This window comes from Neorhizobium sp. PAMB6716 (assembly GCF_058242805.1).
Window position 1 is genome coordinate 1,467,558 of record NZ_CM177835.1, and the last position, 223,732, is coordinate 1,691,289.

At 61.0% G+C, this 223,732-nt stretch carries 234 protein-coding genes, 2 tRNA genes and 1 riboswitch (2 of these 237 only partly in view); of the genes, 111 read left to right on the plus strand and 125 right to left on the minus strand.

The genetic code is table 11. The annotated features are described in order from the left end of the window. Both AC4CWH_RS07035 and lpxB read left to right on the plus strand, forming a co-directional pair. Positions 1-545 carry the 3' portion of an LpxI family protein gene (locus AC4CWH_RS07035; RefSeq protein ID WP_491321376.1) on the plus strand. Its footprint begins 340 nt before the window's first position, so only the last 545 of its 885 coding nucleotides appear in the window; the start codon falls outside the window, past its left edge; its stop codon occupies positions 543-545. Beyond that, entirely contained in the window at positions 542-1,738 is a 1,197-nt protein-coding gene (gene lpxB, locus AC4CWH_RS07040) for a lipid-A-disaccharide synthase (protein ID WP_491320971.1), read from the plus strand. The genes AC4CWH_RS07035 and lpxB overlap by 4 nt, the downstream gene beginning before the upstream one ends. On the opposite strand, the gene AC4CWH_RS07045 is transcribed toward lpxB, so the two are convergent. The 3 genes from AC4CWH_RS07045 to gltA all read right to left on the minus strand — a co-directional run bounded on the left by AC4CWH_RS07045 (position 1,711) and on the right by gltA (position 4,298). Beyond that, entirely contained in the window at positions 1,711-2,094 is a 384-nt protein-coding gene (locus AC4CWH_RS07045; protein WP_491320972.1) for a nuclear transport factor 2 family protein, read from the minus strand. The two genes, lpxB and AC4CWH_RS07045, sit on opposite strands and share 28 nt — an antisense overlap. 97 nt (positions 2,095-2,191) lie before the next feature. Then, positions 2,192-2,869 carry a permease gene (locus AC4CWH_RS07050; RefSeq protein ID WP_491320973.1) on the minus strand — a complete coding sequence of 226 codons (678 nt, stop codon included), beginning with the start codon at positions 2,867-2,869 and terminating at the stop codon, positions 2,192-2,194. Between the two features lie 139 nt (positions 2,870-3,008). Then, the gene (gene gltA, locus AC4CWH_RS07055) at positions 3,009-4,298 is read right to left on the minus strand and encodes a citrate synthase (RefSeq protein ID WP_491281432.1); all 1,290 of its coding nucleotides are present in this window, start codon (positions 4,296-4,298) and stop codon (positions 3,009-3,011) included. Between the two features lie 304 nt (positions 4,299-4,602). Here gltA and AC4CWH_RS07060 point away from each other — a divergent pair, with 304 nt between their 5' ends. Continuing rightward, a complete protein-coding gene (locus AC4CWH_RS07060; protein WP_491320974.1) occupies positions 4,603-7,284 on the plus strand; it encodes a ComEC/Rec2 family competence protein in 2,682 nt (893 codons plus the stop codon). Here AC4CWH_RS07060 and lexA read toward each other — a convergent pair. Beyond that, positions 7,265-7,984 (minus strand): transcriptional repressor LexA, encoded by a 720-nt coding sequence (gene lexA / locus AC4CWH_RS07065; RefSeq protein WP_491281434.1) that lies wholly within the window; start codon positions 7,982-7,984, stop codon positions 7,265-7,267. The genes AC4CWH_RS07060 and lexA overlap by 20 nt on opposite strands. Positions 7,985-8,153: 169 nt before the next feature. Between lexA and AC4CWH_RS07070 the strand changes: the two genes are divergently transcribed. Next, positions 8,154-9,020, plus strand: a complete 867-nt coding sequence (locus AC4CWH_RS07070; RefSeq protein WP_491320975.1) for a VOC family protein — start codon at positions 8,154-8,156, stop codon at positions 9,018-9,020. Positions 9,021-9,022: 2 nt separating this feature from the next. Further along, positions 9,023-9,868, plus strand: coding sequence for a 3-deoxy-8-phosphooctulonate synthase (kdsA, locus tag AC4CWH_RS07075; RefSeq protein WP_491320976.1), 846 nt, complete (start codon positions 9,023-9,025; stop codon positions 9,866-9,868). Positions 9,869-9,949: 81 nt separating this feature from the next. Here kdsA and AC4CWH_RS07080 read toward each other — a convergent pair whose 3' ends face one another. After that, positions 9,950-11,764 carry a methyl-accepting chemotaxis protein gene (locus tag AC4CWH_RS07080; RefSeq protein ID WP_491320977.1) on the minus strand — a complete coding sequence of 605 codons (1,815 nt, stop codon included), beginning with the start codon at positions 11,762-11,764 and terminating at the stop codon, positions 9,950-9,952. A 299-nt stretch (positions 11,765-12,063) separates the two neighbouring features. On the opposite strand from AC4CWH_RS07080, the gene eno reads away from it, so the two are divergent. The 11 genes from eno (at position 12,064) to lipA (ending at position 22,121) form a co-directional block, all read left to right on the plus strand. Further along, complete coding sequence (gene eno / locus AC4CWH_RS07085) at positions 12,064-13,338, plus strand: phosphopyruvate hydratase (RefSeq protein ID WP_491320978.1); 1,275 nt, start codon at positions 12,064-12,066, stop codon at positions 13,336-13,338. A 210-nt stretch (positions 13,339-13,548) separates the two neighbouring features. Further along, positions 13,549-13,866, plus strand: a complete 318-nt coding sequence (locus AC4CWH_RS07090) for an FtsB family cell division protein (protein ID WP_491320979.1) — start codon at positions 13,549-13,551, stop codon at positions 13,864-13,866. Between the two features lie 145 nt (positions 13,867-14,011). Beyond that, positions 14,012-15,052 (plus strand): pyruvate dehydrogenase (acetyl-transferring) E1 component subunit alpha, encoded by a 1,041-nt coding sequence (gene pdhA, locus AC4CWH_RS07095; RefSeq protein WP_491281440.1) that lies wholly within the window; start codon positions 14,012-14,014, stop codon positions 15,050-15,052. Between the two features lie 20 nt (positions 15,053-15,072). Next, a complete protein-coding gene (locus AC4CWH_RS07100; RefSeq protein ID WP_491320980.1) occupies positions 15,073-16,488 on the plus strand; it encodes a pyruvate dehydrogenase complex E1 component subunit beta in 1,416 nt (471 codons plus the stop codon). A 12-nt stretch (positions 16,489-16,500) separates the two neighbouring features. Next, positions 16,501-16,794, plus strand: a complete 294-nt coding sequence (locus AC4CWH_RS07105) for a hypothetical protein (protein ID WP_491320981.1) — start codon at positions 16,501-16,503, stop codon at positions 16,792-16,794. 1 nt (position 16,795) lies between these two features. Further along, the gene (locus AC4CWH_RS07110) at positions 16,796-18,139 is read left to right on the plus strand and encodes a pyruvate dehydrogenase complex dihydrolipoamide acetyltransferase (RefSeq protein WP_491320982.1); all 1,344 of its coding nucleotides are present in this window, start codon (positions 16,796-16,798) and stop codon (positions 18,137-18,139) included. 14 nt (positions 18,140-18,153) lie between these two features. After that, a complete protein-coding gene (locus AC4CWH_RS07115) occupies positions 18,154-18,792 on the plus strand; it encodes an SGNH/GDSL hydrolase family protein (RefSeq protein ID WP_491320983.1) in 639 nt (212 codons plus the stop codon). A 104-nt stretch (positions 18,793-18,896) separates the two neighbouring features. Next, positions 18,897-19,163, plus strand: coding sequence for an HP1242/YdcH family protein (locus AC4CWH_RS07120; RefSeq protein ID WP_491320984.1), 267 nt, complete (start codon positions 18,897-18,899; stop codon positions 19,161-19,163). An 85-nt stretch (positions 19,164-19,248) separates the two neighbouring features. Further along, entirely contained in the window at positions 19,249-20,694 is a 1,446-nt protein-coding gene (gene lpdA / locus AC4CWH_RS07125) for a dihydrolipoyl dehydrogenase (protein ID WP_491320985.1), read from the plus strand. A gap of 166 nt (positions 20,695-20,860) precedes the next feature. Further along, the gene (locus tag AC4CWH_RS07130; RefSeq protein WP_491281447.1) at positions 20,861-21,109 is read left to right on the plus strand and encodes a GlsB/YeaQ/YmgE family stress response membrane protein; all 249 of its coding nucleotides are present in this window, start codon (positions 20,861-20,863) and stop codon (positions 21,107-21,109) included. Positions 21,110-21,143: 34 nt separating this feature from the next. Further along, complete coding sequence (gene lipA, locus AC4CWH_RS07135) at positions 21,144-22,121, plus strand: lipoyl synthase (RefSeq protein WP_491320986.1); 978 nt, start codon at positions 21,144-21,146, stop codon at positions 22,119-22,121. Between the two features lie 2 nt (positions 22,122-22,123). Here the strand turns inward: lipA and AC4CWH_RS07140 are convergent, their stop codons facing one another. Further along, the gene (locus AC4CWH_RS07140; protein ID WP_491281449.1) at positions 22,124-22,327 is read right to left on the minus strand and encodes a hypothetical protein; all 204 of its coding nucleotides are present in this window, start codon (positions 22,325-22,327) and stop codon (positions 22,124-22,126) included. A 296-nt stretch (positions 22,328-22,623) separates the two neighbouring features. On the opposite strand from AC4CWH_RS07140, the gene AC4CWH_RS07145 reads away from it, so the two are divergent. Then, positions 22,624-23,067 (plus strand): type II toxin-antitoxin system RatA family toxin, encoded by a 444-nt coding sequence (locus AC4CWH_RS07145; protein ID WP_491320987.1) that lies wholly within the window; start codon positions 22,624-22,626, stop codon positions 23,065-23,067. Here the strand turns inward: AC4CWH_RS07145 and AC4CWH_RS07150 are convergent. Together AC4CWH_RS07150 and AC4CWH_RS07155 are read right to left on the minus strand one after the other, a co-directional pair. Then, entirely contained in the window at positions 23,058-23,558 is a 501-nt protein-coding gene (locus tag AC4CWH_RS07150) for a CinA family protein (RefSeq protein WP_491320988.1), read from the minus strand. The genes AC4CWH_RS07145 and AC4CWH_RS07150 overlap by 10 nt on opposite strands. Further along, complete coding sequence (locus AC4CWH_RS07155) at positions 23,555-24,751, minus strand: bifunctional 2-C-methyl-D-erythritol 4-phosphate cytidylyltransferase/2-C-methyl-D-erythritol 2,4-cyclodiphosphate synthase (protein WP_491320989.1); 1,197 nt, start codon at positions 24,749-24,751, stop codon at positions 23,555-23,557. Before AC4CWH_RS07155 ends, AC4CWH_RS07150 begins: the two co-directional genes overlap by 4 nt. Positions 24,752-24,932: 181 nt before the next feature. Between AC4CWH_RS07155 and dusB the strand changes: the two genes are divergently transcribed. From dusB to AC4CWH_RS07205, 10 genes are all read left to right on the plus strand, one after another. After that, positions 24,933-25,952, plus strand: a complete 1,020-nt coding sequence (gene dusB / locus AC4CWH_RS07160) for a tRNA dihydrouridine synthase DusB (protein WP_491320990.1) — start codon at positions 24,933-24,935, stop codon at positions 25,950-25,952. Continuing rightward, entirely contained in the window at positions 25,949-27,100 is a 1,152-nt protein-coding gene (locus AC4CWH_RS07165) for a two-component system sensor histidine kinase NtrB (RefSeq protein WP_491320991.1), read from the plus strand. Before dusB ends, AC4CWH_RS07165 begins: the two co-directional genes overlap by 4 nt. Beyond that, positions 27,097-28,548: a nitrogen regulation protein NR(I) gene (ntrC, locus tag AC4CWH_RS07170; RefSeq protein ID WP_491320992.1), complete on the plus strand. Its 1,452-nt coding sequence runs from the start codon at positions 27,097-27,099 to the stop codon at positions 28,546-28,548. Before AC4CWH_RS07165 ends, ntrC begins: the two co-directional genes overlap by 4 nt. Before the next feature lie 182 nt (positions 28,549-28,730). Then, complete coding sequence (locus AC4CWH_RS07175) at positions 28,731-31,001, plus strand: sensor histidine kinase NtrY-like (RefSeq protein WP_491281456.1); 2,271 nt, start codon at positions 28,731-28,733, stop codon at positions 30,999-31,001. Beyond that, positions 30,991-32,355 (plus strand): nitrogen assimilation response regulator NtrX, encoded by a 1,365-nt coding sequence (ntrX, locus tag AC4CWH_RS07180; protein WP_491320993.1) that lies wholly within the window; start codon positions 30,991-30,993, stop codon positions 32,353-32,355. Before AC4CWH_RS07175 ends, ntrX begins: the two co-directional genes overlap by 11 nt. A 51-nt stretch (positions 32,356-32,406) precedes the next feature. Then, entirely contained in the window at positions 32,407-33,783 is a 1,377-nt protein-coding gene (trkA, locus tag AC4CWH_RS07185) for a Trk system potassium transporter TrkA (RefSeq protein WP_491281458.1), read from the plus strand. A 336-nt stretch (positions 33,784-34,119) separates the two neighbouring features. Further along, positions 34,120-34,362, plus strand: coding sequence for an RNA chaperone Hfq (gene hfq, locus AC4CWH_RS07190; RefSeq protein WP_056335505.1), 243 nt, complete (start codon positions 34,120-34,122; stop codon positions 34,360-34,362). A 351-nt stretch (positions 34,363-34,713) separates the two neighbouring features. Further along, complete coding sequence (gene hflX / locus AC4CWH_RS07195; RefSeq protein ID WP_491321377.1) at positions 34,714-36,054, plus strand: GTPase HflX; 1,341 nt, start codon at positions 34,714-34,716, stop codon at positions 36,052-36,054. Positions 36,055-36,186: 132 nt separating this feature from the next. Continuing rightward, the gene (locus AC4CWH_RS07200) at positions 36,187-36,477 is read left to right on the plus strand and encodes a ribbon-helix-helix domain-containing protein (RefSeq protein ID WP_491320994.1); all 291 of its coding nucleotides are present in this window, start codon (positions 36,187-36,189) and stop codon (positions 36,475-36,477) included. 20 nt (positions 36,478-36,497) lie between these two features. After that, entirely contained in the window at positions 36,498-36,782 is a 285-nt protein-coding gene (locus AC4CWH_RS07205; RefSeq protein WP_491320995.1) for a type II toxin-antitoxin system RelE/ParE family toxin, read from the plus strand. Positions 36,783-36,830: 48 nt separating this feature from the next. Here the strand turns inward: AC4CWH_RS07205 and mazG are convergent, their stop codons facing one another. Next, on the minus strand, positions 36,831-37,652 hold the full coding sequence (gene mazG / locus AC4CWH_RS07210) for a nucleoside triphosphate pyrophosphohydrolase (RefSeq protein WP_491320996.1): 822 nt from the start codon (positions 37,650-37,652) through the stop codon (positions 36,831-36,833). A 39-nt stretch (positions 37,653-37,691) separates the two neighbouring features. Continuing rightward, a complete protein-coding gene (locus AC4CWH_RS07215; protein ID WP_491320997.1) occupies positions 37,692-38,279 on the minus strand; it encodes a deaminase in 588 nt (195 codons plus the stop codon). Between the two features lie 297 nt (positions 38,280-38,576). On the opposite strand from AC4CWH_RS07215, the gene AC4CWH_RS07220 reads away from it, so the two are divergent. From AC4CWH_RS07220 to AC4CWH_RS07235, 4 genes are all read left to right on the plus strand, one after another. After that, a complete protein-coding gene (locus AC4CWH_RS07220) occupies positions 38,577-38,891 on the plus strand; it encodes a DUF2849 domain-containing protein (RefSeq protein WP_491281463.1) in 315 nt (104 codons plus the stop codon). A gap of 7 nt (positions 38,892-38,898) precedes the next feature. After that, a complete protein-coding gene (locus AC4CWH_RS07225) occupies positions 38,899-40,569 on the plus strand; it encodes a nitrite/sulfite reductase (protein WP_491320998.1) in 1,671 nt (556 codons plus the stop codon). A gap of 20 nt (positions 40,570-40,589) precedes the next feature. Next, positions 40,590-41,093: a DUF934 domain-containing protein gene (locus tag AC4CWH_RS07230; RefSeq protein ID WP_491320999.1), complete on the plus strand. Its 504-nt coding sequence runs from the start codon at positions 40,590-40,592 to the stop codon at positions 41,091-41,093. Between the two features lie 168 nt (positions 41,094-41,261). Then, positions 41,262-42,086: a ferredoxin--NADP reductase gene (locus AC4CWH_RS07235; RefSeq protein ID WP_491321378.1), complete on the plus strand. Its 825-nt coding sequence runs from the start codon at positions 41,262-41,264 to the stop codon at positions 42,084-42,086. A gap of 106 nt (positions 42,087-42,192) precedes the next feature. On the opposite strand, the gene AC4CWH_RS07240 is transcribed toward AC4CWH_RS07235, so the two are convergent. Together AC4CWH_RS07240 and AC4CWH_RS07245 are read right to left on the minus strand one after the other, a co-directional pair. Next, complete coding sequence (locus AC4CWH_RS07240; RefSeq protein ID WP_491321000.1) at positions 42,193-42,711, minus strand: M15 family metallopeptidase domain-containing protein; 519 nt, start codon at positions 42,709-42,711, stop codon at positions 42,193-42,195. Positions 42,712-42,934: 223 nt separating this feature from the next. Beyond that, entirely contained in the window at positions 42,935-43,363 is a 429-nt protein-coding gene (locus tag AC4CWH_RS07245; protein ID WP_491321001.1) for a plastocyanin/azurin family copper-binding protein, read from the minus strand. A gap of 222 nt (positions 43,364-43,585) precedes the next feature. On the opposite strand from AC4CWH_RS07245, the gene AC4CWH_RS07250 reads away from it, so the two are divergent. Then, positions 43,586-44,062 carry a BA14K family protein gene (locus AC4CWH_RS07250; protein WP_491321002.1) on the plus strand — a complete coding sequence of 159 codons (477 nt, stop codon included), beginning with the start codon at positions 43,586-43,588 and terminating at the stop codon, positions 44,060-44,062. Between the two features lie 85 nt (positions 44,063-44,147). On the opposite strand, the gene gcvP is transcribed toward AC4CWH_RS07250, so the two are convergent. The 4 genes from gcvP to AC4CWH_RS07270 all read right to left on the minus strand — a co-directional run bounded on the left by gcvP (position 44,148) and on the right by AC4CWH_RS07270 (position 49,434). Beyond that, positions 44,148-47,012, minus strand: a complete 2,865-nt coding sequence (gene gcvP, locus AC4CWH_RS07255; RefSeq protein ID WP_491321003.1) for an aminomethyl-transferring glycine dehydrogenase — start codon at positions 47,010-47,012, stop codon at positions 44,148-44,150. Then, positions 47,012-47,374 (minus strand): glycine cleavage system protein GcvH, encoded by a 363-nt coding sequence (gcvH, locus tag AC4CWH_RS07260; RefSeq protein WP_491321004.1) that lies wholly within the window; start codon positions 47,372-47,374, stop codon positions 47,012-47,014. The genes gcvP and gcvH overlap by 1 nt, the downstream gene beginning before the upstream one ends. 235 nt (positions 47,375-47,609) lie before the next feature. Further along, positions 47,610-48,746, minus strand: coding sequence for a glycine cleavage system aminomethyltransferase GcvT (gcvT, locus tag AC4CWH_RS07265; protein WP_491321005.1), 1,137 nt, complete (start codon positions 48,744-48,746; stop codon positions 47,610-47,612). A 155-nt stretch (positions 48,747-48,901) separates the two neighbouring features. Continuing rightward, positions 48,902-48,989, minus strand: a riboswitch (glycine riboswitch). A gap of 169 nt (positions 48,990-49,158) precedes the next feature. After that, positions 49,159-49,434 (minus strand): hypothetical protein, encoded by a 276-nt coding sequence (locus AC4CWH_RS07270; RefSeq protein WP_491321006.1) that lies wholly within the window; start codon positions 49,432-49,434, stop codon positions 49,159-49,161. A 103-nt stretch (positions 49,435-49,537) separates the two neighbouring features. On the opposite strand from AC4CWH_RS07270, the gene crcB reads away from it, so the two are divergent. The 6 genes from crcB (at position 49,538) to AC4CWH_RS07300 (ending at position 53,583) form a co-directional block, all read left to right on the plus strand. After that, a complete protein-coding gene (gene crcB / locus AC4CWH_RS07275; RefSeq protein ID WP_491285332.1) occupies positions 49,538-49,915 on the plus strand; it encodes a fluoride efflux transporter CrcB in 378 nt (125 codons plus the stop codon). A gap of 119 nt (positions 49,916-50,034) precedes the next feature. Continuing rightward, entirely contained in the window at positions 50,035-51,024 is a 990-nt protein-coding gene (locus AC4CWH_RS07280; protein WP_491321007.1) for an RluA family pseudouridine synthase, read from the plus strand. Positions 51,025-51,026: 2 nt separating this feature from the next. Beyond that, positions 51,027-51,680 (plus strand): HAD-IA family hydrolase, encoded by a 654-nt coding sequence (locus tag AC4CWH_RS07285; RefSeq protein ID WP_491321008.1) that lies wholly within the window; start codon positions 51,027-51,029, stop codon positions 51,678-51,680. A gap of 18 nt (positions 51,681-51,698) precedes the next feature. After that, a complete protein-coding gene (locus AC4CWH_RS07290) occupies positions 51,699-52,496 on the plus strand; it encodes an ATP12 family chaperone protein (protein WP_491321009.1) in 798 nt (265 codons plus the stop codon). Positions 52,497-52,615: 119 nt separating this feature from the next. After that, positions 52,616-53,041: a hypothetical protein gene (locus AC4CWH_RS07295; RefSeq protein WP_491321010.1), complete on the plus strand. Its 426-nt coding sequence runs from the start codon at positions 52,616-52,618 to the stop codon at positions 53,039-53,041. 155 nt (positions 53,042-53,196) lie between these two features. Continuing rightward, the gene (locus AC4CWH_RS07300; RefSeq protein ID WP_491321011.1) at positions 53,197-53,583 is read left to right on the plus strand and encodes a DoxX family protein; all 387 of its coding nucleotides are present in this window, start codon (positions 53,197-53,199) and stop codon (positions 53,581-53,583) included. 62 nt (positions 53,584-53,645) lie between these two features. Here the strand turns inward: AC4CWH_RS07300 and sugE are convergent, their stop codons facing one another. The 8 genes from sugE to lipB all read right to left on the minus strand — a co-directional run bounded on the left by sugE (position 53,646) and on the right by lipB (position 60,509). Further along, positions 53,646-53,960, minus strand: coding sequence for a quaternary ammonium compound efflux SMR transporter SugE (gene sugE / locus AC4CWH_RS07305; protein ID WP_491321012.1), 315 nt, complete (start codon positions 53,958-53,960; stop codon positions 53,646-53,648). A gap of 139 nt (positions 53,961-54,099) precedes the next feature. Further along, positions 54,100-54,933 carry an S-formylglutathione hydrolase gene (gene fghA, locus AC4CWH_RS07310; protein WP_491321013.1) on the minus strand — a complete coding sequence of 278 codons (834 nt, stop codon included), beginning with the start codon at positions 54,931-54,933 and terminating at the stop codon, positions 54,100-54,102. A 23-nt stretch (positions 54,934-54,956) separates the two neighbouring features. After that, complete coding sequence (locus tag AC4CWH_RS07315; RefSeq protein ID WP_491281480.1) at positions 54,957-55,619, minus strand: DUF1345 domain-containing protein; 663 nt, start codon at positions 55,617-55,619, stop codon at positions 54,957-54,959. Then, the gene (locus tag AC4CWH_RS07320) at positions 55,616-56,086 is read right to left on the minus strand and encodes a YaiI/YqxD family protein (protein ID WP_491321014.1); all 471 of its coding nucleotides are present in this window, start codon (positions 56,084-56,086) and stop codon (positions 55,616-55,618) included. The genes AC4CWH_RS07315 and AC4CWH_RS07320 overlap by 4 nt, the downstream gene beginning before the upstream one ends. A gap of 46 nt (positions 56,087-56,132) precedes the next feature. After that, on the minus strand, positions 56,133-57,401 hold the full coding sequence (locus AC4CWH_RS07325; protein ID WP_491321015.1) for a class I SAM-dependent methyltransferase: 1,269 nt from the start codon (positions 57,399-57,401) through the stop codon (positions 56,133-56,135). A 127-nt stretch (positions 57,402-57,528) separates the two neighbouring features. Further along, entirely contained in the window at positions 57,529-58,656 is a 1,128-nt protein-coding gene (locus AC4CWH_RS07330; protein WP_491321016.1) for an S-(hydroxymethyl)glutathione dehydrogenase/class III alcohol dehydrogenase, read from the minus strand. A gap of 88 nt (positions 58,657-58,744) precedes the next feature. After that, the gene (locus tag AC4CWH_RS07335) at positions 58,745-59,686 is read right to left on the minus strand and encodes a DMT family transporter (RefSeq protein ID WP_491321017.1); all 942 of its coding nucleotides are present in this window, start codon (positions 59,684-59,686) and stop codon (positions 58,745-58,747) included. Between the two features lie 85 nt (positions 59,687-59,771). Further along, the gene (gene lipB / locus AC4CWH_RS07340) at positions 59,772-60,509 is read right to left on the minus strand and encodes a lipoyl(octanoyl) transferase LipB (protein ID WP_491321018.1); all 738 of its coding nucleotides are present in this window, start codon (positions 60,507-60,509) and stop codon (positions 59,772-59,774) included. Between the two features lie 189 nt (positions 60,510-60,698). Here lipB and AC4CWH_RS07345 point away from each other — a divergent pair. After that, positions 60,699-60,783, plus strand: a tRNA-Leu gene (locus AC4CWH_RS07345). A gap of 216 nt (positions 60,784-60,999) precedes the next feature. Here AC4CWH_RS07345 and AC4CWH_RS07350 read toward each other — a convergent pair. The 8 genes from AC4CWH_RS07350 to AC4CWH_RS07385 form a co-directional block, all read right to left on the minus strand. After that, positions 61,000-62,013: an acyltransferase family protein gene (locus AC4CWH_RS07350; RefSeq protein ID WP_491321019.1), complete on the minus strand. Its 1,014-nt coding sequence runs from the start codon at positions 62,011-62,013 to the stop codon at positions 61,000-61,002. Between the two features lie 390 nt (positions 62,014-62,403). Continuing rightward, positions 62,404-62,664 carry a hypothetical protein gene (locus tag AC4CWH_RS07355; protein WP_491321020.1) on the minus strand — a complete coding sequence of 87 codons (261 nt, stop codon included), beginning with the start codon at positions 62,662-62,664 and terminating at the stop codon, positions 62,404-62,406. Between the two features lie 101 nt (positions 62,665-62,765). Then, positions 62,766-64,730: a 3-hydroxyacyl-CoA dehydrogenase NAD-binding domain-containing protein gene (locus AC4CWH_RS07360; RefSeq protein ID WP_491321021.1), complete on the minus strand. Its 1,965-nt coding sequence runs from the start codon at positions 64,728-64,730 to the stop codon at positions 62,766-62,768. A gap of 10 nt (positions 64,731-64,740) precedes the next feature. Continuing rightward, complete coding sequence (locus tag AC4CWH_RS07365) at positions 64,741-65,136, minus strand: RidA family protein (RefSeq protein ID WP_491281490.1); 396 nt, start codon at positions 65,134-65,136, stop codon at positions 64,741-64,743. A 16-nt stretch (positions 65,137-65,152) separates the two neighbouring features. After that, positions 65,153-66,340 carry an acyl-CoA dehydrogenase family protein gene (locus AC4CWH_RS07370; RefSeq protein WP_491321022.1) on the minus strand — a complete coding sequence of 396 codons (1,188 nt, stop codon included), beginning with the start codon at positions 66,338-66,340 and terminating at the stop codon, positions 65,153-65,155. A gap of 4 nt (positions 66,341-66,344) precedes the next feature. Beyond that, on the minus strand, positions 66,345-67,190 hold the full coding sequence (locus AC4CWH_RS07375) for an enoyl-CoA hydratase family protein (protein WP_491321379.1): 846 nt from the start codon (positions 67,188-67,190) through the stop codon (positions 66,345-66,347). Positions 67,191-67,198: 8 nt separating this feature from the next. Then, positions 67,199-67,990, minus strand: coding sequence for an SDR family NAD(P)-dependent oxidoreductase (locus tag AC4CWH_RS07380; RefSeq protein ID WP_491321023.1), 792 nt, complete (start codon positions 67,988-67,990; stop codon positions 67,199-67,201). 9 nt (positions 67,991-67,999) lie between these two features. Further along, positions 68,000-70,324, minus strand: a complete 2,325-nt coding sequence (locus tag AC4CWH_RS07385; RefSeq protein ID WP_491321024.1) for a bifunctional salicylyl-CoA 5-hydroxylase/oxidoreductase — start codon at positions 70,322-70,324, stop codon at positions 68,000-68,002. 255 nt (positions 70,325-70,579) lie between these two features. On the opposite strand from AC4CWH_RS07385, the gene AC4CWH_RS07390 reads away from it, so the two are divergent. Continuing rightward, positions 70,580-71,008, plus strand: coding sequence for an OsmC family protein (locus tag AC4CWH_RS07390; RefSeq protein WP_491281494.1), 429 nt, complete (start codon positions 70,580-70,582; stop codon positions 71,006-71,008). 19 nt (positions 71,009-71,027) lie between these two features. On the opposite strand, the gene AC4CWH_RS07395 is transcribed toward AC4CWH_RS07390, so the two are convergent. Next, entirely contained in the window at positions 71,028-71,525 is a 498-nt protein-coding gene (locus AC4CWH_RS07395) for a BON domain-containing protein (RefSeq protein ID WP_491321025.1), read from the minus strand. Between the two features lie 63 nt (positions 71,526-71,588). Further along, positions 71,589-72,086, minus strand: coding sequence for a peptide deformylase (locus AC4CWH_RS07400; protein ID WP_491321026.1), 498 nt, complete (start codon positions 72,084-72,086; stop codon positions 71,589-71,591). A 259-nt stretch (positions 72,087-72,345) separates the two neighbouring features. On the opposite strand from AC4CWH_RS07400, the gene mgtE reads away from it, so the two are divergent. Beyond that, entirely contained in the window at positions 72,346-73,761 is a 1,416-nt protein-coding gene (gene mgtE, locus AC4CWH_RS07405; protein WP_491321027.1) for a magnesium transporter, read from the plus strand. 110 nt (positions 73,762-73,871) lie between these two features. Further along, positions 73,872-74,258 (plus strand): MerR family transcriptional regulator, encoded by a 387-nt coding sequence (locus AC4CWH_RS07410; RefSeq protein ID WP_210105039.1) that lies wholly within the window; start codon positions 73,872-73,874, stop codon positions 74,256-74,258. On the opposite strand, the gene AC4CWH_RS07415 is transcribed toward AC4CWH_RS07410, so the two are convergent. Next, positions 74,259-75,275 carry an acetyltransferase domain-containing protein gene (locus AC4CWH_RS07415; protein ID WP_491321028.1) on the minus strand — a complete coding sequence of 339 codons (1,017 nt, stop codon included), beginning with the start codon at positions 75,273-75,275 and terminating at the stop codon, positions 74,259-74,261. A gap of 105 nt (positions 75,276-75,380) precedes the next feature. Continuing rightward, positions 75,381-76,064 (minus strand): DUF599 domain-containing protein, encoded by a 684-nt coding sequence (locus tag AC4CWH_RS07420; RefSeq protein ID WP_491281500.1) that lies wholly within the window; start codon positions 76,062-76,064, stop codon positions 75,381-75,383. A 577-nt stretch (positions 76,065-76,641) separates the two neighbouring features. Here AC4CWH_RS07420 and AC4CWH_RS07425 point away from each other — a divergent pair. Both AC4CWH_RS07425 and AC4CWH_RS07430 read left to right on the plus strand, forming a co-directional pair. Beyond that, a complete protein-coding gene (locus AC4CWH_RS07425) occupies positions 76,642-78,039 on the plus strand; it encodes an L-serine ammonia-lyase (protein WP_491321029.1) in 1,398 nt (465 codons plus the stop codon). 75 nt (positions 78,040-78,114) lie between these two features. Then, entirely contained in the window at positions 78,115-78,552 is a 438-nt protein-coding gene (locus AC4CWH_RS07430) for a DUF1489 family protein (protein WP_491281502.1), read from the plus strand. Positions 78,553-78,662: 110 nt separating this feature from the next. Here the strand turns inward: AC4CWH_RS07430 and AC4CWH_RS07435 are convergent, their stop codons facing one another. From AC4CWH_RS07435 to AC4CWH_RS07475, 9 genes are all read right to left on the minus strand, one after another. Continuing rightward, positions 78,663-78,932 carry a hypothetical protein gene (locus tag AC4CWH_RS07435; protein WP_491321030.1) on the minus strand — a complete coding sequence of 90 codons (270 nt, stop codon included), beginning with the start codon at positions 78,930-78,932 and terminating at the stop codon, positions 78,663-78,665. Positions 78,933-79,020: 88 nt separating this feature from the next. Then, on the minus strand, positions 79,021-80,463 hold the full coding sequence (locus AC4CWH_RS07440; RefSeq protein ID WP_491321380.1) for a serine hydrolase: 1,443 nt from the start codon (positions 80,461-80,463) through the stop codon (positions 79,021-79,023). 417 nt (positions 80,464-80,880) lie between these two features. Continuing rightward, entirely contained in the window at positions 80,881-82,488 is a 1,608-nt protein-coding gene (locus tag AC4CWH_RS07445; RefSeq protein ID WP_491321031.1) for an MFS transporter, read from the minus strand. 114 nt (positions 82,489-82,602) lie between these two features. Continuing rightward, complete coding sequence (locus tag AC4CWH_RS07450; RefSeq protein WP_491321032.1) at positions 82,603-83,043, minus strand: DoxX family protein; 441 nt, start codon at positions 83,041-83,043, stop codon at positions 82,603-82,605. A 7-nt stretch (positions 83,044-83,050) separates the two neighbouring features. After that, positions 83,051-85,033 (minus strand): amidohydrolase, encoded by a 1,983-nt coding sequence (locus AC4CWH_RS07455; RefSeq protein WP_491321033.1) that lies wholly within the window; start codon positions 85,031-85,033, stop codon positions 83,051-83,053. After that, complete coding sequence (locus tag AC4CWH_RS07460; RefSeq protein ID WP_491321034.1) at positions 85,033-85,344, minus strand: XapX domain-containing protein; 312 nt, start codon at positions 85,342-85,344, stop codon at positions 85,033-85,035. Before AC4CWH_RS07460 ends, AC4CWH_RS07455 begins: the two co-directional genes overlap by 1 nt. Further along, a complete protein-coding gene (locus AC4CWH_RS07465; protein ID WP_491321035.1) occupies positions 85,341-86,087 on the minus strand; it encodes an alpha/beta fold hydrolase in 747 nt (248 codons plus the stop codon). Before AC4CWH_RS07465 ends, AC4CWH_RS07460 begins: the two co-directional genes overlap by 4 nt. An 81-nt stretch (positions 86,088-86,168) precedes the next feature. Then, complete coding sequence (locus AC4CWH_RS07470) at positions 86,169-86,825, minus strand: hydrolase (protein WP_491321036.1); 657 nt, start codon at positions 86,823-86,825, stop codon at positions 86,169-86,171. Between the two features lie 172 nt (positions 86,826-86,997). Then, positions 86,998-88,122, minus strand: a complete 1,125-nt coding sequence (locus AC4CWH_RS07475) for an MFS transporter (RefSeq protein ID WP_491321381.1) — start codon at positions 88,120-88,122, stop codon at positions 86,998-87,000. 185 nt (positions 88,123-88,307) lie between these two features. Here AC4CWH_RS07475 and AC4CWH_RS07480 point away from each other — a divergent pair, with 185 nt between their 5' ends. The 5 genes from AC4CWH_RS07480 to AC4CWH_RS07500 all read left to right on the plus strand — a co-directional run bounded on the left by AC4CWH_RS07480 (position 88,308) and on the right by AC4CWH_RS07500 (position 93,694). After that, on the plus strand, positions 88,308-89,207 hold the full coding sequence (locus AC4CWH_RS07480; RefSeq protein ID WP_491321037.1) for a LysR family transcriptional regulator: 900 nt from the start codon (positions 88,308-88,310) through the stop codon (positions 89,205-89,207). 172 nt (positions 89,208-89,379) lie between these two features. After that, on the plus strand, positions 89,380-89,928 hold the full coding sequence (locus AC4CWH_RS07485) for a hypothetical protein (RefSeq protein WP_491321038.1): 549 nt from the start codon (positions 89,380-89,382) through the stop codon (positions 89,926-89,928). Between the two features lie 178 nt (positions 89,929-90,106). Beyond that, positions 90,107-91,903 carry an ATP-binding protein gene (locus AC4CWH_RS07490; protein ID WP_491321039.1) on the plus strand — a complete coding sequence of 599 codons (1,797 nt, stop codon included), beginning with the start codon at positions 90,107-90,109 and terminating at the stop codon, positions 91,901-91,903. A 187-nt stretch (positions 91,904-92,090) separates the two neighbouring features. After that, the gene (locus AC4CWH_RS07495; protein WP_491321040.1) at positions 92,091-92,990 is read left to right on the plus strand and encodes a helix-turn-helix domain-containing protein; all 900 of its coding nucleotides are present in this window, start codon (positions 92,091-92,093) and stop codon (positions 92,988-92,990) included. Positions 92,991-93,127: 137 nt separating this feature from the next. Continuing rightward, on the plus strand, positions 93,128-93,694 hold the full coding sequence (locus tag AC4CWH_RS07500; RefSeq protein ID WP_491321041.1) for a helix-turn-helix domain-containing protein: 567 nt from the start codon (positions 93,128-93,130) through the stop codon (positions 93,692-93,694). Between the two features lie 97 nt (positions 93,695-93,791). Here the strand turns inward: AC4CWH_RS07500 and AC4CWH_RS07505 are convergent, their stop codons facing one another. From AC4CWH_RS07505 to AC4CWH_RS07520, 4 genes are all read right to left on the minus strand, one after another. Further along, a complete protein-coding gene (locus AC4CWH_RS07505) occupies positions 93,792-94,400 on the minus strand; it encodes a transglutaminase-like cysteine peptidase (protein WP_491321042.1) in 609 nt (202 codons plus the stop codon). 501 nt (positions 94,401-94,901) lie between these two features. Further along, complete coding sequence (locus tag AC4CWH_RS07510; protein ID WP_491321043.1) at positions 94,902-95,507, minus strand: PilZ domain-containing protein; 606 nt, start codon at positions 95,505-95,507, stop codon at positions 94,902-94,904. Between the two features lie 94 nt (positions 95,508-95,601). After that, complete coding sequence (locus tag AC4CWH_RS07515; RefSeq protein WP_491321044.1) at positions 95,602-96,201, minus strand: PAS domain-containing protein; 600 nt, start codon at positions 96,199-96,201, stop codon at positions 95,602-95,604. A gap of 187 nt (positions 96,202-96,388) precedes the next feature. Beyond that, positions 96,389-98,320 (minus strand): acid phosphatase, encoded by a 1,932-nt coding sequence (locus AC4CWH_RS07520; protein WP_491321045.1) that lies wholly within the window; start codon positions 98,318-98,320, stop codon positions 96,389-96,391. A gap of 423 nt (positions 98,321-98,743) precedes the next feature. Between AC4CWH_RS07520 and AC4CWH_RS07525 the strand changes: the two genes are divergently transcribed. Both AC4CWH_RS07525 and AC4CWH_RS07530 read left to right on the plus strand, forming a co-directional pair. Then, entirely contained in the window at positions 98,744-99,457 is a 714-nt protein-coding gene (locus AC4CWH_RS07525; RefSeq protein ID WP_491321046.1) for a rhomboid family intramembrane serine protease, read from the plus strand. A 131-nt stretch (positions 99,458-99,588) separates the two neighbouring features. Next, positions 99,589-100,023: a CBS domain-containing protein gene (locus tag AC4CWH_RS07530; RefSeq protein WP_491281522.1), complete on the plus strand. Its 435-nt coding sequence runs from the start codon at positions 99,589-99,591 to the stop codon at positions 100,021-100,023. A 31-nt stretch (positions 100,024-100,054) separates the two neighbouring features. Here the strand turns inward: AC4CWH_RS07530 and AC4CWH_RS07535 are convergent, their stop codons facing one another. From AC4CWH_RS07535 to folE, 3 genes are all read right to left on the minus strand, one after another. Further along, complete coding sequence (locus AC4CWH_RS07535; protein WP_491281523.1) at positions 100,055-101,011, minus strand: patatin-like phospholipase family protein; 957 nt, start codon at positions 101,009-101,011, stop codon at positions 100,055-100,057. Between the two features lie 111 nt (positions 101,012-101,122). Next, positions 101,123-101,581 carry a phosphoribosyl-AMP cyclohydrolase gene (gene hisI / locus AC4CWH_RS07540; RefSeq protein ID WP_491321047.1) on the minus strand — a complete coding sequence of 153 codons (459 nt, stop codon included), beginning with the start codon at positions 101,579-101,581 and terminating at the stop codon, positions 101,123-101,125. A 28-nt stretch (positions 101,582-101,609) separates the two neighbouring features. After that, positions 101,610-102,218, minus strand: coding sequence for a GTP cyclohydrolase I FolE (gene folE, locus AC4CWH_RS07545; protein WP_491281525.1), 609 nt, complete (start codon positions 102,216-102,218; stop codon positions 101,610-101,612). A 327-nt stretch (positions 102,219-102,545) separates the two neighbouring features. Between folE and AC4CWH_RS07550 the strand changes: the two genes are divergently transcribed. The 5 genes from AC4CWH_RS07550 to AC4CWH_RS07570 all read left to right on the plus strand — a co-directional run bounded on the left by AC4CWH_RS07550 (position 102,546) and on the right by AC4CWH_RS07570 (position 106,907). Continuing rightward, positions 102,546-102,989: an iron-sulfur cluster assembly scaffold protein gene (locus tag AC4CWH_RS07550; RefSeq protein WP_491321048.1), complete on the plus strand. Its 444-nt coding sequence runs from the start codon at positions 102,546-102,548 to the stop codon at positions 102,987-102,989. Between the two features lie 4 nt (positions 102,990-102,993). Next, positions 102,994-103,377: a membrane protein insertion efficiency factor YidD gene (yidD, locus tag AC4CWH_RS07555; RefSeq protein ID WP_491321049.1), complete on the plus strand. Its 384-nt coding sequence runs from the start codon at positions 102,994-102,996 to the stop codon at positions 103,375-103,377. Positions 103,378-103,379: 2 nt separating this feature from the next. After that, on the plus strand, positions 103,380-103,805 hold the full coding sequence (locus AC4CWH_RS07560; protein ID WP_491321050.1) for a DUF2267 domain-containing protein: 426 nt from the start codon (positions 103,380-103,382) through the stop codon (positions 103,803-103,805). 119 nt (positions 103,806-103,924) lie between these two features. Beyond that, positions 103,925-105,949: a threonine--tRNA ligase gene (thrS, locus tag AC4CWH_RS07565; protein WP_491321051.1), complete on the plus strand. Its 2,025-nt coding sequence runs from the start codon at positions 103,925-103,927 to the stop codon at positions 105,947-105,949. Positions 105,950-106,067: 118 nt separating this feature from the next. Further along, positions 106,068-106,907, plus strand: coding sequence for a lysophospholipid acyltransferase family protein (locus tag AC4CWH_RS07570; RefSeq protein WP_491321382.1), 840 nt, complete (start codon positions 106,068-106,070; stop codon positions 106,905-106,907). 10 nt (positions 106,908-106,917) lie between these two features. Here AC4CWH_RS07570 and AC4CWH_RS07575 read toward each other — a convergent pair whose 3' ends face one another. Further along, positions 106,918-107,898: an RgsD C-terminal domain-containing protein gene (locus tag AC4CWH_RS07575; RefSeq protein ID WP_491321052.1), complete on the minus strand. Its 981-nt coding sequence runs from the start codon at positions 107,896-107,898 to the stop codon at positions 106,918-106,920. 226 nt (positions 107,899-108,124) lie between these two features. On the opposite strand from AC4CWH_RS07575, the gene AC4CWH_RS07580 reads away from it, so the two are divergent. After that, a complete protein-coding gene (locus tag AC4CWH_RS07580) occupies positions 108,125-108,712 on the plus strand; it encodes a nitroreductase family protein (protein ID WP_491321053.1) in 588 nt (195 codons plus the stop codon). Then, entirely contained in the window at positions 108,712-109,317 is a 606-nt protein-coding gene (locus AC4CWH_RS07585) for a flavin reductase family protein (RefSeq protein WP_491321054.1), read from the plus strand. The genes AC4CWH_RS07580 and AC4CWH_RS07585 overlap by 1 nt, the downstream gene beginning before the upstream one ends. A 98-nt stretch (positions 109,318-109,415) precedes the next feature. On the opposite strand, the gene AC4CWH_RS07590 is transcribed toward AC4CWH_RS07585, so the two are convergent. Continuing rightward, on the minus strand, positions 109,416-110,024 hold the full coding sequence (locus AC4CWH_RS07590) for an aldolase/citrate lyase family protein (RefSeq protein WP_491321055.1): 609 nt from the start codon (positions 110,022-110,024) through the stop codon (positions 109,416-109,418). A 231-nt stretch (positions 110,025-110,255) separates the two neighbouring features. On the opposite strand from AC4CWH_RS07590, the gene AC4CWH_RS07595 reads away from it, so the two are divergent. Continuing rightward, entirely contained in the window at positions 110,256-111,386 is a 1,131-nt protein-coding gene (locus tag AC4CWH_RS07595) for a DUF2336 domain-containing protein (RefSeq protein ID WP_491321056.1), read from the plus strand. 12 nt (positions 111,387-111,398) lie between these two features. Here the strand turns inward: AC4CWH_RS07595 and AC4CWH_RS07600 are convergent, their stop codons facing one another. After that, on the minus strand, positions 111,399-111,815 hold the full coding sequence (locus tag AC4CWH_RS07600; RefSeq protein WP_491281535.1) for a hypothetical protein: 417 nt from the start codon (positions 111,813-111,815) through the stop codon (positions 111,399-111,401). Between the two features lie 79 nt (positions 111,816-111,894). Between AC4CWH_RS07600 and AC4CWH_RS07605 the strand changes: the two genes are divergently transcribed. Beyond that, positions 111,895-112,365 (plus strand): GNAT family N-acetyltransferase, encoded by a 471-nt coding sequence (locus AC4CWH_RS07605; RefSeq protein WP_491281536.1) that lies wholly within the window; start codon positions 111,895-111,897, stop codon positions 112,363-112,365. 26 nt (positions 112,366-112,391) lie between these two features. Here AC4CWH_RS07605 and AC4CWH_RS07610 read toward each other — a convergent pair whose 3' ends face one another. Further along, a complete protein-coding gene (locus AC4CWH_RS07610) occupies positions 112,392-113,567 on the minus strand; it encodes an AI-2E family transporter (RefSeq protein WP_491281537.1) in 1,176 nt (391 codons plus the stop codon). Between the two features lie 727 nt (positions 113,568-114,294). On the opposite strand from AC4CWH_RS07610, the gene AC4CWH_RS07615 reads away from it, so the two are divergent. Further along, positions 114,295-116,853, plus strand: coding sequence for an HWE histidine kinase domain-containing protein (locus tag AC4CWH_RS07615; protein WP_491321057.1), 2,559 nt, complete (start codon positions 114,295-114,297; stop codon positions 116,851-116,853). 114 nt (positions 116,854-116,967) lie between these two features. Here AC4CWH_RS07615 and parE read toward each other — a convergent pair whose 3' ends face one another. After that, a complete protein-coding gene (gene parE, locus AC4CWH_RS07620) occupies positions 116,968-119,058 on the minus strand; it encodes a DNA topoisomerase IV subunit B (RefSeq protein ID WP_491321058.1) in 2,091 nt (696 codons plus the stop codon). 211 nt (positions 119,059-119,269) lie between these two features. Between parE and AC4CWH_RS07625 the strand changes: the two genes are divergently transcribed. The 4 genes from AC4CWH_RS07625 (at position 119,270) to pyrG (ending at position 123,394) form a co-directional block, all read left to right on the plus strand. Then, the gene (locus tag AC4CWH_RS07625; RefSeq protein WP_491321059.1) at positions 119,270-120,178 is read left to right on the plus strand and encodes an alpha/beta hydrolase; all 909 of its coding nucleotides are present in this window, start codon (positions 119,270-119,272) and stop codon (positions 120,176-120,178) included. A 161-nt stretch (positions 120,179-120,339) separates the two neighbouring features. Next, complete coding sequence (tpiA, locus tag AC4CWH_RS07630) at positions 120,340-121,110, plus strand: triose-phosphate isomerase (protein WP_491281542.1); 771 nt, start codon at positions 120,340-120,342, stop codon at positions 121,108-121,110. A gap of 132 nt (positions 121,111-121,242) precedes the next feature. Then, a complete protein-coding gene (gene secG, locus AC4CWH_RS07635) occupies positions 121,243-121,629 on the plus strand; it encodes a preprotein translocase subunit SecG (protein WP_491281543.1) in 387 nt (128 codons plus the stop codon). Positions 121,630-121,756: 127 nt separating this feature from the next. Beyond that, the gene (pyrG, locus tag AC4CWH_RS07640) at positions 121,757-123,394 is read left to right on the plus strand and encodes a CTP synthase (protein WP_491285338.1); all 1,638 of its coding nucleotides are present in this window, start codon (positions 121,757-121,759) and stop codon (positions 123,392-123,394) included. Between the two features lie 100 nt (positions 123,395-123,494). On the opposite strand, the gene AC4CWH_RS07645 is transcribed toward pyrG, so the two are convergent. The 11 genes from AC4CWH_RS07645 to AC4CWH_RS07695 all read right to left on the minus strand — a co-directional run bounded on the left by AC4CWH_RS07645 (position 123,495) and on the right by AC4CWH_RS07695 (position 136,266). Continuing rightward, positions 123,495-125,012, minus strand: coding sequence for a cryptochrome/photolyase family protein (locus AC4CWH_RS07645; RefSeq protein WP_491281544.1), 1,518 nt, complete (start codon positions 125,010-125,012; stop codon positions 123,495-123,497). 21 nt (positions 125,013-125,033) lie between these two features. Then, positions 125,034-126,257 (minus strand): molybdopterin molybdotransferase MoeA, encoded by a 1,224-nt coding sequence (locus AC4CWH_RS07650; RefSeq protein WP_491321060.1) that lies wholly within the window; start codon positions 126,255-126,257, stop codon positions 125,034-125,036. Then, positions 126,257-126,760: a cyclic pyranopterin monophosphate synthase MoaC gene (gene moaC / locus AC4CWH_RS07655; protein WP_491321061.1), complete on the minus strand. Its 504-nt coding sequence runs from the start codon at positions 126,758-126,760 to the stop codon at positions 126,257-126,259. Before moaC ends, AC4CWH_RS07650 begins: the two co-directional genes overlap by 1 nt. Further along, the gene (trpC, locus tag AC4CWH_RS07660; RefSeq protein ID WP_491321062.1) at positions 126,757-127,572 is read right to left on the minus strand and encodes an indole-3-glycerol phosphate synthase TrpC; all 816 of its coding nucleotides are present in this window, start codon (positions 127,570-127,572) and stop codon (positions 126,757-126,759) included. Before trpC ends, moaC begins: the two co-directional genes overlap by 4 nt. Before the next feature lie 6 nt (positions 127,573-127,578). Continuing rightward, positions 127,579-128,595, minus strand: a complete 1,017-nt coding sequence (gene trpD / locus AC4CWH_RS07665) for an anthranilate phosphoribosyltransferase (protein WP_491321063.1) — start codon at positions 128,593-128,595, stop codon at positions 127,579-127,581. 87 nt (positions 128,596-128,682) lie between these two features. Next, entirely contained in the window at positions 128,683-130,566 is a 1,884-nt protein-coding gene (locus tag AC4CWH_RS07670) for a peptidylprolyl isomerase (protein WP_491321064.1), read from the minus strand. Positions 130,567-130,822: 256 nt separating this feature from the next. Continuing rightward, entirely contained in the window at positions 130,823-131,806 is a 984-nt protein-coding gene (locus AC4CWH_RS07675) for a lysylphosphatidylglycerol synthase transmembrane domain-containing protein (protein WP_491321065.1), read from the minus strand. A 209-nt stretch (positions 131,807-132,015) separates the two neighbouring features. After that, a complete protein-coding gene (locus tag AC4CWH_RS07680) occupies positions 132,016-133,533 on the minus strand; it encodes a tripartite tricarboxylate transporter permease (RefSeq protein WP_491321066.1) in 1,518 nt (505 codons plus the stop codon). Between the two features lie 10 nt (positions 133,534-133,543). Next, positions 133,544-134,035: a tripartite tricarboxylate transporter TctB family protein gene (locus tag AC4CWH_RS07685; protein ID WP_491281552.1), complete on the minus strand. Its 492-nt coding sequence runs from the start codon at positions 134,033-134,035 to the stop codon at positions 133,544-133,546. After that, positions 134,032-134,976 carry a Bug family tripartite tricarboxylate transporter substrate binding protein gene (locus AC4CWH_RS07690; RefSeq protein WP_491321067.1) on the minus strand — a complete coding sequence of 315 codons (945 nt, stop codon included), beginning with the start codon at positions 134,974-134,976 and terminating at the stop codon, positions 134,032-134,034. Before AC4CWH_RS07690 ends, AC4CWH_RS07685 begins: the two co-directional genes overlap by 4 nt. Before the next feature lie 219 nt (positions 134,977-135,195). Further along, positions 135,196-136,266, minus strand: a complete 1,071-nt coding sequence (locus AC4CWH_RS07695; RefSeq protein WP_491321383.1) for an ABC transporter substrate-binding protein — start codon at positions 136,264-136,266, stop codon at positions 135,196-135,198. A 178-nt stretch (positions 136,267-136,444) separates the two neighbouring features. Here AC4CWH_RS07695 and AC4CWH_RS07700 point away from each other — a divergent pair, with 178 nt between their 5' ends. Together AC4CWH_RS07700 and AC4CWH_RS07705 are read left to right on the plus strand one after the other, a co-directional pair. Beyond that, entirely contained in the window at positions 136,445-137,119 is a 675-nt protein-coding gene (locus tag AC4CWH_RS07700; protein WP_491281555.1) for a response regulator transcription factor, read from the plus strand. Further along, positions 137,119-138,507: a sensor histidine kinase gene (locus tag AC4CWH_RS07705; protein WP_491321384.1), complete on the plus strand. Its 1,389-nt coding sequence runs from the start codon at positions 137,119-137,121 to the stop codon at positions 138,505-138,507. The genes AC4CWH_RS07700 and AC4CWH_RS07705 overlap by 1 nt, the downstream gene beginning before the upstream one ends. A 48-nt stretch (positions 138,508-138,555) precedes the next feature. Here the strand turns inward: AC4CWH_RS07705 and AC4CWH_RS07710 are convergent, their stop codons facing one another. The 5 genes from AC4CWH_RS07710 to proV all read right to left on the minus strand — a co-directional run bounded on the left by AC4CWH_RS07710 (position 138,556) and on the right by proV (position 142,648). Then, positions 138,556-138,714: a hypothetical protein gene (locus AC4CWH_RS07710; protein WP_491281556.1), complete on the minus strand. Its 159-nt coding sequence runs from the start codon at positions 138,712-138,714 to the stop codon at positions 138,556-138,558. 365 nt (positions 138,715-139,079) lie between these two features. Next, positions 139,080-139,421 carry a helix-turn-helix domain-containing protein gene (locus AC4CWH_RS07715; protein ID WP_491321068.1) on the minus strand — a complete coding sequence of 114 codons (342 nt, stop codon included), beginning with the start codon at positions 139,419-139,421 and terminating at the stop codon, positions 139,080-139,082. A gap of 82 nt (positions 139,422-139,503) precedes the next feature. Next, on the minus strand, positions 139,504-140,385 hold the full coding sequence (locus AC4CWH_RS07720; RefSeq protein ID WP_491321069.1) for a glycine betaine ABC transporter substrate-binding protein: 882 nt from the start codon (positions 140,383-140,385) through the stop codon (positions 139,504-139,506). 54 nt (positions 140,386-140,439) lie between these two features. Next, complete coding sequence (locus tag AC4CWH_RS07725; protein WP_491321070.1) at positions 140,440-141,345, minus strand: ABC transporter permease; 906 nt, start codon at positions 141,343-141,345, stop codon at positions 140,440-140,442. Between the two features lie 70 nt (positions 141,346-141,415). After that, positions 141,416-142,648 (minus strand): glycine betaine/L-proline ABC transporter ATP-binding protein ProV, encoded by a 1,233-nt coding sequence (proV, locus tag AC4CWH_RS07730; protein WP_491321071.1) that lies wholly within the window; start codon positions 142,646-142,648, stop codon positions 141,416-141,418. Positions 142,649-143,170: 522 nt separating this feature from the next. Between proV and AC4CWH_RS07735 the strand changes: the two genes are divergently transcribed. Next, positions 143,171-143,332: a hypothetical protein gene (locus AC4CWH_RS07735; RefSeq protein ID WP_491281561.1), complete on the plus strand. Its 162-nt coding sequence runs from the start codon at positions 143,171-143,173 to the stop codon at positions 143,330-143,332. Positions 143,333-143,372: 40 nt separating this feature from the next. Here AC4CWH_RS07735 and AC4CWH_RS07740 read toward each other — a convergent pair whose 3' ends face one another. From AC4CWH_RS07740 to AC4CWH_RS07790, 11 genes are all read right to left on the minus strand, one after another. Continuing rightward, positions 143,373-144,173, minus strand: coding sequence for an ABC transporter permease (locus AC4CWH_RS07740; protein ID WP_491321072.1), 801 nt, complete (start codon positions 144,171-144,173; stop codon positions 143,373-143,375). After that, on the minus strand, positions 144,170-145,090 hold the full coding sequence (locus AC4CWH_RS07745) for an ABC transporter ATP-binding protein (RefSeq protein ID WP_491321073.1): 921 nt from the start codon (positions 145,088-145,090) through the stop codon (positions 144,170-144,172). The genes AC4CWH_RS07740 and AC4CWH_RS07745 overlap by 4 nt, the downstream gene beginning before the upstream one ends. A gap of 248 nt (positions 145,091-145,338) precedes the next feature. Further along, on the minus strand, positions 145,339-145,905 hold the full coding sequence (locus AC4CWH_RS07750) for a GNAT family N-acetyltransferase (RefSeq protein ID WP_491321074.1): 567 nt from the start codon (positions 145,903-145,905) through the stop codon (positions 145,339-145,341). 78 nt (positions 145,906-145,983) lie between these two features. Beyond that, positions 145,984-146,466, minus strand: coding sequence for a DUF2938 domain-containing protein (locus AC4CWH_RS07755; protein ID WP_491321075.1), 483 nt, complete (start codon positions 146,464-146,466; stop codon positions 145,984-145,986). A 104-nt stretch (positions 146,467-146,570) separates the two neighbouring features. After that, the gene (locus AC4CWH_RS07760) at positions 146,571-147,401 is read right to left on the minus strand and encodes an MBL fold metallo-hydrolase (RefSeq protein WP_491321076.1); all 831 of its coding nucleotides are present in this window, start codon (positions 147,399-147,401) and stop codon (positions 146,571-146,573) included. 4 nt (positions 147,402-147,405) lie between these two features. Further along, positions 147,406-148,188 carry a TatD family hydrolase gene (locus AC4CWH_RS07765; RefSeq protein ID WP_491321385.1) on the minus strand — a complete coding sequence of 261 codons (783 nt, stop codon included), beginning with the start codon at positions 148,186-148,188 and terminating at the stop codon, positions 147,406-147,408. Between the two features lie 5 nt (positions 148,189-148,193). Beyond that, complete coding sequence (gene metG, locus AC4CWH_RS07770; RefSeq protein ID WP_491321386.1) at positions 148,194-149,753, minus strand: methionine--tRNA ligase; 1,560 nt, start codon at positions 149,751-149,753, stop codon at positions 148,194-148,196. A gap of 100 nt (positions 149,754-149,853) precedes the next feature. Further along, positions 149,854-150,882, minus strand: a complete 1,029-nt coding sequence (locus AC4CWH_RS07775) for a DNA polymerase III subunit delta' (protein WP_491321077.1) — start codon at positions 150,880-150,882, stop codon at positions 149,854-149,856. Continuing rightward, positions 150,879-151,586, minus strand: a complete 708-nt coding sequence (gene tmk, locus AC4CWH_RS07780) for a dTMP kinase (protein WP_491321078.1) — start codon at positions 151,584-151,586, stop codon at positions 150,879-150,881. The genes AC4CWH_RS07775 and tmk overlap by 4 nt, the downstream gene beginning before the upstream one ends. A 74-nt stretch (positions 151,587-151,660) precedes the next feature. Then, positions 151,661-152,839, minus strand: a complete 1,179-nt coding sequence (locus AC4CWH_RS07785; protein ID WP_491321079.1) for a D-alanyl-D-alanine carboxypeptidase family protein — start codon at positions 152,837-152,839, stop codon at positions 151,661-151,663. Between the two features lie 64 nt (positions 152,840-152,903). Further along, complete coding sequence (locus tag AC4CWH_RS07790; protein ID WP_491321080.1) at positions 152,904-154,187, minus strand: septal ring lytic transglycosylase RlpA family protein; 1,284 nt, start codon at positions 154,185-154,187, stop codon at positions 152,904-152,906. A gap of 340 nt (positions 154,188-154,527) precedes the next feature. Here AC4CWH_RS07790 and AC4CWH_RS07795 point away from each other — a divergent pair, with 340 nt between their 5' ends. Further along, complete coding sequence (locus AC4CWH_RS07795) at positions 154,528-154,908, plus strand: VanZ family protein (protein ID WP_491321081.1); 381 nt, start codon at positions 154,528-154,530, stop codon at positions 154,906-154,908. Between the two features lie 28 nt (positions 154,909-154,936). Here the strand turns inward: AC4CWH_RS07795 and AC4CWH_RS07800 are convergent, their stop codons facing one another. Continuing rightward, positions 154,937-156,370 (minus strand): lipopolysaccharide biosynthesis protein, encoded by a 1,434-nt coding sequence (locus AC4CWH_RS07800; protein ID WP_491321082.1) that lies wholly within the window; start codon positions 156,368-156,370, stop codon positions 154,937-154,939. Between the two features lie 242 nt (positions 156,371-156,612). On the opposite strand from AC4CWH_RS07800, the gene AC4CWH_RS07805 reads away from it, so the two are divergent. Both AC4CWH_RS07805 and AC4CWH_RS07810 read left to right on the plus strand, forming a co-directional pair. Further along, positions 156,613-156,702: transfer RNA gene (locus AC4CWH_RS07805), tRNA-Ser, on the plus strand. 166 nt (positions 156,703-156,868) lie between these two features. Further along, on the plus strand, positions 156,869-158,143 hold the full coding sequence (locus AC4CWH_RS07810) for a tyrosine-type recombinase/integrase (protein WP_491321083.1): 1,275 nt from the start codon (positions 156,869-156,871) through the stop codon (positions 158,141-158,143). Positions 158,144-158,420: 277 nt separating this feature from the next. On the opposite strand, the gene AC4CWH_RS07815 is transcribed toward AC4CWH_RS07810, so the two are convergent. The 12 genes from AC4CWH_RS07815 to AC4CWH_RS07870 all read right to left on the minus strand — a co-directional run bounded on the left by AC4CWH_RS07815 (position 158,421) and on the right by AC4CWH_RS07870 (position 164,342). Continuing rightward, entirely contained in the window at positions 158,421-158,831 is a 411-nt protein-coding gene (locus tag AC4CWH_RS07815) for a hypothetical protein (protein WP_491321084.1), read from the minus strand. Continuing rightward, on the minus strand, positions 158,828-159,088 hold the full coding sequence (locus tag AC4CWH_RS07820) for a hypothetical protein (protein WP_491321085.1): 261 nt from the start codon (positions 159,086-159,088) through the stop codon (positions 158,828-158,830). The genes AC4CWH_RS07815 and AC4CWH_RS07820 overlap by 4 nt, the downstream gene beginning before the upstream one ends. Further along, on the minus strand, positions 159,088-159,540 hold the full coding sequence (locus tag AC4CWH_RS07825; protein ID WP_491321086.1) for a hypothetical protein: 453 nt from the start codon (positions 159,538-159,540) through the stop codon (positions 159,088-159,090). The genes AC4CWH_RS07820 and AC4CWH_RS07825 overlap by 1 nt, the downstream gene beginning before the upstream one ends. A 184-nt stretch (positions 159,541-159,724) precedes the next feature. Further along, positions 159,725-159,904 (minus strand): hypothetical protein, encoded by a 180-nt coding sequence (locus AC4CWH_RS07830; protein ID WP_491321087.1) that lies wholly within the window; start codon positions 159,902-159,904, stop codon positions 159,725-159,727. 14 nt (positions 159,905-159,918) lie between these two features. Beyond that, complete coding sequence (locus AC4CWH_RS07835; RefSeq protein ID WP_491321088.1) at positions 159,919-160,785, minus strand: DNA adenine methylase; 867 nt, start codon at positions 160,783-160,785, stop codon at positions 159,919-159,921. Next, on the minus strand, positions 160,782-161,420 hold the full coding sequence (locus tag AC4CWH_RS07840; protein ID WP_491321089.1) for a hypothetical protein: 639 nt from the start codon (positions 161,418-161,420) through the stop codon (positions 160,782-160,784). The genes AC4CWH_RS07835 and AC4CWH_RS07840 overlap by 4 nt, the downstream gene beginning before the upstream one ends. Beyond that, complete coding sequence (locus tag AC4CWH_RS07845) at positions 161,417-161,914, minus strand: hypothetical protein (RefSeq protein ID WP_491321090.1); 498 nt, start codon at positions 161,912-161,914, stop codon at positions 161,417-161,419. Before AC4CWH_RS07845 ends, AC4CWH_RS07840 begins: the two co-directional genes overlap by 4 nt. After that, positions 161,911-162,129 carry a helix-turn-helix transcriptional regulator gene (locus AC4CWH_RS07850; RefSeq protein WP_491321091.1) on the minus strand — a complete coding sequence of 73 codons (219 nt, stop codon included), beginning with the start codon at positions 162,127-162,129 and terminating at the stop codon, positions 161,911-161,913. The genes AC4CWH_RS07845 and AC4CWH_RS07850 overlap by 4 nt, the downstream gene beginning before the upstream one ends. A 196-nt stretch (positions 162,130-162,325) precedes the next feature. Further along, positions 162,326-162,667 (minus strand): hypothetical protein, encoded by a 342-nt coding sequence (locus AC4CWH_RS07855; RefSeq protein ID WP_491321092.1) that lies wholly within the window; start codon positions 162,665-162,667, stop codon positions 162,326-162,328. A 12-nt stretch (positions 162,668-162,679) separates the two neighbouring features. After that, positions 162,680-163,198, minus strand: coding sequence for a 3TM-type holin (locus tag AC4CWH_RS07860; protein ID WP_491321093.1), 519 nt, complete (start codon positions 163,196-163,198; stop codon positions 162,680-162,682). After that, entirely contained in the window at positions 163,195-163,539 is a 345-nt protein-coding gene (locus AC4CWH_RS07865) for a ubiquitination-like system serine protease family protein (RefSeq protein ID WP_491321094.1), read from the minus strand. The genes AC4CWH_RS07860 and AC4CWH_RS07865 overlap by 4 nt, the downstream gene beginning before the upstream one ends. Beyond that, positions 163,536-164,342 (minus strand): glycosyl hydrolase 108 family protein, encoded by an 807-nt coding sequence (locus tag AC4CWH_RS07870; protein WP_491321095.1) that lies wholly within the window; start codon positions 164,340-164,342, stop codon positions 163,536-163,538. The genes AC4CWH_RS07865 and AC4CWH_RS07870 overlap by 4 nt, the downstream gene beginning before the upstream one ends. Positions 164,343-164,488: 146 nt before the next feature. Between AC4CWH_RS07870 and AC4CWH_RS07875 the strand changes: the two genes are divergently transcribed. From AC4CWH_RS07875 to AC4CWH_RS07930, 12 genes are all read left to right on the plus strand, one after another. After that, positions 164,489-165,586 (plus strand): N4-gp56 family major capsid protein, encoded by a 1,098-nt coding sequence (locus tag AC4CWH_RS07875; RefSeq protein ID WP_491321096.1) that lies wholly within the window; start codon positions 164,489-164,491, stop codon positions 165,584-165,586. A 39-nt stretch (positions 165,587-165,625) separates the two neighbouring features. Further along, the gene (locus AC4CWH_RS07880) at positions 165,626-166,087 is read left to right on the plus strand and encodes a hypothetical protein (protein ID WP_491321097.1); all 462 of its coding nucleotides are present in this window, start codon (positions 165,626-165,628) and stop codon (positions 166,085-166,087) included. A gap of 74 nt (positions 166,088-166,161) precedes the next feature. Continuing rightward, positions 166,162-166,554 (plus strand): hypothetical protein, encoded by a 393-nt coding sequence (locus AC4CWH_RS07885; RefSeq protein ID WP_491321098.1) that lies wholly within the window; start codon positions 166,162-166,164, stop codon positions 166,552-166,554. Continuing rightward, complete coding sequence (locus AC4CWH_RS07890) at positions 166,554-167,255, plus strand: phage adaptor protein (RefSeq protein ID WP_491321099.1); 702 nt, start codon at positions 166,554-166,556, stop codon at positions 167,253-167,255. The genes AC4CWH_RS07885 and AC4CWH_RS07890 overlap by 1 nt, the downstream gene beginning before the upstream one ends. Before the next feature lie 3 nt (positions 167,256-167,258). Beyond that, positions 167,259-167,885, plus strand: a complete 627-nt coding sequence (locus AC4CWH_RS07895; protein WP_491321100.1) for a hypothetical protein — start codon at positions 167,259-167,261, stop codon at positions 167,883-167,885. After that, positions 167,885-169,042 (plus strand): hypothetical protein, encoded by a 1,158-nt coding sequence (locus AC4CWH_RS07900; RefSeq protein WP_491321101.1) that lies wholly within the window; start codon positions 167,885-167,887, stop codon positions 169,040-169,042. Before AC4CWH_RS07895 ends, AC4CWH_RS07900 begins: the two co-directional genes overlap by 1 nt. A 2-nt stretch (positions 169,043-169,044) precedes the next feature. Further along, complete coding sequence (locus AC4CWH_RS07905; RefSeq protein ID WP_491321102.1) at positions 169,045-169,290, plus strand: hypothetical protein; 246 nt, start codon at positions 169,045-169,047, stop codon at positions 169,288-169,290. A gap of 36 nt (positions 169,291-169,326) precedes the next feature. Then, the gene (locus AC4CWH_RS07910; RefSeq protein WP_491321103.1) at positions 169,327-171,069 is read left to right on the plus strand and encodes a hypothetical protein; all 1,743 of its coding nucleotides are present in this window, start codon (positions 169,327-169,329) and stop codon (positions 171,067-171,069) included. Beyond that, a complete protein-coding gene (locus AC4CWH_RS07915) occupies positions 171,066-171,323 on the plus strand; it encodes a hypothetical protein (protein WP_491321104.1) in 258 nt (85 codons plus the stop codon). The genes AC4CWH_RS07910 and AC4CWH_RS07915 overlap by 4 nt, the downstream gene beginning before the upstream one ends. Before the next feature lie 95 nt (positions 171,324-171,418). Continuing rightward, positions 171,419-171,772, plus strand: a complete 354-nt coding sequence (locus tag AC4CWH_RS07920) for a GNAT family N-acetyltransferase (RefSeq protein WP_491321105.1) — start codon at positions 171,419-171,421, stop codon at positions 171,770-171,772. Between the two features lie 50 nt (positions 171,773-171,822). Then, positions 171,823-173,070: a tail fiber domain-containing protein gene (locus AC4CWH_RS07925; protein WP_491321106.1), complete on the plus strand. Its 1,248-nt coding sequence runs from the start codon at positions 171,823-171,825 to the stop codon at positions 173,068-173,070. Continuing rightward, positions 173,070-174,314, plus strand: a complete 1,245-nt coding sequence (locus tag AC4CWH_RS07930; RefSeq protein WP_491321107.1) for a hypothetical protein — start codon at positions 173,070-173,072, stop codon at positions 174,312-174,314. Before AC4CWH_RS07925 ends, AC4CWH_RS07930 begins: the two co-directional genes overlap by 1 nt. Here AC4CWH_RS07930 and AC4CWH_RS07935 read toward each other — a convergent pair. The 21 genes from AC4CWH_RS07935 to AC4CWH_RS08035 all read right to left on the minus strand — a co-directional run bounded on the left by AC4CWH_RS07935 (position 174,308) and on the right by AC4CWH_RS08035 (position 203,723). Beyond that, entirely contained in the window at positions 174,308-174,598 is a 291-nt protein-coding gene (locus AC4CWH_RS07935; protein ID WP_491321108.1) for a hypothetical protein, read from the minus strand. The two genes, AC4CWH_RS07930 and AC4CWH_RS07935, sit on opposite strands and share 7 nt — an antisense overlap. Positions 174,599-174,648: 50 nt before the next feature. Next, positions 174,649-188,622: a PLxRFG domain-containing protein gene (locus AC4CWH_RS07940; protein WP_491321109.1), complete on the minus strand. Its 13,974-nt coding sequence runs from the start codon at positions 188,620-188,622 to the stop codon at positions 174,649-174,651. A gap of 127 nt (positions 188,623-188,749) precedes the next feature. After that, positions 188,750-189,070 carry a hypothetical protein gene (locus AC4CWH_RS07945; protein WP_491321110.1) on the minus strand — a complete coding sequence of 107 codons (321 nt, stop codon included), beginning with the start codon at positions 189,068-189,070 and terminating at the stop codon, positions 188,750-188,752. 145 nt (positions 189,071-189,215) lie between these two features. Further along, positions 189,216-190,736, minus strand: a complete 1,521-nt coding sequence (locus AC4CWH_RS07950) for a right-handed parallel beta-helix repeat-containing protein (protein WP_491321111.1) — start codon at positions 190,734-190,736, stop codon at positions 189,216-189,218. A gap of 205 nt (positions 190,737-190,941) precedes the next feature. Beyond that, positions 190,942-191,214, minus strand: coding sequence for a hypothetical protein (locus AC4CWH_RS07955; protein ID WP_491321112.1), 273 nt, complete (start codon positions 191,212-191,214; stop codon positions 190,942-190,944). A 453-nt stretch (positions 191,215-191,667) separates the two neighbouring features. Further along, entirely contained in the window at positions 191,668-191,871 is a 204-nt protein-coding gene (locus tag AC4CWH_RS07960; protein WP_491321113.1) for a hypothetical protein, read from the minus strand. 6 nt (positions 191,872-191,877) lie between these two features. Then, positions 191,878-192,804, minus strand: coding sequence for a hypothetical protein (locus AC4CWH_RS07965; protein WP_491321114.1), 927 nt, complete (start codon positions 192,802-192,804; stop codon positions 191,878-191,880). Positions 192,805-192,814: 10 nt separating this feature from the next. Beyond that, positions 192,815-195,058: a portal protein gene (locus AC4CWH_RS07970; RefSeq protein WP_491321115.1), complete on the minus strand. Its 2,244-nt coding sequence runs from the start codon at positions 195,056-195,058 to the stop codon at positions 192,815-192,817. 24 nt (positions 195,059-195,082) lie between these two features. Further along, the gene (locus AC4CWH_RS07975; protein ID WP_491321116.1) at positions 195,083-195,514 is read right to left on the minus strand and encodes a hypothetical protein; all 432 of its coding nucleotides are present in this window, start codon (positions 195,512-195,514) and stop codon (positions 195,083-195,085) included. A 21-nt stretch (positions 195,515-195,535) separates the two neighbouring features. After that, positions 195,536-197,041, minus strand: a complete 1,506-nt coding sequence (locus AC4CWH_RS07980; protein WP_491321117.1) for a hypothetical protein — start codon at positions 197,039-197,041, stop codon at positions 195,536-195,538. 31 nt (positions 197,042-197,072) lie between these two features. Continuing rightward, the gene (locus tag AC4CWH_RS07985) at positions 197,073-197,786 is read right to left on the minus strand and encodes a hypothetical protein (RefSeq protein ID WP_491321118.1); all 714 of its coding nucleotides are present in this window, start codon (positions 197,784-197,786) and stop codon (positions 197,073-197,075) included. After that, the gene (locus AC4CWH_RS07990; protein WP_491321119.1) at positions 197,786-198,277 is read right to left on the minus strand and encodes a hypothetical protein; all 492 of its coding nucleotides are present in this window, start codon (positions 198,275-198,277) and stop codon (positions 197,786-197,788) included. Before AC4CWH_RS07990 ends, AC4CWH_RS07985 begins: the two co-directional genes overlap by 1 nt. After that, complete coding sequence (locus AC4CWH_RS07995; protein ID WP_491321120.1) at positions 198,219-199,055, minus strand: YdaU family protein; 837 nt, start codon at positions 199,053-199,055, stop codon at positions 198,219-198,221. The genes AC4CWH_RS07990 and AC4CWH_RS07995 overlap by 59 nt, the downstream gene beginning before the upstream one ends. Next, on the minus strand, positions 199,052-199,384 hold the full coding sequence (locus AC4CWH_RS08000) for a VRR-NUC domain-containing protein (protein WP_491321121.1): 333 nt from the start codon (positions 199,382-199,384) through the stop codon (positions 199,052-199,054). Before AC4CWH_RS08000 ends, AC4CWH_RS07995 begins: the two co-directional genes overlap by 4 nt. Next, positions 199,381-199,908: a GcrA family cell cycle regulator gene (locus AC4CWH_RS08005; protein WP_491321122.1), complete on the minus strand. Its 528-nt coding sequence runs from the start codon at positions 199,906-199,908 to the stop codon at positions 199,381-199,383. The genes AC4CWH_RS08000 and AC4CWH_RS08005 overlap by 4 nt, the downstream gene beginning before the upstream one ends. Further along, positions 199,905-201,902 carry a DNA cytosine methyltransferase gene (locus tag AC4CWH_RS08010; protein WP_491321123.1) on the minus strand — a complete coding sequence of 666 codons (1,998 nt, stop codon included), beginning with the start codon at positions 201,900-201,902 and terminating at the stop codon, positions 199,905-199,907. Before AC4CWH_RS08010 ends, AC4CWH_RS08005 begins: the two co-directional genes overlap by 4 nt. A gap of 6 nt (positions 201,903-201,908) precedes the next feature. Next, a complete protein-coding gene (locus tag AC4CWH_RS08015; protein WP_491321124.1) occupies positions 201,909-202,178 on the minus strand; it encodes a DUF2312 domain-containing protein in 270 nt (89 codons plus the stop codon). Beyond that, entirely contained in the window at positions 202,171-202,584 is a 414-nt protein-coding gene (locus AC4CWH_RS08020; protein ID WP_491321125.1) for a hypothetical protein, read from the minus strand. The genes AC4CWH_RS08015 and AC4CWH_RS08020 overlap by 8 nt, the downstream gene beginning before the upstream one ends. Next, entirely contained in the window at positions 202,565-202,861 is a 297-nt protein-coding gene (locus AC4CWH_RS08025) for a hypothetical protein (protein WP_491321126.1), read from the minus strand. The genes AC4CWH_RS08020 and AC4CWH_RS08025 overlap by 20 nt, the downstream gene beginning before the upstream one ends. Then, positions 202,858-203,517 (minus strand): hypothetical protein, encoded by a 660-nt coding sequence (locus AC4CWH_RS08030; RefSeq protein WP_491321127.1) that lies wholly within the window; start codon positions 203,515-203,517, stop codon positions 202,858-202,860. Before AC4CWH_RS08030 ends, AC4CWH_RS08025 begins: the two co-directional genes overlap by 4 nt. After that, positions 203,514-203,723, minus strand: coding sequence for a hypothetical protein (locus AC4CWH_RS08035; RefSeq protein ID WP_491321128.1), 210 nt, complete (start codon positions 203,721-203,723; stop codon positions 203,514-203,516). The genes AC4CWH_RS08030 and AC4CWH_RS08035 overlap by 4 nt, the downstream gene beginning before the upstream one ends. 89 nt (positions 203,724-203,812) lie before the next feature. Here AC4CWH_RS08035 and AC4CWH_RS08040 point away from each other — a divergent pair, with 89 nt between their 5' ends. From AC4CWH_RS08040 to AC4CWH_RS08165, 26 genes are all read left to right on the plus strand, one after another. Continuing rightward, positions 203,813-204,133, plus strand: a complete 321-nt coding sequence (locus AC4CWH_RS08040; RefSeq protein WP_491321129.1) for a helix-turn-helix domain-containing protein — start codon at positions 203,813-203,815, stop codon at positions 204,131-204,133. 162 nt (positions 204,134-204,295) lie between these two features. Further along, entirely contained in the window at positions 204,296-205,006 is a 711-nt protein-coding gene (locus tag AC4CWH_RS08045) for a COG3904 family protein (protein WP_491321130.1), read from the plus strand. 111 nt (positions 205,007-205,117) lie between these two features. After that, positions 205,118-205,243, plus strand: a complete 126-nt coding sequence (locus AC4CWH_RS08050; RefSeq protein ID WP_491321131.1) for a hypothetical protein — start codon at positions 205,118-205,120, stop codon at positions 205,241-205,243. Between the two features lie 8 nt (positions 205,244-205,251). Then, positions 205,252-205,857, plus strand: a complete 606-nt coding sequence (locus AC4CWH_RS08055; protein ID WP_491321132.1) for a hypothetical protein — start codon at positions 205,252-205,254, stop codon at positions 205,855-205,857. Positions 205,858-205,859: 2 nt separating this feature from the next. Then, positions 205,860-206,318: a hypothetical protein gene (locus AC4CWH_RS08060; protein ID WP_491321133.1), complete on the plus strand. Its 459-nt coding sequence runs from the start codon at positions 205,860-205,862 to the stop codon at positions 206,316-206,318. Beyond that, positions 206,318-206,911: a hypothetical protein gene (locus AC4CWH_RS08065; protein WP_491321134.1), complete on the plus strand. Its 594-nt coding sequence runs from the start codon at positions 206,318-206,320 to the stop codon at positions 206,909-206,911. Before AC4CWH_RS08060 ends, AC4CWH_RS08065 begins: the two co-directional genes overlap by 1 nt. Further along, complete coding sequence (locus AC4CWH_RS08070; RefSeq protein ID WP_491321135.1) at positions 206,901-207,353, plus strand: helix-turn-helix domain-containing protein; 453 nt, start codon at positions 206,901-206,903, stop codon at positions 207,351-207,353. Before AC4CWH_RS08065 ends, AC4CWH_RS08070 begins: the two co-directional genes overlap by 11 nt. Before the next feature lie 79 nt (positions 207,354-207,432). After that, complete coding sequence (locus AC4CWH_RS08075) at positions 207,433-207,861, plus strand: tellurite resistance TerB family protein (RefSeq protein WP_491321136.1); 429 nt, start codon at positions 207,433-207,435, stop codon at positions 207,859-207,861. A 1-nt stretch (position 207,862) separates the two neighbouring features. Then, the gene (locus AC4CWH_RS08080; protein ID WP_491321137.1) at positions 207,863-208,006 is read left to right on the plus strand and encodes a hypothetical protein; all 144 of its coding nucleotides are present in this window, start codon (positions 207,863-207,865) and stop codon (positions 208,004-208,006) included. Positions 208,007-208,070: 64 nt separating this feature from the next. Beyond that, positions 208,071-208,391, plus strand: a complete 321-nt coding sequence (locus tag AC4CWH_RS08085; protein WP_491321138.1) for a hypothetical protein — start codon at positions 208,071-208,073, stop codon at positions 208,389-208,391. Beyond that, a complete protein-coding gene (locus AC4CWH_RS08090) occupies positions 208,388-208,930 on the plus strand; it encodes a hypothetical protein (protein WP_491321139.1) in 543 nt (180 codons plus the stop codon). The genes AC4CWH_RS08085 and AC4CWH_RS08090 overlap by 4 nt, the downstream gene beginning before the upstream one ends. Beyond that, complete coding sequence (locus tag AC4CWH_RS08095; RefSeq protein WP_491321140.1) at positions 208,930-209,295, plus strand: hypothetical protein; 366 nt, start codon at positions 208,930-208,932, stop codon at positions 209,293-209,295. The genes AC4CWH_RS08090 and AC4CWH_RS08095 overlap by 1 nt, the downstream gene beginning before the upstream one ends. Then, on the plus strand, positions 209,292-209,717 hold the full coding sequence (locus tag AC4CWH_RS08100; RefSeq protein WP_491321141.1) for an ASCH domain-containing protein: 426 nt from the start codon (positions 209,292-209,294) through the stop codon (positions 209,715-209,717). The genes AC4CWH_RS08095 and AC4CWH_RS08100 overlap by 4 nt, the downstream gene beginning before the upstream one ends. Beyond that, complete coding sequence (locus tag AC4CWH_RS08105) at positions 209,714-209,896, plus strand: hypothetical protein (protein ID WP_491321142.1); 183 nt, start codon at positions 209,714-209,716, stop codon at positions 209,894-209,896. The genes AC4CWH_RS08100 and AC4CWH_RS08105 overlap by 4 nt, the downstream gene beginning before the upstream one ends. After that, entirely contained in the window at positions 209,889-210,170 is a 282-nt protein-coding gene (locus AC4CWH_RS08110) for a hypothetical protein (RefSeq protein WP_491321143.1), read from the plus strand. Before AC4CWH_RS08105 ends, AC4CWH_RS08110 begins: the two co-directional genes overlap by 8 nt. After that, entirely contained in the window at positions 210,163-211,065 is a 903-nt protein-coding gene (locus AC4CWH_RS08115) for a DUF5131 family protein (protein WP_491321144.1), read from the plus strand. Before AC4CWH_RS08110 ends, AC4CWH_RS08115 begins: the two co-directional genes overlap by 8 nt. Further along, positions 211,062-211,544 (plus strand): hypothetical protein, encoded by a 483-nt coding sequence (locus tag AC4CWH_RS08120; protein ID WP_491321145.1) that lies wholly within the window; start codon positions 211,062-211,064, stop codon positions 211,542-211,544. Before AC4CWH_RS08115 ends, AC4CWH_RS08120 begins: the two co-directional genes overlap by 4 nt. A gap of 26 nt (positions 211,545-211,570) precedes the next feature. Beyond that, the gene (locus AC4CWH_RS08125) at positions 211,571-212,488 is read left to right on the plus strand and encodes a hypothetical protein (protein ID WP_491321146.1); all 918 of its coding nucleotides are present in this window, start codon (positions 211,571-211,573) and stop codon (positions 212,486-212,488) included. Next, on the plus strand, positions 212,485-212,838 hold the full coding sequence (locus AC4CWH_RS08130; RefSeq protein WP_491321147.1) for a hypothetical protein: 354 nt from the start codon (positions 212,485-212,487) through the stop codon (positions 212,836-212,838). The genes AC4CWH_RS08125 and AC4CWH_RS08130 overlap by 4 nt, the downstream gene beginning before the upstream one ends. Next, positions 212,835-213,275, plus strand: a complete 441-nt coding sequence (locus AC4CWH_RS08135) for a hypothetical protein (RefSeq protein WP_491321148.1) — start codon at positions 212,835-212,837, stop codon at positions 213,273-213,275. The genes AC4CWH_RS08130 and AC4CWH_RS08135 overlap by 4 nt, the downstream gene beginning before the upstream one ends. Next, complete coding sequence (locus AC4CWH_RS08140; RefSeq protein ID WP_491321149.1) at positions 213,272-213,481, plus strand: hypothetical protein; 210 nt, start codon at positions 213,272-213,274, stop codon at positions 213,479-213,481. The genes AC4CWH_RS08135 and AC4CWH_RS08140 overlap by 4 nt, the downstream gene beginning before the upstream one ends. Continuing rightward, positions 213,478-213,711: a hypothetical protein gene (locus AC4CWH_RS08145; RefSeq protein WP_491321150.1), complete on the plus strand. Its 234-nt coding sequence runs from the start codon at positions 213,478-213,480 to the stop codon at positions 213,709-213,711. The genes AC4CWH_RS08140 and AC4CWH_RS08145 overlap by 4 nt, the downstream gene beginning before the upstream one ends. Next, on the plus strand, positions 213,708-214,523 hold the full coding sequence (locus AC4CWH_RS08150; RefSeq protein ID WP_491321151.1) for a hypothetical protein: 816 nt from the start codon (positions 213,708-213,710) through the stop codon (positions 214,521-214,523). Before AC4CWH_RS08145 ends, AC4CWH_RS08150 begins: the two co-directional genes overlap by 4 nt. Then, positions 214,520-215,308: a hypothetical protein gene (locus tag AC4CWH_RS08155; protein ID WP_491321152.1), complete on the plus strand. Its 789-nt coding sequence runs from the start codon at positions 214,520-214,522 to the stop codon at positions 215,306-215,308. Before AC4CWH_RS08150 ends, AC4CWH_RS08155 begins: the two co-directional genes overlap by 4 nt. Then, complete coding sequence (locus AC4CWH_RS08160) at positions 215,305-215,751, plus strand: hypothetical protein (protein ID WP_491321153.1); 447 nt, start codon at positions 215,305-215,307, stop codon at positions 215,749-215,751. The genes AC4CWH_RS08155 and AC4CWH_RS08160 overlap by 4 nt, the downstream gene beginning before the upstream one ends. 282 nt (positions 215,752-216,033) lie before the next feature. Continuing rightward, positions 216,034-216,252, plus strand: coding sequence for a hypothetical protein (locus AC4CWH_RS08165; protein WP_491321154.1), 219 nt, complete (start codon positions 216,034-216,036; stop codon positions 216,250-216,252). A gap of 888 nt (positions 216,253-217,140) precedes the next feature. Here the strand turns inward: AC4CWH_RS08165 and AC4CWH_RS08170 are convergent. The 3 genes from AC4CWH_RS08170 to AC4CWH_RS08180 form a co-directional block, all read right to left on the minus strand. Continuing rightward, positions 217,141-217,425, minus strand: a complete 285-nt coding sequence (locus tag AC4CWH_RS08170; RefSeq protein ID WP_491321155.1) for a hypothetical protein — start codon at positions 217,423-217,425, stop codon at positions 217,141-217,143. 406 nt (positions 217,426-217,831) lie between these two features. Next, the gene (locus AC4CWH_RS08175) at positions 217,832-218,413 is read right to left on the minus strand and encodes a J domain-containing protein (protein ID WP_491281574.1); all 582 of its coding nucleotides are present in this window, start codon (positions 218,411-218,413) and stop codon (positions 217,832-217,834) included. Positions 218,414-218,473: 60 nt separating this feature from the next. Beyond that, a complete protein-coding gene (locus tag AC4CWH_RS08180; RefSeq protein ID WP_491321156.1) occupies positions 218,474-219,634 on the minus strand; it encodes an MFS transporter in 1,161 nt (386 codons plus the stop codon). Between AC4CWH_RS08180 and AC4CWH_RS08185 the strand changes: the two genes are divergently transcribed. Both AC4CWH_RS08185 and AC4CWH_RS08190 read left to right on the plus strand, forming a co-directional pair. Next, on the plus strand, positions 219,627-219,914 hold the full coding sequence (locus tag AC4CWH_RS08185; protein WP_491321157.1) for a hypothetical protein: 288 nt from the start codon (positions 219,627-219,629) through the stop codon (positions 219,912-219,914). The two genes, AC4CWH_RS08180 and AC4CWH_RS08185, sit on opposite strands and share 8 nt — an antisense overlap. Positions 219,915-219,969: 55 nt before the next feature. Continuing rightward, positions 219,970-220,392: a DUF4864 domain-containing protein gene (locus AC4CWH_RS08190; protein WP_491321158.1), complete on the plus strand. Its 423-nt coding sequence runs from the start codon at positions 219,970-219,972 to the stop codon at positions 220,390-220,392. A gap of 95 nt (positions 220,393-220,487) precedes the next feature. Here AC4CWH_RS08190 and tgt read toward each other — a convergent pair whose 3' ends face one another. The 4 genes in view from tgt to AC4CWH_RS08210 are tightly spaced (each overlapping or abutting the next) and all read right to left on the minus strand, a layout consistent with a single transcriptional unit that may run on beyond the window. Continuing rightward, positions 220,488-221,612 carry a tRNA guanosine(34) transglycosylase Tgt gene (tgt, locus tag AC4CWH_RS08195; RefSeq protein WP_491321159.1) on the minus strand — a complete coding sequence of 375 codons (1,125 nt, stop codon included), beginning with the start codon at positions 221,610-221,612 and terminating at the stop codon, positions 220,488-220,490. Beyond that, positions 221,612-222,697, minus strand: a complete 1,086-nt coding sequence (gene queA, locus AC4CWH_RS08200) for a tRNA preQ1(34) S-adenosylmethionine ribosyltransferase-isomerase QueA (protein WP_491321160.1) — start codon at positions 222,695-222,697, stop codon at positions 221,612-221,614. The genes tgt and queA overlap by 1 nt, the downstream gene beginning before the upstream one ends. Next, positions 222,694-223,356 (minus strand): hypothetical protein, encoded by a 663-nt coding sequence (locus tag AC4CWH_RS08205; RefSeq protein ID WP_491321161.1) that lies wholly within the window; start codon positions 223,354-223,356, stop codon positions 222,694-222,696. Before AC4CWH_RS08205 ends, queA begins: the two co-directional genes overlap by 4 nt. Next, positions 223,353-223,732, minus strand: partial view of a peptidylprolyl isomerase gene (locus AC4CWH_RS08210; protein WP_491321162.1) — the 3' portion only. The gene runs 130 nt beyond the window's last position; 380 of the gene's 510 nt are visible here — the last part of the coding sequence; its start codon lies off the right edge, out of view; its stop codon occupies positions 223,353-223,355. Before AC4CWH_RS08210 ends, AC4CWH_RS08205 begins: the two co-directional genes overlap by 4 nt.

Below are 223,732 nucleotides of genomic sequence, written 5' to 3' on the forward strand. Positions count from 1 at the left end.
GCGACGATACTGTGCTGCAGATGGTGATCCGTCTGTTTGAAGGCATGGGCTGCCAGGTGGTCGGCGTGCATGACATCGTGCCGGCACTTCTTGCCGAGACCGGCGTGATGGGTCGCCATCGCCCGACCGCCGATGACGAGCGGGATATCCTGACCGCATCCACCGCTGCACGACTGCTGGGGCAGCTCGATGTCGGGCAGGGCGCCGTCAGCGTCGGCGGGCGTATTGTGGCGCTGGAAGGTGTCGAAGGCACCGACCGCATGTTGCAGCGGGTGGCCGAACTGCGCGCGGAGGGCCGCATCTCGGCGCGGCGTCGCGGCGTGCTGGTCAAGCTCTGCAAACCGCAGCAGGATGTGCGTGCCGATCTGCCGACCATCGGCCCCTCGACGATCCGTTCGATCATTGCCGCCGGTCTTGCCGGCATTGCGGTGGAGGCGGGACGGGCGCTGGTGCTCGACAAGACCGAGATGCTGTCACTTGCCGATGACGCCGGTGTCTTCGTCTGCGGCATTGATGCAGGCCTTCCGGGGCAGGGAGTGAAATGAACATGCGTCCATTGAAAGTGGCCGTGGTGGCCGGCGAAGTCTCCGGGGATCTCTTAGGCGGTGACCTGATCGCCCATCTGAAGCGCGCCTATCAAGGCCCGGTCGAACTGGTGGGCGTCGGTGGCGATGCATTGGAAGCCGAAGGGCTGACCTCGATCTTCGATTTTTCCGATCTGTCGATCATGGGCCTGACGCAGGTGCTGAAACGCCTGCCGCTAATGATCAAGCGCCTGGGCGAGGCCGCCGATGCCATCATCGCGGCCAAACCCGATGTGCTCCTGATCATCGACAGCCCGGATTTCACCCACCGGGTGGCTAAACGCGTTCGAAAGGCGCTGCCGGATCTGCCCGTGGTGGATTACGTCTGCCCGAGCGTTTGGGCATGGAAGGAATACCGTGCGACGCAGATGCTTGCCTATGTCGATCAGGTGCTCGCCGTGCTGCCTTTCGAGCCGGAAGCCATGCGGCGGCTGGGCGGCCCGAAGACGGATTTCATCGGCCATCGGCTGACGGCGGACGCAAACGTCATATCGGTGCGCGCGCGCCGCCGTCTGCGTGGCCTTGAGAGCTCCGAAAGCGGACAAAAAACCGTGCTTCTGCTGCCCGGTTCGCGCTCGACGGAAATCCGCGCGTTGATGCCGGCGCTGAAGGAAACGGTGGACCTTCTGGCCGCCCGCAACGCGGCCATGCGCTTCGTGTTACCCACCGTGCCGCGCCAGAAGGCGCTGGTGGAAAGCCTTGTGCAGGACTGGACGGTGAAACCGGACATCACCGTCGGCGCCAGTGAAAAATGGGCCGCATTTGCCAGTGCCGATGCAGCCATTGCCGCCTCCGGCACGGTGACGCTGGAACTGGCGCTTTGCGGCGTGCCGACCGTCTCCATCTACAAAGGCGATTTCCTGATCCGGATGATGGCCAAGCGCATCAAGATCTGGTCGGCAGCCCTGCCGAACCTGATTGCCGACCAGCCGGTCATTCCCGAACATATCAACGACATGGTGCGCCCCGGCTACCTCTGCCGCTGGGCCGAATGCCTGTCATCCGACACGCATCAACGCCGCGCCATGCTGGCAGGCTTTCAAATCGTGTGGGATCGGCTTTCCACCAGCGTCCCCCCGGGAGAAGCCGGAGCCGGCCTGGTGCTGGAGGTTCTGGCGCGGCGCGGTCATGCGTCGGGAACAATTGTTCCCTGATGAAACACCATCTGCCAGCGGTTATCGATCCGCTTCCAGATTGAACTTCTGAGGGTTTGGCGCGCCGCCTGCGCCTGCGTCGCCAGTCGGTTGATCCGATAAGTGACCAGCAGGACATCGACGCTGAGTTCCTGCACGGCAAAGTCCTGTGCCTGTAACGACGATCCGCCATCCGTCGGGTCTTCCGCAGCAAGAGCCGCCACGGTCATCTGTTTGTCGAAGATCCGTCCCGAACTGCCGAATTCGATGAAGTTTTCGGCGAGAAGGCCTGCGACCTCGCGCGGGTCGGTTCGGACGTCCGCTCGATGCAGACTGCGCTCGAGGGCAACGATATTCTCCGCTGTCGTCTTCGCCATCAGGCTGCCTCTTTTGCCGGCCGCGTCACGGCAACTGTCGAACTTTTAGCGCGCAGTCTCGTGTCAGGCGCCTGTTGAACGCTTCCAGGCAGCACCATCATTTCCAACTTTTCAAGCTCCATCCGATCGCTAATGCGACCGCAAGGATCACGAGAACGCCGATCAGGAAACGGCCGACAAACAAGCCGACACCCGCAGCCGTGGTGATGTCCAGGTCTTGCTTGAACCATCGCACCTGAGCCTGTCCATACCAGAAAATCGCCAGGGCAAAGAGAACGGCGCCGGTGACGAGCCCCGCCTGGTGCGGGATGAGCATGAGATTAAGACCGATACCGGCCACCAAAACGAACAGCGCCGCCACATAACATTGGCTGTAGAACGGTGGCCGCAGTGTTGCCCGCGTCAACCGGACTTTCTTGCGTCTCACCAGCGTAACGGCCATGACGAGCGGCAAGACGCTGAAGATCACCCCGCGGGCGATCAGCAGATTGGCAGTGGATGACAAAATCGGTGGAAGCGTCGAATCATCGTAGAGAGACGGAATGGCGTGGGAAATTGTCTCGGCTAACAGGAGCGTCAGCAGCAGGAAAAGCGGCGGGCTTAGCGTATCGTCGTACTGGTCCTGCGGCCGGTCTGCCAGTTCCTCATCGGCGTAGCGCATCATGTCAAGCGGCGTGACGAGCGAACGCCACATGGTCAGCGGATAGAAGACGAGCCAGGAGACCACCTCGTAAAGCAGCTCTTCAAGAGACTTCAGCAGCTTCATGAAATCCATGGGTTTCCTCCGGTATCCTGCAGCGTCCACTGCGATTGCCGACACGATAGTTCGACCGGGCGGAAGAATCATCCCGATACGAAAAAGCCCGCGAAAATTTCGCGGGCTTTGATGGTATGATCTCTGTCCGAAACGGGTCTTAGCGCTTGGAGACCGGCACGTAATCGCGCTGGGCAGCGCCCGTGTAAAGCTGGCGCGGGCGGCCGATGCGCTGCTGCGGATCTTCGATCATTTCGGCCCACTGGGCAATCCAGCCGACGGTGCGGGCAAGCGCGAAGAGAACCGTGAACATGGTGGTGGGGAAACCCATCGCCTTCAGCGTGATGCCCGAATAGAAGTCGATGTTCGGATAGAGCTTCTTTTCGACAAAATAGCTGTCAGTGAGCGCGATCTTTTCCAACTCCATGGCAACCTGCAGAAGCGGGTCATCCTTGTGGCCAAGCTCGTTCAGCACTTCATGCGTGGTCTTCTGCATGATCTTGGCGCGCGGATCGTAGTTCTTGTAGACGCGGTGGCCAAAGCCCATCAGGCGGAACGGATCGTTCTTGTCCTTGGCGCGGGCAATGTATTCCGGAATACGGTCCGGCGTGCCGATTTCCATCAGCATGTTGAGGGCGGCTTCATTGGCGCCACCGTGAGCCGGGCCCCAGAGGCAGGCAATGCCGGCTGCGATGCAGGCAAACGGGTTTGCACCCGATGAACCGGCCAGACGCACCGTCGAGGTGGAGGCGTTCTGCTCGTGATCCGCATGCAGGATGAAGATGCGGTCCATGGCGCGGGCCAGAACCGGGTTCACCTTGTACTCTTCACACGGCACGGCAAAACACATGCGCAGGAAGTTCGAGGCGTAATCGAGATTGTTCTGCGGATAAACGAACGGCTGGCCAATATGGTACTTATAGGCCATCGCAGCGATCGTCGGCATCTTGGCGATCATGCGCAGCGAAGCGACCATGCGCTGGTGCGGATCGGTGATGTCGGTGGAATCGTGATAGAAAGCCGAAAGTGCGCCAACCGTGCCGACCATGACGGCCATCGGGTGGGCGTCGCGGCGGAAACCGGTGAAGAAGCGGCTCATCTGCTCATGCACCATGGTGTGGTGCGTGACGCGGTGATCGAAATCCTTCTTCTGGGCAGCCGTCGGCAGTTCGCCGTACAGCAGCAGATAGCAGGTTTCCAGGAAGTCGCCGTGTTCAGCCAGCTGCTCGATCGGGTAACCGCGATGCAGCAGAATGCCTTCGTCGCCATCGATGAAGGTGATCTTGGATTCGCAGGATGCGGTCGAGGTGAAACCCGGGTCGTAGGTGAAGGCGCCGGTGTTCTTGTAGAGTGCGCCGATGTCGATCACATCAGGCCCGATCGTGCCCTTCTTGACCTGCAGGTCGACCGTTTTATCTCCCAATCCCAGATGTGCGCTTGTGTCCGTCATACTGATCCTCCGATGGGCGGAATGGCGCGAAACGCGCCAGATGAGTGAAGCCTCTGAAAGTAGCTATATGATCTAAAGCGTGCTGCCAAGCACTTGGCGCGGGTAATTGTGCAGCGCGAAAGCCGAGGCGATAAAGCGGCGTCGCGGCCTGGCAAGACCACATTCTGGCAGTTTGGCGCGATTAAATCGATCCAATCAAGGCGGGCGGTCAACCGTGGCGGATGCTGCAATTGACCGGACAAGTTAAACAGGTGCAGGTTGTCTTTCGGTTAAAGGGGAATGATGCTTTTTCCCGGGAGGATGTGTGGCTGAGGTGGACGTCTCGCCAGGCGAATCATCGCGTGAGGCGATGGCGTTTTCGCGCGGCCTGAGGTTACCCGCAGCCATTTCGCCGCAGCTACCCGCACGCCTTGCCGAGGATAACCGCGACCTCGATGATGGGTTTCTCGACGCACGGGAAAGTGAACATCCTGGCTGGCGCCAAAAGCTCGCAAACCTTGTCGCCGAAGAGGAGGCGCACGGCCGCCATTTCCTCCTCGTGCCCGTATTTATAGGGCTTGGCGCAATCGTCTGGCTCTCACTTGCGGAGCCGCCACCCGCTGGCTTTGGCCTCTTGGCACTGCCGCTGATTATGACCGCGATCTTGCTTGGTCGGGCCGGGCGCCGCGGCTTTTCCCTAGCGCTCATGATGCCCGGATTGATCTGCGCCGGTGCGGGCCTTGCGCAGATCGAAAGCCTGCGCAACCGAACGACGATCCTCGACACGCCGGTGACCACGCAGATTGAAGGTCTCGTGGAAAAACGCGAGGCGGCGGCCGGCGGGCGCTGGCGTTATACGGTGCGCATTTTGACAACCGCTGCCCCCGTCATTGCCCGTCCGCCGGAACGCGCCGTCTTGCTTTCCCGCACCGCACACGAAGCCTATGAGACGGGGACGCGGATTGCCGGCAGGGCACGGCTTTCCCCACCCTCGGGACCGGCTCTGCCCGGGCTCGCCGACTTTGCCTTTTCTGCCTATTTTCAAGGCATCGGCGCCGTTGGCTTTTTCTATGGGTCGCCGCAGGTCGGCATCGGCACGCATGAAAACTGGTCGACGCGCATCCTTGGCAAGCTGTTTGAACTGCGAAGCGACATCGGAACCCGCATCCGCGCCGTGGTTCCCGGTGATGCCGGGGCTTTTGCCGCCGCCATCGTCACCGATGAGCGTCGTGCAATCTCGGAAAAGACCATCGAGGCGCTGCGGGTCGCGGGGCTTGCCCATATCGTGGCAATCTCCGGGCTTAACATGGCGCTGGCGGCCGGCATCTTTTTTGTCGGCGCGCGAATGGTGTTCAGCCTGTTTGCCGGCTTTGCGCAGCGGTTTCCCGTCAAAAAGATCGCAGCTATCGGCGCGCTGGCCATGGTGACGGCCTATTATCTCATTTCCGGTTTCGGTGTTTCGGCCGAGCGCGCCTATGTGATGATGGTGATCATGCTGGCCTCGGTGCTGTTCGACCGTCCCTCGATCAGCCTGCACAATGTGGCGCTCTCGGCACTCGTCATCCTGGTCCTGACACCCTCGGCAGTGCTGGGTCCCAGCTTCCAGATGTCGTTTTCCGCAACGGCCGCACTTGTCGCAGGTTACGCCGCCTGGTCGAGTATTCATGGCGATCCGCATGATCCGCTTGCCGCGCGCCGTCCGGCACTGCTTGCCGCCACCGCCGCTCTCTCCAGCATGGTCGCCGGCGTGGTGCTGACCTCGCTCATCGGCGCACTCTCCACCTCGATCTTCTCCGTTTCCCACTTCCACCGCGTCGCCACTTATGGCCTTGCCGGCAATCTCGCGGCCATGCCGATCATATCGCTGATCGTCATGCCCTTCGGCATGCTTGCCATGCTGCTGATGCCGTTCGGGCTGGAGGCGCCGTTCCTGAAACTGATGGGTTTTGGCGTTGAGCTGGTTATCTCCGTTGCCGAGACGGTGGCGGGTTGGGGAGGAGACGCCCCGGTTGGGCGGCAGCATGGCTGGTTCCTGCCCATAGCCTCGCTCGGCTTTCTGATTCTGGTCCTCCTGCGCACACGGCTAAAACTGTTCGGCCTGCCGGTCATGGCGGCAGCACTCATTTTGTCGTTCTGGCCTGACGATGCCCCGCGTCCAAGCCTCTTGATTTCTGAAGACGCAAGCCTCGTCGCTCTCATCGACGGACAGACGGCCGCCACCAACCGCCGGACACCACCCGATTTCATCTATCGCCAGTGGCAGAATGCCCTCATCATCGACAATACGCTTGCGCCGATCATGCCCCGGCGCAACACCGCGGCAAAACCGCAAGACTTACCACCCGGCACCGCGAAGAGCGCTCATGCACAACCCGGCGCCGATGCAGCACACAGCCGCCAGACGGGAGCCGATGCAGACACGCCCGAATCAGAGATCGCCACAGACATCCGCGCGGTCGTTCCCGAGGAAGGACACGGAGCAGGCCCATCAGACGCTGACGCGATTCACTTGAACTCTGGCCGAACCGAGACAGGCGTTTCCCCCCGAAAGCCACCAGATCCGCCCTTGACCAAAGAGGAGCAGCGAGCGGCTGCCACTGCCATGGACAAAGCCCTGACCAGCGCTCCTCCCGGTCAATTCACCTGCATTGCCGCTCTCGGCTGTTTTGCCCGTTCGCTGGAAAAAGTGCGAATCGCCACCATCGATGACCCGCGTTATGCGGGAACCGCCTGCGATACGGCCGACGTCGTGATTGCCGCCCGTGCCCGATTCGAAACCTGCCGCTCCGGCGCGCTGATGCTGACGGAATCGACGCTACGCAAGACAGGAGCCCTTGAAATCCGATTTGCCGGAAGCAGTCACCGCCGGGATTGGCAGGCAACCGGCGCAAGCATCGGCAACAAACGCCCCTGGAGCGTTCACCGAACCTATGATTGGCGGCAGCGCATCTTTGACGAAACGTTGCCGCAACCGGTTTTCGAACTGCTTAGTGGTAACGGCGGATGAGGCCGACAAGCTTGCCCTGGATTTTCACCCGGTCCGGCCCGAAAATGCGGGTCTCGTAAGCGGGGTTGGCCGCTTCAAGCGCAATCGAGGCGCCCTTGCGGCGAAAGCGCTTCAACGTCGCTTCCTCGTCATCGACAAGCGCCACGACGATATCACCGGGCGTCGCCGTGCTGCCATTGCGGATGATCACCGTGTCGCCATCCATGATGCCGGCTTCGATCATCGAGTCGCCCTTTACCTCCAGCGCGTAATGCTCGCCGGTGCCCAGCATCTCGATCGGCACGCTGATGGCATGGGTATTGTTCTGGATGGCCGAGATCGGCACGCCGGCAGCAATACGCCCCATGACGGGAACGGTGGCAGAGCCCGTATATTCTTCGACAGCCGGAGCTGGCGGGGCAGGGCGTGTGGCCGGCGGCTTGCCGAGGCTGCCTTCGATGACGCTGGGCGAAAACCCGCGACGCGGCTGGGCCGGCGGCGAATAGGATTCCGGCAGCTTGATCACCTCAAGCGCCCGCGCCCGGTTCGGCAGCCGTCGAATGAAGCCACGCTCCTCAAGCGCGGTAATCAGGCGGTGGATGCCCGATTTCGACGCCAGATCGAGGGCATCCTTCATCTCGTCGAACGAGGGCGGTACACCGGATTCCTTCATCCGTTCGTGAATAAACAGGAGCAGTTCCTGCTGTTTGCGTGTGAGCATGAAGACAACCTCGAAGTGGAAACAAATCCAGAACAGACACTATATGTTCCATATGTGTTCCGCAAGCCCTCAAAAGCCGGGGATAAAACGCTGATTGCTGAAAGCGTGCGGGATATTCAAGCGCTTATCCGGCGCTACACTGCCGCCCGCATCGTTGAAGGAGAGAATCATGGTCCGCCCGCTCGATCATCTTGTCATGCCCGTCTGCACGCTGGCGGTGGCGCGCCAGCGGCTGGGGACGCTCGGTTTTACCGTGGCGCCGGATGCGCAGCATCCGTTTGGGACGCAGAATGCCTGCGTGTTTCTCTCCGATGGCCTGTATCTGGAGCCATTGGCGATCCGCGACCGCGCTGTTGCCGAACGCACGGCAGGAGAGGGCAACGTCTTTACCGGGCGAGATCTCGCCTTCCGTGCCGCCTGTGGGGACGATGGATTTTCTGGCCTCGTGGTCGCTTCGCCGGATGCCGATGGAGACCACACGCGGTTTGTCGGAGCAGGTCGGTCCGCCGGCGAGATCCTTGAATTTTCCCGCGCGGCGCTGACGGCGGACGGGCATGAGGTGATCGCACGCTTCAGGCTGGCCTTCGCCGAAACCGGATCTCCCGAATTTTTCCTGTTCGCCTGCGAGCGGCTTAATCCCTTGCCGGCCGACAGGGCGCATCTGGAGCGGCATCAAAACGGCGTGGTCGGGTTGCGGGGCGTGTGGCTTGCCGCAGATGATCCGATCGCTGCGCTGCCTGTTCTCGAGACTGTATTGGAAACCAAAGCAGTTGCGGATGCCTCGGGTCATGTCTTTCAGGCGCGGAATGGACATGTTGCGCTGTCGTCGCGGCAGAGTGTTGCGGACGAACTCGGCATTGATCTCTCCCCATCCGCCGGCGGGCTTTGCGGCGCTGCCCTGGTGTTTGCCACCTCTGATCTTGCCGTGACAGCAGATTGCCTTGCTGCTAATGACGTGGCCTTTAAGAAAAGAGGCACGCGCATCGTCGTTGCCGCAGCCCCCGGTCAGGGCGCTGCTTTCGTGTTTGAGGAGTGATCATGGCCGTCACAGCCAATGCAGAGGTATCCGTCGGCGAGGGTTCGGCCCGCGTCGTTTTTTCAAACACCGGCCGCCTGTCGCTGATCGCCGGCCCCTGCCAGATGGAAAGCCGCGACCACGCCTTCATGATGGCCGGCGCCGTCAAGGAAATCTGCGATGATCTCGGCATCGGCCTTGTCTACAAATCCTCCTTCGACAAGGCCAATCGCACCTCGATTGCGGGCAAACGCGGCATCGGGCTTGAGACGGCCATGGAGATCTTTGCCGATCTCAAGGCCGAGTTCGGCTTTCCGGTGCTGACCGATATCCACACGGAAGAACAATGCGCCGTGGTGGCCGAGACTGTGGACATCCTGCAGATCCCGGCATTCCTCTGCCGTCAGACGGATCTTCTGGTTACGGCGGCAAAAACGGGCCGCGTCATCAACGTCAAGAAGGGCCAGTTCCTGGCGCCTTGGGACATGAAGAACGTGCTCGCCAAGTTCACCGAAAGCGACAATCCCAATGTGCTTCTGTGCGAGCGCGGCGCATCGTTCGGGTATAACACGCTTGTCTCCGATATGCGTTCGCTGCCGATCATGGCGTCCCTCGGCGCGCCGGTCATTTTCGATGCAACCCATTCGGTGCAGCAGCCGGGCGGGCAGGGCGGCTCGACCGGCGGACAGCGGGAATTCGTCGAGACACTGGCACGGGCAGCCGTCGCCGTCGGCGTGGCCGGTGTCTTCATCGAAACGCATGACGATCCCGACAACGCCCCGTCCGATGGCCCGAACATGGTGCATCTCAAAAACCTGAAGGGCCTGTTGGAAAAGCTGCTGGCGTTTGACGCCGTCGCCAAGTCCTGAAGCGGTATTTTGCTGAACGAACAAGGGGCGGCCTAAGAGCCGCCCCTTGTTGAGTATGCCGATGTCTGGCTCGGTTGTGCCTTAAGACGCCATCCGGTAACGGCTTGCCTTTTGCTGGCCGACCGTAAACCGGGACAGATGCTGCCCAAGCGTTGCGGTATGGCCGTTGAGATCGCCGCAGGCCGCACTTGTCTCTTCAGCCATCGAAGCATTGCGCTGGGTTACCTGGTCCATCCGGTTCACCGCCTCGCTGACCTCTGCCAGCGCATGGGACTGTTCACCGGCTGCCGAGACGATGGCCGCGATAAGATCGTTCACCGCCTGCACCTGGCGTTCGATATCTTCGAGCGAAAGGCCGGTGCGATTGACAAGGGCGACGCCCGCGCCCACCTGCTTTGACGAGGTGTCGATCAGCTCGCGGATTTCTCGCGAGGCGCTGGCGGAACGGCCGGCAAGCTCGCGCACTTCCTGGGCCACCACGGCAAAACCCTTGCCCGCTTCGCCGGCACGGGCCGCCTCGACGCCGGCATTGAGGGCCAGAAGGTTGGTCTGGAAGGCAATTTCATCGATCACGCTGATGATCTGGCGGATCTGGGTGGATGACCCTTCAATCTTTGCCATGGCATCCACCGCCTCGCGCACCACGGCATTGGAGGTTTCGGCACTCGTTCTCGTCTGCACCATGCGGTTATTGGCCTCGCGCGCACGGTCTGTGGTTGTGCGCACGGTGGTGGTGATCTCGGCAAGTGCTGAGGCTGCCTCTTCCAGCGACGAGGCCTGCTCTTCGGTGCGCCGCGACAGGGCGTCAGTGCCGCCGGCAATACTGGTGGCGCCCGTCTGCACGGCGTGCATCGCCTCGCCGATTTCACCCAGCGTTTCCTCAAGCGTCTGCAGGCTTGCATTAAATTCACGCCGCAGTTTTTCATAGTCGGCGGAAAACGGCACCGAGAGCCGGGTGGTGAGATCACCCTTGGCCAGCCGTTCAAGGCCGGCGCTCAAGGCCTCGATCACACGCGCGCGGGTGGCGTCTTCCTCGGCGCGGCGGGCGTGCTCGGCCCGTTCGGCGGTCATGCCCCGTTCGCGCTCCTCTTCCTGCCGGCGCCGTGCGGCGATCCGCTCCTGCGCGTTTTCGCGAAACACTGTCACGGCCGCCGCCATTTCTCCGATTTCGTCACCGCGTCCGTCATAGGGTACGGGCCGTGAATAATCGCCGCCGGCCAGGATGCTCATATAGTCGCGCATGCCGCGAAGCGGCTTTATGGCACGCCGGTTCATGGCAATGAGACCTGCGATCAGCAGGCCCATGGCAGCAGCCGCCGCGACATAAGAGGCAAGGCTCTGCGTGAAGGTTTCCTCGGCCGCCTGTTTTTCAGCGCCGGAAAGCCGGTCATTGGCGGCTGTCACCAATGCATCCACATCGGCGCGGTGCGCCTGGAAGGCTGTCTTCAGCGCATTGACGGCCGCGCGAATGCGCTGGGCATCGCCTGAGGAAATGGCGCTTTTGTAATCTCCGTCGAGGAGGGACCAAAAGGTTTCGGCGCTCGGCTGAACCTTGCTGGCCAATTGCTGTTTCAACTGTGGCGCAAGCGTCGAGCCGGACCAATAGGCCTTGCGTGTCTCGTAATCCTTGCGCAGGACGGCAATGCGCTTGAGGTTCTGGTCCGCAAGCTCCGGATGGTAGGCCCCTTCGGTTGCCAGCAGATAGGCTTCCACCAGAAACATCGGCGGCGGCAGGATGTCGGCGACCAAGTCCTTGCCGTAGACGATCTGCTCATAGACCGGTCCATTGACCCGCAGCCGGTCGAAAGCAAGTTTCTGGATGCCGATGGCGGCGGCAACGCCAGCGCCGACCAAAAGGCCAAACAGGAGAAGACTGCGCGATATCGTAAGTGTCATGGACGGTCCCGGACGGGTGAGGGGTTATCGGCCGCCAGCGCTCCCCTTGCGCCAGATTAGGCCATGCTCAATTATGCCCGTCAGCTCTTACCAAAACGCAAACAGCCTCTTAAAATGTCTATCCAACTTATTGGAATCACACTGTGAAAACACAACCTTTCGGCTCTGGCCGGTTGCCGCAAGCCATGGAGGAGGTGCCAGCAAACCGACATCGCTGTCATATGCCTGCCATTGTAATTTCTGTACCTTGGATTAAGACAGACGGTGATTTCCACCGCACTTACCAGCAGGAATAGCCAATGACAGCCATTACCGACATCATCGCGCGCGAAGTTCTCGACAGCCGCGGCAATCCGACCGTCGAAGTCGACGTTCATCTCGAGGACGGCAGCATGGGCCGCGCGGCCGTTCCCTCCGGTGCCTCGACGGGCGCCCACGAAGCGGTGGAACTGCGCGATGGCGGCAAGCGCTATCATGGCAAGGGTGTCGAAAAGGCAGTCGAAGCCGTCAACAGCGAGATCTTCGATGCCATCGGCGGCCATGATGCGGAAAACCAGATCCTCATCGACACGCTGATGTGCGAGCTGGACGGCACACCGAACAAGTCGCGCCTCGGCGCCAACGCCATTCTCGGCGTATCGCTGGCTGTCGCAAAGGCTGCCGCCGAATCGTCCGGCCTGCCGCTTTTCCGTTATGTCGGTGGCCCGAACGCCCGCCTTCTGCCGGTGCCGATGATGAACATCATCAACGGCGGCGCCCATGCCGACAACCCGATCGATTTTCAGGAATTCATGATCATGCCGGTCGGTGCCGAAAGCATCCGCGACGCCGTGCGCATGGGTTCGGAAGTCTTCCATGTCCTGAAGAAGGAATTGGCAGCTGGCGGTCACAACACCAATGTCGGTGATGAGGGCGGATTTGCGCCGGGCCTGAAGAGCGCGCCGGAAGCACTCGATTTCATCATGAAGTCGATCGAAAAGGCCGGTTACCGTCCGGGCGACGACATGCAGCTGGCGCTCGACTGCGCCTCGACCGAATTCTTCAAGGACGGCAAATACGTCATGGAAGGCGAAGGCCGCACGCTCGAGCCGGAAGCCATGGCTGATTATCTGGCCGAACTTGCCGCCAAATATCCGATCATCTCCATCGAAGACGGCATGGCCGAGGACGATTGGGACGGCTGGAAGTACCTGACCGACAAGATCGGCGCCAAGGTGCAGCTGGTCGGCGACGATCTCTTCGTCACCAATTCGTCGCGCCTGCGTGACGGCATCAAGATGGGCGTTGCCAACTCCATCCTGGTCAAGGTCAACCAGATCGGCTCGCTCACCGAAACGCTCGATGCCGTGGAAACCGCCCACAAGGCTGGCTACACCGCCGTCATGTCGCACCGCTCGGGCGAAACGGAAGATTCGACGATTGCCGATCTCGCGGTTGCCACCAATTGCGGGCAGATCAAGACCGGCTCGTTGTCGCGCTCCGACCGGATTGCCAAATACAACCAGCTGATCCGCATCGAGGAACTGCTCGGTCCGCAGGCAAAATATGCCGGCCGCTCGGTTCTGAAGGCCTGATTGAAGGGACCGTCGAGGTCCATGATCTGACAAAGCGCGGGCGGCGACCGGAAACGGTTGTCGCCCGTTTTGCATTGAGGCCTTGGAGGCGGGTAAAAATGAGTGCCCGATCAAACCGACAGAGTGTCGCAAGCTCCCCAAGATCAACGATTGATTAAGCAAGATGTGCGATTTTGAAATCCTGGTAATGCGTTTCAGGAACTAGCTCGCATGTGGACGAGACATCACAAGGAACGGAAATTCGGTCGTCTGGTGCTTCCCGTCATCACGGTCGCCTTCCTTTCCTATTTCGGTTATCATTCGGTCCACGGCGACCTCGGTCTGATCGCCACGGAGAAGTTCGAGCACATGCGTGCCGAGCGCGCCGATGAACTTGCCAAGCTGAGCAGCAAGCGCAAGGCGCTGGAGCGGCAGGTGGAATTGCTGAGCGATGGCTCACTGGAAAAAGATATGCTCGATGAAACCGCACGTTATCAGCTGAACGTGTCGCGCGCCGACGAAATCGTCGTGTTCAACAGCTACTTCTGAATTAACCGAAATCCAGTTAATTCTCTTTTTTCCCTGAATTTTCATGGTTTTATATATCATGTGAGCCATGCATTTATGGCATTGCTGGGGCGTGCTTTCTTGCCTATGTTGACGACAACCAACAAACACGCAGGGAGGTTAGTGCATGGCGCCCAAGCAAGTCGCGTCCGCGGCCGGTCGAAAGACAGCAGCGAAGCCTGCAAAGAGCAATGGCGGTGCTATCGCCGAGTTCGATAAGGCCGAGGAACTCAAGGCCTACAGGGAAATGCTCCTTATTCGCCGATTCGAGGAAAAGGCCGGCCAGCTTTACGGCATGGGCTTCATCGGCGGTTTCTGTCACCTTTATATCGGCCAGGAAGCTGTCGTTGTCGGCATGCAGATGGCCCAGAAAGAGGGTGACCAGGTCATCACCGCCTATCGCGATCACGGCCACATGCTGGCCTGCGGCATGAGCCCGCGCGGCGTGATGGCAGAGCTTACCGGACGTCGCGGCGGCTATTCGCACGGCAAGGGCGGCTCGATGCACATGTTCTCCAAGGAAAAGCACTTCTACGGCGGACACGGAATCGTCGGCGCCCAGGTGTCGCTCGGAACCGGTCTGGCCTTTGCCAACAAATATCGCGGCAATGACAGTGTATCCGTTGCCTATTTCGGCGATGGCGCGGCAAACCAGGGCCAGGTTTACGAGAGCTTCAACATGGCGGCGCTCTGGAAGCTGCCGATCATCTATATCGTCGAGAACAACCGTTATGCCATGGGCACCTCGACAGCGCGCGCGACCGCGCAGTCGAACTATTCTCTGCGCGGTTCCGGTTTCGGCATTCCTGGCATCCAGGTGGATGGCATGGACGTGCGCGCCGTAAAGGCTGCCGGTGACGAGGCGCTCGAGCATTGCCGTTCCGGCAAGGGTCCCATCATTCTCGAAATGCTGACCTATCGTTACCGCGGTCACTCGATGTCCGACCCGGCCAAGTATCGCTCCAAGGACGAAGTGCAGAAGATGCGCTCCGAACACGATCCGATCGAACAGGTCCGGATGCGCCTTCTTGAGCGCGACTGGGCGAGTGAAGACGAGCTGAAGGCGGTCGACAAGGAAATCCGTGACATCGTTTCGGACAGTGCCGATTTCGCCCAGGCCGATCCGGAGCCGGATGTATCCGAGCTTTACACCGACATTCTTCTGTGATTGCGGGGAGGGACCTGTAAATGCCTATCGATATCCTGATGCCCGCCCTCTCTCCGACGATGGAAGAAGGCACGCTGTCCAAGTGGCTTAAAAACGAAGGTGACAAGGTCACCTCCGGCGACGTGATCGCCGAAATCGAAACTGACAAGGCGACCATGGAAGTGGAAGCCGTCGACGAAGGTGTGATCGGCAAGCTGCTGATTGCCGCAGGCACCGAAAACGTCAAGGTCAACACGCCGATCGCTGTCCTGTTGCAGGACGGCGAAAGCGCCGATTCGATTGGATCGTCTGCGCCGAAGGCTGATGCCGATACCCCTGCTGCAACCTCCGACGCGGCTGGCGGCAAGGCCCGTGAAGCGACGCAAGAGCCGACGGCGACCAAGGAAGCCGCAAAGGTTCCGGCAGCCCCGAAGGTCGACGTGGCCGCCGACCCGGATATCCCGGCCGGCACGGAAATGGTGATGACGACGGTGCGTGAAGCGCTGCGCGACGCCATGGCCGAAGAAATGCGCCGTGATGGCGACGTTTTCGTGATGGGTGAGGAAGTTGCCGAATACCAGGGCGCCTACAAGATCACGCAGGGGTTGCTGCAGGAATTCGGTGCCAAGCGTGTCGTCGATACGCCGATCACTGAGCACGGGTTCGCCGGTGTCGGCGTCGGTGCGGCCATGTCCGGCCTGAAGCCGATCGTCGAGTTCATGACCTTCAACTTCGCCATGCAAGCGATCGACCAGATCATCAACTCGGCTGCAAAGACGCTCTACATGTCCGGTGGCCAGATGGGCGCGCCGATCGTCTTTCGCGGTCCGAACGGCGCTGCCGCCCGCGTTGGCGCCCAGCACAGCCAGGATTTCTCCTCCTGGTACAGTCAGATTCCGGGCCTCAAGGTCGTCATGCCCTACACGGCAGCCGACGCCAAGGGCCTGTTGAAGGCGGCCATCCGCGATCCGAACCCGGTCGTTTTCCTGGAAAACGAGATTCTGTACGGCCAGTCTTTCGAAGTGCCTAAACTGGATGATTTCGTCCTGCCGATCGGCAAGGCGCGCATCCACAAGACCGGCAAGGACGTCACCATCGTGTCCTGGGGCATCGGCATGACCTATGCCATCAAGGCGATTGCCGAGTTGGAGAAGGACGGTATCGACGTCGAACTGATCGATCTGCGCACGCTGCGTCCGATGGACCTGCCGACCGTCATCGAATCGGTCAAGAAGACCGGTCGCCTGGTGACCGTCGAGGAAGGCTACCCGCAGAACTCGGTTGGCACGGAAATCGCCACCCGCGTCATGCAGCAGGCCTTTGACTATCTCGATGCGCCGGTGCTGACGATTGCCGGCAAGGATGTGCCGATGCCATACGCGGCCAATCTCGAAAAACTGGCTCTGCCGAATGTCGGCGAAGTCGTCGAGGCCGTCAAAGCCGTCTGCTACAAGTGAGGGATCTGGCTCATGCCTAAGTCTTCTGTGAAGCAGATCCTGCCTGTCTCGGGTTCCTGGTTCAGGGTGATGGGGACCAAAGACAGTCCGGTTCTGGAAAGGGTCGTGTTCTGGGCCTTGGTCAAAACTGAGGAAACCGAAGTTATCGTCGGCGTTCCGCGCGAAGAAATCGGCGTGATCGGAGCCGTCGACGGCTGGCTCGAAGACGTTGCTGGATATATCGAAGTGCCTCCTGAACAGGTCGCCCGGATGATTGAAAACCCGGAAGAACTTGCTCAGTTCGAACTTGTGTGGGCGGAGGATTAATATGCCAATCAACATCACGATGCCCGCCCTCTCTCCCACGATGGAAGAGGGCAACCTCGCCAAGTGGCTGGTCAAGGAGGGCGACACGGTGAAATCCGGCGATGTCATCGCCGAGATCGAAACCGACAAGGCCACGATGGAAGTCGAAGCGGTGGATGAAGGCATTGTTGCCAAGATCGTCGTTGCCGCCGGCACCGAAGGCGTGAAAGTCAACGCGCTGATCGCCATTCTCGCCGCAGACGGCGAGGATGTCGCAGCCGCTGCCGCCGGTGGCGGTTCTGCAGCACCAGCTCCGAAGGCCGAAGCCGTTCCTGAAGCGAAGGCTGAGGCTGCACCTGCTGCAGCGCCGGCCGAAAAGGCTGAGGCCGCACCGGCCGCTGCCCCTGCATCGGCATCTTCAGGTGAGCGCGTCTTCTCGTCGCCGCTTGCCCGCCGCGTGGCCAAGGAAGCTGGCGTCGATATCGCCAACGTTTCCGGCTCCGGTCCGAAGGGCCGCGTCATCAAGGCCGACGTCGAAAAGGCTGTTGCCGGCGGTTCCGCCAAGGCTGCACCGGCTTCGACTGCACCGGCATCGGCGCCTGCCGCTGCCCCGACGCTTGCCAAGCCCGCTTCCGACGACGCTGTGCTGAAACTGTTCGACCCAAGCTCCTACGAGCTTGTGCCACATGACGGCATGCGCAAGACGATTGCCAAGCGCCTTGTCGAATCCAAGCAGACGATCCCGCATTTCTATGTGACGGTCGATTGCGAACTGGATGCGCTGCTGGCGCTTCGCGCCCAGCTGAACGATGCTGCCCCCCGCAAGGATGGCGCACCGTCCTACAAGCTCTCGGTCAACGACATGGTGATCAAGGCACTCGCTTTGGCGCTGCGCGACGTGCCGGATGCCAACGTTTCCTGGACGGAGACGAACATGGTCAAGCACAAGCATGCCGATGTCGGCGTTGCCGTGTCGATCCCCGGTGGCCTCATCACCCCGATCATCCGCAAGGCCGAAACCAAGACCCTGTCTGCCATTTCGGCGGAAATGAAGGATCTCGGCAAGCGCGCCAAGGATCGCAAGCTGAAGCCGGAAGAGTATCAGGGCGGCACCACCGCCGTGTCCAACATGGGCATGATGGGCGTCAAGAACTTTTCCGCCGTCGTCAACCCGCCGCATGCCACCATTCTGGCCGTCGGCGCGGGTGAGGAGCGGGTCGTGGTCAAGAACGGTGAGATGAAGATCGCCAATGTCATGTCCGTGACGCTGTCGACCGACCATCGCTGCGTCGATGGCGCGCTCGGGGCCGAACTTCTCGGCGCCTTCAAGCGCTACATCGAGAACCCGATGGGCATGCTGGTCTGAGCCGGGAGCGGAACATGCAAACCGTTCTGGCCTTTGGCGACAGTCTGACGTGGGGATATGACCCGGAAACGCAGTCGCGTCATGCCTTTGAAGACCGGTGGCCGAGCGTGCTGGAAAGCGCGCTCGGGACTTCCGTCAAGGTGATTGCCGAGGGTCTGAACGGGCGCACGACGGCTTATGACGATTATCTCGCCGATTGCGAGAGGAACGGTGCAAAGCTGTTGCCGAGCCTTCTGGAGACGCATGCGCCTCTCGATCTCGTCATCGTCATGCTCGGCACCAACGATCTGAAGCGGGGGCCGGCAGGTTCGGCCTTTGCAGCGGTTCGCGGCATGAAGCGGCTGGTCAACCTCATCTATTACCATGTCTGGGGCAGCGATTTCGATGCACCAGACATCCTGCTCGTGGCGCCGCCAAAGATCTGCGAGACGGCGAATGTGCCGTTTGCCGCAATGTTTCGCGATGCGCTGGAAGAGTCGGCCATGCTGGCTAGCCTCTACCGGGACCTCGCCGACGAAATGGGCTGCAGTTTCTTCGATGCGGGATCGGTGGCGCAAACCACTCCGCTCGACGGAATCCATCTGGATGCGGAGAATACGCGGGCAATCGGGCAGGGGCTTGAACCTGTCGTGCGCATGATGCTGGGGCTTTGAGGCGCCCGAACATTTAACCAGGGTCAAGACGTTTGATCAGGGTCAAGGAGAGAACGGAGCTTGTGGTTGTAACATGATGCATCATCCAGAACGGAGGAACGATCATGTCGAACACACCACACCATCTTGCGCAGGAATTTCCGGAACACCTGGTGCTGATGCGGCACTTAAGGGAAACGGACGGTCATTTCCACCGGGTTGCGGTGGATTATGAAGAGATCAATCATCGCATCCACCGGGCCGAAACGGATATCGAGCCCTGCGATGATCTTCACATGGCAGAGTTGCGCAAGCAGCGTCTGGCATTAAAGGACGAACTGTACGGGATGTTGACGCAGGCCGAGCCAAGGCCCGAGACCATCGAGGTCTAGGCGGCAGAGGGCGCGCCACTCCCGGATAAAAGAACAGGAAACGGCCTTGGCCGTATTTCGAGATCATCCAAGGAGTGGAAGCGCCATGGCTCAGTCCTACGACATCATTATCATCGGCTCGGGTCCGGGCGGTTATGTCACCGCCATTCGTGCGGCCCAGCTCGGTCTGAAGACGGCCATCGTCGAGCGCGAGCATCTCGGCGGCATCTGCCTCAACTGGGGCTGCATTCCCACAAAGGCGCTGCTGCGTTCGGCGGAAATCCTCGATCATGCCAATCATGCAAAGTCCTTCGGCCTGACGCTGAATGGCACTATGACGGCTGATGTGAAGGATGTCGTGGCCCGCTCGCGCGGCGTTTCGGCCCGCCTCAATGGCGGCGTCGGCTTCCTCATGAAGAAGAACAAGATCGACGTGATCTGGGGCGAGGCAAAACTCACCAAGCCCGGCGAAATCGTTGTCGGCAAAATGACAAAGCCGGTCGTTCAGCCGCAGAACCCGGTGCCGAAGGGCGTGCTGGGCGAGGGCACCTACACGGCCAAGCACATCATCGTTGCCACAGGCGCCCGCCCGCGCGCACTGCCCGGCATAGAGCCGGATGGCAAGCTGATCTGGACCTATTTCGAAGCCATGAAGCCTGACTTCATGCCGAAATCCATCGTCGTCATGGGCTCCGGCGCCATCGGCATCGAGTTTGCCTCCTTCTATCGCTCCATGGGCGTCGATGTGACCGTCGTTGAACTGATGGCCAACATCATGCCGGTCGAGGACGTGGAAATCTCCACCTTCGCCCGCAAGCAGCTGGAAAAGCGCGGCCTGAAGATCATCACCGAAGCCAAGGTGACCAAGGTCGAGAAGGGCGCTGATTCCATCACCGCCCATGTCGAGACCAAGGATGGCAAGGTGCAGACGATCACCGCGGATCGCCTGATCTCGGCTGTCGGCGTGCAGGGCAATATCGAAAACCTCGGCCTTGAAGCGCTGGGCGTGAAGACCGACCGCGGCTGCATCGTCATCGACGGTTACGGCAAGACCAACGTGCCGGGCCTTTATGCCATCGGCGACGTCGCAGGCCCCCCGATGCTCGCTCACAAAGCCGAGCATGAAGGTGTCATCTGCGTCGAAAAGATCGCCGGCGTGCCGGGCGTTCATCCTATGGACAAGGCGAAAATCCCGGGCTGCACCTATTGCAACCCGCAGGTCGCCTCCGTCGGCCTGACAGAAGCCAAGGCGAAGGCCGAAGGCCGCGAGATCCGCGTCGGTCGTTATTCGTTTGCCGCCAACGGCAAGGCGATTGCGCTGGGCGAAGACCAGGGCATGATAAAGACCATTTTCGACAAGAAGACCGGCGAACTGATCGGTGCGCATATGGTTGGCACGGAAGTGACCGAACTGATCCAGGGTTTTGTCATCGCCATGAACCTGGAGACGACCGAAGAAGAACTGATGCACACCATCTTCCCGCATCCGACGCTGTCGGAAATGATGAAGGAAAGCGTTCTCGACGCCTATGGCAAGGTGCTGAACGCTTAAACGCAAAGGCATTCGGCTTTGCCCTCATCCCAACCCTTTCCCCGCAGCGTGGGGAGAGGTGGCGATAGCGGGATGGGGCATAAGAGCTGCTATAGCTGCTCGAAAAGCTGCCATTGTGATTGGGTTCCTGAGGGACCATATGGATGTCCGTAAACGGAGAACGGTCATGGAAGGTTTGGGTTTCTTAGGCACGATCATCATTGGCGGACTGGCCGGCTGGCTTGCCGGTATGCTGATGGATCTGCGCTTTGGCGTGTTCATGAACATCGTCATCGGTGTGGTGGGTGCAGCCCTTGCCACCGCCATTCTGGAGCGTGCCGGCATATGGGTTGAACCCGGCGCCTGGGGCGGTCTGGTCAGCGGTTTCATTGGCGCCTGCGCTCTGCTATTTGTCGCCAAACTCGTGAGACGCTAAACACCGCGCGAAGCGGTCAGGAAAGCAATTTGTCATGGTTACAATTCTTGACAGGATCTCGCCTCCAGACGAGACCAAGCGTGCCCGCCATCCGGAAAAGGCGCACCGTCCCGATACGGAGGTGATGCGCAAGCCGGAGTGGATCCGCGTCAAGGCGCCGACATCAAAGGGTTATGCCGAAACGCGTTCCATCGTGAAGGAGCACAAGCTGGTCACCGTCTGCGAGGAGGCCGGCTGCCCCAATATCGGCGAGTGCTGGGACAAGAAACACGCCACCTTCATGATCATGGGCGAGATCTGTACCCGCGCCTGCGCTTTCTGCAACGTATCGACCGGCAAGCCCAACGCGCTTGATATGGACGAGCCGGAAAATGTTGCCAAGGCCGTCAAGCAGATGGGCCTGTCCCACGTCGTCATCACCTCCGTCGACCGCGATGATCTCGCCGACGGTGGCGCCGAGCATTTCGAAAAGGTGATCTGGGCCATTCGCGGCGCCTCGCCGCTGACGACCATCGAGATCCTGACGCCGGACTTCTTGAAAAAGCCGGGAGCACTGGAACGGGTCGTGGCGGCAAAGCCCGATGTGTTCAACCATAATATGGAAACGGTGCCCGGCAATTACCTGACGGTGCGCCCCGGCGCGCGCTATTTCCATTCCGTGCGCCTGCTCCAGCGGGTGAAGGAACTTGATCCGACGATGTTCACCAAATCCGGCATCATGGTCGGCCTTGGGGAAGAGCGCAACGAAGTGCTGCAGCTGATGGACGACCTGCGCACCGCAGATGTCGATTTCCTCACCATCGGCCAGTATCTGCAGCCGACACGCAAGCACCACAAGGTGATGAGCTTCGTGACGCCCGACGAATTCAAGTCTTACGAGACGGTGGCCTATACGAAGGGTTTCCTGATGGTGGCCTCGAGCCCGCTGACCCGCTCCTCGCACCATGCCGGCGACGATTTCGCACGCCTTCGGGCCGCCCGCGAGAAGAAGCTGATGATTGCGGCCGAGTAAGCCTAGTCGTCGGTGACGATCTGGCCGCGCTTGCGCTCGCGCAACTCGAAGCGGTGGCTGCGTGCCTCCGCCTTGGCGACTTCGACCAGGTAGACCAGCATCGTCAGGTTGTTCATTTCAGCCAGCTGCCGGGCCGATTCGAGCAGCCGCATGACCTGTGTGAAATCGTCTGTCATTCTTGCCATGTTGTTTGGTTGCATCATCATGCCATTTCATCTCTTGGCCATTTTTTCGCGGGCTGCCCGGCCTGCTGATAGGAGCCGGACATTGTCGCCCAAAAAGAAAATGAGGCCCCAAGACACTGTTTTTTGTGCGTAATCCGATGTTGAACCTGTTGCGGCACACATTGCGCGACAGCAGGGAACCGCCTGCTGTTCGATCCGCCCATCACAATTCTTGGTGATAAAGGTTAAATTCGCATTAGGCCTGTCTGGAAAAACTCCAGACAGCACGCGACGAACTGTCTCTTGCCAACCGATCGTTCCACCACTAGCTCAGTGTCATGCCAAAGTTTGAAAATCACCGCCCCGTCCGGCATTCCCCAGAAGACATGTTCGCCCTTGTTGCGGATATCGAAAAATATCCGCAATTCCTGCCGCTCTGCGACGGGCTGACGGTGCGCTCCCGCAAGGAGCGTGACGGCAAGACGCTTCTGGTGGCGGATATGACCGTTGGCTACAAGGCCATCCGGGAGACCTTTACGACGCAGGTCCTGCTCAATCCGGCTGAACTCACCATCGATGTCAAATACATCGAAGGGCCGTTCAAGTATCTCGACAACCGCTGGCATTTCACGCCGGCGCCTGAAGGGTGCGTGGTGGATTTTTTCATCGACTACGAGTTCAAGAGCCGCATTCTCGGCGCCGTCATGGGCTCGATGTTCGACCGGGCGTTTCGCATGTTTGCCGAAGCCTTCGAGACGCGCGCCGACAAGATTTACGCCTGAGCAAGCTCGATCAGCAGGGATAACGCCGTGCTGACGGTTGCCAGGCGCACGCCGTCGCGGCCGAGATCGCCATAGCGCATCTCGCGGTGGAGGAGGGCGCCGGTCTTCGTCATCGCCGCGATATGGACGAGGCCGACCGGCTTTTCGACCGAGCCGCCACCGGGGCCAGCAATGCCGGTGACGGCGACGGCCACGGACGCGTTCGAACGGAGCAGCGCGCCCTTCACCATCTGCAGTGCCGTTTCGCGCGACACGGCGCCAAATATCTGAAGCGTTGCGGCATCGACACCGATCAGCTCCTGCTTTGCCGCATTGCTATAGGTCACAAAACCCCGGTCGACGACGGCAGAGGAACCAGACACGTCGGTGAGCGCGCCGGCAATCAGCCCGCCGGTGCAGGATTCGGCTGTCGCCACCTGCCAGCCGCGCGCCGCGCAAAGGCTGATCACCTGCTGCGCCAAAACCTCTATCTCGCCCGCAAACACGCTCATGGCTTCAGGAAGCCATAAACGACTGTCGCGGTTGCAATGGCGGCAATACCTTCCTTGCGGCCGATGAAGCCGATTTTTTCATTGGTGGTTGCCTTCACCGAACAACGATCCAGCGAAATGGCGAGAATTTCCGAGAGATTGCGGCGCATGGCCTCCCGGTGTGGCGCGATTTTCGGTGCTTCGGCCACGAGCGAAATATCGGCATTGGTGATAATGCCGCCGTGCTGGCGCACGATCTCTGCGGCGTGGGCGAGAAAGATCCGCGACGCCGCCCCCTTCCACTGCATGTCGCTTGGTGGAAAATGATCGCCGATATCGCCGGCGCCGCAGGTGGCAAGCAGCGCGTCGGTCAGCGCATGGAGCGCCACGTCGGCATCCGAATGGCCGCTCAGTTTCTGGTCATGGGGCATGAACACGCCGCAAAGCGTCACGCCGTCGCCCGGCACCAGTTGATGCACGTCATAACCATTGCCGGTGCGCACATCAGGCAGCATCTGCGCGGAGGAAAGTTTTTCGTCGGCCATGGCAAGGTCTCGCTTGATCGTCAGTTTCACATTGTCGGCGGATCCCTCGACCAGCCGGACCGTCAGTCCGGCCCATTCGGCAATCGAGGCATCGTCGGTAAAATCGTCGCGCCGGAGGCTTGCAGCCTTGTCATGCGCGGCACGGATGGCGGGAAGAAAAAAGCTCTGCGGTGTCTGTGCCGCATAAAGCCCGGCGCGCGGCACGGTTTCATGCACCACACCATCGGCGCCGGCGCGTTTCAGCGTATCGGTCACAGCCAAGGCGGGCAGGATGGCCTCCTCACCGTCGTCAAACGCCTGTGCGATCCGGTCCAGCAGCGCATGATCGACAAAGGGGCGTGCGGCATCGTGGATCATCACATGGGTCGCATCAGTTTGCGACAGCACCCGCAGGCCCGCGAAGACCGATTGCTGGCGCGTTTCACCGCCCAATGTGGTGATCAGCGATTGCGCGCCGGCAAGGCCACGCACGGCGTCGGACAACAGTGTCTCGTCATCCGGATGGATCACGACCACGATCGGACCAGAGCGCGGCCAGGTGAGGAACTGCCTCAGCGCATGGTGGATCACCGCCTCACCACCGATGCGGCGATACTGCTTGGGGCCTTCCTGGGGCGAACCGGCCCGCTCTCCGCGTCCCGCTGCCACGATAACGATGCCAATTGTCATGAAACTGCCTGCCGGGCTCGCTAACTGGTGGGATTGACGGGAGTAAAGGACTGGGTGAGTTGACACTGGAGAACTATAGACTCAAAACGCCCATTTCCAGCACGTCGCCCTGAAATATCGCAGTTTGGGAATTGCTCTTGGCAAACGCTCAATCTGTGAATAAAAATAGTGCAGAAACTTTATGTGCCCGAAAGATCATCAGTTGAACCCTCCGTCCCTCGCTCGTCCTTTTTCGATTGGGCCTGTCGCGATCCGCAATCGAGTTGTGCTGGCGCCGATGTCGGGCGTGACGGATTTACCCTTCCGCCAGCTCGCCTGGCGTTATGGGGCAGGGCTTGTGGTGACGGAAATGGTGGCAAGCCGCGAACTGGCGGCCAATCGTGGCGAATCATGGGAACGCCTGAAAGGCACCGGCATTCGCCCGCACATGGTGCAGCTCGCCGGGCGCGAGGCCCACTGGATGGCGGAAGCAGCCCGCATCGTGGAAGCCAACGGCGCCGATATCGTCGATATCAACATGGGCTGTCCGGCAAAGAAGGTCACGGGCGGTTATTCCGGCTCGGCGCTGATGCGCGATCCCGATCATGCGCTGTCGCTGATCGAGGCGGTGGTGGGCGCCGTCTCCATTCCCGTGACCGTGAAGATGCGGCTCGGCTGGGATGAGACGTCCTTGAATGCGCCTGAGATTGCCGCCCGTGCAGAACAGGCCGGCGTAAAAATGATTACCGTGCATGGCCGCACCCGCATGCAGTTTTACGAAGGCCGTGCCGATTGGGATGCGATTGCCCGCGTGCGCGAGGTCATCGCCGTTCCGCTCATTGCCAATGGTGATGTAGAGACGGTGGACGATGCCCACGAAATCCTGCGCCGCTCGGGCGCCGATGCCGTGATGCTCGGACGCGGTGCGCAGGGGCGTCCCTGGCATCCCGGCGTCCTTGCCGGCCACGCTCTGCCGTCGGCACGCGAAATGGCGGATGTCGCCTGCGAACACTATGAGATGATGCTGGAATTTTATGGACGCGAAGCCGGTCTTCGCCATGCCCGCAAACAAGTGGGCTGGTATCTCGACCGTTGTGCGCCGCATTTTGCGGCGGAACGAAAGGCAGCACTGATGACGGAGAAAAATGCCGATGTGGTCGCGCGCGTCCTCTGGGACGCGATTGCCACAGGGGCCGGCAACGCCAGCAGGGAGGCAGCATGAGCGCGATCTCGCACGATGGCAGCGGCAACAACCCGCTGGCCATGGCGGTGCTGAATTCGGTGCAGAACCCTGTTATCCTGGTGGATGACACCGGACGCATCGCTTTTGCCAACTGGGAGGCCGAAGCCTTTTTCGGCGCCAGCGCCTCGCATCTGGCCCGCAACAAGATTTCCACCTTCATTCCCTTCGGCAGCCCGCTTCTGGCGCTGATCGATCAGGTGCGCGACCGCCGCGCCCCCGTCAACGAATACCGTGTCGATCTTTCCTCGCCACGGCTTGGCCAGGAAAAGCTGGTCGACCTCTACGTCGCACCCGTTGTCAGCGAACCGGGTTCGGTGGTCGTTGTCTTCCAGGAGCGCAGCATGGCCGACAAGATCGACCGGCAGCTGACGCACCGGGCCGCAGCCCGTTCGGTGACCGGCCTTGCCTCCATGCTGGCGCATGAGATCAAGAATCCGTTGTCTGGCATCCGAGGTGCGGCTCAGCTTCTGGAAAGCGTTGTTCCCGACGAGGATCGGTCGCTGACGCGCCTCATCTGCGATGAGACCGACCGCATCGTTTCACTGGTCGACCGCATGGAAGTGTTTTCCGACGAACGACCGGTCGACCGGTTGCCGCTCAACATTCACTCCGTGCTCGACCATGTGAAGGCAATCGCCAAGGCCGGTTTTGCCCGCGACATCAAGATTTTGGAAAACTACGATCCGTCGCTGCCATCGGTCTATGCCAACAGAGACCAACTGGTGCAGGTGTTTTTGAACCTCATCAAGAACGCCTCCGAAGCCATCGGCGACCAGCAGGATGGCGAGATCATGCTGACGACGGCCTATCGCCCCGGCATCCGCCTGTCGGTGGCCGGCACGCGCGAAAAAATCTCGCTGCCGCTGGAATTCTGCGTCATCGACAATGGACCGGGCGTGCCGAGCGATCTCGTGCCGCACCTGTTTGATCCCTTCATCACCACCAAGACCAATGGCTCGGGCCTTGGCCTTGCGCTTGTTGCAAAAATCATCGGCGCCCATGGCGGCATCGTCGAATGCGACAGCCAGGCCCGCCGAACGATTTTCCGCGTTTTGATGCCCATGCACAAGGATGACGGCTACCCCGATGATGGCCGCAGCTTGAACACGACAGGAAACTTGAAATGACCGCTACGATCCTTGTCGCCGACGACGACGCGGCCATCCGCACCGTACTGAACCAGGCGCTGACCCGCGCGGGCTACGACGTCCGCATCACCTCGAATGCCGCCACGCTCTGGCGCTGGATTTCGGCCGGCGAGGGCGATCTCGTCGTCACCGACGTCGTCATGCCCGACGAGAACGCGTTTGACCTTCTGCCGCGCATCAAGAAATCCCGGCCGGAACTGCCGGTCCTGGTGATGAGCGCGCAAAACACCTTCATGACGGCGATCAAGGCTTCCGAAAAGGGCGCCTATGATTACCTGCCAAAACCCTTCGACCTCACCGAACTGATTGCCATTATCGGCCGGGCTCTGTCGGAACCGAAGCGCAAGCCGGCAAAGCTCGATGACGACATGCAGGATGGCATGCCGCTGGTTGGCCGTTCCGCCGCCATGCAGGAAATCTACCGCGTACTCGCCCGCCTGATGCAGACGGACCTGACGCTGATGATCACCGGCGAATCAGGCACCGGCAAGGAACTGGTGGCGCGCGCGCTGCATGATTACGGCAAGCGCCGAAACGGCCCCTTCGTTGCCATCAACATGGCGGCCATTCCGCGTGATCTCATCGAATCGGAACTGTTCGGCCACGAGAAGGGCGCGTTTACCGGCGCGCAGAACCGCTCGACCGGCCGGTTCGAGCAGGCCGAGGGCGGCACGCTCTTCCTCGACGAAATCGGCGACATGCCGATGGATGCCCAGACCCGTCTTTTGCGCGTGCTGCAGCAGGGGGAATATACCACCGTTGGCGGGCGAACCCCGATCCGCACCGACGTGCGCATCGTGGCGGCCACCAACAAGGATTTAAAGCAGCTGATCAACCAGGGCCTGTTCCGCGAAGATCTGTACTATCGCCTGAACGTGGTGCCGCTGCGCCTGCCGCCGCTGCGCGACCGCGCCGAAGACATTGCCGATCTGGTGCGCCACTTCATGCAGCTCGGCGAAAAGGAAGGCCTTGACGCCAAGCGTTTCGACAATGAAGCGCTGGATGTGATGAAGGGTTATGCCTGGCCCGGCAATGTGCGCGAGCTGGAAAACCTCGTGCGTCGGCTGATGGCACTTTATCCCCAGGAAGTCATCACCCGCGAAATCATGGAATCGGAGCTTCGTTCGGACGTCCCCGACAGCCCGATCGACAAGATGGGCGCGCGCTCGGGCAATCTCACCATCGCGCAGGCGGTGGAGGAGAACATGCGCAGCTATTTCGCCGGTTTTGGCGATAACCTGCCGCCTCCAGGCCTTTATGACCGCGTGCTGACCGAAATGGAATATCCGCTGATCCTTGCCGCACTCACCGCCACGCGCGGCAATCAGATCAAGGCTGCCGATCTTCTTGGCCTCAACCGCAACACTTTGCGCAAGAAAATCCGCGAACTCGGTGTCTCCGTCTACCGCAGCTCGCGCGGCGCATAAGCCTTTGCGGCTTGACAGCGCAGGACACCTCGTTGCATTTTCGCCACATTGCGTTGCTCAATAGTCACGCAAGGGCGCCTTGGCATAAGCCTCTCGGGGGCGAACATCTGTTCGCCGTCGCGGAGACCTTGGGTCACATGCATGCGCCTCGCGTTCCCGCGAGGTTAGAAGTGGATTTCGGAATGACAGATGGCTTGGCAACCGACGCCGGAGACGATCCGGCGACGTTGGTGCAGGACCGCAGGGCCTCGTTTGCGCTGCCCGGCCTGCTGCTGGCTGGCGGTGCGCTGTCCTGTGCGATGTTCACCCTGTTCGTGCTGCTTGGACTGACGCCGATTGCGCCGACGACCAATGTCGTTATTGCCTCTGCCGTTCTCAACGCATTGTTCGTGCTCGGCCTGATGTATCTGATTGCCCGTGAGGTCGGCCGGCTTTTGAAGGCCCGGCGGCGGGGCAGGGCGGCCGCAAGGCTGCATGTGCGCATCGTCGTGCTGTTCTCCTTTGTGGCGATCACACCTGCCGTTCTTGTCGCGATCTTTGCCAGCATCACGCTGAATGTCGGGCTCGACCGCTGGTTTTCGCTGCGCACGCAGTCGATCGTGCAGTCGTCACTCGATGTCGCCCAGGCCTATATGCTGGAAAACGCCAGCTATCTGCAGGGCCAGACCGTCTCGATGGCCAATGATCTCGAGCGCAACCGCGCCATGTTTTATCTCGACCGCACCGGTTTCGTCGATCTGATGACGCGCCAGGCGCGCGGGCGCGGCCTGCTCGGTGCCTTCCTGGTGCGCGAGGACGGCACGGCAATCGCCCAGGCCGATATCAAGACGGAACGGCCGCTGCCGGCCATCCCGAAGGATGCCCTGGCAAGCTCGGCGGCCGGCCAGCCGACGCTCATTCCGCCCGGCGTCACAAACCTCGTCGGCGCCATCATCCGGCTCGATGCGATCTCCGGCGCCTTCCTCTATACGATCCGCGCGGTCGATCCGAAGGTCATGGCCGCCATGCGGCTGATGGAGGATAACCGCGCCGAATACCAGTCGATGGAAGCAGGCCGCATGAGCCTGCAGGTGGCCTTTGCGGTTCTTTACCTCGGCTTTGCGCTGATCGTGCTTCTCGCGGCCATCTGGACGGCCATTGCCGTTGCCGACCGCATCGTGCGGCCGATCCGCCTGCTGATCAGCGCCGCCGACAGCGTCGCGACCGGCAATTTGAGCGTCGTCGTGCCGGTGCGCTCCGCCGACGGCGACGTTGGCAACCTGTCGCGGACCTTCAACAAGATGATTTCGCAGATCCGAAGTCAGCGCGACGAAATTCTGGTGGCCAAGGACGAGGTGGACGACCGCCGACGGTTCATCGAGGCCGTGCTTTCCGGCGTCACGGCGGCCGTGATCGGCGTCGAGGACGACAATCGCATCACCATCGTCAATCCGTCTGCCGAAGACGTTCTGGCGCTTCCGGCAGCGGAACTTCTGGGCCAGCCGCTGTCGGACGTGGCACCGGAGATCGATCAGGTGCTGAAGGAGGCCACGGGGCGGGCGCGCGCAGACTTCCGCAAGGAGGTCTACCTGATGCGCGGCGGCAAGGAGCGCACGCTTTCTGTCCAGGTGACGCGCGAGGAGCAGCGCAATTCCGCCGAATCCTACGTGATCACCCTCGACGACATCACCGATCTGGTGATTGCGCAGCGCTCCACCGCCTGGGCCGATGTCGCCCGCCGCATCGCCCATGAGATCAAGAACCCGCTGACGCCCATCCAGCTCTCGGCCGAGCGCCTGAAGCGCCGCTACGGCAAGCAGATCGACGAGAGCGACCGGGCCGTGTTTGACCAGTGCACCGACACGATCGTACGCCAGGTCGGGGATATCGGCCGTATGGTGGACGAGTTTTCCGCCTTTGCACGGATGCCAAAACCCGCCAAGGAACGTGCCGATCTTCGCGACATCGTGCGCGACGCGATCTTTCTGCGCGAAATGGGCACGAGCCATGTCAGGTTCCAGCGGGAACTGGGCGACGCGCCACTCGAAGGCCTGTTTGATGCGCGCATGCTGGGACAGGCCTTTGGCAATCTCATCAAGAACGCTGTCGAATCGATTGAAGCCGTGCCAAGCGAGGAAGAACGCGACGGTCGCCGCGTGCTGGTGCGCGCCGCCTTCGATGCCAGCCGCGATGAATTCAAGGTGGATGTGATCGACAATGGCAAGGGGCTTCCGGTGGAAAACCGTCACCGGATCCTGGAACCCTATATGACGATGCGCGAAAAAGGCACCGGCCTTGGGCTCGCGATCGTCAAGAAAATCATCGAGGAACATGGCGGGCAGCTCGAATTGCACGATGCGCCGGCCGATTTCGATCATGGCAAAGGCGCCATGATCCGGGTGATCCTGCCGCATCCGCAGGCGGCAGCAGCCCCCGAAACAGACAATGAAAAGGAAGTGTCCTATGGCGTCTGATATTCTGGTCGTGGATGACGAAGCCGACATCCGTGATATCGTGTCCGGTATTCTCTCCGACGAAGGCCATGAAACGCGCGTTGCCCATGACAGCGACAGCGCGCTGGCTGCCATCTCCGATCGCGTTCCCCGCCTCGTCTTCCTCGACATCTGGATGCAGGGCAGCAAACTGGACGGACTGGCCTTGCTGGACGAGGTAAAGGCACGCCATCCGGACCTGCCGGTGGTGATGATTTCCGGCCACGGCAATGTCGAGACAGCGGTTTCCGCCATCAAGCGCGGCGCTTTCGATTTTATCGAAAAGCCGTTCAAGGCAGACCGGCTGATCCTGATTGCCGAGCGGGCGCTGGAAAACTCAAAACTGCGCCGCGAGGTGACGGAACTGAAGAAGCGCACCGGCGACGCCGGAGAACTGGTCGGCACCTCCGTTGCAATCTCGCAGCTGCGCCAGACCATCGAGAAGGTTTCGCCGACCAACAGCCGCATCATGATCCTCGGCCCTTCCGGTTCCGGCAAGGAACTGGTGGCCCGCATGATCCACCGTCGCTCGTCGCGTGCCGCCGGGCCCTTCGTGGCGCTGAATGCCGCAACGATCACGCCCGAGCGCATGGAAATGGCGCTGTTCGGATCTGAAGGCGGGCCTGGCCAGCCGCGCAAGATCGGCGCGCTGGAAGAGGCCCATCGCGGCATTCTCTACCTCGACGAAGTGGGAGAAATGCCGCGCGAGACGCAAAACAAGATCCTGCGCGTGCTGGTCGACCAACAGTTCGAGCGCGTCGGCGGCAACAAGCGGGTCAAGGTCGATGTGCGCATCATCTCCTCCACCGCCTACAATCTCGAAAGCCTGATCGGTGAGGGAATATTCCGCGAGGATCTGTATCACCGGCTTGCTGTCGTTCCGGTCAAGGTGCCGGCCCTTGCCGAGCGTCGCGAGGATATTCCCTTCCTTGTCGATGGATTCATGCGCCAGATTTCCGAACAGGCCGGCATTCGTCCGCGCAAGATCGGTGACGACGCCATGGCGGTGCTGCAGGCGCATGACTGGCCGGGCAATCTGCGCCAGTTGCGCAACAATATCGAGCGGCTGATGATTCTGGCCCGCACCGATGGGCCCGACACGCCGATTTCCGCCGATATGCTGCCGACCGATCTCGGCGACATGCTGCCGAAGATGTCCGGCAAGGGCGATCACCACATCATGACACTGCCGCTTCGCGAAGCACGCGAAATGTTCGAGCGCGATTATCTGGTGGCGCAGATCAACCGGTTCGGCGGCAATATTTCCCGCACCGCTGAATTCGTCGGCATGGAACGCTCGGCGCTCCATCGCAAGTTGAAATCACTTGGCGTTTGATGTGCTATTGCGACTGAAAGTCGCCGTCGCGCCGGGGTTTGAGGGGACGTCATGAAGGTAATCATTTGCGGCGCGGGCCAGGTTGGCTACGGCATCGCGGAACGGCTGTCGCAAGAGGATAACGAAGTGTCCGTCATCGACACTTCGGCAACGCTGATCAATGCGATTACCGAGACGCTGGATGTGCGCGGTTATGTCGGCCACGGCGCCCATCCGGACGTCCTGGCCAAGGCCGGCGCCGAGCAGGCGGACATGATCATCGCTGTCACCCTCTATGACGAAGTAAATATCGTGGCCTGCGAAGTGGCGCATGCCCTGTTCAGCGTACCGACGAAAATCGCCCGCATCCGCGCTCAAAGTTATCTCCTGCCGGAATATGCCGATCTGTTCAGCAGCAAGAACATGTCGATCGACGTGACGATTTCGCCGGAAATCGAAGTGGGCAAGATGGTGCTGCGGCGCATCTCGTTTCCGGGAGCCACCGACGTTGCGCGGTTCGCCGAAGACCATATCGCCATGGTTGCCATCGAATGTATGGAAGACTGCCCGGTCATCAGCACGCCGCTCGAACAGTTGAGCCAACTGTTTCCCGATCTTGTCGCCACCGTCGTCGGCATCCACCGCCAGGGCCGGCTGTTCGTTCCCCGCTCGGCCGACCAGCTGCAGGCGGGCGATCTCGCCTATGTCATCTGCCAGCGCGACCACACGCGGCGCACGCTCGGCCTGTTCGGCCACGAAGAAAAGGAAGCCGGCCGCATCATTATCGCCGGTGGCGGAAATATCGGCCAATATGTTGCCCGCCGCATTGAGGAAATGCAGCCGAAGACACGCATCAAGATCATCGAGAGCGACCGGGACCGCGCCGTTGCCGTCTCCGAGCACCTGCGCCACACGATCGTGCTGCATGGCTCGGCACTCGACCAGAACATTCTCCAGCAGGCCGATATCCAGGATGCCGATCTGATCGTAACGCTCACCAACAGCGACCAGGTCAACATCCTAAGCGCCGTGATGGCCAAGGCGCTGGGCTGCAAATCCAATCTCGTGCTGGTCAACTCGTCGTCTCTCGGCGATGTCAGTGCTTCCCTCAATATCGATTCGCTGATCAATCCGCGCGCCGTGACCATTTCCCGTGTTCTCCAGCACGTGCGAAAGGGACGTATCCGCTCCGTTTATGCGGTGCAGAACGGTGCAGCCGAGGTGATCGAGGCCGAAGCCTTGGAAACCTCGCCGCTCGTTGGCCGCCCCTTCCGCGATCTCGACCTGCCGGCGGGCATCCGTATCGGTGCGATCATGCGCAACGGCACGGTGCTTCGCCCGAGCGGCGACACCCGCATCCGCGCCAGGGATCGCGTGGTGCTGTTTGCAACCTCAAAGGCCGTGAAGGATGTCGAGCAACTGTTTCGCGTGTCGATCCAGTATTTTTAAAAATGACACCAAAATTTGCCGCACGCCAAGACGGTTGCGATTCGCATGACTAGGCTGCCGTGACGCGCGCACCTCCAGCCCCGTGTTTCTTCGCAGGCGCAATCCAGGTGAGGGCATCTGCTTATGCCCTCCTCAAAGGGCTTTGAGCGCGCTGTATTAGGGGTTGTGGCGGCGTTTTTCCATCTCACCGCCGTCGTGTATTCGGCGTTGCGGAAAAGACGGCGATTTGATAACCAATCATGCGGATTGCGGAGGCAGGAGAGGGTTTGCCACTGTTTTCTCACGCGTGATCAATATCCCGGCGCTCAAGCCGGCAAGAAAGAAAGAAGCGGCGCTATGGCGGAACGTTCTCAAAATCTTCAGGATCTGTTTCTCAACACGGTCCGGAAGCAGAAAATCTCTCTCACTATCTTTCTTATCAACGGCGTCAAGTTGACGGGCGTTGTGACGTCCTTCGACAATTTCTGCGTGTTGCTGCGCCGGGACGGGCATTCGCAGCTCGTCTACAAGCATGCAATTTCGACCATCATGCCGGGCCAGCCGATGCAGATGTTCGAAAGCGAAGAGAGCGCTGCCTGAACATACCCCCAGAGGCAATTTCCATGATTGCCGGTTGAATTGCAGTTCCGCTCGCCCCATCTGTGGCACGAGTGGGCTGCGATGGCATTGATGTTTGCCCGTGCCTTACCCTTTTGTGCCAAGGCGTCATCGGTTGAATGGCGGGAAGCCTTCAGGGAGCCTATGCGCGCCTTGAACGGTGCCCGCATCCTTGAAAAGCACGTAACGACGCTGCAGGGTCCCACACCGCTCAATTCGGCATTTAAAAATGCAGCGCGTGCTGCCTGTCACTGAAGGACGATCACCATTACCACGACGCGCGATACATCCAACGAATCCCTCGTGCCGGAAATGGAAAAGCGGCGCGATGATATGCGCGCCGTCGTGCTGGTGCCGGTTCTGAAACAGAACAAGGGCGCGCGCGCACTGCCGGGCGATGCATCCGGCTTTGCGCCTCGGCGCACCGACGAGAGCCGGCTGGAAGAAGCCATCGGCCTTGCCCGCGCGATCGATCTGACGATTGTGCAAGGGCTGATTATTCCAGTCGCCCAGCCGCGTCCGGCAACCCTGATCGGTACGGGCAAAATCGAGGAAATCGGCGCACTTCTGGATGAACACGATGCCGGCTTGGTCATCGTCGACCATCCGCTGACGCCCGTGCAGCAGCGCAATCTCGAAAAACACTGGAACGCCAAGGTCATCGACCGCACCGGTCTGATCCTTGAAATTTTCGGCCGCCGCGCCTCCACCAAGGAGGGCACGCTGCAGGTGGATCTGGCGCATCTCAATTACCAGAAGGGCCGTCTGGTTCGCAGCTGGACCCACCTTGAGCGTCAGCGCGGTGGCGCAGGCTTCATGGGTGGCCCGGGTGAAACCCAGATCGAGGCCGACCGGCGCATGCTGCAGGACCGCATCGTCAAGCTCGAGAAGGAGCTGGAGCAGGTGGTGCGCACCCGCCAGCTGCACCGCGCCAAGCGCCGCAAAGTGCCGCATCCGATCGTGGCGCTTGTCGGTTATACCAATGCCGGCAAGTCGACGCTGTTCAACCGCATCACCGGCGCCGGTGTTCTCGCCGAAGACATGCTGTTTGCCACGCTCGACCCGACGCTCCGCCGCATGAAGCTGCCGCATGGCCGCACCGTCATCCTCTCCGACACCGTTGGCTTCATCTCCGACCTGCCGACCCATCTGGTCGCCGCCTTCCGGGCGACACTGGAAGAAGTGCTGGAAGCCGATCTAGTTCTTCACGTGCGCGACATGTCCGACCCTGACAATGGCGCGCAGGCCGGTGACGTGCTGCGTATTCTCGCCGACCTCGGCATCGATGAGAAGGAGCGGGACGCCCGCATCATCGAGGTGTGGAACAAGGTCGACCGACTTGAGCCGGAAGCTCATGACGCCATAACCGAAAAGGCTGCCGGGCGCGAAAACGTCATGGCAGTCTCGGCCGTCACCGGCGAGGGCGTCGATGCTCTCATGGACGAGATTTCGCACCGCCTCTCCGGCGTGCTGACCGAGGTGACGATCGTCGTTCCGCCGCAAAAGCTGTCGTTGGTCTCCTGGGTCTACGATAATGCGCTGGTCGATGGTCGCGACGACCGCGAAGACGGCTCGGTTGCCTTCGATCTCCGGCTTTCGGGAGAGCAGGCCCAGGCACTGGAGCGCAAGCTCGGTGTGCTGATGGCGCCGGAGAAGGAAGAGTGGGAGCGGTAGGACCAGGTTCGCCAGTTTCTCGCCTGAGGGTCGGCCTGATGACACACGGACAGCGGTTTGCCGGCCTACCGAAAATCTTGCCTATTTCACGGCAATATGGTGTCATATTCCCTTGAGAAGAGGACGGCTCCTATGAAAGCGAACCACGCCTTGACCATTACACTGCCGCCGGATCTGGCCGAGATGGTGGACTTGAAGGTGAGGTCCGGAGAGTACGCTTCTGAACAAGAGGTCATCAACGAAGGCCTTCGGTCGCTTGCGACCGAGAGCGCCGGGCTGGAGGACTGGATCAATGAGACAGTCCTTCCAACGGTCGATCGTCTCGATGCAAATCCATCCCGCGCAGTTGATGACGCGCAAGCATGGCGCCAGATAGAGGCACATATAGATGCGCGCCGCGGTTCCTCACACTCAGCCAAGTGACACATCAGGCGACACACCGTGTGAAATTTGCGCCGGAAGCCATCGCAGACTTCCAGGACCTCTATGATTATCTGTTGCCATGCGCCGGTGACGCTGACGCAACGCGATACGTCGCAGAAATCTATGCCTATTGCCTCGGGTTCGCGACCTTCCCGGAACGAGGCCGAGAGCGCACAGAGCGAAAAGGGCTTCGCACCGTGGGCTATCGTCGACAGGCCACGATTGCCTTTCAAGTGCGCGACGGCACGGTGACAATCATCCGACTGTTTCATCGTGGCCGAAAGATCGATCTTCCAGAAACATGATGCCTGCAGGCCCGGTGTCCCGAAGTATTACCCGTGCCTTCGCGGCCTTCACTCCCCAGCCTTTGCCGCCTGCCACAAGGCCTCCATCTCCTCCAACGTTGCATCTTCCAGCGTCACACCCAGTTCCTGAAGTGAACTTTCGATATAGCTGAAGCGCCTGCGGAATTTGGTGTTGGTGCCGCGCAGGGCCTGTTCCGGATCGGCCTTGACGTGACGACCGATATTGACGAGGGCAAAGATGAGATCGCCGAGTTCGTCCTTCACCTTGTGCGGCTTGCCACTCTTCAGCGCCTCGCGCAACTCGCCAATTTCCTCCTCGATCTTGTCGAGGATCGGTTCGGCTTCGGACCAGTCGAAACCGACTTTTGCGGCACGCTCCTGAAGTTTCAACGCTTCGGTCAATGCCGGCTGGCTGCGCTGGACGCTGCCGAGAAAACCTGCCTTGGCATCGTCCGTCACGCCGCGCCGGGCGCGACGGTCTGCTCGTTCACGCTTTTCCGCCGCCTTGATCTCATCCCACTGCACTTTGACCGCATCCGGTGTCGCGACATCGGAGCGGGCAAAGACATGTGGATGGCGGCGGATCATCTTGGTCATCACCGCCTCCACCACATCACCGAATTCAAACTCGCCGGCCTCGGACGCCATCTGCGCGTGAAACACCACCTGGAACAGCAGGTCGCCCAGTTCGTCCTTCAGGTCCTCCATGTCATCGCGTTCGATGGCGTCTGCCACCTCATAGGCTTCCTCGATCGTATAGGGCTTGATCGTCTCGAATGTCTGCTCGACATCCCAGGGGCAGCCGGTCTGGCGATCGCGAAGCGCGGACATGAGGTCGATCAGGCGCGAAATGTCGCGTGAGGGCTGCATGGGGAAAGGCATCCTGTGTACTGTCTGAAATAGGTGGCGTCAGTTGAGCGGTATGCTGTTGCCGCTCTTGCTCTCTTGGTAGATCTCGGAGAGTTCGTCATAGCGGGCCTTCAGGGCCGCCACTTTGTCACGCATACGCTCCCGGTCCTCACCGTCGGCGCTTTCCACCAGATCCGAAATGGCAAAGGCATTCCAGAAGGTGTTTTTTCGACGATAACCGCCCGGTTCCAGGTCAAACACTTCCTTGAGGATCTTCAGGTCGTGCGGAATGGCAAAGGCATCGCGCGAATCCTCGTGGCTGAAGAAATAATAGAAATTATCAAATCCAGCCCAGGTGATCGCCGACATGCACATGGTGCAGGGTTCATGGGTGGAGAGAAAGATCAGGTCGCGCGTATCCGGCTTTTCACCCATCTCGTAAAAGCGCTTCAGCGTATGGACTTCCCCGTGCCAGAGCGGGTTTTCCAACTCGTTATTGGTCTCGGCAATCACCAGTGACAGATCGGATTTGCGCAGGATGGCCGCGCCAAACAGCTTGTTGCCGGTTTCGACCCCCTTGGCGGTCAGCGGGATAATGTCATTCTCGATGACATCGAGAAGGCGCGAGGCGAGGGGATGTCCGGTCACGGATGCTGGTCCTTCATGAGTGGAGCGCAAGAGATGGGTTATCTTAAACCGGCGAGGCAGATGCGGGCAAAGCCTTTTCAACGTCTTGCTGCATTGCAGTGTGGATCGTGGCTGTGGACGCACTACAGGCTTATTTTTCCCCGTTACGGTCAATGCCGGAACAGAAATACTCCACCGGCAGCGGTTGCGGATTTGCGTTTCTTCTAACCCCATATGCGCTCTGTCATAATACAGGCACACGCATTAGAGAACCGGTCCGTCCGTCACGGGGCCCGGCATGACGATGGGAATGGAGACATGACAGACAAGGTGTTGACCGCCAATCGCCTGACCGATGGCATTGCCGTGTGGCTGGATGCAGGCGGCGCCTGGAACGAGCGCCTGCAGGATGCGCTTGTTGCCCGCCACGCGGAGGCCGTTACCTCGCTCGAAGCCATCGGCAAGCGTGACTTTTCGGCCAACCTCGTCGTCGACGTCAATATCGTCGAAGTGGAAGAGGTGAACGGCACGCTTCGCCCGCTTCGCCTGCGCGAGCGTATCCGCGCCGCCGGCCCCACCATGGACTATGCCGCCGGCTTTGCCCCTGCCGATCCGGCCTTTATCGCAGCCTGAGGATATCATGTATCGTTACGACGAGTTCGACCACGCCTTTGTATCGTCCCGCGTGGAACAGTTCCGCGACCAGTTGACGCGCCGCCTGTCCGGCGAGCTGGCCGAGGATGCCTTCAAGCCGCTGCGCCTGATGAACGGCGTTTATCTGCAGTTGCATGCCTACATGCTGCGGGTTGCCATTCCCTATGGCACGCTGAACGGTCGCCAGATGCGGATGCTCGCCCATATCGCGCGCAAATATGACCGTGGCTACGGCCATTTCACCACGCGCCAGAACATCCAGTACAACTGGCCAAAGCTGTCGGATACGCCTGACATCCTTGCCGAACTTGCATCCGTCGAAATGCACGCGCTGCAGACGTCAGGCAATTGCATTCGCAACGTCACGGCCGATCATTTTGCAGGCGCCGCCGCAGACGAAGTGGCCGATCCGCGCCCCTACGCGGAAATCCTGCGCCAGTGGTCGTCTGTCCATCCGGAATTTTCCTACCTGCCGCGCAAGTTCAAGATTGCGGTGACCGGTGCCGAGCGCGACCGTGCCGCCATCCAGGTTCACGACATCGGCCTGCACCTCAAAAAGAACGAGGACGGCAAGACCGGTTTTGCAGTTTATGTCGGCGGCGGGCAGGGCCGCACACCGATGGTGGCAAAGAAAATCCGCGATTTTCTGCCGGAAGAGGATCTTCTGTCCTACACGACGGCGATCATGCGCGTATACAACCTGCACGGCCGGCGCGACAACAAATACAAGGCGCGCATCAAGATCCTCGTTCACGAGACGGGTGCCGAAGAACTGGCGCGTCAGGTGGACGAGGAATTTGCCCATCTGCAGGGCACCGAACTGAAACTGCCGGAGGCCGACATTCAGGCGATTACCACCTATTTTGCACCGCCGCCGCTCGGTGAACGGTCCGAAGGCTGGGCGCAACTTGCCGGCTGGAAAAAGGCAGACGCCAATTTCGCCCGCTGGGTGGATCAGAACGTGCAGCCGCACAAGCACCCCGATTACGGCATGGTGACGATCTCGCTGAAGCCGATCGGCGGCATTCCCGGTGACGCGACCGACGTGCAGATGGAGGCGATTGCCGATATCGCCGAGGACTATGCCTTCGACGAAATCCGCATCAGCCACGAGCAGAACGTCATCCTGCCGCATGTGGCGCTGGCCGATCTCGAACCCGTCTACCGGGCGCTGGTGGCGCAGGGGCTGGCGACCGCCAATGCCGGCCTGATCACCGACATGATCGTCTGTCCCGGCTTGGACTATTGCGCGCTCGCCAATGCGCGCTCCATCCCGGTGGCGCAGGCCATTTCCACCCGCTTCGGCTCGGCCGAGCGGCAGGCGGAAATCGGCGAACTGAAGATCAAGATATCCGGCTGCATCAATGCCTGCGGCCACCACCATGTCGGCCACATCGGGCTTCTCGGTGTCGAGAAGAAGGGTGCCGAACTGTACCAGATCACGCTTGGCGGGTCCGGCGATGAACACACCTCGATTGGCGAGATCATCGGGCGCGGTTTTGAGCCGGACAAGGTGACGGACGCGGTCGAAAAGATCGTCGACACCTATCTCGGGCTCCGCCTGTCCAAGGACGAAATTTTTCTCGATGCCTATCGTCGCGTCGGGCCGCAGCCGTTCAAGGACGCGCTCTATGGCCAGACGGCAGCAGCGGCATGACGGGCGAGGGGAAGACACTGATGACACGCATCTGGAAAGAAACCGGCTTTGTCGAAAACGATCCTTGGATCATCGAAACCGACGAGGTGAAGGCGGAAGGTGACCAGCGGCCTCTGTTGTCGCTCGACCGGCTGATCGAAGAGGCCGATACCAGCAACGAAGTCGGCTTCGGCGTTCTGATCAAGCCCGCCGACGACGTGCGGCGGCTAGAACCTTATCTTTATCGGCTGGAATTGGTGGCGGTCGAATTTCCGGCGTTCAGCGATGGCCGTGGCTTCAGCCATGCCTCACTGCTGCGTGAACGGCTGGCCTACAAGAATGAGTTGCGGGCCGTGGGCGACGTGCTGATCGACCATGTGCCGCTGATGCTGCGCTGCGGCTTCGACAGCTTTTCCGTCACCAACGCCACGGCCCTGAAGCGGCTCGGCGAAAACCGCCTGCCGGGCATTGACGTGCATTACCAGCCAACGGCGCGCACGGCAAAGGCCGACGAAGCCTATAGCTGGCGCCGCCGCTCCGCCTGATGGTGGCACCCCATCTGCGGTAAAACCGCGGATGGGTATAAAGCTGACTTTGCCGCACATATTTTTCACCCCAGGCGCGGCATATGAACGCGCATCTCTTCAAATGCGCCAAGGCATGGTATATTTCGCGTCTGCGAGATGAAACGACAACAGGACGAGACGACCGGTATGAATGCTCCCGCCAAGACCGAAGAGTTTGCCGCAAAGCCAGAGATCAAGATCCCCGACGGCGTTTATGCCGAAACGGTTCTGGCGGTAGAGCATTATACCGACCATCTGTTCCGCTTTCGCATGACGCGCCCGGCCGGTTATCGCTTCCGCTCCGGCGAATTTGCCATGATCGGCCTGATGGTCGGTGAAAAGCCGATCTACCGTGCCTATTCGATCGCAAGTCCGTCCTGGGACGAGGAACTGGAATTCTTTTCGATCAAGGTACCGGATGGGCCGCTGACCTCGCATCTGCAGAAGATCAAGCCGGGCGACACCGTGCTGATGCGCAAGAAGCCGACGGGTACGCTGGTTCTGGATGCGCTTACCCCCGGCAAGCGGCTCTACATGTTTTCGACCGGCACCGGCATCGCGCCCTTTGCCAGCCTCATCCGCGATCCCGAAACCTATGAAAAGTTCGAGGAAGTCATCCTCACCCATACCTGCCGCGAAATCGCCGAGCTGAAATACGGTTTTGATCTCATGGAAGAGATCCGCAACCACGAATTTCTGGCGGAAATCGTCGGCACCAAGCTGAAGCATTATCCGACGGTGACGCGCGAAGCTTATCCGTATCAGGGCCGTATCACCGACCTCATGGAAAGCGGCAAGCTCTACACCGATCTTGGCGTACCACCGCTTGACCCCGCCATCGACCGCGGCATGATTTGCGGCTCGACGGCCATGCTGAAGGACACCAAGGACCTGCTGGAAAAGGCAGGGCTGACCGAAGGCGCCAATAACAAGCCAGCCGAATTCGTCATCGAACGGGCGTTTGTCGGCTGATTTTTCAGAACACCTCAGCCGTTAGGCTTCGCTTAGAGCGAAACACTTAAGCCGGCAGGCGATGCGGCGGGCCGGCAGGCGCTGACGCCTGTCTGCTATCCCGCCGTCAGCGCCACATGTTGAACTCCACGAAGGATTGGCGGTTACGCCCGTCCAGCTGGTAGTGATGGGCGTCTATGGACACTTTCTTGCCCGCCTGGCGACGCCGTGCCGTATAGGCGATCACCTCGTCTTCCAGATCTGCCGCATTCCCGGGAAGCTGGGTCAATGTGCGGTCCCACACGCCACCCCAGACAAGCGGCACTCCGAGTTCCTGGCTGGCGTGATGCATGGCGGCAGCGACATGGTAGAGGGGTATGCGTTCGAAGCGAACCTTGCCGTTGATAAAGGGGGCGAGGTCGACGGCGTGGGCAAACCCCGTATCCGTCTGTCTGAGATGCAGGCTGGTCAGGGTTTGGGCAACGCCGCACCTGACATATTCCTTCTGCTCTTCCAGTGTTCGTAATCCGTCATGGACGCGAAATTCGATGACGCAGATCTCCATAGCCCGCTCTACAACGGATACGAGCCTGGGGTGGACGTCAGTCAATGCCTGGGTAATATCCTGATGCCGTGAAATCCGCATGTAAATCTCCAAAGCGAGATCATGTCATAATCTTGCTATAGGAAATCCGCCATGGATATTATCAGAAAAATACTGACAAAAAGCAACCCTGGGTATTTATCTTATTATGATAAAATAATAACTTAAGGCCTTTTTTGCCGATATGGACTCGTATGACGTGTATTTTGCCGACAAGAAGATGTGCATCATATTCTAAATTATCGACGCCAGTATACATAAAATATTATTGTGTAACGGTGAGCTTTGCTTTCATTCCGGCTTCATAATGTCCCTTGATATTGCAGAGGAGAAGGTAGTTTCCGGCCGCGAGCTTCACCTTCAGCTGTCCATCCTTGCCGGCCTTCAGATCGGCGACTTCGCCGAGGCTCTTCAGCTTGGTTTCATCGACACGGTGCTTGGCAGCGTTAACAGGGACGGTCTCGTCAGCCGACTTGAGCTTGACGAGAACCATTTCGTGTTCTTCGCTCATCGCGTCGTTGTGAACCATGAACGTCACCTCGCCAGCCGGAACGGTGGTGTGGTCGAGGCTGATGGTCATTGGGCCGCCGGCTTCGCCATCCTCCTTGACCATGATGGTGCTGGCGGCAAAGGCCTCTGTGGAAAGGGTGAGCGAGAGGGCAACAAGTGTCGAAAGGCGCAGGGAAAGGGCCATGAGGGTTCTCCGTGGGTTGACCATGCGCATCGGATAGGGCGCGAAACTGACAGGACCCTGAAGGCCGAAATCGCTTGCGGCAGATGGCATATATTGCTCTGCCCCGCTTAGCCGGCGATACCGGCCGAAAGCAGGCCTGATGCCCCTGCGGTAAAGACGCCCGGGAACCTTAAGCGGCGGCGTGCGTTAACCGGCACCTCTGGATATGTTTGGACGAACGTGATGAATAAACTGATGATTGCCGTCGTATCGCTGGCAACAGCCCTGACCAGCCTGCCGGCCATGGCCGCGCCCACATTCGTGGCGCGCCCGATGGGTCAGATGACGACATCCGCGCCTGAAGCGACAGTGCAGACCGTTGGGTGCAACAATATGACCAACTGCCCGGAGCTTAACCCGCGATGGGGCAATGGGTCCGGTCGCTGGGATCGTGACCGCGGCCACCGTTGGGATCGCCGGGATTATCGCAGCGACCGCCGCGACTACCGTGATCGCGACCGCCGTCACCATAACAATGCCGGCGCCATCATCGGTGGTCTGGCCGCAGGTGCAGTCATCGGTGGCATCATCGCGTCGCAACAGGGCAACCGCACCGTCAGCGGCTCGCACGAACAATACTGCGCCAGCAAATACCGCTCGTACCGCGCCTATGACAACACCTACCAGCCGCTGAGCGGCCCACGTCAGCAGTGCCGTTAATCACATCCAACCTTTGGCTGACATGCAAAAATCCCCGGTGTGGAGCCGGGGATTTTTTTATGCGCGTTATCGGGAGACTTGCCGGTTATTCAGCTGCTTCCGCATAATCTTCCATCGGCGGGCAGGTGCAGACCAGATTGCGGTCGCCATAGACATTGTCGATGCGGTTGACCGGCGACCAGTATTTGTCGACGCGGAACGAACCGGGCGGGAAACAGGCCTGTTCGCGCGAATAGGGACGGTCCCACTCGCCAACCAGATCCTCCACCGTGTGCGGCGCGTTCTTCAGCGGGTTGTTGTTGCGGTCCATCCTGCCTTCTTCGATGGCGCGGGCTTCCTCACGGATGGCGAGCATTGCATCGCAGAAGCGGTCGATCTCGGCCTTGGTTTCCGATTCCGTCGGCTCGATCATCAGCGTGCCCGCAACGGGCCAGCTCATGGTCGGGGCGTGGAAACCGCAATCCACAAGGCGCTTTGCCACGTCATCGACGGTGACGCCGGCGGACGCAGCAAGCGGGCGGGTATCGATAATGCATTCATGCGCGACGCGGCCGGCCGCAGACTTGTAGAGCACGTCATAGGCGCCGGCGAGACGAGCGGCGATATAGTTGGCGTTGAGGATCGCAACCTTGGTTGCCTGCGTCAGGCCTTCGCCACCCATCATCAGGCAATAGGACCAGGAGATCGGCAGGATCGACGGTGAACCGAAAGGTGCCGCCGACACAGCCCCATCGCGACCATCCGTTGCCACATGGCCGGGCAGGTGGGCGGCGAGATGCGCCTTGACGCCGATCGGGCCCATGCCGGGACCACCACCGCCATGGGGAATGCAGAAGGTCTTGTGCAGGTTGAGGTGGGAAACGTCGGAGCCGATGTCGCCGGGGCGGGAGAGGCCGACCATGGCGTTCATGTTGGCGCCATCGAGATAAACCTGACCGCCATGCTGGTGGGTGATGGCGCAGATCTCGCTGACGGTTTCCTCGAACACGCCATGCGTCGAGGGGTAGGTCACCATGCAGGCGGCAAGGTTTGCCGAATAGAGTTCCGCCTTGGCGCGGAAATCGTCGAGATCGACGTCACCGTTTTCCTTGGCCTTGACCGGCACCACCTTCATGCCGACCATCTGGGCGGATGCCGGATTGGTGCCGTGTGCTGACGTCGGGATGAGGCAGACGTCGCGGTGGGCATTACCTTGCGCAATATGATAGTTGCGGATCGTCAGGAGCCCTGCATATTCGCCCTGCGCGCCGGAATTCGGCTGCATGGAAATCGCGTCATAACCGGTGATCTGGCAAAGCTTTGCCGAGAGATCCTCAATCATTTCCTTATAGCCGAGCGCCTGATCGGCGGGGCAGAAGGGATGCATGTCGGCAAATTCCGGCCAGGTGATCGGCAGCATTTCCGCGGTGGCATTCAGCTTCATGGTGCAGGAACCGAGCGGGATCATCGCCCGGTCGAGCGCCAGATCCCGGTCCGAGAGCCGACGGATATAACGGGTCATCTCGCTTTCGGCGCGGTTCATGTGGAAGATCGGGTGCGTCATGTAGGGCGAGGTGCGCAGCAGATCCGTTGGCAGACGGTAATCGGCTTCAAAATCGGATACTTCGAAATTGCCGCCGAACGCGCGCCAGACAGCTTCCAGCGTCACCGGACGCGTGCGCTCATCGAGCGACATGCCGATCTTCGTGGTTCCGATCTTGCGCAGGTTGACGCCTTCGGCAACGGCGGCGCGCAGGATGAGGCCCTGCATATGGCCGACTTCGACCGTGATCGTGTCGAAGAAGTTTTCCTGCTCCACGGCATACCCAAGCTTTTCCAGGCCCTTGGCCATCAGCACGGCCTTCTTGTGAACCTGCTGGGCAATCGCCTTCAGGCCTTCGGGACCGTGGAAGACGCCGTACATGGAGGCCATGACGGCAAGCAGAACCTGCGCGGTGCAGATGTTCGACGTCGCCTTTTCGCGGCGGATATGCTGTTCGCGCGTCTGCAGCGACAGGCGATAGGCGCGGTTGCCGCGCGCATCCACGGATACGCCAACGAGACGGCCGGGCATGGAGCGCTTGTGGGCATCCTTCACCGCCATGAAAGCCGCATGCGGGCCGCCGTAACCCATCGGCACGCCAAAGCGCTGCGAGGAACCGATGGCGATATCGGCGCCCATTTCGCCGGGCGACTTCAGAAGCGTCAGCGCCAGAAGGTCTGCGGCAACGGCTGCCACCGCACCGGTCTGGTGCAGGCGGGCGATGAGGCCGGAAAAATCATGCGCATGACCTTGGCTACCCGGATACTGGAAGATCGCGCCAAAGACGTCGACCGGGTCGAGATCGGTAAACGGATTGCCGATGATGACGGTCCAGCCGAGCGGGGCCGCGCGCGTTTCGATGAGGGCGATGGTTTGCGGATGGCAGCTCGCATCAACGAAGAAGGCGGTCGCCTTGGATTTCGCCTGACGCTGGCAGAGCGCCATGGCTTCGGCGGCAGCCGTTGCTTCATCGAGAAGCGAGGCGTTTGCGACATCAAGGCCCGTTAGGTCACAGATCATCGTCTGGAAGTTCAGGAGCGCCTCGAGACGGCCTTGCGAAATCTCCGGCTGGTAGGGCGTGTAGGCCGTGTACCAGGCGGGGTTTTCCAGAATGTTGCGCTGAATGACCGGCGGCGTGATGGTGCCGTAATAACCTTGGCCGATCAGAGACGTGAGCGGCTGGTTCTTGTTGGCGGTCTCGCGCAGCCGGTCGAGCGCTTCGCGTTCGGTGAGAGCTGCGCCCCAGGCAAGCGGCTCGCGCTGGCGGATGGTGGAGGGCACGGTCGCATCGATCAGCGCATCAAGGCTCGGATAACCAACGACCTTCAGCATGTCCTTCATTTCGGACGGCGAGGGGCCGATATGCCGGCGATTGGCAAAATCGTAGGGCTGGTAATCGGTGAAATGGAAATCGCGTGTGTCTGACATCAGCCGACAAGCTCCTTATAGGCAGCCTCGTCCATGAGGTCATCGGCGTCAGCGACGTTGGCAAGCTTCAGCTTGAAGAACCAGCCCTTGCCCTGAGGATCGGAATTGACCAGCGACGGATCCGACGTGATGGCCTCGTTGATCTCGACGATCTCACCCGACAGCGGACAATAGACGTCAGACGCTGCCTTGACGCTTTCGACGGTGGCAGCTTCGCCGTTCTTCTCGAACGTGGCGCCAACCTCGGGCAGTTCAACGAACACGAGATCGCCGAGCTGGTCGGCGGCGTGGCTCGTGATGCCGACGGTCGCGACATCGCCGTCGAGCTTCAGCCATTCGTGTTCAGCGGTGAATTTCAGCATGGTTTTGGTCCTCTCTGGAAGGGATTTTGGACATTGGTTGACGAGGGATGCAAGCTTGCCCCCTCTGGCCTGCCGGCCATCTCCCCCACAGGTGGGGAGATGCGATGGGCGCGCCCGGTCTCCCAGCCCTCGACGCCGATGAAAGGCGCGAGGCTGCCGCTTGCTGGTCTCCCCTTGTGGGGGAGATGGCCGGCAGGCCAGAGGGGACTTGGGATGGCAAGGCCAGCATTTAAAACTACCGCTTGTAGGTTGGCGTGATGAAGGGCAGGGCGGAAACCGTGACGGGCAGGTACTTGCCGCGCACTTCGGCAAAGATCTGCGTACCGGGTGCGGCCTGCGCGGCTGGCACATAACCCATGGCAACCGGACCCTCGACTGAAGGCCCGAACGTACCTGATGTCACTTCGCCGATATCCCGCGTTCCCTCGGCATCGGAAAACAGCCGTGCATGGGCGCGCACCGGCGCCTTGCCCTCAGGCTTCAGGCCGACGCGGCGGCGAAGGGTTCCATTGGCGAGTTCACGCAAAATTCGCTCGGCACCCGGAAAACCGCCTTCGCGTTCGCCACCGGTGCGGCGTGCCTTCTGGATCGCCCATTCGAGCGAGGCTTCGATAGGGCTCGTGGTGGTGTCGATGTCGTTGCCATAGAGGCAGAGCCCGGCTTCGAGGCGCAGCGAATCGCGGGCGCCAAGGCCGATGGCCTCGCAATCTGGATGTGCGAGGAGCGCGCGTGCCAGTTCCTCGGCCTTGTCAGAGGGCACCGAGATTTCAAAGCCGTCTTCGCCGGAATAACCCGAGCGGGAAACGATGCAGGCGGCACCAGACAGCGTCACGTCACGCACGTCCATGAATTTCATTGCCGTCACATCGGCATTGAGCGAGGCAAGAACGGCTTCGGCGGCGGGTCCCTGCAGGGCAATCAGCGCCCGGTCTTCCAGCGGTGTGACCGAACAGCCATCCAGATGCGCCTGCATATGGGCGATATCAGCGCCCTTGCAGGCGGCATTAACGACAACGAACAGATGATCGCCTCGGTTGGCAAGCATCAGGTCGTCCAGGATGCCGCCGGCCTCGTCCGTGAAAAAACCATAACGCTGGCGGCCGGGTTTCAGGCCGAGGATATCGACCGGCACCAGCTTTTCGAGCGCAAGCGCTGCATCCTCAAACGTGCCGGATGCGGCTTTCACGATGACCTGGCCCATGTGGGAAACATCGAACAGGCCGGCCTTGGCGCGGGTGTGGAGGTGCTCCTTCATCACGCCAGCGGGATATTGCACCGGCATGTCATAGCCGGCAAACGGCACCATGCGGGCGCCGAGCGAGAGATGAAGGGCGTGAAGTGGGGTGGAAAGGAGAGGGCCGGTATCGGTCAAGAAAACCTCCAGGTCTGTGCAAAAAGTTTTCGCACGGGTGCTCAGTGTGTGGCGTGTTTCCCGCCGTTCATGAGCCCCCTCTGTCCTTCGCGCCTGAGATTGTTATCCCTTCGGCGAGCCTTTTCGCGTCTAAAAGGCTTCTCTCCAGAGTCCTGTTCGTCCCGCTGGTCCTTTTGCCTGAGAGTTTCCGGGGCGGTTGCTCCTTCGGCGCCGCATCGAAGCGGTTTCTCCCAGCGGGATGCGCTCATTATGAGGCAGCCCCCCCTGTTGGCAAGAGGCAAATGTCGTTGCAGGCATGAAATCTGTCGCGCTGCGAAAAGAACGATTTCATGGAATTGAAATCCGCAGATCGGCCGGCCGGCGTGAAGCGGCGAGCCTGCGGCGCGCCACACCCCCCGCCTTCAGGAAATCGTCAGATTTCCTCGTAGGCGTCGCGGGCCTGTTTCAGGCTTGTGTGCTGCCTCTGCTGCTGGCTGGTGGTGACATCGAAGGCCAGAGGCACGGCAGGAATGATGCCCGAGATATCGGCGGGATCGGTGCCGTCGACCCGGCGTTGTTCCTTTTCGGTCACGACGCGCTGGTCTTTCACCTGATCGGCGGTTGCCACGCGCCGCGCAGGCCGTGCCGCATCCATTGCGTAGGATGCCGTAATCGCCGATACTGATACCACCTGAGTCATTTCACCCATGATCTCCTTAAACAGGAAACGATAGGCAGATTGCTTTTGTTCCGCTTTAACCAATTCCTTCAAGTTTTAACGATCGTTGATTTTTTCGGGAACTGACGCTTTGCTGATCCAGATTTTGATTGTCGCAGTCGGTGGAGCGGTTGGCTCCGTCTTCCGCTTTCTGACCGGTGTTATCGTGACCCGCCTGGCCGGGCCGGCCTTTCCGTGGGGCACACTCACCGTCAATGTCGTGGGCTCCTTCGCCATCGGGTTCCTGACCGAACTTGTGGCCCGCAAGCTGAATGCTTCGATGGAAATGCGCTTGCTGATCGTTGTCGGTTTCCTCGGCGGCTTCACAACCTTTTCCTCCTTCTCGCTCGATACGATGGCCCTCATCGAGCGGGGTGCGACGGCTGCCGCTCTTTCCTATGTGCTGGCAAGTGTCGTCATCTCCTTGCTGGCCACCTTTGGCGGGCTTGCATTTGGTCGGGCTGTCCTTTGATCCACTCCTTGGCGGGCTTCGCCGGCCTTTCCTGCCATTTCTCTTTCCCTTCCGGGCTGAAATCATCTAAAGGCTCAGATCAAAGGGCCATGAGCCCATTCCAGAATGAAAGATTTGAGATGGCAGGCATCGAGCATATCAGCGTCGAAGCGGATGAAGCTGGCATGCGCCTCGACCGTTGGTTCAAGGTGCATTACCCCGGGCTGGGCTTTGGCCCGCTCCAGAAACTGTTGCGGTCGGGACAGGTGCGCGTCGATGGCGGCCGGGTGAAATCGGATGCCCGCGTGCAGCCGGGCCAGATCGTGCGCGTGCCGCCAATGGATGTGGACGCCAAGAAAACCGGCCCTATCGCCGGCAAGGACCTGAAACATTCCAGCGATTTCGAACTGTTGTCGCGCATGATCATTCATGAGGATGACAAGGTCATCGTTTTGAACAAGCCGGCCGGCCTTGCCGTGCAGGGCGGTTCCGGCGTTGCGCGCCATATCGATCAGATGCTGGAAGCCTTCACCAGCCCCAAGGGCGAAAAGCCGCGCCTCGTCCACCGGCTGGACCGCGACACGTCAGGCGTGCTCGTCATCGCCCGCACGCGTGGCGCTGCCCAGAAGCTGACGGCAGCGTTTCGCGAGCGTGACACCAAGAAGACCTATTGGGCGCTGGTCAAGGGCGTGCCGCGCAAGCACGAGGACAAGATCTCCACCTGGCTCGTCAAGGAACAGACGCCGGATGGTGACCGGATGCGCATCGCACGCCATGGCGAAGACGGCGCCGATCACGCGGTGTCCTACTACAGGGTGGTGGATACGGCCGCCCAGAACCTCGCCTGGCTGGAAATGGAGCCATATACGGGCCGCACACACCAGTTGCGCGTCCATGCGCTGCATATCGGCCATCCGATCATCGGCGATCCGAAATATTTCGACGACGACCATAACTGGGACTTTCCAGGCGGCGTGCAGAAGCGGCTGCACCTGCATGCCCGCCATATCGACATTCCCCACCCGACGGGCGGACGTCTGCGCGTCACCGCGCCTTTGTCTGCGCATATGGTGCAGACCTGGAACCTGCTGGGGCTCAATCAGTCCGATGGCATCGGGCATGAGGACTGAACATGAAGCTTGTTCTTTTTGATTGCGACGGCACGCTGGTCGATAGCGCCCGCCTCATTCACGAAGTGATGTGCCGGACGTTTGCGCATTTCGGTTATGCGCAGCCGCAGCTTGCCGAGACCAAGGCCATCATCGGCCTCACTCTCGACATTGCCATTGCCCGCATTCAGGGCAAGCCGCATGCGGACGACGAAGCTGTCGCGATGATGGCCTATTACAAGTCGATCTTTCAGCAAACGCGGGCCGAGGCGGGCTTTGAGGAGCCGCTGTTTCCCGGCATCCGCGCGTTGATAGACGAGATCGGCCCGCGCGAGGACCTGCTGATCGGGGCCGTCACCGGCAAATCGCGCCGGGGGCTCGATCTCATCCTCGACACCCATGATTTCCGAAAGTGGTTCCGCATCGGCCGCACCGCCGATGATTGCCCCTCCAAGCCGCATCCGGCCATGGTCACGGAGTGCTGCGACGCGTTCGGGATCGCGCCAGCCGACACCCTTGTCATCGGCGACGCCATTTACGATATGCAGATGGCAAAGGCTGCCGGCGCAAAGGCGGTTGGCGTGTCCTGGGGTTATGCCTCCGTCGACCTTTTGAATGCGGTTGGCGCCGATGCCATCGTCCACCATCCAAGCGAGCTTTTGAGCCATATCGGCTGAGGAATGTTTTAAACGACCATGCGCGACCTGTTCGACTTATCCGAGGGCCACGAGGGCCTCAGCCACCCCGATCCGACGCGCCGCGCGCAGATCCAGATGCATCGCCCGCTGCCGAAGCGCTTTTATGAAAAGGCGACGGTCGGCGAGAGCGAGGGGGGCCATTCGATCCTGCTCGACGGGCGCCCGGTAAAGACACCGGCCAAGAACATGCTGGCCCTCCCGACAAGAGCGCTTGCCGACATCATCTGCGCCGAATGGTCGGTGCAGATCGAGGTGATCGACCCCGTGAGCATGCCGGTAACGCGGCTTGCTAATACCGCCATCGATGGCATAGCGCCGGATCGCCAGCCGGTGTTTGAAGACATCCTGAAGTTTTCGACCAGCGACATGTTGTGCTACCGCGCCGAGACCCCAACCGAACTGGTGGAGCGGCAGGCGAGGGACTGGGACCCCGTGCTGGAATGGGCATCTGAGGCACTTGGCGCCCGCTTCATTCTGATCGAAGGCGTGATGCCGGCCGAACAGCCGGCGGAAGCGGTGGCGGCACTGGCCGCAGCACTTCGCCGCCACGATACGGCGCTGGAACTGGCAGCGCTTCACACCATCACCACGCTCACCGGGTCAGCGCTGCTTGCGCTTGCATTCGCACATGGCGTGGTCACCGTGGAAGACGCCTGGCGGCTTGCGCATCTGGAAGAAGACTGGACAAACGAGCACTGGGGAGCGGATGCGGATGCAGAACTGCGCCGCGCCAAGCGTTACCGCGAAATGCAGGCGGCTGCGTCCACATTCGGAGCATTGCAGCCGGCGGTTTAACCGCTTGCTAACCCTGTTGACCGATGATCGGGAAAAGTTTCTCCCGGTGATCCATGCGCGCGATTTTATTCCGTCTGACTGTCTTGGGCTTAGCCTGGCTGATGCTCGGCGGCTTTCGCATGGCGGCCGTAGAAGAGCAGGGGCAACAGAACCTGCTCTATGACGTAAGGGGCGCTTTCGTCAGTGCCCGTGCCGATATTTCGCGCCGGCTGGTTGCCGATATCGACCGTCTCGTGGACGATTCGATCCGTGCCACGTTCCGCCAGACGTCCATGCCGCGCGCCGTGTTGACGATCCGCATCATCGATGCCGGGCGTTTGCCGCTGTTTGTCGGCGCGCGCTACCGGGCAAAGGTGACAGTGGAGGCAACCGCGGTCGGCAATGGCGAAAGAATCGCGACCGGCACATTTGCCGTATCCGTCTTTGCCTTTGACGAGGATGCAGGCGACACACTTCTGGCGGCGCGCATCGCAAACCGGATTGCCCGCGAATTCAGCCTTGAGGACAACGCACCCTCCACGCTTGCCACAGCACTTTTCCCCTGAAGGCCAGGAATGAACCCGCACCTTGCTTGCGACTTTCTGAATTTCAATGCCGGATCAATAGGATGTGATGAAACGGGAACTCAGTTGATTTCGAATTGCTGCAGTGCAGCGGTAAGGCTGCGCTGTTCTTAATTCTTATTGGAGTGGGGTTTTCCATGTCTGACCGTCTTAACACCTACCAGCCGCAGGCGCTTGCCGTACTGCGCATCATGACCGGCCTGCTTTACACGGCGCATGGCACGATGAAGCTTTTCGCCTTTCCCGCTGCCCAGATGGAAGGGCCGTTGCCGCCGCTGATGCTGGTGGCCGGCATTCTGGAACTGGTGGGCGGCGCCCTGTTTGCCATCGGCTTCCTAACGCGCCCAGTTGCCTTCATCCTGTCGGGCATGATGGCCGTTGCCTATTTCATGGCGCATTTCCCGAAGAGCTTCTTCCCGAGCCTCAACGGTGGCGATGCCGCCGTGCTCTACTGCTTCGTGTTCCTGTATTTCGTCTTCTCAGGCGCCGGTGCATGGTCGGTGGACAATCGCCAGAAGGCCTGATCAGCTTTCGCATGCCACACAAGAGCCCCCTGTCGCTGAAAGCTGCAGGGGGCTTTTTCAGTTTAGCTGGTGAGTTTCAACCCGACGATGCCGGCGATGATCAAGCCGATACACGATAGCCGCGCCATTGTTGCGGGATCGCCAAAGATGACGATGCCAAGCGCAACCGCCCCCACCGTTCCGATCCCCGTCCAGATCGCATAGGCGGTGCCGACCGGCAGGTCGCGGATGGCAAGGCCGAGAAGGCCGATGCTGACCGCCATACAGGTGATGGTGAGGAGAGAGGGGACGAGCCGGCTGAAACCGTCTGTATATTTGAGCCCGATGGCCCAGCCGCATTCCAGAAGACCAGCCAGCAGAAGATAGATCCAGGGCATGATGACGCTCCTTTTGTCAAAAGAGCGAGGTCGTCCCCGCAAGATCAGATGGAGCCGATTTTGGCCCGGGCGGTCGTCCGCCCCAGCCTTAATCTGGGGCATCCGCCCTCCGGTTCAAGGCATCCATGTTGTATACGGCTTACGAAAGCCGCTCGGCGTGCCAGCGCAGATGATCATCCATGAAGGTGGAGATGAAATAATAGGAGTGGTCGTAGCGCTCGTGCAGGCGCAGCGTCAGGCCGATATCGGTGTCCTTCACCGCCTCTTCAAACAGCCAGGGTCGCAGGCCGTTGTCGAGAAAGCTGTCGGCCTTGCCCTGGTCGATGAGGAATTCGGGAAACCGTGCGCCGTCTTCCACCAGCGCGCAGGCATCATAGGCCCGCCACAAAGCACGATCGCTGCCGAGATATTTTTCAAACGCCGGTGCCGACCAGTCGGCCGTCGAGGGCGCGACGATCGGTGCAAAGGCCGAGCAGCTCTTGAAACGCTTGGGGTTCTTGAGCGCAATCGTCATGGCGCCATGGCCGCCCATGGAATGGCCGAAAATGCCCTGCCGGTCCATGTCGGCGCGAAAGTTTTCGGCAATCAGCGCCGGCAGTTCTTCCGTCACATAGGAATACATGCGGTAGTGATCGCTCCAAGGCTTTTGGGTCGCATCCAGATAAAAGCCGGCCCCCTTGCCCATCTGCCAGTTGGTCAGCTCATCGGCCACGTCATCGCCGCGCGGGCTCGTATCCGGGCAGACGATGATCAGGCCCAGTTCGGCGGCCATGCGGCGATATTCGCCCTTGTCCATGACATTCTGGTGCGTGCAGGTGAGCCCGGAAAGATACCACAGCACCGGGCGTTTTTCGGCGATGGCCTGTGGCGGCACAAAGACGGCAAACGTCATCTCGCTGTTGCAGGCTTCCGACTGGTGCTGGAACACACCCTGCATGCCGCCAAACGCGGTATTCTGGGACAGGACCTTCATGGACAAAAATCTCCGTTGATCAGTTAACCGGCGAGCGACACGACCGCGTTGACGGCGGCGGCAACAAGCACGGTGTTGAAAAAGAACGACAGGACGGCATGGCCGAGATTGATACGTCGCATCGCCGTTGTGGTGATGACGACGTCGGATGTTTGCGCCGTCATGCCGATCACCAGCGAGAAATACAGGAAATCATGGCCGCAGGGTTCCGGCGTCTGCGGGAATTCCAACCCGCATTGGGTGCCGAGCGTGCCATCCTCCTTCGAAACGCGCCGCCAGTAGTGATGGGCGTAATGCATGGCAAACATGGTGTGGATGGTCAGCCAGCCGGCAATCACCGAGAGGAAGGCGATGGCGACCTCGAAAACGCTCGGATTGGCGCTGCGGTTCAGCGCATTAAACAGGGTGGCAATCACAGTGATGACGGCCAGAAGCGTGACTATCAGGATGACATAGGCCGGTGCATTGTCGCGTTCGGCGCTGGTCTTCAGGCGGCCGACCGTCAGGCGCGGAATGCGCCGCGCCATCATGCCGAGATAGACGAGAAAAAAGACAATTGCCGAAATTTCGACGGCAAGATGCCGGGCAAGGATCCAGAAAACCGGCAGGGTCAGGACGCCAGCAATGCTTGCCGCATAAAACGGGCTGTGCCTGCGGTGCCGCCAGTGAGGCAAACCATCTGTCATGCGGGGTCATCCGTCGCTTGGGCTGTTATCGCCTTGGCCCGCCGGCAGAGACGGTCGAGCGTCGACAGGAAGGCCGAGCGATCGCGCGGCGAAAAGGCGGCATTATAGCCCTTGCTTTCGCCGGTTTCACGCAGGTGCGCGCCAAGATCGCGCATGGCGCTGGCCATGCCGATGTTGCGCTCGTCGAATTCGCGTCCCGTTGGTCCGGTCACCTGGGCGCCGGCCGCCACGCAGCGCACGGCAAGAGGCACATCTGCCGTCACCACGATATCGCCGCGTCCCGCCCGTTCGGCAATCCAGTCGTCTGCGGCATCAAACGCGCCGGAGACGATGATGTTCTTCACCATCGGATCGCGCGAGGGGCGAAGGCCGGAATTGGCAACCAGCGTGACTTCCAGCCCGTGGCGCTCGGCCACTTTCAGGATTTCGGGCTTTACCGGGCAGGCATCGGCATCCACATAGATCAATTGGCGGCGCTCCGTGTCAGCATTGGGGCAGGTGGCTTGCTGGCGTTTACCAGTTGAGGTTCCGGATGTCGCCGTTGAAACAGCAGCCCTCGGGCTCGGAAATGAAATCGAGGCGGGTCGGAAGATGCTCTCGAAGGCTCTCCAGCGGCGGGAGGCCTTCATCCTCGGCAATGGCAGGAATTGAGGACTTGCGCAGCACGAGACAGATCTCGTCGCCTTCGGTCAGGACTGCCGCCTCCCGACAATCAAAGCCTGCGAGAACAAGATGCTGCAGAAGCAGGCCGGCGCTCCACAGGCTGAGATCACCGTTCACCATCGGATAACGCAGAGCCGGCACCGCAAGCGCGAGCACGCCCCCCTCCGGCAGCAAGGCGTGCAGACGGCGCAGAAAACGCTGTGGATCGCGCGCGCGCTGCAGCACATGGCTTGCCAGAATGCAGTCGAAGGGGCCAGCAAGGCTTTCGTCATCGATAGGCTCGTGACGGATCTCGATACCGGCGCCATGTTCTACGCGTTCTGCAGCCGAGACCAAAACGGTCACGGCCTTGCCGGCCTCGGCCAGAAGACTTGTCCGTTTCTGCCAGCCGGGGCCAACATCGAGCACGGTGTCAAAGGTTTCCGAGACCAGCAGGCGCGCCAGCGCCGGCCCGCCGGGAATGGCGGTAAAATGCGGGGTGACGCCGATCGGCGGCACGGTGGGCTCCGGTGCCTGGTCGCGCAGGTGGAGCTTTGCCTTCAGCATGCGATTTTCCACCTGCAACCGCTGCAGAACCTGCTGCGTCATCTGCTTCAGCCGGTCGATCTGAGACTGCTGGGCGCTGACCAGCGGATCCACAGGAAGCGGTTCCGGGGCGGGGCGGGGTTCCGGCGGCTTTGGCATCATCGCCTGGCGCACGCGGTCGCTCAAGGGAAAGGACACGACCGGCGGCGTGGACGAGGGGCTGCCGATGGCGGGATCCGGCAACACGTCACTGCCCGTTGTCGATCCGTAATCGGGGCCGGCCACCGGTCGCGGCGGCGCGCTGGCATGCATTTTGCCGGAAAACATGAAGGAGAAATCGCAATCGCTGTCGGTGCCCCCGGCGTCCCGGATGGCGATTGCCGCATGCAGGCCATCGACAGACACCACGGCGGCGCGCCAGCCTTTTGCGCTTTCACCCCCAGACAGCTGCGTCATGCCGCCTTCGACGTCGTTGAGCGGCGGCTGGAAGACAAGCAGATAACGTCCGGCCCCCTTGCGGGCAACCTGGAAGCCCTGGCCGGCGAGCACGCTGCCATCCGCCTTGACCGAGCCTGAAACGATACGATCTGCCATTCTGTCTCCCGTTGTGCCGCGCTTGTCGTCCGGCAAAGGTCTATTTCGTGCGATCCTTGCCCGAACCCTAAGCAAAAGGACGCCCGAGGGCGTCCTTCGCGATAACGGGCCGTGGCGCGATCTGGTTTCAGTATAACACGACAGAACGGATGCTTTCACCCGAATGCATCAGCTCAAATCCTTTGTTGATGTCTTCGAGCGGCATGGTGTGGGTGATCATTGGATCGATGATGATCTTGCCGTCCATGTACCAGTCGACGATCTTCGGCACATCCGTGCGGCCACGGGCGCCACCGAAGGCAGTGCCCATCCAGCTGCGGCCAGTGACCAGCTGGAAAGGGCGGGTGGAAATTTCCTGGCCGGCACCGGCAACGCCGATGACCACAGACTTGCCCCAGCCGCGATGCGAGGCTTCCAGCGCCTGGCGCATGACCTTGGTATTGCCGGTGCAATCGAACGTGTAATCGGCGCCACCGATATGGTCGCCAGCGCGCTTCGTCAGGTTGACGAGGTAAGGCACGATATCGCCCTCGACTTCCTTCGGATTGACGAAATGCGTCATGCCGAAGCGTTCGCCCCATTCCTTTTTGTCGTTGTTCAAATCTACGCCGATGATCATGTCGGCGCCGGCAAGCCGCAGGCCCTGGATGACGTTGAGGCCGATGCCGCCGAGACCGAAGACGATGGCGGTCGCACCGATTTCAACTTTCGCCGTGTTGATGACAGCGCCGATGCCGGTCGTCACGCCGCAGCCGATGTAGCAGATCTTGTCGAAGGGCGCGTCCGGATTGACCTTGGCCAGCGCAATTTCCGGCAGCACCGTGTAATTGGCAAAGGTCGAACAGCCCATGTAGTGATGGATCTTGTCCTTGCCGATGGAAAAGCGCGAGGTGCCGTCCGGCATCAGGCCCTGGCCTTGCGTCGAGCGGATGGCGGTGCAGAGGTTCGTCTTGCGGCTGAGGCAGGAATAACATTCGCGGCATTCCGGTGTGTAGAGCGGAATGACATGATCGCCCTTCTTCACCGAGGTAACGCCCGGCCCGACATCAACGACGATGCCGGCGCCCTCATGGCCGAGAATGGCGGGAAACAGGCCTTCCGGATCAGCACCGGACAGGGTGAAATCATCGGTATGGCAAATGCCTGTGGCCTTCACCTCGATCAGAACTTCACCGGCTCTGGGGCCTTCCAGCTGAACCGTCATGACTTCGAGCGGCTTTCCGGCCTGTACGGCAACGGCTGCGCGGACATCCATGATCTTGTCTCCCTGACTTTACGTGATTCTTGAAAACTTTGTGGCATGCGGGGGCAGGCGGCTCAAGCGCAAAGCGGCGAAAGTGCGGTCACGCCGGCGTCACCATCCGCCGGCTCTGCACGCGCTCGCGCCAGATGATGAACAGGCCGGACGCCACGATGACGGCGATGCCGAGCCACTTCGACGGTGTCGGGAAATCGGCAAACAGCAGATAACCGAGCACCGTTGCCGAGATGATCTCGAAATACTGGAATGGCGCGAGAAGCGAAACAGAGGCCATGCGAAAGGCGCGCACGACGAGCAGATGCACATAACCGGAGAGCGAACCGAGGATGATGAGAAGAACAAGGCCGAGCCCGGAGGCCGGCAGTGACATCTCGAAATCCGCAATACCGGCGGAATTGCCGGCAACAAGCACAATGCCCATGAACAGCGTTCCGCCGACGCCCGACATCATCTGCATGGTCAGCGGCGAATCGCCTTCGCCGAGCGCACGGTTGAGGAACAGGTAGAGCGTGAACAGAAAGGCACAGGCGACCGGCAGAAGCGAGGTCCAGCCAAAGATCTCGAAGCTCGGCTGTATCACGATCATGGCGCCGCCGAAGCCGACCAGAATGGCAAGCCAGCGCCGCCAGCCGACCTTTTCACCCAGGAACAGCGCCGACATCATCGTCAGCATGAAGGGTTCGACGAAATAGATGGCAAACACATCCGCCAGCGGCATGTATTTGACCGCGGTGAAGAACATCAGGCTGGCCGCCGCATGCAGTGCGCCGCGCAGCATGTTCATCCACGGCCGCTGAACCTTTGAAAAGCTGCCCACCGTCCAGAAAAACAGCGGGGCAAGCACCACGAGCTGCACGAAAAAGCGATAAAAGGTCACCTGGCCCGGCGACATGGTTTCAAACGTTGCCATGTATTTGGCAATCGCATCCATCATCGGCAGGATGATCATGCAGAACGCCATCAGCGCCATGCCCTTTACGGACCTGTCGGAGGAGGCTGGCGTGGTCGAGATGGCGGCGGTCATGGTGGTTTTCCTGTGGCTGTCCGTTCAACCACGGGTGAGGGTGGCAAGGCAAGGTGCGGCCGCGCCACCCGGAGCGATCAAACCGTCAGATCCCCAGGGGTGAAGCGGCTTCATTGGCGGTTTGCCCGAACACGTCCTCGAACGCCTGGCGAAGCCTGACATCGACATCCGTCATCATGACCGGCAGGCCGAGATCCATAAGGCTCGTCACGCCATAGGCGGAGATACCGCAGGGCACGATGCCGGAAAAATGGGAAAGATCCGGATCGACGTTCAGCGACAGTCCGTGAAAGCTCACCCAGCGGCGAAGGCGAATGCCAAGCGCTGCAATCTTGTCTTCGGCCATGCTGCCATCCGGCAAAAGCGGCTTTTCCGGCCGGCGCACCCAGACACCGACGCGATCTTCGCGCCGCTCGCCGCGCACATTCATCAGGGACAGCGTGCGGATGATCACCTCTTCCAGTGCTGCCACATAGGCACGTACATCCTGGCGGCGGCGTTTGAGGTCGAGCATCACATAAGCGACCCGCTGGCCGGGGCCATGATAGGTATATTCCCCGCCCCGCCCGGTGGAAAACACCGGGAACCGGTCGGGCTCGATGAGGTCACCGACATTGGCGCTGGTGCCGGCCGTATAGAGCGGCGGATGTTCCAGAAGCCAGACCAGTTCATCGGCGCGGCCATCGGCAATGGCGCCCACTTCCGCTTCCATGACGGCAAGCGCCTCCTCATAGGGCACGAGGGAATCGGAAATACGCCAGCGAACGGCCGGACAGCCATCCTTTGGCAGCATGGACAGATTGAGATCGGTACGGGTCAGCATGATCGTTACTCGCCAGTCAAAAAAATGCGCTGGCTATCCACAGGGTCAGAAGCCAGCAAATCAGGGCTTTCCCTATATAGGATTTCTTCCGCAAATTTTATCTTTCAAAAAACTGTCACGGCACACTTGCGTCGGCCAAATCCCTTTGCTAGATGCTCCCTCGCCGGCAACAAACCGGCCTACCACGATGCGGTCGTGGCGGAATTGGTAGACGCGCAGCGTTGAGGTCGCTGTGGGGCAACCCGTGGAAGTTCGAGTCTTCTCGACCGCACCAAAAGAACCCGGCGAAAGCCGGGTTTTTTGTTGTTTTACAGGCTGCTAGGCTTTCGATGTGTCCCACGTCAGAACCATGCCCGGGACACTTTTACTCGGCCCATCGTAATTTGCGCCAGTTTCCAGCGCTCCACACGGCGGGTGCAGACCTCGCGGGTCTTTGCTTCTGAGCCACGATTTCGCGCCGGCTGCAGCCAGGTTCCGCCAACCCCTTGTTTCAGGTTTCTCGAACCACGTCCGGCAGCGACGGGCTGTTACACAGATGGGACGTGATCCACTTCTGCAAGCGCCGCTCGATAGCCAGGTACGATGCAGACGCGAGCGCAACGCTGCATGAAATTGCGCCAATCCAGATTACAAAGGTCGGTAGATCGCTCGCTGCCACCACAGCGATGACCGGATAGTGGAACAGGTAGAGTGAGAAAGAGATTTTTCCGATCCATCCGCTGATCGAGTTCCCGAGCAGTTTCTCGGCCAGTGATGACGTTCGAGCAGACCAAACCAGGCAGAATAGGATCCCCATAAACATCGGATCACCCCAGTTATCAAAGAGCATGGGGGCGGGCAGTCCATATAGAGGGCGCATCTGGGGGAGGGTTACGACATACAGTATGGAAGAGATCAGAAAAACGATGTTGGCTAGCATCTTTGACGGCGGGGCAATCAGCAACCGAGCACTAACACCAAAGAAAAAGAACGGCAGGCAACGAACAAGGGTCGGTAGCGCCTCCGCGGAGGTCAAAATAGTGGGTGTGAGAGCCAGGAGCGTCAGCAGACAGACGATGATCTTACGTTTCGAAACCGCCCAGATCAGCAGGAAGACCACATAGAACTGCACTTCCACCGGAATAGTCCAGAGGATGCCATCGCCCCGGATAAAGGTGGCGTGCGAAATGATATTTCCAGAATTGGTGTTGTAGCCGGCGATCTGCTGCCCGGTACAGAGAAACCATGCAAACGATGTCGCGACAGCGAAAGCGTAAAGAGGCACGATCCTTGCAATGCGACGCACCGCGTAGTTGCGCACGGTGGTTACGCTAAAATCCTCATGGGCATGATGATGCGCCATCAGGAAACCTGACAGGGCGAAGAAAAGCATGACGCCAACTTGACCCGCGCCATAACCCAACGGCGCAAGCGATCCGGTGAAGTTCGACAAATGCGACACAACAACCGTACCTGCCGCGATGCCACGCAAACCGTCGAGTGAGGAGATGTGCTGTCGCGACATTTTGCGGTCCTTGTCTCGAAACAGGCATACAGCCTCGCGAAGCCAAAAGCCCAAGCCTCGGCCTTTTCGCATGCTTGGTCATATGCGCTTGGCGCAATTGCGTCCTCACGGGCTTTTGACAGAGCTTGCGAAACTCGTCCATCCGAGCCTCACGCATAAGTCACTTCCACGCGCGGCCATGATCATCCTCACGTCGTCGCGCGGCGGCTATTCGATTCATAATGCGAACTGAAAATCCGCAGCCGATACGTCACAAACTTCAGACCGAGCCGCTTCATCTGCAACTTTTCGACCGTGCCAAAACTACCATCTGATGGAGTTTTGTTTTTTCTCGTCAGATATTTGTGAAAAACACCTCGTCTCAACTCGAAGCGCGCTTTTCAAGCCCATTCAAGGCGTCGAGCGGCGGAAGCGGGTGACGATGCGGACTGTGTGGTCCGGCTGGACTTCGTAGAGTTCCTCGTAACGGTTGAGGAATTCGTCGCGCACCTCGCGGCTGAAGGAACTGCCGACGGGATAGGGCACGATCGGTGAGCGGCCGCCATAGGTGAGGCTGTTGGGAAACGGCTCGATGGCCGTCTGTTCGGTTGCGCAGCCGGCAAGCGCCAAAAGTCCCATAGCCGCAAGACCGGCCAACCCGGTGATTCTCATCCTTAAAACTCCCTTGTTTTCGGGAGTAAGCATTCTTGCGATGAATGGTTCCTGTCGGCAAGGCCGCAAGCTGTATTAAGGGCAGGGTGTGCGCGGATCTTTTAGACGCCTGCGGCAAACATCGGGCCGCCCTTGTGGGCTGGAAAACCGTAGCCGTTGATCATCACCAGATCGATGTCGCTGCCGCGTGCGGCGATCCCTTCGGCAAGCAGGGCCCGGCCCTCGTCCGCCATCGCCTTGAGCAGGCGTGACAGGATATCCTCTCGGGTAAAATCTGTGGGCACGATGTTCTTTGCGGCCCGGCAGGCTTCGATGATGGCGGTGACCTCTGGATCGACAAGGCGTTTTCCCGCCTCATGGCGATACCATCCGCGCCCGGCCTTCTGGCCGAGGCGCCCGGCCTCGCAGAGCCGGTCGGCAATCTCGACATAACGCTCGGCCGGATCACGGCCTGCCGCCTGCCGCTTGCGGCGGTTCCAGGCAATTTCGAGGCCTGCCATATCATAGACGGCAAACAGGCCCATCGGAAAACCATAGTCCTCCAGCACCGCGTCGATCTCGTGCGGAGCCGCGCCGTCCTCGATCAGAAACTCGGCCTCGCGGCGGTAGGCGGAAAAGATGCGGTTGCCGATAAAACCTTCGGTGACGCCGGCAACGACAGCGAGTTTTTTCAGGCGCCGCGCAAAGGCAAGACCAGTTGCCAGCACATCGGGCGCGGTCGCCTTGCACTGCACCACCTCGACAAGCCGCATCACATGCGCCGGAGAGAAAAAATGCAGCCCGAGCACCCGCGCCGGGTGGGCGGTTGCAGCGGCAATCTCATCCGGGTTCAGGTAGCTGGTATTGGTGGCAAGAATGGCGTCCGGGCGCAGCACCTTATCCAGCCGGCGAAAGAGATCGATCTTCACATCCAGATCGTCAAACACCGCCTCGATGACGAGATCGGCGCGAGCAAGGTCCTGATCGTCGGCCGTTACCGTCAGGCGCGCGCCCTGTTCCTTAGCCTCAGCCTCCGTCAGGCGTCCGGCTGCCACCGATCGCTCGATGAGCCCCAGAATGCGCTCACGGCCTTTTGCGGCGGCTTCCTGCGTCTGGTCGAGCCCGATGACGGTATAACCAGCGCCAAGCGCTGCCACGGCAATGCCGCTTCCCATCAGGCCAAGGCCTGCAATTGCGATTGTGTTTAATGTCCGAGGCAGGACGCCTTCCAGTGCCTGCACCTTGCCCGCCTGTCGCTCGGCAAAAAAAACATGGGCAAGCGCCTTGGCCTGATCGCTGTCGCGCAGCGACAGGAAGGCCGCACGCTCGTTGAGAAGGCCTTGTTCAAACGAAAGTTCGCCGCTTTGCCGCACCAGGTCCACGGCCTTTGCCGGGGCGTTCTGGCCACGGGCTCTTTCGAGGATTTTTTTCGCCTGAGCCTCAAACGCATCCGGCTCAATGATGGGTGGGGCAAGCTGACCGGTGCGCCGCAGCGGTTTTGCCGCCCACTGCCGGGCAAGCGCGCAGGCTGCTGCCACCAGATCACCCGGCACCACCTGATCCAGGATGCCGAGCTTGAGCGCCTCGTCTGCCTTGATGCTGCGGCCTGTTGCGATCAGCTGCAGGGCGGCGAGCGCACCGGCAAGGCGCGGCAGGCGCTGCGTGCCGCCGGCACCCGGCACGAGGCCAAGCTTCACCTCCGGCAGAGCAAGGGTCACGGAGGGCAGGGCGATGCGGTGATGGCAGGAAAGCGCCACTTCCAGCCCGCCGCCGAGTGCCGCGCCATTCAAGGCGGCAACCACCGGTTTTTCATGCGCCTCCAGCGCCTCGACCACATCCGGCAGGATCGGCGCGACCGGCGGTTTGCCGAACTCGCGGATATCGGCACCACCGATGAAGATCTTTCCCGCCCCGGTGATGACAAGCCCGGCAATCTCGGCGTGGTTTGATGAAAAGGCAAGTGCTGCCATCAGCCCCTTGCGCACCTCGGCGCCGGTTGCATTGACCGGCGGATTGTCGATCGTGACGACAAGAACGCCCTCCATGACAGAACCGGAGACGGTGGCGGAAAAGGCGATATCCGGCATGAAGACGTCCTTATTCGGGAATGACGGCGATCGCCTGGATCTCGATCTTGGCGCGGTCCTCGATGAGTGCCACCACCTGGACGGCAGCCATGGCGGGGAAGTGCCGGCCGATTACCTCGCGATAGGCCTGACCGATGCCCTTCAGATTGGCGAGATAGTCTGCCTTGTCGATGAAATACCAGGTCATGGTGGTAATGTGTTCGGCACGCCCGCCGGCCTCTGCCAGCACGGCCATGATATTCTGAAGTGTCTGGCGCACCTGGTCCACGAGATCGTCGCTTTCGAACTGGCACTGCCCGTTCCAGCCGATCTGGCCACCGATATAGACCTGGCGGCCGGTGGCTGCGATGCCATTGGCATAGCCGATCGGTTTGGCCCAGCCTTCCGGCTGCAGGATGGTGTGCATGGCATTGGTCTCCAGGTCAGGCGTTCTTCAACAGTTCGCGGGCAATGATGAGTTTCTGCACTTCCGTGGCGCCCTCGTAGATGCGCAGCGCCCGGATTTCGCGGTAGAGTTTTTCCGTAATCTCGCCGACCCTGACACCGCGCCCGCCAAACATCTGCACGGCGCGGTCAATGACCTTCTGGGCGTTTTCGGTGGCAACCATCTTGGCCATCGCCGCTTCCTTGGTGGCGACCATTTTCTGGACGTCGCGACGCCAGGCCGCGCGGTAGGTGAGGAGGGCGCCCGCGTCCATCTCGGCGGCCATCTCGCCAAGGGCTGCCTGCGTCAGCTGCAGGTCTGCGAGCTTCGCCCCGAACATGGTGCGCGCCTTGGCATGGGAGATCGCCTCGAAAAGCGCGCGGCGGCCAAAACCGAGGGCGGCGGCGGCAACCGATGCGCGAAAAATGTCGAGCGTGCGCATGGCGATCTTAAAGCCTTCGCCGGGCGTGCCGAGCAGCCGGTCAGCGGGAATACGGCAGTTCTCGAACCGGATCGTGGCGAGCGGGTGCGGCGCAATCACATCGATTCGCTCGGCAATCGAGAAGCCGGGATCATCGGCATACACGACGAAGGCGGAAATGCCGCGTGTGCCCGGTGCTTCGCCGGTGCGGGCAAAGACGGTATAGACATCGGCAATGCCGCCGTTGGAAATCCAGGTCTTTTCGCCTGACAGCACATAGTGGTCGCCATCGCGGCGGGCGGCACAGGCCATGGCCGCCACGTCCGAGCCGGCTTCCTTTTCCGATAGGGCGAAAGCTGCGATCCATTCGCCGCTCTGGGCTCTGGGAAGCACCGTCTGCTTCAGGCTGGCCGAACCGGACAGGCCGATGGCGCCGGTGCCAAGCCCCTGCATGGCAAAGGCGAAATCGGCAAGTCCATCGTGGAAGGCGAGCGTTTCGCGCGTCAGGCAGACCGCACGGCTGTCGATCGGCTCGCGGCCGCCGGCGCCCGTTGCGGCATCGAGCAGACCCGCTTTGCCAAGCCCGCGCACCAGCGACCGGCACGTGGCATCCGTGTCGGCATGGTCGATGGCGGCAAGCGTGCCGGAAGCGGCAAATGCGTCGAGCTTTTCAACAAGAGCCCGGTGGCTATCGTCAAAAAACGGCCAGTCGAGATGCTCGCGCGAAGGGGGCTCCGCAGACCTGCCGGGGGCGTGATGGGCCATCGCCTCAATTCCCTTCGAAGACCGGCTTGCGTTTTTCGGCAAAGGCTTCGAAGGCACGGCGAAAATCCTTGGTCGCCATGCAGATCGCCTGCGCCTGCGCTTCCGATTCGATCAGCTCGTCGATGCCCATGGCCCATTCCTGGTTCAGCATGGTTTTTGTCATCGTATGGGCAAACCAGGGACCGTCTGCGAGCGACCGCGCCAGTTTCTGCGCCTCGGCCTCCAGATCGTTTGCCGGATAAAGATTGTTGTAAAAGCCCCAGGCATGGCCTTCAGCGGCGCTCATCGCACGACCGGTAAAGAGAAGCTCTGCCGCACGTCCCTGTCCGATAATGCGCGGAAGAATGCCGCAGGCCCCCATATCGGCGCCGGCCAATCCGACGCGGGTAAACAGGAAGGCGGTCTTTGCCTCTGTCGTTGCGAGCCGGAGGTCGGAGGCCATGGCGAGAATGGCGCCCGCACCGGCGCAGATGCCATCGACCGAGGCGATGATCGGCTGCGGGCATTTTCGCATCGCTTTGACCAGATCCCCGGTCATGCGGGTGAAGGCCAGAAGGTCCGGCATTGCCATCTTCGTCAGCGGCTCGATGATTTCGAACACATCGCCGCCGGAGGAGAAATTGCCGCCGGCACCGGTCAGCACCACGGCCCTGATGTCGGAGGCATCCGCCAGCGCGCGAAAAAGATCGCGCAGCTCACGGTAACTTTCGAATGTCAGCGGGTTCTTGCGCTCCGGCCGGTTCAGCCTGATGGTGGCGATGCGGCCATCCTCGCTGACCTCGAAGAGAAAATGCCTTGGCTGGTAATTGCGCAGCGCGTCTTTATGCGCCGCCATCGATGGCTGGTCCATGTTCACAGTCAAAAAACCTCCCCACCGGCGACCGCGATCGCCTGTCCATTGATCGATTGGGCACTGGGAGACGCCAGCCACAGAACAGCGTCCGCGACCTCCTCCGGCGTCACCAGTCGTCCTTGCGGATTGTGTTTCGTCAGTTCCTTCAGCGCCTCCGCGGGCGTGCGCCCGGTCTTTTCCACGATTGTCTCCAGCGCGCCGCGCACCAGCGGTGTATCGGTAAAACCGGGGCAGACGGCATTGACGGTGACGCCGGTGCGGGCAAGCTCGAGCGAAAGCGCGCGCGTGAGGCCGATGACGCCATGCTTTGCCGCCACATAGGCGGACACATAGGCATAACCGGTGAGGCCCGCCGTCGAGGCGATGTTGATGATGCGGGCACCGTCGCCCCTTGTCTTCAGATCGGCAAGGGCCGCCTGCGTGACGCAGAACACGCCGGTCAGATCCACCGAAAGCACGTGGTTCCACATCTCCAGCGAGGTCTTTTCAAAAGAGGCCGTTGGCGCCTCTCCGGCATTATTGACGAGGATATCGATGGGGCCAAAGCGGGCGCGGGCGGTTTCAAGGCCAGCCGCGATGGCCCCCGGATCGGTCACGTCGAAGCCGGGCAAGGCAAGGGTTTGCTCCGCCCCGAGCCGCGCCGAGAGGGATGTGAGCGGGTCTGCCCGGCGTCCCGCAAGCGTGACCTGTGCGCCGGCCGCCACAAGGGCTGCGGCAATGGCGGCACCAATACCGGAACCGGCGCCGGTCACACATGCGTGGCGGCCGACAAGCCGGCCTGCGGAAACCTGTGGCACGACCACCTCCTATTTGCCCGCCGGTGCCGGCTGGGCAGCACGGGCAAGATTGGTTTCATACTGGCGCTTGCCGGAATAATACTGCTTTGGCCAGGCAACGGAGGTGAGCCCGATGCGGGCGGCCTCATGCAGGACCCAGGCGGGATCGGCCAGATGCGGGCGGGCGACGGCGCAAAGATCGGCGCGGCCGGCCGAAATGATCGAGTTGGCGTGATCGGCCTCGGAGATTGCGCCAACGGCAATCGTTGCAATGCCCACCTCGTTGCGGATCTTGTCGGAGAAGGGCGTCTGGAACAGGCGGCCATAGACCGGCTTTTCCGCCTTCGAGACCTGCCCCGAGGAGCAATCGATCACATCGGCGCCGGCCTCCTTGAACATTTTGGCAAATATCGCCGCATCGTCAGGCGTATTGCCGCCTTCCGCCCAGTCATGGCAGGAGAGGCGCACCGACATCGGCTTGTGCGCCGGCCAGACGGCGCGCATGGCCTCAAACACTTCGAGCGGAAAGCGCGCGCGGTTTTCATGAGAGCCGCCGTATTCATCCGTGCGACGGTTGGTGAGCGGCGACAGGAAGGCTGACATCAGGTAGCCGTGGGCTGCGTGGAATTCCAGCCAGTCGGCACCCGTTTCGGCGGCCCGGCGCGTCGCCGCGACAAAATCCGCCTTCACGCGGTCCATGTCGGCGCGGTCCATCGGCTTCGGCACCTGGCTGTGCGGCAGATAGGGCAGGGCTGACGCCGAGATGAGCGGCCAGCCCCCCTCGTCCAGAGGCTGATCCGCCCCCTCCCAGGCCAGTTTCGTCGCACCCTTTGCGCCGGCATGGCCAAGCTGAATGCCAACCTTTGCGGCGCTGTTTTGATGGACGAAATCGACAAAGCGCGTCCAGCCGGACACCTGCTCGTCATTCCACAGGCCGAGGCAACCGGGCGTAATACGGGCATCCGGCGATACGCAGGTCATTTCGCCAAAGACGAGGCCGGCGCCGCCGAGCGCGCGGGCGCCGAGATGGACGAGATGGAAATCACCGAGCAGGCCGTCTTCTGCCGAATACATCGCCATGGGCGACATGACGATGCGGTTCGGCAGCGTCACGTCGCGCACGCCATAAGGCGTGAACATCGGTGGCGGCACAGAGCCATCTTTGGCGGCAACGAGGCCGGATTGTTCGGCAAACCAGCGCTCATAACCTTCAAGCCAGGTCTTGTCGCGCAGGCGAAGGTTTTCGTGGCTGATGCGCTGCGAGCGCGTCAGCATCGAATACATGAACTGTTCGGGTGGCAGCGTATCGGCATAACGCTTACCGACCACCTCGAACCATTCCATGGCATTGCGGGCGGCATTCTGGATGCGCGCCACATCAACGCGGCGGATCTCTTCGTAGACGTGGAGCACGGCGGGGATCGCCGATTTTTCGTGGCCTGCCTTGTTGAACTGGTTGGCAAGTTCGATGGCATCATCGATGGCAAGCTTGGTGCCGGAACCAATGGCGAAATGCGCCGTGTGGACCGCATCCCCCATCAGCACCACATGCGACTGGCCATTAAAATGGCTCCACTTGCCGCAGATCAGACGGGAAAAATTAAGCCATGCCGAGCCGCGCAGATGGCGCGCATTGGTCATCAGCGGCGCACCTTCGAGAACCTCGGAAAACAGGTCCTGACAGAAGTCGATGGAGCCCTGCTGGTCCATCTCGCCCAGCTTGTGGGCCTGATAGGCCTCTTCCGTCGTTTCCACGATGAAGGTCGAGGTGTTTTCGTCGAACTTGTAGATATGCGCCTGGAACCAGCCGTGATCGGTCTTGCGGAAATCGAAGGTGAAGGCATCAAACAGCTTGTTCGTGCCAAGCCAGATATAGCGGTTTGGGCGCACCACCATATCAGGCGCGAAGATGTCTTCGTATTTCTGGCGGATGCGGGAATTCAACCCGTCAGAGGCGATGATCAGATCGGCATCGGGAAAATCCTGATCGCCCTGCACATCGGTCTCGAACACCAGTTCGACGCCAAGCGCCTCGCAGCGCCGCTGCAGGATGTTCAACAGCTTCTTGCGGCCGATGCCGACAAAGCCATGGCCGGACGTGCGCTGGCGGGTGCCCTTGAACAGGACCTCGATATCATCCCAGTGAATAAAGGCCTGTTTGATTTCAGCGGCGCTTTCCGGATCCCAGGCCTGCATGGAGACCATCGTTGCATCGGAAAACACCACGCCCCAGCCAAAGGTGTCATAAGGCCGGTTGCGCTCCACCACACGGATATGGTGCTCGGGGTGGAGCTTCTTCATCAGGAGCGCGAAGTAGAGGCCGGCTGGACCGCCGCCGATGCAGACAATGCGCATGTTCCGATTTCCTTCCCGGGGAATGACAAACTGTTCCGTTTTTATTTTAGGTTTAAAGTAATCGCGTCGAGCGCCACCCGTCAAGCTTGAAATTCACGCGACCGCGCACCGTCAATGGCGAATTGCCGCAGGTGAGTTGTCCGGGCGATGACGGCTTGACGCGACCTCAAAAACCCTCAGGAATGCCGGTTCAGGACACGCCGGATACCAGGTTTCGCGGCGTGCCTCGGATACAGCGATGAATGGAAAAACATCATGGTGGACATCAGGGTAAAAACGCGGCTGACCGGCGCGACGGCACGCATGGAAAATCGTGGTCCGGCCACGCTTTTGACCGAGACGGGCGGTGCGCTGGAGGTGGTGACCAGCGTGTCCGACCCCGGCTTTAATCCGCTCGATCTGCTTTATTCATCACTGTCTGCCTGCCTGGCGCTCAGCGTCAAGGGCGCGGTGGTCAAGCTGCATCTTCTTGAAAAATTTTCCGGCGTCAGTGTGCATGTCACGGGAGAAAAAGCGCATGAAGGTGTGTCACGCGTGGCGGAACTCTCCGCCGATATCCGGATCGGCGGGGAGTATAGCGACGACGAGCTGAAAAACATCGTCACGCTGGCCAAGGAGCTTTGCACGGTGAGCAACACGCTGTCGCTCACCCCGCAGATAAAGATCAGCGCGCAGCCGCTTTAAGCAGACCGCATCACCACGATCAGTCGTCGTCCGGGATCAGGCTGTCGATGCCCAGAAGCGTCAGTTCGTTGACGACACGGCCGACCCCCGGCACGCGCTTCACATGGGCGACGATCTTGCGGGCCGTCTGGCTGTCGTCCACCTCGCCTTCGATCGTGACAGTGGTGCCGTCGGCACGAATATCGATTGTCTCCATGGCAACGATGTCAAGAGCTTCAAGAGATTCGCTTACACGTTCCTCAAGGTCGTCTGTCTCTTCGACACCAACTGTTGCGGGCGTGCGACGATCGCTTACCGGCTCTTCCAGACCGCTTTCGTCGGCGCTGTCGACCGCATAACCCTTGTTTCTCTCACGGTCGAAATTCGCCTTCGGGTCGCCATAGGCGGCATTGTCCACCGGTGCTGCACCAGCGCCCGCCGGATCGGCATAAGGCCAGCCATCATCGATGTTGCGGCTATCGTAATCGCGGTAGTCTTCTTCGCGGGACATATCGTTCACGGGCTTTTTCGACGCCATCTGGGCCTCCTCGGGTGGTCGGGTGCTGCCATAACGCCCGGGAACGCCGTTGGTTCGATCGCCTTATGCGCGCATTTCTTTTTCAAAGCGCCGCACCAGCCGGTCGCGTTTCAACCGTGACAGGCGCTTCAGCCAGAAGATGCCGTCGAGCTGGTCGATTTCGTGCTGGATGCAGGTGGAGAGAAACCCATCTGCCTCGTCTTCGTGAACGGTTCCCTGGAGATCCTGATAACGAAGGCGGATGGCGCGGGGACGTTCCACCTCGTCGGTGATGCCGGGCATGGACACGCTGCCTTCGGTGAAACGCTGGAGATCCACCGACCGGGTGAGGATTTCCGGGTTGATGTGGACGATCAGCGGCTCGTCCGGCCCGAGCTTGATGACCGACACCCGTTTGAGGACGCCGACATGAGCAGCCGTGATGCCGACGCCGGGTGCGGCCTGCATCGTTTCCAGGAGATCACTCACCAAGGCTGCAAGGCTCTCATCGAACTCAGTCACCGGTGCACATTTTGCGGCAAGCAGCGGGTCCCGATAACGAAGAATGGCTCTGACAGGCACGCGGCTCTCCTGATGACGATGACGGGAGACAGGCGCTGTGAGGGGTGTCTCATTCCTGTCAGACGGGTTTCGTATGCCTTTGTAAACCGGAACCGGTATAGGAAACAGATCGGCTCCGGTGTTTTCACAAGGCGCGGCCGATCCCGGTCAAAACGCCGTATCCAATTGTTGACAATCGGTTTTTCAAGGCCATTCTGCGGATCGCAGCCATCGACGGCAAGCGGATGGCGGCAAAGCAGAGGCAAGGCGAGGGCGCGGCATGACTGATATCGACGAGGACCGCGTTCGCCCTCATGCCGACGAGCGCGATGATGACATCTACGCGGATAACGGCTCGATCCGGGCCGACTTCCTTGCCATGGTCGGTGCCGCGATTGCTGACCGCGACCTGCTGTTCCTGCGCCAGAAAGTGGCAAGCCTTCACGAATCAGAACTGGGCGACCTGCTCGAATCGATCCTGCCCGACCAGCGCATGGCGATGGTGCGCCTGCTCGGCGACGATTTCGACCTGACGGCGCTCACCGAGGTGGATGAAGCCATCCGCCTTGAAATCGTCGACCAGATGCCGAATGCGCAGATTGCAGCTGCCATCGGCGATCTTGATTCCGACGATGCCGTCTACATTCTGGAAGACCTCGACAAGGAAGACCGGGAAGAGATCCTGGCGCAGCTGCCGTTTACCGAACGGGTGCGGTTGCGGCGCGCGCTGGATTATCCGGAAAGCTCGGCCGGGCGACGCATGCAGACGGAATTCGTCGCGGTGCCGCCGTTCTGGACCGTCGGCCAGACCATCGATTACATGCGCGACGAAGAGGATCTGCCGGAAAGTTTTACCCAGATCTTCGTCATTGACCCCACATTCAAGCTGCTCGGCATGGTCGATCTCGACCGCATCCTGCGTACCAAACGGCAGGTGAAGATCGAGCAGGTGATGCGCGAGACGAACTATCCGATCCCGGCCGACATGGACCAGGAGGAGGCCGCCCAGCTTTTCGAACAATACGATCTTATCTCGGCCGCTGTCGTGGACGAAAACGGCCGCCTCGTCGGCGTCCTCACCATCGATGATGTCGTGGACGTTATCCAGGAAGAGGCGGAAGAGGACATCATGCGCCTCGGCGGCGTCGGCGACGAAGAACTGTCCGACACCATTCCGGAGATTTCGCGCTCGCGCGTGCCCTGGCTTCTCGTCAATCTGCTGACGGCGCTCCTTGCCGCTTCCGTCATCTCGCTGTTTGAGGCAACCATCGAGCAAATCGTGGCACTTGCCGTGCTGATGCCGATCGTTGCCGGCATGGGCGGCAATGCCGGATCGCAGACCATGACGGTGACGGTGCGGGCGCTCGCCACCCGCAATCTCGATATCTACAACGCCTGGCGGGTGGTGCGACGCGAGGCGGGCGTCGGACTGGTGAACGGCGTGATCTTCGGCATCCTGATCGGCCTTGCCGCAGGTCTCTGGTTTCAAGATCCCAATATCGGCGGCATCATCGCCACGGCCATGCTGATCAACATGATGGCCGCCGCATTGGCTGGCATCATGATCCCGTTGCTGCTCGACAAGATCGGCGCCGATCCCGCCGTATCGTCAGCGGTTTTCGTGACGACAGTGACCGACGTGACCGGGTTTTTCTCGTTTCTCGGCCTGGCCACCTGGTGGTTTGCCATCAAGTAAGGACCACAGCACGTGCGGCATGACCTCACCGGTCCGTGATCGATTTGCCCCTGAAAATTGACTGTTACGTAAAAGTCAATTATCCTGCCTTAACCAGACAGGATGCCGGCGTGAACAAATATTATACCATCACGGAACTGACGCGGGAATTCGGGGTCTCAACCCGGACCTTGCGTTTTTATGAGGATGAAGGGCTGATCCACCCGGAGCGGCGCGGCCGCACCCGGCTGTTTCGCATGGCCGACCGCCGGCTGATCCAGGAAATCCTGCGTGGCCGCCGCATCGGCTTTACCATTGCCGAGATCCGCGAAATCATCCAGGTCTACCGCGAGCCTCCGGGCGAGCTTGGCCAGTTGAAGCTGCTGATGAAGCGCATCGACGAAAAGCGCGACGAGCTTCGCCAGAAGCGCAAGGATATCGACGACACGCTGAACGAACTCGACAATGTCGAGGAAGCCTGCCTGACGCGGCTTGCCGAAATCGGTGTCGGCACCTGATCAGCGACTGCTGATCGTACATTCCTGAGCGATGGCCTGAATTCCCGGATCCGTCACCGGATCGAGATCTCCGCGCTGCATCGGCATGAACAGCGATTGCTCCACGAGCTTGTCGGCTGTGCAGCCGCAGAACCGCTCGCACATGCCTGCTTCATTGCCCTCGGCAACGCAAGAGCGCGCGCAGCTTTGCGTATAGCTCGTCAGCGGATCGGCCGTCGGCGCCGGATAGATCAGCGATACCAGGTAGACGAGGCCGATCAGCACCGGCTGGTGAATGAGATAGAAGGCAAGGCTGTGACGGCCGGTTTTTGTCAGCAGGTTCGGGCGCTGCTGCCATGCGGCAAGCCGCGCAAGTCCGCCATGATCGCGCAGCAGCCCGCCGATCGAAACACCGGCGAGCACCGCGACAAACCAGGGAAACAGTGGCACGAAATCATTCGAGCGCGGAATGGTCTCGGCAAAACCGGTCCAGGCGAGCAGCCGCGTATCAAACACTGAAAAACTGAAGATGCCCGGCATGATCCAGGTGTCGAGCACCATGGCGACAAAAAGGCCGAGCGCGACAAGCCCGGTCAACAGCGGGGGTACTCTCAGGAAGGCCAGCGCCAGAAGGCTGGACAGCGCGATATTGTGCAGGATGCCGAAGAAGATCCATTCCGGCGGCATGGCAAAGCGCGTGGCGATGCTGATGACGGCGGCAGCACCGGCAACCAGCGCCAGCCGCTTGCGAAACGACGGCCAGCGGATGCCCTGACCGTGCGCCAGAATGAGGCTGAGCCCGACCAGCATCAGGAACGAGGTGGCGATCAGCCGCGCATAAATTTTCCACGCCCCCTGCGTTGCCGTTCCAGCATCGAGATAGCCGAAAAATTCCAGATCCCAGGTGAAGTGGTAGGAGGCCATGGCGATGAGGGCCACGCCGCGCAGCGTATCGATGAGCGGGATGCGCGGCGCCCGGAGCGGGCCACCGGGGGGCGTGTGGGAGGCATCGGCATCAAAGGCAGTGGTGGAGGACAAGCGGAATCCTTGGGACGTTGATCCGGGAAAACCGGCCCGGCCTTCCCGATATGACATGAAATGCAACGGCAGACGCCGGCCTGCCGGGGTCGTTTGTCACACCGCCTAACGATCCATGATCGCCCGTCGCGCTTCTGAGAAAAACTGCCGGCGCAGCAGGACAAAAATGACGAAAAGCGTCGATGCCATGAACATATAGGGCCCGATGAACCAACCGAGATAGCCGATCGACAGAAAAATCGTTCTGAGGCCGGCATTGAAGTGGCGGGCAGCTATGACGTTCATGCGGATCACCTGGTCGGCGGCGCGCTCCGCCTCTGCCGGATTGGCATTGGCCTCATGCGTCATCGGAAGCGCGCCAAACAGAATGGTGCAATAGTTGAACAGGCGATAGGACCAGCCGAACTTGAAGAAGGAATAGGCAAACAGCGCCGTCAGGCCGACGACCTTCGCCTCGAAGGCGGCACGTCCGGAATATTCGACGAAGGCGAGATCGCGAAACACCACATCCACCCGGTCGGTGGCGCCGAGAAGCGCAAAACAGCCGCCGATGGCAAAGATCGAGGTGGAGGCGAAAAAGGCCGTGCCGTTCTGCAGGCCGGCCATGATCTGCGTGTCGATCATCTTCAGGTCACGTTTCAGCGAATTGTAGATCCACTGACGGCGCCGGTCGGCCATCACCTGGTTGAGGCTGCGGCGCGACAGCACCGGTTCGCCGCTGGTAAGCCTCGAATAGGTGAACCAGAGGATTGCAAAAAGAGCGAGGGCGACATAATCGAGCGTTGTCATCGGCTGTCCATTCGCGAATCCGGTCGTGTTGAGCATCGCTACAGCATCGGCACGAAATTCGAAACGGTTTTTGAAACGACGCTCACCGAAACGGCTTTGGCAGAGGCGGCGTCCGTTCGGGCAAGGCAAACGGTCCACTCAAATCATCTTGAAGGGACGCCCTCAACAATCCGGTGGATGAAGCCGCCAAGGCGTTCACAACCTATGAGCCATGCGTTTTTTGCAGTTGCGAAATGTAAATGTCATTAATATACAGTTAAGCGTTTGACGCGCACACGACCCTCGTGTCCGCAATGGAGCATTTATGGAAGACAGCGTTCAGAAGTCCTGCTGGGGCGTGACACTCAAGGCTCTTGCAGGTTTTGCCGGCATCCTCGCGCTTGCCTATATCTTCGGAAGCATCTGATCGAACTGCTCTCCCCTTCGTCCCATCCCTGATGGACAACACGCACTCCTTCGTGTGAGGCTTGTTGTCGCATCCGTTCCATTGCGTGTCGGCCCGCCGCCGCAATGGTGCCATGGCGAAGGTTAGGCTGCGCTCTGGATGACGAAGCAAGCCTGAAGGGTCTAAGAGTTCATGTTCCTCTCCGTATTCGATGTGTTCAAGATCGGCGTCGGCCCCTCCAGTTCCCACACGATGGGACCGATGTCGGCTGCCAACCGGTTTCTGGACCTGCTGCTCTCGGATGAGTGGCCACGCCCGGCAGGCACGGCGGTTGCAAGTCTGAAAGTCAGCCTGCATGGATCGCTGGCCTATACCGGCATCGGCCATGGCACGGGCAGGGCGGTGATCCTCGGATTGATGGGAGAAGCCCCCGACAGCGTCGATCCGGACCGCATGGACGACATTCTGGCGGACGTGGATCGCACCGGACGCGTAACACCCGCCGGCCATCCGGCCTACCAGTTCAAACCGGAAACGGATCTCGTCTTCGATCGCAAGCAGCCGCTTGCGGGCCATGCCAATGGCATGAGCTTTTCCGCCTTCGACAAGCACGACCGGCTGCTCTTGAAGCGCATCTATTATTCCATCGGCGGCGGTTTCGTGGTGACCGATACGGAACTCGAGGCCATGCGCGGCACAAAAACGGCGTCAGCCGACAAGGTGCCATACCCGTTTGCCTCTGCAAAGCAGATGCTGGAGATGGCGCGCGGCTCCGGCCTCAGCATCGCCCAGATGAAGCGCGCCAACGAACTGACCAGGATGACTGGTGAGGAACTGGATGCCGGTCTTGACCGCATCTGGACGGCCATGAGCACCTGTATCGACCGCGGCCTCAAGGTGGACGGCATCATGCCGGGGGGCCTCAAGGTGAAGCGGCGGGCGAAATCCATCCACGACAAGCTGAACGCCGAATGGCGCAGCAACCACCTGAACCCGCTTCTCGCCAATGACTGGCTGTCGGTTTACGCCATGGCCGTCAACGAGGAAAATGCCGGCGGCGGGCGCGTCGTAACCGCCCCGACCAATGGCGCTGCCGGCGTCATTCCGGCGACGATCCGCTATTTCCTGCATTTCCATGAGGCGGCAACCACCGAGGATATCCGCACCTTCCTGCTGACGGCGGCCGCCATCGGCGGCATCATCAAGCACAATGCCTCTATTTCCGGTGCCGAAGTCGGCTGTCAGGGCGAGGTGGGGTCTGCCGCTGCCATGGCAGCGGCCGGACTTGCCGCCGTCATGGACGGTTCGCCCGAGCAGATCGAGAATGCCGCCGAAATCGCTCTCGAGCACCATCTCGGCATGACCTGCGACCCAATTGCCGGCTTGGTGCAGGTGCCCTGCATCGAGCGCAATGCGCTGGGCGCCGTCAAGGCCGTCACTGCTGCCTCGCTTGCCCTCAAGGGTGACGGCTCGCATTTCGTGCCGCTGGATGCCGCCATCGAAACCATGCGCCAGACCGGCTATGACATGAGTGAAAAATACAAGGAAACCTCGACCGGCGGTCTTGCTGTCAACGTTGTCGAATGTTGACGCGCAACCGCTGAACATTCCGCACTGCGTCTCAAGCCTCTTGACGGCGCGGCCGGAACGGTTTTGAAGCAGGCCATGGCACTTCATCTCATCAAGCTCTGCGTCGGCGCAGAATCAATTCAGGACCTGCGCGAGTGGGTCACTGAGCGGGCGCTGTCGGCCATGGCGGCCGGTCTTCAGCCGCACAGCACCCACACCACCCGCATGGTGCCCAAGCGCCTCGACGAATTGCTGGACGGCGGTTCTCTCTACTGGGTGATCAAGGGGCAGGTGCTGGCGCGCCAGACGCTTCTCGATATCGAGACCTTTACCGGCGGCGATGGCATTTCACGTTGCAACCTCGTTCTGGCCCCCGAGGTGATCGAGACCGCGCCGCAACCGAAGCGACCCTTCCAGGGCTGGAGATACCTCAAGCCGGAGGATGTGCCGCGCGATCTCGGCGCCCTTGGCGACGATGTCGCCGCCATGCCGGAAGATCTTCGGCGCGAACTGACCGAACTCGGCCTTCTCTGACAGGCTTCGCCTGGCCCCTGCCGAACGACCCGGAAAAACCTCTTCACATGCAAAGAGCCCGCCCAAGCCCCTGGAAAGGGCAGTGGACGGGCTCTCATTGTTCAAAGCAATCAACGCAGCTTGATGTGAACCGGTGCGTGTCCGGACCGTGAAGAGACGTGCAGATGGATCTGCGCTTCCGGCTGCGAATGGCGCCAGGCACGGGCGCCGTGGCACAGCAGCAGGCCGACGAGATCACGCGTGCGCTCTTTCGGTTTGGTGATGCCGATGCTTGCCAGCCGCATTGCGGCCTCATGCAGCGGGTGAAGGGCACCCTGCATCAGCTTTCCCTTGCTGCCCTGGGGCAGATGGAATTCGATGTTATTCTCATTCATCGCCATAACGACCTCGTAACGCAAATACAATCGAGGGTGTGGTTGCGGGTTCACCCGCAGTGCGGGGCCGGTGAAACCGGCCCGACACATGGTTTTATTGCAGCGACGCCCAGCACTGGACGCCCTTCTTCTTCAGAGCATTGCAGGCATTCACGGCGGACTTCTGATCATCGAAGCCGCCGAAGCGGGCGCGATAGATCTGGCTGCCATTGGCGCTGACGGCCACGGCGAACGGCTTTGCCGAACGAAGTGCCGGGCCAGCCTTGCCCTTGGCCGTCTCGAGCAGATCCATTGCCCGGTCGCGATCCGGCGACACACCGATCTGAACGACCCAGCCTTCCGGCGTGTTCTTGCTGACCGACGGACGGGTGGAGGCGGTTGTGACAGAGTCTGTTTCCGCCGGGCTCTCATCACGGGCAGCAGCCTGTGGGGCATAGCCGGTTGCAGCAGCTGCCGGCAATGCCGTGACGGGTGTCCGGGTCATCGCAACGGTCACAGCCTCGGCGGCACTGCGGGACTTCGGTTCTGCTGCATAGGCAGAGGCACCCGGCATCTTCTCGTCCAGACGACCTGATGGCATCGGCCCTGCATTCGGCAGGTCGAGCGATGCGACCGTTTCGGTGGCAGCAGCAACGGCCGGCGAACGGGCGGTGCGCACAGGAACCGGAACGGACGATTCGGCGGGCGGCGCAACGCTGCGGGTCTGGGCAATCAGGTTGCTGTTGCCGCCCTGCGAGGCTTTTGGCAGATAAGTCGCGACGAGCTTGCGCATCTGCGCATCGCGCCACGGCGTGCTGGAGCCGCCGAGAACGACGCCGACGATCGAGCGGCCATTAAGCTGGGCAGAGGTCGTCAGGTTAAAACCGGCAGCGCGGGTATAACCCGTCTTGATGCCATCTACGCCAGGCACGTTGCCGACGAGGCGGTTATGGTTGCCGATGGTCTGGTTGCCGAACTTAAACACGCGGGTGGAAAAATAACCGTAATACTGCGGAAAGTGCTGGCGAAGCGCGATGCCGAGACGGGCCTGATCGCGGGCCGTCGTCATCTGCGCCGTGTTCGGCAGGCCGTTGGCGTTGCGATAGGTCGTGCGGGTCATGCCGAGCGCCCGGGCCTTGCTGGTCATCATCTGGGCAAAGCGGGCTTCCGAGCCACCGAGCTGCTCGCCAAGGGCGGTTGCAATATCGTTTGCGGAACGGGTGACGAGAGCAAGGATTGCCTGCTCGACCGTGACCGAACCGCCAGCGCGCACGCCGAGCTTGGACGGAGGTTCGGAGGCAGCATGGGCCGATACCGTGACTTTCGAATCCAGCGAGAGACGACCGGCCTCCAGCGCTTCAAACGTCAGGTAAAGCGTCATCATCTTGGTGAGCGACGCAGGATAACGCAGCGAATCGGGATCTTCGCTATAAAGCACCTTGCCGGTCTTGGCATCGACCACGATGCCTGCATATTTCGGGTTCGCGGCAGCCGGCTGAAGCCCAAACGCCAGCACCGCAGATATAATAAAGATAAAACCAACGACCTTGTTGAAAATCGAGGCACCATCCTTCGGGAAGGACGTTGTGTTGACGTTATTCAGCACGGCTGCACTCACTCACTGCATTTCGGTTGTCATTTCCGGGCGCGCCCCCACAGCATCCGTTCACGAGACTTTAAGGGACTAGCGTTACCAAGAGGTTTATGATGAACGGGCGTTTAGGATTTTCGCGCGTGTTTTATCGACCATGGTTGTGGCCGTCCCCTGGCCCCCGACAAAAGGGGAAATCACGGCATCAATGTGATGATCTGCTAACAAATACCGGGAGGATGTGCGGCATGAGATGCCGGATCCCGCCAAGGCCGGTTTTGATCGACGGATCAGCGGGGAGGGCGGCGTGCGCCGGAAAGCGCCCCGGCCCTTGATGGGCCGGCAGGCAAGAGCAGGTCGCGCCTGCCTGTCTCTGGCTCTCGTTCAGTGGCGCTTGTGGTGATCCAAAGCGATGAAGTGGCGCACGACCGGTCCCTGTTCGCCCTCATGGAAGGCCCGTGTGGCAGCCTGCAGATCGGCGTCGGCTTTCGAGACGCGCTTGTGCTGGCGAAGATGTTCGGCCCAGGATTCCACGAAGAACCATTCAAGCACGGTTGCCGGGTCGGACGAATCCTCCGTTACGCCCCAGTTATAGGCGCCGTCCTTCTGGCGCTCGCGCGAAAGATTTGACAGCGCATGAAGAAAGGCCGTCCGGCGGGCCGGATCGATGCGGTATTCGATGGTGATCAGCACCGGCCCACGGTCATGGGCAACGGGTTCTGCCTGCAGCGGTTCGGGCCAGTGATTGGATGCCACCAGATCGGCTTCCCCGCGCGGCAGCTTGACCCGGTGCATCACAACACCTGCCACAAGAAGCCCGGCGGCAGCAATCAGCAGGGTCTGCGGGATACCGGCGGCTTCAGCCACCACACCCCAGCCGAGACTGCCGGCGGCCATCGCGCCGTTGAACACCGTCAGATAGATGGCAAGCGCCCGCCCGCGCACCCAGTTGGGCAGGATGGATTGGGCCACGCCATTCAATGTGGTCAGCGCCAAGATCCAGGCCATGCCGAGAAACAGAAGCGCAACGGGTGCCATCGCTTCCGGCGGCCGCAGGGCAAGGATCGTCATCACGACCGCGGTTATCACGGCGGAAAACAGGATGAGCCCGTCGGCATCCAGCCGCCGGCGCAAAGCTGGCAACAGGAAGGCGCCGGCGATCGCGCCAAGGCCGATGGCACCGAGCAGAAAGCCGTAATAACCGGCGCTGCCGCCCAGAAGATTGCGCGCGACGAGCGGCAGCAGGGCCCAGACGGCGCTGGCAAAACCGAAGAAGACGGCGGCGCGCAGAAGCACGATATGCAATTCATGGCTGGCGCGGGCATAACGAAGGCCGGCCCGAAAGGCACCGGCAAAATTTTCCTTCAAGAGGTCCGCCTCGCCACGCGGCCTTTTCCACCACACCAATGCGGAGATGACGATGACATAACTGGCAACGTCGGCGCCATAGGTGACGGCTGCACCAAAGCCGGCAAGCAGCAACCCGCCGAGCGCCGGACCGATGGCACGGGCGATGTTGATGCCGAGCGAATTGAGCGCCACCGCACTTTTCAACACCTCGCGCGGCACAAGTTCCGGCACCACCGCCTGCCAGGCGGGGGCAGCGAGGGCAGCTCCGATGCCGCCGAGGAAGGTCAGCCCGATCAGCGCTTCCACGGTCAGGAGATCAAGGCTTGCCAGCGTCATCAGGGTGAGGCTGACGCAGGCGAGCAGGATCTGCACCCCGATCAGCAGCTTGCGCCGATCAAAAATATCGGAGAGGACACCCGCGGGAATGGCGAGCAGAAAAAAGGGCAGGGTGCCCGCCGCCTGGATCGTGGCGACCGCTGCGGGGGCGGCCGAGAGATCCGTGACCAGCCAGGAACTGGCGACATCCCGGATGAACGTGCCGGTATTGCCAAGGATCGTCGCCATCCAGAGCACGGCAAACACGCTCTGGCCAAGGGCTGCGAATGCGCCGGTCGCATCCTTTTCGTTTGGAGCCGATGACATGGCAACCTCCATCTGCGGGGAATGAGAGATCCCGGCTGCTCGGGCCGGGATCGATGACGGGTGAGGAAATCAGGCGAGCATATCGGCGTTGAACTTTTCCGCCTCCATCTGGCATCAGGAGGAGGACGAGGGCTGCGATGTCTGGGTGAGCGCGACATAAACAAAGGCGCCGGAAAGCCCGAGATGTTCGAAGAAGGCGTTCATCGCCATCATCCGTTCCATGCCCGGCGCCATCTCCCAGAAACGCAGGGCAATGGAGGTGGCGGCAAGGGTGAAGGCTGCAAGTGCCAGGGCACCGAGCCGACGATGGAAACCGGTGAGGATGAGGGCCGACATGGCAAGCTCAAAGACAATGACGCCAACCGCAAACAGCGGCGCGGGCAGAAGCCCGAAATGCACCATCTCGGCGAGCGCGCCTTCAAAATCGAAGATCTTGGTGAGTGGCCCCTGGATATAGGCCGAGCACAGCGCAAGAAGAGCGAGAAACCGGATGATCCGGCCAGCGGTGACGGCGGGGGAAGCCGGCTTCTGCGTGGTGTGAGAAATGTGTGTCATGATGTCCTCACACCGCCCAGCAGGCGCAACCGAGGGCGCCGAAAAAGCCCTTCAGATCGGCAATCGGAAGCTTTGACGACCAGGCGCCCGCATGATCATGGCCATGAACGTTGCAATCATTGGCGCAGCCGCAGCTTGCCATCGCCATGCGGCGCAGCGAGTTCTTGCCGGCGCCCTGAGGTTCGCCCCAGGCGGCATAACCGCCGAAGGCACGTACCGGAGACCAATCCGGCATGGCGGGCGGAACCTTGTTTTCATCGAATTTCGCAAAATCGCCGGCGCCATACACGATTCTGCCCCCGACCATGGTCAGTTCGGAGGTGAGAAACGAAATCTCGTCTTCGGCGCAGGCGAAAAAGTCCTTGTCGGGAACGATGAGGTCCGCGAATTGGCCTTTTTCGATACGGCCCTTCTTTCCTTCCTCGTTGGAAAACCAGGTGACGTTTTCCGTCCACATGCGCAGCGCCGTATCGCGATCGAGGCAATTGGCGCGCGGATAAAGCTGCATGCCGCCCAGTGTCTTGCCGGTGATCATCCAGGCAAGCGACACCCAGGGGTTATAGGAGGCGACGCGGGTGGCATCCGTGCCGGCGGACACATGCACGCCCTTTTCCAGCATCTTTGCAATCGGCGGCGTGGCTTCGGCAGCACCGTGGCCATAACGTTCGACGAAATATTCGCCCTGGAAGGCCATGCGATGCTGGACCGCGATGCCGCCGCCGAGCGCTGCGATCCGGTCGATCGACTGGTCGGAAATCGTCTCGGCATGATCGAAAAACCAGTTGAGGCCTTCCAGCGGTATATCCTGGTTTACTCGCTCGAAGACATCGAGCGCGCGCGAAATCGTCTCGTCATAGGTGGCGTGCAGGCGCCAGGGCCAGCGGTTTTCGGCGAGAACCCGCACCACGCCTTCCAGCTCACCTTCCATCTCCGGTGGCATGTCCGGGCGCGGCTGGCGAAAATCCTCGAAATCGGCGGCGGAAAACACCAGCATTTCGCCAGCGCCGTTGTGGCGGAAATAGTCGTCGCCCTGCTTGTATTTGACGTTCGCCGTCCAGTTGAGGAAGTCTTCCTTCTCCTGTTTCGGCTTTTGCGTGAAGAGATTATAGGCGAGCCGCACCGTCATGTTGCCCTCGTCGGAGAGCTGCTGGATGACGGCATAATCATCCGGATAATTCTGGAAACCGCCACCGGCATCGATGACACCGGTGATCCCCAGCCGGTTCAGTTCGCGCATGAAATGGCGGGTCGAATTCACCTGATAGTCGAAGGGAAGTTTTGGACCTTTTGCGAGCGTCGAATAGAGAATGCCGGCATTCGGGCGGGCGAGCAGAAGGCCCGTCGGATTGCCATTGGCATCGCGCGTGATTTCGCCGCCGGGCGGATTTGGCGTGTCGCGCGTATACCCGACGGCGCGCAAGGCTGCCCCATTCAGCAGCGCCCGGTCATAGAGATGCAGCAGGAAAACCGGCGTATCCGGCGCAATCGCATTGATCTCGTCAATGGTCGGCAGGCGCTTTTCGGCGAACTGATGTTCGGTGAAGCCGCCGACGACGCGCACCCATTGCGGCGGTGGCGTGATCGCCACTTGGCGCTTCAACATATCCATGGCATCGGCGAGCGAGCGCACGCCGTCCCAGCGCAGCTCCATGTTGAAGTTGAGACCACCGCGCACGACGTGGGTATGGTTGTCGATAAGGCCCGGCAGGACACGTTTTCCCTTGAGATCCACGATCTTCGTATCCGGGCCGGCAAGCGCCATGATCTCCCGGTCACCGCCGACAGCCAGAAAACGACCATCCTTGATGGCAACGGCAGAGGCTGTCGGATTGGTGCGGTCGAGCGTGGTGATCAGTCCGTGGTGCAGGATGAGATCTGCGGTCATGGGATTATCTCCAGATAAAGGGCCATTGGCGGCCGATGCCGGGCGCAGGAATTGCGGAAAGGCAAGACTTGAGGCGGCACTGAGAAAACGTCTCCGGGTCGGCATCAGGCGTCTCCGGCCTTGGACCTGGCTTCTTCTGACCTGGCCTTTGTCACTGTGTCGAGGGCCGGCGCTACGGGTCGGCTGCCCCTCGGCAGATGGCCGAACATGTGAGGCTTCACCTCATGCAGCCAGGAGAGGGCGGCCGGCTCCCGTTTCCAGACGGTGCGCACCAGCGGCAGAACCTGTTCCCCGACGAGAATGCCGAGGAGGCCGATCAGCGCCACGATGGGCGGGGCGGGAGAACGGACATTGAGCAGGCTGTAGACGATCCCGACCAGGATCCCTGCCGCGAGCGACATCAGGTAGATTTTCATGAGATTATTCCGGAATGCGGGTCGCCGGCGGCCCCGTTTGTCGCAGAGATCTCTGCAACGGCGTCCAGGATGACCCTGGCGACGGCATGGGGTTGCGAAAGAGGCGACATGTGGCTCGCCTCGAGTTCGGTCGTGCGGGCATCAAGGGCCTTTGCCAGATCACGCTGCAACTCGACGCTCACGGCTCTGTCAGCTTTCGAGATGACGCACCAGTTGGGCAGGTCCGCCCAGGCAGCGCGCGTCACCTTGTCGGTGAATGTCGTGGGACCGAGCGGCGGTTGCGAGGCAAACAGCGTATCGGCCTCCACCTCCGGCAGGTCCTGGGCCACGCAGGTCTCCCAGCCCTTGCGGCTCATCCAGTAGCTGCCGCGGCTGTCGGGCGAAATTTCGGAAAGGCCGGGCGGGGCAGGGTATTCGCCCACCTGATCGCCGGTCGATTGGCCCGCTTTCGGCGCAAACGCTGCGACGTAAACCAGCGCTGCCACCTTCGGATCATTGCCGGCCTGCGTGATGACAGTGCCGCCCCAGCTATGGCCGACGAGCACAACAGGCCCCTCGACGACCTCAAGGACATGCGCGACCGCCTTCACGTCATCGGCAAGCGATGTCGTCGGGTTCTGCACGGCATGAACGGATAGGCCCTCCTGCATCAGGAGCGGGATCACCCGCCGCCAGGTGGAGCCATCTCCCCAGGCACCATGCACGAGAACAACGGAAGGCCGGATAGCGGATTTCTGAGACATGCGAACCTCTTCGGATCACAAAAGCGGGAATGGGTCGCAGCGCCCCTCTTCATCGAAAGGAGGGGCGTTGCCGGTCTGGTCTCAGTGGCTTTCGGAGGCGCCGAACATCGATTTGGCGTAGATGATGCCGAGGCCGTAGGAACCGCCGAATTTTTTGGCCACGCCGGTCGTCATCTCGTAGGTTTCCGTGCGGGCCCAGTCGCGCTGCAGTTCGAGCAGATATTGCAGCGAGGTCATCGGCTGCGCGCCGGCCTGCACCATGCGGTCCATGGCGCGGTCATGGGCTTCCGTGGAAACGTCGCCGCAGGCATCGGCAATGACGAAGACTTCAAAACCCTGGTCGATGGCCGACAAAGCCGGACCGACGATGCAGACGCCCGTCCAGAGGCCGGCGAGCACGACGCGGCTCTTGCCGATGCGGTTGACTTCGCCGATCACGGCCGCGTCTTCCCAGGTGTTCATCGAAGTCCGGTCAAACAGCGGCTGGCCGGGGAAAGCTTCTGTGATCTCGGAAAACATCGGGCCGGAAAAGCTCTTTTCGGCAACGGTCGTCAGGATGGTGGAAACGCCAAAACCCTTGGCGCCGTTGGAGATGAGGGCTGCATTGTTGCGCAGGTTGACGGCATCGATGCTCTTGGTCGCAAATGACATCTGCGACTGGAAATCGATCATGATCAACGTGTGGTCGCTCGGCGTCAGAAGTTTTGCGCCGGGGGTCGGGGTCGCGGTGACGGACATGGATGGCCTCTCGAAATGAACGGGGTCCGGAAAAGAATGCCCGTCCGTTATGGTCCGCCCGCCCGTCCGGTTCTTGCACGTTGCGGCATGATTTGGACGTTTCGACTTTTTGATGTTGTGCAAGCCTATGTTGGGCCGGGGAGGCGGCTATCGTCCTCCCCGGCCCCTGCCATCAGGTGCGCTTGCCCAGGCCAACAGTGCGAATGGCAAGCGCCATCACGGCAAGGACTGCGCCAAGTGCGCTGACGCCGGTCCAACCGGCATGGGCCCAGGCAAAGGTGGCAAACGCTGCACCGGCGGCACCACCGAGGAACATCAGTGTCATGAACACCGTGTTCAACCGGCTGCGGGCATCGGGGTCCAGCGCATAAACGGTATGCTGGTTGGAGATGAGCGCACTCTGGATGCCGAAGTCGAGCACGATCACGCCGATGATCAGCGCCACAAGCGAGGCCCAGAGCCCAAAGATGATCCAGGCCGCAAGCGTCAGCAGGGCACCAAGCCACACCACGAAATGCGGGCCATGCCGGTCTGCTATGCGGCCGGCAAGCGGCGCGGCAAAGATGCCGGCTGCACCGACGATGCCGAACAAGCCCGCAACATCGGCGCCGAGATCAAAGCGGGGCGTCGCGAGATAAAGCGCCAGCACCGTCCAAAAGGCGGTAAACGAGGCAAACAGCGTGGCCTGCATCAGCGCTGCGGTGCGAAGGGCGGGATAACGCCGCCACAGATGGGCAAGCGAACGGATCGCAGCCGGATAGGCCATGCGCGAGGCTGGGCGATGATGCGGCAGCGCGATTGCCATCAGACCGGCACCGGCCAGCGCCAGCGGCACGCCGATCCAGAACATGTCCCGCCAGCCGGCATGGGCGCCGACAAAACCTGAGAGCGTGCGGCTGAAGAGAATGCCGGAGAGGACGCCTGCCATGACGGTGCCGATAGTGGAGCCGCGCTTTTCCGGGCTTGCGAGCGAGGCAGCGAAAGGAACGATCTGCTGGGCAACTGTTGCACTGGCCCCGACGCCAAGCGAGGCAAGCGCCAGCAACCAGCCGCTGGGGGCAAGCGCCGTCAGCGCCAGAGCCACTGCCAGCACCAGGAATTGCACGATGATCAGCCTTTTCCGGTGGACGATATCGCCCAGCGGCAGAAGAAAAAACAGGCCGAGCGCATAACCGAGCTGCGTTGCCGTCGGGATCAGCGCGGTCACTGTTTCCTGCGGGAAGTCCGCTTCGATCAGGCCGAGCATCGGCTGGTTATAGTAGATATTGGCAACCGCGATGCCGCTTGCGACCGCCATGGCAAGAAGCGGCGCGGTGCCGAGGCCCTTATGTATTGCCGGTGAATGGGCCGTGTGCGTGTGCGGTGCGGTGGTCTCCATGATCGTCGCCTTTCTGGCTTTGTTGTGATGTTCCTCTATACCTTTCTTGCGGATCATGATTTAGTCACCGAACATGATCTGGCTGCATAACGGAAACCGATAGAATGGATACCGCAGACGTGCAGGTCTTTTCCGCCGCCGTCACTGCCGGCAGCCTGGCCGGTGCTGCAAGGCTGCTTGGCCTGACGCCGATGATCGCCAGCCGGCGGCTTGCGGCCCTGGAGGCCTCGCTTGGCGTGCGGCTGCTTCACCGCACCACGCGCTCACTGTCACTAACGCCGGAGGGCGAAACGTTCCTGCCTTTTGCGCGGGCTCTGGTCGATAACGAGGCGGAAGCCATGGCGCAGCTGCGCGCGGAAACGCTGGGAGCCGCCGGCCTCTTGCGGGTTTCGGTGCCGATTTCCTTCGGGCTGAAATTCATCATGCCCTTCCTGCCAAAACTTCTGCAGGAAAATCCTGATCTGCGCATGGCGGTCGATCTTAATGACAGCCTGCCGGATCTCGTGGCGAGCGGCACGGATCTCGCCATCCGCATCGCAAGGCTGCGCGATAGCAGTCTGATCGCGCAAAAGCTTGCCGACAACCCGCGCACGCTGGTGGCAAGCCCTGACTATATCGCCACGCGCGGATTGCCGGAGCGTATCGAGGATCTCGCCGGCCATGATTGTCTGGCCTTGGGAAGTGCCACGCACTGGACCTTTTCCTCCGCGCACGGGGAACGCCATGTGCGGCTCGCCGCACGGCTGTCCTGCAGCAGCATTGCCGGCTGCCATGCCGCAAGTCTTGCCGGCGGCGGCGTGGCGCTTCTCTCCAACTGGTATGTCGATGAGGATGTCGCCGCCGGACGGCTGGTAAAAATCCCACTTGCCGATGCCAGCCCGGAAGAGATCAACATCTGGGCGGTCTATCCGACGCACCAGCTTGTTTTGCCAAAAGTGCGCGTCTTCATTGCAACCCTTCGCCAGACGCTCAACGCGGCAGGGGTGGCAACCGCCGGCGGTTAACACGCCGTCGAAGCCGAAAAAGCCGGGCCAATTTGCCCATTCCGATTATTCTTGTCCAATCCGGCCAGGTGCCGACTGCCCCCCGGCGCTCTTGTCCGCGTATGCATTGCCAATATTCGAACAGGCGAATAAGTGTGGCGCGGAGCCTCCCGAGGCGCAAAAGGAGCATGACATGGCGGCAGGACCACACCACGAGGCCGAGAAGCTGCTGCGCCTGGACCAGTTTCCTCATGTAAAGGTTGAGCCGTTCCAGGCAGGCGCCATCTGCGCATGGCATATCCGCCATGCCCATGACGATAGCCCCGGCGCTGTTCTGGAACTGGAGCCACGGCCTGCCTATTTCGCCATGATCTATCTGCGTCCGGTGACGCACTGCGATCTTCTGCGCAACGGTGAGGCACTGTCTCCAAAACGATATGACGAGGGCAGTATTTGTCTGGTGGATCTCTCCGAAGGAGCGGCAATCCGTCTTTCCACGGAGCTGGATGGAATAGGGCTGGTTGTGCCGTTTTCGCTCGTGGATGAAATCGCCGACCGCTTTCCGCAGTTGCGGATCTTGCCGAGGCCACGCCGCAACAGCCCTGACATGGTGCTCTATAAGCTCGGGCTTGCCCTTCTGCCTTTCCTGTCCGGACATGATGATACGGCCTCGCCCGCACTTCAGCATATCCTGGCGGCACTCTGCATCCAGCTTCTGGCCGAGCGCCACAGCCTTCATTGACCGTCTTTCAGCGGCGCCCGTCCTCGGCTAACGGCCGTGCCTTGCGGGCTGCCCTCTGTCAAATGATGGTCCAGATCGTCCAATTCAGGATACTTTTCTCCTATAGCTCATGCGCGACCTGATTTAGTCTCAGGTCTTCAGGCATTTTCGAGATGCCATGCGCCGGGGATTGTCGCCGATGAACCAAGATCCACTTGCCAAGGTGGTGCTGTCAGAGCGTTTTACCCTCTCCGTTCAGGAGCGGACGCTTTATTGCGAGGGTGAACCGGTCAAGGTTGGTGCGCGGGCGCTGGAAATCCTGCTGGTGCTTTCGGAAAAACCCGGCCATCTCGTCTCCAAGCAGGAATTGCTGGCACGGGTGTGGCCGAATCAGCATGTGGATGAAACGGCGTTGCGTGTTCATCTGTCGGCTCTCCGGCGGCTGCTGGTGTCCGATGGCGAGGACCGCAAGCTGATCGTTAATGAAAGCGGGCGCGGTTACCGGCTCGTGCCTCCGGCCTTCGACCGCACCGATGGGCTTGTCGCCCCGCAACGGCTGAAAAGCACGTTGCCTCTTGCCGTTGCAAGCCTGATCGGCCGTCAGGCCATGGTGACGCGTTGCACGGATATTCTGGCGGCGCGACGCCTGCTGACGCTGACCGGGCCGGGCGGCATCGGCAAGACGACGCTGGCGGTCGCCGCAGCATCCGCCTTTGCCACAGTCCACGACATGCCGGTGCTGTTTCTCGACCTTGCGGACATGGCCGATGCGGGCGCACTCCGCGCCGAGCTTGCCCGCCAGCTCGGTCTTTTCGATCTGGAACGGGGGAGCCTGCGCGACCTTGCGGACGTGATCGGTGCCTCGAACCTGCTCATCGTCCTGGATACCTGCGAACACCTCATCGACACCGCCGCCACCTTTGCCGAAAACCTGCTCGGCATGCTGCCGAACCTCGTAATCCTCGCAACAAGTCGCGAGCCCTTGAGGGCTGCCGGAGAATGGGTGCTGCACGTGCCGCCGCTTGGGCTGCCGCAGGGCGATGCCGAGGGTGGGCCCCGGTCCCTGCTGCATCCGCCGGCCGTTCGCCTGTTCATCGAGCGGGCGCAGGCCGTCTGCCCGGACTTTGCGCCCTCGAGTGCCGAACTTTTGCAGATCAACCATATCTGCCTGAAGTTGGACGGGATGCCGCTTGCGATCGAAATGGCCGCCGCGCGCCTTGCAACGCACACGCTTTCGGAACTTGCCCGCCTCTTGTCGCAGGGTCTTTCGGTGCTGGTCAGCGGCCGGCGAACCGCACCGGCCCGGCACCGCACGCTGGTGACCAATCTCGACTGGAGTTTCAATCTTCTCGGCGACGAGGAGAGGGACGTTTTTGATCGGTTGTGCGTCTTCAACGGGGCGTTTTCCATGAAGGATGCCATAGACGTCGTCGGCACCATCAGGATGGGAACCGACAGGATCGTCTGTACGATCACAGCCCTTGTCGAAAAATCGCTGGTCATGGCCCAGCAGGTCGGGACGGAGACCCGCTACAGTCTCTTGAAAACCCTGCGGCATTATGGACTTCGCCACGCGATGGGCAATGCTGCCTGGCGCGAGGCGAGCCGCAATCATGCCCGCCGCGTCCTGTCTCTCACGCAAGGCGGCGCAAAGCGCCTCGCTGACGATCGGCCGGACACCTTGCCGGCGCTGATCGAGGACGTTCGGTCGGCGCTCGCCTGGGCGGGCGGCCGACAGGGCGACCCCGAACTGGCAACGGCTCTGTTCGGCAGCGCCTCGCGGCTGTTCTTCGATCTGTCGCTTCCCATTACCTGCCTCGACCTTCGGGCGACGAAACCATCCCTGTCGGCGACGAACTCGGCGCGAATGCTGGTGCAACAGGGACGCTGCGGGGATGCGCGCCGCGTGATCACCCAGGCAGGAGCGACTGTCTTGCGCATGAAGGATGCCGTGCCGGTTTGCGAGCCGCGCATGATCCTCGCCGATCTCGGCTGATACCCCACCGGCGTGCATCGCGAAGCGACAGTTCCAGTCATGCGAGAACCTGACCTTTCCGCCACCGCAGATATGTGCAAGACTAGGCTCGGTTGCATCCCGCACAAGGGATCGGGCAGCGTCGACAGGCGACGTGCCCCGAGGCGATAAACCGGCCGAAACCACGGTTGCAGAGGGGAGAGCGGGCATGGTCAGTCAGGTCGCCAATCAGGCATCGTCGCGCGATGCCCTCGGCTGCACATCCAAGACTTTGGCCCGCGATCAGGAACTCTGCCGCAACGGGATCCACCTTTATCGCAAGCAAGTCGTCTCCGATCGGGTCTCCGAGGTCGTGCTGCCGGCCAATGATCGCGGGTTTCTGATCGGTGTTTCCATGGCCCCCGGCCATCGGCGCAATATCTACCACGGACGCAGCCGCACAGATTACAGCTTTTCCCCCGGTTCGCTTTACCTGCGTAATTTCGGCGAGGATTACCGCGCCGAAATTGACGGCTCCTTCGATTTCATGCTGTTTGAAGTCAGCCATGTGCAGCTTCGCCGGGCAGCCGAGGAAACCCGCTCGCGCATGTTCGACGGACTGCTCGAAAAGGCAGCACATGACGATCCGGTGCTGTCCAATCTGGTGCGTGCGCTCGTCCCATCGCTCGACAGGCCGGAGGAGGCGCACGGCCTTTTTCTCGATCAGGTGTCCATGGCCATCGCCACGCATCTGGTCCACCGTTATGGCGGGGGACGTGGAGCCGCAGCGGGACAGCCGCTCCTGTCGCACCGGCTGGAACGGCGGGCCAAGGAGTTTCTCGACGCGCATCTGGACAGGGACATTTCCGTCGGCGATGTGGCCGAGAGCTGCGCCATGTCGCGCAGCTATTTCATCCGCGCCTTTCGCGAGACGACCGGCATGACGCCCTATCGCTGGCTTCTGGAACGGCGCGTGGAGCGGGCGCGCAAGATGGTGGAAGAAACCGATGTGCCCTTGGCCGAAATTGCCAGCGCCTGTGGTTTTTCCGACCAGTCCCATCTCAGCCGGCACTTCATGCAGATCATCGGACAGCCACCGGGCCGCCTTCGCCGGACACTCCGAGGTTGACAGCATCGGGGGGCTGACGAGAGGGTGCCCGCTTTCGAAAGCTTAGCTTTACAAAACTTTACGGGGATTAACTGGCCCCTTCGCGCAACGTTTCCTAGCATTCAGCAATCCTGCCACCGAATGTCGAGGGATTGCACGTGTCTGAACTTGCAAGCACCACCAGCCAGCAGAATCAGGAGCCGGGCTTCCGGACGAGCCAGTTGGCCGCCGAACTTCTCACGCTGCTCTGCGAGGCCGGTGAGAGCATAGACGAGGATGTCGGGCATACGCGCGACTGCCTGCACCGCGCCAGACGGCTGCTGGCGGGCGATCATGATATCACGCCTCAGCCACGTGCCGTGCAAGGGTCGGGCCTTGCGCCCTGGCAGATGCGCCGCATCGTGCGCCATGTCGAGGAACACCTGCATGCCATGATCCGGACCGAGGATCTGGCCGCGGTTGCGCGCCTCAGTGTCAGCCATTTCAGCCGGGCTTTCCGTGACAGTTTTGACGACACTCCTTATGCCTACGTGCTTCAGCGTCGCGTCGTGCGGGCGCAGGAGATGATGGTGTCCTCAAATGATTCGCTGGCCCAGATCGCGCTCTCCTGCGGAATGGCGGACCAGGCACATTTTTCCCGGCTGTTTCGCCGCATCACCGGGGAATCACCAAGCCGCTGGCGCCGTCGACATTCGGCAACGCTGATGGACAGGCAGCTAAGCTGAAGCGAACACGCCAGCGAGCTTCAAAGGAAAGACACCGGCACATGCGGCAAACGGGCGAGAGGCGAAGATCCCGCCAGACAAACCATAACGCCCAGCCTTACTGTTTGACGCTGCTCACCGCCGTTGCGCGACCGTCCTGGAGTTTTACCCAACGGGCGGGATCGTCGGTCGCCTGACGTTTGAGGAACGTATATTCCGTCTCCGACCAGAGCATGACCTTGTTGCGCATGTTGTCGAGCACGAAGTCACCACGGTCGGTGCGCACCGTCAGCACTGCATGGCCCTCGCCATTCGGTTGCAACACCACGGTCAGCAGCAGGTTGGACGGATCAAAACCCTGGTTGATCAGCATCTTGCGCTTCAGCAGCGCAAAATCTTCGCAATCGCCAACGGAGGTGGGATAGGCCCAACGCTCCTCGACACCGTAGATTTCCTCGTCCGTCATCGGCTTGATTTCGGTGTTGACGGTATAGTTGACCTCAAGGATCGTGCGCCAGCCGTCTTCGGTCAGCGTCAGCGGGCCTGTATCCCGGGTACGGCTGATGCATTCGCTCTGGTAGGTGCGACAGAATTCATAGTGACCGATGGGGGGATTGGCCTTGCCGGTGATGCGCATGCTGCCGGCAAAAGCAAAAGCGGCCTGCGTGGACAGGAAGGTCAGGCAGAGGGCAGCAAGGCCGGCCCCGATGATCTTGGTGTACAACATGCGCGTTTCTCCTTCGTCGGGAGAAACATCGCACCACCGCCTTGATCGCTCGCGAAATTCGGCAGTCAAATCAGATGCTTGTTTTAGTCAAACTTGGCGCGAATTTGGCTAAAGTTTAAATCAAAACCGCAGCTCGGCTGCCGCCCCGTCGCAAGGCGTTGAGCGACGCGGCAAGATGCATTTGGATCAAACTTTATCGATCATCCGACAAGTGATTGAGTTTTCGGGAAAATGCCTACCCCGCGTCCGTGTGCCCAAAGGCGTCCCGGCGGCCGTGGCAACCCTTGCGATCCGTTCGCCGGTAGAGGCAACAAGCCGGAACGCGCCGTTTTTCACCTCTAAAAGCACCGCGAGGGGACATGAAAAAAATGTGCCGGAACAGGAATTTTTTTGGGGCTCCCGCCACGGGAGCGACAACACGTGCGGCTTTCCCGCAGCCGATTGCACGAAAAAACCCGCCGGGCAGGCGGGTTGAGGCAGTCGTTTTCCGGTTGCTGATTTTTAAAGAAACGTCCGCAGGCTTTCGCGTGTCTGGACGCTGGAAAATTCGACCGCCACGCCTTCCGCGAAGTGACGCACCACGCGGCCGCGCAAATGGTTGAGTAGAACGGGCGTACCGATCGGCGGGCGCATGTCGATATCGACGGCGGCACCTGACAGTGACAGGTCGACAAGGCGGCAGGCATGGCGGCTGCCGTCTTCCAGGGTCAGTTCGGCATGGGTGATGCGCGGCGTCAGGCGGTCATGACGGCGGTCTTCGGGCAGGCCGAGTTCGTGGCGGTTGGCAAGCCAGGTCAGTTGCGCTGCAAGTTTTTCGCGCTTGCGGTCCGTTGCCACCACCGACATGACGAAACCGTCATTGGTGAGTTCCAGGACCTTGCCCTCGATGCGGCCGAGATGATCGATATAGGCGATGATCCGTTCGCCCGGAAGCGGCGCACCGACGCAGGTGAGCACGACATCGCCCGGCGACATCTCGGTGATCATGCACGGATATTCGTCATGGCTTGCAAGCATCAGGCGCCCGGGCATGTTGACCAAGACACGCTGAAAACTGCGCACCGGCATCGGGCGGGTATGGGCTGGAGCGTTCCGGAACGTGAACATCACCGTCCTTCACATGTTCGTCTGTCGCAAGTCCATCATCGATACAGCCCGGGCGGTTAATATATGGTTCCAGGGATGACGCTATCACCTTGCGTCAGGGCTGGGGAATCGGCACCGGTCGGATCGACCGCAGCCGGTCGAAAATCCGATTTTCGCTGCGCACCGGTGGCGCAATTGCCGGCAAAACATCGGCAGGGGCGGTCATATCGATCATCTGCCAATGATCGACACCGAAGGCGCCAAGCGCAAGCGGCCGAAGCGCCGGTATCTGCCCGAGCGGCAAAAGGCTTGCAAGCAACCGGTCGGCGCGCCCCTGCGGAGAACGCAGCGGCAGCAACAGCGCCTCAAAGGCCGGATAAGACGAAGCCCCGGCGATCGAAAGATCCATCACAACCGGGCGTTCCGTCCGCAGCGCAAGGCTTGCGGCGCGGTTTGCGACGGCGCGGGAATGGGCATCCCAGATCACCTCGAACGGATTTGCCCGCAACTCTCTGTCGAACAGGTCGCAGATACGCGTTCCCGCCAGCCGGAACTTGAGGCTGCCGCCTTCCTGGTCGAGGATGAAAAGATCGGAAAGACGATGGCGCAAGGCTGCGGGATTGATCTGCGTGCGTGTCGGAACAGCCTCGCCGAGACGTAAGCTGTCCCAATAGCTGAAGATTTCCTTGCTGCGCTCGTTTCGCATTGGCACCATCTGTTTCGTTCCGAAGCGGTTCGTGACGCATTTCCGCCACAAATATGAAAGGAGCGAAAATCGTGCCAAGAGACCGGCACAGCACCGGCGGAGACGGTGACGGATGAGACAATAAGGCGGACACATGAGAAAAGCGGCCCGCAGGGTGCGAGCCGCCGAAGGTGTCGGAAGGGGCGCGCGCCTCCAGTCAGCCCTTGATGCGCAGCGAAAGGCCGGCCTTGCCGTAGACGGGTACGGTCTCGTGACCCTCGACCACGATGTCATCAAAGCGGCCCTCGAGAGCGCCGGAACGGATCACGGACAGTTCGTCGCCGGCAGACGGCGTGTAACCGGCAGCCAGCTTAACCCGCAGCACTCCCCCTTCGATTGCGGCATTCTTGCCGATCGTCAGGCCGCCCTCCTTGCCGGACACGGTGACTTCAAGGGTGCCTGCCTTGCGCATCACGAAATTGCCGGACACGGTAAGCTTCGGCCCCGCCACCACCGCCCGGCCGCCGGCGACATAAAGATCGCCCGTGCCGAAGGCGCTTGGTGAAGCCGCAACGAGCGCGCCACCTTCCACGATCACGCCGCCGGAAAAGCTGTTTTGGCCGGAAAGCGTCAGCGCACCGCTTCCCGTCTTCACCAGCCTGCCACCGCCTGCGATATCGTTCTTCCAGCTGTCGGCGGCATTAAAGCCGCCCTTTGCGGCGTCCATGGCAACCGTGACGTCGCCATCGAAGGCACCGAAGCCGTCGGCTGCGGCAAACAGGTTAAGGCGCCCCCAGCCTTCCGCATCGCTCATGATCGGATAACCGCCGCCAAGTGCCGTGCTTTTGAGGACGACACGGCGCTGGGCGGCATCGAGATAGGGAAGGCGGGTTTCGAGCAGCACTTCAGCGCCTTTCGGAACAACCGCTGCGGCATCACCGGCGCCAATCCTCGGCAGGCCGTAGGTGAAGCGGGGTGCAACGAAGGCTGCATTTTCGGCGCGGTCGGCAAACCGGTCCGTGCCGGCCGAGGCGGAATGCGCAAGCGCCATCAGGCCGGAAAAATCTGCAGCACCGGTTTCGCTGGCCAGAAAAGCCTGGGTCTGCTGATAGGCTTGCGACTTCAACACGGCATAATCGGACCGGTTGAGATTATAGGCGACGACGGCTGTTGCCTGCATGCGCCCGCCGATCACATCGGAAGGCTGGTGCATGCCGGCGCGGATGCGGTTTTCGCCCATGCGCACGGCGCGTGTCACCATCTCCTGATAGCGCTCAGGCACCAGATAGGCCATGACAAGCGCATCGCGCCAGGCTTCGGCCGTATGGCCGCTCGGAAAGCCGCCATCGCCGGCGGGTTTGGTGCTCTTGGCCGGCTCCAGCTCCGGCACAACGCGCACATCCTCGCTCCAGCGGTAGGGGCGGGCATATTTGTAATAACGTTTGGCGGGTTCGGTGGAGCCATCCTTGCTGCCGGCCTCCACCAGATCGACCGCCTTGCCCATAGTGGCATTGCCGTCCTTGCTGCCGACGCCGCGATTGTTGCCCTTGTCGTCATATTTGACGCTTGTCGCATCCGCGGGCATGGCGGTGATGGTCGTCGTCTGCTGAACGCCTTTGCGCCAGGCATCCGCGAGCGGCCCAAGCCCGTCGGTGATGCTGACGCTCTTGCCGCGACGGTCATCGAGATAGGCTTCGAGATCGGTTTCGGGCGTATGGGCAGCCGTCGTCCGGATCACGTAACCGATATTGGCGGCATGAACGTCCGGCTGCTTTATCGTGCCATCGGTTGCGCTGCGCGGCAGCCCGTCCCAGTCGGATTTGGCAATGGCGGGGCAACCGTCCTTCGCCGGCGCATCCTGATCGGCATCGACGAAGGGTGTGCGGGGTGTCCAGAGATCAAGGAAGCCGGACAATAGCCGCACGCCGGCATTGGTTTCCAGCGTCGAAAGGCAGGCATCGCCGCGCTGATTGCTGGCACCGTTATCGACATAGGCCGCAACGCCTTCTGCCGGATTGGCGCTGTCGGCATGACCAACTCCTGCTGGTGCCGGCAGCAGCACGATCGGATCGGCAAACGCCGGGGCAAGGGCTGTGGATAGGAGAAGGGAAAGGGTAAGGCCGGCAAGGGACGGAACGCGGCAGTTCATGATGGGGCCTTTCTGAGGAGGACGGCAGACAGGATGCACGCATGCGTGGTTTACCGGTCGCCTGGCGGACGGGTCGGGCATTAAGGTGTCGGCAATATCCCGGCGGTCGGGCACGGGGCATTCCCGGAAGCCCGCCTTTAGATCATGCGTGCGACAGTTTTCTTACAATCGGAGCATGACTTAGATTTTGCGCGAACTGTGCATGGCCTGTTCAGGAAGCAGCGTTGAAGCGGAGGGTCTTGTTACCTTTCCCAAATGCCGTGGCGTGCTTATATGACTGTCATCAAAACCGGGAAGGACGCGCAGATGGACGATTCGCCGAACACACCAGGGTCAGGCGATCAGCCACCGCATAACGCAGGCCGTCCGCCGGCTTCTGTCCCGAATACTGGGCCGGATGTGGGGCCGGCAGTGGGGCAAGGCATGGAGCGGCCGCGCGCGCCGGCCCAACCGATCTTCAATCTGCCGACACCGCTCGTTGTGACCCTTGCGGTGCTGGTCGTACTCTATCTGGTCGATACCTATCTGCTCAGCGACCAGTGGCGCGAGCTGATGTTGTTTGAGATGGCCTTCACGCCGCTGCGTTATGTCTATCCGCTGACCGATCAGGGGCTGGAATGGCTGTGGACGCCGGTCACCTACTCCTTGATGCATGGCAGCCTGGAACACCTGATCTTCAACTGCCTGTGGCTGACCGCCTTTGGAGCGCCCGTGGTGCGCCGCATCGGGCTCTGGCGTTATCTTGCCTTCTGGATTTGTTCGGCAGCCGCTGCCGCCTTTTTCCACGCGGGCCTCAACTGGGGGCAGGAGACGCTGCTGATCGGTGCGTCGGGTGTCGTCTCAGCCCTGATGGGCGCTGCGTGCCGTTTCGCCTTTCCCAAACATGGCGGTGGCATGCGCCGCGATTCGGCCAATTTCCTGCCGCGCCAGGGCATTGTGTCGGCGCTGAGGAACCGCACGGTTCTGGTTTTTACCGTGGTCTGGTTTCTGGGCAACGTGCTGGTGGCTCTGGGCATGCCGCTGGTCGGCTCGGATGCCGGCGCCATTGCCTGGGATGCGCATATCGGCGGTTTTCTGTTCGGCTACCTGCTGTTTGGCCTGTTCGATCCTTTGGTCGGTGAAAAAGAGATTGCTTAACAAATGCCGTCTGCAGGCAGTTGACTGTTGCAAAGCCTTTGAAGCGGGCGCACCATTCCTATCCGGGTGCGCCAAAAGCAGTGGGGAGTTTAGCCGACGGCGCATCCAGACATAGTCAATAGGAGGAATTGATGCCTGTCTCCGTCAAGAACATTCTGGATGCCAAGGGCCGTGACGTGATGTCCGTCAGCCGGGAAAAAACAGTGGCCGAAGTGGCTGCCATTCTGGCTGAAAACAAAATCGGCGCGGTCGTGGTGACCAGCCTTGAAGGCCGCATTGCCGGCATATTTACCGAGCGCGATCTGGTGCGCGTGGTGGCAGCCGATGGGGCGGATGGCCTGCAAAAGCCTGTTTCTTCAGGCATGACCGCCAATGTCATTCGCTGTCGCGAAGACACCAGCCTCAACGAATTGATGGAAACCATGAGCACCGGCCGCTTCCGTCATATTCCCGTGGAGGAGGGCGGCAAGCTCGTCGGCATCATCTCGATCGGGGACGTGGTAAAAGCCCGCATCCGCGAGGTGGAGGCCGAAACCGAGCATATGATGGCCTATATCGCCGGCTGATTCTGTTGCGGCGGGCGGCCGGAAATGGCCGTCAGCTGGCAAACACATCCTGCATGCGCTTCAACTCGCCGATGCGCGCCTTGGTTTCCTTGTAGCCGCGGTCGATTGCTTCGCCGGCGCGGTGGAATTCAGACAGGCCGATGTCGCTGAGGCGCGGATGCAGCGCCAGATCCGGCGGATCGCCGGCAAGGCGTGCCCGCGAAATGCGCTCCTGGATAATATTGAAGGCCTGCACCATGACGCTCGTCATGCCGATCCGGGCCTCACGCACCTTCGTGTGTTGTCCTTCGACCACCGGCAACACGCTGGCATTGTGCTTGACCACCGCCGAGCGGCCAAAGATGTCATAGTTGAGGTTGACGGCTACCACGAGCGGCTGCTCGTAGGCGCGGCAGACGGAGGTCGGCACCGGATTGACCAGGGCGCCATCGACCAGCGTGCGGTTGTTGCATTTGACCGGCTCGAAAATGCCGGGCAGGGCATAAGATGCCCGCATGCCTGTGATCAGCGAGCCGCTGGTGATCCACACTTCGTGGCCGGTGTTAAGTTCGGTACAGACTGCGACGAAGGGCCGGTCAAGGTTCTCGATGGCAATGTCCTCGAGATCCTCTTGCATGCGTTTGGTCAGCCGCAGGCCGCCGAACAGCCCACCGCCGCCAATGGTGAGATCGAGAAGACCGGCAATGCGGCGCACGGTGAGCGAACGGGCAAAGGTTTCGAGTGCATCGAGCTTGCCAGCCAGATAACAGCCGCCGACAAGCGCGCCGATGGACGTGCCGGCAACCATGCCGATTTCGATGTTTTCTTCTTCCAGTGCGCGCAACACACCGATATGGGCCCAGCCGCGCGCAGCCCCGCCCCCCAGCGCCAGCGCAAGCTTTGCCTTGCGCACCGGTTTTTCGGGGGCAGGCAAAGCCGAGGGCGTTTTCGCGCTCCCCTCTGCATTTGCTGCCGGCACATCGCCGCGATTCCAACTCCAGTTCAGCATGCCTGCATCCGTCCTTTAGCTGAACATCACCCGGACATCCATCTAACGTCCGTTCTGGTTTAGAATTCGTTGATTGTGTGACCGCGCGCCGATACCGGGATCAAATGCCGTTTACGCGTGCGTGCCGCCATAGACAGCATTTGGATCAAAATGCCGCTGTTCATCGATGACTTCAAGATGCGGCTTGCCATCGACCAGAGACACGGCACGATAAAAACACGAGCGACGACCCGTGTGGCAGCTGGCATCGTGGCCAGCGACCGCGACCTTCAGCCAGACGGCATCCTGATCGCAATCGGCGAGAAGCTCGACGACATTCTGCAGGTTGCCGGAGGTTTCGCCCTTCTTCCAGATTTTTGCCCGCGAGCGGCTGTAATAATGGGCAATACCGGTCTCGATGGTCAGCGCAAGCGCATCACGGTTCATATGGGCGACCATCAGCAGGTGGCCGTCGCGGATGTCGGTCACGATTGCGGTGACAAGGCCCGCCTCATCGAAACGCGGCGTAAACGGTCCGGCATCCTCCAGCGCCGCCTTGTCGAGCGGCGCCTCGTCAAATTCGATCGTCATCAAAAAACTGCCTTCGGACTTTATCCGGTCATTGCCGGATCATGGTGAGGAAACGCGCCTGCTCGGCGGCATTGTTCTGGTAGTCGCCGGTAAAGGTGGTGGTGAGCGTCGAGGAACCCTGCTTCTGGATGCCGCGCATGGACATGCAGAGATGCTCCGCATCGATCATGACAGCAACGCCCCGTGGCTGCAGCACCGATTGGATGGCATGGGCGATCTGCGCGGTCATGGCCTCCTGCGTCTGCAGGCGACGGCCGAACACCTCCACCAGCCGGGCGATCTTGGACAGACCCAGCACACGGCCCTTCGGCAGATAGGCGACATGCGCCTTGCCGATGATCGGCACCATGTGGTGCTCGCAATGGGAATAAAACGAGATATCGCGCACCAGCACGATATCGTCATAACCTGCCACTTCTTCAAACGTCCGGCCAAGCACCTCTTGCGGGTCCTCGCCATAACCGCTGAACAGCTCGAGATAGGATTTTGCAACGCGCTTTGGCGTATCGATAAGGCCTTCGCGGCTCGGATCGTCGCCGGCCCAGCGCAGCAGAAGGCGCACGGCATCCTCGGCTTCCTGCTGGGTCGGGCGATCCTCGCTGTTGCCGGCGGGGAAATTTTTCACGATGGCGTCCATCTTCTCGTCTCCTGATGCGGTTCAAGGCCGCACCTGACCAAAGCCCGTCGGCTGGCTGTCCGGTTTTACATTCGCCGGTGCCGTCAGGCGTTACGGGCTTTCTGCCCCTGCGGATCGGTTTTTACAAGACAAAGCCTACCGCTTTCGCAACCCTTTCAGCCAAAACTTTCCGTCTTGATGCGCCGGGCTTGGATCATCATATATAGTGGCAAGGACTGCACGACCAGCGCCGGCGCAAAGACAATCCGTTCGCGATCCACATGCAGATGGGGCGGCACGGCAAGACCCGGACGCCCCGATGACAAAAAAGCCCGCAAGAGAACAATGATGGACGATATCTACAACAGCCGCATCCTCGAACTTGCCGGCAATATCGAGCGCACCGGCCCGATGGACGATGCCGATGCGACATCGGAAAAGCATTCCAAACTGTGCGGCTCAAAGGTGCGCGTTTTCCTGAAGGTGAAGGACGGCGTCATCGACGACTTTTCCCAGCAGGTGCGCGCCTGCGCACTCGGCCAGGCCTCATCTTCCGTCATGGCCCGCCATGTGGTGGGTGCGGCCCCTCAGGATGTGCGCGCAGCCCGAGACGCCATGCTGGCGATGCTGAAGGAAGGTGGCGAAGGGCCGGAGGGTCGTTTCGAGGAAATGCGCATTCTGAAGCCGGTGAAGGATTACAAGGCCCGCCACGCCTCCACGATGCTGACCTTCGATGCCGTCATCGACTGTCTCGACCAGATCGAGGCGAAAACACACGCCATGGCAGGCTGAGCCCATGTGTCGCCACTGCGAGGCGCTTGATGACGAGGACGAAGAGCAGCCGAGACGCAAGACCCGACATCGCGGCCGCAACTGGCAGGGACCGTTTAAAAAGACCCCGGGACGTCTGCTCGGCATGGGTTTCATCCGGCTCTACCAACTGACGCTCTCGGGCTTCATCGGCAATTCCTGTCGCCATATCCCCACCTGTTCGGAATTCGGTTATGAGGCCGTGGCCCGCCACGGCCTGTGGTTCGGCTTCTGGATGACGGCACGACGATTTGTAAGCTGCGGCCCCTTCGGCGCATCCGGCCTCGATCCGGTGCCGGAAACACTGTCCGCCCGGCAGCGCTGGTGCATGCCGTGGCGCTATCGCAATAAAGTCCCGAAAGCCTCCTGACCATGCCGATCCCGATGGAATATCACCACGCCACAGACGAATTCGAAGCCTTCATGAAGGACCTTCTGGCGATTTCACTGCTAAAAACTCGCCATCAGGGCTACACGATGCTGCAAGCCGTTCTTCAGGTCTTTCGCCGCCGGCTGACATTGGAGGAGGCAATCACCTTCGCCAATCTTTTGCCGGCAGTGCTGCGCGCGATCTTCGTCAGCGACTGGGATAAACGCGAACCGCTCAAGCCTTTTCTGGATCGGGAGGCGATGATGGACGAGGTCCGGGCACTGCGCCACAACCATAATTTTTCGACGCCAAGCGCCATCGAGGACGTCACCAGCGCCATCCGCCGCCATGTGGATGCAGAGCGGCTGGAAGCGTTTCTGGGCACCTTGCCGCCCGGAGCCCGCGCTTTCTGGGGACTGCCCGGCTGACGGTTGATCTTTACGCGGCGGCGTTTTTCACCTATCACGCGCGGGTTAAAGCGACCGCACCGCGCGGTCCGATATCACCACCCGCATTCGTTGGCGGGACTGGATAACAGGAGAAAAGCATGTCCGTTTCCCTTAGCTTCCCCGATGGCTCGATCCGCAACTATGACGCCGGCACAACCGGTCTGGCGGTCGCCGAATCCATTTCGAAATCGCTTGCCAAGAAGGCCGTTGCCATCGCCATCGATGGAACGCTGCGCGACCTCTCCGACCCCGTCATCGACGGCCGGATCGAGATCGTCACCCGCACCGATCCGCGCGCGCTGGAACTCATCCGCCACGATGCCGCCCATGTGATGGCAGAGGCCGTGCAGGAACTGTGGCCCGGCACGCAGGTGACCATCGGCCCCGTCATCGAGAACGGCTTTTATTACGACTTCAAGCGCGTCCACCCTGAAAGCCGCGAGGACTGGCCGTTCACGCCCGAAGATCTGCCGAAGATCGAAAAGCGGATGAAGGAAATCATCCAGCGCAACAAGCCCTTCACCAGGGAAATCTGGCCGCGCAACAAGGCGCGCGACGTGTTTGCCGACAAGGGCGAGGCCTACAAGGTCGAGCTGGTCGATGCGATCCCGGAAGACCAGGACCTCAAGATCTATTACCAGGGCGACTGGTTCGATCTTTGCCGCGGCCCGCACATGGCCTCCACCGGCCAGGTCGGCACGGCCTTCAAGCTGATGAAGGTGGCTGGCGCCTATTGGCGCGGCGACAGCACCCGGCCGATGCTGACGCGCATCTATGGCACCGCCTGGGCAACACAGGAAGAGCTTGACCAGTACCTGCATGTTCTGGCCGAGGCCGAAAAGCGCGACCACCGCAAACTTGGCCGCGAAATGGACCTGTTCCATTTCCAGGAAGAGGGTCCGGGCGTCGTGTTCTGGCACGGCAAGGGCTGGCGCATGTTCCAGACGCTGACCGCTTATATGCGCCGCCGGCTTGAAAACACCTATGAGGAGGTCAACGCGCCGCAGGTGCTTGATGCCTCGCTCTGGGAAACGTCTGGCCACTGGGGCTGGTATCAGGAAAACATGTTTGCGGTGAAATCGGCCTATGCCTTCACCCATACGGATGACAAGGAAGCCGACAACCGCGTCTTTGCCTTGAAGCCTATGAACTGCCCCGGGCACGTGCAGATCTTCAAGCATGGGTTGAAATCCTATCGCGAATTGCCTGTTCGCCTTGCCGAATTCGGTCTTGTGCATCGTTATGAAGCCTCTGGCGCGCTGCATGGACTGATGCGCGTGCGTGGCTTCACGCAGGACGACGCACATGTGTTCTGCACCGAAGAGCAGATGGCAGCGGAATGCTTGCGCATCAACGACCTGATCCTCTCGGTCTACGAGGATTTCGGCTTCCAGGAAGTGGTGGTGAAGCTTTCCACCCGGCCGGAAAAGCGCGTCGGCACCGACGACCTCTGGGATCGTGCCGAAAGCGTGATGCTGGACGTCTTGAAGGAAATCGAGGCCCAGTCGGGCGGCCGCATCAAGACCGGCATTCTGCCGGGCGAGGGCGCCTTCTACGGGCCGAAGTTCGAATATACGCTCAAAGATGCCATCGGCCGTGAATGGCAGTGCGGCACGACGCAGGTGGACTTCAACCTGCCGGAACGGTTTGGCGCCTTCTATATCGATCAGAATTCCGAAAAGAAGCAGCCGGTGATGATCCACCGCGCCATCTGCGGCTCGATGGAGCGTTTCCTCGGCATCCTCATCGAGAACTTTGCCGGCCATATGCCGCTGTGGTTTGCGCCGCAGCAGGTTGTTGTCGCCACCATCACGTCGGATGCGGATGATTACGGCCGCGAAGTGGCGGACGCCCTGCGCGAGGCCGGCCTCATCGTCGAGACCGACTTCCGCAATGAGAAGATCAACTACAAGGTCCGCGAGCATTCGGTCACCAAGGTGCCGGTCATCGTGGTCTGCGGTCGCCAGGAAGCGGAAAACCGCACGGTCAATATCCGCCGCCTCGGCAGCCAGGCGCAGACCTCGATGACGCTCGATGAAGCGGTCACGTCGCTGAGCGAGGAGGCAACCCCGCCGGACCTCAAGCGCCGTGCCGCACGCCGGCTGGCGGCCAAAACATCCTGATAGGGCTTCCTGAGCCGTATGACAGCCCTTGCGCCATTGGGGCAAGGGCTGTCAGCATCCTGACATGAAAATGCAATAGTCTTGTCATCCTGATTTGAGCCTGCGCCGGAGAGGCATGTTGCGTTTCAAGGAACTGTCATACGCGAACGATCGCGATCCGCGCCTGAAGCGCTGGTTCATCCGTTCCATCGAAGGCCTGTCGGGCCGCAACCGCTATGTGCGGCTCTACGATGTCTGGCGCAGCGACATTGGGGCCGGCACCGAACGGGTGTTCGGCCGCATGCTGGATCTGATCAACGTCCGGCTTGAGGTGGATGGGGCATGGCCGCCCAAAGACCTGCCGGAGGCGCCGCTTGTCATTGTTGCCAACCATCCCTTCGGCATTGGCGATGGCATTGCCATCCTGTCGCTTGCCGAACAGCTGAACCGCCCGTTTCGCGTGATGATCAACAACGAACTGTTGAAAGTGCCGGAACTTCAGCCCTACGCGCTGCCCGTCTCCTTCGAGGAAACCCGCGAGGCGCTCGCCATGAACATGGAGACGCGCCGCGAGGCGATGCGCCTCCTGAAGGACGGCGTCACCATCATCATCTTTCCGGCCGGCGGTGTCGCTACGGCGAAAAAAGGCTTTGGCCGCGCCGAAGATTTGCCGTGGAAGATGTTTCCGGCGCGCCTCATCCAGGCCGCCCGCGCCAATGTCATCCCGGTCTATTTCCATGGGCAGAACGGTCGGCTGTTTCACCTGGCAAGCCGAGTCTCGCTGACGCTGCGGCTGTCGCTGCTCATCCGCGAATTCAAGCGCCTGTCGGGCACCGCGATCCGCGCCAAGATAGGCCCGCTGATGAGCTGGGAGGAAATGGCCGCGTTTCCCGACCGCAAGGATCTGCTCGCCGAGCTTTACCAGGCAGTGTTCGTCATGCGCGACATTCCGAAATCACGCTTTCGCAAGGCTGGGTAGGGCAAAGGTCTCAATCAGCATCGACACTGGTGGCCTGCTGCTCGCGCAGCAACACTTCCACATCGGCATTGCGCCCGGACGTTACGGTAAAGTCGCGCTGGTAGATCTTGTCCTTGTTTCGGGCAATGGCGGTGTAATCGCCTTCAGCCAGCACCATCGTGGAAAAGGCGCGCACGCTTTCGCTCACCACATCGCCGCCGGATGTCAGCACCGACCAGGCCGTATCGGCAATCGCCTCGCCACCGGGCTGGGATACCAGTTTCAGGGTGATCTGGGCGGCGCGGTGCTGAAGGGTAGCTTCCGTCAGCTTGCCAGCCTCGACCTGAATATCGGCACGTGCCACCGCGTTGATATCGCCGTATTCGGAAACGATATGATAGGTTCCGGCATTGAGGCGCACGATCGTGTCTGCCGTAACATTGGCCATCACGAGGCCGCGTTCGCCATCCTCGCGCACATCGGCGGAATAGACGGAAAAGCGCAGCTTATTGGCGGGAATGCGCTGCTGGCTGCCGGCAACGGCGTTCAGCACAAAACCACCGGCATCCAGCACCAGCGTCTGCTTTTCCACCGGGCCATCGGCCGGCACGTCCAGCTTCTTGGTGACACCAGCCCGCCCGAAGGCGACATTGACGAAATAAGCGCCGGGCGGCAGCATGAAATTGGCAGCCCCGCCTTCGGAACTTGCCACCACCGGCAGTTTGCCATCCGGGCCGGCAATCGGGCTGAACACACGCCATGTCAGGCCCGCCTTCATCGTCTCGCCGTCCGGCGTCAGCTTGGCCTGCAGCGTCACGTCCTTGGCCACCGGCGCGGCGCGGCCGGCGCTTGGCGAAAAGGCATTAAGCTTCGGCATCTTGGCGGTGCTGTCGATCTGCTTGAAGGTCTTGAAGGCATCTTCCGCCAGGGCGCGGGCTGGCACGACAAGGCCAGCGCCCGGCGTCACAAGGAGCGCTGCAAGGAAGGCGACCGCGAAGGGAGATGATTTCATGCCGTGGCGACCGTTGACTCTTTGAGACTGAGCCGCCACTTCAAGACCAACCGCGCGGCAAATTCAAGACCTACCGTGTCCTGGCGCTTCTTTTACAAATTGAAGCTGTGCCCAGAGACGCAATTTGCCCGGAAAATGTCACGCGCGGGAGATGTCCCGTCAAACACAGCAGCCGGACCATTCTGCCCTTGTTCACGCCCGGCAAAACACGGATCTTCTGTTTCCCATGAGCAACGAAAAGACATTGTTCGACTATCTTGCCACCCGCCGCTCGATCCCGGCGCCACAGATGACCGATCCGGGGCCGGATCGCACTGCCATCACCTCCATCCTGACACTTGCCTCACGCGTTCCCGACCATGGCAAGCTGGCGCCCTGGCGGTTCATCGTCTATCGCGGTGCGGAAAGACTGCAACTCGGCGCAAAACTCCTGGAGATCGCTCTCCAAAAGACGCCGGATCTGTCGGCGGAATTGCAGGAGGTGGAGCGCACGCGGCTGGCGCGCGCGCCGGTCGTCATCGCCGTTATCAGCACGGCAGCCGAACACTTTAAAATCCCCGTCTGGGAACAGGAGCTTTCGGCCGGTGCCGTCTGCCTCAACCTGTTCATGGCCGCCAATGCGCACGGCTTTGCCGCCAACTGGCTGTCGGAATGGATCGCCTATGACGAGGCGGCGAAGGCCGTGCTCGGCATCCAGCCGCAGGAGAAGGTGGCAGGTTTCCTTTATATCGGCTCCACCACATTTCCGCAGACGGATCGCCCGCGCCCGGATCTTGCAGAGATCGTCACCTGGGTCGGCGAAGGAACGAACTGATGTTCTACAGCACCGACGAAAACCGCCACGGACTTTCGCACGATCCATTCAAGGCGATCGTTGCCCCGCGTCCGATCGGCTGGATCGGCACGAAGGGCAGGGATGGATCTTTCAACCTCTCTCCCTATTCCTTCTTCAACATCGTCTCCGACCGCCCGAAGATCGTCATGTTTTCGTCCAGCGGGCGAAAGCATAGCGCGCGGAATGCCGAGGAAACCGGGGTCTTTACCGCAAGCCTCGTCAGCCGTTTCATCGTGGAGCCGATGAATGCCTCATCGGCGCCGGTCCCCTATGGCGTCGACGAATTTAAACTGTCAGGGCTCACGCCGAAGATGGGCGATCTGGTCGAGGCGCCTTTCGTCGCTGAGGCGCATGCAGCGCTTGAATGCCGGGTCACGCAGGTGGTCCAGCCCATCGGGCTCGATGGCGCGACCGGCGAATCGGTGATGGTCTTCGGGCAGGTGGTCGGTATTCATATCAGCGACGCCATCATCCGTGACGGCCGCATCGACATGGGCCTTGCCCGGCCGATCGCGCGTATGGGCTATATGGATTATGCCGATGGCGGCACCGACGTCTTTCAGATCGAGCGTCCGAAAAGCTAGAGCACATCCAGCAAAAGTGCGTCAGCGGTTTTGCGTCCGGGCTGCGTGAACGCCAATCGATAGAGCATTGAAGGTGATCCCGTTTTCACCGGAATGCTCTAGGAGGGTGCTGCAAACACCTGATCGATAATGTCTGCCTGCATGGGCAGGGTGGCGATCCTCGCCCCAAAGCCCTGATCGCGGGCAAACAGACATTCGGCGGAAAACAAAGCGGCATCGTCGGTATCAGAGGCGGTGTCGATGGCAGCGACGCCGGCGGCCTTGGCCGACAGCAGGAAGAGGCTGCGGGCGGTACGCAGCATTTCGGGTTCCTCACCCGGTGCGGTGCGCTCGGCAAGGCCCGCGGCACGGCAAAAGGCCGGGCCATCCCAGATCAGCGCCTCCAGCCGCGCGCTCATCCGGCGAAAATCCCGCGCAAAGACGGCGCCCTCGGCCGTATCGGCCGGATAGGCCGCAATCCGCAAGGGCGCGCCGGGCAGGTTTTCCTCCGCTTCGATCACCGTCAGCAGAACATCCAGATGCTGCAGCATGGCGGCCTGCGTCACCTGCGGCAGGATGACGGCCCGCGCATGCCAGCGGATGGCGGCGCGGATCGTATCCTCGATCAGCGCATCCTCGAGGGGCGGCAGCAGAACGCCGAGATTTTGTCCGCCCGCAAACACGCCCTTCTGCGGCGGCTCTCGTTCCTGCAGTTGCACCCCATCCACCAAAGGCCTTCGCAGGCTTAAAGCCGGCGCGGTGTCGAGGGCATCTACCGCCAGTCTTTGCCAGCAGTGGGGAAGGATAGCATGGCTCGGAAGCGCGATTGCTTGGGTCAGCGGAACCCCCTGTCAAATGTTAAGGGACATGGTGAACGGAACATAAACCATTTCTCTCTAGCCTCATTGCCATGGAGAGGTCTGCAGTAGACTACTCCTAATATTCGAGGCGCGTCATCGGTGATCGTACAGACTTTTATTCGATGGGCTGAAAGTGCCAGCGTCAGCGAACGGGAAAAGGCGGCAAGCGCACTCGCCAGCACCTTCCTCAGGCTAAAACCCGAAGACGGGCGCCACCGGCAGGCTCTCACGGCCCTGATCCATCTCCTGGATGATCCAGCCTCCAGCGTCCGCAGTGCTCTTGCACAAGCGCTTAGCACCTCGCCGCATGCGCCGCGCGGTATCGTGCTGGCGCTTGGCGAAGACCAGCCGGATGTCGCCTGCCATATCCTGACACTCTCGCCGGTGCTGACCGATCATGATCTGGTGGATCTGGCCGGACGCGGAAGCCGTCTGGTGCGGGGCCTCATCGCCGCACGCCCGGGCCTTGGTGCCGGCGCAGCCGCCGCCATTGCCGAGATCGGTGAGATCGGCGAGATCCTGCTGCTGCTCGACAACGACACCGCTCGCCTCACACGCTACAGCCTGATGCGCATCGCAGCCCGGCATGCGGGCGATGGTCGCGTGCGTGGCAGCCTGCTCTCCCGTCCCGACCTGCCCGCCGAGGCGCGTGCGCTATTGGTGCGCCATGTGGGCGAGGCGCTCAGCGGCTTTAATCTCGTCTCGCGCCTCATCGATCCGGTTCGCCTCGTGCATGTGACACGGCAGGCAGGCGATGCGGCAACGCTGCACCTCAGCGATCATGCCGCCGGCGAGGAGATGGCACGGCTTGCGGCCCACCTTGCCGCATCGGCGCGGCTGACGCCGACTTTTCTGATGCAGGCGCTGGTCAGCGGCCGTATCGATTTCTTCGCCGCAGCAATCACGCAACTGTGTGGCCTTTCGGAGCATCGGGTGCGGGCAATGATGGCAACGGGGCGCCGCCATGCCATACGGGCGCTTTACGAATCATCCGGCTTCGGCCGCGACATCTCGCCGCTTTTCGTCGAGGCAACGCTGATCTGGCGCCAGTGTGCAAGCCAGCCCGAAGGCCAGCCGGAGGAGGGAATTTTCGAGGCGCTGGCGGCCAGCGTCAGGCGCCCGGCAGACCCGGCTGCCCCCGTCAATACTCTCCTCGACCTTGTCGAGGAGATCGGCCATGACGACCGTCGCCTGAGGACGCGCGCACTGGCGCGGTCCCTTGCCGCCTGAACAGATCCTCCATCAGCGCAGCTTGCGCGCCACCCAGGAATAACCGTCCTCGACCAGCCGCACCGGGCTTTGCACCAGATTGCGCACGGCATCGCCGCTTGGCAGGATATCGCGGACCCGGCCCAGCGCCTGCCGGGCGAGGTTTTCCTCCTGAGCCCGCTGTTCTTGCGGTGTGGTCGGCTCGACCGGCGGGGTCGCTGCCGGCTTTTGGGTCGGTACCGCCGTCTGCGCCGTCACGACCGTCGGGTCCTGGCAAACGGCAATCACCACCGGGTAGGAAATATTGGCAAAAGCGGCCAGTTCCTTGTCCGAGACGGCATTGCAAAGCTCCAGTGTCGGCCAGCGCTGTTCCAGCGTTGCAACGTATCGGCAATCGGTCGCGCTGTCATCGCATCCGAGAATCGTCATCATGACCATGGCTGTGCGCATCGGAGATCCTTGGCAGGGGCGGGACCTCCCTTTATGAGGAGGATCGTGACGCCGTTAAGGCAGATGAAACGAGATAGACATGCAGCAAGACATCATCATCCAGCGCGAACCGCCGCGCCAGCCGGGCGTGATCCGGCTTCTTGAACTCTCCAACGCCTATGCGGCCTCGCTCTATCCGGCTGAAAGCAACCATATGCTGCCGCTCGAAGAGTTGGAACTGCCCAATGTGTCGTTTTTCGTGGCGCGGCGCGGCGAGATCGTGCTCGGTTGCGCAAGCCTTGTGCGCTACGCGGATGGCACCGCCGAGATCAAGCGCATGTTCGTGGACGATGCGGCGCGCGGCCTGAAGCTCGGCAAGACGCTGCTGGAGACACTGGAAGCGGAGGCGGAGGCTCTCAAGATTTCGGCCATCCGTCTGGAAACCGGCATCTACCAGCCGGAAGCCATCGGGCTCTATCGCAAGGCCGGATATATCGAGATCGAGCCCTTCGGCAGCTATCGCCCGGACCCGCTCAGCCTGTTCATGGAAAAGACGGTTTCAGCGGCTTGAAGAAAAGCACCGGCGCGCGGCATGCCTTATGCGGTGCGTCGGTCCTTGGCGGCAATCTCGGCCACGTGTTCGGCAGTGTCGTGCGGATCGGACAGTTCGATCTCACGCATCCATTCCCGCCAGATGGCAACCAGAAGCGCCATCAGCACGGGGCCGATGAAAAGCCCGAGAAAACCCATCGTCTTCACGCCGCCAACAAGACCGAAAAAGGTCGGCAGGAAAGGCAGCTTGATCGGCCCGCCGACAAGGCGCGGCCGGATCGTCTTGTCGACGATGAACAGCTCGACCGATCCCCAGACCAGAAGCGCAATGCCGGCGACGTAGGAACCGCTCGCCGCCAGATAGATCGATACCAGCGTGAAGGACAGCGGCGCGCCGCCCGGCACAAGCGCCATGATGCCCGTGAGAACGCCGAGTGTGACAGGAGAGGGCACGCCGGCGATCCAGTAGGCAAGGCCGAGCACGATGCCCTCACCGAGGGCGATCAGCGTCATGCCCGTCACCGTCGAACTGATCGTGGCGGGCACAACGCGGGAAATCCGCTCCCAGCGCGATGGCAGGATGCGTTCTCCCAGCATGTCGATCTGGCGTGAGAAGGATGCGCCGTCGCGGTAGACGAAAAACAGCGCGATCAGCATGAACAGCAGCGACAGGATAAGATGGAAGGCGCCATCTCCGGCTGCAATCACCGCACGGTAGATATTGCCGATATTGGCGCCGCTGACGATCTGCACCAGTTCGCCGATGGCACCGGGTTCGCCGATATGGCGCTCCCATTGCTGGCCAAGCCAGGTGCCGGCCATCGGCAGGTCGACAATCCATTTCGGTGGCGGCGAGCCGAGACGGTTTGCCTGGAGGGCCCAGCCGATCCAGTCGCGCATTTCACCGATCGTGTAGGAAATTGCGATGCCCAGCGGAATGACCAGGAAGGCGATGACGAGAATAATGGCAATCGTTGCGCCAATGGTGGTGTTGCCACCCGTGCGGCGCAGGAGATCGCGGTATAGCGGCCAGCTGGCAAATCCCACCACAAGGGCGGCAAGCACGGGCACGACGAAACCGTGAAAGAAATAGATACCGGCAAAGACGATCAGCACCAACAGCCAGCGAGCGGCCGAAATGGGCGGGACAAGGGCAATGCGCGTTGGCGCCACCGGTCCGAGCCAGCGGGGTTCCTTGGTGATCTTGTCTCTTTCGGTCACGATAGGTCAGTTATCCTTGTTCGCGCGTTCGCACCATATGGTCCGGCTGACCACAGGGCGCAAGTGAGCATTTATCAGCATATGCGAAGATTGTGGTTTTCCGGGCGTCTCGAATGGGATAGTACTATGACCATCGTCAATTAAGTTTCCGTCCACCCGAATGCCCTTACCGTATCGCCGCTTGCCTTTGAGCAAGCGCATGTCTGGCACAACCCATGAAGTCTTCGGGCCTGCCGACCGTTTCAATACATTGGAACATTCCCGACACTGTTTGCAAGCACTCTGTTTCCTGCCACGGCAGCAGTCGGCGGCTCGAAACGTTGTTTCTAAACCACCGATATCCGCATTGGCTCATCTCGGGCTGCGCAAGACAGCAGCTCCACACCGTATCATGACAGGGCTGCATGATCTGCATATGACGCCGCAGCAACGCCCACCGGTGGATTTGCAGCCCATTCCACGGGAGGGCTGGAAAGGTCGCGGGGCTGCTCTAAGTATTTCCAGGAGCGGGTGCCTGCGGATAGGCGAGGGCATGCCAGGCGCAGGTTTGGCGGATGTTCTTGCAAGTCGACACTGCATTCGCCGCCCCGGCCAGTCAAAGGCTCTCCCAAGGATGAACGCCTTGCTGGCATTCCCGAATTCAACACGATTGTCGATATGGATAGAGTGATCGAGGCTTCGCACGCCACCCCGACACCTGCCGCGGTCACTCCCAAGGAACCTGTTCATGCCCGATGCCCCTAAGGTCGATCTGACGAATTGCGACCGCGAGCCGATCCATATTCCCGGCAGCATCCAGCCTTACGGCTGCCTTCTGGTAACCGATATGTCCGGCGGTGCCGTGCTGCGCCATTCCGGCAACCTCGCTTCCATGCTCGGCATCGAGGGCGACGTCATCGGCCGCCGGCTGGACGAGGTGGTGGGGGACGAAGTGGCGCATACGCTGCGCAATGCTCTGGCCACCACGGACGATCCGGCAAGGCCGGCTCTGCGCATGGCGGTGCCGCTTCCCACCGGCGCTTTCGATGTCTCCGTTCACCGGTTGAACGACGTGGCGATCATGGAGTTCGAGCCGGCAAGCGCCCATTCCGACCAGCCGCTGGAAACCGCCCGCATGCTGATCAGCCGCATCCGCGCCATCAGCGGCATTGACGAACTTGTTGAAAAATCGGCACGGCTGGTGTTTGCCATGCTCGGTTACGACCGGGTGATGATCTACCGGTTCGAGCATGACGGTGCCGGCAAGGTGGTGAGCGAATACAAGCGCCGCGATCTCGAAAGCTTCAAGGGCCAGTATTTTCCGGCAAGCGATATCCCCAAGCAGGCCCGCACCCTCTACCTCAAGAACACCATCCGAATCATCTCGGATGCCAGTGGCGCGCGCGTGCCGGTGCTGCCGGAGCTGGATGCGAACGCGGCCCCTCTTGACCTCTCGTTTGGGCATCTGCGCTCGGTGTCGCCGATCCACTGCGAATATCTGCGCAACATGGGCGTCGCCGCCTCCATGTCGATCTCTGTTATCGTCGATGGCGAGTTGTGGGGACTGATTGCCTGCCACCATTACCAGCCGAAGTCGCTGGCCATGTCGCAACGGATCGCGGCGGAAATGTTCGGCGAATTCTTTTCGCTGCACCTCAGCGCTTTGAAGCAGAAGCAGATCCTCGACACCGCCAACAGTGCGCGTCGCTCGCTCGACCGCTTTCTTCAATCTGCCTCGCACACGCTTGATATTTCGGCTTTCCTTCGCCAATCCTTGACCGAATTTGCCAAGATCATGTCTTGCGATGGCATCGGCCTCTGGCTCGATGGCATCTGGACAGGGCATGGCGCCGTGCCGCCCGAAAAAGCCATTGCCGGCATTGGTGATTTTGTCGGCTCCGTCTCGGGCGGGCGCATCTGGGGTACGGACCACCTGTCACTGCACCTGCCGCAAGCGGTTGATTATGCCTCCGACGTCTGTGGCCTGCTGGCCATTCCCCTGTCGCAGCGGCCGCGCGATTACCTGTTCTTCTTCCGCCGCGAACTGGTGCAGATGCTCGACTGGGCCGGCAATCCCGACAAATCCTACGAGATCGGGCCGATGGGCGACCGCCTGACGCCGCGCAAGAGTTTTGCGCTGTGGAAGGAAACCGTTCACATGAAGTCCGAGCGCTGGACCGAAAGCGAGCGCGAGATTGCCGAGGCCATCCGCTCCGTGCTGGTCGAGGTGGTTCTGCACCACAACGAGCTTCTGGCCGACGAGCGCGGCAAGGCGGATGTCCGCCAGCGCATGCTCAACGAGGAGTTGAACCACCGCGTCAAGAACATCCTTGCGGTCATCAAGGCACTGGTTGGCCATCCCGTGCAGGAAGGCCGGCTGATCGGCGATTATGTGGCGACATTGAAGGGCCGCATCCAGGCGCTGGCCTTTGCCCATGACCAGGTGGTGCGCGGCGGCGACGGTGGTTCGCTTCGTGACCTGCTGGAGGCCGAGCTGAAACCCTATCGCGACGGCGAACGGCAGGTGATGCTTGACGGTCCGCATGTCTGGCTGGATAGCCGCGGTTTTTCCGTGATGGCACTGGTGCTGCATGAAATGTCGACCAACGCCGCCAAATATGGCGCGCTCTCGGCCAATGGCGGCCGGCTGGACATCTCCTGGAGCAACAATGTCGACGGCGGCACTCAGTTGGCCTGGATTGAAAGCGGCGGCCCATTGGTTCTTGCGCCAAAGCGCGCCGGTTTCGGCACCATCCTCATCGAGCGCAGCATCCCCTATGAACTGGGTGGCGAAAGCCAGGTGGATTATGCAGCATCCGGCCTTCACGCGCGCTTTTTAATTCCGGCAAAACACGTTCACGCCTCCGATACACCCGTCTTCGACCAGGAAGTCGATCTCAATCTTGCATCGGCAAGCGAGATCGCCAGCATTCTGGGCGACCTCGATCTGCTGCTGGTGGAAGACCAGATGCTGGTGGCAGCCGATGTCGAGACGATGTTGCTCGACCACGGTATTACCAAGGTCACAACCGTGCCATCGGCTGCCGAGGCGCTTCGACAGTTGCGGACGTTCACGCCCCATATCGCCATCCTCGACGTCAATCTCGGATCGGGGACGTCGCTGCCGATTGCCGAGGAACTGGTGAGGCGCGACGTGCCCTTCGTTTTCGCCACGGGATACAGTGACCAGTCGGTCATCCCGGCAAGTTTTTCGGCCCCCGTTGTACGCAAACCCTATGAGGCGACGGCTCTCATTGGTGCCGTCATCCGGGTGCTCGCCGCCCGCGAACCGGTACTGCAGGATTAAAGCAGACGGCTGCGGCAGAGAGGACAACACAAACGCGAAAAAGCCCGAAGGTCCGACCGGATCCTCGGGCTTTTTTATATTTCGGTTCAGCTTTCGCTGTCTGACCGCAAAGCGTCAGATGTCGAGATTATCGGCGAAGGCGGCCCGCTCCTGAATGAAGCGGAAACGTGCATCAGCCTTGGTGCCCATGAGGTTGTCGACGGCCTCGCGGGTGCCTTCAAAATCGACGTCATCGATGCCGACGCGCAACAACGTGCGCTTGGCCGGATCCATCGTGGTTTCCTTGAGCTGCGCCGGCATCATTTCGCCAAGACCTTTGAAGCGGCCGATCTCGACCTTCTTGCCCTTGAACTCGGTTTCCATCAGTTCGGCCCGGTGCCGGTCGTCGCGGGCATAAACGATCTTGGCGCCCTGGCGGATGACGTAAAGCGGCGGCACGGCAAGATAGAGATGGTTGCCGCGGATAAGCTCCGGCATTTCCTGATAGAAAAAGGTGATGAGCAGCGAGGCGATGTGAGCGCCGTCCACGTCGGCATCGGTCATGATGACGATGCGCTCGTAGCGAAGATCCTCCTCGCGGTATTTTGTGCGCGTGCCGCAGCCGAGCGCCTGGATGAGATCGGCGATCTGCTGGTTGGCGGACAGCTTTTCACGGCTGGCGCTGCCGACGTTCAGGATCTTTCCACGCAGGGGCAGGATGGCCTGGTTGGCGCGGTTGCGCGCCTGCTTGGCCGAGCCACCAGCCGAATCGCCTTCCACGATGAAAAGCTCGGCGCCCTCGGCGGTGTTCTGCGAGCAGTCAGCCAGCTTGCCGGGCAGACGCAGCTTGCGCACCGCCGTCTTGCGGTTGACTTCCTTTTCCTTGCGCCGGCGAAGCCGTTCTTCCGCCCGCTCGATCACCCATTCGAGCAGCTTTGCCGCTTCCGCGGGGTTGCCGGCAAGGTAATGGTCGAACGGGTCGCGCAGCGCGTTTTCCACGATGCGTTGGGCTTCGACGGTTGCCAGCTTGTCCTTCGTCTGGCCGACAAATTCCGGCTCACGGATGAAGACGGAGAGCATGCCCATGGCCGAAATCATCACGTCGTCGGTGCTGATCTGGGCGGCGCGTTTGTTCTGCGTCAGTTCGGCGTAATTTTTGAGACCCTTGGTCAGCGCAATGCGCAGACCCGCCTCGTGCGTGCCGCCTTCAGGCGTCGGAATGGTGTTGCAATAGGAATGGATCAGCGGGTCGCCGCCATACCAGGTGATCGCCCATTCCATGGCGCCGTGGCCGCCGGTCTTTTCCGTGCGCCCGGCAAAGATTTCGCGGGTGACGGTGAAATCCTTGCCAAGCGTGGCCGCCAGATAATCCTTCAGGCCACCGGGGAAGTGGAACACCGCCTTGTCGGGAATGTCGCCGCCGGCCACCACTAAGCCCGGATCGCAGCTCCAGCGGATTTCCACGCCGCCGAACAGATAGGCTTTTGAGCGCGCCATGCGGAAAATGCGGCCGGCATCGAATTTGGCATGGTCGCCAAAGATCTGCGGATCGGGATGGAAGCGCACGCGTGTGCCGCGGCGGTTGTGCACATCGCCCAGTTCTTCGAGGCCACCCTGCGGCACGCCGCGCGAAAAACGCTGGCGATAGAGTTTGCGGTTGCGGGCAACCTCCACTTCGAGAAGATCAGACAGCGCATTGACAACGGAAACGCCAACGCCGTGAAGGCCGCCCGAGGTTTCATAGGCCTTGCCGTCGAACTTGCCGCCGGCATGCAGCTTTGTCATGATCACTTCGAGCGTGGATTTTCCCGGCACCTGCGGATGGTTTTCCACGGGGATACCGCGGCCGTTGTCGCTGACGGTCAAAAACCCTTCGGCATCCAGATGCACTTCGATGAAATTGGCGTGCCCGGCGACAGCCTCGTCCATCGAGTTGTCGATGACTTCGGCGAAAAGGTGATGCATCGCCTTTTCGTCGGTGCCGCCGATATACATGCCCGGACGCATGCGCACGGGCTCCAGCCCTTCCAGCACGCGGATCGAGGAGGCATCGTAGGTATCGGTTCCCGCAACCGCCACCGGCGCTCCGCGCGCCGCACGGGCAGGCTCCGGCGCCCTGGTCACAGGCTCGGCGCTGTTGGCTGGCGTCTGCGGTGCTTCGGACGTCTTGGCGCTCGCGCGGCTCGGGGTCGGAAGGCTGGCGAAGAGGTCGGTGGTATCGTCCATGGGGTCCGTCTATATGGCCTTTGAGCAAGCGGCAAATGGCTCTCGATGGGCAAGTCCCGCGTCTGGGTGGCTATCGAATCGCCCGCGAGTGTGCCAGATAACCGGCTTTTTCGCGATGCCCGCGCATGAAGGCAAAGGGCAGTTCCGGGTTTGCGCCGCCGCGCGCCCGTTGGCAAGCCAGACATCTGGCGGCAAATGCATTGGAAGCGGCATGTCCACAGATCATTTTCACAACCGCCCCGTCAAGCACCGCCTTTTGCGTTCAATGCTGGTTCTGGGGCTTTTGTTTGTGCCAGGCGTTGCGGTTGCCGATCCGCCGATCAGGCCATTCAAGGATGCGCTCTTTTCGCAGCAGCGTGTGCTGGAAACCCGCGATGGCGGCGCCTTCCAGGTGATCGACTATCAGGAACTGCGCGATATCAACGCGCGCGACCAGGAGCCGGAGCGGAGGGTGAAATCACCTTACGTCGAGACTGGCGTGCGCAAGTATCAGGTGAACGAAACGCTGAACCTCTCCGGCAGCAGGCTCGACGTGATGCGTGTCGGCCCACTGCAGGATGCGGCATTTACCGTGATTTTCATCCATGGCCGGGGAGGGGATCGCCGCCTTGGCGCCAATGATTATTCCTTCGGCGGCAATTTCAACCGGCTCAAAAACCTCGCGGTGCTGAATGGCGGCAGCTATTACGCCCCAAGCATCAAAAGCTTCGACCCCAATGGGGCCGCCGACGTGGCAGCCCTGATCCGCCATGTCTTCGAGCTATCGGCGGGGCGGCCGGTCATTCTCGCCTGCGCCTCCATGGGCGGTTTTATCTGCCAGAGCGTCAGCCGCGACAAGGAGGCGGTGCGTTATCTGAAGGGGCTGGTGGTGATGGGCGGCCCGCCGGATCCGGGTTTTCTGACGACGCCGGCGGCAAAGCTGCGCATCCCCGTCTATTTTTCTCATGGCAGTGCCGACAAGGTCTACAAGGCCGAAGACCAGATCGCGCTTTATGAAAAGATGCAAAGCCGCAAGTATCCGGTGGCGTTCCGGCTGTTCGAAACCGGGGGCCACGGCACACCGGTGCGGATGAGTGACTGGCGCGACATCCTCAATTTCGTCCTGACTGCCGGCGGCTGAACATTTTGTTGACGTTTCTGCGTCGTTTTAACCACACTTCTGAACCAAGGCCGCGTTTTTACATACCATTTGCGTTCGGAACCGTCTAAAAAGCCCCCGAGCACAAGATGAGGACGCCGTTCGTGTTTGAACGGCCGGGAGTTGAAGGGATATAAAGCGCAATGACGCCGGATGTTCGCCCGCTGGTGGCTGGTAACTGGAAGATGAATGGCACGCGGTCCGCGCTGGACCAGATCAAGGCAATGGCCGAGGGCGTGCAGGGCCCCTTGTCGGAAAAGGTCGATGCGCTGATCTGCCCGCCCGCGACCCTGCTTTATGTCTCGACGGCCCTTTGCACCGATAGCCCCCTGTTGATCGGCGCCCAGGATTGCCACCAGGACCAGGCCGGCGCCCATACCGGTGACCTTTCGGCGGAAATGATCGCCGACTGCTTTGGCACCCACGTCATCGTCGGCCACTCGGAGCGACGCAGTGACCATGCCGAAACCGACCATCTGGTGCGCGCCAAGGCGCAAGCCGCCTACGGCGCCGAGCTGGTGGCCATCATCTGCATCGGCGAGACGGCAGACGAGCGCAAGGCCGGTCAAACACTGGAAATCCTCAAGCGCCAGCTCGCCGGTTCGCTGCCTGATAGCGCTACCGCAGACAACACCGTCATCGCCTATGAGCCGGTCTGGGCGATCGGAACCGGGCTGACGCCAACCGTGGACGACGTGGAAAAGGCGCATGCCTTCATGCGCGCCGAACTCGTTGGGCGTTTTGCGGGCGAGGGCCAGAAGATGCGCATTCTCTATGGCGGCTCGGTAAAACCAAGCAATGCCAAGGAATTGATGGCGGTTAAAAATGTCGATGGCGCACTCATCGGCGGAGCAAGCTTGAAAGCCTCCGATTTCCTCGCCATCTACGGGGTATACGAGGCGCTGACCGCATAAATCGGCGCAAAACGCCAAACCGGGTCACTTGCCCCTTGGAATACCGGACCGGCTCGGGTAAAGAGCCGGCCAAACCATTGATGCCGAACCCTTCATGGATGCCGCCCAGACGGCGCGCAGGACTGGACTGATATGCAGACCGTATTGATCGTTATCCATCTCATGATCGTGCTGGCCCTTGTCGGCGTTGTGCTGATTCAGCGCTCCGAAGGCGGTGGCCTTGGCATCGGCGGCGGCTCCGGCTTCATGTCGGCCCGCGGCACGGCCAATGCGCTGACCCGCACGACCGCCATTCTGGCCGCACTGTTCTTCGTGACGTCGCTGGCGCTTGGCATCATGGGCCGCTACGAACAGCGCCCGACCGATATTCTCGACCGGATCCCCGCGACCCAGCAGGGTCAGGGCAACGGTATCCTTGATTCGCTTGGCGGCCAGCCGGCCGGCGGTGCCGCACCGGGTGCAACTGCCCCCGCACAGCCGGCACCAGCCGATCCGACAGCCGTTCCGACCGGCCAGTAAGGCCGCGTCGCAGACCAAACCGCCGGCAGGCCAAAAGCCTGCCGGTTTTCTTTTGTTCAGATTTCAACAGCTTTAATCAACCCATGCAAATTTTGGGCTGGTGGAATCGCTTGTTTATAGGTATCCGGTGACTCCCATGGCGCGATATGTATTCATCACAGGCGGCGTGGTTTCTTCCCTCGGAAAAGGAATTGCGGCCGCAGCCCTCGGAGCCTTGTTACAGGCCCGCGGTTACCGGGTTCGCTTGCGTAAGCTCGACCCTTATCTCAACGTCGATCCAGGCACGATGAGCCCGACCCAGCACGGCGAGGTCTTCGTGACCGACGACGGTGCCGAGACGGACCTCGATCTCGGTCATTACGAACGCTTCACGGGGCGTTCGGCGACCAAGACCGACAACATCACCACCGGCCGGATCTACAAGAACATCATCGACAAGGAACGGCGCGGCGATTATCTCGGCGCCACCGTTCAGGTGATCCCGCACGTCACGAACGAGATCAAGGACTTCATTGTCGAGGGCAATGACGACTATGATTTCGTCATCTGTGAAATCGGCGGCACGGTGGGCGATATCGAGGCAATGCCCTTCGTGGAAGCGATCCGCCAGCTCGGCAACGAGTTGCCACGCGGCGCTGCCGTTTATCTCCACCTGACGCTGATGCCGTATATCCCGGCCGCCGGCGAGCTTAAGACCAAGCCCACCCAGCATTCGGTGAAGGAACTGCAGGCCATGGGCATTGCGCCCGATATCCTGCTGGTGCGCGCCGACCGGGAAATCCCGGAGGCCGAGCGCCGCAAGCTTTCGCTGTTCTGCAACGTCAGGGCCTCCGCCGTCATCCAGGCGCTCGACGTCGCCAATATCTATGACGTGCCGATGGCCTATCACAAGGAAGGCCTTGATTCGGAAGTGCTGGCCGCCTTCGGCATCGAACCGGCCCCGAAGCCGCGTCTCGACGCCTGGGAAACCGTCAGCAACCGCATCCGCAATCCGGAAGGCGAAGTGACGATTGCCATCGTCGGCAAATATACCGGCCTCAAGGACGCCTACAAATCGCTGATCGAGGCGCTTTACCATGGTGGCATCGCCAACCAGGTGAAGGTCAAGCTCGAGTGGATCGAGTCCGAAATCTTCGAGAAGGAAGATCCGGCGCCGTACCTCGAAAAGGTCAACGGCATCCTGGTGCCCGGCGGCTTTGGCGAACGCGGAGCGCAGGGCAAGATCAACGCGGCCAAGTTTGCTCGCGAACGCAAGGTGCCGTATTTCGGCATCTGCTTCGGCATGCAGATGGCCGTGCTGGAAGCGGCCCGTAACCTCGCCGGTATCGACGACGCATCCTCGACCGAGTTCGGCCCCTCCAAGCAGCCAGTCGTTGGCCTGATGACGGAATGGGTGAAGGGCAACGAGTTGCAGAAGCGCTCCGTGGCCGGTGATCTCGGCGGAACCATGCGGCTTGGCGCCTATAAGGCTTCGCTGAAGCGCGACACGAAGATCGCCGACATCTACGGCTCCACGGACATTTCCGAGCGTCACCGCCACCGCTACGAGGTGAACGTGGACTACAAGGAACGGCTGGAAAACTGCGGCCTGATCTTCTCCGGCATGTCGCCGGACGGTCTGTTGCCGGAGACGATCGAATATGCCGACCATCCGTGGTTCATCGGCGTGCAGTATCACCCGGAACTGAAGAGCCGGCCGCTCGATCCGCATCCGCTGTTTTCGAGCTTCATCGAGGCGGCACTGGAACAGAACCGTCTGGTCTGACGGTCCGTTATTGCTTCACATACAAAAATCCCCTTCCGGTGACGGAGGGGGATTTTTTCGTTTGGCCGAAGTGAATTGCGTGGAGACGCGGAACAGCGGGTCAGTCGCGTGAATCGGCCTCAGAGCTTTTACCGGTTACCTCAGCATAGGCCGCCAGCGCCCGGTCGCGCGCTTCGAAATGATTGACCACCGGCTTTGGATAGGTTTTGCCGAGCGTCACGCCGGCCTTTTGCAAAACCTCCGGCGGAGCTTCGAAGGGGCGGTGAATGTATTTCTTCGGCAGACGTGAAAGCTCAGGCACAAACCGTTTGATGTACTCGCCATCGGCATCGAATTTCTCGCCCTGCAGGATGGGATTAAAGACCCGGAAGAAGGGTGAAGCATCGGCGCCCGAGCCCGCCACCCATTGCCAGTTGGCGGCATTGGAGGCGACATCGGCATCCAAAAGTGTGTCGCGGAACCAGGCTTCGCCGCGCCGCCAGTCAACCATCAAATCTTTGATCAGGAAGGAGGCGGTGATCATGCGCACGCGGTTGTGCATGATGCCGTGGCGCCAGAGTTCCCGCATGCCGGCATCAACAATCGGATAGCCGGTCATGCCCTTCGTCCAGGCTTGAAAACCGTCGTCGTTCTCCTCCCAGGGAAACGCATCGAAGCGGTCGTTCCAGTTGTGTGTGCGAAGCTTTGGAAACGCCACCAGAAGGTGATGGCAGAATTCGCGCCAGACCAGTTCCTTGCGAAAATGGGTCACATGGTCGGAGGCTTGCAGGCCGCGTGTTGCATACCAGATGCGGGCAGGCGAAATTTCACCAAAGGCCAGATGCGGCGAAAGCTTTGACGTCGCCTCGGTCTTTCCCGGAAAATCGCGGTCGGCCTTGTAGGTGTGGATCGGGCGCTCGACAAACTGTTCGAGCTTTTCGACGGCACCGGCTTCACCCGGGGTCCAGAGCGTTTCGAATTCCTCTGCCCAGTTCGGGTGCATCGGCAGGAGATGCCAGTCGGACAGTGTTTCCGACGACGGAAACGTGCCAGGGGCGGGCAGGGTTTCTGGCGCCTCCGCCGGTTCGCGCGGCTCACCATCCTTTTCCAGCGCTTTCCAGAAGGGAGTATAGACCCGGTATGGACCGCCGGTGCCGGATCGCATCGTATGCGGATCATGCAGAAGCTGGCCCTTGAAGCGCTTCACCTCGAGCCCGCCGTCATGCAGTGCCTTCAGGATCTCGGCATCGATCCCGTCACGCTCGTAGAGCCGGTTGAGATAGACGGCTTTGGCCCCAGTCTCCTCGGCAAGGGCTGCAAGCACTTCGCTTGCCGTGCCCGTCTTCAGAATGAGCCGGTTGCCGCGGGCCTGAAGGGCTGCTGAAAGCGCCTGAAGCGAATGATGCAGCCACCAGGCCTGCGCCGCACCGAGCGGCCCGACAGCCTCGTCATCGGGCTCGCGCACATAAACGCAGAGGATCGGCCGCTCTTTCTCGACAGCACTCAAGAGCGCGCCATTGTCATCCAGACGCAGATCCTTGCGGAACCAGACAAGGATGGGCGAATGTGTTGCGTCTGGCACCGTGTAAAACTCCGGAATCGTTTGTCTTTGCCGTCGTTTACGGCAAGGAGAGCCCATCGGATCATCTTTGGTGAAAAGTCAGAACCGACGCAGCAGCAGGATCGGGCAGGGGGCGCCGGCCGGCAGTTCGGGCGCATGCGGCGGGCGCACGATCAGGCAATCCGAATCGGCAAAAATCCTCATCATCGAGGAATCCTGCTTGGCAAACGGCGTTGCCATCAGGCGCCCGTCATGATCGCGCGCAAGCGTTGCACGAAGATAGTCCTGCCGGTGGTCGTTCTGGCCAAGCGGTACTGCGGCAAAGGCATCGCGAGCGCGGCTTTCGGTGCCGCGATGGGCAAGTTTTGCGACCAGCGGTTCGAGGAAAAGCAGGCCGCAGACCAGGCTTGCGACCGGGTTTCCGGGCAGGCCGAGCACCTGCATGGCGCCGAGCGAGCCTACCATCAGCGGTTTGCCCGGCCGCATGGCGATGCGCCAGAAATCCAGTTCCATGCCTTGCGCCTTCAAGCTCTTCTGCACCAGATCATGATCGCCGACGGAGGCGCCGCCCAGCGTCACCAGCACATCGGCGCCTTCATCGACCGCCTTGCCAATGGCCGCCTCGATCAGGTCGGAACGATCCGCCACGATACCGAGATCCAGAACCTCGCCGCCGGCCGCCTCGACCAGAGCGGAAATGCCAAATGTATTGGAGGCGATGATCTGCGATGGCTGAGGCACGGCGCCCGGTGATACCAGTTCGTCGCCGGTGGCAATGATGGCAATGCGCGGGCGGCGATAGACGGAAAGTGCCGGATGGTTCATGGCGGCTGCCACGGTGAGACGGGCCGGATCGAGCCGTGTTCCGCTTGAGAGCACCACGTCGCTTTCGGCAAAATCCTGTCCACGCGGGCGGATATGGCGGCCCTTAGTCACCGCAAATGTCGTACGGATACGGTTGCCGTCGCGTTTTTCCGCATCCTCCTGGATCAGCACCGTATCGGCGCCCTCCGGCACCGGCGCGCCGGTAAAGATGCGCACCGCCTCGCCCTTGCCGACAGACCCGGAGAAACCGTGGCCCGCGGCCGATTCGCCGATGACCGTCAGTTCCGAGCCGATGACGGGGGCATCGCCGGCCCGCAGCGCATAACCATCCATGGCGGAGGAATGAAAGGGCGGCTGGGTGAGGCGGGCGGCGATATCGGCTGAGAGAACACGGCCCGCAGCCTCCCGCAGGGGCACCTGCTCGGATGCATCGATCGGTCTTGCGCGCGACAGCAGGCGCGTTAAGGCTTCTGAGATCGGCAGCAGGCTTGCATTCATCAGCTTGCCTCGTCTGATGACCGGCGCCAGTCGCCGGATTTGCCGCCGCTCTTTTCGACAAGCGTGATGCCGCCGATCTGCATGCCCTTGTCGGCGGCTTTCGCCATATCATAGATGGTGAGGCAGGCGATGGAAACGGCCGTCAGCGCCTCCATCTCGACGCCGGTCTTGCCGGTGAGCTTGGCGGTTGCCTCAACCCGAAGGCCCGGCAGATCGTGGTCTTCCACAATATCCACCGTCACCTTGGTCAGCACCAGCGGATGGCAGAGCGGAATGAGGTTTGCCGTCTGCTTGGCGGCCATGATGCCGGCGAGCCGCGCCGTGCCGATCACATCACCCTTCTTGGCATTGCCATCGAGAATGAGGCGAAGCGTTTGCGGCAACATGCGCACAAAACCCTGTGCCACGGCCACGCGGACAGTCTCGGCCTTGTCGCTGACGTCAACCATATGCGCCTCGCCGGAGGCGCCGAGATGGGTGAGGCGCGGCGCGTCCTGCGTCATTCCGCAGCCTCGGCTGCGGGCGTGCCGGAAAGAAGCGTGCGGGTGGCCGCCGTCACATCATCCTGCCGCATCAGGCTTTCGCCGACGAGGAAGGTGGTAATGCCGGCTTTCTCCAGACGCTTGCAATCGGCGTGGGTGAAGATGCCACTTTCGCCGACCAGGAGCCGATCCGCCGGCACCATGGCAGCCAGCGCCTCGCTGACGGACAGGCTGACCTCGAAGGTGCGCAGGTTGCGATTGTTGATGCCGACAAGCGGCGAGGACAGTTTCAGCGCGCGCTCCATTTCCGGGGCGTCATGCACTTCGATGAGAACATCCATGCCCAGCGACAGGGCCTCGTCTTCCAGCTGGCGTGCCTCGTCATCGGAGAGCGACGCCATGATCAGCAAGATACAATCGCCGCCCCAGGCGCGGGCTTCGTGCACCTGATAGATGTCGAACATGAAATCCTTGCGCAGCGCCGGAAGCGCGCAGGCCGCACGGGCGGCCGTCAGAAATTCCGGCGCACCCTGAAAGCTCGGGCCATCGGTGAGCACGGAGAGGCAGGCAGCACCGCCTGCTTCATAGGCCGCGGCGAGCGCCGGCGGATCGAAATCCGGACGGATCAGCCCCTTCGACGGGCTTGCCTTCTTGATTTCGGCAATCAGGCCGAACGTGCCGGCCTCCTGGCGCGCCTTCAGCGCCTTGTAGAACCCACGCGGCAAGGACTGGTCCGCTGCCATTGCCTTCAACTCGGCAAGCGGCACGCGAGCCTTGGCAGCGGCGATTTCATCGCGCTTGTAGGCTTCGATTTTTCTCAGGATATCGCTCATAAAACCTCACATAGGTTCGTTGGAGACGGCGACAAGCGCATCGAGCACCTGAGCCGTGCGCCCGCTGTCCAGCGCTTGCGCTGCAATCACCATGCCCTCACGCAGATCACCTGCCTTTCCGGCAATCACCAGCGACGCGGCGGCATTGCAGAGCGCAATATCGCGATAGGCATTTTGGGCGCCCGCCAGCACCGCCCTCAACGCTTTCGCATTGGCCTCGCCATCGCCACCCTTCAGGTCGTCGATGCTTGCGCGGGCGACACCAAAATCTTCCGGTGTCAGCTCGAAGCTGCGGATTGTGCCATTTTCCAGCGCACTGACCTGCGTCACGCCGGTGGTGGTGATCTCATCCATGCCATCGCCATGCACGACCCAGACCGTCTCAGAGCCCAGATCCCGCATCACTTCGGCAATCGGCTGCACCCAGCGCGGCGAAAAGACGCCAAGCAGCTGCTTGCGGGCACCGGCCGGATTGGACAGGGGGCCAAGCAGGTTGAAGATGGTGCGCGTGCCAAGCTCGACCCGGCTTGGACCGACATGGCGCATGGCCGCGTGGTGCACCTGCGCGAACATGAAGCCGATGCCGGCCTGATCGATGCAGCGCGCGATAAGCTCCGGCGTAATATCGAGCTTCACGCCAAGCGCTGTCAGCGCATCGGCAGTGCCCGATTTGGAACTGAGCGCCCGATTGCCATGTTTACCAACGGCCACGCCGCAGCTTGCGACGATGAGCGCTGCGAGTGTCGAAATATTGTAGGTGCCAAGTCCGTCGCCGCCGGTTCCCACGATATCCATCACGGCGGCCGAGGTTTTCACCGGCAGCATTTTGGCGCGCATGGTGGACACCGCGCCGGAGATTTCCTCGACGGTTTCACCGCGCACGCGCAGTGCCATCAGGAAACCGCCGATCTGCGATGGCGTTGCTTCGCCCGACATCAGGATGTCGAAGGCGAGACGGGCTTCATCGCGGGAAAGCGCCTGGCCGTTTGCCACCTTGGCAATGAAGGGTTTCAGTTCGGGCATCCTCTGGCTCTCCCCGGCGCAAGGGCCCCGAAACCCGCAACCGGTTTCGTCAGGCCAGATGCGATATGTTCAGTCCTGTTCAAGCCCTCAGCGCACCATCGCCTGATCGGCCAGTGCCTGGTTGATCTGCACACCATAGGTGGTCTGCAGCTCGGTCACCATCTGGTCCAGCATGTCGTCGCCGGCAGCCCGTGCAATCTGCTGCAACTGCTGTTCCTCACCCGACAGCGCATCGGCCGGCGGCTGGTTGACGGCCGTGACATGCATCAAGAGGCGGCTTTCGCCATCGGCGGCTGGGCCGGTGGCATTGGTGTTGACGGGGCCGGAGAAGGCAGCCTTGACCGCTTCGCCCCCGAAAATCGGATCATTGCCCTGGCGGCGAAGACCGGTCTTGGTTTCGACGGCAAGGCCAAGCTCGCCGGCGACGGCGGCAAGCGTGTCACCGCCGTCAAGGCGGTTGCGCAGCTCTTCGGCGCGCGCGGCCAGCGCATTACGCTGCTGCTCGGTCGTCCAGTCGGCCACGACCTTGTCATGCACTTCCGAAAGCGTGCGGTCGCGCTCGGGGATGACTTCGCGCACGTCAAACCAGACATAACCGTCATTGCCAAGATTGGAGGGCAGGGTCTCGGCGCCGACATCGCTGCGGAAGACATCCGTCAGCAGGCTTTCGCTCTTGGGCAGGGGAACGCCGGCGCCATTGCCATCGTTGCCGCTGCGGTCGGCCGTGACGGTCACGGCCTTCAGCTTCAGCTGCGCTGCGGCTTCCTCCAGCGAAGAACCGGAACCGCGAAGATCCTCGAAACGATCATGCACGGCCTGAACGTTCTGGGCGGCGGCGGCAAGCGACAGGTTGTTGCGGATCTCGTCCTTCACCTCATCGAAGGATTTCACCGTTTCCGGACGCACATTCGTCACACGCAGCACGACCGGGCCAAATGCCCCTTCAACGACCGGCGTAACACCCCCTTGCGGGCCAAGCGCGAAGGCCGCGTCGGCAATCTTCTGGTCCGGCAACTGGTCCTTGGTGAAATCACCCAGCATCACGTCGGCCAAAGTCTTGCCCTGATCGGTCACCAGCGCACTGAAATCCAGCTGGCGTTCCTTCATCTGCGCCAAAGCGGCAACCGCCATTTCCTTGCTCGGAAAGGCAAGCTGCTCGATGGTACGGGTTTCCGGCGTCTTGTAGCTGTCCTTGCGGCGGTCGTATTCGGCACGGACCTGCTCGTCGGTCACGCCCGTCGGGTCTGCCACATCGCTCGGCTGCAGCGTCACATAGGCAAAGCGGCGAAGTTCCGGTGCGCGGTAACGGCTTTTGGCCGCATCGAACCATGTCGCGAGCACGTCTTCGGCGGGTGCCTTGACCGGATCGATATTGGCGAATGACAGAAGCAGGTAATCGACGTCGCGCGCTTCGTTGCGATATTGCTTCAGCGCGTCCACCAGTACCTTCGGCGCCTGGAAACCGTCGGAGACCGCATCGACAATCTGGCTGCGCACAGCAACCTTGCTGCGCTCCTTGATGTAATCGTCCTCGCGAAGTCCGGCATTGCGCAGGCGCGTACTGAACAGCGTGCGGTCAAACCGGCCGTCATTGCCGCGGAAGGCGGGGTCTTCGGCGATCAGGTTTGCCAAGCGATCCTCGGAAAGACCAAGCCGCATGTCCTCAGACAGCTGGTCAAGGGCAGCACCTGCCGAAAGCTGGGCGAAGGCCTGACGGTCGACGCCAAAGGCGCGCGCCTGTTCCGTTGTCAGCTGCGTGCCGAACTGGCGGCTGAGCAAACTCAACTGGCGCTGATAGGCGAGGCGGAATTCGGCCGGCGATACTTCCTGGTCCCCCACGGTCATCACGGCATTGCTGCTCGGTCCCACGAGCGATGCAGAGACACCCCAGATCGCGAAGGAGCCCACGAGAAGCAGAAGCAGCAGTTTCGAGACCCAGGAGCGGGAGTAGTTTCTGAGGGTATCAAGCATCGATCGACATTACCTTGAAAACGGGGCAGCCACAGGCAGCGCGCCAGCGGGTTCGAAGGACTGTCTCTAGAACAAAGCGCACAGGAAATGAAGGTCCGCATTGGTAAAAGAAATGCGTGCATCGTCCTCAATGCGCAGGAAAGGCCGTCGCTACCGCCAACTGAAGTCGCAGGACCGCTTTTGAGGGAAGGCACTCGGCCCGATACGCAGATGAGAGCGGAGGGAGGAATGCGCGGGGCTTTCCTGGCCGCACCGGTCAGGCCGAGGGCGCGCGCAGGGCAGGATCCTGCGAGTGATTTTGCTTTTCCGTGCTGCCCTCGTGTTTTTTGCGGGCGCGGAACACGGCCTCACCCACCAGCGAAACGGGAAGCGCAATGGCAAAGGGAATAAAGAAATAGATCACCCGGAAGGCCACCAGCGCGCCGATTGACGCCTGATCGCCCATCACGTGCTTCACCGTCACCTCCAGCACGCCAAGCCCGCCCGGCGCATGGGTGATGAGAATGGCGATATTGGCGAGCACATAGGCGGTCGCAGCCTTGAGGTAACTGACATTTTCGGTCGCCTGCATTAGTTCCATTAGGCAGGCCGAGACGAGGGCGAAATTCACCGTGCCGATCACGATCTGCAGGATGGCAATTCGAACCGTCGGCATCACAAAGGTCCATTTGCGGATCTTGAGCGGCGCGCGCAGGAAGGCGGCGAGGACGACATAGACAAGGGCAATGACGAAGCAGAGGCCGCCGATCAGCATGGCAATGGTGGGGGAGACGCGCAGAAGCGCCGCCGCATCCGACGGGTTCAGCACCATCACAATGCCGGAGAGAACGAGAAGGCCAAGGCCGACCGTCATGCCCGACATCAGCACGATCTTTGCCACATCCTCCGTCGACATGCCCCAATGGGCATAATAGCGATAACGAATGGCGCCGCTGCTGAGGCCGGCAAGGCCAATACTCTGCCCGAGCCCCAAGGCGACAAAGGAGGCGAGCGCAATTTTTGGATAGGCAAGATCGTTCTTCACATACCGCACGCCCGTCCAGTCAAAACCGGTCAGGCAGAGGTAGGAGCCGGCGCAATAGAGAAGCGCCAGCAGGAAGTTCGACATGGGAATGGCGCGCACGGATTCCAGGATCTGCGCCCAGGTGAACTGGCTAAGCCCGATATAAACGAGATAACCGGCAAGGCCGACGCCAAAAATCATCGTGCCATAGGTGAAGAGGCGCTTGCGTCCGCTCATGCAGCGCACGCGACGTTGTGGTGCCCCCGAGCAGGCGACGATAAAAGCGCGAAAGTTTTGGAAGCGTTGGTCAGCGGGGCCATCATCATCACCTGAAAGAACGCCGGTAAACGGGATGGCGCGGCTTTGGTTCCCAGGCGTTAAAAAAGCAATCCCGCCGGCCTTTCGGGCGGCGGGATCAAAGGGCAGGGTCTTTGGCAAACGGCAGGTCAGTCTTCGTTTGCCGCCATCTGTGACAGGACTTCGCCGCGACCGCGTGCCCGAAGGATCAGCGGCACGATCAGTGCGAGAGCTGCAACGATCAGCAGGCCGGCAGCAATCGGCGAGGTGAAGAGAACCGAGAAATCCCCCTGGCTGATGGCGAGCGCCCGGCGCAGCTGCTGTTCGGCAAGCGGCCCGAGGATGAGACCCACCACGACAGGCGCAATCGGATAACCGAAGACGCGCATGACGTAACCGAGAATGCCGAAGGCGAGCAGCATGCCAAGCTCGAAAACCGACGGGTTGGCGCCAATCGTGCCGAGCGTCGCAAACAGGAGGATGCCCGCGTAAAGCCAAGGCTTCGGGATGGTGAGCAACCGCACCCAAAGGCCGATCAGCGGCAGGTTCAGCACCAGCAGCATGAAGTTGGCAATCAGCAGCGAGGCGATAAGGCCCCAGACGAGCTGCGGATTGGTGGCAAACAACAGCGGACCGGGCTGAAGACCATATTGCTGAAAGCCCGCGAGCATGATGGCGGCGGTCGCCGTCGTCGGAAGACCAAGCGTCAGCAGCGGCACCAGCGTGCCGGCAGCAGACGCATTGTTGGCCGCTTCCGGACCGGCCACGCCTTCGATGGCGCCATGGCCGAACTCTTCCGGATGCTTCGACAGGCGCTTTTCGGCGGCATAGGACAGGAAGGTGCCGATTTCAGCACCGCCGGCCGGCATGGCGCCGATCGGGAAACCGATCACGGTGCCGCGCAGCCACGGCTTCCAGGACCGCGCCCAGTCAGCGCGGTTCATCCAGACGGACCCCTTCACCGCTTCCACCTTGTCGGGACCCTTGACGCCCTGCGCTGCGATAAACAGCGTTTCGCCAATGGCAAACATGGCAACGGCAAGCGTCGTCACCTCGATGCCATCGAGAAGATCCGGCACGCCGAAGGCAAGCCGGGTCTGGCCGGTCAACTGGTCAATGCCGATGGTCGACAAAGCAAGGCCGATAAAGAGGGCCGTGAGGCCACGAAGCGTCGAATCACCGAAGGCCGAGGACACGGTGACGAACGCAAGCACCATCAGCGCAAAATATTCGCGCGGGCCAAATACCAGAGCCAGCTTGACGATGAAGGGGGCGATGAAGGCAAGACCGATCGTGGCGAGCAGGCCTGCCACGAACGAGCCGATGGCCGCCGTCGCCAGTGCCGGTCCACCGCGTCCCGCACGTGCCATCTTGTTGCCCTCGAGCGCGGTGACGATCGAGGCACTTTCGCCGGGCGTATTGAGCAGAATGGACGTTGTGGAGCCGCCATACATGCCGCCGTAATAAATACCGGCAAACATAATGAGCGAGCCGGCGGGGTCCAGCTGATAGGTGACGGGCAGAAGCAGCGCCACCGTGAGCGCCGGCCCGATGCCGGGCAGAACGCCAACGGCCGTGCCGAGTGTCACGCCGATCAGGGCGTAGAAGAGGTTCATCGGCTGCGCGGCAATCACCAGGCCCTGCAGCAGGAATTCAAACGTGCTCATGACGTGGCTTTCACTGGAAGAGGCGCTCAAGCGGCCCGGCGGGCAGGGAGAGCTGGAGAAGACCGGCAAAGATCAGCCAGACGACAAGACAGAGAACGATGCCGACCGGCAGCGAGATCCACACCTTGCGCTTGCCGAAGCCGGCTGCGGTTGCTGCAAACAGCACACCTGTCGCGATGGAGAAGCCAGCCGTGTTCAAAAGCAGCATCTGGGCCGCAAGCCCACCGATCACCCAGGCAACCGGCTGGACTTCCTGCTTTTCGCGCTCGGGGAAATCGCCGCGGAAGGCTGCGATCACGGTCCAGACGGCCAGCAGCAGCAGCACAACGGCAATCGCCATCGGAACGGTGCCCGGACCGACCGGCGAATAACCGCTGACTTCGCGAAGGCGGGCCGCGTCGAAAAAGATGACGCCGGAAATTGCGACCAATACGGCAGCAATGACAAGCGCCGCCCAATCGGGGCGACGCTCTCCGGCCTTGTTCAAAGGTCCTTGGTTCATTTGACCAGTCCGATGTCCTTCAGGATGGTTTCAGTGGCAGAAATATCCTTGGCAAGCTGTGCGTCGAAAGCCGGGCCGGACAGATAGGTATCCTGCCAGCCCTTGGTCTTCAGCGTTTCCTGCCAGGTCTTGGAGGTGACGAGCTTCTGGATATCGGCCGTGACGGCTGCCTTCTGCTCGGCCGTAAGGCCCGGAGCGGCCGCCACCATGCGCCAGTTCTGCACGGACACATCAAGACCGGCTTCCTTCAGCGTCGGCGCTTCGGTGCCGGGGATGCGCGTGTCGCCGGAGGTGGCGAGCAGGCGCAGCGTGCCCGACTTGATCTGCGATTCGAATTCGCCATAACCGGAAATTCCGACCGTGACCTGCGAACCGAGGATAGCGGCCAGCGCTTCGCCGCCGCCGGAAAACGCGATATAGTTGATCTTCGTCGGATCGACGCCGGCAGCCTTGGCAATGAGGCCTGCTGCGATATGGTCGACACCGCCGGCCGAACCGCCACCCCAGGAGACCGAGCCCGGATCCTTCTTGAGCGCTGCCACGAGATCGGCAACCGACTTCAGCGGCGAAGAGGCCGGAACCACGATGGCTTCATTTTCGCCGGTGAGGCGTGCAATCGGGGTCACATCCTTCAGCGTGACCGGGGCCTTGTTGGTGAGGATGGCGCCCACCATCACGTAGCCGCCGACGATCAGGGCATTCGCCTTACCCTTCTGCTGGCTGGCGAACTGGGCAAGGCCAATGGTGCCGCCGGCGCCGGGCACGTTGATGACCTGCACGTTCTTGGAAATGCCTTCCTGCTGCAGCGCGGTCTGGAGCGAGCGGGCGGTCTGGTCCCAGCCGCCGCCCGGTGCTGCCGGTGCCATCAGCGTGTAATCCGTGGCATAGGCCGGAAGCGCCATGGCGCCAGCAAGCAGGGATGCGAGAATGATGTGTTTCAAGGGTCGATCCTCCAATGGCGTCGCTGTGACGCTCTGATTTCAGCCAAGCTGGAAGGAAGACGACAATCTGGTGCACCCGGCGAAAAACGTCTCGGGCGCGGATCCCCCTCCCACGCAGTCCGGGACGCCTCCACGGCCCGAATAAAGACAAGCGACCACATTATGCTGACATTTAGCTGACACCCACCGACAGGTAACCGATTTGGCCGCAATTCAGCTCTATTGCAGCCGCAAAACCTCGTTCCAGCGGGCAATCAGCCGGGCACGCTTGACCTGATCGAGATAGACCATGAGGCCAGGGCTGACCGGCACAGGCTTCAACTGGCCACCGAGCATTTCGCGCATGGTGGTGGCGGTATTTCCAATAGCAACATCAGGGCTTACGGCGGGGATCTGCAACTGCTGCGTGAGGATTGTCTGACCTTCCTTCGACATGAAAAATTCAAGGAATCGACGCCCGAGATCCGGCGAGGCGGCCGCCTGTGGCACCAGACCGATGCGCGACATGACAACCGTATAATCCTTCGGCAGCACGATGCCGACCTCCGGATGGTTCGAGGCCCAGTCGGCGGCATAGGAGCCGAGGATGTTGTAGCCGAGCACGAATCGTCCGTCCGCCACCCGTTCGAGAATCGCCTGACTGGTGGAGTAGAGTTTGACGCCAGCTTCTCCCATGGCGTTCACCACAGACCAGATGTCGTCGAACTGCTCCTGGTCGCGGGACATGAACAGGAAGCCGACGCCGGAGCGTTCGATATCATAGGTGCCGATCCGCCCGAAGACCGCGTCGCCCTCGGCCTTCAGATAGGCCACGAATTCGGCCCGCGTGGAGGGCGGTGCGCGGTCGATAAAACTCGGCTTGTGATACACGAAGACGGCGGGCTCAAACGTCAGCGCATAGGCGGTGTCGCGCCAGTTTGCCCAATCGGGCCAGCGCGCGCTCATCGGCAGCCGGCTCGGCTGGGCGTATCCGTCATTGGCGAGCTTCACCTGCAAGTCCATGGCGGAGGAAAAGGCAAAATCGGCCGTTTTGCCGCCCTCGTCGGTTTCGCGCACGATGCGATCATGGATCTCGCCGGTCAGCATGTCCTCGTAACGCACGGCAATATCGACATTGGCCTTCTGGAATGCCTCGATCATCGGCCGGGCAATCGGCTGGTCGAGCGACGAATAGACCACGAGAACCGGTGCATCCGCACGACCCGAACGCGCGGCAAAGGAGGTGACCTCCGCATGGGCGGCCGCTGCAAGGCTGAGGCCGATGCAAAGGGTGAGAAGACGAATTTCCATGACATCCATGATGCATGACCGCTGCGGCCGAGACAAGGTGAAGCGAAAGGGGCTAGGGGCACGCCGACGCATGGGGATAACCTCTGCCACCGGCGGCTTGCAGCACTCTGCCGACGCAAAGGCAAGTGACAGCTGAGACTTTCGCCTCTAGTCTTTACCGCGACGAGGGGGAGTTTGGGTGCGCATTCTGCTGGTGGAGGATAATGGCACGCTTGCCGAGGGCCTGTCGGCTATTTTGCGCGGCAGTGGTTATGCCGTGGATGTCGTGTCGGATGGCCTGTCTGCCGAAGCAGTGGCAACGGCGGAAAAGTTCGACCTGATCATCCTCGATCTCAACCTGCCGGAAATGGACGGGCTCGACGTGCTGCGCTCGATCCGCGCGCGCCAGAACCAGGCGGCCGTGATGATTCTTACCGCGCGCGGGACGCCGGAGGAGCGGGTGAGGGGTCTTGATCTCGGTGCCGACGATTATCTCACCAAGCCTTTCGACATTTCCGAGCTTGAGGCGCGCATCCGGGTGCTGCTGCGCCGGCAGGCAGGTCTTCGCTCCTCACGGGTGGAGTTCGGCGGCCTCGTCCTCGATTTGACCTCACGCAGCTTTTCCGTCTCCGGCCGGCCGCTCGATCTGCCGGCGCGCGAGGTGGCACTGCTGGAACTTTTGTTCCTGCGGGCCGGCAAGGTCGTCTCGAAGGAATCGATCATCGGCTCGCTCACCGGTTTTGATGACGACCTTTCGTCGAATGCCATCGAGCAATATGTGTCTCGTCTCCGGCGCCGGCTGCAGACGCATGGGCTGACCGTCAAGACCGCGCGCGGCATCGGCTATTATCTCGATCTGGTGGCAGCACCGTGATGAAGGGCATCCCGCGTTCTCTGCGCGGCCGGCTGCTCGCGTGGCTTCTGGCGGCAACGGCCGTGCTTGGGTCGCTGGCGCTGATCGATACCTGGCGGGAGGCACGCCAGACGGCCAATGATGTGTCCGACCGGGTGCTTGCCGGGTCGGCGCTTGCCATTGCCGAACGGGTCGTGGTGGCCGAAGACGGGTCGCTGGAGGTGGATATCCCCTATGTCGCGCTCGAAATGCTGACGTCAGCGGCGCAGGACCGGGTGTTTTACCGCGTCGACGGCCCGCCCGGCACGTTCATCACCGGTTATCAGGCGCTGCCGGCGCTGGCGCGGCGGGAAGGCCAATCGACTGCGTTTGACGATGCAAGCTTTCGCGGCGAACCGATCCGCGTTGCAACGCTTGCCCGCTCCGCGTCGACCGGAATTTCCTCCGTGCCGTTTACGGTGACGGTTGCAGAGACAACGATTGCGCGTCGCCAGCTCAGCCGCTCAATCCTCTTGCATTCGGCCATCCGCCTGCTCCTGATGATGGCCGGCGCCTCCGTCATCGTCTGGATTGCCGTCTCACTGTCGCTGCGCCCGCTCTACCGGCTGGGCGGCGCCATCGAGAGCCGCAGCCCCGACGATCTGGAGCCGATCGGCGAACAGGTGCCAAGCGAGGTGGAAGGGCTTGTCGAGACGGTCAATTCCTTCATGGTGCGGCTCAAATCAGCGCTGGAGGCGCTGCGCCATTTTACCGGCAATGCCAGCCATCAGCTGCGCACGCCGCTCGCGGTCGTGCGCACGCAGCTGGCACTCGCCGCCCGCTCCACCGATCCCGCCGACGCACGCGCCGCCATCGAGCGGGCCGATGCCGCCGTTGCCAATGCCGAGCGCATCCTCGCGCAGCTGTTGATGATGTCGCGTATCGATGCGGCCTCGAAGGGCACGCAGACGGATCTTGTGCGGCTTGATCTCTGCGAACTTGCGCGCACCGTCACGGCAGACCACGTGCCACCGGCGGCAGAAGCCCATATCGATCTCGGCTTCGAGGGGGAGGGGCAGGCTTTTATGCGCGGTGAACCGCTGCTGCTGGCCGAAATGCTGAAGAACCTGATTTCGAACGCGCTGCTTTATGCCGGCCGGGGCGCCGAGGTCACCGTGCGCGTTTTGGCTGATGAACAGCATCTGGTACTGGAGGTCGAGGATAACGGCCCGGGCATTCCCGCCGACAGCATAGGCCGGGTGATGCAGCGGTTTGAGCGCGCCAGCGGCCCGGAAGAACGCGGCAGCGGTCTTGGCCTGCCGATCGTCGAGGAAATTGCCAGCCTGCTCAGCGGCAGCATGATGCTTCAGACGGGGCGCGAGGGGCGGGGCCTGAAAGTTGTGCTTCGCTTTCCAGCTTGCGGCGAATAGATCCTTGGACAAGACCCTGCGCCGGATTGACAGAAAGACCGCGCGCCGTCAGTGAACGGTGTCGCCTGCCAGATCCTCGTACATCAGCCGCAGCGCATCATCGAGAGCCGCCACCAGAATATCGGTGATCTGGTCGGGATCATTGGCTTCGAGAAAAAGCGCAAGGGCGGCGTCCTGGAGGTCCATCTGGGTTTCCGTCTCGTTCATCGTCATGCTCCTTCTGCGCCGTGGCTCATCCCGGCTGACCACCCGGATATAGCGTTTGCGCCTTGCGTCTGGCTTGCCGTACCGACCAAAAGCCGGCACGACACGTCAGCGAACGCCTATCCGTGCCACGACGAAATGATCCACGGGAACCATGGTTCCGGTACGCCCCCGTCTTTGCCTCATCCGGCACCGAAGCAGGCGTTACGTGAATCACTTCGGGTGCACACATCGCGTCCGCGGCGCCTCCCGTCAACCGTTTCCATGACAAAACCCGCCTTGACCGGACCGCAGATAGAAAAACGGCAGCAATCGCCAGATCGCTGCCGCCTTCCATTTCCGGGTCCAATGCCGGCCAGTATCGCAGGTCAGTATCGCAGGACCGGCAGCGGCCGGGTGGCCCGGCCTGGCGCAAGCGGCGGAACTTCCGTCAGGTCGTCCCAGTCAGGGCCATGGCCGCGCCCGGTCATCAGCCAGGACAGGCTGACCTGCAGCACCCCGGCAAGCACCGCCAGTTGATTGGCCGGTGGCGCGCACCGGTCATTTTCCCAGTGACGCAGCGTTTGCACATCGACATCGATCAAGCGCGCCGCGTTCTCCAGTGAAAAGGCCAGCGCATCGCGCGCGAGCGAAATGCGGCCACCGAACGTGTCGTCGGTGCCATACATTCCATCATAGCCGAACATGCCGTCATAGCGCGCATCCGTCATCGAAGGCCCTCCTGGTGCCGGATCGTCATAAGGGTTGCGGGGGCCGACGAACTGCTGCCCCCCGCAGGTTTTCAGGTCTGGCTTATTCCTTGCCAACCCATGCCTTGATCTGGTCGGGATGGTCCTTGATGTAGGCCGCAACCGCCTCGTCGTAAGAGGTCTCCTGCGCCGTGAACATCGCCTTTTCGAGATCTGCAATCGGCAGCTTCATGCGCGACAGGAAGCCTGCAACCTCGGCATTTTCTTGCCTGAACCCCTTGCGGGCGAGCACATCGACATGTTCCGCTTCGCCGAGTGCCTTCTTGGGGTCGGCAATGTAGCGCAGGTCATATTTGCCGAACATCCAGTGCGGGCTCCACGACGTCGCCACAAACCAGTCCTTCGAGCGCTCGGCGCGATTGACCGTGGTCAGCATGCCCGCTTCGCTGGAGATCTGCAGTTTGTAATCGTCGAGACCATAGGTCTTCAGCGCGTCCTGCGAGAGGCGGGTGAGGCCGGCGCCGGGGTCGATGCCCTGCACGGTGTTTTTAAGCTTTTTCTGCACCTCGGGCTTTTTCAGGTCTTCGATGGAGGCGATTTCGCTTTCGGGAATATAGGTGGGCACCACCCAGCCGAGCTTGGCGCCTTCATAAACGGAGCCCAGCGTGTCGACCTTGTCCTTCACCTTGGCATAATAGTCGGCATGCGTCTGGGGAAGCCAGGCCATCATCATCACGTCGAGATCGCCCCGGCTGACACCCTGATAAAGCGGCGCGACATCGGTTTGCACCAGATCCACCTCGCGGCCCATCTTGTCCTTGATGAGCTTTGCGGCCAGCTTGGTGACGAATTCGGCATCCGACCAGGCGGCCCAGCCGATCTTCACCGGCTTTGCATCCTGCGCAAAGCTTGACGTTGCCGTGCCGCTGACAAGGGCTGCGGCAAGAGTGATGGTTGCGCCGAAAGAGGCGAGTGTCTTGAACATAGATGCTCCTTTTTCAAAGGTTCGCAATTTTAGCGGGGAACACCCCGCCATGGGTCAGCCGGCGGTGGAGGCGGCAACGCCTGGTGCGGATGCCGCACTGCGCTGGCTGGCGGGCTTCAGAGACAGGAAACGTCGCAAGCCGACGCTTTCCCGGCCGAGAGACTGGGTGATACGGTCAAGAATGACAGCCAGGATAACGACGGCAAGACCGCCCTCGAACCCTGTGCCGACGTCAAGCCGCTGGATGCCGGTAAGCACGATATTGCCGATGCCGCCGGCGCCGATCATCGAGGCGATGACCACCATGGACAAAGACAGCATGATCGTCTGGTTGATGCCGGCCATGATCGAGGGCAGGGCGTTCGGCAGTTGCACCTTGAACAGCAGCTGCGAGGAGGTGCAGCCAAAGGCCTGGCCCGCTTCGATGAATTCGCTATCCACCTGGCGGATGCCAAGATTGGTCAGGCGCACCACCGGCGGCATGGCGAAGATGACGGTCGCAATGGTGCCCGGAACCGCGCCAAGGCCGAAAAACATGGCGGCCGGAATGAGATAGACGAAGGCCGGCATGGTCTGCATGAGGTCGAGCACCGGGCGAACGCCGGCGGCTATCGCATCGCGCCGCGCCATGGCAATGCCGAGCGGCAGGCCCAGCAGCATGGCAAGGAAGGTCGAGGCAATGACCAGCGCCAGCGTTTCCATGGTAGGAATCCAGAGGCCCATATGCTGGACGAGCCAGAGCGACAGGCCGGTAAACACGGCAAAGCCGATGCCGACACGCCAGAGCGACAGCAGCACGAAGATGGCAATGCCAAGCGGCATCGGCGCCGATGTCAGCAGGTTCAGGATGCCATCCGTGACAAAGCCGATAGCAGACGCAATCACGTCGAGTGCCGGCGAATAGTTGTCGAGTATGTAATTGACGGCCGTATCGACGCCGTCACCGATTTCAAAATTCATGGGGGAATATCCTCTCGTCATCGCGACCGCTCAGACGCCAGACCATGGGCCTGGCGCGCGCGGCGTTCGATCAGCTGGCGCGATCAAGCGTTTCCAGCAGGGCGGATTTGCTGATGGAGCCGATATAGCGCTGGCGCGCGTCCACCACCGGCACGGGCCAGGCGCTGCCGGCCACACGGCCGAGCACGTTGGACAGCGGCTCATCGGATGGAATGGGCTCCACATCGGCCAGAAACGCACGGCGGTAGGGATCCGGGTCCTTTGCCTTGACGTTTTCGATCAGCGACGAACGGCTGACCATGCCGTGATAGGTCTTGTCGCGGCCAAGGATGATGGCGTAGTCGCGGTCGAACTTTTTCATGCGTTCGAGTGCGGCTGCCGCCGATACGCCCTGGCGCTCGATGATCGTCACCTGCGTCTGGCGCGCCACGTCGCCGGCCTTGAACACCTGGGCGACATCGACATTGCGGAAGAACGAGCGGACATAATCATTGGCCGGCTGCGTGACGATTTCATCCGGCGTCCCGACCTGGATGACCTCGCCATCCTGCATGATGCAGATGCGGTCACCGATGCGCATGGCTTCGTCAAGATCGTGGCTAACAAAGACGATGGTGCGGCTGTGTTCGGATTGCAGGCGGACAAGCTCGTCCTGCATTTCCGTGCGGATGAGCGGGTCGAGAGCGGAAAACGCCTCGTCCATCAAAAGCACGGTCGGTTCGCTCGCCAGCGCCCGGGCAAGCCCGACACGCTGCTTCATGCCACCGGACAACTGGTCCGGACGACTATCGGCATAACCGGAAAGGCCAACGGCTTCGAGCGCTGCAAGCGCCTTTGCCTTGCGTTCCTCTTCGCCAACGCCTGCGACTTCAAGGCCGAAGGCGGCATTGTTCAAGACCGTGCGGTTGGGAAGCAGCGCAAAGGACTGGAACACCATGCTGATATCGCGCCGGCGAAGAGCGATCAGCTCGCCGCGCGACATTTTGGTGATATCCTGCCCGTCGATGGCGATGGACCCTGAAGTGGGTTCGATCAGGCGGTTGAGAAGACGCAGCAGCGTCGATTTACCCGAGCCGGAGAGGCCCATGATGACAAAAATTTCGCCGGGGTAGATGTCGAAACTGGCATCGGACACGCCGATGGAATTTCCCGTCTCGGCATGGACATCGGCTTTCGATTTGCCGGATCTGAAGAGTTCGAGCGCCTTTTCCGGACGCTCGCCAAAAACCTTGAAGACGGATTTCAGACTGATCTTGGGCGTGTCAGGCGAAACCGACACGTCATTTTCAGTGGGCATAGCCATGAATGTTCAAGCCCCCCGCTCGGTAGCAGGGGAACGCTCCTTTTTTGGGAATGGTTCGCCGCCAGAGGATTTTTCAACCCTCCGGGACATCTCATTCCGATTTTAAATCACGCGGCGCGAACGCCGCAGGTTCCATGCTGATAAGGGCGACCGGTGGCAGAAATGCCAAGGCTCGGACGCATGCCGTTGAATGAAAGATGACGGGGCCCACATGTCGCAGACGCATCTTCCCGGCGAATTTGTGCCTCTAAATATAGGAGAAAACCGCCTTTGTCCATAAAAAAATCCAGATTTGGTATGTCTGTCGCGCAGCCCAGCTTTGAAGGGGGGCTTCATGCACCAGCGGAACCTGCGTTCGGGACAGCTGTTTCCGGCCGTTTGCAGAGGGGTGAGGGGAAGCGTCCGGGGACAACTTTTGAGCCACCGGCACGCTCCGGCGGATCACTCTCCCGCTTTGTACCACTGGATGAAGACGTGAATTTCCGCTAGTCAGGTCGTTCGACATCACGCGCAGGGCCTGCCATGAACAACGTCATCAAGTTCCAGAAACCGAAACCGGTCAAGCCGCCGCGCCAGACACCGCCATGGCTGCGCAAGGCCCTGACATCAGGTGTGATCATCCTCGGTTTTGCTGCGGCCTGGGCCTATTTCCAGTTTGGCGTGACGGGCACACCGGTTCCTTGATGTCATACGCGCCGGGCACCAGCACTGTTCCCCGGTGACACTATTCCGAGGTGAGTTGCTGGCGTGAAAAGGCGACAAGGCCGAGAGCCGACGTGGCGGCAAGCCAGCCGGAAAGCACGACAAGTCCCATCTGACCGGCCTCGGCATTGCCGTGAAACAAAAGCCAATCGCGCAGCGCAGTTGCCGCGGAGGCGGGAAGCGGCAATATTTCAGCGGTGTTGGCAAGATCGAGATAAAGCTGCAGCAGCGTGACCGTCAGCGTCAACACGAAGGCAAAAATGACCGCTGCAATCATCGACCGGGTGAGGATCGTCAGCGCCGAGACCACCGCCGTTAATACGGCAAGTTCAACAAGCGCAATTGCAAAGGCAAGGACCAGCAGCCGGCAGCCTTCGAAAGAGAAAACGACACCCGACAGTCCGCGCCCGGAAAACACGGAGACGGCAAGGTTCAGCGCCATGTCGCCGAAAACGATCAGAACAAGGCCGGCTGCAAGACACAGCAGGCAGATGAGAAATTTTGCCGCAAAGAGGTGAGGGCGGCCACAGCGCGGCACCAGATGCCGCCAGGTCGCATAACGGTATTCGGTGAAGAACACGCAGGCAATGCCGATGGCAAAGAGCAGATGTCCGACGGCATTGCCGGACACCGAGAGCGTCTTTGCAGCCGAAGACAGGATATCAACCGTGTCGCCCATGCCGCGCCCCGTGCGCACGAATACCAGCATCTCCAGCCCAAGCCGGAAAAGCAGCACAAAAAACGGCACCGCCAGATAACCCCAGAACAGGATGGCGGGCTGACGGATGAGTTTTAGCATTTCACCGGATAGCAGGGCTCTCATGGCTGATGATCCCGCGTTTCGGACAAGAACACCGATTCCAGATCCGGCTTCACCCATTTGGCTTCATGAATGCGGATGCCGGATGCCGCAAGCGATGCAATGAGATCGGGCACATCCTTGCGGGGAAGGCGCACATAGATGCCGCCATCACCGGCCTGTGCGTGCTCTCCCAGCCGCGCCAGAAGCGTGTCGGTCTCTTCCACGTTCAGCCAGAAGCGCCCGTCACGATTGAGAAGATCCGCCACATTTCCCTCTGCCGCCAACTGTCCGCGCCGAAGAATGGCAACCCTGTGACAGACACGCTCCACTTCATCCAGCAAATGGCTCGACAACAGAACCGTGATCCCATCGCGCGCCGCCAGTTCGCGGATCAACGAGCGCATTTCAAGAATACCGTCCGGATCGAGCCCGTTCGTCGGTTCATCGAGCACAATGGCATCCGGCCTGCCGATCAGGGCGCAGCCGATGCCCAGCCGCTGTTTCATGCCCAGAGAAAAGCCGGACACTTTCTTGTCGGCTGCAGACAGGATACCAACGCGCCGCAGCACCGGGTCAACGAAGGCACGCGTATCGGACAGCCGGGCGAACATCTCCAGATGCTCGCGCGCCGTCAGAAATGGATAAAAGCTTGCCGCCTCGACCAGCATGCCGAGCCTTTGGCGGCTGGCAACGCTTGCAGGCGCACCAAAGATGTGCACCGAACCGCGATCCGGCCGCACCAGACCGGCAACAATCCGAAGCAGCGTACTTTTACCCGCGCCGTTCGGTCCCAGCAGCCCGTAGACACGGCCGGCCGGAACTTGAAGCGAAAGCCCATCAAGCGCCATCACGGCGCGGGCGCCATGCCCGAACTTTTTTTCAACCGCATGGACGGCAAGCGCTGTATCCACCGCGTCAGGCTCCATCAATACCGCCATTCAACCAAATCCATCCACGCGCGCCAGTCTCTCTGATCTGCCTGCCGCAGCACGGCTTTTCTACGGCACACATCAAACACCTGTTCTTTTCACCGCTTACCGCATCAGGAGGTGAGGCTTGTCCCGTTTAGATGGTATCTGCCCCAGCGACATAGCTTTGCGGGATAAGATAGATTATGGAATATTTTGGTTGTTCATAAGGCCAATCCTACGCCTTAGGATGTCAAACCGATTGGCGCATCAATACATCAACTGCTGCCATCACGAGGATCCGCGATCACACTCTGGATTGCTTCCCATTCTTTTCGAAGGATCGCGTATTGCATCGTATTCTCGTAGATCGGGTTGCCGTCGTCGTCGTTTGTAAACGAGATGAACTCCTTGAACACACCCTCCCGGCGCATCCCCAAACGTTCGCACAGACGCTGCGACGGGAGATTGTCGTCCTCGACATAGGCATATAGTCTGCGCGCATCTTTCACGGCAAAAAGGAACTGAAGCAAGGCGCGTGCCGCTTCCGAAGCCAGACCCGCTCCGCCAAAGTCCGGGTTGAAGTTCCATCCAACCGAATATGTATCTTCTTCCGGTATGGCAAACAGGTCACCGATGACCCTGTCTGTCTCTTTCAGGCAGACAGCAATGTAGTCATCGCTTCCACTGCGTTTTTCCGCTTCTGCCTTTGCCGCATCCCTATGATCGAGCTTGAGGGACAGGAAACAGCTGACCTTCGGATCGGAAAGATAGGCAAAAAGATCGGCGGCATCGTCGATCTGGAAATTTCGCAAGGTCAGGCGCGGTGTTGTAATAATATCCATTGCAGCACGTTATCGCCGTTTGTTCATGTGTGAAACAGGACGCTGCTACAAAGTCCGTTTGCAATGGTCGTAGAACGATCAACCGGCCAGCGCGAGGCCCGCGCCATAAAGCCCAAGGGCGAAGATCGTGTGAGCGGCAAGGTTGAGGAAGCGGGCCTTGTTGGGGTTTGGTGTTTTCGATGCAGCAATACCGAGGCCCATGCCGGGTTGCATGATGAACCAGCCGGCCCCCACGGTGATGATGCCGAAGATAAACGCCGGCAGAAATGTCGGGTCCTGGCGCCAGTCCGTGCCGACGATTGCTGCAAACACGATGCCGTAGAAAATGCCGACGGCGTAATGGCCGGTCCAGCCGATCAGGTTTTCCTGGCGATGCGGTTCAAGCGCTGCGATGTTTTCATGCAGGAAACGGCCACGTGATACTGCAACGAACCAGCGACCAGCCGGGCGCCAGTTCGGGCGGTTCTGCTTCAGCGCCCCATAGAGGAAGAGCGCCCAGATATCCATGGCAAGCGTTGCGACGATCCCCAGAACCGTGCCGTACCAGATCAAAGCCCCCATACCCGACACTTTCTCTCTTTTTTGCCCTGTACCGGACCACGTGCCAGCTCACCGGTCACGATGGCCAACCAAATTGCACACCGACAACCCCGCCGCCCCGGCTCTCAGGCATCCTCGCCTGTCACGTCGCATTCGAAGCTCAGGCCGTCATAGGCCGGCTCCACATGGTCAGGCGTTTCCGCCATCACCGTTCGGTAGTCCATCGGCACATGCATATGGGTGAGGATCGCGCGCTTCGGCTTTAGGCGTCCGATCCAGCCGAGCGCCTGTTCCAGCGACAGATGGCTCGGGTGGAACGTGTATTGCAGCGCGTCGATGATCAGCATGTCGAGGTTTTGCAGCCGCGCAAGGCTCTCCCCCGGAAAATCGCTGACATCGCTGCAATAGGCAACGTTTTCGAAGCGAAAGCCGAGCGATTCGATATCGCCATGTTGTTGCACATGCGGGTAAGCGCGGATCGGTCCCCCCGGCCCGTCCACGACCACGGGCTCGTCCAGCGTCTCTATGAGATGCGGTGTGACGATCGGCGGATAGTTGCCACCCGGTGGCGTTTCCAGACAATAACCAAACCCTTGGCGGATCCGTCCCATGGTAAAGGGATCGGCCCAGATCGGAATACGCTGGCGCTGCGCGTGGAAATAACCGCGCACGTCGTCAATGCCGTGCAGGTGGTCGGCATGGGCATGGGTGTAGAGCACGCCGTCCAGCCGCTTCACGCCGGCCGAAATCATCTGCTCGCGAAAGTCCGGGCCGGTATCGATGACAAGGTTCGTTACGCCGCCGCCAGCGGCCAGCCGCTGCACCAGAAGCGCTGCACGGCGGCGGCGGTTGCGCGGCTCGTGCGGGTCGCAGGCGCCCCAGTCTCCATCGAGCCGTGGAACGCCAGGCGACGACGAGCAGCCGAGAATGGTGAAACGAAGCCGGTCACCCGCCACGATGTCAGATCCTCGTCATCTTGGAAAAGCAGCGAAACGCGTTGGCGGTGGTGATCTCAGCCATCTCCGCGTAGGAAACGCCCTTCACCTCAGCCAGAACCTCGGCCGTGTTGACCACGTAGGAGGGTTCGTTGCGCTTGCCGCGCCAGCGTTTTGGCGCCAGATACGGCGCATCCGTCTCCACCAGCAGACGATCCATCGGCACGGTTTTGGCGATGGCGCGCAGCTCTTCGGATTTCGGAAACGTCACGATGCCCGAAAACGAAATGTAGCCACCAAGCGCCACGCCGGCATCGGCCAGCGCCTGGCCTGCGGAAAAGCAGTGCAGGATGAAGGGGAAGGCGCCCTTCCCCGTTTCCTCGGTCAGGATCGCTGCCATGTCGTCATCGGCGCTGCGGCTATGGATGACGAGCGGCAGCTGCGTGCGGCGTGCAGCCTCGATGTGACGGCGAAAGCCGGTCTGCTGGTCCTGAGGAGTCTGCGTATCGTAGAAATAATCGAGACCCGCCTCGCCGATCGCCACGATCTTCTCGTGGCTTTCCGCCAGCCGCACCAGATCGTCGGCGCTGACATCCAGTTCCTCGCCGGCATTGTTCGGATGCGTGCCGACCGAACAGAACACGGACGGATAGAGCTGCGTCAACGCAAGCAGCGTGTCGAGCTTTTTCACCCGCGTCGAGATGGTCACCATCTGGGAAACGCCCGCCGCATGGGCGCGCGCCACCAGTTCGTCGCGCTCGGCGTCGAAATCGGCAAAATCCAGGTGGCAATGGCTATCGATCAGCATGGACGTCATGCCTGGGGTGCCTCAGGCGCCACATAACGCGGGAAGACAGGGGCAGGCGCCGGAAGTTCCGTGCCGGGCAGCAGACGACCCGCCTCGCCCAGCCGGTCGAAGCCGCGATCTTCGGGCGCCACCGCCACGAGATCGAGGATCTTTGCCGCCGATTCCGGCATGATCGGCTGGAAGAGGATCGCGACTTCACGAACCACCTCGGCCGTGACCCACAGTACGGTTTCCATGCGCGGCACGTCCGTCTTGCGCAGCACCCAGGGCTCCTGGGCGGCGAAATAACGGTCGGCCTCGTTGACGATGTTGATCGTGGCGGCAACGGCCTTGTGAACCTGCTGGCGGCCCATTTCCTCGCGGCAGATGGCAATTGCGGCATCCGCCGTTGCAAGGATCGCCCGGTCGGCGTCCGTCAACTCGCCCGGCTGCGGCACCCTGCCCTCGCAGTTCTTGGCAATCATCGACAGCGAGCGCGAGGCAAGATTGCCGATGCCGTTGGCGAGATCCGCATTGATGCGGGTGGCAATGGCTTCCGGCGAATAGCTGCCGTCCTGCCCGAACGACACTTCGCGCAGGAAGAAATAACGCACCTGATCGAGCCCGAAATGCGAGACGAGGTTGACCGGATCAACCACGTTGCCGAGCGACTTCGACATCTTCTCGCCCTTGTTGAGCAGGAAGCCATGGGCGTAAACGCGCTTTGGCAAAGGCAGGCCCGCCGACATCAGGAAAGCCGGCCAGTAGACGGCGTGGAAACGAATGATGTCCTTGCCGATGATGTGGGCATCGGCCGGCCAATATTTTGCCCGCGGTCCATTCTCATCTTCGACATAGCCGGTCGCGGTAATGTAGTTGGTCAGCGCATCCACCCAGACATACATGACGTGTTTCGGATCATTCGGCACCTTGATGCCCCAGTCGAAGGTCGTGCGCGACACCGACAGGTCCTTCAGGCCAGATTTGACGAAGGAAATCACCTCGTTGCGGCGCTCGTTCGGACCGATGAAATCCGGCTGGTCCTCGTAGAGCTTCAGCAGCTTGTCTTCATAGGCGGACAGCTTGAAGAAATAACTCTCCTCTTCCACCCATTCGACCGGCGTGCCCTGGGGACCGTAGCGAACGCCATCGGCGCGCAGCTCGGTTTCCTCTTCCTGGTAATAGGCTTCGTCGCGCACCGAATACCAGCCGGCATAACGGTCCTTGTAGATGTCGCCCTTGTCGGCCATGCGGTTCCACACAGCCTGCACCGTCACATGATGACGCTCTTCGGTGGTGCGGATGAAATCATCGTTCGATGCATTCAAGAGCTTGCCCATCTCGCGGAATTCATTGGAATTGCGCTCAGCAAGTGCTTCCGGAGTAATGCCTTCGGCACGCGCCGTCTGCTGCATCTTCTGGCCGTGCTCGTCGGTGCCGGTGAGGAAGAAGACATCCTTGCCGTCAAGGCGCTGGAAGCGCGCCATGGCATCCGTCGCGATCAGCTCGTAGGCGTGGCCGATATGCGGCTTGCCGTTCGGATAGGAGATGGCAGTGGTAATGTAATAGGGCGTTTTGGAGGACATTTCGGCCAGCATTCGTGAATTTCTCTGGCCCGCGTCTTAACCCATGTTTCGCCGTTGCGAAACAGCAAGTTTCCGTTCGTGGGGCCACGCGATCTGCCGTTTACCGGGCGACGTCCTCCAACAGCGAAATGATCGTCTGCTTGCGATCGAGATTATACCCTTGCGAAATGGCGATCCGCTCGCCGATCTCCGACGACAGGCGCGAGGCACGGTCGGCGGCGGCAAGATCGCCGGCATGGGCGGCTGCCCTCGCCCGCGCAACCAGGCTTTCGCGCAGGTGATCGAGGAAAAAGCCGAAGATCACGTCATTGTCCTTGGCCGCGAGCACGTCGGCCAGCCGGTGCATCGCCTTGCGGGCGGCAGGGCCGGACGACGCGGTCACCTCGGCAAAGGCGCTGATAATGTCGGTGCCACCATAGTTCATGAGCTTCAGCGCCTGCGAGACGCTGCCGTTCGCGGTGGCCAGCACCTCCTGCGCCGTGCGCCCGCCATCAAGCGTGATGCCAAGTGAGGACAGCGCCTGGGTCAGATCCCCCTCGCCCAGCGGCTGCAATTTCAACGGCAGGCAGCGCGAGCGGATGGTGGGCAGCAGTTTTCCCGGCGCGTGGCTCAGCACCAGAAACAGCGCCCGCTTCGGCGGCTCCTCGAGGATCTTCAGGATGGCGTTGGCGGCATTGCGGTTGAGATCGTCGGCGGGGTCGATGATGACGATGCGCCAGTTGCCGGTGCCTGATGTCTGCGAAAAGAAGTGCCCTGCCCGGCGCACCTCGTCCACGGTAATTGCGGTTTTCGCCTTGCCGCTCTTTTCGTCCACCGGCCGTGTCAGGTGCAGAAGATTGTGCGAGGCGCCCGACGCAATCTGCCGGCTGACCGATGAGGACGGATCGGGCTCGGCAAGAAAATTCGGCGCCGTTTCCGGTTCCGGATGCGACAGAACATGGTTGGCAAACCGAAACGCAAGTGTTGCCTTGCCGATGCCTTCAGGCCCTTCGATGAGAATGGCATGGTGGCTGCGGCCGGACCGGTAAAAACCCGCCAGGAAATCCTCCGCCTCGGTATGGCCGAAAAGATGGCTGTTGGATTGCGGCGGAATGGCACCGTCGAGAACGCCGAAAGGCAGGTCACTCATGACAGGCTCTCCGCCCGAAGGGGATTTGAGTCGGCCGCATCTGCGGCCTCCTCCTGGTCCAACCTGTGCTGGACGATCAAAAGAATGTCGCCCGCAATATCGTCTTCGCTGCGGGCCGCATCCACCACATGGCAGCGGTCGGGCTCGCGGGCGGCAATGTCCAGAAAAGCGCGGCGGCGCATCTCATGCACCTCGATCTCTTCCTTTTCGAACCGGTCGGGCGCCTCACTTGATCCTTGATCGGCGCTGCGCTTTCTTGCGCGCGCCAGCCCCTGTTCGGCGGGAAGATCAAGAATGATGGTCAAGTCCGGGCGCACGCCATCGACGGCCACCCGCTCCAGCCGGTCTATGAACTCCTGCTCCAGATTGCCGGTAATGCCCTGGTAGACACGCGAGGAATCGATGAAGCGGTCACACAGCACCACCTTGCCCTGAGATAGAGCCGGGCGGATCAGCGCCGTCACATGGTCGTTGCGGGCCGCGGCAAACAGCATGGCCTCCATGCGCACGCCAAACGGTTCGGCAGCACCCGACAGGATGACATGGCGGATCGATTCGGCGCCGGCAGACCCACCGGGCTCGCGGGTCACAAGCACCTCATGTCCGTTAGCGCGCAAGGCTTCGCCCAGCCGGCGGATCTGGGTGGATTTTCCAGCCCCTTCCCCGCCTTCGAAACTGATGAAAAATCCTCGGGTTTTCGTCACTCTGTCGCCGCTCTCACGCTGTCTTGAGGTTTTCCCTTAGCGCATTGCGCTGCGCTGCGAAACAGCAGTCGGGCTCAGAGCCAGAACAGCAGAAGCTCCATCAGCGCATCCGTCGCCTTGGAGACGAGCGAGCCGGAGCTGACAGCCGAGGCTGCGTAAAGCGGAACCTCCTTCAGCGGCCGTTCCCCCTCAAACACCTTCAGCACGCCAATCTCCTGGCCTTCGCTGACAGGTGCGTTGAGCGGCCAGCGATAGACGATGCGCGCCGACAGCCGTTCGGCATCGCGGCTTGGGATATAGACATCGACAGGGCCTTTGGCCGTCAAGTCGACATAGTGATGCTCGCCGCCATAAACCGCCGCCTGCCCGATCGCCTCACCATCGGCAAACAGCACGCGGGTGGTAAAGGCGGACAGGCCCCATTCGAGAACGCGGCGCGCCTCCTCCAGCCGTTCCTTGTCGCTCGCAAGACCGCCAAGCGCCAGAAACAGCCGCGTTCCATCGCGCTCCACGGAGGCGACGCCTGCAAAGCCGGAGCCTTCCGCGTAACCGGCCCCCAGCCCGTCAATGCCAAGCCCAAGCGACAGGAACGGGTTCTTGTTGCGCTGAAAGATCTTGTTCCACTCGAAATCCGGCTGTGCATAAAGCGGATAGAACTGCGGATAGGTGCGGTGAATGTGGCGGGCAAGTTCCACCAGGTCACGCGCCGTCGTGCGGCTTTCTGCATCCGGCAGGCCGGTTGCGTTCAGATAAATGCTGCGGGCAAGCCCGAGGTCCTTTGCGCGCGCCGTCATCCGTGTGGCAAAGGCCTGCTCGGACCCGCTGAGGCCTTCGGCAATGATGATGCAGGCATCATTGGCATTGTGGATGATGACACCCTTGATGAGGTCTTCCAGCCGGATATCGGAGCGCAGCGCAGCAAACATGGTGGTCGTGCCCGAGGGGGCGCCGCCGGTGCGCCAGGCGTTTTCCGAGACGCGGTAGGTCGTGTCGAGCGTGACCTCGCCCTTCGCCAATGCCTCGAAGACGAGGTCCATGGTCATCAGCTTGGCAAGTGATGCGGGCGGAAACGCCTGGTTTTCATTCTGCGCCAGAAGCACGGTGCCGGAGCGCTCCTCCACCATGTAGATCTGTTTGGCCTTGAGGCCCGGCAGCCGCGTTTCGTCGGCCGCCGGCACTGACGAAACGCAGGCAAGGGTTGCAATCGCCACGACAAAGGCGCGGACGACGGGGAAGGAAATCGCAAAACGCATCGTCAAGCTCTTCAACCGCATGCGTCGTGCCTAGCAAGGCCAGACGGAAGGCGCAACCGCAGGATCAGGGTCGGCCGGCTTTTTGCGACGAACCGTTGCTGACCTGCTCGATGCGCCCGTCATCCCGCAGGATGACATTGCCGAAGATAACCTGAGGCGAAGCCGCCGAATGGGCCGGCGCCGCATAAGCCGTCTGCGCAGAGGCCGGATAGGGCTGAGCCGTTTTTGCCGCCTTCTGCACGGGCTGAGCGGGTGCTGGAATGACGGAGCGCGCCGTCGCGACCGGCTGGCCGGAAGCGGGCTTCACGGTTGCGGCCTTCTGCGCCACGGGACGCGCCTGAACCGGCTCTGCCACAACAGGCAGGGACGCTACCGAATAGGCCTGCGCCGGTGGCTGGGCCTTTGCCGAAGCGACCGCCGTTTGCGATGAGCGGACAGCGGCCGGACGCGACGACGGCATTGGCGCACTCGCCACCGATGCCGAAGATTTTAGCGGAGCAGCGGACCGGATCGGGGCCGCCTCATAGGTTCTCGCGGCTGCCGCAAAAGCGGCATCCGGCGCGTGCTGCTTGCCGCCCTTGCCGCTCGGCGTCGAACCGGCATAGGCGGTCGGGCCGCCATTGCCATAGCTCTGCAACTGGTCACCCAGCGACTGGTTGGAGGCGACCATCACGCCGGATGCGATCTGGCCATCGGGGTGGATCCCAGGCATACGATCGCCCTTGCGGACATAAGAGGCCATCAGGAAGGGCATGTCGCGCCCGTCCATGCGGGCACGGCCGACATACTGCACGTTGACACGCGCGGTGCCGGTGTTCTTGAAATCCAGGAGTTCTGCGGTCTTGCTGGACACATCGATCAGGCGGCCCGGATGGAACGGACCACGGTCATTGACGCGCACGACGACCGACGAACCGGTGTCCATATTGGTCACGCGGGCGTAGCTCGGCAGCGGGAAGGTCGGGTGCGCAGCCGACAGGTGATCACTGTCATACACTTCGCCATTGGCAGTCACGCGGCCGTGGAAAGCGGAACCATACCAGGAGGCAAGGCCGGTCTTATTGTAGTTGGGGTCTTCCTTGGGAACGTAGACCTTGCCCTTCACCTCATACGGATTGCCGACCAGAAAACGGCCGCCGCCCTTGGGAACCGGCTGACCATCACCTACCACGCGCGGGCTGGCCTTGACGCCATACTCGCTCTCGGAAAAATATTCCTTGCTCTTCGGTTTGTTCTTCTTGGCGACGGTCGTCGATGGTGTCGCCGCGCAGGACGCCATGCCGACGCAGACAAGGGTGATCCCCAGCCAACGTGCACTCAGATGAAGTTTGCCACTTTCAGAAGTCAAAATATCGTTCCCACGCCGCTTGGTGATAACGCCCGGGTCCTCGTCCTGGCGTCTCCCGCGCCCTTCACGCCGCATGGTTAACGGCTTCAGGCTCACAGGCCTGCAGTTTTGCCTTCAACGTGGCCAAAATGCGATCCAAAACCGTGGATAGTTAGAATTACAATGAGTTATGGTTAACCCTTCGCTAACATGCACAGTGCGGAACCGCGATTTGGCGCTGATTTGGTCACGGGAAAACCCGAAATGCGCTGATGAGGACCGGCCAGGCAAAGCATGGTGACGGAAATCACGACCTGTTGCCTTGCGACATTCCCTGCCACCCGTCTATCGTGACAGGATGATGACATCCCGCCTCCTGAAGTTTTTCGCCTGGTCTTCGTTTGCCGCAATCGTTTTTGTGACCATGTCGCCCATCGGACTTCGTCCGCACGATCCGCTGCCCGTCAACACCGACCGTGCGCTTGCCTTTGCGGTGATGACGTTTTTCTTCGTCAGCGCCTATCCGCGAAAGCTCTGGTTTCTCCTGCCGCTGCTTGTCATCAGTGCCGGTGCCATCGAAGCAATGCAGCTTCTCGCCCCGACGCGCCACGCGCATTTGCTGGATGCATTGGTCAAGGCATCCGGTGTGATGATCGGCGCTGGCGCAGCCGTTCTGGCGACGTGGATCGCCAAAAAATGGCCGATCCGCTCAGGCCAGCAGGCTCGGGAAAGCGCCCGCTGAACAAGCGCGGCACCGCGCTGGAAACGGTTCAGGCGCGGCGCACGAGATCGCGGATCAGCCGGCGTTGCGTCAATGCCAGAAGCACCGCATAGATAAGGCCACCGGCCACCATGCCGAGCGCCAGTTGCAGCAACGGCCCCTCCACGGCCAGAGTGCCGCCGTTGAGAAGAAACCGCACGGCAACCGCCATCAGGGCTGCAAGGCCAAGCGGCAGAAGCGTATCACGCATGCCCTGCACCAATGGCAGGCGGGCAACCTTCAGAACGATGGCGAGATAGGCCAAGAGCACGCCGAGATTGGCAATACAGACTGCAAAGCAAAGACCCACCAGCCCATTGACAGAGGCGCCGATCACCATGGCGCTGACGACAGTGATGGCGCGGCCAAGGCCGAACCACCAGAGCACCGAGGCGTGGCCGGTGGCCTTCAGATAGGGAATAAAACTGCCGCAGGGCGACATGATGCCCTTGGACACAGCCAGAAGCCCGAGCACCGGCGCGGCAAACAGCCATTTTTCGCCAAACACCACCGCCATTGCCGGTTCCGCCACCGCCCAGATGCCAAACAGCAGCGGCGCCAGCAGAAGCGTGGTGGCGCGGGTGGTGCGCGACAGGATTTCAGACTGGCGAAGCGCGTCGTCGTTCATGCGGCTGAACGAGGGAAACAGTACGCTCATCAGGCCGGTCAGCACGATCTGGTTCGGCAAGTCGGAGAGGCGATTGGTAAGGTTGAACGTGCCGGCCTCCGGCAGGCCCAGCATGCGGGTGATCACGATAATCGGCGACTGGAAGGACAGAAAATTCACGAAATCGGCACCGACAAGCCGCACGCCATAACTGGCATGCCGCTTCAGTTCGTGGCCGGCAAATTGCAGCCTCGGCCAATAGCCGGCCGCAATGAACAGGCCGATAAACCGCAGCACAGCGCTCACATAAAGCTGCGCGATCAGCGCCCATATGCCGAACCCGCCCAGCACGACCGCAATGGCTGCCAGTGCCCCGATCGCTTCGGCCACAACAGTCACAAAGGCCTCGCGGTCAAACGCCATGCGCCGCGCCAGAAGCGAACTTGGCACATCCGGCACCAGGTACAGCACGAAAAGCGGCGAAAACACCTGCAGCAACCAGCTTGCCTCCGGTGCCCCCAGAAGGGATGCCAGCGGATCGGCAAACACAAACACCGCACAGCCGAGAAACACCGACATGGCGAAATTTGTCCAGAACACCGTGTTATCGCTCAGCGCATCTTCCCGCGCATCGCGAATGAGCCCGGCTGTCAGGCCGGCGCCGGCAAACATCAACAGGAAGGTGATGACGATCATGCCGCTTGCCACCATGCCAAGCTCGGATGGCGACAGATATCTGGCAAGGATCGGCACGCTGATGAATTTCAGGGTGAATATGGCGATCTTGGATGAAATGCTCCACGCAACGCTCGTCATCGTCTTCCGTTGCGACGCCATTCAATCACTCCATTTTCTCTGCCACCCGTCCGCGCGGACACCTCAACGGCACCCGCGCCAGAACGTTACCACCATGGAACCCAGATTCCATGGCCGATCTAGGGCAGAATTGCTGCAGTGCAAGAGAACATGCTGCATCCGCGTCATCAACCACTCTCCAGCATGCCGCCAATCATCAGTTGACGCGCGGGCGCGCCTGGCTATAAACCCGATCCAGCGAGCCGATTTGTTCGGTTGGCCTTGGAAGAGTGTCCGAGTGGTTTAAGGAACCGGTCTTGAAAACCGGCGTGCGGGAGACCGTACCGTGGGTTCGAATCCCACCTCTTCCGCCATCCTTATATCCGCATTTGTCCATATACGTCCTTAACCCCCTTGAAAACCTAGCTTTTTTGCTGCACTTTAGTCCGTATGCGTCCGGGATAAACCGGATTAATCCGAAGCAAAAGCGGGTATAATGGCGGGTATAGAAATCAAAAAAGGCGGGTATAGGAGAAATGCGTGGCAGCGCTGACGGATACCCAATGCCGCAAGGCGAAAGCGGCCAAAAAGAACTACAAACTACCCGACGGTCGCGGGCTTCAGCTATTCATCAGTCCGACCGGACTTAAGTCGTGGCAATATCGCTATAAGCTGAAAGGCGGTTCCGAAAAGGTACTGACGATTGGCAACTATCCAGAGGTATCTCTGGCCGAAGCACGAACCCATCGAGACAAAGCGCGCGCCGAACTGAACGCCGGGAAAGATCCCGCCATCGTCAAACGGCTCAGCAAGCTGACTGCGCAGCGCAACGGCGAACACACATTCGAGGTTGTGGCGCGCGAATGGTGGGATTTCCAAAAACCGAACTGGGTAGCGCAGCATGCGAAGGACGTTCTCGACAGCCTGGTCGAAGAGGTTTTCCCGCACATCGGATCGGCACCGATAAAGGATCTGTCCCCGGTCGAGGTTCTGGCCGTGCTGCGCATGATCGAACAGCGAGGCGCGATCGAGACAGCACGCCGAGTGCGGCAGCGCATGTCGGCCGTGTTCGTCTATGCCATCGCTTCAGGTCGCGGCGATACTGATCCAGCCGCCGTCGTGCAGAAAGCAATGTCCCCTCTCATGAAGGGACGTCAGCCGGCGATCACCAACCTGTTGCAGGCGCGCACCATGCTGCGGCGGGTAGAGACGAACCCCAGCCACCCGGTAACGCAGCTGGCAATGCGCATCCTCGCGCTGACGGCAGTTCGCCCGGGCTCGCTTCTCACCACGCCTTGGAGCGAATGGTCGGACGAGGTGCTGGAAAAGGGCCTGTGGCTCATCCCGGCCGAGCGCATGAAGCTGAAGATGGCGCAGAAGGTAAACGACGAGAAATCGCACATCGTGCCATTGTCGAGCCAATGCGTCGAGGCGATCCGGGCGGTGCGCCGCATCACCGGGCGCGGTCCTTATGCGTTCCCGAATGGCCGCAGCGCGCACAAGACGATGTCAGGCAACGCCCTGGGGTATCTCCTCAACAGGTCCGGATATCATCACAAGCACGTCCCGCACGGCTGGCGCGCAACGTTCTCGTCGGTGATGAATGAGCATTTCCCGGCAGACAAGCACATCATCGATCTGATGCTGGCGCACGTGCCGAAGGACAAGGTGGAAGGCGCCTATAACCGCGCGCTACACCTGAAGCGCCGCATCGAACTGGCGCAGGAATGGGCCGACCTGATAATGAAAGACGCCCCCGCAGCGGATAGTTTGCTGCCGAGGGCGCGTAAGATTTTAAAGGTGGATGCCGAATAAGCTGGTCACATGCCTTTTGCGGAAGCGAGACGGCGGTCCCATTTGGCTGATGGATCGGCCGAGGCCTGTGGTGCAGGGCGTAATTTGTGAAATGTGCCCACGTGCTTTGGTAGATCAGATAGTTTGCACCGCTCGGGCTTGTGTCCTGGCGTCAAGGCCCAAAGCTGGCCCGCTATGTCAGCAACCTTTGCCTCCACGCGAACTGGTGGGATGCCATAACAAAAGACGATGGTGTCGCCAGCCTCGACGAGGTCGCCGTCCATATCTTTAACGGGCATCACTTCCCCTCCCTATCGCGTGCCCACTTGGCGCTATCTTCTTTCGAGAGGTGATTGGGAATACCATCAAACTTCGGGTGATTTTCGGCCGGTCCTACCGAGTAAGATATCGGTTTTATCAACGCATCAATGCGCTTGGCCTCCAAGACCTGCAATTCTGTCCTGGTCCACCCCAAAATGCCACGTGGCTCCAACCCATGGGCGGCCCGGTCATGATCGGTTACGGCATCAATCCCCGCGCCTTTGTACGCCTCCACGAGCGCGCGGTAGGCATCTTTTACGCTTTCATCCGGGATGATGTCCTTCAAAGCCATCATCGTCAGATTGACGAAGGCCTCCGCGCGCATGCGCCGAACATCTCCCCATCTCTCCTCTTCCGCTCTTACTTGTGTTGCAGTCTTTTCACTCATATCGGTCTCTCCGGTCTCCGGCTCCAGCCTTTTTCATTGTCGCTTTTCGCGCCGCGGTAAACGGCCCATTTGTCTACCGTCGGGGAGGATTCGATGCCGTCTCGTCGTAGCCAGTAGAAAAACGTCTCGTCTCGATCGAGCATCAACGCATAACCGTCTGGCATCTGCACGATGCCGAGGCTCTTGCTCACATCAGTGCAGCCCATCGACACGTGATCGGCGACGACGGCGGCCATGATCTCGGCGCGGTCATCCATCACTTCCCCTTCCTCTGTTCATTCAACCGATGGAGCCGCAACGCGGCGGCACTGCCGGCGTGATGCTTCGCAGCTTCTGCCGCCTTCAGCTGCCCCGGCATTCCAACTCTGACGTCTTGGCGCATTTCGTTGAAGGTGCGAGCCTGCTTGTCGTGCCAGTCTGCGACAACGTCGAACGGATCGCGCGCCGCCGCAAGCCTCGCCTCCAACTCCCTCACCTGCCGCCGCAACCGGCAAACCTCCGGCAGGTGCGAGTGCGTATCGTCAATCGCAATGCCCTTGGCGGCCGATGCCTTGACGGCGCATGGCCCGCACCGAACGCGGTCGCCGAACTCGAAGCATAAATCAGGGGAAGGGCATACTCCGATAACATCGCCTTTTCGGAGCGCCCGAGACGAATCCGAAAGCGTGAAAGCAACCTGCTGTTCCAATTCCACTAGACGCTCCCCCATCACACTCTCCGATCGTCTGGCCACTTGTCGTTCACATAGAAACGCTGCACCAGGGCTTTCCCGATCTCCGACGGCCACATGACGGCGGCGATTGCCGCCGTAAGCCTCGCCGCGCCGTGACCCCGCTCCTTATCAAACGCTGCGCACATCCCGCCGACGTAAAACGTAATCCCGATTATTGAAATCATTCCCCGTCCCTCCCCTTATCCAACTCCCATCGCTGGCTTCCCGCCTTCACGCGATGCCGCTCCCTCAACCGCACAAACCCGCACGGGTGCGGCAAAACCTCCGGCGCGTCGATCTGCATTGTCTTGATCTCCAGCCAATAATCCTCATGATCTTCAGGCTCCAGAACAAACGCCATCCTAAGTCCTGTCATCACGCGACACCTCTGGCAAATAGCGGGGCTCTTTCGGCCTCAAGCCGCATAGCGCAGTGAGGATTGATCCACAGAACCTCCGTTCGGTCTAAGGCCCCGTCAGCGTGGGCGGCCACCTCTACGCGTTCCCAGCCTGCCAAATGCTGATCGTAAGTGTCGTTTGGGTATCCAGACAGCACCACGGAAGCCCGACAGACCAGTATGCGCTCAAGCAGTTGCATATGCTGTGCATCAGTCATTTCGTGCTTGTAAGCGTGGTACTGCGAGCCACTCCTCCGCTTCTGCGATCGAGTGTCGGGGACGTAAGGAGGATCGAGGTAAATTAGCGCCTCCGGCTCGTCGTACCTATCAATGATCTGAAGGGCGGGGCGGTTCTCGATAAGGACGCCCCTCATTCGATCGGTTACCGCCTGCAGCGCTCCGGGCAGTGTCGGCCATTCGCCGGCCGGCAGCGCGCCTCCTCGGTTGACCATACTTGCTCGAAAGCCAGTGCTCTTCAGACTGATCGCCGAGCTTGAGCCGTGCCCCATGTAGGAGCGAACCACGAGCCGGCGGGCGCGCTCGACCGGTTCGTCGGCCGCATCGAACGCCGCATCATACTCTTCACGCGAGAATGGGGTCAGATCGATCAAGCGCCGCAATTCGCTCGCAGTGCCAGAGTTTCGAAGCACTTTGAAAAGGTTGACAACCTCTCCATCAAGATCGTTATAGCACTCTCCCATCGATCGCGGCTTGCGCAGCAACACGGATGCGGCCCCGCCAAACGGCTCAACATACAGGCGGTGCGCGGGAAAATGGCTGATAATCCACGGGGCGAGGCGCCACTTCCCGCCGAGATAGCGCAGCACTGGACGGGTAGGCATCATTCCGACACCCCCTCCCTCGGTTGGGGCGATGGGGCCACTGCATACTGGATGTCCCATTCGAAAAACGTCTTGATGTGCTGAAGCGTATGCGGAGACAGGTCTGCATAGCTCGGTGCCACTGGGCATTCAGAGCCGTTCTTGCGAGCTTCCGGATCAAGATCCAGCATAGACAGAACGTCGCCTATCGACATGATCTCGGTCCCAAGATCCGGACGGAGATACATAAATAAGCTCTTCCGGTTTTCTGGGATGGGGCTCCGTACGGCATATCGAGGCCAATATCGTGTGCCGGCGCTGTCAAAGGGATCCGTGAAGACGATCGCGTTGTCGATCACCCACTGATCGAAGGGCGCGGATACCGAAGCCATGACCTTTGCCCGCCATTGCGGTGTGCCGCGATCCGAAATAGCGACTGATTTGCAGTAATGGTAAACGGACCAGAGGCGGGCAAGAGGCTCCCGAAAGATGCCGATCCTGCGCCAGCGATCGTAGCCAAACGGTATGCCGTCTGCTTCCATGTGCCGGTATGGTCGGAAGGACATCGGATATCTGGCTGCGACTTGATCAGACAGCGACGTGCTGCCCGTGCGAGGCGGTGTGATCAGCACGATCTCTTTTTCAGGGATAATGATCATCCTTCCGAGCCCTCCGTGGTGGCGAGGGCGGCGCGGGCAAGTCGAAAGTCCGACATGACCAACGACCCCTTTTCCTTGCTGTGGGGCGTGACGGTCCACACCGGCATCAAGGCGTCGGCCCGATCGTAATCCCCCGGCCACCGAGCGAACGGTTCCAGCGCGGCGCGAAGACTGTTATTTTCCGTAGCAAGCTGCGCGGCTTTTTCGTTCCAGAAGCGCCAAAGGCTTTCGTCGTCATGGCCTCCCACATGCGGCGGTGGCGTCGGCTCGCGGAGATGTTTGCAGCCGGCAATGTCGCACTCTGGGCAGACCTGCACGGCATCCGTGACACCCTTCTTTGCACTTTCTGCAAAGAACTCGCCTTCTACATGTGATGGGGGTGTGGGGGCGACCGCTTCCACAGCCGCCGCTAATTCATCGGCCAGCGCGCCGATGCCAGTGATTGCCGTCTTGTCCCGGAGGATGTCGAGGATGGCGTTTCTGATATCGCTCATGACGGCACCCGCTGGCCGTCCTGAATCCACGCCTCGATGTCAGAGGAAAGCCAGCGCGTGCATTTCTCGCCGCGGCGGTGCGCCTGCGGGAATTTGCCGTCGCTCATCCACTTGTAGATCGTGCTTCTACCGATTTTCGTTCGGTCGCTGACTTCGTTGATGTTGAGATATTCCGCCACGATGGGCGATCCGCGTGTTGCGGCTGCGTCGTTCATATCCGGGCTCCTGAAATAGAGGATAGGAGCGCTAAAAAGCGCTCGCCCGTGTCCGCGTGGACAAACTCGGCCAAATACGGCCAAATGTCAATGCGCGTTTTAGGTGGAGCCGATTGCGATCCAAATCACGAATATGACCAGCGCAACCGCCAAGTATCTGCCTTGGGGTTTTGCTGCTTGCGTCACGTGTCTGGCCTTAAACCGGCTCATCAACCTTCTCCGCCTTCAGTTCGTTGCGACGAATCTTCCATGCGGCGAGAATGATTTCGGCGATGACCACACCGCCGACGCCCATGAGGAAACCTCCTGCGCTGGCGGAATGTTCCACGCTGATCGTCAGAACGTGCCCCAGCGACCATTGCACAAGGGGCACACCAATGGGCGCAGTGAAGTATGCCGTCGTGAACCCGACGAACAATTTTCGTGCGCCAGATCCCCAGCCGCGCCACTCCATTGCGACCGACACTGCGGCACCGGCAAATCCCGCCAGCGCAATTTCGCCCCGCCCCGAGGCCAGCCAGTCCCACGGATTGCTCATTCGCGCCTGCCCTTAGCGCTTCACACTGCGCAGCAACGTGTTGCCGCCCATGTAAAGTCCCGTGTAAACCGTAAAGATCGTGATGAAGGTCGCGACGTCCAGCCCGATTTCGATCTGAACGCCCGTGCCCATTGCCCACAGAGCGGCATTGATCATCGGCCGCACCATGACATACCAGGCGATGCAGCCAAGCATCAGCCACATGCCGGCCGGCCGCCACAGCCAGCCGAACCCGCTGTCCTTCTGCATTTCTGCCAGCTGCAGCTTGTTGCCTTCGCGCTGCGCCTCAAGCGCGGCCATCATGATCTGCGGCAGATCACACTCCGCCTGCTGCACTGCGGCTTCCAGCTGCGGCGCCGGCAACGAGGGCAGCTCTTCCGGCTTTACGCCCGCCTTCTCGGCAATGACGTCAATGACGGTCCCGCCTATCTCGCCGGCAGTGCCGCCCACCTGCTTGGTCAGGATCTCTTTGAGGAGCGGCGCACCGATGCGCACCGCAGTATCGAGAAGAATTGCTGCGATGGCGCTCATGGTGCTGGCTCCGGTTCGAGATCAGGAATTTCGACAGTCTGCCCGGCGAGCGCATGCGTGGTGTCGCCGAGGAACTGGATGCGCCCGTCGGTGACATAGGAATGGCACCGGTGGTGAATGTCTTTTGCTGGGTCGTCGAACTCTTCGGCTTTGTCGCTCGGTTCGTTCCATGTCACCAGAATTGAGGGCGTGAATGTCGGCGCTTCCGGATTGCCGTTGTATTCCCAACGAGGACCGAGCCCGGCACCGGTTCGCACCTGGTGGCGCTCGTTGCAGCCGGGACACCGGAAGAACAGCCGTCCGTCTTCGCCTTGTCGAAGTATGCGGCTTAACGCGCTCACTCCTCTGCCCCTTTTTGGGCGACAAGCTGGGGGCCGCTGCGGGCAAGCGCGTCATATGCCGAGGCGCGCTCGGCGGCTGCGCGTTTGCGCACGTTGATGACGATCAGCACCAGGACGAGGATTGCCGCAACACCGCCCATCACCGCGATGGCCGTGTAATAGTCGAAATCACTGGCAACCGTCGGAGTCGACGCGGTCACTGCGGCACCAGACCCGCTACCTGCAGCGCCGGCGGCGGTAATCTTTTCGGTTCCTGCGGCATCGTTCTTTGCATGGGTCGCGTCAACGGCATGCGCCGCTGCTTCCGTGCGGATGACGATTGGCGTGGCGCCCATGGCGGCCATTGCCATTGCCACGCCGCGCACCTCGATGTCAGCAACGCGCCGGCCCCAGCCGTTCCCAAACGATTGCCAAATTTTCAGCGCCTGCATGAAGGACAGGCGGGCCCGGCAGATCTTGCGCACCGTCTCAGAATGATCGTTGGAGCCGGCGGAGGCCAAAAGCCATTTCTTGCCGCGGGAAACGCCCGAATTGACCGACGCATCATAAACGGCAAGGTCGACGCCGGCGAAGAGGTTCGGCGCGCGGCATTCTTCCCAGAACTCGCTGCGATAGAAGGTGAGCGCCTGCGCCTTGGTAACATTGCGCACCGGGGAAAGCTTCATTCCCATCTTGCGCTGATATTCGTGCCAGCGCACTTCGGTGATGCCGTACATCGTCTTGCCGCCGGGGTCGGCGGGATGGTCACTCCATCCGCCCTCCCACTTGGCGGTGATCGGGTGGCATACGGGAAAACGGTCCATGACGGGGGGCTCCTTGGTGAACCCGCACGTCCTGCGCAGCAATGTTTTTCATTACCACGCACCGTGTATTGCAACAATCCCGCAAGAAAGGTAATAAGGAAAGAGTAGGCGCAGGACGTGCTAATTTTCCATCAGGAGTTAGCACCATGCCCACAATTGTACCTTTCGGCGATCCGAAGGCACAGAAGAAGTGGTCCGGCCAGTTGATGGTCGCCACCATCCAGCAGTCCTACTGGGATCGCCGCTTCATCGGCGAATCCGATGAGAACTGCATCCAGAAGCTCACCGACCTTGAAAGCGCCGCCGGTGACAAGATCACTTACGATCTGTCCGTCCAGCTGCGCAACAAGCCGACCTACGGCGACAACCGCATGGACGGCTCGGAAGAGGCGCTGAAGTTCTTCACCGACGAAGTGAACATCGACCAGATGCGTAAGCCGGTTTCGGCTGGCGGGAAGATGTCGCAGAAGCGCACCGCGCACAATCTGCGCATGATCGGCAAGAAGCGCCTCGCCGATTACTGGTCTGCCTTCATGGATCAGATGCTGTTCATCTACCTGTCGGGTGCGCGCGGCATCAACCAGAACTTCATCGAAGACACGGCTTGGACCGGCCACGCGGCCAATCCCATTCAGGCGCCGTCGAGCGACCACATCCTTTATGGTGGCGATGCCACCAGCAAGGCGACGATCGACAGCTCGGACAAGATGTCCCGCAACCTGGTTGAACGTGCCGCCGTCGCCGCGACCATGATGGCCGCCACCGATCCGCGCAACGCCCGCCTGCTGCCGCTGAATATCAACGGCGAAAAGCATTACGTCTGCATCATGTCGACCTTCCAGGAACATGACCTGCGCACGTCCGATACCGCCGGCTGGCTGGAAATCCAGAAGGCGGCAGCAGCGGCCGAAGGCAAGGCGAACCCGATCTTCAAGGGCGGGCTGGGCATGATCAACAACGTCGTGCTCCACAGCCATGAAGACGCGATCCGCTTCAGCGACTACGGCGCAAGCTCCAACGCTCCGGCGGCCCGCGCGCTGTTCCTCGGCCGTCAGGCTGGCGTCATCGCATTCGGCGCCGTTGGCGGCTTCCGCTTCCAGTGGACCGAAGAAACCAAGGACCATGGCAACGAGCACGTCATTGCCGGCGGTCTGATGGTCGGCGCCAAGAAGGCCCGGTTCAACAACCGTGACTTCGGCGTCATGGCCCTCGACACCTACGCCAAGGATCCGAACGCGGCTTAATCGCCGCGCTCGCCCTCGATCCAATCGGAGAACCTGGCAATGACCATCTTTCAGAGCAAATACGCAATCGGGCAGCTTGCCACGCCCTATCCGGGCTACGCTGGCGCCGTCATTGGCAAGCGCTACACCTATGCTCTCGCTTCCGCCCCGAGCGTCGGCGACATCATTGAGCTTGCCCCCATCCCGCCGGAATGCCGCATCCTCGACCTGATCCTGACGGCCACCGACATGGACACGGGCGGCTCCCCCGCCATTGTCTTCGACATCGGCGTCATGAGCGGCGAATGGATGGATGAATCGCAGTCCCGCACCTGCGGCGCTGAATTCTTCTCGGGTTCCACGCTTGCCCAGGCTGGCGGCATGGCCCGCCCTACCCTGCGCGGTGCGTTCGAAGTGGCGCCCTCCGGCGTCTATCGTTCGATCGGCATCAAGATCACCACCGCCGCGGCAACGTTCGCGGCCGGCACGTTCGGTCTGACGGCGCTCTTCGCCACCGACTGACGCGCCCCCGCAAGCAGTGATGTTTCAACAAGGGGGCGTTTTCATGCGCCCCTTTTTCCTATGAGAGGTTCAACATGCCGCTGATCGAATGCAAGCTCGGCCCCACGACGCAGCACGTCGCAGGCACACCCTACACCTTCGAATATGACGAGCACCGCCGCGCCGTGGCTGAGGTTCACAACCTCGTACATGTCCAGTGCTTCCTCTCGGTAGAGCACTATCAGGAAGCCCCCGCAACGCCGGCACCAGCGCCCGTGTCTCCCGACGACATCACCGAACTGCCGTGGTTGCCACGCGCCGGCCTGATTCTTGGCCTTGGCGAAGATGCCGCCGCTTCTGAAGGGGAAGAGGATGGCGAAGGTGCTGGATCACTGGATGAACCCGCGCCGGCCGATGAGCCCGCCCCCGCAACACCGGCACCGGCCGCCAAGCCTGCGCGCAAGCCGCGGAGCAAAAAGGCCTCCTGATGCTTTCCGCAAAGACCATCATCGATCGCGCCGGCACGTTGCTTCTCGACGAAGACTACGTTCGTTGGACCGTGCCGGAACTGGCGGGATGGATTGAGGAAGGCATTTCCACCATTGTCCTCGTCAAGCCGTCGGCATCGAGCGGCGCGCTGCAGCTGGATCTCGTATCCGGCACGCGCCAATCCCTGCCCGATGACGAGCATGTCCTTCTACTGCTCGACGTCATTCGCAATGTGGACCGGACAACCGGCGCTCCAGGGCGCGCGGTAAAGCCTGTGTCCCGTGACAGCCTCGACGCAACGCAACCGGACTGGCACGACGGCACGAAGGTGCCATTCAAGCCGGGCGTGCGCCATTTCATCTATGACGAGGCAATCCCTCGCCTCTTTTACGTCTACCCCGGCAACGATGGCACCGGATCTGTCGAGGCGAACGTTTCGATCTTGCCGCCTGCCATTTCGACGCTGATCGCTGACGGCGCCAACGTCGCGCTTCCTGCCACGTGGAATGTGGATGTTGGCATCGGCGAGGAATACCAGTCCGCCCTGCTCGACTACGTCATGTACCGCGCCTTCAGCAAGGAAGAGCCATCCGCCGCACCTGGTCGCGCGGTCGGGTTCTACCAGTCGTTTGCCACAGCGCTTGGCATCAAGACGCAGGTCGATACCGCGCAGGCGCCCCGCGCCAACAGGAGCAAGTAACCAATGGTGGACATGGTCGACATCGACGACTTTCTTCCAGAGGTGCTGCAGTATGCGCCCGGCGTGTCCGATCCGGTCGCCTTTCGCCATATCATCGCCGTGGCGCGCGAACTGTGCGAGCGCTGCAAGATCTGGCGCGAGACGGTGACAATTACCATCACCGCACCAAGTGGGCAGGGCCTGTCTGTCATCGACAATGCCGAAATCGACACGATCGAGCATGCGACCATCGACGGGAACCCGCTTGAACCTGTCACCGTGCCTTGGCTCGATGCAAAATACCCCACATGGCAGACATCGACCGATGAGGGCGTGGCCAAGTACATCACGCAGACGGAAGAAGACACCATGGCGGTCTATCCCCGTCAGTTTGCTGACGTGTCCGTCCGCCTCATCCTGAAGCCTGCGCGAAACGTCACCGAACTGCCTGCCCTGCTGCTGCGGTCATATGCCGAGGAAATCGGTCGCGGCGCGGCGGCACGCCTTCTTGCGCTCCCCACGGATGCTGCGAACCCGCAACTGGCGCTCGATCATCGGGCTTGGTTCCAAGCCCGGCTTGGCGAGCTTTCCGTCAAAGTCACACGCGGGCAGCAAAACGCGCCGTTGCGCACAAAAATGAGGGACTTCTGATGGCCGTCAAGCTCGCGAACAACGCCACCAGCACACTGGCCGCACCGATCACCAGCTCGGATACCGTTGTTACCGTCCAGGCCGGCGATGCCGCCACGTTTCCGGCATTGGGAGCTGGCGAGTGGTTCCCGCTGGCTGTTGTCGATAGCTCGCTCAACCGAGAAATCATGAAAGTCACGGCAGTCAGTGGCGCCAGCCTCACTGTCACCCGCGCACAAGAAGGCACCGTCGCGCTTGCTTTTGCTGCGGGCTCCAAATGCGAGTTGCGGGCAACCGCGATAGTTTTTTCATCTCTGACCACGGACATCGCAGGGAAAGCGGCGCTTGTCCATACGCACGCAGAAGGCGATGTGACCGGTCTTACCAGCGCTCTTGCTGGGAAAGAAGTCAAAGGCACCTATGCGTCCAAGTCGGGGAACTACACGGCGCTGCTCGGCGATAGAAACGCTATATTGCGCTTCTCGGCGGGGGCCACATTGAGCTTGACGGAGGCGGCGACTCTCGGCGCGGGGTGGCACGCCGTGGTCATTGCCGATGGAGGGGCTGTGACGATCGATCCGAATGGATCGGAGACGATCAATGGTGCTGCTTCTATCTCTCTGCCTAATGGGTACAGCACGTCTATCGTCTGCGATGGGACGGGGTTCGTCGCGGCAAAAGACTACGGCACTATCGTTGCGGCTTTGGCAGGAAAGCTTGCCAAGGATGGCGACACGATGTCCGGCAACCTCAGAATTTTAAAGACGACGCCGGTACTCACGCTTGAGCAAGCCGGTCTTGTGGCATGGACGGTTCAAGCCGGAATTGACACACGATTGCGCATTCTTATCGCTGGAGCGTCCACAGAGCAGTTCTACATTGATGCCAATGGCGATATCGGGACATCATTGCTTGGCAGCCTAGCGACGGCACTCGCCGCCAAGCTTTCAACATCTGCGCTCATGAGCACAATTGCTGGGCAGGGGCTTGCTGCGCAGGGGACGCCAATTTTTGCGCGCAATACTGCCGGGGCAACCGCACCCGGCGCTCTCGTTGCTGGCACCAGCCTGGTTTACGCCAGCAGCGCGAACCAAGGGGCGGCAGTGAATACCGGAACTTGGCGTTGCTGCGGCACAACAGGCGGCGCAAGTGAAGCAACTTTGTGGGTAAGGACGTGACGATGACGATCGATGTCGCAGCAATCCAGTATCTAAACGCAGCATGGGCGCACGCCGACAACAGCGCGATTTATGTCGAGATCCTGATGGAAGCCTCCGTTAACCCGGCCTGGGCTTATCTTGAGGGGCTTTGGGTGCCTTTTGGCGCAAGCCCTGATGACCCGGAGGAATATGGCCGGCTGCTTTTTGCTCGCCTTGTCGCAGAGGGCAACGTTGCCCCTTACACGCCCCCGGAGCCTACGCCATGAACCGCGCTGCATTTTATTTGGCGTGTGAGGGCTGACATGGCGGTCATCAAGGTTGCCGCATTTGCCGGTGAAAAGCCGCAAATCACCTCCCGGCTTTTGCCCGAGACGGCGGCCAAGACCGCTTCGAATGTGCGTCTGAACGATGGCGCGTTGACGCCGACGCGCCAAGCGCTCGACGTCGGTGGAGACGCGGCAAGCCTTGCGACCAAAACAATCTATCTGCATGCCGGGACATGGCTGTCATGGACAACTGAAGTTTGGGCAGCACCGGGCCCGGTTGCGCAGGACCGGCTCTATTACACCGGCGACGGCGCACCAAAAATGCGGGCTTCTGGCACTGTCTACCCCCTTGCCCTACCCCGTCCTTCCGTTGCATTGACCGCTACCCCGTCAGGATCTGGCTCGGGCGACGTCCAAAGCCGCACCTATGCCTATACTTATGTGACCAGTTTTGGCGAAGAATCCGCGCCGTCGCCGGTTTCCGGAATCATCAACTGGCAACCGGGCCAGACTGTCACCCTTTCCGGGTTCGCATTGCCGGCGTCTGGCCGCGGCGTCACGCTCCAGCGCATCTACCGATCGCAGACTGGTTCCGGCGGCACTTACCTCTACCTGATCGCCGAGCGTGCAGTTGCCAACACGAACTATGTGGACACCATTGCCGTCGATGCGTTTCAGGAAGCGCTGCCGAGCGCCGACTGGAACGAACCGCCGGACGGGCTGCAAGGGCTGATATCGATGCCGAATGGCATGATGGCCGCCTTCAGCGGACGCCGCGTGTATTTCTGTGAGCCCTATCGCCCGCACGCATGGCCCGAGAAGTATGTCATGACCGTCGCGAGCGACATCGTCGGCCTCGGCGCCATCGGATCGAGCCTCGTCGTGATGACGAAAGGCAACCCTCACCTGATGAGCGGATCAAGCCCTGACACGATGCAGGCAGTGAAGCTGGAGGCGACATATCCGTGCATCAATTCGCGCGGCATTGTCGATCTCGGTTTTGCTATCGTCTACCCGTCCGAGCTTGGCCTGGTTGCGGTGCGCGGCGATGGCTCAATCGGCATTGCATCGGAAGAGCTTTTCGGTCGCGATGAATGGCTGGCGCTCTCGCCGCAGACCGCCATCGCCGGCCGCCACATGGATCGCTACGTTCTTTTCTACGACACCGTGTTTCAAGACGGCCCCAGACTTTCCGGCGCGCTTCTGATCAACATCAATGCAGCGCAGTTTCTCGTCAGATCGGCGGAGACGGCAAGTGCCGTGCATATCCCGGCGGATGGCTCGGCGCTATATTTCACGCGGCCGGACGACGTCACCATTCGCCGCTTTGACGCGCCCGACGCCACGCCCGAAACCTATTACTGGCGGTCTAAGGAATTCTGGTTCACCGTGCCGCAGAATTTCGGCGCTGTGCTGGTCGATCTTGGTAATGGCGTCAGCATCCAATCGGAAGCCGCGATCGAGGCGGAGCGTGATGCGATCATTGCCGCGAATGAGGCGATCATCCTGGGCGACACGGGGGGCGCACTTGGGGGCGCCGCGCTGAATGTCTATCCCGTCAACGGCGATGCCCTGCTGGGCTTCCCGATCTATGACGAGGTGACCGTCAACATCTATGCGGACAAGGTGCTGTTCCACACGCTCACCAACATCAACCAGGTGCGCCGCCTTCCGTCGAACAAAAAGGCGCGCGTGTGGGAATTTGACGTCAGCGCCAACATTCAGGTCACGCAGGTGATCATGGCCGGCACCATGGACGAGTTGAGGAGCGCGCAATGATCACAACACGGTATGAAGAACAGTCGCTGAAGGAGAAGATCGAGACGCTGGACGGGTCTCGGTCGAATGATCGACAGCGCGCCGCAGTGCGCATCACGGATCTGTCCGAGCTTATGCGCCTGGCAACGGTCCGTTCTTCTGAAGTCACATCGGCACCGACGGCAGCGGAATACAATAAGCTGCGTGCCGACGTGCTGGAAATCAACAACCGGCTGCAAGCGGTCATCCTTGACCTGCAGGAACGCCTGCGTTGAAGTCCGTCATCTACCAGCCGGTAGACACCATGCTCGCGTGGGCATCAGAGCGATGCTCTGGAGTTTTGTTCCGGCAGGATGCGCGCGCAATTGGCATGATCGACGACGATGGCATTTCTGCCGTGGTGGTTTTTGACACCTTTTCCCCGGGTGATTGCTGCATCAGCGTGGCGTCTGACGGCTCGCGCCGCTGGCTCACGCGCGAGTTCCTTGTCCATGTCTTTGCCTATCCCTTCCTGCAACTGGGACAACGCCGGCTGACTGCACTCATTTCCGATCAGAACGCAGACAGCGTGCGCTTTTGCACGTCTTGCGGCTTTTCGCGCGAGGGCACGCTGCGCCGTGGCGACGTGAACGGCGACGATCTTCATATCTATGGCCTGCTGCGCGAGGAATGCCGTTTCCTGCCTGCCAGCATGGCTGGAAACGCGGCCCCCGCTGCGCTATAGTCTGCCCGTCGCGCAGGACGTGCGGCCTCTCCTTCTCATGAGGCCACACAATGGGTAAAAGCAGCACCTCCGCACCAGCTCCTGATCCGCAGATCGGCGAAGCCGCATTGAAGCAGGCTCAGACCGGTGAGGCTTGGCTTGGGTTTGCCAAGGATGCATTCGCCGTATCGCAGGAGCGCCAAAAAGAACTTGACGCCCTCACGACGAAGGTGACCGAGCAACAGCTTGGCCTCGCGACCGATCAGGCGACATGGTCAAAAGAGGATCGCGCTCGCTACAACAGCGTCTATAAGCCGATCGAGGATCAATACATCGCCGAGGCGACCAACTATGCCTCCGACGAGAAACAGGCCGAGGCCGCGGCAGGCGCCCGCGCCGACGTGCAAACCGCTGCGGCCAACGCCCGCTCGGCCACCGAACGCCAGGCGGCGTCCATGGGCATCGATCCAACGTCCGGCCGGTTTGCCGGCGTGCAGGCCACCACCGACATGAACGCCACACTGGCCGAGGCTGGGGCTGCAAATGGCGCGCGTCAGGCAGTGCGCGACAAGGGTTTGGCGCTGAAGGCCGACGTGGCGAACATGGGGCGTGGTTATGCGTCCAGCGCCGGCAGCGCTGCAGGCAGCAGCGTCGGCGCGAGCGCAACCGCATTGTCCGGAGCGCAGGCCACCAACGGCCAGTCGCTTGCGGCAAACAACATCATGGGCGCAGGCTACCAGGGCGCGATGCAGGGCTATGGCGGTCAGGCATCCACACTGAACCAGCAGTTCGGCATCCAGTCGAACAACTGGCAGGCGCAGCAGAACATGGCCGGGCAGAGCGCTGCCGGCTTTGGTTCGTTCCTTGGTGGCGTCGTCGGTCTCCTATCCGACGAGGAACTGAAAGAGGACATTCAAGACATCCCTGAAGGCGAAGGTATCGACGCCATGCGCAAGATGCCTGTCAGCGAGTGGAGCTACAAGGAAGGCGTGGCGGATGGCGGCCGGCATGTCGGCACCATGGCGCAGGATTTCCAGCGCGCCACTGGAAAGGGCGATGGCCACTCTATCCCCATCGTCGACGCGATCGGCGTGACCATGAAGGCGGTGCAGGATCTCGACCAGAAGGTGGAGAAGCTGGCCGGCATGATCGGCCTTGGCGACCACGAGAAGGCGGAAACCGCACAGGAAGAGGCGGTTGAGGACGATGAAATGTCCGAAGAAGAGGATGCGGTGGCCCCGCCGCCCATGCCAGCCAAGCGCCGTGCCAAGCGCAACACGCCGATGATCGGTATCAATTTCGAGAAGGAAGCCGCGTAATGTTGTTGGGTATTGGCCTTGGCGCTGCGATGGAAGGCTACCAGCGCACGAAGAAAATGCAGCAGGATAAGGCCATCCAAGACCAGCAGCTGGCACGTCAGAAGGCGGCCGACGAGCGCGCCAAGGTCGTGCAGGGGCGCGAAGACACCGAATACAACCGTCAGATCGGCCAGCGCAACGAAATCGACCAGATCAACGCCGACGCGAAGAAGACGTTCGATCAGCGTGTTGCGGCAGGGCAGGAAAAGGCGGACAACTTTGACGGCTTCTGGACTGGCTATGCCTTGCCCAAGCTCAAGAACACGTACCTGACGCAGGGCAACCCCGAGATGGCCGACAAGGTGCAGAAATGGGGCGACAGTCAGGACGCGCGCGCCGGCGCCAAGTTGTTCATGAGCGCAGTCAGCAAGGCGCAGACCGGTGACGCGGCCGGTGCATTGTCGGATGCCATGGCCGCCGGCAAGCTGAAGGGCTATCTCAGTCACAACATGGAAATCCTCGGGCAGGACACCATCCTTGATCCGGATGGCAATCTGCAAGGCTATCGCCTGAAGATCAAAGGACAGGACGGCAAGGAGGTCAATCAGGACGTCCCTCTTGCCCAAGTGCCAAAGCTCATCGCCACATACCTCAATCCCGAAGCGGCATGGCAGAGCCAGATCGACGCGCAGAACAACGCCGCTAAGACCGGCAATGAGCTGAAAACCTACGAGGCAAAGAAGGCTATCGATAAGCGCTACGACAACTCAGGCGACAAGGATCGCGGATCCGCGATCACGTTGCTTCGTAAGCGCATGGATGGCGGCATTACCGGCCGCGACCAGAAGTTCGACGACTTGCCGCCCGAAGAAAAGGAAAAGATGATCGCCGAAGAGGTCGCGCTGCAGAAAGGCTCGATTGGCCTTGGCGATGCGGCACCAACGGCAGGTGCAGCCCCTGCCGCAGCGCCGGCCGATCGCAAGGTGGTTGTCGACAAGGCAACCGGCAAGCCCGTGCAGGCGAGCCCGCCAGCCGCAGCGCCGCAGGCAACACAGCGGGCAGCGCCGCAGGATCAGTCGGGAAGCCGCGAATCCGCAATCACGCTTGCGGTTCAAGATGCTGAAGCGGCGATGCAGGACGGCGTTCCAATCTCGCGCATCGTCGAGCGGCTTCGCATGGATGGCATTCCTGAAGAGGTCTGGCCGCAATCCGTGCGCCGCGGCTTTGCTGCCGCCCAGGAACGCGCAATCGGTCTGGCTCAGTAGCAGATATTACCGGTGCAGGTACGGCTGAATGGCCGCCCTTCCTTGTCCGTTCCCGTCGTCATCGTCGTATTTCCGAACTGGTGCGTCTGCATCGACCAGTTACTTCCGGTGCGCGCGTTCATGCCCTGCGTATAGCTGCTCGTGCCCAGGCGCTGGGTGTTGTAGCTATTGCCGCTTTGCAGGTCATAGCAGGTCTGGAACGTGTCGGTTCCAACGCAATTGGCAAACGCGGGCAGTGCGCTGGCGGCCAGCATGGCAGCAGCCATTCTCACAATCTTTGGCATTTGGTCTCCACAGACACGCCCGTCGTCATGTCGGGCGTGTCGTGAGCCTATCAGTCATAGATCCGTTCTGACAAGGCGCCGCGCAACCGCTCGCCCAGCAGTTCGTTGCGAATGAGCGTTCCCTGCTCATCGCGGTTCGCTGAATTCTTCATCCGCGTCTTGACCGAGCGCTTCAGCGTGTCCGGCTTAATCGGCACCGCCTGGTGCAGCGGAATATCGTTCCACTTGTCGATTGCCTTCATTGCCTTGTCGATCTCAGCGTCTTCGTCCTCGATGACGGACATTGCCCACTTCGTGACCAGGCGCTGGCGCTCACGCATGATGCGGGTTTCCGCGTTCTTCAGCGCCGTGTTGCGGTCCCACGTCTCGGCCACAGACGCCGGCGTAAACCCAAGCGCCTGCGCGACGATGCCATGAACCCCGATCTGATCGGCCGTCATGACGGTGGTGCCGTCAAACGACGTCAGCCCCTCGCTCGCGTAGCGGTAGGACTTCATCAGATCGCGAACAACTTTCGGAGCCGCCGTCTCGATGCCGCGCGCTACCTCGCCATCCATTACAAGGTTGAAGCCGTTATAGAGGTTTTCACCAAGGCCGACGGTGGCGCCGAGCGATTGCGAAAGCCAGTACTGATACTCGTCCTTGCCCTGCAGTTCGCGGTTGGGCGAGCGGAACCACAGATCCGGCATGCCGATGCGCGTCGTGAGGTCGATGCCGAGATAATGGCCGGGCACGCCATTGAGCACCACCCCGCCAAGCTCGGGACCAAGGATGTTGACCATGTCGGTGCGGAACGCCTGCTCAAAGCCCAGCGGGTCATCATCCTCGTCGCCGAAGATCAGCCCCGCAACCATCATGGCCAGATTGAAGCCGGCAACACCCGACACGCCGGCAAACAGCGCCTGCATTCCGACGACGCCGGCCAGCTGGTACCGGGCTTCCTTGCGGGCCGCCGGCGTCTCGCCTTTCAACGACTGGTGAATGTCGCGGAACAGGCGATAGAGCATGTTGACGTTGTAGTTTCGGAACACGAGCGCGACCTTGGCAAGATCGTTCTGCATGATCGCCGGGCGCGACGAATTGGAATAGTCGAAATGCGTTTTCCACGTCAGGTCATGGGCCGTATCGATCGCGGCCAGATGGTCCTGCCCGGATCCGCGGGCCATTCGATAGGCGGCGAGCGCCGTGACCTCACGGTTCCAGACCTCGGCACGGTGGAACGCCCAGGAGATCACGCCCATGACACGGGCGCGCAGCGGGCTATAATTGACGCCAGTGTCACCGACGCCGGCCAACTCATGGCTTTGCGTGCGGTCAATCAGGCCGCTGTCATAGAATGCCTGGATTGCGTCCTTCTCCTCGCGGGAGAGGTTTGCATTCGTGATGCTGCCCCTGCCCTTGACGCTGTCCATCGACGCCTTCATCAGCGCTTGCCCTGCCTTCTTCATCCCGCCGAACCGGCCGGCGAGGATCGGCATGCCCATCATAACGGTCTGCGTCATGTTGAGCGCGGCCGAGGCAGGCGATGCGGCGAGGAACCACACGAAGGCGGCGCTCGTGAGCACCTGCGCGGCTTTGCCGCCCGTTGGGTTCATCACCCAGTCGTGGCGCTTGGCAAGCTCATTCGACAACGTCATGCCGCGCGTCGGGTCATCTGCTTCGCGTGCCTGATCGCGGGCCTGTTGCACCAGCTCCTGCAATTCGAGGCCATACTTGACCTTCGCCATCTGGTGGGCAGCATGGAACATGTGTGACGAGAACACGCGCAGCGCATCCCGGTTGAAGCCGGCAGTACCCTTGCGGTGGATGAAACGCTTGCGGGTCGAAAGATCCGGCATGGTTTCGAGATACCGCTGCCAGATCATGTCCATGACTTCGCTATCGACGCCGGCACCGCCAAGGATCGTCTCGATTTCGGCCACCATGCGCGGGTCCATGGAGTTGCGAAGGTCTGCCCCCTCCTCCATCACACCCTTTTCGACCGTGCCGCCCGGATACTCGCGGCCGATCTCAGAAGCGAAGCGGTCACGATCAGCGGCCTTCTCGAACTTCGAGAACGTCAGCACTGAACCATCGATGTCACGCACGGTGACGAAGTACCGACCGAACCGGCCGAGCGGGAAGTATGGCGCCGGCACGCGGCTGCTTTCGAATGCAATCCGCAGCTTCGTCATCCGGGCCTTGGCTGCCCATGACGATTTGGTGGTCTCTGCCTGGTAGGCGCTCTTGGCGTCTTCTTCCGCCTTGCGGCGCTGGTCCATGGCAAGGCCCGCGTCGCGGATCTGCTCGAGCGTTTTCTTGTACCGGCGCTCTGCCTGCTCGCGTGCGATCTCCTGCGCCTTGCGCACGTTGTCCAGCAGGATCTCATCCAGTTCGGCGGCCTGCGCGCTGTAGGCGTCACGGACCTTATTATAAAGCTCGCGGCCGGCGGGTGGCAGGGCGAGATAGCGCTGGCGAAGGGCGGCATAATGGCCCTTGGCTTTCTCCTCATCTTCCGTGCTCGACGGATCGACACCAAAGATGGTGCTGTCGTGCATCAGATCCGAGAGGGCCTGCGCCTTTGCCTTGTCGCGCGAGGCAAAGCCCAGGCGCGTGAACTTCAGCCACTGTCCGGCGATCTCGTCGGCATCGGCATGCTTCTGACCACGGAAGGCGTCCATAAGCCGCTTCACGCGCAGATATTCGCCGACGGCCACCATGTTTGGCCGAGCCAGTTCGATGAAGTAATTGAGGGGGATTGCCTTGAGGACTGCCGGCGTGATGTCCGTCAGCCGGCCGCTCAGTTCGCGGGTAATCCGTTCCCGATTGACCGTTCTGCCCCTTTCAGGCGAATAGTCTCGCGCGCCTGCTTCAGCAAGTCCGCCCGATTTGGAATTCGCGCCGACATCGCCTCGATCTGCGACAGCCATTCCTTCCATTTCTGCAATGTGTCGAAGGGGCTTGGCGGATCGATAAACCCCGGCATCAGCAATTTTTGCTGTTGTGTCATTGAAAATAGCCCTCTCAAGGCTCTTTGCAGCCTTATCCAATTGCGCATCCATGCCGGGAACGCTAGCAAAATCATATGGCTGATTGCTGAAATAAGCAATGAGGCCAGCGCGCTTGGCAACTTCTTGAATCGCGGCGTCATGCGCATCCTGCGCCACATCCATACCGATGCTGCCATCCCGCACCTGACGCTGCAGGAAATTGAAGACGGCATCGCTTGCGACCATCGCGGATCTGGTCATGTCGGCCTGTGCCTGTAGCTGCCGGTTGGCATCGCTTGCGAAGGTTGAGCGCCAATCCTTGACGCGCTGCGTGGGCTCAAAGCGGGTGTTCTGCCCGCCTGATCCGATGGCCCAAACCGCGTGAACTCCAGGCAGCGCCGCGTTGCCGATATCCGGCGCGCTCAATGGCTTGTTGCCCGGGTGATTGTGGAACAGCACGATCTGCCTATCCGGGTTGCTCATGGCCGAGGCGAGCTTATTGCTCATCCCCGTCATGTTCGGCTTTCCGGCGGTGCCATACTCGATCACGGCGCCGTCGTCGTCGATTGCCACCAGATGTTCGTTACCCGATTTAAGGCCCGGCTCCGAGACGACACGGAACGCCCACTGCATCAGGCCTTCATCGGCATTTCGTGTCGGAACCGGCATCGAGCGCAGATCCTGTGACGAAGTCACCACCGGATCCGGCCGCTTGTCGGCCTTGGCCGGCAGAACGTCGGCATCAGCCGGCGCGGCGACTGGCGCGGTGCCAGTCTTCTTCGGCTTCAGGGCATCGAGCAATGCACGGTGCTTGGTTGCCGTCTCTTCCAGTTCGGCCGCGTTCGGCCAAGGGCCGATTTGCTTTTCGATCAAGGGGATCTGCTCTTGCACATCCGCTGCCCGCGCCTCGTCGCTGGCTGGCAACTTTGTCAGCCTGCGCACCTGGTTGGTAATCGACATGGCAAGGCCGGTCGGGTCTTGCTGGCCGACGTCCTCGATCGTCAGATGGTAAGAGCGCGCGCCTTTGATTTCGACGTCGAACTTCGCTTCGTACATGTGATCCATGCGGATCGTGAAATCGCCGTACTTGCCGACGGTTTCCGCGCCGCCCATGCCATCGACAATGCCCTTGCGCATCCGGGCCAGCAGTGCGGCACCGAACTCTTTCGGCTTCTCGAAGGTCTCGCCATCGACGATGGCCTTGAACGGCTGGTCGGCCAGCTTTTCGGCGTTGGCCGCATCGGTGCGCTCGCCGGGCAGGCGAGCGTTGATGGCCTCGATCTCCTCGCGTGCTTGGCGGATCTTGTCGCGGATGCGGTGCTGATTGCGGTTATGCTCCGATGCTTGGCCTTCCAGCGTCCGCAGTTTGCGCCGTGTCTCCATCTCTTCCAGGATGAGCGGGTTACCGGATGCCGCGGCCTTCATCTCGGCGGCATTGGCCGCTTCGCCGGCAATGTCCTCGATCTGGCGCGTTTTCACATCGCCCTTGCGCACCTGCCCGATGAACCGGGCCTTTGCCTCGATGCCCTGCCACTGACGCGCATCGAGCGTGTTCTTCGTGGCATAGCGCAAGATCTCGACCTCAAAGCCGTTCGGATCTTCCGAATACAGGTCGTTGCCCTGCCGGATGATGCGCCCGTCGCGCTGCTCAAGGTCAGATGGCCGCCACGGCGCATCAAGGTGGTGCAGCGCCACAAGGCGGTTCTGCACGTTGGTGCCGGCGCCCATCTTGGCGGTGCTGCCGAACAGGAAGCGAGTCCGGCCCGAGCGAACTTTGCCGAAAAGCTCTTCCTTCTGGATTTCCGTGTTGGCGTCGTGAATGAACGCGATCTCATCGGCCGGCACACCACGGTCGATCAGCTTTTGCCGCAGATCGTCATAGACCGAGAATTTCGATGTAAGAGCAAGGAACTCGTCGGGGCTCATGGCATCGAGCTTTTCCTGCGCTGCCTCGTCGCCCTCCTCGGCCTTGCGCATCAGGTCACGCAGTTCGCTTTCCTGCTTTGCCTTGGCTTTTTTGGGCGTGGACAGGTCGATGAATACCAGCTGCGCGCCGCGCTTGTCGCTCCATTTGTCGTAGATGCGCTTCATTTCGTCGGCCGCACGATTGACCTTGGAGCCTTCATTGTCGGCATAGGAGGGATCGATCAGGCGCATGTCGAGCGCGGCCTTGCGGGCGTCCGACATCACCTTCAGCATGTTGTCGGCGCCCTTCTCTGCTTTCTTCGGCAGGTTCTCGGCGCGATATACCAACGACCCTTCCGGGAATCGCATTTCACCGTTGGCATCCATTCGGCCTTCACCGATAAATGCCGCCTGGTCCTGCGAACGCTCGACGGTGATGTTGTTGGGCTTGCCGCCCATGACCTTCGGCAACGGCAACGTCTCGCCCTGCGCGGCAAGCTGCGCCTTGATGTCGTCGTTAGAGATGACGTCGGCAAAACCGAGATACATCTTCATCAGTTCGGGGATGTTCACGAACTTGGCGAAGCGCGTGTTGAGCTTGTACTGGCCGCTCGGGCTCAGTTCCCAGTCGGTGACAGCTTCACCGAACACACGTGCCCATGCGTCGAAGTGCGACAGGCCCAAGTTCCCGAGGCGCTTATTGTCGAGGTAGCGCTGCACCGTGTACATTTCCGCCATCGTGTTCGACAGCGGAGTGCCAGTTGCCACAACGATGTTGCCGCCGGTTCGATCGAGAACGTTCTGGATCTTGATGAACATGTCGGTGGCTTTTTTGCTGCCAGACGGGTTCCCAAGGCCGGCGACACGCTGCATGCCGGTGACAAACGGCAGGTTCTTGAACTCGTGGAACTCGTCGACATAGAGCGCATCGACGCCGAGATCATCGAAATACAGCCCGTCATCCTTGCGGCCGGCGTCGAGGAGCCCCTTGATCTTGCTTTCAAGGTTCTGCCGCTGCTTCGCCAGCTGCGCCACGTTGCGCGACTTCTCGCCCGTTTCCCGGCGCATGTCTGTAATGGACTGCTCAAGGTCGCCGATCTGCTGCTGGATGAACGCGGCTTCGGTCTCAGGCGTGACGCCAATCAGGCCGAACTGCGAGTGAGCGACGATCACCACATCCCAGTCACCGGTCGCCACGCGGGCGAACAGGCGCTTACGGTTCTGCTTCTCGAAGTCGCGTTTGGTCGGGGCCAGCACCTTGGCGCCCGGGTAGAGCTTCTGGAAATCTGCTGCCCACTGCCCGACAAGATGGTTCGGGACGGTGAGCACTGGCTTCTTCGCCTGCCCGGTGCGGCGCTTTTCCATGATGGATGCGATCAGGGCGAATGTTTTGCCTGCACCGACGGTATGGTCTGCCAGCGCAACAGATGACTGAAGCGTGCGCCAGACGAAGGATTTCTGGTGGGGGCGCAGCGTGACAATGTCGTCTCCGACTTTACCCGGCAACGACAGGTGCGCGCCGTCATAAACGCGGATGACGTCTGTGTTGAACGTATCGTTGTAGAGCCGGGCCAGTTCGACGCGGCGTGCATCGTCCTGCCAAAGCCAGCGGTTCCACTCTTCCTTGACGCGCGAAACCTTCTCGTTGGCGGCTTCCGTTGCCGGCTGGTCGATCACGTCTTTGCCTTCGGCATCCTTCGTGTAGACCTGCGCCGACTTGCCGTTGATCGCAGCGTTGACGATCTGGCTCACCGATGCGCGTCCGGTAGCCCACATTGCATCAGATGCCGGCGTCGAGCGCGGCACGTCCAGCACCCAAATGCCGTTGCCCTTGGAGTAAACTGCGCGTGCGCCTTTGCTCCCCGTGATGTGCTCGATGAAGTCTCCAACGTGCTTCGGTGGCACCCAGGGCGAACCCGCCTTCACATCGATGTCGATTGCCTCGATATCTTCCGGCTGCACATCCCGCAGGGCCGCGACGTTGCGGCGGAATGTCGGGTCAGAGACGGCGGCACGCTCGGCCTCGGCCAGCTTCTGCTTCACGTTGCCGGACAGGTAGGCGTCGGCCGTTTCATAGGTGCCGCCCGGCGTCTGATAGAGAAGCGAACCCAGTTCATCGACGATGGCGTCGGCCGGCTTGCCGTACAGCCGCGACATTTCATCCAGATCGACGCGGCCACGGTCATTGAGCACCTGCGCCAGCGCATCCTTTGCCGATGCGGCAGACGTTGGGCGCTGGTAAGGCTGTTGCGTGCGCTTGGTGAAGATCGGGGCCTTGTCGGCCTTCGGCGGCCGGGCCGTCTCGCCCGTGTTCTTGGCGACTTCGGCGGAAATGCCCTTGTCGTAATTGTTTTCCAGCGCCGAAATCTGCGGCCACGTCGGATCGTCGCGGAACAGGCGCTTGTTGGCGTCGTGGTTGATCGGCCCGTTCTTGCCAACGAAGGCGTCATACGCCTTGTTCAGCCGCTCGCGCAGGTTCTCGATCTGCTTATCGGTCGCTGTGTCGCTGATCTGCGCACGACGAAGGCGCGAGAATGCATCACGGACGCGCACCATGCCTTCGACACGTTCTTTAGCCTTGTCGCTGGCGAACGTCACCGGCTTTGACTGGGGCGTGCCCAGGCTATCCGCGATGCGCTCATGGACCGTGCCATCCGACGACAAGAACATCGAGCCAACGGATGCCGCCTCGACGCCATCGACGACGGTTTCGGTCGGGCGCATCTCCACGCCCGGCTCCGGCATCACATCCTTGGGCAACGTCGCGATTGCAGCGCGCAGGTCGGCCGGCAGATCCTGCCCCTCGCGCGCGACAAGCGCCGGTTCATCCGGGCCGTACATCGTGCCATAGGCGCCGAAATCGCCGAGCATCATACCGGGGTTGGCTATGAAGTAGCGATTGAGCGGAACCGTCTTGCCGTCTTTGCCGCGGTAATCGGCCACGTCCACCCACGCGCGGTCGCCGGCGCCGTCCTCGGCGGTGCGCTTGCGCAGGATGACGATATCCGTGGTCACTTCGGTGCCGGCGTTCTTCAGAAACGCATTGTTGGGCAACCGGATCGCGCCGACGAGGTCCGCCTGATTGGCAATCATCGTGCGGGCGGCGGCATTGTTGCCGTCAAGGAAGCGGTTTGTCACCACCATTGCCAGCACGCCGCCGGGGCGCAGCGCCTCAACAGCCTTGGCAAAGAAGAAATTGTGGATCGAAAGCTTGTTGAGGTGGCGACGGTTCTTGTCGTACAGCCGCTCGGAGCCGAACGGCGGGTTACCAATGACCAGGTCGAAATAGTCGTTTGGCACCACAAGCGTCTCGAATCCCATCGGCGCCTGAATATTGGCCGCGGGGTAAAGGTTCTTGGCGATGCCGCCCGTGATGTGGTCAAGCTCGACGCCGGTGACATGCGATCCTGCTTTCGCGCCTGCAGGCATCATGCCGATGAAGTTGCCGGCGCCGACTGACGGTTCAAGCACCTGCCCGCCCTTGAAGCCAAGCTGCTGCGCGACGTTCCAGACGGCACCGACGATCTCGGGCGAGGTGTAATGCGCGTTGCGTGTCGAGGATTCGGCCGCACGGTATTCTTCCGGCGTCAGCAATGCCTTCAACTCGGCGGCCTGCTTCTCCCAGCCCTTGTTCGCTGATCCGTCATCACGGAAGAACGCGGCACGAAGGCCGCCCCAGCCTACCCACTTCGCAAGCACCGCCTGCTCTTCGCGGGTGGCCGGCCTGTTCTCATCGGCCAGCGTGCGCAAAACCTTGATGGCTGCGACGTTGCCAGCAAACTTGGCCTTCGATCCGCCTTGGCCGATCTGGTCGCTATCCGTGATGGCATAATCGGCCGGCAGGCTTTGCGCGGGCGTGGCGGCGCTCTCGACGCCCTTGAGGGCATCAACCGACGACTTCGGAACTACTCGGCGCCCATCGTCCGTTGACCGGCCCGCATCGCGTCCATCATTGCCGCGCTGATCGATGTCGGGCTCTGCGGCTGCGTTCCTTCCGGTGGCGGGAACAGATACTCCTCCCGCGTCATCTGCCACGCTTCGTCCGGACTGAACCCGCTCTGTTCGAGCGCGTCCGTCTCCCGAAACGTCATCTCGGCCGCCTGCTGCAGGGCGCTCTCCAGCTGCCCGGCTTCCTTCAGCGCCTGGTACCGCGTCGGCTGGAATTCCTTCCAGTGTTGGCGCGCCTGGCTGATCCAGTTTTGCAGGTTCATCTGCGGTCTCCTTTCCGATCGCGTTGACGTCGGCACTGTCCACCTCGGCCGCGCTCGACATTCCGTCGAAGCCTGTAGCGCGAGGATCATATTTCACACCCATATACCACGATTTCAGGTATGGGCGCGCTACCTCGCCGAGGTCGCCGATCATCGCGGAGGCGTAGGCGGCAAACGTGCGAGCGCCCTTCTCGATGTGGTAGCCGGCAAGCGTGATGCCGGCCTGCATAATCTCGGGATCGATACCGCTATTCAGCTGATTGAGCTTTGAGCGCAGCAACGCGCGGGCCTTATCGGCCGCGCTTTCGGTGAAGATCTTGTTCTCGCTGACGGCCGGCGCTGCCTTTGGTGCCGAGGCCGCCTTCACCGCCGGTTGCTTCTCCGGTACCGGGTTTGCCTTCTCCCATGCGGACAGTTCGCGATCTGTGGGTATGGACGAATGTGTGCGCTCGCGATCAAGAGAACCGTCCTTCTTGACCTCGGCAACCGTCACGGTCCATTCGGTCCCGTTGCGGTTAAAGCTGATCACGCGGTCTTTGCCACCGCCATAAGCATCGACGTCTCGGCCTGGCTGGAAATAATTCGCGTAGCGGTCCACGCGCTGCGCTTGCGTCAGCGGTTTGGGACGTGGTGCGGCGGCCGGCTTCGCGACAGACACTGGTGCCCGGGCGGGCTTCTCCACCGCCGGCTTTGCAGCCGCAGTCGGTCGAGCCGTCTCCGCCTCGTAGATCTGCATCGCCGATCGATAAACCTCATCCGCCTGCGAAGCGCGGATCTTGAGACCGGCGCCATCGCGCGCACCGATGTAGCCCATCAGATACGGCTCGATCGGGTCCGTCGTTCCGCCGTTTGGTGCGGGCTTGGTTGGCGGCTTGCCTTCCTTCTGATCCAGCCAGCCGGCGATCATCTGATAGGCGACCGAGCTTTCGCGGTGCGGGTCCATCGGTTTGATTTCGGCGCGGAACTTGCGGAATGCCGGCGTGGTCCAAACGGCTTTGACTTCCTCGTCAGTGACCTGACGCATGCGAGCCTTGTCCTGATCCGGAACGCCGGCGCTGCGTTCGCTGAATCGCTTTGCCGTGTTGCCGGTATCAAGCCATTGCTTGAATTCGCCCAGCGTTGTTTCCGTCACCGGGCCGAGTTTCCAACCGTCGCTGTAGTTGTCGAGATAGCCCTGTTCTGCCTCGGCTCGCGTGTTGAAGCCGAGCATCACCTTGTGCTCATCCCATTTGCCATCGGGGCCGACCTGGTCGACCACGAAAACCGGCGCGGCATCCGTCAGCGTCTCTGTGCCTGGCTTCACGAACACGTCGATGTGGTCTTTGTCGCGGCCCACAGTGCCCTTGATGTAGCCATAATGGCTCTTCATCCGCACCGACCACGCCTTTCCGCCCTTATCGACGCCCTTACGATCGGAACCCGCCGGGTTCTCGATCGAGATATCGAGCCCGCCGATGCGTGCATGGCCGAGCTTGTAGTTTCCGGCTTCCTTCTGCGCCTGCGTCGGTTCTGGCCGTTCGTTCTTCGGCGAAGTCGCGGCTTCCGTTGCGGCCATGTCAATCGGCGCTGTCTGCGTGGCGGTGCCGGGTTCAACGTTTGCATCTGCCACAGGCGCTGCACTGGCCGAATCCTCCTGCACCGCACCGCCATTGCGGGCGGCCTCGATCTTGGCGCGGATCGCGGGCGTGAACGTGCCCCACATTGCGTTTTCGCTGCGCTTGACGCCTGCCTCTTCCAAAATACGCTTGCGATCCGGCGCGGTCAGTTCGGCATCCCACCACATTTCGTTGCCGACAGTGTTCGTCGTATCGGCATCGGCCTTGGACCGCTCTAGCTGCCACTGCTTCAGCCGGCGCTCGTTCACCGGTGCGATGCGCTGCGGCAGATCGGAACCGGCCGTCTTTGCCGCACGCTGCGCGCGGTACCGGTAATCATCGGCCATGCTTCCGAGCGCCTGCGGCGTCACCTTGAAGGCATCAGCGAGCGCCTTCAGTTCGGGGTTATCGACGTTCGCCAGATCCAGCTGCGATGCGCCGAGCGTGTTCTTGGAGATCGAGCGGCTAAGACCGAGATCGAAAAGCCGTGCATGGTTCTCATCGGGCATGACAAGCGTCTTGCCCATAACCTTGCGCATGGTCGGGCCGGCAACAGCGGCCTTCTCTTCCGTCCGGTCCACCGGCGGCACGCGCTGCGCGTCTTCGGCCGCCACCTGCTTTGGCGTCTGCTTATTGACCTTCAGGCTTTCGAGCGGCACCTGGTACGACTTGCCGTCATCCGTGCGCACGACGGCGTCCGTGCCGTCCCACGTCTCGACCGTAGCAGCAAACCGGCCGGCCTTCTCGTCGTTGACGATGATGCGCTGGCCCGGCGGTGGTGCGCTGGGGAAGCGCATGTTGGCTTCCATGTCCTGCGATGCCGGCGCCAGCCCCTCATTGGTCACCGTCGCGGCAATCGGTGCTGCCGGCTCCAACGCCGGATCGGTCGAAAATTCGGGCAGGCTATCGCCAATCGGGATCGGCCCGGTTTCCGGCGGGTTATCGGCCGCAATCTTCTCCGGCGAATCCGCAATCTTTGACAGGTTGGCGAGCGGGATCTGGTAGACCTCGCCAGTGCCGCTATCGACGATGACAGCCTCGTCACCCTCGTAACTGTCCACGCGGCCCATGAACGGCTGAATGCCGTCCGCATCCACGCGCACGGTTGCGCCGACTTCCGGAGCGCCATCCGGCATAGTGGCGGCGGCCGGCGTTGCCACCGGTGCGGCTGCTGCGGTGCGTGCCGCCTGCTGCTCTGCCGCATGCTGCGTGGCTCGGCCAATCGGTCCGCTTGCCGTTGTCTCGACCGTGGGCGCGGCTGCAGCGCCTGCATCTGCCGGCATGGCCTCGCCTTCGGCCTTCGGCCTGGCTGCACCGCCCACGCCGCCGAGTGTGCCGCCCATGACGCCACCACCGGCCAGACCAGACGCGACCGCCTCGCCGACGCCTTCGGTAATCTGCTGATCCGGGGCCACGCGCTGCACGCCGGCATTCTCGGCCATCGTCTGCAGCGCGCTCTGCGGTGCTTCTTCCAGCACGCCCTCGCCGATCATGCCGCGCGCGGCACCTGCCATCACGCGCTTTGCCACGTTGCCGCCGACGCCCTCGGCGAGGATCTTTGCCAGCGCACGGTCGCCCATGCCGCCGAACATGCCGGTGGCAACGCCTGCCATGAGGAACGACTGCGTTGCGGCATCCTCGGTCACTGCCTTGATTGCCTGCTCTTGGCTCATCCCGCCATCGACGAGTGCCTTGACGGCATCGCTTCCCGCCAGCTGGTCCGGCGCAATCTGCCCGATCCGGTCGCGCACGTTCTTTGCCGCGTCTGCACCGCCAAGGATGCCTTCCGAGATCGCGCCGGCGACTGTGGCCGTGCGCGCAGCAATCGCTGCTGCCCTCACTTGCGATCCGGTTGCCGCCATGGTGCGCAGATATGCGCCGCGCGCGAGAATGCCGCCGGGCAGCATTGTCACCAGTGTGCTTGGCGCACTTTCGCCCACCACGCGCAGATAGCTGCGAGGATCGCGCCACGCCGGGCCAAACCGCTTGTTGTCGGCGTCCCACCAGTTTTTGGCGTCTGCATCCTGCTGTGCTTGCGTCACCGACGCATTGGCCTGCGTCTGGCTCTGCGCCATGCGCTGATCCAGCGTCTTGCCCATGGCCCAACGGTCGATATCGTCGGATGCCTGCAGGAACGTCTCGCCGCCTGGCAGTTTGCGGAACACGGTGTCCGCAAGCGAAGACAGGGACTGCCCAAGACTGATGGTGCCGGACTTGAGGATGCGGCCGGTATCGCCCAGCACGCCGCCGGAACGGTTCTGCTCTTCCCATTTCTGCTGCCAGTCGCCCAACTGCGATTCAGCGATCGTCTCGTATCGGCCCGGATCTTTCGCCTCGAGCGCTTCGACACGCTGGCCGGCCTCCGCATTGTGCTGCTCATTGAGCGCATTGATGCGGTTGGTCTCGGACTGCGTTGCTGCGGCCTCTGCATCGGCCTCGATCTGCGCGCGCCGCTGCTTTGCCATGTCGTCGAACGGATTTCCGCCGGCCAATAGCCCCATTGGGTCCGATGCCTTGAAATTCTCGTCGACCACGATCGAGTTGCCAGACGCGCTGGCCGAGACGGGTTCGAGCGGCGCACGTTCAACGCGGCCACCGCCAATTTCGCGACCGGGCCGGAATCCCTCGACGCGCTCCATTGCATCCAGTGCCGCTTCGCGCTGCGCTGGCGTCAAGCTTGAAATCGGCGTGTCGGTCGTAACGCCTGCAGCACGCGCAACGGCGCTGGCATACGCATCCGTGTCGTTTTCGCTCGGGGGCGCATAACGGGAGATCGCTCCATGAATCGTCTTGTCGCGATAGTTCTTGCCCTCGAATAGCAGCGCGGCCTTTGCCGCACGCCCTGCCTCGTAGCTGGGGAACACGGCGAACCGTCCGTCGGTGCCGATCGCGCCGAGGCTCTTCGCAAAGCTGCCATACTCGATGTTGCCGGGGTTGTTATTGCGCCATGCCCTGGTGCCGGTGCGGCGCACCACATTTCCGTCTGCATCGACGACGTCCGTCCAGCCCTTGCCGGCGGCGGCCACCTCCTCAAACTGCGGCGTGAACACCTCTTTGCGCTCCGGCTTGGGCGCATATGTGCCATCGCGCAGCACGGCTGCGAACGGATCATCGCCCTCATCGCCGAGGCCCGGCATTTCCGCAATGCGGCTGGTCTTTTCCGCGCGCGGTGCCTTCGTTACATACGGGTCGCGATAGCTGTTTTCGGGCTTGGTTGCAGGTGCATCAGCCTTCGTCGCTGGCGCTGCCTCAACCGGCTTCTCGGCCGCTGCCGTTGGCTTCCCGCCATAGATGTTGAGCGGGTCATTCCAGTCCGAGCCATCAAGGCCGAGGATAACAGGCATAGGTGTGGCTCCGGTTGATTTGGAGCCGCACGTCCTGCGCGACAGGTGCATGATTTATAGATGGCGCGGGGGCATAAGAAAAGCCCGCCGGAGTGTTCCGACGGGCTTGTTTGCGATCTTATCTCGATCAGGCCGCGGCGCGGACGCGAGCCTTGACGCCGGGCTTGACGTAGACGTCGTGCGTGTGACCGTCGTCGAGCATCAGCAACAGCGTGACGGCATTGGTCAAGTCGCCTGTGCCAATGTCGAGATACGCATCGGCCTGCACCGTGACGCGAAGAACGGGCATCATTCCGTTGCGGTCGGTAGCAGCATTGGTGGTGATTGCATCGAGCGCCGGGGTTTCGGACCACGCGCCGTCGATCACGCCGAACAACGGCTGTTTTGCGCCGAACGGTGCGTCTGCCGGGGCGAACCCGCAAGCGATATGAACATCAGGGAGAGCCATGGGCGTGCCTTTCGATCGATGATGATTGAGCACGTCCTGTGCAGTTGGCGCATATTACCACGCGCTTATTGAGTTTGCACGTGCCGGCAGTCGTCAAGGAATCCTTGTCACCTGCTGGCACGTACACACTGATCGGGAGTGTGGGTTACGCCGACTGCCGCTCTAAAGCACCGATGTCAGGCGCAGCGCCGTACGGCACAGGGTTGCCGGCATAATCAGACGTAAAGCCAAGGTCCACGCCAGCATTGAGGCAAGGCGATCCAGATTGCAGGTTGAAATCGTCGCTGGCTGCATCCACGAAAAGAGGATTGGACAGGACATCGCCTGCCCCAGCCGCCACACCACCTGCCCCAGGCGTCGAGTTGTTGAAATAGTTTGTCGTGTTGCCATGCAAGCAGTTGTTGGTGTTGACCAGAGTGCCGTTTGCCGCTTCCGATGCACGGAAATCAATGGCACGACTAAAGCCTTTGATGATGCCGTTTCGGAATGTAACATCGCCGCCGCCCATACGAAGACCACACTGTCCTGAACCGGGCGTGCCGGAGCAATACAGCGTGTTGTTGTCCGCGCTAAGGCTTGGCCTTTGGGGGCTGTTCGCCACAAATATCGCGCCAAAACCACTGGCCTGCCCCTCTGGAACATACACGATGACATTGTAGTCAAAAACGAACTCCCCGCTGACCGAACCAACGCCACCTGTCGCGAGAATAACAAGTTCCTGATAATTGCCTTTCAGGAAGTTTCTACGCATGGTTACGGATGCGGACGGCTGGTGTCCCATAGCCTCCTTTTCGTTGTCGAGGAAGATACAATCTTCCACAGTACCGCTGGTGGTGTCGTGCGCACTAAAACCATCGCCCGGCGCGGTAGTGCCTCCACGTACCTGACCATTGCGCTCAAAGAGATTGCGTTTTACCACCCAGCCGGACGCTGTTTCGTGCGCTCCACCACCGTCATTGCTATTATAGTTGCAATCACAATCAATAACTTGTGACCCTACACCAGAGCCAGCCAGTTCAAAGCCGTTGAAGCCGAAGAACCAGAAGCGAAGGCCCGAGACGCGGTTATTGTCTCCTGTAGAGTGGAACCCTGTTGCAGTATTGATCGCCCCGTTTATGGGAACCTCAATGTTAAGGGTATTCGGATCGGTGGCCGAGTTTATCCGCAGCACATTCCCTGAAACGCCGAACTGACCGGATGTGAGCGAAGCATATGTGCCGAGAATGAATTTAGTTACCGTCTCGCTGCCGACATCGCCGGACATGGCAAAGCAGTTAAGCGCGGTATACCCAATGTCCTTTTCCCATACGGTGCCGGAAACATTGGACCATCCAGACGTGTGCCGAATGGACCCGAGAAACAGCGGTGGAGCGCCCACGCCATATGCGGCGATTGTCACGTTTGAGGCAGTGTCAGGGCTTATATCACCACGGACAACAATGCCCCGCTGGACGCCGATATTCATGCCACTCGTAATGGTCAACGCATCAAGGCTTGCCTGATCCGTTACCAAATAATCAAAGGAAATACCCGCATTGGTAACGGGAGGGCCTATCGTCTCTAGTGTGACGGTTTCTGCGATTGTCGAGGGGATAGACAACGGGAGCGCGCCCTCAAGCACAATCCATGAAACCCCATTGTTGAGGGAATAACGAAGTTTTGCCATAATCAACCGTTCCCCGTTACAACAACAGAACCGTCAGGCTGGCGGGTCATGATAGCCGTCCATGTCTGGGCGAGAGATAAGACCGCAACTGTGCCGTCTGTCTCACGGCGCAGCGACGTGACACCGCCACCCTTCACGGGGGCGTCACCCAACGCCTGTGCGCCAGTCAGCCGGCGCTTGAGCTTGAGACGTGTCGCGAGCCTGCTCATTCGACGCTCCACACCTCGGCGACATTGCCGCCGATGTTGCCGGAGATATCGACGCGCATCAGCGGCATCGCGTTGTACGCTGCGATGGGATCTTTGATGTCGATTGTGTCGATCTTGACCCACGGCGCAGTCGTCGCGGCACGTGCGAGCACGTCGAACTTGACGTCAAGCGTTTCCGCCTTGACCTGGAACGTCACGATGCCACCGGCAGGCGCGAACGCGCTGCCCTCTTCCGAGGCTTCAACGGTGGTGGTGTGGATAACTTCCATGGGGAACTCTCAGCGGGTGTGGACTGGCACATCCAGCGCCTGAGATGGCTGCACTCTAACCGATGCGGGAGCCAATCTCAACCAGCGAAGATATTCGTTGACAGAGAAGCCGATCGAGGCGAATTTTGCTTGCTGCCTACAAGACAGGTGGCCTCCGTTTTCAAATCCAGATACGGCGGACCATTGGCGATTTTGGCTTTCCTCCCGTTTCGCTGCGACGTAATCCACGGCTGCAACCGATGGGTTTCTGAAAAGGCTCCGTGCTGCCATACGGGGCCTTTTTTCTTGCGGAAATCACCTCACAAAATCGCGCAAAACCGCGTTCGTCGTTCCATCCTCATCCTCCACATCAACACCCCACCACAACCACCTGAAACCAAACCATAAACGCAACGTGGGCGGCATCGCTGCCGCCCACGCTTCCCCGCCGCATCCCCTTTTGGACTGCCAGAACTACCAATCCTCGACCGGATGGACCGGCGTGCTCGCGACCGGCTCCGCAGGCACAACTGCGCCCGGCTTCTGAATACGCACGCCTTGCGTTTTCGGCACGTCAATCGCCAGCCGAACACGCCGGCCGGACTTCTCCTGCATCGTGATTTCGCCGATGCCGTCCAGAACCAAAATCTGTCCCATTTTCATTTCGAGGATCAGCATCGTGCGTCAGCCCTGTTGCAGGTAGCGCTCGTGCGCTGCCGGGTTGGATTTTTCCAGTTTGGCAAGCTCGCGCTCGAAGCCCACACTGTCTTTCTCGGCCAGGCGATCGAGATAGGCAAATTCGCCGCCGTCATCCGCCTCGCTGATATCGGACGCCGGGACGGATGCCAGTGTCGGTGGTGGCGCCGGACGCTTCTTGAGAGGCGTTGCGCCTGCCTTCTTGTCCGTTGGCTTCTTGTCGGCGGTCTCGGCCGGCTTGACGCCATAGGCCGCGGCAACCGTCTTCTGTATCGCCTTGTGGGCACGCTCAAGCAGCGCTGGGTTGGTCGGGTTGTTGACGCCGGCCTGCAGCTTGCGCACCTCGGCATCGAGCAGACCACGAAGCGGCGAATTCGGGCCATATTCCGGATGGTCGCGCGTGAAGTCCTTGACCGTTGTGCCCCAGGTCTTAAGGGCGTGCTTTTTCTCGATGTCGGCCGAGATCTGCTGCGTGTCGATCGCGCGCTGCTGCTTGGCAAGGGCGGCGCTTTGTTCCGAAAACTCCTTGGCCGTCAGTTCACCATCATCGAACTTGGCCGCCAGTTCGTCTCGCGCTGCCTCGATGGCAGCGGCCTTCTCGGCAAAGTCGGGCGGCAAGATCCAGCCTGGCACCTCGTCGTCTTCAAGCGGCTCGTCTTCTTCCTCTGCCGTATCGGGTTCGGCCACAGCGGCAGTATCGGCGGCAACCGCAGCGGCATCACCTTCCGGCGCTTGCTCGCCTTCTTCCTCATCGTCGCCGCCTTCATCGTCTGGGGCGGCTGCGGTTGCGCCGTCATCCTCGGCGGCGCCTTCGCCACCTTCCTCGTCCTCACCGTCCTCGTCTTCGAGCATGCCTTCGCGCTCATCTTCGGTGAGTAGCGCCAGTTCTTCTTCGGTCCACTTCTTGGCCGCCATGATCAATCCCTCATCCAAGTCCAATTTGCTCCGGTGCCGCCTGGGCGCCCGGTGCGGGTTGCTGTTGCTGTGCCTGCTGTTCGGCCATTGCCTGTTGTTGCTGGGCCGCCTGCGCTGCGCGCTGCTCGGCTTCCGTGCGCGAGACGTAACCCGCCTCGTGCAGCATGGCGTCGGCCATATCTGCGGTGTTGGGGGCTACCGCCGCGGCTGCTGCTGTCTCGACGGCGGTGCGTTGCGATTCCGTGTTGACCTTGGCCACACGCGCATCGAGTTCACGGGCGGCGGCCTCATCTCGTGCCGCCTTTGCGGTCAACGCGCGCAATTCGCCCATGATTTGCGTTAACTGCAGTTCTTGCTGCTTCCCGGCCGCCTGCTTGCGCTCAATCTGTTCCGGATCGTTCTCGTCTGCGTCGGGGTCCACCATGCCGGTGACCTGACGAATGCGCTTGACCAGTTCGTCGCGGCTCGGGATGTCCATGCTCTCGACAATGAGATCGAGGCTCACCATGACCACCTGCGGTGCAACGCCAGCAAGCTTGCCCAACAAGTCGAGCAATTCCGCCACCTGCGCCTGCCGCACGGACGCGCGCCAATCTTCCTCCGAAATCACGTAATCGGCCTTGGAGCGCACGATGTCGTTCTCGGGCATACCGTCGTTGATGGTCGGATATTCCGCGCTGCCACGTTGGTTCGTGATGCGGAACTGCTTTTTCTCGCTCATGAACTGCTCCATGAGGGATAGCTGCTTCTCGCCGCGCACCTGCTGGGCCAGCCGCAGATTGTCGAACAGGTGCGCAGTGGCAAGCGCGCCCTGCTCCTGCCTGGCGGTGATGGCAACGCCCGAAACGGCATTGGTGGAGCGGCCAAGGTTCTCGTCAGTGACGCCGCCGACCTGCTGCACCATCTGGATGTTTCGCGACATCATTTCGAGGTGGTACTGGGACAGATCGCGATCGGCGTCGATCTTGAGTTCTGACCCCTTCTTTTTGACGATCACCGCATCAGGGCGGGAAACTTCCTCAATGAACTTGTCGATATCGTCGACCGCGTCATCGTCCATGATGACCTTGTTCGTGGAGAGGATGTGCAGCGCCTTCGATGCGCGCTTGTTGATGTCGATCTGGATGTCGCGAATGTTGCGGATGATGCCATACGGCAAGCCGTCACGCCCGCGGCGCTTGTTCCAAACAGGTGTGAAGGGGAACCGGTTATGGCGATAAGGGCTTTGGCTCAACCAAAGCATGCCATTCGTGGTGAACAGGGCGACATACATGCGCATGGCGGGCTTTTTGACCACCTCGGCTTCGCCGCGCTCCACCTGGTCCAAATGGCCCGGCGAGTATTGATCATAGACCTCGCCCTGGAACATCCCGCCGCGCATGCGTTCCATTTGGACCGGAAGCTTGAACCACAATTCGATGATTCGCGTGCGCTGGCGCTGGTAGCCGGTGATGTGGCTGGAAACCTGTCCGCTTTCGCCCTGCCCTTCATTCTCGATTTCGATTTGGTCCATGACCTCGTCGCCATAGGTATCAAGGCTGTGATAGGAGTTTGCGTCATCAACGGAGCGGGAGAGAAGCACCTTGCGCTTGGGGAACATGGCGCAAGCCACGTCCAGATCCACCCATTTGCTGCGGCCGATGTAGCGACCGTCTTCGAGATCCAGCTGCGTGGCGCTGCTGTCATAGATCATGTTGCGCCAATTTTCATAGCGCGCATAGATGGGTTCGCCCTCGTCGTCGCCCTGCCAGCCATCCTCCATCCAGCCGAGGCCGACCTTGGCCGCGTCTTCGAACGCTCGGCTGACTTCGAACCCCGTCCTGTTGACGTCAGACAGGTATTTCATCAGTTCGGACTTGCGCCGTGCCGGCTCGCCATCTTCCTTGCGGCGCGGCAGCACCTTGAAATCGGTTCGGGCGCGCTTTTCGCTGCCGATCACCCAATCCAGCGTGGTCGCCACGACGTTGAAGACGAGAGGCACCTGCCCGCGATCACGCAGCACCTGCTCCTCATCTTCGGTCCACTGGATGTTGTCGTAAAAATCCTCGTCGATCGCCATGGAACGGCGGTTATCCGCCTGCCGATCCACTTCGCGCTGCCAGATATCGAGCAAACGCCCGTGCAGGCTCTGCATTTGCGCGCTGTCGAGCTTGTTGCCCGCCAGAGGGCGCTCCATTGGGACGCCATCTGCGGGAATCGGGCTGTCATATTTTTTCTTGCGGACTGATCCGTCATCGGCGCGCAGGTCGAACATCAGGCGTTCGCCCCGCAGATATGATCATCCGTCGAAAATTTCGGTCTCACGCAGCACTTCCCCTGTATCCCCGTCGAACAACGTGGCGTCGGCCACGGCATTGCGGTTGTCCGCCTGGTAGGGAGGAATTGTGAGAAGATCGCCGAGCATGTCACAGATGAACATCGCAAGCCGAATGACGGTGCGGGGGTTTTCTGCCGAGAGGCCGAGTGTGCTTGCAAAATCCATGGCAATCGGGGCGGCTTGGGAAGGATCTCCGATCCTATCGTCCCAAATCCAGGCGCGATCCTGCGTGATAACGCAAGGTCGCATCCTCTCGTCTTTCTCCCTGCCCGCCGGGATAAGAACCATGCACGGACGAAAACTCTTTTCGATCCGTATCCAGGTGCCAATAGCTGTAACGCCTTCGCGCGTTTTTGTCCATTGCGCGCGCGCTAGATCGATGTCTGGTGTCATGATCGCATCCTTTTTCTGTGTTTAAACGACAAGGCCGCTTCTGTTGCGGCGCGTTGGGATGGTTTTCCGGCCGCCGGTGACCGCAAGGCGGCGCACTTCTTCTCGGGCCTGTGCCTTCTGGCGCAGAGCGTCGGCAGCGTGCTGGTGACCGTTCTTCTTTGGTGCGTCGGACCACACGCCCATGTTCTCGTTCCAGCTTTTGGTATAGCCCTCGAGGTGGATGAGGCCGTCTTTGCAGCCCTCCTCGTCGAAGACGTAATTGACGAAATCCTCCTTGAGCGCTGGCATGGCTGCGGCCATCAGATCGGGAGTGCGCTCGACGATATGGACGTTGCGAAGGCCAAGGCCTTCAATCATCTGCTGGGGTGTTTCGATGACCATCGCGCCCGGGCGACGGTGCGCAGCGTCGTGCGGCAACCAGTGATGACCGTAGACGTAACCGCGCCGCTGGAACTCTGCCATGATGTACGAGTAAGGCTCGCCCGAGCACTCGAAATAGCCGATGAAATGATCCATCAGCCCCACCGCCTGGTGGAACCATATGGCGATGTCGTCGCCGACGCCGATATCCCAAAATGTGTTGACCGGTAGTTCCGGCCGATATGGCACGCGCGTGATGCGGTTTTGCTGACGCGCAATGGAAATCTGCTTGCCAAGGATCAGGCCGTCCGTGCCGACCTTAAACGCTTCCTCGACCGTTGACGGGTGCTCCTGCCACATTTTCTCCTCGTCGTCAGAGAAGTCGTTGAGGCGGGTGGCTACATACCAGGCGCGCTTGCGCAGCGAGATCGGTTGCCCGATCAGCACTTCCAACTCGTCGAAGTATTTGTGGTCCTTCGGCGTGATGATGATGCCTTCAGGCTCTGTCTCGTATTCGTCTGCGTCCCACCAGCTGGCGAAGTGCAAACGATATTCGAGCCGCCCCAGCTTCTTCCCAAGCTCGGCATTGGCCTTGGCCGTCATCACCATGTTGTAATAGGCGCCGGCGCGGCCCTTTGCCGTGCTTTCGATAAAGACAATCCCCTGCGCTGCAGCGGGGAGCGCACCGGTGATGATCTTCTCAGCGCGGCGCGGGCTTTCGAAGCAGATGATGCCGAACTCGGAGACGTGCAGCCAGTTTAGCGTATCGCCGCGGGCCGATGTGGAGACCTGAATTGACGAACCGTTGGCGAATGCCTTTTCCGTCACGTTGTCCGTCGTAATCGGCACCGCCTTTCGGATCACCCACGGCAAACGCTCATACGCAAACTCAATCTTGTTGCGCATGATCTTCGACGCTGTTGATGCGTCCTGGGCAATGATGGCCGCCTTCTGGTTTTCTTTGAACAGGCAGGCGTCGAGGATCAGGATCTGGATCAGCGTCGAGAACCCGCGCTGGCGCGCCTTGGGCACAATGTTACGGTGCCAAAGCCGCTTGAGGAGGCGTTCCTGCGCCCGGTTGGGCTTAAACAGGACAGTCTCACCATCCTTGTCGAGGATGTAATAGAGGTTACGCAGCCGCCACCACTGGTCCTTCAGCTTTTCCATAAGCTGTTGCTCAGACATGGCTGCGAGATGTTCATACATCGTCTTCGTTTACCGGCAGAATGGACGAATGCCCGGCGTCATTGCGGTCCTCGTAAACTGGCTCGATCGTGTTGCCGGAAATCTCCCGCAGGAACTGGGCGAGCGGGGATTCCGGCGCGACGTCATGCTTGTGGTGCTGCGTGGTGCGCCATTCTGCCGGCCGGCGGTTGTACAGCCATGCCAGCGCTGCCTTTGTGTCCGGCGGCACGTGCTCGATAGTGTCGAGACGAACCACTTCCTTGTCGACCACGACGATCTTCTCGCTGTCGAACGAATAGCCGACGGCACGGCGGAACAGGCTTTGCTCCACCTTGGCGTCTGCGGCTTCCTTGCCCATCTCCATCGCGGCGCGGAAATCGTCGTTCTCGATCTTCCAGCGATAGAGCGTGCGCACCGAAACCTCGAAGAACTGCGCCACTTCCAGATCGGTGGCGCCAAGCTTTGCCAGTTTCTCGGCCTGGGTGATCATCTTCACGTCGAACGACGATGGCCGCCCGCCAAGGTTCTGCACGACGAGTGGCTTTTTGGCTTTTGCCGCCGGCTTGCGCTTGGCCGGCGCCTTCGGTTTTGCCTTGGAAACCGGCTTTTTGGCCGCCTTTGGCTTGGCGGCTTTCGTCGTCTTGTCGTCGGCGACTGCTGGCTTTGCCTTTGCCTTCGCAGGCGTGCGCTTTTGCGTCGTGGCTGGTTGTGCCTTGCGTGGTGCCATTACCCGGTTCCCTTCGGGCTTGCGTCGGCATCGCAGAGGGCCGAGACATCACGCCGGCCCCTGACGCCAGCGATCAGCGCGCGAACGCGGGCGATGGCTTCGGGCGATTTCTTTTCGGGCTTGGGCGGCGCGATGGATGCGGCCTTGAGCTTTTCCCGCGCCAGATCGTTAGCCATCGTGCGTGCTTCTGTGCGGGCGAGGCTCGCAAGCTGGGCCGTCCGCGGGATGTAATCGGGGTTTACTCCCTCGTACTCACCACGGATCAGCTTTGCGACCGTGCGCTTGAGGGCGGAGGCAGGAATTCCAGCAAGCGCAAAGGCGTAGACGGTCGGGGCCTGCTGCGGGTCGATCGAGGATGGAAGGACCATCCCGGCCGTCAGCAACGAACTGATGGCATCGGAAACGTCCGTGTTGGTCGCAGTCGGAAGGCGCTCAGTGCGCGCGGAAATCTCGGTCTGCGAGGTCGATTGTGGTGCCGGCAAATTCGTCATCGGGTGCTCCTCTTGGTCTGCCGTGGCGGGCAAAAGCGTCAACTGCGGCCTGGTGCCGTTGCTGGTGTGGCGTTGGCGCCGGCGGCCCGGTATTCCGCGTCATGCCGCCCTTGTCCTGCTCCCGCATCAGCCATTGCACGACGAAGCGGCGCATCCCTCTGGCGGTCTTGCGTTTGGCCGGATTGGCGATGAGCCATTGCCGGATGCCCTGCAGCTTCAGCCGCACGTCAACAGCCGGGAAAGCCTTGGTCCATTCGTCGATGTCTGCGGCGGTTATCGCTACCTGCTGATCCTGCGTAGCCGGAAGCTCGATCACCGTCGGCGAGGCCGGTGCCGATTTCGGCTCCGGGCAAACATCCGAACGAAGTGAGGATGTATCTATGTTGTCGGTTAAAGGTGGCACGCGCGTATCACTGCATTTGCTATCCACATGCAGTGCATTTGCATTCGGCTTGCTCTTCTCGTGCTTTGCATATCGAGCATTGCTTGCCGCACGGCGCTTTTCGATGATGTCGTCAGCCTTGGAAAGCTCGGCATCAATGCGCCGATGCTGCCAGTTCGGGCCAAACAGCATCGCCAGAACGTCGCGGCTTTCTGCCCACTGCTCGGCGTTCAGTTTGGCGATGCGAGCAATCAGGCGCTCGTTCTCGGGCAGCTGGCCGTTCTGCCAATAGTGCATGATCAGCAGAAGGTAGGCGCCGTGCTCCGTCGCCGTCAGGTGGCCCGTGTCGGCGAGATAGTCTGCGATATGAAGTGGCATCCACGCACGATTGCTCACGCTGCCCTCCTCACGATGCCAAGATCCTCGATCAGCGTAATTGCCTGATCGAGACCATAGGTGACGTAGAAGGGGATTCCGCGAGCGATGCAGAGAGACTGAAACTCCCTCTGCGGCCCGGAAAGCTTTCCCGTTGTCGTCTTCAGTTCAAGGTAACCGTGCAGCCGCGGCGGCGCGATCAGGATCAGGTCAGGAAGGCCCGGCGTGAGACCAGGTTGCCCGAACGCGCGCTGGTTCGGGATGGCGGCGATGAATGTGCCCGGCAGGCCGATGGTGCGCCAGCGGTCCAAAACAGCCTTCTGGATGTCTGTCTCGCGGACGTCGCTCATACCTTGCTTGCCTTCCTGATCATGCTATCGACCATGCGTTCGGCGCGCGTGCCGGCGCTATAGGAAAGGCGCGAATGGAACCGGCAGTAAGATCGATCTGGCTCAGTGCTTCCGGCGCAGAACAGCATGTGTTCACCCTCGCCAGACATCGGCCACTTGCATTCGTTCTTGGCGAGATTGATCAACCTGACGCGCTCGACGTCCGGCGCACCAATGACCGGCAGAACAAACTCCGGCTCGGGCTCCGGCGCCTTCACGGCAACGGGCGGCGCAGCAACGCGCGGCATGCTGTTGAACTTGCTGACCTGCCGTGCGAGCGCCGGACGCGCGATGCGCGGCACCGATGGCTTCTCGGCGTCCGGGCCACGTTCGGTGATGCCCATGCGGTGCATCTTGCCGATGATGGCATTGCGCGAGATCCCGCCCATCTCAAGGGCGATAGCGCTAGCGCTTTTCCCGTCCGTCCAGAGCTTCATCGCTTTGGCGGTATTTTCTTCATTCCAGAAACCGGTATCCATGGTCATTCTGCCGCCACCATCCGCGTCAATTCCCGACGCACGTTGCATTCCGCCAATAGCTGCACCATCCGGGGCGGCACGCTGTTGCCGACCAGGTGATACTTCTGTGTTTTGGTAAGCCTCACCGCTTGGCCGTCGAGCATGATCGTTTCCGGCAAGCTGCCTTTGGCAAACCCATGCGCAGCGGCGCCTTCTTCCGGTTCCAGCATCCGCATTCCGATGTCGGTAATGACGAATGTCTCGCGGCCGACCTTGACGGTCACAAGTCCATGCCGTGCCTTGGCCGTCAGCGCCCCGAGCGGCGCATCCAGTGACTGGTCTTGGCCGCCCGTGCCATAATAGTGTTGCAGGAAGCCAAGGATCAGGCCGGCATGGTTGCCGGATGCGCACAGCGCAGAAACCGGCTCGCGGGCATCGCGGCCAGCCTTGTCGCTTCCCCGCAAATTCAACATCGAGGCGGCAATCACGCCCTGCTGCGATCCTGATGCAGTGAGGGCGGACATGGGTTCCGTCGCTTCGCGGCCTGGGTTAACGCCTCCGTCTCTTCGGACGTCGTTGTTGTGCTGTGCAAGAAATGCCGCGATCAGCGCCGTCTTGCCTTGCCCTTCGGAAACAAGGGTCGGCACCGGCTCGTCAATGTCGGCGCCATTGCTCTCGCCGAACTGACGCTGCAGGGAAGCGGCCACCAACGCTGTTTTGGCTGTGCCCTCAAATGTCGGCGCAGGTTCCGCCATTTCGGCACCGGTACTGCCAGAAAACTGACGCTGCAAAGACGCCGCAATCACCGCCGCTTTGCTCCCGCCAGCGACAACCGTCCCCAGCGGCTCCATGATATCAAGCGATCGCGGCGCCTGGCCTTCTCGCTCTCCGTATCCACACTGAACCATGGTCGCGGCCATAAGCCCGAGCGGAACGGCGCCACCGGGGCGTTTGTTGAAGCCATTTGCCGTGAAGGTTGGCAACGGCTCAAGCATGTCGCTGCCGACCGCACCGGTGCGGAACTTCGCAATCGACGGCACCGCCACCGAAAGCTCACCACGATGGGCTGTCGTCAGAGTGCGCAGCGGATCGTCAAGCGAATGCACACGATCCGCGCCGCTATGCGTGATGGGCACGATGAAAGGCTTTGCAGCCTCCACCACGTAGCGCATCACCCCACGGGCAGTGCGGCGCAGCGTGGCCGGCGCCAGATCCTTCTTACGGCCGAAAATGGATTTCACCGCCAAGGACCAGTCAATGATCGTATGCGCACCGACCCACGGCTTCAGGCCAAGCCGCTTGGCATCCTTCCGAGGCGCATGCGTGCGCTCCGGCCAGACGATTTCACCGCCATTGGCCTGCGCCACGCCGAAGAAACGTTTGCGGATGGTCGGGACGCCATAGTCAGCACAGACGAGCACGCGGCCTTCAAACCGATAGCCGAGGCCAGCCATATGCTTCAGCCAAGCCTTCCAGATGCGACCCTTGTGTTTCGGATCGGGGATCAGCCATTGATCGGCAACGGGAACGCGCTCGCCCTTGGCGGCAACTGATCCGTCCAGACGCATGACACGGCCGGTTTCCGGGCAGCGCTTGGCGACCAACGGCCCCCAAGTCTGGATTTCCGGCACATTCTCCAGTGTGATAGTTTCCGGCTCCACCTGCCCTGCCCAGCGGCACACGACCCAAGCCAGCGAACGACGCCGCTTTGATACCGGCTTGCCGCCCTTGGCGACGGAAAAGTGAGTGCAGTCCGGCGAGGCATGCAGGACACGAACGCCGCGGCCCCGGGTTGCCTGACGTGGGCAAACTTCGAAGACGTCGCAGCGCTCATGGCGCGTGTGCGGATGCCGGGCCTTGTGAACGGCAACGGCGATCGGGTCATGGTTGATGGCGAGGTGGACATGGAAGCCTGCGGCTTCCAGCCCATCGCACCCGCCGCCCATGCCGGCGAAGAGAACCACAGTCATGCGGTTATCAAGATCGAAGGGCGCGGCCCTCGGATGCGTCATGATGTTCATTGCGCATCACGCCTCCGCTTCGTCGGCGACGATCATGCCGAGCGCGGCCAAATACGTGTCGAGGATCAGATCTTCCTCGGCGCGCTCCTGCTCATCCTTTTTGCGCAGCGCAATGACGCGCTTCAGGATGGCCGTGTCAAAGCCCATGGATTTGGCTTCTCCATAGACGTCCTTGATGTCGTCGGCGATTGTCTTCTTTTCTTCTTCCAGACGCTCGATGCGCTCGACAAAGGCGCGGAGCTGGTCGCGGGCAACGCCATGGGCAGTATCAGTCATCGTATGTTCCTTCGTTGGGGTGCTGCTGTTTAATCCGGTGGGCGATCCGTCGGATTTTCTGGTGAGCTTCGTTCTCGCTCATCACGCGAAGGCGCTGCTGCGGCCGATGGCGCGCCTCGACGACTGTGACGATGCTGAAATTCTCGGAAACGTGGATCCCGAACTGGCGGGTCCAAATGGTGCGGAGGCCAAGCTTGATGGCTTGGCAGACGAAGGGCGTCCAGATGACGGCGCGAACCTCTGCGATCGACGTGCCGGCCGCCTCGCAATGTGCTGCGGCCTCTTCCTGACGATCCTCGAAGCAGCCTTCAGCAGCAACGAAAAGGATGCGCTGCACGTATCGTGTCACCGCGTGATAGGTGACGCGCTCCGGCGTGAAATAGCCGTCACCGTGGGTGATCTGCATCGCCGGCTCCCCTGCGCCTGGGAAGCGCCATGTCATAGGCGTGGACGAGGGCCGAAAGTGCGATGCGTGTGTTCTGCACTTCGTGAGCTGGGCGAGCGCGCGGGCCTTGCCCGAACGTGTTGAGCCACCAGATCTTGCTCTGGATCTGACGCTGAAGGCTGTTGCGAATGGCATCGACCGACATTTCGCGGGTGCGCGCCTGCGCCATCGCTTCATCCAGCTGCGCCTGCTCGGCATTGGAAATCAGCCGCTTGATGCTGTCACTCTGCTGTTTCATCGCGCCACCTGCCGCAGCTTGTCGCGCTCAAGGCGAAGGCGCTCGATCTCCTGATCAAGCTCCAGCGCGCGTTCTGTCTGCGCGGCGCGCTCCATCCACCCGGCAGGGCGCGTCACAGACGTCTGCAACAGCGCCGGCCCGAAGACGAAGATGAGGCGCACGAAGTGATCAACGGTCGGCCGCGAACGCCCGATCAGCCAGTTCTCGACGGTAGCCGCCGGAATCCCTGTCTCTGCCTCCACATTTTGGCAGGTTGAGCGCGGGTATTCCTGGCGGAGCCAGTCGACAAGGCCGTCTCGGGTGAAAGCGGCGAATTTCCCGCAGTTCTGCGGGAAGGAAGAGGCAGACCCCCGCCCGCCCTTTGAGGCATCTTGAAATCGTGGGGTTTCGATCTCGCAGAAGCCGAAAGGGCGAGCGGCGTTGGACGGCAGGGCAATCAGGGGCGTGTTGCGGACACGGGGGTACCCGATCATGGCCTGCCGGCCAAAGCGCGGAAGAAAGCGCGTAACGCTGCGGCAGAAACGAGAGAACGCATCTGCTTTCGCGGGCGGGGGTGTGAAGGCGCCGGCAACGCAATACGAGGAGACCGGCTTATCCAGCGAACGAGGACCGCTGAAATAGGGAAACGAAAGGGAATTTGCTTGCGTGCGAATCATGATTTGCCCGCCATCTGACGGCGCTCGACAATGAAGGCGCGCACGTCTTGTTCTGTTGTTGTTAGGATCCCGCGCCCGGCACGCAGGCGCTTGACCAATTCGGTGTTGCCGCATGCAGCGCGGCCGAAATAGCTCGGTCCCATGCCAGTGTCGGCGAGGAACTTGTCAATCTCGTCAATCAAAGGAGTGTCGGTTCGTGTGGTCATGTCCGGAAACATACGTCCGCTATAGCGGACAGTCAACCGCCATCTATAGCGTTCGTGCAAATCGAGCCGAAATCGCTACAAATACTGGTATGGGCAAGGCGGACGAAGATATGACCGGATGGCGGGAGCGGCTGAAAGAAGCCGTCGAAAGAACAGGCAGATCGTATGCCGACGTAGCTGTTTCATGCGGTTTGAGCCGCGGCTATTTCACGAATATCTTTAAGGACGGCAAAGAGCCCACGATAGGCAACCTGATCATCATCAGTCAGGAGATAGGCGTAAGCCTGTCGCACGTCATCTATGGCTACGAGCTGACGCCGCAGACTGAGGAAATACTGGCGCTGATGGAGGCAAACCCGGATCTGCGGGACGGGGTTCTGAAGATCCTGCGCGCGCAATCAGGGCGTTGATCTCAGCGATTGAGCGGTCCAGCTGGGCTGGCGTCATTCTTTGCAGCAGCAACGAAAAAGTTGAAATCTTCATCAATAAACTCCCATACCCCAACTGATATGATGACTAAACAAGCAGAGTGGCAAGTGTGATAATTCACAAAGCCCCAAATTGAGACAATCATGGCGCGCACTCGACAATTCATCGCTGGCCCCGCCGCCGCATTATTGTGTTTTGTCAATTTCGGGTGGTTGCATTGCGAAGCAATGGAATTTGCGGTTGATTTTAAACGACAAAGTATCACAGCCGATGGCGTGATCGATCACGGCGACGGGGACGTTTTCCGCTCCATGCTCGCCGACGGCACCGCCGCAGGCTTCTCCATGCACCTGAATTCCCCTGGCGGCACCGTCGACGACGGCTTGGATATCGGCCGGCTAGTGCGGCGATGGAATATTTCAACCACCGTCAATGCCGGCGATACGTGCGTATCTGCCTGTTTGCTTGTTTTTATCGGCGGGGAACGCCGAACAGTGGCGCCGGGCGGGCGCCTTGGATCGCATCAATTCCGATGGGAAACCCCGCCCGATGCGTCGGCCGCAGCGATGGTGGCCGCAACGCAAGAACTATCCTCACAGATCCTCTGGCACTTCACTTCAATGCAGATCAATCCGGAGGCTTTTGCCGTCATAATGGCAACGCCAGCTGACCAGGTTACCTACTTTAATGCAGAGCAGATGCAGCGTTACCGCCTCACTGGCGAGACTGTCGACGCGCCTCAGTCGATTGGCGGCACGATTACCCTCCCTCCCGGCAAGAAAAAGCCCGGATGCCCATTCCCCGACAACTTTGCATTCCATGATCCGCTAAGGCTTATGACGCATTGCTACTGAAACATTTGCGTCCTCTATAGATGATTTCATGTTGACACGTCCGCTATAGCGGATATTATCAACTCCACAAATGGTTGCGCAATGCGCCGCCGCACCGTGGAGACCTACCCCATGAAAATCGCCGCATTTTGCGTAGGCGCGCTCGCGCTTGCTTGCCTGTGCCTGCCTGACAGTTCGATGGCGACGTGCCTGAAGCACGCCAGCCTCGATACCTGCCACTACACCATGATCCGGTGAGGTGCGCGATGAGCAAGAGGTATTTCCAGCACGCCTTCACACACGACGTCACCGCCGACGCCTATATCTTTGAAAATCCTGACGGCAGCTTTGGTGGCCATGTAGCCGCGACAGCTGTGGTCGGGAAGGACACTGTTATTTTTAACGGCGCGCGAGTGATGCCGGGTGCTGTTTTGGGTGACGCGGTTTGCGTGATGGGGGGAGCAATTATTTTCCCTGAAGCAGAGGTTGGAGATCGATCTGTCATTCAGACGAGGGCGCGAATTGGGAAACAAGTACAGCTAGGTCAGCGCGCCATCATCGGGCTTGCCTCCTCGTGCTCAAGTATAAAGGCGGGTGACGATCTATTCGTCGGTATGGGGTCACGCATCACAAGTGGCCGGATAGGCAATAGCGTTCGGATCCTGGACAAATGCCTTATCAGAGGCAAGTTCATCGGAGATTACGCCTTCATATCAACCTCAGTGAAGGTTGGGGAGTACTCCACCATAGGTCGATCTGCGTTTGTTGGGCGCAACGTCACGATCGGCATGCGGATTGCCATCCCTGACAATGTCGTAATTCCTTCGGTTCTTCTGGATGACGCAGACCTCCCTGTCGACGAGGAGGCGTGACCATGTCCCTGGGAGCTTTCACCACCTGCGAATGCGGAAACTACATGCACCATGGCAGCGCATGCTCCCATTGCGGCAAGCTTGACGGCGACCTGCCTGAAGCAGGCCAGCCATCACACCCTGATCCGGCTGAGTGCGCCACGACCAAGGCGACATGCGCATTTTGCGGCTGGACCGATTATTCGGGAATTTTCGAAGACTGCTGCAGCCGGCCAATGTGCGTCGAGACAAGCGAAGTCGCCGCCACCGAGCCCGAGCCTGACTTTGAGCACGAGTTCGAAGAAGCCATCGCAAACTTCGAAGACGAGCTTGCGGCAGATGCCGGCAACGAGCCGGCGGCAATCCGCCTCTGGATGCGTGAGCAACCGCTCCCGCCTGTTGGCCGGGCCATCATCGACAACCTCTCACACGGCAATCGCCTGGCGCTGCTCGCCACGATCTATTCCAGCGAGGCGGCATAATGGGCCTGCATTCGAACTTCCAGCGTGTCGACGGCGACCGGTATTTCACGCCCTACAGCGCAACACTGCCTTTGGTGCCTTTTCTCAAGGGCGTGCGCACGTTTTCAGAACCCTGCAAGGGCGACGGGGAGCTTGTGGTCCACATCGAAAGCCACGGGCCGTTGTGCATTCATTCCGGCGATATCGCCGAGGGCGTTGATGCGCTCACAGATCCGGAGCTGGGGCGTTTGGTGGTTGATCGCATCATCACCAACCCGCCCTACAAGTGGAACCTGCTGAAGCCGCTCATCCAGCGCTTCGTTCCCATCGCACCAACATGGCTGCTTCTGGAAGACCGGTTCCTGTTTAACGAGCGTTCCGAGCCGTTTATGCGGCAGTTTTGCACCGACGTCATGACGATCGGGCGCATCAAGTGGTTCGCCAACACCAAGCACGCCAGCAAGATCAACTACGCATGGTTCCTGTTCGACCAGGCGAAGAGTGAGCCGACGCGCTTTCACCGCAACCCCTACACCGGCCGGCAAATGCGTTCGATCGCAGCTGCCCGCACCTCATCTCTGTCCGCAACCAAAGGAGACACGCATGCTCGATAGACCCATGAAGGCGCTGGAAGCGCACGCACTCAGAAAGCCCATGAAAAAGGCTTCACAACCCGTTGATGTTCATGTCGGAACACGCATTCGCCAGCGCCGCACACAGTTGGGCATGTCGCAGACGACGATTGCCGAAGGTCTCGGCATCACGTTCCAGCAGATCCAGAAATACGAGAAGGGAACCAACCGCGTCGGCGCGTCCCGCCTGCAGGCGATTGCCAACATTTTGAAGGTGGACGTCGCCTATTTCTTTGAAGGCAATCCGGGCGTCCCCGGCGCCGCACCGGCACCGGAGCCGGAATTCGCGATGGCCTATGCGCTGACCAGCGAAGGCATGGACCTCCTGCGCGCCGTCTCTGCCATCCCCAACGCGGTTGCGCGCCGGCAGATCATCAACATCGCCAAGACGGTCGCAGGCACCACGGACGCGGCCACCGCCTGAAACACCCGCTGCGTTGTCCGCCGGCCTTTGTGTCGGCGGCATTCGGAACGGATGGTTCCATCTCAACTGGAGAAACAGAATGTTTGCAGCACTCAAGAACAAGATGACCGGAAGCGTGAACAAGTTTTCCGGCCGCAAGGATTTCCTCGAGGCGGTGTGCGCTTCGTGCGCGCTGGTTGCCGCCGCAGACGGCGATATCTCGGACGCGGAAGTCGCACAGACGATCAAGGCGATCTCGTCCAACGCGAGCCTGTCGGCCGCATTCAAGGCGCCGGAAATTGAGCGTGTCGCCGATACCATGCTGAAGCGCGCCCAGGGTGGTCGCGTGGGCCGCGCGGGCCTTTACAAGGAAGTCGAGGACGTCGCCAACGATCCCGAGCTTGCTGAAACTGTCCTTCTGTCGGCGCTTGACGTCGCCGACCACGGCGGCATCAGCGAGCAGGAGCGGCAGGTGCTGGCGAATATTGCGCAGCGCCTCGGGCTCAACCTCGCAAGCTACGGCGTCTGACATGGGCAGCAAGGTTATAGCGGCAGCGTCCGCCGGCGTCACCCTTCTCGTGCTTCAGTTCGTCCTCTTCGGCGCGCTGTTCGACTTGGCCACGAGCCTTGCCTTGTTTGGCATCGGGTACGCCGTCGGCCGCCTCACCCGCTGATCGGCTCCGATTTCCCCGGCTGGGCCAGCGGCCGGGGGCTTCCGAACCGATGGAGACAATCTTCATGAACAACACCCGCTATTACACCCTGGGGACAATCGGCATGATCCTCATCATCCTTGTCATCATCTACGCGCCGCGGCAGGCCAATGCCGCCACGTTCGGCCGCGTGGCGCAGGACTGCAGCTATGACGCCGTGCAGTTCTGGCTTGTCGGCATGTCTGGCTGGTGGGTGGCGCTGATCCTCTTTGTCTGGGTGCTTTTCCGGTTTTTGTCCGGCAAAGATCCGGGCGCTGGCTCGGCGGCGAAGACGCGCATCGACAACCTGTGCCGCCAGAATGAGCGGCTTCGCAAGCGGCTGGATGCACGGGAGAAGCGCTCGTGAAAATCGCTTCGCATCACACGTGGAAAGACAAGGATTTCACTCCTCGTCATGACTGGCCGGGCGACACGCTTGTGCAATGGGGTGGCCGCGGCGTCGTGCTCGGCAAGACCCCGTACAGCACGGCCTTCTTCGAGGCGTTCCCCGACAAGAACCTCTCGACAGCTGGCGGGTTCATCCGCGGAGAAGGCGCGACTATAGCGGAGGCTGAAGACGCGGCCTTTGCCAAGTTTTCCCGGCAGAACCAGTGCAGCCATCTTTGGGGCCGCGAGAAGTATCAGAACGGCGGGCAACTCTGCCGGCATTGCCGTGCATTCCGCTCCGGTCACCTCAAGGAAGTCGTTGTTCTTGGCAGGCATCGCAAGCCTTTGCAATGGTATGACGCTCACACCCTTGAAATGGATAGCGACGGGACGTGGATGCGTATGCTGCGCCTGCGCGCAAAGCTGTTCGGCATCACTGAGCGCCCGCCAAAAGCGACCGCCGTTGATGGGATAATCGCATCGATTTTCCCATCGTCTTTGGAAGGGGAGGATGCGTGATGGACGCTAAACAGCTCCACATTCTGCAGCACTCGCTCGGCCTGGACCAGTACGGACGCGGCACGATGTTCCGCAATCGCTTCGTTACGGGCGAAGGCAGCAATGACCACGCCGACTGCATGGCTCTCGTCGATCAGGGCTTCATGATGCGCCGCGCCAACATCGAGATTTACGGCGGCATGGACGGCTTTTGGGTGACCGAAAGCGGCAAGCGTGCTGCCGTCGAGAACAGCCCTGCGCCGCCGAAACTCACGCGTGGACAGCAGAATTACCGTGACTGGCTGAATTACGACAGCGGCATTTCCTTCATCGAATACCTGAAAATGAAGGCACACCTTCGCGCCAAGGAGGCTGGACGGATATGACCGATTTCCAGAAGCTTGCCGACCGCGTTGCCGCCGGCGAGATCAAGTCACTCAGCATCAAGCAACCCTACCCACACCACATTTTCCACGATGGCAAGGATGTCGAGAACCGTGACTGGCCGACGAAAGGCCGAGGCTGGTTCATCGTGCATGCCGGCGTCTCTAAATCCGAGATCGACAAAGACGACGAGCACCAGATGGCTATGCCTCGTGGGGGCGTCGTCGGCATGGCGCGCATCGTCGACTGCGTGCGCGAGATGGAAAGCCAATGGTTCTACGGCAAATTCGGCTTTGTTCTGCGCGATGCATTCCCGCTGCCGCTGATCCCATGCAAGGGCGCCCTCTCTTTCTTCTCGCTTGAGCCCGACGTGAACCTGCAGGTGGCGGCCGCCATTCGCGAACATGCGAGAAGCGCAGCATGACTGACACCCCCGCCGTTTACGGCAAGTGCCCGAAGTGTTCGCACGTGTTCCTCGTCATCCAGCTTCCTGCGCCACTGATCTTGGCCGTAGGAGCGATGCAGAACGCCACCTGCCCCAAGTGCGGCACGAAGAAGGGCATCACAATCGCTCACTCCACAGAGGTGCCCGCCAATGGCTGACCACATCAACATCCACCACCCGGAAGGGCGGGAATTGCGCATGCGTGATGAGATCCTGATCGCAACTTTGCGAGCACAGATAAGCGTGATGGACATGCACCTGTCAGCCGTCCGTGGCGATCTGGAAGCCATATTCACGCGGATCGCACGCGGCGAGAAGTGCGAACTGCACATGCCGAATGGTGACGTGTTCATTATCGAGGGGCAATCGCGGCAGAAGAAAGCGCGCAAGGAAGCCATGGCGGCGACATACGGCGGTGACGCCAATGGCTGAAACCTCCGCAATCGAGTGGACCGATGCCACGGTGAACTTCTGGTGGGGCTGCACGAAGGTCTCTCCCGGCTGCGACAACTGCTATGCCGAGACGTGGAATGCATTCCGCGGCAACGGCCTTTGGGGACCAGGTGCGCCGCGCCGGCCGATCAAGGGTGCGGCCGCCCTGCTGCGCCGACTGAACAACGCGGCCGGCGCTTTTGAATCGCAGCACGGGCGCCCGCGCCGCGTGTTCATGCAGTCCATGTCCGACGTCTTCGATAACGAGGTGGATGACAGCTGGACGCTGGCGCTTTGCCGCGGCGCTGAAGATGCGCCTCGCCTTCGCATCCAGATGCTCACCAAGCGCATCGGCAACGTGGAGAAGCGCGTGCCGGATGGCTGGCGGATCGGCGGCTGGCCGCCTCACATAGGCCTGATGATCTCGATCTGCACCAATGTCGAGGCGCGTCGCGACGTCAAGAAACTGCGCGACCTGAAGAAGCGCCTGGGCATTCCATGGGTCGGCATCAGCGCCGAACCGATGCTTGAACCTCTGCCCGCTTTGGATCTGAACGGCATCGACTGGTGCATCGTCGGCGGCGAAAGCGGCAAGCATGCACGGCCCACGCATCCACGCTGGGTGCAGCAGATCCGCGACCGGGCGGCGAGATCCGGCACCGCCTTCTTCTTCAAGCAGTGGGGCGAGTGGTTGCCGGATCTGGAAGCGCCCGCGCCTCTCCTCGACGAGTTGCGGCGCACGCGGGTCGAGCGGCAGGAACTGCACTCCGATCCGAGCCCCTTCGCCACGATGCGCTTCGACACGCGCACGCTCTATCGCGCAGGCAAGAAGCGGTCCGGATCGCTCCTCGACGGCAACACCTATCACGCATTCCCCAAGGAGTTATTGCGATGAGCAAGGAATACAAAACCCACTATCTGCCGGGCGTTTGGATGGACGAGATTATCCCTTGCCCGCTCGCTGACGTGAATGACTTCGTCCACCGCATGCCGGACGGTTCATTCATGATGATGCCTGTGGACCCTGATGAGCAGGATGAAAGCTGGCGCACGCCGCTCGAAGACGGCCAGATCATGCTTTTCGGCGTCACCGAGCAGTACGGGCATTTTGACGTCACGATTTATGATGATGGCACCGTCTCTGCGCCTGAATGGCCGGAGAAGGCGAACTGCTTTTGCCTGCATGGCGACATCAATTTGCTCGTCGATACCCTTGAGCAGGCAATCGCCAACGGCGACGAGGATATCGCGCCGCTCAAGGCCGGCACGCACGACTTCCAGATCTACTGGTGGGCAGACGACGAGGCGTCGTTCCGCTTTGTCGTCGCCGATGACGGCACCGGGCGTTTCGAGCCCTGCGCCGGCCTGCACTGAACCTTAACGCTCATCGGAGAATATTCATGCCTATCATTCCGGAATATCGTCCCGAGATCTGCATCTATCACGGCGATTGCCTCGACGGCTTTGGTGCTGCGTGGGCCATCAGCCTGAAATGGGCCTGCGACTTCCGCCCCGGCTGGTACGGCAAGCCGCTCCCACTTGATGGGGTCGAAGGCAAGCATGTGCTCTTCGTCGACTTTTCGGCACCGGCCGCCGACCTGGTCGCGCTGGCGGAACGCGCGGCGAGCGTTGTGGTTCTCGACCACCACAAAACCGCAGAAGCCGAGCTTGCCCCGTTCCTGCGCAACAAGTACGACATCGATTCTTGCTATCAGCATCTTGCGGATTGCTCCAGCGACGGTAAGCCGCCGATTGTCGCCTACTTCGATATGGCGCGCTCTGGCGCATCCATGGCTTGGGAGTTGGCCTCGCAGGGCGGCCCATATCGCATGCCGGATCTGTTGGCCTTCATCGAGGACCGCGACCTCTGGCGGTTCCGCATGGGCGACACCACGCGGGCGGTTTGCGCCGCGTTGCAGAGCTACCCCATGGATTTCGAGACGTGGGGACGCTGGCGTCATTCCGCGTCTGATCTGATCAATGAGGGGCATGCCATCCTGCGCGCCAACCGCATGACGGTGGCGAAGCTTCTGCGCTCAACCAGGTGGGAAGAGATCGCCGGCCACAACATCCCGGTGGTCAACGCTCCCTACCAGTTCGCCAGCGACGTCGGGAACGAGTTGCTGATCGCGCATCCTGACGCGCCGTTTGCTGCGACCTTCCACATCGGCGCCGACGGAAGCCGTCACTGGTCCTTGCGCTCCACCAATGAGCGCCGCGACGTTTCCGCGATTGCGACCATGTTCGGCGGCGGCGGCCACCGCAACGCCGCCGGCTTCAAGCAGACGGTCTACCGGGCGGAGGAGGCTTCGCTGTGAAACCCAAGGATTTTCGCACAGAACTGGTGAAGATCATGCCGTTCTACGACTGGACCGTTTCCAAGACGTCCACCGAAGAGCGGATGGTTGCTACCGGCACGCAAAGCAGCGGCTTCAACCGGCTTTCCACCTTGCAGGTGACCCGCACCGACAAAGGTGCTGACGTCTTCTACGAGGCGCGCTCGGCAGGTCACGGAACGCGCTCTCCGTGGCTTGCCGCGCACACCGACACGACGCTCGCCCGCGCGCTTCGCGGCTTGCAGGGTCACTACGAGCACATGGCCGGGCAGTACCGCGCGCACGCCGCCGCGATGCAAGCTGGGCGGAAAGGCAGAGGGGCCAAGCCATGAAACCACGATTCACAAAGCGTGCGCTTGTGAAGTGCAAAAACGGGCGGCACCGAATTGCGACTTCGGGCGAAATGATGTTGTCGGCCGAAGTTGCCGAGGTGCGCTCTCGGTTTCACCAGATGAAGCACCGGACGCATCAACTTGAGGACCGGATCGAAGGCTTCCTCGCCGGAGACCTTACGCAGGCTCTTCCGCCGCCAGTGCGTGGGATGATGCTCGATAACATGACGGCAGCACTCGTCGAGGCTTTCGGGAAAGAGATCGTCCGAGAAATTCTGCCCCATGTTCGGCAAGCCCCGAAGCACGGCGGGTTGACACTGGAAGGGAGTATTTCCAGAGGGTTCGGGCTGGTTCCCAACACTGAAGTCATGCTGAAAGCCTACATCAGCGGGTTCAACGTCGCCGTTGCCCATGGGGTAGAGAGGCGCCGTCGATGAACTTTCACAAAGCCGTCGGCGTCGACTTCGACCGCATCGACATCACATCGCAATCTGGTAGCGACTGGCTCAAGCTGGAAATGCGCGTCGGCCATGACGTCGAGCGCCGCGAGATAACGTTGCGCAGCACAGAGGCGGTGCGAGATCTTCACTACGCGCTCGGCCGCTACCTGGCCGGCATTCCCGATGCAGCGCGAACGCCATGACCACGCGCTGCCGCTGGCACAAAGATCAGGACGTCCCCGGCGGAAAGTTCCTCGTGCCGGGATGCTGGAACCGGGTGATCAGCGGCGACAATGCCGAATGCCATTGCCGCGGCGGTCCCATCAAAGGCCCAACGCCGGAAGAGATGATGGAGAAAATCTTGGACCGGCTCGAAAAACTCGAAACCACCATTGCAACCATGCAAAAACCCAACAAGGCGACAAAGCCGTGACCACAATCATCCAAAAGTCAAAGCCGGCAAAACTAACCTCTGCCGACATCCGCATGGGCATGTCGAAGCGCTGGGCGGCACCGGAATACGCAATCATGTGGGAGGTGGCGGACAGCACAGGCGGCAATGCGAGACGCTATGCAGATGCCGTCATCATGTCCCTGTGGCCGTCACGCGGCCTTGAGCTTCACGGCGTCGAGATCAAGATCAGCCGTTCCGACTGGAAGCGCGAGGCGGCCGATCCGCGGAAGGCGGAAGCAATCGCGCGGTTTTGTGATCGCTGGTATGTCCACACGTCTCCCGGCATCGTCGATGACATATCCGACTTGCCGCCGGCGTGGGGCCTGCGCGAGTTCGATGGCAAGGTTTGGAGAACCGTCCGCGAGGCGTCGAAGAACGAGCCAGAACCCCTCACGCGCTCGTTTCTGGCTGCGCTGTTGCGGCGCGCAGACGAGACGATGCGCCTCATGATCAACGAGGCAAACCGCGAGGCGCGCGACCAGCAGTATGCCGAAATGGAAAAATTCCGCCAGCAAAGGGGGAAAGAGATCGAAGAGGCCGCGGCTCGGCGGACGGCGCACCTCGAGGACGCTGCGAAGAACATTGCAGCCTTCCAGGCAGCGTTCGGTGAAGACGCGACCAACAACTGGGGGCTTGACCACGCGGCACTCGGCCGGGCCGCTCGCGCACTCAGCAAATGCGGATCGAGCGACTACACGCCTTTGGCAAAGCGCCTTCGCGCTGCAGCCGATGAAATTGACGCAATCTGCGGCCTGGTCGATGCGCCAGCAACAGGAGAACAGCAGCCATGACCGACACCACACCGATAAACGACAAGACCCATCACCGCTTCATCGCGGGCTACGATGCCGGCCTGGCCGACGGCTACCGCGAGCGCCTTGGTGCCGACACCCGCCTTCCGCAGGACGTCATCAACCTCGTCATAGCCGCCCGCGAGGCATTCGACACCGGTGACCTTCCAATGATCGAGGAACGCGCACTCGACAAGGCGCTGGAAGCGTTCTCCGAGCGCGTGCCTTACGAGAACGAGCCCGATGACGAGGAACCCGCCGCCCCGATCACCGGCCTCCGGTACCGCCCCAACCGCTACGACGACTGGGGGCAGATCCGCAATGCCGACGGCAGCATGTTCGCGAGCGTGCGGCGGCCGGCGTCGGAGGAAGAACTGGCCAAGCATCGCCGCGCCGGCACCGATCCTTACGAAGATCTGGCTCGGCGGCTGATGTCGACCTTCGACACGCCGGCCCCCACACCCTCAACACATGTGCGGTGTGACGACTGGTTCAGCCAGGTCGTCTCCTTCCTCGTCAAGAACGACATGCTGGACGCTCGCGACGAGTACGACATCAGCGATGTCATGGCTGCTCTTGCCGACAACTACGAAACCCCATCGAATTTGGGCGTTTTGAAATTAGCTGAGCGGCTGGCCGATCAGGTCGATCATTGCCTGCTGGGGTACGCGATCAGTCGGCAGAATGGCCTCTCAATTGAAGAGGCAATGCTAAACTTGCGCGCAGTTTGCAATGAGTTCCGGTCGGCTTTCGACGCCCTCGCCACCACGGAGGGCCAGTCATGATCTCAGTCAGCCGGACATTCTTCTGGCAATGGAAGCCGGGCATCAATCGGTTGCACTTTGGCTTTGATCTCTGGCTGCCGGGGATCAAAGTCCGTGTCGGCCACGACGTACCGCCGTGCCGGGTATGCCGCAAGCGCGATGGCATCTTCTCGTGGTCGCTCGAAAATCCCGGCGCGGCAATCTGCCCAGATTGCTGCGAGCATCCTGACTACAAGTACGAGCGGGGCGACCGCGATTACTTTTGCGTCGAGTGTGGCCATGCCGCGCCATACGAATGGATCTATGACCACTCGCGCTGCGATGACGATGTCTGCATATCCTTCTCAGGAAGCCGCGATCCCGGCCAGCCTATCGGCACACCTATTTCCGAACTCTCCGGCCGGCCAGGTCATGACGGCTACGACAAGTTCGTACAGATCGCAAAATCATGGGGGCACGACTGATGGCCACTAGATCAAATCCGACTTGGATCATTACTCAACAACCGCGTGAAGTGCCGTTCCGAAAGGGGCCATTCTACGATGACAAGTATGTCGAGGATTTCCTGCGCGAAGCCTATCGGATTTACCCCGACATCATCTGCATCGTTGTGGATGGCCCCATGGATAGGGACTGGCAGCCGCAGCATGGGTACGAATGGCTGGATATGAACGGGGATCGCCGCAAAAGGCACCCGCGAAAGAATCGCATGGCCACAGCGCCCCAACCGAGGGAGGGGGTGACAGATGCGAATTCTTGAGCGGGCGCCTGGCTATTTCCGTGGCACCCACAAAGGGGCAACGATTGAAATCGAGTATGATCCCTGCCCCGGAGATCCGGACCGCAAATTCTACACTCGCGTCCGCTGGAAAGATGGCGGGTATCTCTATGATGGCTGGACGCTCGAGGGCGTCAACACGATGGCCGAGGCAAAGCGGGACGCCATCAAGGGGGCTTGCCTATGAGCCCCGTGCGCGTCATCCAAACTTTTATCCGCGTTTGCGCAGATTGCCCGAACTGCAATTATTACTCGGGCGGTATGTATCGTTGCAGTCTGACGGAAGAGCTTATAGCCCCTGATGACAAACGCTATGGCATCGGCCGTCTATGCCCGCTACCATACGCCGGCCCGCCATCGCCACAACAGAGGCTCACGGAAGAATGACCACGCGGATTACCTGCTGCGTGCCTTTCTGCAAACGCAGCTACCACAACCGAGACGGATATACGGCTTGGATCTGCGCGCCTCATTGGCGCGCAGTTTCCGTTTTAAAGCGCCGTCGCTGTAGCAATCTGCGGCGGCAGTATCGTCGGAGATTTGGCGACAACCCTCCTTGGGCCTATAAGGGCGGATCGCCCGAGCGCCTGGCAGCAGTGAAGCTCTACCGCCTTCGCAACATGGCATGGGATTCGTGCATGCGACAGGCCATTGAACGGGGTATGGGCATCTGATTTCGGGAACAAATGTGAAAATCCTAGCCCCGTCAAAAGCGGGTATAGAGGCGGGTATTATTCGAATTTTCCATTTTTATTTTCCAGCAAAATCAACACCCTGTGGACCTTAAGTCGAAAGACACCTCTTCCGCCATTTTCATATCCGAGGGTGTGCGTATACGCCTGCAACCCCTTTGAAAACCTAGATTTTTCGATGCAACTTAGTCCGCATGTGTCCGGCAAAAGCCGGATCAATCCGAAGAAAAAGCGGGTATAGAGATCAAACCAGGCGAGTATTGGAGAAATGCGTGGTAGCGCTGACCGATAACCAATGACGCAAACCTTCAAAAACTTCCGAACATCGAAAAGCCCCTCCCGCATGGTACGGAAGAGGCCTCTTTGATCTGATTGAAATTGGCCTAAGGCTGTGCGGGCTGCCCGGGCGTTGCTGGTGCCGGAGCGGCCGGTTCGCTGGTTGCGCCTGTCGGGGTGCCTGCGCCAGGCATGGGCGCTGCGGGGGACTGGCTGGTGGGGGCCTGCGTGGTCGATGAGGTCGTTGCCGGATCCGTCGGCGTGCCGGATTGAGACCAGATCAAGCCGCCGATCAAAATCACTGCAAGCAGGCCGATCCACACGACGGTGGATCTTGTCTTGCCGCGGGTCGGCGGAATGTCGGGGCCGCGGTCGTTGGGGCTATAGGCCATGGTCACTCCTCCCAGAGCACCTTGCGGTCATATAACGCAAGGAAATGCTCTTCCTGTTGACGCTACACTTTGAAGCCTGTTCAAGGCCTGCAGATGCGCGCTGATGAGATTTCAACAGATCCGAAGGGCTTTTGTTCCTCGGCCACGGGAGTGCTGTCGTCCAGTGTTGTCGGGAACAAGATAATCGTTGAGCATGTTCGGCTTTAGAACCCGGGCCGTGTCAAGCGGACATGATGGGGATGGAGAACATGGGTATTTTTCCGCTTTCTTCCCATGGCCAACGAAATGGCAGGCGAGCTTCCCACCCATCCGACCCGGGGGGATCGCACCCCTTGTATCACCAGTGGATTTCCCGGAGATCGGACGTCCGGGTTCGCACGCGGTCGTTGGCACGATGCCAAACGGATTATTCAGCCGCCTTTGGCATCTCCACTTCCAACTCGTAGGAATACCCTTCCAGCATGGAATAGGCCTGCTCGATCACCTTGATCTCGGTCTCAGTCTTCGTCATCGCGTCGGCAATCGCATCGCAGCGGGCCGTCAACATGCGGCCCAGCACGTCGCTTTCCGGGCGTTTTCCCATGCGGTCCATGTGGTTGCGGATGCGGCCGCGGTGACGCTCCAGCTCCAGGATGTGAAAACGCGCGTTGACGATCCGGTCGGTCAGCTTGCGGCGCATGGCCGAGACGGGGTCGAAACTGCCAGGCGGGCGTTCGTCCAGGATGATCTCGTTGACCAGCCCGTCCAGCAGCAAAAGGCCTTCCAGATCCTTGGCATCGGTCAGTTGCGGGTCATAGCCGGTATCGTCGTAGATCTTTCGGCGCACGGGGTCGAGCAGGAGTTCGTAGGATGTCGTCAGCCGCGCAAACGCCTCCACATCGCCGCCGGAATCCGGATGCGCGCTTTTGGCCCGGGAGCGATAGGCCGATTTGATGGCTGCGCCATCGGCATCGCGCGGCACGCCGAGTGTCTTGTATGGATCGGTCACGGTTCCACCTGGTTTCAGGGCTTCCAAGGTCACCTCTCGTAGTCTCCCGCGCGGCAAGCCTCAACCCCTCGCGGCATCTTGTGGCGAAACGGCGGCCGGATCGACATTATCCCCAGCCTTTGCCACTTTGACAAAGCCGACAAGGAACCGTGGCACGCGGCCTTCTGCCACCGGCGCCATGATGACGCTGACGGCGAGGAAGGGCAAGAGCAGAGCAAAACTGGCGACAAGACCGACGTGCTCTGCAACAAAGCCCAGAAGCGGTGGCACGCCGATACTGGAGAGGAGAAGCGTCAAGGAAAGCGCTGCAAGATTATCTGCCGTCTGGCCGCGCCCCAGTTCCACCGTCGTTGCAACGGCAAGCGGAAAGCCGAGGGCGACCCCGCAGCCGATGAGAAAAAGCGCGGCCCCCGCAAGCGGCAACCCGCTGGTGGACAACAGTGCCACAAGGCCGATGGCAACGCAGGCGGCAGAACCGCGCACCAGCGTCAGCGGCCTGAACTTTTCGCGCAGCACATCGCCCACCATGCGGGTGGCGCCCATGCCGACGGTAAAGCCCGCATACAGCACGCCGGCGGTTGCCGCATCCGCATGCAGCACTTCGCGCAGGTAAAAGATGCCCCAGTCATAGACCGCCCCTTCGCTGATGCCTATGCCGAACACCATGATGCAGATGAGGACGATGATCCGATCCGGCAGCACGAAAACCGGGCGCCGGCCGGAGGGGCGATGCACCACGCGCGGCTCCACCGGCGTGATTTTCCAGACGATGAGACAGCAGAGAACCACAACCAGCGCTGCGCCGGACTGGTGGACAAACGGGCTGACCTCACGTGATGCGAGGAACCCCGAGACCAGCGAGCCCGCCAACAGACCGACGGACCAGAAACCGTGGCTGCGCGACAAGACCTTGCGGCCGGTGCGCTGCTCGATCCCGGTCGAGATCATGTTGGCGGAAACGTCGTGGATGGTGCGGAAAAAGCCGAACAGCAGGAAGCCGAGGAAAAAGCCCCAGATCGGAACGACAGTCAGCAGCGGCGTCAGGAGACCGGCGACCGACAACATGAGCGGCGCGGCAATGCGAGGGGTAAGCTGGGCCGTCACCCGCCCGGCAATCGGCAGCGCCAGAAAGGTGCCGACCGGCGCACCGAGGAGTGCCATGCCGAGCACGGCCTTATCGACGCCGAGCCCTTCCTGGATGGCGGGAAGACGGGTGAACAAGGAAACGAAAATCAGCGCATTGCAAAAGAACAGCAGCGCAGGCGGCGCAAGAATCGGCATCGGGGGAAATATCCGGAAACGGCAGAGTTGCTCACCTCTGGCACCGGGAACGCCTGACGACAAGATTGCGTTCGACATCCGTCCGGTGATCGCGCTTGCTATTTCTCCCGTAGTGACTGCAGGGAAACAGTGTTTTGCGGGGCTGGCTGGTTATCGCCCACATGGCCCGCGACGCGCGTTTGCCGATCCGGAAAAAGAGCCTATCCTGCTTTTGCCATGAGGACCGTCGCGCCATGTCGTTTCGTATGATGCCTCTTCGTATGATGTCTCGTCTGATGCCCCTCCGTCTGATGCTTGCTTTCTGTCTGTTCGCGCTTGCCGCCGGCGTTCCGTCACGGGCCGAGGACCCCGCTGACACTGCGCGCAAAATCATCACCCGCCAGATCGAGGCGCTGATACGCGGCGACAATGCCACGGCCTATGCACTCGCCTCCCCCGGCATTCGAAGCCTGTTTCCCGATCAGGACCGGTTCGCTGCCATGGTGGACCAGCATTACAAGCCGCTGCGCCATGCCACACGTTACGCCTTCGGCCGCTCGAAACTGGTGGCCGGCGGCGAGATCGTTTACCAGGAGGTGATGATCGAGGGCGAGGAGACGGACTGGACGGCGGTCTACGAGATGCGGTTGCAGGACAATGGCAGCTACCGGATCAACGGCGCCCGGATGCTGAAAAACACCACCAGCACCGGCATCTGAGCATCGTCATCGCCTGCCCTCGGTATCACCCTTTGTGGTCGACCGAACAGGCAACCATGCTCCTTTCGCGACGTGGCGTGAAAGGGAAAAAAGAATCAATCGTCGCCGCGCGCCCAGGCTTCCTGCGTTTCCGCCATGAAATCCGCATAACGACCTTCGGCAATCGCCTTGCGGATGCCCTGCATCAGGTCCTGATAATAGGACAGGTTGTTCCAGGTCAGAAGCATGCCGCCCAGCGCCTCGTTTGCGCGCACGAGATGGTGCAGGTAGGCGCGTGAATAATCGCGGCTGGCCGGGCAGTTCGACTGGTCGTCCAAGGGGCGCATGTCTTCGGCGTGCTTGGCATTGCGGATATTGACCTTGCCCTTGCGGGTGAAGGCGAGCCCATGGCGGCCGGAGCGGGTCGGCATCACGCAGTCGAACATGTCGATGCCCTTTGCCACAGATTTGATGATGTCATCGGGCGTGCCGACGCCCATCAGGTAACGCGGCTTGGTGGACGGCAGCACCGGCAGCGTGATGCCGAGCATATCCAGCATCACCTCCTGCGGTTCGCCGACGGCAAGGCCACCGACGGCGTAGCCTTTGAGGTCCAGTTCGGTCAGCCCTTCTGCCGAGCGGATGCGCAGGTCAGGCTGGTCGCCGCCCTGCACGATGCCGAACATGGCCTTGCCCGGCTGTTCGCCAAAGGCCACGCGGCAGCGTTCGGCCCAGCGCAGCGAAAGCTCCATGGCGCGTTCGATTTCCTTCGGCTCGGCCGGCAGTGCCACGCATTCGTCCAGCTGCATCTGGATATCCGAATCGAGCAGACCCTGGATCTCGATGGAACGTTCCGGAGACATGTGATGCGTGCTGCCATCGATATGGCTCTTGAAGGTCACGCCCTTCTCGTCGAGTTTTCGCAGGCCCGACAGTGACATCACCTGGAAGCCGCCCGAATCGGTGAGGATCGGCTCTGGCCAGCGGATCAGCTCATGCAGGCCGCCAAGGCGGGCGACACGTTCCGCGCCAGGGCGCAGCATCAGGTGGTAGGTATTGCCGAGAATAATATCGGCGCCGCCTTCCCTCACCTGATCGAGATACATCGCCTTCACCGTACCAACGGTGCCGACAGGCATGAAGGCCGGTGTGCGGATGGTGCCGCGCGGCATGGAAATCTCGCCGAGGCGGGCGTTACCGTCGGTTGCCTTGAGCGTGAACTGGAAATTCTCGGTGGTCATCAGGAATTGTTCCGGAAAAGCAGGCTGGAATCGCCGTAGGAATAGAAGCGATAGCCCGAGGAAATGGCATGGGCGTAAGCGCGCGTCATCGTGTCAAAACCGGCAAAGGCCGAGACCAGCATGAACAGCGTCGAGCGCGGCAGGTGAAAATTGGTCATCAGCACGTCCACGGCGCGAAACCGGTAGCCGGGGGTGATAAAAATGTCGGTGGCGCCGGACCAGGCGTTGATCGTGCCATCCTCGCTTGCCGCACTTTCGAGCAGACGCAGCGAGGTGGTGCCAACCGACACGATGCGGCCACCCCGCGCCTTCACGGCATTAAGAGCGGCGGCGGTTTCGGCGCTGACATGGCCGATTTCCGAATGCATCTTGTGTTCGGCCGTATCGTCGGCCTTGACGGGCAAAAACGTGCCGGCGCCGACATGCAGCGTCACGAAATGCTTTTCGATGCCGGCGGCATCGAGTGCTGCAAAAAGATCGGGTGTGAAATGCAGGCCGGCGGTAGGGGCCGCCACGGCCCCTTCCTCGCGCGCATAAATGGTCTGGTAATCCTTGGTATCCTGCGCATCTTCCGGGCGCTTTGCGGCGATATACGGCGGCAGCGGAATATGGCCGACAGCCATGATCGCCTCGTCGAGCGCCGGGCCGGAGAGATCGAAATGCAGCGTCACCTCGCCGCCCTCGCCTTTCTCCGCAAGCAGAGCATCAAGCGTGCCGAGCGCGCAGGTTTCGCCGGAATGGCCAAAGCGGATGCGATCGCCGATCTTCAGCCGTTTGCCGGGTTTGGCAAAAGCCTTCCAGCGGTCGGGCGCCACGCGCATATGCAGCGTGGCAGAGACCGAAAGATCCGGCGCGCCCTCTCGCGTGCGAACCCCTTCGAGCTGGGCGGGAATGACCTTGGTATCGTTAAACACCAGCGCGTCGCCGGGTTTGAGGAAGGACGGCAGGTCGCGCACGATGCGGTCTTCCAGCACCGGATCATGCTGAGGGCGAACGATCAGCAGGCGCGCGCTATCGCGCGGGCTTGCCGGCCGCAGCGCAATGTTGTCATCCGGCAGATCGAAATCGAAAAGGTCTACTTTCATACTAAGCTCGCGAAACTCTGAAGCAGGCGCTCGAATCGATATAAATCAAATTCGAATATGAATTTGCCGCCTCGGTCGTCGGTATATCGTTTACCGCAGTGGGCCAAGGGTCCACCTCCCACTTCGGCGTTGGGAAGCAGCTTGCTAACATATCTGCCAAACTGACGGTCATGAGCATGTGTGACCGCATCGCGTGCTTCTTTCACATGGGGGAATATCTCAGCAAAGCAATCCTTCGATTTTTTACCCCATTCCGGCGCAATCACGACCATTTCGACCGAAGAAGCTGTATTCATTGCATTGAATAAATCGATGGGAACTACGTCAGCAAAGACATGTGCGGCCTCAATGGCGGCGTCTCTGACAGGATCGGGAACGGTCTTTGCAGACAGCTTGTCAAAAACAGTCGAATACTCGAAATAACAGGCGGCGGAAAATACTGCCGATCGCAGATGCGAATAAAAGAAGTCCGGTGCGGCAAGAATTTGCTTCCGCGTCAATCCGTCCGCAGAATTAGCTAACTGATGACGCGCGCCACGGGTCAAACGCCGCCAAGCATCGTCTTGCGCGGACATAGTCTCAGAAGCACGGAGCCGTGCCTTATGCAGCACGGCCCCTAAATCTTCGAACGTGTAAGATACGTTCGATGCGGATGTCATGCGTCCGCAGCAACCTTCATCGAGATGATCGAATCGGGATCCGTGACCGGCTCGCCCTTCTTGACGAGGTCGATGACGTCCATGCCTTCGATGACCTGACCCCAGACGGAATACTGCTTGTTGAGCCAAGGCGCATCGGTAAAGCAGATGAAGAACTGCGAATTGGCCGAGTTCGGGCTCTGCGAACGGGCCATCGAGCACGTGCCGCGCACATGCGGAACGGCCGAGAATTCCGCAGCCAGATCCGGCTTGTCGGAACCGCCCATGCCGGCGCGACCCGGGTTAAAACTTTCGCCGCCCTTCTTGCCGAACTTCACGTCGCCGGTCTGCGCCATGAAATCGGGGATGACGCGGTGGAAGACGACGCCGTCATAGG

Coding starts and splice junctions, on each gene's coding strand:
- lpxB (WP_491320971.1), top strand. CDS start 542: ATGAACATGCGTCCATTGAAAGTGGCCGTGGTGGCCGGCGAAGTCTCC.
- AC4CWH_RS07045 (WP_491320972.1), bottom strand. CDS start 2,094: ATGGCGAAGACGACAGCGGAGAATATCGTTGCCCTCGAGCGCAGTCTG.
- AC4CWH_RS07050 (WP_491320973.1), bottom strand. CDS start 2,869: ATGGATTTCATGAAGCTGCTGAAGTCTCTTGAAGAGCTGCTTTACGAG.
- gltA (WP_491281432.1), bottom strand. CDS start 4,298: ATGACGGACACAAGCGCACATCTGGGATTGGGAGATAAAACGGTCGAC.
- lexA (WP_491281434.1), bottom strand. CDS start 7,984: ATGCTCACACGCAAACAGCAGGAACTGCTCCTGTTTATTCACGAACGG.
- AC4CWH_RS07070 (WP_491320975.1), top strand. CDS start 8,154: ATGGTCCGCCCGCTCGATCATCTTGTCATGCCCGTCTGCACGCTGGCG.
- kdsA (WP_491320976.1), top strand. CDS start 9,023: ATGGCCGTCACAGCCAATGCAGAGGTATCCGTCGGCGAGGGTTCGGCC.
- AC4CWH_RS07080 (WP_491320977.1), bottom strand. CDS start 11,764: ATGACACTTACGATATCGCGCAGTCTTCTCCTGTTTGGCCTTTTGGTC.
- eno (WP_491320978.1), top strand. CDS start 12,064: ATGACAGCCATTACCGACATCATCGCGCGCGAAGTTCTCGACAGCCGC.
- AC4CWH_RS07090 (WP_491320979.1), top strand. CDS start 13,549: ATGTGGACGAGACATCACAAGGAACGGAAATTCGGTCGTCTGGTGCTT.
- pdhA (WP_491281440.1), top strand. CDS start 14,012: ATGGCGCCCAAGCAAGTCGCGTCCGCGGCCGGTCGAAAGACAGCAGCG.
- AC4CWH_RS07100 (WP_491320980.1), top strand. CDS start 15,073: ATGCCTATCGATATCCTGATGCCCGCCCTCTCTCCGACGATGGAAGAA.
- AC4CWH_RS07105 (WP_491320981.1), top strand. CDS start 16,501: ATGCCTAAGTCTTCTGTGAAGCAGATCCTGCCTGTCTCGGGTTCCTGG.
- AC4CWH_RS07110 (WP_491320982.1), top strand. CDS start 16,796: ATGCCAATCAACATCACGATGCCCGCCCTCTCTCCCACGATGGAAGAG.
- AC4CWH_RS07115 (WP_491320983.1), top strand. CDS start 18,154: ATGCAAACCGTTCTGGCCTTTGGCGACAGTCTGACGTGGGGATATGAC.
- AC4CWH_RS07120 (WP_491320984.1), top strand. CDS start 18,897: ATGTCGAACACACCACACCATCTTGCGCAGGAATTTCCGGAACACCTG.
- lpdA (WP_491320985.1), top strand. CDS start 19,249: ATGGCTCAGTCCTACGACATCATTATCATCGGCTCGGGTCCGGGCGGT.
- AC4CWH_RS07130 (WP_491281447.1), top strand. CDS start 20,861: ATGGAAGGTTTGGGTTTCTTAGGCACGATCATCATTGGCGGACTGGCC.
- lipA (WP_491320986.1), top strand. CDS start 21,144: ATGGTTACAATTCTTGACAGGATCTCGCCTCCAGACGAGACCAAGCGT.
- AC4CWH_RS07140 (WP_491281449.1), bottom strand. CDS start 22,327: ATGATGATGCAACCAAACAACATGGCAAGAATGACAGACGATTTCACA.
- AC4CWH_RS07145 (WP_491320987.1), top strand. CDS start 22,624: ATGCCAAAGTTTGAAAATCACCGCCCCGTCCGGCATTCCCCAGAAGAC.
- AC4CWH_RS07150 (WP_491320988.1), bottom strand. CDS start 23,558: ATGAGCGTGTTTGCGGGCGAGATAGAGGTTTTGGCGCAGCAGGTGATC.
- AC4CWH_RS07155 (WP_491320989.1), bottom strand. CDS start 24,751: ATGACAATTGGCATCGTTATCGTGGCAGCGGGACGCGGAGAGCGGGCC.
- dusB (WP_491320990.1), top strand. CDS start 24,933: ATGTGCCCGAAAGATCATCAGTTGAACCCTCCGTCCCTCGCTCGTCCT.
- AC4CWH_RS07165 (WP_491320991.1), top strand. CDS start 25,949: ATGAGCGCGATCTCGCACGATGGCAGCGGCAACAACCCGCTGGCCATG.
- ntrC (WP_491320992.1), top strand. CDS start 27,097: ATGACCGCTACGATCCTTGTCGCCGACGACGACGCGGCCATCCGCACC.
- AC4CWH_RS07175 (WP_491281456.1), top strand. CDS start 28,731: ATGACAGATGGCTTGGCAACCGACGCCGGAGACGATCCGGCGACGTTG.
- ntrX (WP_491320993.1), top strand. CDS start 30,991: ATGGCGTCTGATATTCTGGTCGTGGATGACGAAGCCGACATCCGTGAT.
- trkA (WP_491281458.1), top strand. CDS start 32,407: ATGAAGGTAATCATTTGCGGCGCGGGCCAGGTTGGCTACGGCATCGCG.
- hfq (WP_056335505.1), top strand. CDS start 34,120: ATGGCGGAACGTTCTCAAAATCTTCAGGATCTGTTTCTCAACACGGTC.
- hflX (WP_491321377.1), top strand. CDS start 34,714: ATGCGCGCCGTCGTGCTGGTGCCGGTTCTGAAACAGAACAAGGGCGCG.
- AC4CWH_RS07200 (WP_491320994.1), top strand. CDS start 36,187: ATGAAAGCGAACCACGCCTTGACCATTACACTGCCGCCGGATCTGGCC.
- mazG (WP_491320996.1), bottom strand. CDS start 37,652: ATGCAGCCCTCACGCGACATTTCGCGCCTGATCGACCTCATGTCCGCG.
- AC4CWH_RS07220 (WP_491281463.1), top strand. CDS start 38,577: ATGACAGACAAGGTGTTGACCGCCAATCGCCTGACCGATGGCATTGCC.
- AC4CWH_RS07225 (WP_491320998.1), top strand. CDS start 38,899: ATGTATCGTTACGACGAGTTCGACCACGCCTTTGTATCGTCCCGCGTG.
- AC4CWH_RS07230 (WP_491320999.1), top strand. CDS start 40,590: ATGACACGCATCTGGAAAGAAACCGGCTTTGTCGAAAACGATCCTTGG.
- AC4CWH_RS07235 (WP_491321378.1), top strand. CDS start 41,262: ATGAATGCTCCCGCCAAGACCGAAGAGTTTGCCGCAAAGCCAGAGATC.
- AC4CWH_RS07240 (WP_491321000.1), bottom strand. CDS start 42,711: ATGCGGATTTCACGGCATCAGGATATTACCCAGGCATTGACTGACGTC.
- AC4CWH_RS07245 (WP_491321001.1), bottom strand. CDS start 43,363: ATGGCCCTTTCCCTGCGCCTTTCGACACTTGTTGCCCTCTCGCTCACC.
- AC4CWH_RS07250 (WP_491321002.1), top strand. CDS start 43,586: ATGAATAAACTGATGATTGCCGTCGTATCGCTGGCAACAGCCCTGACC.
- gcvP (WP_491321003.1), bottom strand. CDS start 47,012: ATGTCAGACACACGCGATTTCCATTTCACCGATTACCAGCCCTACGAT.
- gcvH (WP_491321004.1), bottom strand. CDS start 47,374: ATGCTGAAATTCACCGCTGAACACGAATGGCTGAAGCTCGACGGCGAT.
- AC4CWH_RS07270 (WP_491321006.1), bottom strand. CDS start 49,434: ATGGGTGAAATGACTCAGGTGGTATCAGTATCGGCGATTACGGCATCC.
- AC4CWH_RS07280 (WP_491321007.1), top strand. CDS start 50,035: ATGGCAGGCATCGAGCATATCAGCGTCGAAGCGGATGAAGCTGGCATG.
- AC4CWH_RS07285 (WP_491321008.1), top strand. CDS start 51,027: ATGAAGCTTGTTCTTTTTGATTGCGACGGCACGCTGGTCGATAGCGCC.
- AC4CWH_RS07290 (WP_491321009.1), top strand. CDS start 51,699: ATGCGCGACCTGTTCGACTTATCCGAGGGCCACGAGGGCCTCAGCCAC.
- AC4CWH_RS07295 (WP_491321010.1), top strand. CDS start 52,616: ATGGCGGCCGTAGAAGAGCAGGGGCAACAGAACCTGCTCTATGACGTA.
- AC4CWH_RS07300 (WP_491321011.1), top strand. CDS start 53,197: ATGTCTGACCGTCTTAACACCTACCAGCCGCAGGCGCTTGCCGTACTG.
- sugE (WP_491321012.1), bottom strand. CDS start 53,960: ATGCCCTGGATCTATCTTCTGCTGGCTGGTCTTCTGGAATGCGGCTGG.
- fghA (WP_491321013.1), bottom strand. CDS start 54,933: ATGAAGGTCCTGTCCCAGAATACCGCGTTTGGCGGCATGCAGGGTGTG.
- AC4CWH_RS07315 (WP_491281480.1), bottom strand. CDS start 55,619: ATGACAGATGGTTTGCCTCACTGGCGGCACCGCAGGCACAGCCCGTTT.
- AC4CWH_RS07325 (WP_491321015.1), bottom strand. CDS start 57,401: ATGGCAGATCGTATCGTTTCAGGCTCGGTCAAGGCGGATGGCAGCGTG.
- AC4CWH_RS07330 (WP_491321016.1), bottom strand. CDS start 58,656: ATGGATGTCCGCGCAGCCGTTGCCGTACAGGCCGGAAAGCCGCTCGAA.
- AC4CWH_RS07335 (WP_491321017.1), bottom strand. CDS start 59,686: ATGACCGCCGCCATCTCGACCACGCCAGCCTCCTCCGACAGGTCCGTA.
- lipB (WP_491321018.1), bottom strand. CDS start 60,509: ATGCTGACCCGTACCGATCTCAATCTGTCCATGCTGCCAAAGGATGGC.
- AC4CWH_RS07350 (WP_491321019.1), bottom strand. CDS start 62,013: ATGTCGCGACAGCACATCTCCTCACTCGACGGTTTGCGTGGCATCGCG.
- AC4CWH_RS07355 (WP_491321020.1), bottom strand. CDS start 62,664: ATGAGAATCACCGGGTTGGCCGGTCTTGCGGCTATGGGACTTTTGGCG.
- AC4CWH_RS07360 (WP_491321021.1), bottom strand. CDS start 64,730: ATGCCGGATATCGCCTTTTCCGCCACCGTCTCCGGTTCTGTCATGGAG.
- AC4CWH_RS07365 (WP_491281490.1), bottom strand. CDS start 65,136: ATGCACACCATCCTGCAGCCGGAAGGCTGGGCCAAACCGATCGGCTAT.
- AC4CWH_RS07370 (WP_491321022.1), bottom strand. CDS start 66,340: ATGGCCCATCACGCCCCCGGCAGGTCTGCGGAGCCCCCTTCGCGCGAG.
- AC4CWH_RS07375 (WP_491321379.1), bottom strand. CDS start 67,190: ATGGACCAGCCATCGATGGCGGCGCATAAAGACGCGCTGCGCAATTAC.
- AC4CWH_RS07385 (WP_491321024.1), bottom strand. CDS start 70,324: ATGCGCATTGTCTGCATCGGCGGCGGTCCAGCCGGCCTCTACTTCGCG.
- AC4CWH_RS07390 (WP_491281494.1), top strand. CDS start 70,580: ATGGTGGACATCAGGGTAAAAACGCGGCTGACCGGCGCGACGGCACGC.
- AC4CWH_RS07395 (WP_491321025.1), bottom strand. CDS start 71,525: ATGGCGTCGAAAAAGCCCGTGAACGATATGTCCCGCGAAGAAGACTAC.
- mgtE (WP_491321027.1), top strand. CDS start 72,346: ATGACTGATATCGACGAGGACCGCGTTCGCCCTCATGCCGACGAGCGC.
- AC4CWH_RS07420 (WP_491281500.1), bottom strand. CDS start 76,064: ATGACAACGCTCGATTATGTCGCCCTCGCTCTTTTTGCAATCCTCTGG.
- AC4CWH_RS07425 (WP_491321029.1), top strand. CDS start 76,642: ATGTTCCTCTCCGTATTCGATGTGTTCAAGATCGGCGTCGGCCCCTCC.
- AC4CWH_RS07430 (WP_491281502.1), top strand. CDS start 78,115: ATGGCACTTCATCTCATCAAGCTCTGCGTCGGCGCAGAATCAATTCAG.
- AC4CWH_RS07435 (WP_491321030.1), bottom strand. CDS start 78,932: ATGGCGATGAATGAGAATAACATCGAATTCCATCTGCCCCAGGGCAGC.
- AC4CWH_RS07445 (WP_491321031.1), bottom strand. CDS start 82,488: ATGTCATCGGCTCCAAACGAAAAGGATGCGACCGGCGCATTCGCAGCC.
- AC4CWH_RS07450 (WP_491321032.1), bottom strand. CDS start 83,043: ATGACACACATTTCTCACACCACGCAGAAGCCGGCTTCCCCCGCCGTC.
- AC4CWH_RS07455 (WP_491321033.1), bottom strand. CDS start 85,033: ATGCCGACCCGGAGACGTTTTCTCAGTGCCGCCTCAAGTCTTGCCTTT.
- AC4CWH_RS07460 (WP_491321034.1), bottom strand. CDS start 85,344: ATGAAAATCTACCTGATGTCGCTCGCGGCAGGGATCCTGGTCGGGATC.
- AC4CWH_RS07465 (WP_491321035.1), bottom strand. CDS start 86,087: ATGTCTCAGAAATCCGCTATCCGGCCTTCCGTTGTTCTCGTGCATGGT.
- AC4CWH_RS07470 (WP_491321036.1), bottom strand. CDS start 86,825: ATGTCCGTCACCGCGACCCCGACCCCCGGCGCAAAACTTCTGACGCCG.
- AC4CWH_RS07475 (WP_491321381.1), bottom strand. CDS start 88,122: ATGGCGGTCGCAAGCGGCATCGCGGTTGCCAATATCTACTATAACCAG.
- AC4CWH_RS07480 (WP_491321037.1), top strand. CDS start 88,308: ATGGATACCGCAGACGTGCAGGTCTTTTCCGCCGCCGTCACTGCCGGC.
- AC4CWH_RS07485 (WP_491321038.1), top strand. CDS start 89,380: ATGGCGGCAGGACCACACCACGAGGCCGAGAAGCTGCTGCGCCTGGAC.
- AC4CWH_RS07490 (WP_491321039.1), top strand. CDS start 90,107: ATGAACCAAGATCCACTTGCCAAGGTGGTGCTGTCAGAGCGTTTTACC.
- AC4CWH_RS07495 (WP_491321040.1), top strand. CDS start 92,091: ATGGTCAGTCAGGTCGCCAATCAGGCATCGTCGCGCGATGCCCTCGGC.
- AC4CWH_RS07505 (WP_491321042.1), bottom strand. CDS start 94,400: ATGTTGTACACCAAGATCATCGGGGCCGGCCTTGCTGCCCTCTGCCTG.
- AC4CWH_RS07510 (WP_491321043.1), bottom strand. CDS start 95,507: ATGTTCACGTTCCGGAACGCTCCAGCCCATACCCGCCCGATGCCGGTG.
- AC4CWH_RS07515 (WP_491321044.1), bottom strand. CDS start 96,201: ATGGTGCCAATGCGAAACGAGCGCAGCAAGGAAATCTTCAGCTATTGG.
- AC4CWH_RS07520 (WP_491321045.1), bottom strand. CDS start 98,320: ATGAACTGCCGCGTTCCGTCCCTTGCCGGCCTTACCCTTTCCCTTCTC.
- AC4CWH_RS07525 (WP_491321046.1), top strand. CDS start 98,744: ATGGAGCGGCCGCGCGCGCCGGCCCAACCGATCTTCAATCTGCCGACA.
- AC4CWH_RS07530 (WP_491281522.1), top strand. CDS start 99,589: ATGCCTGTCTCCGTCAAGAACATTCTGGATGCCAAGGGCCGTGACGTG.
- AC4CWH_RS07535 (WP_491281523.1), bottom strand. CDS start 101,011: ATGCTGAACTGGAGTTGGAATCGCGGCGATGTGCCGGCAGCAAATGCA.
- hisI (WP_491321047.1), bottom strand. CDS start 101,581: ATGACGATCGAATTTGACGAGGCGCCGCTCGACAAGGCGGCGCTGGAG.
- folE (WP_491281525.1), bottom strand. CDS start 102,218: ATGGACGCCATCGTGAAAAATTTCCCCGCCGGCAACAGCGAGGATCGC.
- AC4CWH_RS07550 (WP_491321048.1), top strand. CDS start 102,546: ATGGACGATATCTACAACAGCCGCATCCTCGAACTTGCCGGCAATATC.
- yidD (WP_491321049.1), top strand. CDS start 102,994: ATGTGTCGCCACTGCGAGGCGCTTGATGACGAGGACGAAGAGCAGCCG.
- AC4CWH_RS07560 (WP_491321050.1), top strand. CDS start 103,380: ATGCCGATCCCGATGGAATATCACCACGCCACAGACGAATTCGAAGCC.
- thrS (WP_491321051.1), top strand. CDS start 103,925: ATGTCCGTTTCCCTTAGCTTCCCCGATGGCTCGATCCGCAACTATGAC.
- AC4CWH_RS07575 (WP_491321052.1), bottom strand. CDS start 107,898: ATGAAATCATCTCCCTTCGCGGTCGCCTTCCTTGCAGCGCTCCTTGTG.
- AC4CWH_RS07580 (WP_491321053.1), top strand. CDS start 108,125: ATGAGCAACGAAAAGACATTGTTCGACTATCTTGCCACCCGCCGCTCG.
- AC4CWH_RS07585 (WP_491321054.1), top strand. CDS start 108,712: ATGTTCTACAGCACCGACGAAAACCGCCACGGACTTTCGCACGATCCA.
- AC4CWH_RS07600 (WP_491281535.1), bottom strand. CDS start 111,815: ATGCGCACAGCCATGGTCATGATGACGATTCTCGGATGCGATGACAGC.
- AC4CWH_RS07605 (WP_491281536.1), top strand. CDS start 111,895: ATGCAGCAAGACATCATCATCCAGCGCGAACCGCCGCGCCAGCCGGGC.
- AC4CWH_RS07615 (WP_491321057.1), top strand. CDS start 114,295: ATGCCCGATGCCCCTAAGGTCGATCTGACGAATTGCGACCGCGAGCCG.
- parE (WP_491321058.1), bottom strand. CDS start 119,058: ATGGACGATACCACCGACCTCTTCGCCAGCCTTCCGACCCCGAGCCGC.
- AC4CWH_RS07625 (WP_491321059.1), top strand. CDS start 119,270: ATGTCCACAGATCATTTTCACAACCGCCCCGTCAAGCACCGCCTTTTG.
- tpiA (WP_491281542.1), top strand. CDS start 120,340: ATGACGCCGGATGTTCGCCCGCTGGTGGCTGGTAACTGGAAGATGAAT.
- secG (WP_491281543.1), top strand. CDS start 121,243: ATGCAGACCGTATTGATCGTTATCCATCTCATGATCGTGCTGGCCCTT.
- AC4CWH_RS07645 (WP_491281544.1), bottom strand. CDS start 125,012: ATGGGCTCTCCTTGCCGTAAACGACGGCAAAGACAAACGATTCCGGAG.
- AC4CWH_RS07650 (WP_491321060.1), bottom strand. CDS start 126,257: ATGAATGCAAGCCTGCTGCCGATCTCAGAAGCCTTAACGCGCCTGCTG.
- moaC (WP_491321061.1), bottom strand. CDS start 126,760: ATGACGCAGGACGCGCCGCGCCTCACCCATCTCGGCGCCTCCGGCGAG.
- trpC (WP_491321062.1), bottom strand. CDS start 127,572: ATGAGCGATATCCTGAGAAAAATCGAAGCCTACAAGCGCGATGAAATC.
- trpD (WP_491321063.1), bottom strand. CDS start 128,595: ATGCCCGAACTGAAACCCTTCATTGCCAAGGTGGCAAACGGCCAGGCG.
- AC4CWH_RS07670 (WP_491321064.1), bottom strand. CDS start 130,566: ATGCTTGATACCCTCAGAAACTACTCCCGCTCCTGGGTCTCGAAACTG.
- AC4CWH_RS07675 (WP_491321065.1), bottom strand. CDS start 131,806: ATGAGCGGACGCAAGCGCCTCTTCACCTATGGCACGATGATTTTTGGC.
- AC4CWH_RS07680 (WP_491321066.1), bottom strand. CDS start 133,533: ATGAGCACGTTTGAATTCCTGCTGCAGGGCCTGGTGATTGCCGCGCAG.
- AC4CWH_RS07685 (WP_491281552.1), bottom strand. CDS start 134,035: ATGAACCAAGGACCTTTGAACAAGGCCGGAGAGCGTCGCCCCGATTGG.
- AC4CWH_RS07695 (WP_491321383.1), bottom strand. CDS start 136,266: ATGGAAATTCGTCTTCTCACCCTTTGCATCGGCCTCAGCCTTGCAGCG.
- AC4CWH_RS07705 (WP_491321384.1), top strand. CDS start 137,119: ATGAAGGGCATCCCGCGTTCTCTGCGCGGCCGGCTGCTCGCGTGGCTT.
- AC4CWH_RS07710 (WP_491281556.1), bottom strand. CDS start 138,714: ATGAACGAGACGGAAACCCAGATGGACCTCCAGGACGCCGCCCTTGCG.
- AC4CWH_RS07715 (WP_491321068.1), bottom strand. CDS start 139,421: ATGACGGATGCGCGCTATGACGGCATGTTCGGCTATGATGGAATGTAT.
- AC4CWH_RS07720 (WP_491321069.1), bottom strand. CDS start 140,385: ATGTTCAAGACACTCGCCTCTTTCGGCGCAACCATCACTCTTGCCGCA.
- AC4CWH_RS07725 (WP_491321070.1), bottom strand. CDS start 141,345: ATGAATTTTGAAATCGGTGACGGCGTCGATACGGCCGTCAATTACATA.
- proV (WP_491321071.1), bottom strand. CDS start 142,648: ATGGCTATGCCCACTGAAAATGACGTGTCGGTTTCGCCTGACACGCCC.
- AC4CWH_RS07735 (WP_491281561.1), top strand. CDS start 143,171: ATGAACAACGTCATCAAGTTCCAGAAACCGAAACCGGTCAAGCCGCCG.
- AC4CWH_RS07740 (WP_491321072.1), bottom strand. CDS start 144,173: ATGAGAGCCCTGCTATCCGGTGAAATGCTAAAACTCATCCGTCAGCCC.
- AC4CWH_RS07745 (WP_491321073.1), bottom strand. CDS start 145,090: ATGGCGGTATTGATGGAGCCTGACGCGGTGGATACAGCGCTTGCCGTC.
- AC4CWH_RS07750 (WP_491321074.1), bottom strand. CDS start 145,905: ATGGATATTATTACAACACCGCGCCTGACCTTGCGAAATTTCCAGATC.
- AC4CWH_RS07755 (WP_491321075.1), bottom strand. CDS start 146,466: ATGGGGGCTTTGATCTGGTACGGCACGGTTCTGGGGATCGTCGCAACG.
- AC4CWH_RS07765 (WP_491321385.1), bottom strand. CDS start 148,188: ATGCTGATCGATAGCCATTGCCACCTGGATTTTGCCGATTTCGACGCC.
- metG (WP_491321386.1), bottom strand. CDS start 149,753: ATGTCCTCCAAAACGCCCTATTACATTACCACTGCCATCTCCTATCCG.
- AC4CWH_RS07775 (WP_491321077.1), bottom strand. CDS start 150,882: ATGAGTGACCTGCCTTTCGGCGTTCTCGACGGTGCCATTCCGCCGCAA.
- AC4CWH_RS07785 (WP_491321079.1), bottom strand. CDS start 152,839: ATGCGTTTTGCGATTTCCTTCCCCGTCGTCCGCGCCTTTGTCGTGGCG.
- AC4CWH_RS07795 (WP_491321081.1), top strand. CDS start 154,528: ATGACATCCCGCCTCCTGAAGTTTTTCGCCTGGTCTTCGTTTGCCGCA.
- AC4CWH_RS07800 (WP_491321082.1), bottom strand. CDS start 156,370: ATGGCGTCGCAACGGAAGACGATGACGAGCGTTGCGTGGAGCATTTCA.
- AC4CWH_RS07815 (WP_491321084.1), bottom strand. CDS start 158,831: ATGAGTGAAAAGACTGCAACACAAGTAAGAGCGGAAGAGGAGAGATGG.
- AC4CWH_RS07820 (WP_491321085.1), bottom strand. CDS start 159,088: ATGGATGACCGCGCCGAGATCATGGCCGCCGTCGTCGCCGATCACGTG.
- AC4CWH_RS07825 (WP_491321086.1), bottom strand. CDS start 159,540: ATGGGGGAGCGTCTAGTGGAATTGGAACAGCAGGTTGCTTTCACGCTT.
- AC4CWH_RS07830 (WP_491321087.1), bottom strand. CDS start 159,904: ATGGCGTTTGTTCTGGAGCCTGAAGATCATGAGGATTATTGGCTGGAG.
- AC4CWH_RS07835 (WP_491321088.1), bottom strand. CDS start 160,785: ATGATGCCTACCCGTCCAGTGCTGCGCTATCTCGGCGGGAAGTGGCGC.
- AC4CWH_RS07840 (WP_491321089.1), bottom strand. CDS start 161,420: ATGATCATTATCCCTGAAAAAGAGATCGTGCTGATCACACCGCCTCGC.
- AC4CWH_RS07845 (WP_491321090.1), bottom strand. CDS start 161,914: ATGAGCGATATCAGAAACGCCATCCTCGACATCCTCCGGGACAAGACG.
- AC4CWH_RS07850 (WP_491321091.1), bottom strand. CDS start 162,129: ATGAACGACGCAGCCGCAACACGCGGATCGCCCATCGTGGCGGAATAT.
- AC4CWH_RS07855 (WP_491321092.1), bottom strand. CDS start 162,667: ATGAGCAATCCGTGGGACTGGCTGGCCTCGGGGCGGGGCGAAATTGCG.
- AC4CWH_RS07860 (WP_491321093.1), bottom strand. CDS start 163,198: ATGAGCGCCATCGCAGCAATTCTTCTCGATACTGCGGTGCGCATCGGT.
- AC4CWH_RS07870 (WP_491321095.1), bottom strand. CDS start 164,342: ATGGACCGTTTTCCCGTATGCCACCCGATCACCGCCAAGTGGGAGGGC.
- AC4CWH_RS07875 (WP_491321096.1), top strand. CDS start 164,489: ATGCCCACAATTGTACCTTTCGGCGATCCGAAGGCACAGAAGAAGTGG.
- AC4CWH_RS07880 (WP_491321097.1), top strand. CDS start 165,626: ATGACCATCTTTCAGAGCAAATACGCAATCGGGCAGCTTGCCACGCCC.
- AC4CWH_RS07885 (WP_491321098.1), top strand. CDS start 166,162: ATGCCGCTGATCGAATGCAAGCTCGGCCCCACGACGCAGCACGTCGCA.
- AC4CWH_RS07890 (WP_491321099.1), top strand. CDS start 166,554: ATGCTTTCCGCAAAGACCATCATCGATCGCGCCGGCACGTTGCTTCTC.
- AC4CWH_RS07895 (WP_491321100.1), top strand. CDS start 167,259: ATGGTGGACATGGTCGACATCGACGACTTTCTTCCAGAGGTGCTGCAG.
- AC4CWH_RS07900 (WP_491321101.1), top strand. CDS start 167,885: ATGGCCGTCAAGCTCGCGAACAACGCCACCAGCACACTGGCCGCACCG.
- AC4CWH_RS07905 (WP_491321102.1), top strand. CDS start 169,045: ATGACGATCGATGTCGCAGCAATCCAGTATCTAAACGCAGCATGGGCG.
- AC4CWH_RS07910 (WP_491321103.1), top strand. CDS start 169,327: ATGGCGGTCATCAAGGTTGCCGCATTTGCCGGTGAAAAGCCGCAAATC.
- AC4CWH_RS07915 (WP_491321104.1), top strand. CDS start 171,066: ATGATCACAACACGGTATGAAGAACAGTCGCTGAAGGAGAAGATCGAG.
- AC4CWH_RS07920 (WP_491321105.1), top strand. CDS start 171,419: ATGATCGACGACGATGGCATTTCTGCCGTGGTGGTTTTTGACACCTTT.
- AC4CWH_RS07925 (WP_491321106.1), top strand. CDS start 171,823: ATGGGTAAAAGCAGCACCTCCGCACCAGCTCCTGATCCGCAGATCGGC.
- AC4CWH_RS07930 (WP_491321107.1), top strand. CDS start 173,070: ATGTTGTTGGGTATTGGCCTTGGCGCTGCGATGGAAGGCTACCAGCGC.
- AC4CWH_RS07935 (WP_491321108.1), bottom strand. CDS start 174,598: ATGCCAAAGATTGTGAGAATGGCTGCTGCCATGCTGGCCGCCAGCGCA.
- AC4CWH_RS07940 (WP_491321109.1), bottom strand. CDS start 188,622: ATGCCTGTTATCCTCGGCCTTGATGGCTCGGACTGGAATGACCCGCTC.
- AC4CWH_RS07945 (WP_491321110.1), bottom strand. CDS start 189,070: ATGGCTCTCCCTGATGTTCATATCGCTTGCGGGTTCGCCCCGGCAGAC.
- AC4CWH_RS07950 (WP_491321111.1), bottom strand. CDS start 190,736: ATGGCAAAACTTCGTTATTCCCTCAACAATGGGGTTTCATGGATTGTG.
- AC4CWH_RS07955 (WP_491321112.1), bottom strand. CDS start 191,214: ATGGAAGTTATCCACACCACCACCGTTGAAGCCTCGGAAGAGGGCAGC.
- AC4CWH_RS07960 (WP_491321113.1), bottom strand. CDS start 191,871: ATGCTGATCCTCGAAATGAAAATGGGACAGATTTTGGTTCTGGACGGC.
- AC4CWH_RS07965 (WP_491321114.1), bottom strand. CDS start 192,804: ATGGCGGCCAAGAAGTGGACCGAAGAAGAACTGGCGCTACTCACCGAA.
- AC4CWH_RS07970 (WP_491321115.1), bottom strand. CDS start 195,058: ATGTTCGACCTGCGCGCCGATGACGGATCAGTCCGCAAGAAAAAATAT.
- AC4CWH_RS07975 (WP_491321116.1), bottom strand. CDS start 195,514: ATGACACCAGACATCGATCTAGCGCGCGCGCAATGGACAAAAACGCGC.
- AC4CWH_RS07980 (WP_491321117.1), bottom strand. CDS start 197,041: ATGGAAAAGCTGAAGGACCAGTGGTGGCGGCTGCGTAACCTCTATTAC.
- AC4CWH_RS07985 (WP_491321118.1), bottom strand. CDS start 197,786: ATGGCACCACGCAAGGCACAACCAGCCACGACGCAAAAGCGCACGCCT.
- AC4CWH_RS07990 (WP_491321119.1), bottom strand. CDS start 198,277: ATGACGAATTTGCCGGCACCACAATCGACCTCGCAGACCGAGATTTCC.
- AC4CWH_RS08000 (WP_491321121.1), bottom strand. CDS start 199,384: ATGAGCGACGTCCGCGAGACAGACATCCAGAAGGCTGTTTTGGACCGC.
- AC4CWH_RS08005 (WP_491321122.1), bottom strand. CDS start 199,908: ATGACCATGGATACCGGTTTCTGGAATGAAGAAAATACCGCCAAAGCG.
- AC4CWH_RS08010 (WP_491321123.1), bottom strand. CDS start 201,902: ATGAACATCATGACGCATCCGAGGGCCGCGCCCTTCGATCTTGATAAC.
- AC4CWH_RS08015 (WP_491321124.1), bottom strand. CDS start 202,178: ATGACTGATACTGCCCATGGCGTTGCCCGCGACCAGCTCCGCGCCTTT.
- AC4CWH_RS08020 (WP_491321125.1), bottom strand. CDS start 202,584: ATGCAGATCACCCACGGTGACGGCTATTTCACGCCGGAGCGCGTCACC.
- AC4CWH_RS08025 (WP_491321126.1), bottom strand. CDS start 202,861: ATGAAACAGCAGAGTGACAGCATCAAGCGGCTGATTTCCAATGCCGAG.
- AC4CWH_RS08030 (WP_491321127.1), bottom strand. CDS start 203,517: ATGATTCGCACGCAAGCAAATTCCCTTTCGTTTCCCTATTTCAGCGGT.
- AC4CWH_RS08035 (WP_491321128.1), bottom strand. CDS start 203,723: ATGACCACACGAACCGACACTCCTTTGATTGACGAGATTGACAAGTTC.
- AC4CWH_RS08040 (WP_491321129.1), top strand. CDS start 203,813: ATGGGCAAGGCGGACGAAGATATGACCGGATGGCGGGAGCGGCTGAAA.
- AC4CWH_RS08045 (WP_491321130.1), top strand. CDS start 204,296: ATGGCGCGCACTCGACAATTCATCGCTGGCCCCGCCGCCGCATTATTG.
- AC4CWH_RS08050 (WP_491321131.1), top strand. CDS start 205,118: ATGAAAATCGCCGCATTTTGCGTAGGCGCGCTCGCGCTTGCTTGCCTG.
- AC4CWH_RS08055 (WP_491321132.1), top strand. CDS start 205,252: ATGAGCAAGAGGTATTTCCAGCACGCCTTCACACACGACGTCACCGCC.
- AC4CWH_RS08060 (WP_491321133.1), top strand. CDS start 205,860: ATGTCCCTGGGAGCTTTCACCACCTGCGAATGCGGAAACTACATGCAC.
- AC4CWH_RS08065 (WP_491321134.1), top strand. CDS start 206,318: ATGGGCCTGCATTCGAACTTCCAGCGTGTCGACGGCGACCGGTATTTC.
- AC4CWH_RS08070 (WP_491321135.1), top strand. CDS start 206,901: ATGCTCGATAGACCCATGAAGGCGCTGGAAGCGCACGCACTCAGAAAG.
- AC4CWH_RS08075 (WP_491321136.1), top strand. CDS start 207,433: ATGTTTGCAGCACTCAAGAACAAGATGACCGGAAGCGTGAACAAGTTT.
- AC4CWH_RS08080 (WP_491321137.1), top strand. CDS start 207,863: ATGGGCAGCAAGGTTATAGCGGCAGCGTCCGCCGGCGTCACCCTTCTC.
- AC4CWH_RS08085 (WP_491321138.1), top strand. CDS start 208,071: ATGAACAACACCCGCTATTACACCCTGGGGACAATCGGCATGATCCTC.
- AC4CWH_RS08095 (WP_491321140.1), top strand. CDS start 208,930: ATGGACGCTAAACAGCTCCACATTCTGCAGCACTCGCTCGGCCTGGAC.
- AC4CWH_RS08100 (WP_491321141.1), top strand. CDS start 209,292: ATGACCGATTTCCAGAAGCTTGCCGACCGCGTTGCCGCCGGCGAGATC.
- AC4CWH_RS08105 (WP_491321142.1), top strand. CDS start 209,714: ATGACTGACACCCCCGCCGTTTACGGCAAGTGCCCGAAGTGTTCGCAC.
- AC4CWH_RS08110 (WP_491321143.1), top strand. CDS start 209,889: ATGGCTGACCACATCAACATCCACCACCCGGAAGGGCGGGAATTGCGC.
- AC4CWH_RS08115 (WP_491321144.1), top strand. CDS start 210,163: ATGGCTGAAACCTCCGCAATCGAGTGGACCGATGCCACGGTGAACTTC.
- AC4CWH_RS08120 (WP_491321145.1), top strand. CDS start 211,062: ATGAGCAAGGAATACAAAACCCACTATCTGCCGGGCGTTTGGATGGAC.
- AC4CWH_RS08125 (WP_491321146.1), top strand. CDS start 211,571: ATGCCTATCATTCCGGAATATCGTCCCGAGATCTGCATCTATCACGGC.
- AC4CWH_RS08135 (WP_491321148.1), top strand. CDS start 212,835: ATGAAACCACGATTCACAAAGCGTGCGCTTGTGAAGTGCAAAAACGGG.
- AC4CWH_RS08140 (WP_491321149.1), top strand. CDS start 213,272: ATGAACTTTCACAAAGCCGTCGGCGTCGACTTCGACCGCATCGACATC.
- AC4CWH_RS08145 (WP_491321150.1), top strand. CDS start 213,478: ATGACCACGCGCTGCCGCTGGCACAAAGATCAGGACGTCCCCGGCGGA.
- AC4CWH_RS08155 (WP_491321152.1), top strand. CDS start 214,520: ATGACCGACACCACACCGATAAACGACAAGACCCATCACCGCTTCATC.
- AC4CWH_RS08160 (WP_491321153.1), top strand. CDS start 215,305: ATGATCTCAGTCAGCCGGACATTCTTCTGGCAATGGAAGCCGGGCATC.
- AC4CWH_RS08165 (WP_491321154.1), top strand. CDS start 216,034: ATGCGAATTCTTGAGCGGGCGCCTGGCTATTTCCGTGGCACCCACAAA.
- AC4CWH_RS08170 (WP_491321155.1), bottom strand. CDS start 217,425: ATGGCCTATAGCCCCAACGACCGCGGCCCCGACATTCCGCCGACCCGC.
- AC4CWH_RS08190 (WP_491321158.1), top strand. CDS start 219,970: ATGCCCCTCCGTCTGATGCTTGCTTTCTGTCTGTTCGCGCTTGCCGCC.
- tgt (WP_491321159.1), bottom strand. CDS start 221,612: ATGACCACCGAGAATTTCCAGTTCACGCTCAAGGCAACCGACGGTAAC.
- queA (WP_491321160.1), bottom strand. CDS start 222,697: ATGAAAGTAGACCTTTTCGATTTCGATCTGCCGGATGACAACATTGCG.
- AC4CWH_RS08205 (WP_491321161.1), bottom strand. CDS start 223,356: ATGACATCCGCATCGAACGTATCTTACACGTTCGAAGATTTAGGGGCC.